A 226,420-nucleotide genomic window follows, 5' to 3' on the forward strand; every position below is an offset into this window, starting at 1 on the left:
ATCAGCTGCACCTGCCGCTCGGTCATGCCGCCCGAAATCGGCACCACCGTGCAGCCGAGCCGCTCGGCCCCGTAATGCGCACCGAGACCGCCGGTAAACAGCCCGTAACCGTAGGAGACATGCACGATATCGCCGGGACGCCCGCCCGAGGCCCGGATCGAGCGCGCCACCAGATCAGACCACATGTCGATGTCGGCCGCGGTGTAGCCGACCACGGTCGGCTTGCCGGTGGTTCCCGACGAGCCGTGGATCCGCACCACCTTCTCGCGCGGCACCGCGAACATGCCGAAGGGGTAATTGTCCCTGAGATCGATCTTGGTGGTGAACGGAAATTTCGACAGGTCGGCCAGCGTCTTCAGGTCATCCGGATGCACGCCCTTTTCGTCGAACGACGCCTTGTAGTGCGGCACGTTCTCGTAGGCATGGGCCAGCGACCATTTCATCCGTTTGAGCTGCAGCGCGGAAATCTCGTCGCGCGAGGCGGTTTCGATCGGATCGAGACTTGCCCGGTCGGGCGTCAAATCAAGCATCGGGTTCTCCAGCAATCCCGGGGCGGCGGTTTGCGTAAAACCGGCGGCCCTCTCCCAAATTCTGTTCGGCCACCGCCTCAGGCGGCGGGCTCCTCGAAATGCGTGCCCGGTATGGTCCGCGACAGGCCGCGGAACTCGGCGATCGTCACCCCGTCCTGCCGCGTCACGCTGACATCGTAGATGCCGGAGCGGCCGGCGAGCGACACCTCGCGCGCCGTCGCGGTCAGCCGGTCGCCTTCCCGCCCCGGCGCCAGGAACGTCACCGAGCAGTGCTGCGCCACGGTGATCGTGTTGCGGCTGTTGCAGGCGAATGCGAAGGCGCTGTCGGCGAGCGTGAAGATCGCGCCGCCATGGCAAGAGCCATGGCCGTTGAGATGGTCCTTGCGCACCAGCATCGACAGCGTCGCCGTACCCGGTCCCACCGCGTCGATGGTCATGCCCATACCCTTGGTGGTGTAGTCGTCTTTAAACATTGCCTCCGAGGATCGCTCGGCGCGTTCCTGATCCGAGATCGCGTTCATTGGCTGCCCCCGAATTTCGGCTCGCGCTTTTCAAGAAAGGCCCGCACGCCCTCGGCGTAATCGGCAGAGAAGCCGGCCTCGCGCTGGGTCTCGGCTTCCAGATCGAGATGCGTGTCGAGCTCCTGCCCGGCGGCCGCCTGGATCAGGCCCTTCATCAGGCCGAGCCCGAAGGTCGGCCCGATGGCAAGGCGGGCGGCCAGCGCTCGCGCCTCGTCCATCAGCTCGGCATCGTCATGGGTTTTCCAGATCATGCCCCAGTGCTCGGCCCGCTCGGCGGTCACCGGCTCTGCGGTCATGGCGATCGCCTTTGCCCGCGCCTCACCAATCAGCCGCGGCAGCATCCATGAACCGCCGGCGTCGGGAATGAGGCCGACCCGGGAAAACGACTGGATGAACTTGGCGCTGCGCGCCGCCAGCACGATGTCACAGGCGAGCGCCAGGTTGGCCCCGGCCCCGGCCGCCACCCCGTTGACCGCGCAGACGACCGGCTTTTCCAGCGTCCGGATGCGGCGGATCAGCGGATTGTAGAACCGGGTCAGCGTGTCGCCGAGATCCGGTGGACCATCCATCTTGGACGGGTCGCGCGCCGACAGGTCCTGCCCCGCGCAGAAGCCGCGCCCCGCTCCGGTCAGCAGCACAGCCCGGCAGCGCGCATCGTCCCGCGCCGTGTCGAGACAATCCGCCAAAGCAAGGTGCATGTCGTCATTGAAGGAATTCAATCGATCCGGCCGGTTCAGCGTGATTTCCAGCACGCCGCCGTTCCAGGAATGTAGTACCAGTTCACTCATCGCAGGAGTCCTCCTGAAAATAATGGTTGCATAAGCCGACCGGTTGGTCAATTAATAATCTCACGGTATTTGATACTTAAAATTTCACCTCGCCACTCCGGGAGCCGCCACAGTGACCACGCCTTCAGCCACCCTTCACGCAAGTCAGGAAACACGGGTGGTCGACGTCACGATAGAGAATGGCCATGCGCTGGTAACCATCGACAACCCGCCGGTCAATCCGCTCTCGGTCAGTGTTCGGAAAGGACTGATGGAGGCCGTCCGCCAGGTCAACGAAGCCAATTGCCAAACCGCGGCCATCGTATGCGCCGGGCGCACCTTCGTCGCCGGCGGCGACATTTCCGAATTCGCCGGTCCGCCGCCATTGCCGCACCTGCCGGATGTACTCGACGCCATTGAGGCAAGCGCCACCCCGTTCATCGCCGTCATGCACGGCACGGTTCTCGGCGGCGGACTGGAACTGGCGCTCGCCTGCGCCTGGCGCATCGCCGACAAGGCAACGAAATTCGGCCTTCCGGAAGTAAATCTCGGCCTGATTCCCGGCGCCGGCGGCACCCAGCGCCTGCCGCGCGTCATCGGGCTCGAGCGCGCCGCCCGCATGGCCGCCAATGGCAAACCGGTGAACGCCAGGACCTTCGAGGAGTTCAGCGGCCTCGATCTCGTCTTTGACGGCGACCCGATGCAGGCCCTCGCCGGCTTCCGTGCGTCCCTGCCCGCCCGTCCCCTCAACACCTCGGAGCGCACGGTCGAAAACGCCGACCTCACCGTGCTCAAGGCCGAGATCGCCAAATCCGCCAAGGGCGCCGACGCGCCGATGATCGCGCTTGAAACCACCGCGCTTGCAGCCACCCTCCCCTTTGCCGAAGGCAGCAGGATTGAGCGCCAGACCCATCTCGATCTGCGGTCAAGCGCCCAGTCGCGCGCCCTGCGCCGGCTGTTCTTCGCCAGCCGTTCCGTCACAAGGCCGGACCGCCTGAAGGCCTTCAAGCCGGCCACGATCAACCATGTCGTCATCGTCGGCGGCGGCCTGATGGGTGCCGGCATCGCTGCCGCCAGCCTCACCGCCGGCCACCGGGTCACCCTGCTTGAACGCGATGTCGAAAGCGCCGAGGCCGGACGCGCCCGCGTCGAAGCCATCATCTCCGGCGACCTGGCGTCGGGCCGCATCTCTGACGACAAGGCCGCGGCACGTCGCGCCAATCTCGCCGCCGGCGCCAACTACGCAACAGCCTTTGACGCCGACATCGCCATCGAAGCCGTGTTCGAGGACCCCGAAATCAAGCGCGCCGTATTCGGCCAACTTGCAGCCGTCATGTCCCCCGAAGCGTTGATTGCCACCAATACTTCCTATCTCGATCCCAACATGATCAGCCAAGGCATGCCCGGCCCGGGACGTTTTCTCGGCCTGCATTTCTTCTCTCCCGCCAACATCATGAAGCTGGTCGAAGTCGTCGGCACTTCGGCCACCGCCGACCAGAGCATGGCCACCGCCTTCGCCTTCGCCCGGGGCCTCGGCAAGATCCCGGTCGAAACCGGCGTCTGCGACGGCTTCATCGGCAACCGCATCCTCTCGGCCTACCGCCGCCAGGCCGATTACATGGTTGCCGACGGCGCTTCGCCCTATGATGTCGACAAGGCCATGCGTACGCTCGGCATGCCGATGGGACCCTACGAGTTGCAGGACCGCACCGGGCTGCAGATCAGCTGGGCCAACCGCAAGCGCCAGCTTGCCGCCGGCACATGGCCGGGCCGCTATGTCGATATCGCCGACAGGCTCTGCGAGATGGGCCGGCAGGGCCGCGGCAGCCCGATGAAGAAGGGCTGGTACGATCACACCGGCGGCGCCGGCCAGCCCGATCCGGAGATCGAGGCGATGGTTGCCGCATGGCGCAGAGAGCATTCGACCGGTGGTCAGTCGTTTTCCGCCGACGAGATCACGATGCGCATCATGGCGGCCATCGTCAACGAGGCCAACCTGATCCTCGAGGAAGGGATCGCCACCAGCGACACCGCGGTCGATATCGTCTGGACCGAGGGCTATGGTTTCCCCAAACATCTGGGCGGCCCGATGTTCTGGGCGGAAGAGACCGGTATCGAGCGATTGCGCGAGGCCTTTGCCGCGATCACGGCCCAGAGCCCCGGCTCGTGGAAGGCCGCAAAAATATTTCAGGGATAGTCATCCCGCGCCGCATGGGCGCAAGACAGACGGCGGAAATCCGCCAAAAGGGAGAGAGACATGGGTTTGATCAATGTGCAGAGCTTTGTCGCCGGCAACTGGCGTCCGGCCGATGACGGCGCCCGTCCCATCGCCAGCGCCGTCACCGGCGAGCCGCTGGCCATCGCCGGACAGGCTTCGCTCGACACGGCAGGCATGATCGATTTCGCCCGGCAAAAAGGCGGACCGGCGCTCAGGGCAATGACATTCCACGATCGCGCCCGCATGCTCAAGGCTCTGGCGCTGGAGCTCGGCAAGTTCAAGGACGAGCTCTATGCCCTGTCCTATACCACCGGCGCCACAAAGCCGGATTCGATGATCGACATCGACGGCGGCATCGGCACCATGCTGGTCTATGCCTCCAAGGGCCGCCGCGAGATGCCCGATGGTCACATCTATGTCGACGGCGAGCTGGAAATGCTCTCGCGCAACGGCAGCTTTGTCGGCCAGCATGTCGCCACCTCGCTCCAGGGCGTCGCCGTCCACATCAACGCCTTCAATTTCCCGGTCTGGGGCATGCTCGAGAAACTCGCGCCGACTTTGCTCGCTGGCATGCCGGCGATCGTCAAGCCGGCGACGGCCACCTGCCACGTCACCGAGCAATGCGTCCGCCGCATGATCGAGAGCGGCATCCTGCCCGAAGGCGCCGTGCAGCTGGTGTCCGGCGGTCTGGGCGACCTGCTCGACAGGCTCGATTATCAGGACGTGGTCGGCTTCACCGGCTCGGCCAGGACCGCGCTGATGCTGCGCTCCAATCCGCACCTGCTGGAAAACTCCGTGCGCTTCGTCGCCGAACAGGACAGCCTCAACGCCTCCGTGCTCGGCCCGGACGTCACCGAAGGCAGCCCGGAATTCGACATCCTCGTCAAGGAAGTCGTCCGCGAGATGACCGCCAAGGCCGGCCAGAAATGCACCGCCATCCGCCGCATCATCGTGCCCCAGGCCCTTATCGGCCCGGTCGGCGACGCCATTGCCGAGAAACTTTCAAAGATCCGCATCGGCGACCCGGCGCTCGAGACCACCCGCATGGGCGCGCTGGCGTCGGCCGCGCAGAAAGCCGACGTGCTCGACAAGGCAAGCCGCATCGCCGCCGAATGCCGCCAGCTCACCGGCGACCAGGGCACGTTCGAAGTCGATGGCGCCGACAAGGCAAAGGGCGCCTTCGTCGCCCCGATGCTGTTTGCCTGCGACGATCCGGATGCGGCTGAAGCCGTGCACTCGGTCGAGGCCTTCGGCCCGGTCGCAACCCTGATGCCCTACCGCGATCTGGCTCATGCCGGGCAATTGATGAACCGCGGCAAGGGAAGCCTTGTTGCCTCCGTCATCACCCATGATCCGGCCGTCGCCCGCTCGCTGCTGGTCGATGCAGGCGCAGCCCATGGCCGCATCTATGTCAACAACCGCGACAGTGCGAAGGAAGCGACCGGCCACGGCTCGCCGCTGCCGCACATGGTCCATGGCGGACCGGGACGCGCCGGCGGCGGCGAGGAACTCGGCGGCATCCGCGGCGTCATGCACTACATGCAGCGCACGGCCGTGCAGGGCAGCCCGGACATCATCTCCGGCATCACCGGCACCTGGATCAAGGGCGCCGCCAAGCCGAAATCCCCCGTCCACCCGTTCACCCGCACCTTCGATGAACTTGCGATCGGCGACACCATCGAGGCCGGCCCGCGCGTGGTCACGCTCGAGGACATAGAGCATTTCGCCCACTTCACCGGCGATACCTTCTATGCCCACATGGACGAGGAGGCGGCGAAGGCCAACCCGTTCTTCCCCGGTCGCGTCGCCCACGGCTACCTGCTCCTGTCCTTCGCAGCCGGCCTGTTCGTCGAGCCCAATCCGGGCCCGGTGCTCGCCAACACCGGCCTCGACGGGCTCAAGTTCATGAAGCCGGTCTCGCCGGGCGACGCGATCTCGGTCGAGCTCACCGTCAAGCGCAAGACCCGCCGCACCGACGAGTATGGCGAAGTCCGCTGGCACGTGGCGGTGCTGAACCAGGACGGCGACGACGTCGCCGAATACGAGCTGCACACGATGAACGCCTACGAGCGGTGATATTAGACCTGCCTTGAAATGGGGAGCCCAATTCTCCGTCATCCCGGCCTTGAGCCGGGATCCAGCGACCCGGCGTCCGCCGGGTCAGAAAATCCTTTCAAGCCAAAGACTTGAGCCAGAAAGATACCGGATCAGGTCTTGCAGGACGGAAGCCGGGAAATCACACTCCAGGCAGTGTCAGGTTCCGCCCTATTGCAGGCTCGCCAGTTCCAGGATGAACTTCCTGCGGATCATCTCGCCGAACGAGGCATAGCCCTTGGCGGCCTGGACGAAGGATCCGGGCCCGCCCACCACATTGGCCTCGAAATAGTTGACCAGCCCGCCGTCAGGCCGCGTGTGCGTGCCGTCGGGAAACGGCGACAGCGAATCCTCGATCGCCAGCGCATTGATCACCACGCCCCGGCTCACCGCCAGGTCGCGCATGACATCGATGCGCGCGCCGACATTGCTGGTGCCGTCCGACGAGATGTCGATCACCATCCGCCGCGCCGCCACAGGGGCTGATTGAAACCGGCGCAGGCAATACTCCACCACCTGGCTGGTCGAGGTGTTGCGGACACTCATGCTGATCCATGGCGGCAAGGCCGAGTGGCGGATCTTCTGGGCGGCATCGCGCGCAGATTCCATGTCCCCGATCACCTGCTAGTCCATCTCGGCATATTGCTGCAGCTGGTCGGCCCATTCGACATAGTGGACCGCGATCCGGCCGTAGGCTCCCGCCTGGATCAGCGCCACCACCTCCGGATCCTCGATCGCCGAGGCATGGCCCTGCTTCTGAAGATCGTATTCGCCGGCGGTGACGCTTTCCGACACGTCGGCGGCAAGGCACAACAGCATGTCCACAGGTTCCGCGCGCACCGGCAACACGGACTGCATCGCAAGCGCGATTGCGCCAGGGAGGCCATATTTCAGCATGCCCCTCTCCCGCGAGGCCTTGATGGCCCAGACAATCAGTGTGCCATAAAAAAGGCATCTGTAAATTGGCCACGTCCCGTGCGCGGCGATGCACGTAATCCACCAGGAAATCCCGCCGGGCAAAAAACGCGCTCGATTTTCAAGCACATGCTGCTAGGCTCCGGCGCAACCAGGGAGAGAGACAATTTGCTGCAGACACCGACCGAAGTGAGATCCCGCACCTCCGCGGGCATTGTCCTGATGTGCGTGGGCGTCGCCAGCCTCTGCGTCAACGACGCGCTGGCCAAGACCCTGACCGCGCATTACTCGCCGTTCCAGATCCAGTTCCTGCGCAATCTGATCGCGCTGCCCTTCGCCATCCTGATCGCCCACCGGATGGGCGGCCACGCGGCGCTTCGCTCGCACCGGCCGCTGGCGCATCTGATGCGCGGCGGGCTCTGGGTCGGCGCCACCTTCCTGTTCTTCACCTCGATCACCTATATGGGGCTCGCCGAAGCCACCGCGCTGATTTTCGTCGCGCCCTTGTTCATCACCGCACTGTCGGCGCTGGTCTTCCGCGAGCATGTCGGCTGGAAGCGCTGGCTTGCCGTGCTTGTCGGTTTCGCCGGCGTGCTGATCGCGGTCAGGCCCGGCACCTCGGCCTTCCAGGCGATATCGCTGCTGCCGGTCGCCACCGCCTTCGTCTACGCGCTTCTGATGCTCTCGGCCCGTTTCGTCGACAGCCGCGAAAGCGTCTGGACGCTGCTGCTCTACATGACCGGAACCGGCGCGCTGATCAGCCTGTTCATCGTCCCGTTCATCTGGGTGCCGCTGAGAGCCGAGGACCTCTGGCTGTTCGCGGCCATCGCCATATTCGGCACCGCCGGCATGACCATGATGACCCAGGCCTTCCGCTTGGCCCCCGCCTTCGTCGTCGCACCGCTCGACTACACCGCCATCATCTGGGCCACGCTGCTGGGCTGGATCTTCTGGGCGGAGATCCCGGATGCGCTGGTGTTCGTGGGGGCGGCAGTGATCATCGCCAGCGGCGTGTTCATCATCTGGAGGGAGCACAGGGGGGAGAGTTTCCGGGACTGAGTGGCCATACAAATGGCACGATATAATCGCTTGAGTTGCCACACCCCTCGGGTACAACAATTGCCATGACAAGGAATCAAACCTATTCGGTCAAAGGAGACAGGGCACTAAGCTCCGCGGACGAGGATAAGCTCGGATTTCGTGAGATTGCAAAGCGAATAGCGACTTCGCTTGTGGATCGCGCATCAGAAGAGGGTTTGGTTATCGGGGTGGAAGGGTCTTGGGGTTCAGGTAAGTCGAGCCTCTTGTTTCTAATTGGAGATGAGCTTGGAAGACTTCCTGAGGACCAGAGGCCAACAGTTATTAACTTCCGGCCTTGGCTAATCGGCAATCGAGACGCACTGATCACGAGCCTATTCGGCGACCTCTCCAGGGGGCTGGATCGGGTTACTCTAAACGCAGGGGACGCCACGCGAATATCTGTTGCAAAAGCTAAAGAGGCAGGCAATGCACTTCGAAGTTTTATGCGCGGCCTGAGCAAGGCTGGTTCTGCTATCGAAGTCGCCGGTGATGCTTCAGGATTCGGGCCAATTAAGTGGATTGGCAAAGGGTTGAACGCGCTTGGCGGTCTCTTCAGCAAGGAGAGCAATCGTATTCAGCTATCAAGACTTAAGGACGATCTGGAAAAATCTCTCCGTCAACTAAACCATCGGTTCGTCATCACAATCGATGACGTAGACCGTCTTGAGCCCGGCGAAGTTATTGAGATCCTGCGGCTCGTACGTTCGGTGATTGACCTTCCAAACGTGATCTATTTGCTCTGCTACGACAGCGATATCTTGGCACATAGCATCGAGAAGGCAGCTAAAGTAAAGAGCGGCAAGTCATATCTGGAAAAGATCGTTCAACTCACAGTTATGGTTCCAAAGCCGGAGCCATTCCAGCTACGTCAGTGGTTCACTGATGAGCTACAAACGATGGCCTCAGTGAAGGATGATGACGAGCTTTCGCGGTTGAAGCGAGTGATAGACTATGAAGGTGGGCGTCAACTGCGAACACCAAGATCAGTCGTGCGGGCTTTGGATGCAATTAGGTTTTTCTGGCCCCCTTTGCGCGAGGCTCATGCCGACCTCGGTGACCTTGTGTGGCTTCAGCTTATAAAGGATGGAAATCCTGCTCTATACCGATGGATAGAGGAATATTGCGGCACCGTCGCAGCTGTATCGCTTGGTACAACATCAATAGACGACACCGAAAGGGGGCGTAAACTTGATACTCTCTTGGCATCAGTGCCAAATGGTCACTTTGAAGATATAAATTATCGCCATGCTTTTGCTGACAATCTGCTAGGTGTTGATCCAGGATATTCCGCCGGCGAAAGTGTGTTTGAGTTATTTTCACCGATAAATGACCAAGAGCGTGACGAGACGATCCGGAACAAACGTCTCGCCAGCCCCGACCACTATCGCCTCTATTTTGCACTTGGGGGGCCGTCACATGCACTGACCCAGAGTGACTTCCAGTCAATTTGGGCGGCAATTGAAGCTGATGCCGCTGAAGCGGGCATGGCATTGCTGAACCTTCACAGTGAGAAGGCGCTGGGAACGCTGACTAAGGCCGACCTATTGCTTGAGAGAATCAATGGCGGCGCTTACGAGGTGCTAACGCCTCAACAATGCGAGAACTTCTTGGTGGCATTTTCGCAGGTGATGGACCAAGCCTATCTACTTGATCCATTCGAACGCTCTCGCTTAGGATCCATCTGGGATCGCGCCGAGAGGTTAATACCCATGCTATTGATGCGTCTTGAGCCAACGCAACGCGAGGGCGTGATCAAGGCAATGTTTCGAGATGGTGCAGCTATAGGCTGGCTTACAACTCTCTTCCGAAGCGAAACATTTGCGCACGGTCGCTATGGCAACCGTAAAATAAGCGATGCTGAATGGCTATTTAGTGACGGCGAACTCAACAAGATCACAGAACTTATGCTATCTCGTTATCGGGATATGTCGGCAGAGGAATTGTTTGCTACCCCCGACCCAGCCAACTTGCTCTATGCTTGGCAGCAGGGAGGCGACCGACAAGGCCCACGTGATCTACTTCAGGCGCACATCGCTTCAGATGTTGGGCTGATTCAAACCCTCTCTCATCTAAGCAACACGATCAATAGTAGCGATCGAGGTGTATTTCGCGTTTTAAGAAAGGACAGCATTGAGCCATTTATTGATTATGACGCTGCAGCAAAAAGAATCCTAGGCTTGGAGGCTCATCCCGATCTCGGTGCCAGAGCCAAGCAAATTGCGGTAGAACTCAAAGATGGTACCCACTTTTAAAGTACCTTGAGAGTTGGATGAAATCGGGTCCGATACCATTAACTCAGTTCCCAAGTATCATTCCCCTAATGCCGCCTCTCACCCATACCGCTCCCAGATCAACCCGTCGAAATCGATCTCCGGCTTCTTGCCCTGCACCACATCCGTCACCGCGCGGCCCGAGCCATAGGTCATGGTCCAGCCCAGCATACCGTGGCCGATGTTGAGGTAGAGATTGCCTGGCACGAGGGATCGAGCAAGTCCGCGCGTCCGCCCGGCCCGCATCACTCACTGAGGGATCAGTCTCTCCGTGCCGGAGCCGGACTGGCCGTCGATGGTCCAGGCGCCTTCAAGCGTGCCGTCGTCCATCACCTGATAGACCACCAGCCCGACGGCCCCGGTTTCGAAGACGTAGCCGGCGGCGAAGGCGTTGTCGTAGAGCATGCAGATGCCGTCGGATTCGGTGCCCGTGCTCCAGTGGATGTGGCAGGTGGTGTCCGAGCTCAGTTCAATGGTGGCGGTGCCGCCGTAGGCGCTACCGTCGAGATTGGTTCCCTCCACCGTATAGGTGCCGGTTGCCACCTGCGCTTGTGCGGCGCCGATCAGGCCCAGCGTTGCCGCCAGACATGCCAATACCCTGTTTTTCATCTGAACTACCCCTGTTGGCCCCGACCGGCACATCGCCGTGGGCACGCCACGCTCGGTCCGGCCGCAGTCATTGTCAATTGGCGCGATCGGACTGCGGGAGATATATTTCATGGATCACCGAACCGGCAGCGCCGACCGTCAGGCTGGCCGTCGCGGGACCGTCTTGGCCCCTCACCCGTACCTCTCCCAGGTCAGCCCGTCGAAGTCGATCTCCGGCTTTTTGCCGAGCACCACATCCGCCACCGCCCGGCCCGAGCCGCAGGCCATGGTCCAGCCGAGCGTGCCGTGGCCGGTGTTGAGGAAGAGATTGTCATAACGCGAGGGGCCGAGCACCGGGGTGCCGTCGGGCGTCATCGGCCTGAGGCCCGTCCAGCCTTCCGCCTTTGAAATGTCGCCCCCCTTCGGGAACAGGTCACCGATCACATGCTTGACCGTGTCGGTGGCGTGCGGGCCGAGACGGTTGGAATAGCCGGCGATCTCGGCTGTGCCGGCGACGCGAATGCGGTCGCCAAGCCGGGTAATCGCCACCTTGTGGGTTTCGTCCATGATCGTCGATTGCGGCGCGAAGGCGTCGTCGGTCACCGGCAGCGTCACCGAATAGCCCTTGACCGGATAGACCGGCAGGTTGACGCCGATGGGCTTCAAAAGCTTCGGGCCGTAGCTGCCGAGTGCGCAGACATAGGCATCGCCGGTGATCCGACCGGCGATCTCGGTGTCGACCCCGGCAATCCGGCCGTTCTCCACCGCAATTCCCCGAATCGACTGACCATACTGAAACTCGACGCCCATCTCGGCGCATTTCTCCGCAAGCGCGATCGTGAACATGCGGCAGTCGCCGGTGCGGTCGGCCGTCAACCGCAAGCCGCCGACGAACTTGCCCCGTACCTCCGCCAGCGCCGGTTCGGAGGCAATGCAGGCGTCGCGGTCGAGCACCTCGTAGGGCGAATCGTATTCCGCCAGGATCTCCTGGTCGGCCTTCGAATCCTTCATCTGCTTGGCCGTCCGGAACAATTGCAGAGTCCCTTGCGACCGCCCGTCATACTCGATGCCGGTCTCTTCTATCAGCTCCGGCATCACGTCGCGCGAATAGTTCGAGATCCGCACCATCCGCCCCTTGTTGATGCGGTAGCGCTCGTCGTTGCAGTTCTGAAGCATCTGCAGCCCCCATTTCCACATGGTCGGGCTGATCAGCGGCCAGATGAACAGCGGCCGCCGCTTCATGAACAGCCACTTGAGCGCCTTCATCGGCACGCCGGGCGCAGCCCACGGCGAGGTCATGCCGTAGCTCAACTCGCCCGCATTGGCGTAGCTGGTCTCGAGCCCCGGCCCGGCCTGCCGGTCGAGCACCACGACCTGCGCCCCGCCCTTGGCCAGATAATAGGCGGTGGTGACCCCGATTACCCCGGCTCCCATGACGACAACTTTCATGACTGGCAATCCTTCCCGGTCTGTCCCATCCGCTGATCCCGTTAGAGCCTAGCCGATCCGAATGCAAACACCAACGGCACCTGCAGGAGAGCGGCGCGCCCTCTTCCAGCATCCGCCAAATCCGTCTATTGCCTGTTCCCCATGCGTGAGCCCGACCCAATTGCCGAAACCATCACCGTCCGCCTTGCCAGCCTGCAGGCGGGTGGACGGCTGTCGGCCTGGTCGCTGATCGTCAGTTTTCTCGGCGATGCCATCGGCCCGCGCGGCGGCGTGGTGTCGGCCGGCACGCTGCAGGCCGTGATGCAGCGGCTCGGCATCGGTGCCGGCGCCGTCCGCACCGCCATCTCCCGGCTGTCCGCCGATGGCTGGATCGAGCGATCGCGCGAGGGCCGCAACAGTTTCTACCGGCTCTCGGGCGATGTCGAGGAAACGGTGCGCGCCGCCGAACGCCGCATCTACGCCAGGACTTCGCTGCTGCCGGCGGACGCGTCCCGGTCGCTGATCATCGCAGCCGAGCCCTTGTCCGAACAGGTGCTCGGCGCCCTCGAACAGGCCGGCGCGCTGCAACTTGCCCCACAGCTGATCCTGTGTTTCGCGGCTGTTGCAGATCTGCCCGACAGCCTGTGCATTCCCGGCGCCACGCTCGCCGGCCTGTCAAGCCTTGAGCCCGGCGACGCCATGCGGGCACGGCTCGCCGAAGCCCGGCATTTCGCCGACTTCGAGGAGCTGCATGCGGCCTATCAGCCGCTCGGCACGGCCTTGCAACAGCCAGGCAGTCCGCCGCCCGTCGACGCCATGGCGCTCCGTTGCCTCGTGATCCACGAATGGCGGCGCCTGGCGCTCAGGGTTCCGGCGATCCCCGCCGATCTCGTGGAGCCCGGCGACCCGGAACCCGGAACCCGCGCGCTGATCGCCGCGATCTACGCCAAACTGCTGCCCGCCTCCGAGGCCTGGCTCGATGCCAGCGCCACCACGCCCTCGGGTCCCTTGCCGCCGCCCGACGCCCGGCTCGCCGCCCGTTTCGGCGGCTGACGATCAAACCGGTGTCCATTCGTCAATACGTTACACGATTGCCTTGACATTCTTTATGCTTGTAACATATAAGATACTCCACAGCGGAGGATCACGATATGTACAGCCAGGGCCTCATCGGCGCGGATTCCAGCACCACCGAATCCGAAGAGTTTCTCGCAGCCTTCCAGGCGCGGATTGACCGCGAGGAAAAGATCGAACCCAACGACCCGATGCCCGAAGGCTACCGCCGCACGCTGGTCCGCCAGATCGGCCAGCACGCGCATTCGGAAATCGTCGGCATGCTGCCCGAGGGCAACTGGATCACCCGCGCGCCGTCGCTGCGCCGCAAGATCGCGCTGCTCGCCAAGGTGCAGGACGAGGGCGGCCACGGCCTCTATCTCTATTCCGCCGCCGAGACGCTGGGCGTCTCCCGCGAGCAGATGACCGAGGAGCTGCTGTCGGGCAAGGCCAAGTATTCCTCGATCTTCAACTACCCGACACCGACCTGGGCCGACATCGGCGCCATCGGCTGGCTGGTCGATGGTGCTGCGATCATGAACCAGATTCCGCTCTGCCGCTGCTCCTTCGGCCCCTATGCCCGCGCCATGATCCGCGTCTGCAAGGAGGAAAGTTTCCATCAGCGCCAGGGCTACGAGATCATGATGACGCTGGCACGCGGCTCCGAAGAGCAGAAGCAGATGGCGCAGGAGGCGCTCAATCGCTGGTGGTGGCCGTCGTTGATGATGTTCGGCCCCTCCGACACCGACAGCACAAATTCCGACCAGTCGATGAAGTGGAAGATCAAGCGCTTCTCCAATGACGAGTTGCGCCAGAAATTCATCACCGCCACCGTGCCGCAGGCCGAGTATCTGGGCCTCACCGTCCCCGATCCGGATCTTAAGTGGAACGAGGAGACCAAGCTCTACGACCATGGCGAGATCGACTGGTCCGAGTTCAAGGCGGTGGTCTCCGGCAACGGCCAGATGAACCGCGACCGCATCCGCGACCGCAACCAGGCCTGGGACGACGGGGCCTGGGTGCGCGAAGCCGCCCTCGCCAATGCCAGGAAACGCGCAGACAATCAGCATATCGCCCGGGAGGCAGCAGAATGACCGACAGACACGACCTCACGCCCCTCTGGGAAGTCTTCATCCGCCCGCGCAACGGGCTGCATCACCGCCACGTCGGATCGCTGCATGCCGCAGACTCAGCGCTGGCGCTGCAGGCCGCCCGCGACGTCTACACCCGCCGCGGCGAAGGCAACTCGATCTGGGTCTGCCGTTCCGCCGACATCGCCGCCTCCGATCCGTCCTTTGCGGAAGCCAATTTCGAGCCCGCCGACGACAAGATCTACCGTCACCCGACCTTTTACGACATCCCCGATGAAGTGGGGCACATGTGATGGCCGCTGTTGAAACCCATGTCCCGGCCATCCTCGAGATCGCCGATGACTGCCTGATCCTCGGCCACCGCCTGTCGGAATGGTGCGGCCACGCGCCGATCCTGGAAGAGGAAATGGCGCTCGCCAATATGGGGCTCGACCTGCTCGGCCAGGCCCGCGCGCTCTATGCCCATGCGGGCGAGATCGAGGACAAGGGCCGGACCGAGGACGATCTCGCCTTCCTGCGTCGCGAACGCGAGTACAGAAACTGCCTGCTGGTCGAGCGCCGCAACGGCGACTTCGCCCACACCATGCTGCGCCAGTTCTATTTCGCAGCCTTCATGCAGCCGTTCTGGCGCGACGTTGCCGCGGGCTCCACCGACGCAACGCTCGCGGGCATCGCCGCCAAGGCAGAGAAGGAAATGGCCTATCACCTGCGCCATTCAGGCGAATGGGTAATCCGCATGGGCGACGGCACCGAGGAGAGCGCCCGCCGCATGGCCGACGCCGTCATCGAGCTGCACCGCTACACCGGCGAATTGTTCATGGCATCGCCTGCGCGGCAACAGGCCATTGCATCCGGCCTGCTGCCCGACCCGGAGAGCCTGCGCGCCGAATGGGACGAGACCATCGCCGCTGTCTTCAATGAGGCGAAGCTGGAGATGCCCGAGATCCGCGTCATGCAGAAGGGCGGCCGCGACGGCAACCATGGCGAGGACATGGGCCACCTGCTGGCCGAGCTGCAATTCATGCAGCGCGCCTATCCCGGCCAGACCTGGTAGATGCCGTGAGCCAGTCACCCACCATGACGGCAGGCAGCGAAGCCCCCGGCACGACCGGGACCGACTTCGAGCTCGCCCGCGCGCTGGACGTGGCAAGCGGCGTGCCCGACCCGGAAGTGCCCTGCGTCACCGTTGCCGATCTCGGCATCCTGCGCTCGGTCACCCGCAACGAGGATGGCCGGATCGTAGTCAGGCTGACGCCGACCTATTCCGGCTGCCCGGCGGTGATCGCCATTGAGATGGCGGTTCAGACAGCACTGCTAAACGCCGGTATAGACTCGACAATCGAGCGGGTCATCTCACCCGCCTGGACCACCGACTGGATTTCCGCCGAAGGCCGCGAGAAGCTCCGCGCCTATGGCATCGCCCCGCCGGTGGGCTCCTCGGGCGGCAGGCGCGCCTTCTTTTCTGAAGACGTGATCGCCTGCCCGCGCTGCGGCTCCACCCACACCACGAAAGTTTCCGAGTTCGGCTCGACCGCCTGCAAGGCGCATTACCGCTGCGACGACTGCGCCGAACCCTTCGATTATTTCAAGTGCATCTGAGGACCTGACCGATGGCCGCACCCCGCTTTCACACACTCGAAATCGCCGCTGTCCGCAACGAGACCCCGGATGCGGTGGCGATCAGCTTCGCCATCCCCGAGGATCTCTCCGACACCTTCGCCTTCGTGCCGGGCCAGTACCTGACGCTTCGCGCCGATATCGGCGGCGAGGACATGCGCCGCTCCTATTCGATCTGCTCGCCGCTCAATGAGACCAGCCGCCGCACCGTCGGCGTCAAGCGCATCGAGGACGGTCGCTTCTCGAGCTTCGCCCAGACGCTGAAGCAGGGCGACCGCATCGAGGTGATGCCGCCGCAGGGCCGGTTTACGGCTCAGATCGGCGGCGAGCACGACTACCTGCTGCTGGCCGCCGGCTCCGGCATCACGCCCTGCCTGTCGATCGCCAAGTCGGTGCTCGCCGGCGAGCCGGATTCGACCGTCACCCTGCTCTACGCCAACCGCAATTCATCGAGCGTCATGTTCCGCGACGATTTGAATGATCTCAAGGACCGCTACACCACCCGCTTCACGCTGCTGCACGTGATGGACGAGGAGGTGCAGGACGTCGAGATCATGAACGGCAGGCTCGACGCCGAGAAGCTCGAGAACCTCGCCAACCTCGGCGTCATCGACCCGAAAGCCGCCGACGCCATCTATATCTGCGGCCCCGAGCCGATGATCCTCTCGGCGTCCGCCGCCATGACTACGCTCGGCGTCGACCAGAACAAGATCAAGTTCGAACTCTTCACCCCCGCCCCAGGCGCGAAACCGGCGCCGGCCAAGACCAACGGCACGCCGGTCAATGGGGCCAAGCACGGCGCCTCGGTGGAAATCATCCTCGATGGCGCCCGCCGCACCATCGAGGTCGACGCGGCCCAGGACACGGTGCTGACCGCCGCGATGAAGGCCGGTCTCGACCTGCCCTATTCCTGCGCCGGCGGCATGTGCTGCACCTGCCGCTGCAGGATCGTCGAGGGCGCCGCCACCATGGACGAGAATTTTTCGCTCGAGCCTTGGGAAATCGAGGCGGGCTTCACGCTCTCCTGCCAGGCCCGGCCCGACACCGACCGGCTGGTGCTGGATTTCGACGCGCAGTAAAACGTTCGGGGACAGTTACTTTTCGGGCGATGCCCTAAGAAGTAACTGTCCCCGGATTTAGGTCAGGCTTCTGTACCCTCAGAACTCCTGCCAGTCGTCACTGGCCACGGCTGCCGATCCGGACGCGAACGCCGCTGCCAGTTTTTGGTTCATGGCGTGCGGCGCCGAGCGCACGGCAGGTCGTGCCTCCGCCTGATCCGCGCGAGCGGGCACGGCGCGGACAGCCGACGGGGCGAGCCGGGACGGGGTCGTGGCGGGACGGGCCAACTCCTTGCCGAGGTTGAACTGGGCGAGTCGGCTGGTGAGCGCCCCGACTTCCGAGGCCAGCGTGTGGGCCGCGGCGGTGGACTGTTCAACCATGGCGGCGTTCTGCTGCGTACCCTGATCGATCTGGTTGACCGCAGTGTTGATCTCCTGGAGGCCGTTCGACTGCTCCCGCGCGGCCTGCACGATTGCCTGGACGTTCAGGTTGATCTCCTGAACCTCTCCGACGATGCTTTCGAGCGCACGTCCCGTTTCATCGACCAGTCCCACGCCGTTCTTCACATGATTGCCGGACGACAGGATCAGGCTCTTGATTTCCTTGGCTGCCTCGGCCGAGCGTTGGGCGAGTTCGCGCACTTCCTGAGCCACCACGGCAAAACCCCTGCCAGCCTCCCCGGCGCGCGCGGCCTCGACCCCGGCATTGAGCGCCAACAGGTTGGTCTGGAAAGCAATTTCGTCGATGACACCGATGATGTTCGAGATCGAATCGGCGGAACGCTCGATTTCACCCATCGCGGCGACCGCGCTGCGAACGATCTCGCCGGATCTCTCCGCGCCCTGTTTGGTTCGGGCGACCAGGGCGCCGGCCTCCTCGGCGCGGGACGTGGAATCCCTGACCGAAGTTGTTATCTCCTCGATCGCCGCCGCGGTTTCCTCCACGGAAGCCGCCTGCTGCTCTGTCCGGCGCGCCAGATCATTGGCCGCCGACGTAATCTCACTCGAGCCGTTTTGAATGGTAGACGCATTTTCGGAGAAGGCCAGCATCGCTTCTTGCAGCTTTTGGATGGAGCTGTTGAAATCGACGCGGATCGGATCGAGTTGCCGGTCGAATTGGTGCTCGAGCCGCACCGTCATATCGCCATTCGACAGTCGCGAAAGCCCCTCGCCCAGTTCACCGACCGCGAAACGAACCGCCTCTTCCTGTGCTGCACTGATGTTGGCGCGTTCGCGGCGGTCGTCTTCTTCCCTGATCCGCGCGATTTCCGACTCCCGCTCCAGTTCGACTTTGCGGCGATTGTTCTCGAGCAGCGTGCCGAGCGAACGCGAAAGGTCGCCGAGCTCGTCCTGCCGCTCGATATCCGTCAACTCGACCTCGAGATTCCCCGCGGCGATCATGTTCGTCTGGTCGATGACGTTGCTGATGCGCGCGACAAATCGGCGCGAGATGAACAGGCCGAGCAGCGCGAGTAGCGCAGTCGCCACGATGGTCACGGCTGCCGCGGTCCACACAAGTCTGTTAACTGCAGCGTAAACCGTCGCTTCGGGAACCGACACGATCGCATACCAGCTGTTGTCGTCCGTCAGGCGCACCGGGTAGCCAACCGAAAGGATATTGCCGTCGGCGGGACTCGTGGTCTCGATGACCTGCCCCGGATTTGCGATCAGCCTGTCCCACCCCGCCGTTGCTTGGCCGGTGTCGGCCAGCGACTTGCCGGCCAGGCTTTGATCGGGATGCGCCACGACATGTCCGGCGCTCGTCACCAGGCTCACGCGACCGTCACCCATGGGACGAACAGCCGACAGCGCCTCGTTTGTGCCGACGAGCGACAGGTCGACACCGGCGACCCCGACCGATTTGCCATCGAACACCACCGGGACGACGAGGGAAGTAATGAGCTGTTCCGTACCTTCGATCGGATAGAGATAGGGCTCCACCACCTGCGGAGCGCCGCTGTCATGGGCGAGAATGTAGTAATCGCCCGCGCCGGGCACGGTGTAGTCGACCAGAACTTCGTTGATGATCTTGCCGCCACTGCGAACCCAGTAAGGCACATAGCGGCCCGTCGCGTCATATCCCGGAGCACCGGCAAATTCCAGGTCCCGGCCATCGAAAGCATCGACGTCCCAGCCCGTCCATACACCGAGCGCGTTCGGATTGTCTTTCAAGAGGTTCTTCTGAAGCCGGTTGGCAGCCTCACGGCTCGGATCGCCGCCTTCCTTGAACGCCACCAGAGCACTGGCGAGATTGTTGGCGATGCTGAATGCGCCGGACATCCGGTTCTCGATCTCGGACGCTTGCAGGGCAGCTGCCTGGCGCATCTCTTCAAGTGCCGAGCGTTCAGAATTCTGATAGGCGAGGCCGATCAGGACGCCGGCTGTAGCCAAGGTCGCGACCAGTCCCGACGCGGCAATCGCGAAAATGTTCCGGGTAGTTGCAGATTTAAAAAGCATGAGTTCCCCCAAGATGACCTGACCGGCATCATCGACCCTTCTCGATGACCTCGTATGACGCGCGATATTGAGCGTTATTTCTTAAAGAGTAATTGAGCAGACGAGTTCGCGGGACCATTTGCCGGGAGACTATGTCGCAATCCGGTCCAGCGGTCAGGCAGACCTGAAACTCAGGCGAATCCCCCAAGTCGCGCCGGAGCCGGCAAATCCCCACTACATCCTCACCCGACAGGCCCCCCTCACCCGATCGCCGCGACAATCTTCCGCAACTCCACATTCCGCGCGCCGAGCATCAGCACGTTCTTCAGCGCCGTTTTCGGGTCGGAGGTGCGGAACAGGACGCCGTTGTCATGGATGTCGCGGTTGACCACCGGGCGGGGTGTCTCGGCCCCTTCGCCAGCTTCTCCGGGCTTCATCGCCACGGCGAAATACATTCGCGCGTAGCCGGGGCTGACATGGCTGAAGAAGTGCTCGTCGCCGCTGATCTCGGCCGAGAAATTGGCGATGTAGAAGCCCCAGGTGACATCCTTGTGCTCGGCGATGTCGGTCTTCGAGGCGGTGACATGGACGTAGCCGAGATGCGGCGCGGTCGCCAGCGTCTTGTGGAAGATGATCTCGGGAAAGCGGATCTTGCGGTGGAAGCTGTTGAGCCGCTGGTGCGTCTTCTTGCCGGCGCTTTCGAGCCGCTTGCCGGTGCGCTCCGCCACCTCCTCCTCGGTCAGGTAGCGCCGCTCTTCCTCGACCCAGTCGTCCTGGCGGCTGATGCGCCCGGTCCGGAGAAAATTGGTGTAGATCGCCAGCCCCGGGCCGGATGCCTGCGGCGGTGTCTTGGATGCGTAGTATCTGAACATCGACATTTCGCGACCGAGCTCCGGTTTCGCCAAGCCAATTCCGGCGACAGGCAGACCCGGTCTCGCCTGCGGAATTGCATGAAAACAACAAGATAGGACTTTGTCGCCGATTCTGCTGCCGGCTGAAAAGCTCTAAACAATGTATGAACGCAAATGGTTAACCAATTGCTGCAGCCAGGCACGCGGGGCGGAACGGGTGGCCCGGTGCGAGGAGCCGGGCGGCAAGCCCGGCCGCGCTTGAGGCGCCCTCGCGGCAACAGTGGCGCCCAGCCTTACCGCCCCTCGAGCGCCAGGTGGACCGCGTGCGCGATCATCACGTCGAGATGGGCGCCGCCGCCGTTCTTGAAAATGGTGATCTCGTCGGGGGAATGGCGGCTCACGCGCCCGTGCACCAGAGCGTGCAGATCACCCTGGATATCCTCGCGGGAAATTACGCCCGCGGCCATCGGGATCATCACCTCGCCGATATGGCCGACCGTGGTGGCGAAACTGTCGACGAACAACCGTCCGCGGGTGAGCGCCGCGTCGTCGGCCTCGCGCATCGACGGCGTGTAGGCGCCGACCAGATCGACATGCGCACCGGGTTTGAGCGCCTCGCCCCTGATCAGCGGCTCGGTCGACATGGTGGCCGATGAGATCAGGTCGGCGCGCGAGACAGCCTCGTCGAGATCGGCGACCACCTCGGCGCTGACGCCATCAGCTTCGAGCGATTGCACCAGCGCCTCGGCGCGCTCGCGCCCGCGGTTCCACACCAGCACGGTCTCGAGCGACGGCCGCATCGCCCGGTGCGCGTCGATCAGCGGCCGCGCCATCGAGCCGGCGCCGACCATCAGCATGGTGGCGACGTCCTGCCGCGCAAGGCAGGAGGCGCCGAGAGCCGAATCGCCGGCGGTCTTCCAGGCGGTCAGATCGACACCCTCGAGCACCGCGACGACGTCGCCGCGCGCCTCGTCGAACAGCAGCACCTGCCCCTGCACCGACGGCATCGGCGGGGTTGCGGACGGATTGCCGGGATAGATCGTCACCGCCTTGACGCCGGAGGCAAGGCCGGGGATCCAGGCGGTCCGGACCAGCATCTTGCGGCCGGCCTGCTCGATCAGCGAATCGCGCAGATCCGCCGGCGGCATCAGGTGGCCGGCCCTCAGCGCTTCCACCGCGAACGGCCAGGAACAGACGGAACGGATATCGTTACCGGTAACAATGCGCATGCTGGTTTCCCCGTATATCGTAGTGTGTATGGCGATCTGTATCGCAGTCCTGTCGCACCCTATGCGCCCCGGCGCACCTCGCGCAACCCGTGCGGACAGGTCGACCCTGATATACTCCCGGTCCTGCAAAAGCCGCGGCGCATGACTGGCGTCGGCACCAGAGCCGCAAGCGAAAACGGGCCGGTGACGCGATGCACCGGCCCGTGAAATCGAGTTGCCGATAAGGCCTATTTCTTGCCCTGGCCGGTCATCGCCTTGCGCGCTTCCTCGAGCGTCTCCTGCATGTTCTGCTGCAGCACCTTGAAGGCGTCTGTGGAGGATTTCTGCGCCAGTTCGGCAATCTCGGAGGTGTTCTGGATCGCCTTCTCGAACGAGCGTTTGGCGAACTCGGTCTGCGCCGCCATCAGGCTCTGCGGATCAGTGCCGCCCTTTACCTTCTCGGCCATCGCCGAAATCTCGTCGAGCGCCTCCTGCACCATCTCGCGCTGCTTCGCCAGGATCGAGCTCGCCCCCGAGCCGGCGGTTTTGGCCGCGGTATCGAGCGCCAGCAGGTTCTTCTTGTGACGCTCGACAATCGCCTCGAGGTCAGGGGTAGGAAGCTTCATGTCCTTGCCGAAATTCATGAACATCGAAACCAGGTCGTCGGTGGCTTTCTTGTCGGTCATGGGAATCCTCCGGGTTGCGGCGGGCGGACCCGCCGGTTGCAGTGCCCCCGACTATACAGACCCTTGGCCCAGACCCCAATGGTTTATCCGCCTCGGCCCCGTTTCATCGATCCCACGCCCCGCCGGACGGCTGTCCGGCACCGGGCCGAACACTCCAAACCTGAACGCTTTTCTTTTACAGATCAGAGACTTGAGCAAGATTTCGGACTCAATTTCGCAGACAGTTGAATCAGTTTCTTATATGAGCGATGCCGAAACTGCGGGCGGCTCGGCGACCGGCAGCGGCGGCGCCGGGAAGTTGCGGTTCGCAAGCTTGCGGGCCGCGAGCCTGAGCCCGTCGGCGACATTGATCCGCCCGACCGACTGGTCGCCGGCAAACTGCATCCTGGCGCCGAAGCGGCGCGCCAGCGCCTTCATCGCGTGGTTCTGCGAACCGGTCATGACGATGATGGTGGAGATGTCGTTGTCCGACGCGGCGCGCAGCATCGCCTTCAGGAGGATGGTGCCGAGCCCCTTGTGGCGCCAGTCTGACGCCACCGAGAAGGCCGACTCGCCCTGCCCCGGCTCGATCCTGCCGCCAGTGTGCAGCTCGCCCACGCCGACCAGGTGATCCCCGGCAAAAGCGCCGACGACGATGGCCTCGTTCAGCGACCGGGCGATATACTTGTCGAGCCAGTAGTCCGACACCAGCCCGTTGAAACGGTCGCGAAAATCCTCGAAGTGAAGCTCGTGGATATGGTCGCGGAAAGCGCCCGCGTCGGAGGGGCCGAGATATCTCAGCCTGATGTCATCGCCCAGGGCGAATTGCGGTTCACGCGGTTTGAACAGAAACTTCAAGAGCATTGTCGACCTCCAGCGGTCATTCCTCCCGAAAAATCCTAGCCCTGATTTAATGCTGCAACGCAACAAAATCAAGACACGAATATGTGACAAGGGTAACCCGAAGTGATGCGGCACGCACCTCCCCTGCCATCGCTTTCCCGCAGTACCGCGACAGGTTCCTGGCCGCAACTCCGGCCGTTCCGAGCGATGCCGGCGCTCAGCGCAGCCGGTGGCGCATGACGCCGTCCGGCTCGCCGTCGCCCGGCAGCTTGACGCTGTAGCCGAAAGCCCGTTTCAGGCTCGCCTGGTCCCATTCGAGCATTTCCGCCGAACGGTAATTGCCGATCAGCGAAAACCCGCCCTCACGGGAAACCGCCACTCTGGCGATAGCTTCCCGGTCGGGGTAGTCATGCCGCGAACCGTCGGTCGAGACCAGGAAGCTGTCGCAGTCGACCGCGGCGAGCAGCGACGGCGGCAGGGTCCCGTGGCTGCCGTGGTGCGACAGCTTGACGACATCGACGGCCAGCCTGCCGCCGCCGGTCAGCCGCCCGATCGATGCCTCCAGCGCCTCACCATGGGCATCGCCCGCAAGCAGCGCCGTCTTGCCGCCGTACTCAGGCCGGCCTTCTCGCATTCCTTCTTCCACATCGGCCTGAGCGCTTCCAGCGCCGGCCAGTGCGGCGACAGCAGCGTGACCTTCATCCCGCCCGCCAGCGTGACGGCAGGCAGCGGCCGGTCATCGCCGACGACCACCGACTAATTGCCGAAGGCGCCATTCCAGCTCCATTGCCGGTTTATGATCCCATCCGTGAGTTGATCCATGACTTAGGTGGCGACCTGCCCGATTGGCATCACCAGCTGACGCCGTAGCGAGACATGATGTCGGGCGGCGTGGTCAACGACTTTCGAGGTGCCGATGCTCACTCGCCTTGTCCTCGATCTCATTCGCGTGACGCGCTTCGGCGGCTGCGAAATCCGCCGCAACTCCGTCGATGCGGGGCCGGCCTTTGGGCCGCCAGTCCTCGATTCCGAACAGCAGAAGGTAAGCGTTCAGCAAATCAAAACTGCTGTTCCATCCCCGGCCATGACCATCCCGTTCCTCACGGTTGATGAACGGCGTCTGCCTGAACAGCATTCGCGTGGTGCCCTCAGGCTGCGCGATGAAGTCCATGGTCACGATTGTTTCGAAGCCGTCGCTCGCATTGGTATAGGTAAAGCTCAACCGGCGCGGTTCATCGATCTCGACAAATTCTCCGAAGATCACGTGGGCATGGCCGAGGCCAGCGGTCATCGTGCGGCGCCATTTCCCGCCGGGGCGAAAATCCTGCTCACACTGACTGAGCGCGCAACCCTCGGGGCCATGCCAGCGCACCAGATGCTCAGGGTCTTTCCACAATCTCCAGACCAGCTCCCGCGGCGCGGCGAACACCCTGTCGATATCGAGGACAAGCGCTCTCTGCTCTGCTGTCGCATCAGTTTTTGGCATCGGAGTCACCTTTCTGTAGCTCGGCCAGGTAGTCATCCATACGGTCGAAAGCGCCTTGCCAATGCTGGCGATACCTTTCCACCCAATTGGCAACCTCGGCCAGGGGGGCCGCATTGAGTTGCACCGGCCGCCACTGTGCGTTCCGGGTCCGCATGACGAGGCCCGCGCGCTCCAGCACCTTCAGGTGGCGAGAGATCGCGGGCATCGAGATATCGAAGGGTTCGGTCAGCTCTCCAACCGATGCCTCACCCTCACTCAGACGCTGCAGGATAGCCCGGCGGGTAGGGTCGCCCAGCGCGGAAAATGTGAGGGATAGAGAATCAGTTTGCATTTAACACACCGGTTATGTAACAAATGCGTTAAATATGAATTTTCTTAAGTCGTCAAGATGGAGTGGAGTGTGCTGAGGGATCGGTTGCAATACAAGCCAGAGGAAATCTTTCAAGAGTTGCGGCAGATCGGGGTGCTTGTCGGCCAATTTCGATGTCGTCACCATAGAGGCTGCGCAGCGCAGCGCCTATGTGGTCACGCAGAGCCGACCGGCCCCGCGCCCCATGCAGCAGGGAGGTCGAAGTAGCATGAGACGCCTGATCGCCTGGAATATCATGACACTCGACGGCTGCTTCGAGGGCGCGCAGCCTTGGCAGCTCGACATGCACGGCACCGTCTGGGGCGAAGAGCTTGAGGCTTTCTCGCTCGAACAGGGGGCGGAGATCGGCACGCTCCTCTTCGGCCGCCGCACCTACGAGGGGATGCGCGACTACTGGATGAAAGAGACGGGACCGATCGCCAAGATGATGAACGACCTGCCCAAGGCCGTGGCCTCACGCTCGCTCGACGAGGCTGACTGGTCGAACAGCCGCCTCTTGAAGGGCGAGGCGTCCGGCGCGGTGCGGGCGCTAAAGCAGGAGGACGGGCGCGACGTCTTCGTCTTCGGCAGCGCCGACCTTCTCGCGACCTTGATGTCCGAGGACTTGGTCGACGAGTACCGGATCTGCCTCGCACCGGTTGTATGGGGCGAGGGCAAGCCTCTCTTCAGGCCGCAAGGCGGCCGAACCCACTTCACGCTCCGCGAGGCGCGACCACTCCGCACCGGCGGTGTGAACCTGTTTTACGAACGGGTGGCCGAATAGTCTGGCCAGCCGCTACCAACTTTCCGCCTGAGCAATCGACTTCGTCTGCCGGTCCAACTCGGTCATCGCAGCGACATGGACAAACGAAGACTTCAGGCAAAACTTGGACAAATTCAATCCGTCTTCGATGAAGCAGCGATGCAGAAAACCGATACAAAACTTGAAAGGAGCAAATGATGCCGAAGTTTTTGACCATCGGGTAAGGAGATCGAGACGGCTACAATCGAACGCCAGAGGCCATCCGTGCCGCCGCGCATGAACAAGACGCCAAACTTGTCGCAGGGGGTGCGCTCATGGGAATCGCCGGGTCACCAGTGCAGGTTCGGAATCCGGGGGCAACGGGTGTCGAGACAAGCGCGGGGCAATTTATGACCACGGACCTTCCTGTCGCAGGTTTTGCAGTTATTGAAGCGGCCTCAATTGAGGAGGCAATTGAAATGGTATCGGGCGTTCCATGCGCTGTAGCGCATGGAGTTGTTGAAGTCTGGCCCATGAGCTGAATGTGTCAAAGCCCACGTCGCTGCGTCGCCAATCTTGGAGCTGTGGACTCCGAGCTGTCATTCGGCATCGTTGAGTTTAATGGGTCCTGACCCCAGGTGGCGGATGCCCGCCACCCATCCGAACTCAGCCCAGAAGCCGGATCGCGCGCGACAGGCTCTCGGCGAGGTCCCGCGCATAGGTCGAGAACGCCATGATCTCGAAATCGTCCTTGCCGAGCCGTGTCAGCTGCACCGGCACGTGGCCGAACAGCGTCGGCGCGCTGGCGCCTGTCTTGAACAGCTTCGCATCCGTGTCGACCGCCGACTGGGTGGCTATGATCCCGGCGGCCTCAGGCCCGGAGAGCGAAAACCTCACCCGCGCGTCCGACAGGTCGCACAGGCTCAGATCGGCCGATGCGCCAAGCCGCGCGGCAAGCGCTGCGAAGCCCTCGCCCGCTTCGCCCACCACTAGCGCCTGTCCGGGCTGCACCGTGCGGATCGTCCCGTCTCCTGCTTTCGCTGCCCGGCGGACGGCCGCATCCTTTGCCATCGGACCTGCGACCAGACACACCGGCGCATCCGGCAACTGGGTGAGCGACACGCGGTCCGACGCACTGACGGTGAGCCCATCCAGCAGGTCCGGCGCACCGCCATCGCGTGCGGCGATCGGCGCATATTCCCGCACCGCGGCGATGGGCTCTTCCTCCGGCGCCTCCAGGAACACCGGCGAAGATACGCGCACCTCGGTCTCGATCCCCCGCAGCGGATCCCAAACGATCAGCACCTCGCCATGCCGCTCGCGCCCGCGCTTGAGCATGGCGAGTGCGATGGTGGAGTTGAGATGCGGCGACCAGCAGGACGAGGTCACGTGACCCTGGTCGCTGGCCATTGAGGGAACCGCGCCGGGTTCGAGCAGATGGCCGCCCGCGAGCACCCGCTGCGCCGGATTGAGCGGAACGAGGCCCACCAGCTGCTCCCGGTCGGCCCGCTGCAGGCCTTCACGCGAGAGCATGACCTGGCCGATGAAATCGTCCTTCTTGCCGCTGACCATCTTGCCAAGCCCCAGGTCGCCCGGCGTCGTCCGCCCGTCGATCTCGGCATGGGTGATGAAGCCCTTCTCGATGCGCAGCACGTTGAGCGCCTCGAGCCCGTAGGGCACGATCCCGAACGGCTTTCCGGCCTCGAGGATGGCCTCGGCCACCGCCTCGCCGTGCCGCGCAGGGACCGCCAACTCGAAGGCCAGTTCGCCCGAAAACGAGATCCGGAACAGCCGCGCGGCGAGGCCTGAATGCAGACGAACCTCGCGCACCGCCAGGAACGGCATCGCCGCTTCCGAGATGTCCGCATCGACCACCCGCTTGAGCACTTCGCGCGAGGCGGGCCCCGCCACCGTGATCTGCGCCCACTGGTCGGTCACAGACGCCAGCCGCACATCGAGCTCCGGCCACAGCGCCTGGGCGCAGAACTCCATGTGCGCCATCGCCTCGCCGGCAGCCGCCGTGGTGGTGGTGATCAGGTAGTGGTTTTCGCCGAGCCGGCTCACCGTGCCGTCATCCATCAACAGGCCGTCCTCGCGCAGCGTCAGCCCGTAGCGCGCCTTGCCGATGGCCAGCGTCGACATCTTGCCGGTGTAGATGAGATCGAGGAACCGTGCGGCGTCCTTGCCGGAAAGGTCGATCTTGCCGAGCGTCGAGGCATCGGAGATGCCGACGCTTGCCCGCACGGCAAGCGTCTCGCGGTCGCAGGCTTGCTTCCAGCCCGTTTCCTCCCCTTGCGGGAAATGCGAGGCCCGCATCCAGGCGCCGGCCTCGATGAACACCGCGCCGTGTTTCTCGGCCCAGCCATGCAGCGGCGAGCGCCGCACCGGCCGGTAATGCGCCCCGCGATGCTCGCCCGCCAGCGCGCCGATGCTGACCGGCGTGTAGAACGGCCGGAAGGTCGTGGTACCGACCTGGTCGGGAGTGAGCCCCCGGTTTTCCGCCAGGATGCCGATGGCGTTGACATTGGACAGCTTGCCCTGGTCGGTGGCCATGCCGGTGGTGGTGTAGCGCTTGGCCAGTTCCACATGGCCGTAGCCCTCGCGCACGGCGAGCCCGAGATCCGCAACCGTGACATCGTTCTGGAAATCGACGAAGGCTTTTCCCCTGGCTTCCGCCACGTGCCACAGCGTCGTGAACCCCGCCGAACCGCCACAGGCCTCGCGCGAGGCTGGCAGGTCGGCCGGCTTCGGCTTGAAGCCCAGCTCGCTTGCCGCCCGCGCGCCCTGCTCCGCCCCGCTCTTCAGGCACCCTGCCAGATCGAGCACGCCCGCCGCACTGCCCGCCACCATCAGCCCGTCGCGTTCCTTTGGCGGCAGGAACATGCCGGAATCCGCGTTCCACACCGGCCGGTCGCCGCGGTGACAGGCGAGATGCACCACCGGGTTCCAGCCGCCGGCCATCGCCAGCGCGTCAACCCCGATCCGCAGGCGTTCGCCTGACGCGCGATTGACCGCCTCGACGCCCGACACCGCCTTGCCGCCCAGCGCATCGGCCACCACATGGCCCGCCAGCAGCCGCGCACCATCGGAGGCCGCGAGCTCCACCGCCGGGATTTCGGCCCGCGCGTCGACCAGCGTCACCTCGAGCCCGCGCGCAATCAGATCCCGTGCGCTCTCGTGGCCGGAAGGACCGGTCGCAAACACCGCCACATGATCGCCCGGCCGGATCGCCTGGGCATTGGCGAGCCCGCGCATCAGCGACGCCGTCATCACGCCCGGCCGGTCATTGCCGCCAAACACCAGCGGCCGCTCTTCCGCGCCGGCAGCCAGCACAGCGCGTTTCGCCACGATCCGCCAGACCCGCTGCGCCGGGCCGGAGCCCGCGCCGTCCCGCCGCTCGACCGCGCCGTAGACGCCGCTGTCATAGGTGCCGAACACGGTCGTGTTCGAAAGCAGCCGCACATTCGGGTTTGCCTCGAGTTCCGCAATCACCGAAGCCGCGAAGCCGGGGCCGTCGGCATCGCCGATCTCGACCCGGTCCTTCAGCAGCCGTCCGCCGAAGCCGGAATTCTCGTCGCAGAGCACCACCCGGGCGCCGGCCCGCGCCGCCGTCAGCGCCGCTATCAGCCCGGCCGGGCCGGACCCGATCACCAGTACATCGCAATGCGCCCAGCGCTTTTCATATTCTTGCGGATCCGGCGCATGGCTCGCCCGGCCGAGCCCGGCTGCCTTGCGGATTGCCGGCTCGTAGAGCTTTTCCCACAGCGCTGCCGGCCACATGAAGGTCTTGTAGTAGAAGCCGGCGCCGAGGAACGGCGACAGCGCCGAATTGACCGCGCCGACATCGAAACCGAGCGAGGGCCAGCGGTTCTGGCTTTCGGCCACCAGTCCCTCGCGCAAGCCGACCATCGAGGCGCGCAGATTGGGCTCGCGGGTCTCGCCATCGCCTATCGTCACCAGCGCGTTGGGTTCCGACGCGCCGCCGCTCAGGAGACCGCGCGGCCGGTGGTACTTGAACGAGCGGCCCATCAGGCTGACGCCGTTGGCGAGCAGCGCAGAGGCCAGCGTATCGCCGGCATAGCCCTCGAACCGCTTGCCGTCGAAGGAAAAGCCGATGCGGCGCGACCGGTCGATCAGGCCGCCATCGGAAAACCGGGAGAAGCTCATGCCTTGCCCCTCCCCTTGGAGGCGGCTTTCGCCGGCTTGGCCGGAGCCGCCTTGCGGCCCGGTTTCGCAGCACTCGCCTGAGCAAACTCCGCCGCGTCGACGACCGAATGGACGGCATGGTTGAAGGTGTCGCGCTCCACCACCAGCCAGCGCCGGCAGCCGCCCGAATGCTGCCAGTGCTCCTTCATCACGCCGCGGACATTGTCGCGCAGATGCACATAGGCGTCCCAGGCGGCAAACTTCGCCTCGGGCGCCGGCCGCACCGGACCGGCGTCGCCGCGAATGGTGAACTCTTCCTTGGGCCGCACCCCGCAATGGGGACAGGTGATCAGACTGGCCATTCTATCCGCCCCCTAGTGCAGGTTTGCCTGGGCGCCGTGCCCGGTTTCGTCGATCTGATAGCCGCGGCTGAAGCGGTCGAGCCGGAACGCCTTTGCAAGCTCGTGCGTCTCGCCGGTGGCGAGCAGATGCGCGAAACACCAGCCCGAGGCCGGCGTCGCCTTGAAGCCACCATAGCACCAGCCGCAATTGAGATAGAGGTCATCGACCGGCGTCCGGTCGATGATCGGCGAGCCGTCCATCGACATGTCCATTACCCCGCCCCAGGCGCGCAGCACCTTGACCCGGGACACCGAGGGCACCATGGCGCAGGCCGCCTCCATGACGCTTTCCACCGTCGCAAGATTGCCGCGCTGGGCGTAGGAGTTGTAGAGATCAAGGCTGCCGCCGAACACCAGCCCGCCCTTGTCGGACTGCGACATGTAAAACAGCGCCGCGCCGAAGGTCACCACCTGGTCGATGAACGGCTTGATGCCTTCCGAGACGAAGGCCTGCAGCACCTGGCTTTCGACCGGCAGCCGCATCCCGGCCATTTCCGCCACGCGGCCGGAATTGCCGGCCGCCGCCAGCCCCAACCTGTTGCAGCCGATGAAGCCGCGCGAGGTCTCGACGCCAACGACGCGGCCGCCCTCGCGGCGGATGCCGGTGACCTCGCAGTTCTGGATCAGATCCACGCCGCGGCTGTCCGCACCCCGCGCGTAACCCCAGGCGACGCCATCATGCCGCGCGGTGCCGCCGCGCCGCTGCATCAGCCCGCCATGCACGGGAAAGCGCGGATTGTCGAAATCGAGAAACGGTACCAGCTCGCGCACCTGCTCGCGACCAAGCAATTCCGCGTCCTCGCCGGCCAGCCGCATGGCATTGCCGCGCCGCGCGAACGCGTCGCGTTGCCCGTCGGAGTGATAGAGGTTGATCACCCCGCGCTGCGACATCATCGCGTTGAAATTGAGCTCCTGCTCGAGCCCTTCCCACAACTTGAGCGAATGCGAATAGAACGGCTCGTTGCCCTCAAGCAGGTAGTTGGCCCGCACGATCGTGGTGTTACGCCCGACATTGCCCGAGCCGAGATAGCCCTTCTCCAGCACTGCGACATTGGTGATGCCGTGGTTTTTTGCCAGATAATAGGCGGTGGCCAGCCCGTGCCCGCCGCCGCCGACGATGATCACGTCATAGTGCTTCTTCGGCTCCGGCTCCCGCCACGCCGGCCGCCAGCCTTTGTTGCCCGAAAGCCCCTGTTTGAAGATCGAAAATGCCGAATATTTCATGACCCTGCCCATGCCCCGAATGTAACGCATAGGAGAGCCGCGAGAGGCACGGTGTCAAGGACAGGACGCGACGCGGCGGGGGATTGTTTGCGGCGTGGGGGGATGAAAGATGCAATCAGCAGTCAGGCTGCCTTGAAGCGATTGGTGCGATGCCAATCAAGATAGTAGGGATGCGGCCGCAATCTCGGATTTTCAGGAACGATTGCCTTCATATCCGGCCTCAACAGGTGGGAGACATCGTGATTAAGCTGGCGAGATTTCAATATGGTGTAGTCATCATCCATCGATAGCAGCCCGCGATCGAACATCCAGTGCACAGTCCCTGACAGAGCAATGCCATTTTGCACCGAGTCGGGCCCGTTCTCCTCAACCGGCATGATGTGCGCGGCCTCGACTTCCGGCCGGCCTTTGCCATTGATCAACCGCAAACCAGTGAAGGCGCAGCGCCGGTCATAGGCAATACGGACATGCTGCCGGAATTTGACATCCCTGAATCGGCGATTGACCAATTGCTCGACAAGAGGGCGCTCCAATGGTGCTTGGGGCGGTTCGTCGAACTCATTGACAAGGTCAACTTCATCATAGCGTTCAGGCCACGGTACCCGTTCACTCATTCCCGCCGTAAGTATGGCATCGTACTCTTCGTCGTCGATCACCCGAACCGCTTGGACGGCGCGTCCTCCGCTCACCTTACCATCGGCAAGGAACAATTGGCGTTCAAAGCCGCCATTCTCCTGATAACCAACCAGCCGATCGAAATCGATGTAGTTCTTGAGGTCGGCGTAGAAATGATCGGGCCGCAAGGGATCTTGGCGGACTCCGGTGACGAGTGCTGTAGCCCAGTAAAATCGGCCCGTTTGACGATCCAGAGGCCCGTAATAGATGATCGGTTGAGCAATGACCTGCTCTACCCGCGAAAGGTACTGTTTGGGAAAATGATAATAGCGATCCGGCAGGTCATCATAGGCACTGTCCGCCTTGTGATAGAAGATTGCTGCTACCATGAAGTCGATCCAATTCCACCACTTACGGCGGACACCATATTCGACAAAGCTTGAAAGATTACAAGCTCTTTGCCGAATGCCGAAAATTGTCCAGCCGTTGATACCTGCAAACAGGCAGCAGCGGTCGCGATGCCCAACCCTCCCCCTTGTGGGGAGGGTCGGACCGTAGGTCCGGGGCGGGGTTCTTGCAATTTTTCCGCAAATCTTGAGCCGAAAGATAGCTCACAAGCCCCTCCCCAACCCCTCCCCACAGGTGGGAGGGGCTTATCTGCCGCGAGCATCCCCATCCCCTTTCATCTCCCGGCCACCGCACACCACACCACTCAAGCCTTCTGTCCAAACGGATGCCGCGGGTGTGAGGATCCGGCAGTGGTGGTGAGTGTTCGCTTGAGGATTTGGGGCGTGGAGATAACAGAACCGGGCCTCCCGGTCCTGCCTCGACCAGCCCGGCCCCTCCCCGGGACCGGGCCAAGCCGGTGTCAGGGCTTGATGTAGGTGTAGCCCTGCATCTGCAGGTGCGAGAGTTCGGCCACGCCGGAAGGCACGATGTCTTCCTCGAACACGTCGAACAGGTCGTTCTCGTAGCTGATCTTGCGGCCCTTGAGCGTGTTGTTGCAGACATTGATCGCCACGTTCTGGCCTTTCAGGCTCAGCACCTGGCCCTGCAGCGCCTCGTTGGTCTTGGCGTGGGCCAGCAGGCCAAGGCCATTGCCGTGCAGCACCACCTTGATCTCCATGTTCTCGGCGCCGACCGCGTTGATGTGGTTCTGGATGTTCCTGAGCGCGCCCTTGTAGGCCTTGTCGTCTTCGCCGCCATTGTAGTTGATGTGATAGACAACCTTCTGCTTGCCGTAGCGCTCGTTGGCGCCGGCATTGCCGGCAACCGCCAATACCAGTCCGAGTGTGATCGTGACCGCTGTGCAGAGTCTGGTGAAAAGTCGCATGAGTTCCTCCCGAATGTGACTGTGAAGCGCGAACGTGAGCAACAACGTCGCGCATCACAGTGTCGCACCCGGCGGCGACGAACTTAACTGGAAGGACTGCGTGTTTTTCACCGAAATCAGCCTAGGGAAACCCCTTGGTCGTAGCCCAGGCGGGTGGCGATCTGCACCAGATGCGCCATGGTTCCGGCTTCCGTCTTGTGCAGCAGATTCGTCCGGTGGAACTCGACCGTCTTCGGACTGATGCCGAGCGCACCGGCGATCGCACGGGTCTGCTTGCCGTTGCAGATCAGCTCCAGGATCTCGCGCTCGCGGCTCGTCAGGCTCTTCATCCGCTCTTCGTATTGCCGGAATTCGGCGGGCGTCTCAGCCTCCGCCTGGCCGGCCCCGCTGGCAGCCGGCTCTCCGCGGCGCCGCGCGTAGAGCCCGGCGCCGGTCAGGCCCAGCGCCATCAGCGCGGCCACGACCGCCAGCCAGCCGGAAGACGATCCCGCTTCGGTGGTCCCGGCGGCCAGCGTCACACGCTCCTGGTATCGTCCAACCAGCTTGCGCGTGGTCTCGTAGGACAGCGGCGCCGACCACAAATCGCGCAGGCCATAGGCCGAGGCAATCGCTTGATCCTGGCTCCGCAGCAAGGCAATGAGCACGGTCTCGCGCAGGTGCTTGTCGACCTTCCGCAGCGCCGCGAACGGCCATTCGGAAAACAGCGGGCCGCTGACCCGGTAGGGAAAACCGCGATGATCCTGCGCGTTGAGCACGCGGAAATCCTCGAGCCTGATCTGCCCGTCGCCGGCGAGAGTTTCCAGAAGACCGGCGCGGATGACGCCGGCGTCAACCTCCCCGCGCGCCACCGCAGCCACGATCTCGTCATGCGGAAAGCCCATGAAACGCAGCGATGCAAGGTCGCGGAACGCGTCGACGCCCTGTGTCTGCATCTGGCTCCAGGCGACCTGGAAGCCGCCGAAAGCGTCGGGGCTGACCGCCGCCAGCTTCCTGCCCTTCAGGTCGTTGAGCGAGGCCACCGGGCTGTCCTTCGCGACGATGATCGCGGTGCCGAACCGCGACAGGTGCGAGTTGGAAATCTCCGCCCAGCGCTCCCGCGTCGCAATGGCGCTCAAGTCATGGCGGGCGGCGAGCGCGACATAGTGGCCGGGATTGGTGATCAGGAAGTCAAGCCGGTCGGCCTCGATCTCGCTTTCCACCGACGACAGCGACACCGGGATGAGCTCGAACCGCCAGCCCTCGACGCTGTCGCCGAGATAGGCCGCAAGCGATCGCCACTCAGCAAGCGCGGCGGCGTTGCCGCGATAGGCCAGCACGCCGATATGCGCCGTCCGCGGCGCTGCGGCATCGTCGCCGGCGCTTGGCCGCGCACGGCCATCGCCAGCTGCGAGCAAGCCGCACAGCATGACCAGTACGCCGGTGAAGCGTTTCGGAAAATGCAAGATCCTTCTCCTCCCAAGAGCATCCTACATATGCAACCCGATGAATACCATTGCCCTCAGGCCAAAGGCAACGCCGCCCCGCCCGGTGCGGGCCTTGGCGGGGTACGTCCTGGCGGTCCGGCATCCGGTTGAAACGTCAGGCGCCGCGCATCCGGCTGGACACGCGGCGCGTGAGCGTCATTTGCATGAGCTTCGACCCCGGAGGTTGGCGATGCCGGGCAATGCCGGCCGTCCCCGGTCAGTCCAGCGGCAGTCTTTCCAGGAGTTTCAGACCGGCCAGCACCTTTTCCGAGGCCGCGTTGACCTTGTCGATCTCGTTCAGCGCGCCCTTGACGTTGCCCGAGTTGAACTGCCGCGCGGCCTCGATGCCGTGATGGTGGACATCGGCGTGGGGCGCCTCGAGTGCGATGAAATGGCTGTTGGAGCCAAGCGCCGTGTGGCGCAGGCTGTCATACCATTTGCCCAGGCGGCAATCGTGATGGTTGGACAATTCGTTCGCCTTCAGCCCTTCCCGGCCGATGATCATGTTGGCCAGCCGCCGCTTCCAGATCACGTGGTCCGACTGCGCCAGCTTGACGATCTTGCCCGGGAAATTCGCCTTGCCGAGATAAAGCAGGCGGGAGTTGATGCCTGCCTGGGCGTCGCCCATGCAGTCAACCAGGTCTTCCAGCTGCTCCAGCGAATCGCCGGAACTCATGGCAACGGTCCCAATGCCGCTGGCCACGCTCTGCGACGCTTCCTTCTGCTGCTCCAGCGCCACCGCGATATGGTCCGCATTGGCGATCACGTCGCTGAGTTCGCGGGATGCATTGGCAAGCGCCGTACGCAGATTGGCAAGCGCCGTATCGCCGTTCTGCGCCGAGGCCCGGCTCGAGTCCATGGCGCTGACCATGCCGGTCAGACCGCTGTGCAGCCGGGTGACGATATCGCCGATTTCCTGGGTCGCGATCGCGGTCCGGTCGGACAGCGCCTTGACCTCGGCGGCGATCACCGCGAAGCCGCGCCCCGCCTCGCCGGCGCGCGCCGCTTCCACCGCCGCGTTGATCGCCAGGATATTGGTTTGCGAGGCGATCTTCCTGATGTCGGCTGCAATCGCCGAGATATTGGTGCCCAGTTCCTCGACAACGCTGATTCCCGCACTGGTTTCGACCAGTGCATGATTGATGGTCGCCATGCTCTTGGAGGTCTCGGTCAGTGCGTCTTCGCTGATGCTGCTGGCTTCATTGGCGCGCCGGACATTGTTTCTGATCTCCTCGCCATGCTGCGCAACCTCGTTCACCGTGGCGGCCATCTCCTCGGCCGCCGCAGCGATTCCCTGCGCCTCGCCATCGATGTGCCTGAGGTCGTAGAGCAGCTTGGCCGACATCGCCGCCGTCTCGTTGACGCTGATCGAGGTCTTGACCACATCGTCAAGTTCTGCTGTCGAGCGATCGCGGCAGCGGCGGATGAGCGCGGCGATCGCCTGCGACAGTTCATCCGTCCCCTTTGGCTCGTGGGTGAAATCGTCATTGGTCGCCGATCGGATGCAATCGAGCAGGTCGTCCGTTTCCGAACCATGCGACTGAACACTGACACTTGCTGGAAGCCCCACTATCAACTCCTGAAAATATGCCCCGCACGTCGGGCCGGTTCCGCTCAATATGTAGATGTTTTTAGTTAGAGTTTATTAATCAAGACTTAGCGGAGCCGGCGCTGGCGGCGCCGCTGCAGCTTTTTTTTGCAGCTCTCGCGGAGTGGCGTTTTCCGGTGCCGGCGGAGGACGCCCGGTCTGCCCGGCGACGCTCAGGCGTCGATAATCGCGCCGAGCCGGAGCACCAGCTTGCGGTCGAACTGCCTGTCGCGCTCGAACATCCACCCGAGCGCCTTGCCGGGACTCCAGCCCTGCTTGTAGGGCCGGATCGATGTCAGCGCATCGAAGACATCGCAGACGGTGGCAATCCGCACCAGCTGGCTGATTTCGGACCCGGCCAGCCGCGATGGATAGCCGCTGCCGTCGAGTGCCTCATGATGATGCAGGCAGATGTCCAGCACCTCATCGGGGATGGCAGGATGCGCCTTGAGGATCTGGTGCCCGCGCCTTGGGTGGCTCTTGATCGCGGACCGCTCGGAAGCCGTCAGCGCGCCCTGTTTCTGCAGGATCCCGGTCGCAATCGTCAGCTTGCCGACGTCGTGCAGCAAACCGCCGACGATCAGCAGCTCGACCGTCTCCACATCGAGGTCCAGCGCATCGCCGAGCTTTCCCATCAGGATACTGACCGCCAGCGAATGCTGGAACGTGGTTTCATCCTTGTGCTTGAGCCGGGTGACTTCGAAGAAGAACGACGACGTCTGTTGATCGGCCTGGGTGATCTCTTCGACCACCGGCTTGATGCTTGCCATATCGAAGAGGTCACCGGTGACAAGGCCGATGAGTTCGGCCTTGAGGATCCTTGTCGAGCGCGCCACCGTGGCGGCGGCCTCGGCCCGCGCCTCAGCCGGCGAGAGCGGCAGGTTCGCCCTGCCCCTGTCCGGCAGCCGCGCGCCGTTACCGCCAACAGCGCCCAATGTCGTGTTGATGAGCACAAACTCGGCCGGGCTTTTAAGGATGGCGCTGAGTTCCCGATCTGAATCGAGAAAGAATCGGCGTTTGCCGAATGCAACTTCGGAACACTCCACCGCTTCGACGAACATGCCTCTTTTGATCTCAGTCTTGGGAATGCGCGTGAGCATTAACGGACCTGAAGAGAAAATTAGGAAACGCTAATTGTAAGTATATGAGAGACCGTTTCAGAAGTATGAACTGCGGCATCTTCCTTTAACAGGGCGGCAGGCAGCAGTGCCCAGCTGCCGGCTGCCATTGCAAAGGCCGGATTGTGCAACGGTCGTCGCGGGAGCATTCATGGCTGAGGACCGTTTCGAGGTTCTGTGTATGGCGCAGGACTTGGCATTCGGCCCGGCAGCCGCCTAACGCCCCTCGGTTTCCGGTGGGTTGATAAATCTCCGCAATAGGATAGCGTGTAATTACGAATCTCTAATATAATGCAACGATTGAATGTTACAGCGCCACATCTGCATAGTCGACGATGACAAGGACGACATATTCCTGATGTCGGCCTCATTGAAGCGGCTGGAAAGCAAGACCACAATTCGTTTCAAGATGAGCGCGTTCTACAGTGCCGAAGATGCTTTCTCGTTCTTCAGCAATCCGGCAATCGACCTGCAAGACCTGCCCGACTGCATATGTCTCGACATCAACATGCCCGGCACCAACGGTCTCCAGCTTCTCAGGATGCTTCGCCAGATGAGCCATCTGATGGAGATTCCGATCTACATCGTCAGCACAACCAAAAACCAGAATACGCACCAGGAAGCCGTTTCATCCGGAGCGAATGGAACTTACGCCAAACCCGACACGATGCTGGGCATGCAAACTTTGCAACGACAATTGCTGGGGATACCAGACTAACGGAGTTTTCTCGATGTTGAACAAGGTATTGTTGTACTTTGAGACGAACTCGTTTCTCGCGCATGGATATTGCCTGACCTGGCGGACCGACCTGATCGCACTGCATGCGATCTCCGATCTCCTGATCTTTGCGTCCTATTTTGTCATTCCGACTGCCATCATCTATCTCTTCGTCAAGCGGCCCGATCTGCTTCCCCAGCGGGTTGCGGTCCTGTTCTCGGCTTTCATCTGTGCTTGCGGCCTTACCCACCTGATCGGCCTGATTACCCTTTGGCAGCCGATTTACGGCTTCGAGGGCATCATCAAGGCCGGCACGGCGGTGATCTCCGGGGCGACAGCGGTCGCCAGCTGGATGCTGATACCCACCGCGCTGAAACTGCCAAGCAGCGTCACGCTGAGCGAGAAGAACAACGCTCTCAGCCATTCAATCCGTGAACAAAGCCGCGCCTACGAGGAACTCGATCTGATCAAGTCGCAACTCGAGTTGCGCATTCAGGAGCGCACCCGCGAATTGCAGGACAAGGCCGAGGCGCTGGAGCGGGTCAATGCCAGCCTCTCGCAATACGCCCATTTCGCCTCCCATGACCTTCAGGAGCCGTTGCGGAAGATCGTTTCCTTCTCCGAGCTGGCACTGGATGAAGGCAAAGCCGGCGGTCCGGAACTCGGCCAGTATCTCGAAACGATCAGGAAATCGGCGAGCCGGGCCAGAAACCTCGTACGAAACCTCCTTCACCATGCCGAGTTGGACCGCTACCAACCCGATCTCCAGGAGATTTCGTTGAAACACGAAACCGGGCGGGCGCTGGAAACCCTCGAGCTTCCCATCAACGATCGCGAATGCGAAGTGCATATCAACGTTCCCGACATCACCATCCGCGCCGATCCGACACTCGTTTTGCAGATCCTGCAGAACCTGATCAGCAACTCCATCAAGTACACGCCGGCCGACCGCAAGCCGGTGGTATCAATTACAGCGGAAGCAGAGGGCTCCGTAATCAAATACGTCATCCGGGACGACGGCATCGGCTTCGACCCGGTCTACAGGGATCGCATTTTCGAACCGTTCGCGCGGCTGAACACCGGCGGTGAGTTTTCCGGCAACGGCATGGGGTTGGCCATCGTCGCCAAGGCGGCCGCCCTCCTCGGCTGGGATATATCCGTGGAGAGCGCCCCGATGCAGGGCACCAGCTTCAGGATAGGCATTCCCGCCGATCTCAAGGTGGTCAATGGAGGACTGGGGGAATGAAGGACGTGCTGCTTATCGACGACGACATCATGGAACAGAAGCTCATGCATGTGTTCCTGACGCGCCGTTATGACGAAGACTTCGAACTGACATATGTCGACAATCTCGACGCAGGGCTCAAGGCTCTGGATGACGCCGAATTCGATGTGGTATTCATCGACCACTACCTGCCGCCCTACAAGGGCGCACACGAAACCTACCCGCTGATCTCCGGCCACGTCCGCAAGGCAAGCCTGATCTATATATCGTCCGGCTTCACACCGGTCGACCGGTTTCCGGCAGACAAGAATCTCGGTTTCAGCTTCATCGACAAGTTTGACATCAAGGACCGTATCATGAACGGCCTGCTCGACAGCTGAACGTCTTATCCGCAGGGCTGCAGAGCGGCCTCCGTACCGTCAGGCACGCCCCGGCATCGGCCGGGGCATGGCGAGAATGGCAGCGCCGGACTATCAGAAAAACGCCTGGATGCCGGTTTGCGCCCGGCCGAGGATCAGCGCGTGGACGTCGTGCGTGCCCTCGTAGGTGTTGACGGTTTCCAAGTTCTGCGCATGGCGCATGACGTGGTATTCGGCCTGGATGCCGTTGCCGCCGTGCATGTCGCGCGCCATGCGGGCGATGTCGAGCGCCTTGCCGCAATTGTTGCGCTTGACGATCGAGATCATTTCCGGCGCGAAGCGGCCCTCGTCCATCAGCCGCCCGACGCGAAGCGAGCCCTGAAGCCCGAGCGCAATCTCGGTCTGCATGTCGGCGAGCTTCTTCTGGAACAGCTGCGTGCCGGCCAGCGGCTTGCCGAACTGGTGCCGGTCAAGACCGTACTGCCGCGCCCGGTGCCAGCAGTCTTCCGCTGCCCCCATCGCGCCCCAGGAAATGCCGTAGCGGGCCCGGTTAAGGCAGCCGAACGGACCCTTCAGGCCCGAGACGTTCGGCAGCAACGCCTCTTCCGACACTTCCACATTGTCCATCACGATCTCGCCGGTGATCGAGGCGCGAAGCGAGAGCTTGCCGCCGATCTTCGGCGCCGACAGCCCCTTCATGCCCTTTTCCAGCACGAAGCCGCGGATCTCGTTGCCATGCGCTTCCGACTTGGCCCAGACGACGAAGACATCGGCGATCGGCGCGTTGGAAATCCACATTTTGGAGCCGTTCAGCACGTAGCCTCCGTCAACCTTCTTGGCGCGGGTCTTCATGCCGCCCGGGTCGGAGCCCGCATCCGGCTCGGTCAGGCCGAAGCAGCCGACCCATTCGCCGCTGGCGAGCTTCGGCAGATACTTCATCCGCTGTTCCTCGCTGCCATAGGCCTGGATCGGGTACATCACCAGAGATGACTGGACACTCATCATCGAGCGGTACCCCGAATCGATCCGCTCGACCTCGCGCGCCACCAGTCCGTAGGACACGTAGCCGGCTTCCGCGCCGCCATACTGCTCGGGAACCGTGACGCCGAGCAGGCCGGCCTCACCCATTTCCGAGAAGATCTCGCGGTCGGTGACCTCGTTGAGATAGGCGTCGGTCACCCGCGGCATCAGCTTGTCGGCGGCGAAAGCCCTGGCCGCGTCCGCAATCATCCGCTCTTCTTCGGTCAGCTGATCATTGATCAGGAACGGATCGTCCCATTGAAAAGATGATTTCGCGGACTTGATCGAAACGGCGGGGGACACGGACATCTCAAAAACTCCAGTTTGTTCCAGTCGGGACACATGTCGACCCCGGCAAGGGGCACATTGCAGCATATAGTCCTCTTTAACACGGATTAAACGAGATACTATAGGCTTAAAATATATTTCGTGGGCGACGCTGCTCCGGAGCGCACGCTCACACCGCCGCGGGCGGTTCCATCACTTCCCACAGCGCAATCAGCTCCCGCCCGGCGTCTGCCGCAAGCGGCGCCACCAGCCGCGCCAGCGAAACCGTCCGCCCGCCATGCCACCAGGAGGTTGTCTCGAAATAGTCGGGAATCCCGCTTGCAAGCGTCTCCTCGAAGGCATTGATCACACGCTTGATGCTGAGCGGCGGCACGCTTTCCACCACCGGCCTGTTCTTGACCGGAGGACCGAAAGGCCAGGGTTTGCTCGCAGCGAAGTCGCGCCAGATCAGCTGTCGTTCCGGCCCTTCTACGCCGATCCGCGCCAGCAGCGGATACTCGCTGCTCAGCGCGCCGATGTCGAAGTCGGAGGATTGGGGCAAGCCGTCCTTCGCCTTCTCAAGCCACAACCCGTGGAATTCACGGATGCGTGGATGGGCTTTGTCGGGCAATTGAAAGCTGGAGGGCGACAAGTGGCTGTTCATGCGAAATAGGTACTCATTGCGATGCGGTAATAAGTCTAGCATAGCTTTGATCTCGACAACGTCGCCTGTTCAGCGTTTACTTGGCGCGCCGATCTCTTAACCTTGGACGCCAACCGCATGAAGCCGACACTGGCAGACCAGTTCGAAGTCGCCGCCGGGTTGGCCTCCGGGATCAGTCGCTATGCGGCCAGTCTCGGCATCGATTCCGACCCCATTGCAAGGGCCTGCGGACTGGATCCGAGCCGGTTTACGATCATCGGCGAACGGATCAGTCTCGATCGCGTTTGCCGCTACATGGAAGCGCTGGCGCTGATATCGGGCGATGACCTGTTCGGACTGAAATCGGTGGAGGGGTTTGAGCGCGGCGCGTCCGGCCCGTTCGGATACGCCATGATGAACGCGCCCACCGTGCGCGATTGCCTGGTCTTCATGGGCCGCAATCTTCAAAAGATCAGCGAGACCAGCATCTGCACGCTGGAAATCGGCCCCCGCGCCGCACATTTCGAATGGACCTACTCTCCGCTGATCCTGCGCCGCGCTCAGTTCGTCGATCTTGGAACCGCGCAGACTTTCAATCATTTCCGCGCCATCCTCGGCGACGACGTTCGCAAGATACGCGTGGAACTGGAGCGCGACCGCCCGATAAATACAAATTTATTCAAACGCTTGTTATCGCCTCATGTGACCTTCAACGCCCCTGTCAACGCCCTCATCCTGCCAACGGATATCCTTGACCGGGTCAACCCCAGGCCGACCTGCGGCTGTTCGCCATGATGTCGCAGCAGATGGAGGCGATCGAGCCGCGCCGCGCCGATCTCAACGATCCCGTGGCCATTGTCCGCCTGCACGTGGCCGAAAGCCTGTCAGGCGTACCACTCACCCTGGCAAGCGAGGCCGAGAGGCTTGGCATGAGCCCGCGTACGCTGCAGCGCCGGTTGACCGACGCCGGAACCAGCATGCAGTCGATCGTCGATGATTGCCGCAAGGAAATGGCCGAACGGCTGCTGCTGGAGACCAATCTCACGCTTTCCAGCATCGGCTACAAGATCGGCTTCTCCGCGCCCGCCGCATTCACCCGATCGGCGATCCGGTGGTTTGGCATGACCCCGAGCGAGTTCCGGGAAAAGCGTGAGAAGGTTCTCTGACTTACAAGCGATAGGTTCAATTTTAATCGATTGGTCAAATCACGCTTTTTGGCGCGCGCCGTGAAGGCGAATTTGTCGCAGACAGGGCATAAGCTTCCCAACACATCAAACACAATCTGGTGTTGCTTCGCGGCGGGACGCCCATCCCGCCGCGTTGTTCACTTCAGATGCGGCAGACCTTGCCGTGCCGAAAGGACTTCACATGGATCTCGGAAACGAAAAAGGGTTCCCTCCGTTGACACGAACAGAACTTTCTTGCCTCCGCCGTTGCGCGGACGGCCGTACCGATCAGGAAATCGGCCGTGAACTGGAATTGACCGCCAGCGAGGTTGCCTCCGTGCTTTCCGTGGTCTTGCTGAAACTGCGCACGCCCAACCGGATGGCAGGCCTTGCCAAGGCCGGCCGGCTCGGGCTTCTCGTCACCAGCAACGACTGACACGAACAAGAACCGCTGCCCATCAGCCTTCGGGGCGGGGCCGGGTCCGAGGCGCGGTTTTTGAGGACGTCAGCCCGAAAAAGGCGGGTTTCGGGCTGACGTCCACATTCTTGGATCAAAAAATTCGGACATTCTCTGCCGGCAATCGCACTGTGCTGACAGTCACAGCCAGGTGTCATAGTCCGATACCAGCAGATGCCGCGGTTTCTCGTCTTCGATGATCGTTGAAAACCGGCCGATCGGATCGCTAAACACATTGTCCGTCAGATCGTCATTGACGGTCGAGACCTCGCCGATAAGCACATCACCGCCTTCTCCCCAGAACGCATGCCAGACCCCGGGCATCAGGGTCACGCTCTCGCCGGGATCGAGCTTCAGCAGTCCCCCGGCCGGAAGAGTGCGCATCACCCCGTCGGTCGGAACCGACACATCGGCCGAAGTGTCGATCGAGCCATCTTCGGCCGCGGCGAACAGTTCCAGCACCAGCTTGCCGCCACCGCGGTTGATGATGTCTTCGGCCTTGATGTTGTGCCGGTGCATCGGCGAGAACTGGTCCTTGCGTGAGATCATGATCTTCTCGGCGTAGAGCATGCCCCTGCCCGCCGCCAGGTCGGCCGCCGAGCCGTTGCGCACGGTAAACAGGAACAGGCCCAGATCCTCGAACCTGCCCTGCCCGTAATCGGTGATGTCCCAACCCAGCCGGTTGGCGCGAATGGCGTCGGCGTCCGAAGCCGTTCGCGCGCGCATTTCCTGAGGGCTCCAATAGGCAAACGGCGGCATCACATAACCGAAGGAGCGGATGAAGCGATCGCTTTCTTCAAGTATTTCGTTGATCTCACTGCGTTCCATGACATGTCCTGCGGCTCGGATGGAGAGGCTACCTGCTGGCCCCTGATTTAGAGGCCGGTGCCCGGCGTGGCAATTGCACCGGCTGAACTTTCGCGCTATGCGGGGTCCGCATAACAGTCGCAGTCGCAACAATTAAGGGATAAACCAACGACAATGACTTTGCCCCAGACACGATCCGCGGAAACCCCGGTCGCCGGCACACTGGCGCTCGAAGGGTTTCTTCCCTACCGGCTGGCCCGTGCGGCGGAAATCATCAGCCGCCAGTTTGCCACCCTCTACCGCGAGCGGCACGGCCTGACCCGCCCCGAATGGCGGACATTGGCCACCATCGGCCAGTTCAACCGGATCACCGCCACCGAGATCGGCACCCACTCGTCCATGCACAAGACGAAGGTCAGCCGCGCCATCCGCGCGCTCGAGGAGCGCAAGTGGATCACCCGCCAGGTGGATCAGACGGATCGCCGCGTCGAGCATATCGAGCTCACGCGCGAGGGCCGCATCCATTACCGGGACCTGGTCACGCTTGCTCGCAGCTACGAGGCCCGCCTGGTTGAAATGCTCGGCGAGACCGGCGCCGCTGAACTCGAAGCCGGTATCAGCGCCATCGAAACCAGAATCGAGCGCTCCTGAGTCAGGGCCGGACGGGCCCACGAACACGCCTCCAGCGGACCGATGTCCATCCCTGCGCAGGCGCCCGGTTTGTGCAGCGGCGGCTTGAAGATCATGCCGACTGAACCATCATGACCCGGGTATCGGAACTTCCTGCCGCATAGCTTCCATGAAGCTGGCAAGCGCGGGCAGAACGTCCGTCGAAGCATCCTCAAGCACGGTGTGCGACGCGAAGGGAAGGTTGAGCAGCCGCGAGCCCTCGACCCGCTGCGCAAGCTCAAACGCCTGGCGGCGCGAGACGAAAAAATCCTCATCGCCGTGAATGACCATAAGCGGGGCAGAAATGGCGCCCGCCGTTTCACCGGGATAGGCGTCCGCACTGCTGCCCAGCCACATCGCCCTGGTCGTCTCGAACAGTCTGGCAAATTCGGGGTCAGGGTGCTCGGCCTCGTGGCGCTCGACTTGCTTCGCGAACATTCCGCACCAGGCCAGACGCGGCAAGCCGGAGCGCGACGATACCGCCATTGCTGTGGCCGATGATCCCTACCTGCCATGACCCAGATAAGCGAGGACAGCGGCAATATAGTCCGCGAGCCGAGGGCAACTCAGGGTGGCCGCGCCGAGGGCGGACCTTCCAGGTCCCTGGCTGTGTCGATCGCGATCAGCCGGCAACACATGGCGAGCTGGCCTGCCAGCGGCGCAAAATCCATCCGGCTTCCAGACCGCCATGCAGAAGCACGACCACCGACCGGTCTGCCCTGCCTGTTTCAGAGACAAACAAAGCAGCATCTCCCGCCCTGACAGTCTCGCCTGTGTCAAACAGGCCGCCTCCAGACCGTCTGACATGGTCCAGTATCTGCGCGATACGGTAACTGCGTATTGCTCCAGATTAAGTCAGCAGCGCATCGATTGTTGATGTCAAAGCGCCGTCCCAGTTGGAGCCTCGCAACCAGTCCAGACGTCTGTCGCGATTGTTCAAGACATGTCCCGGAACGGGTTCCACATGTCGGCTGTCAACATCACCACAAGGAGCAACAAATGATCTTCAGATATTCGATCCTCTATGTCGACGATGTCGCGGCGTCGATAGACTTTTATGCCCGTGCCTTCGAGCTGGAAAAGGCCTTTCTGCACGAGTCAGGTGACTATGGCGAACTGGCGACCGGAACAACGAAGCTCGCATTTTCCTCGACCGCGCTCATGCGCCAGCTTGGCAAGCTCCCCGGCAGGCCTGATCCCAAGGCCCCGGTGTTCGAGTTGGCGTTTGAAACCGCAGATGTTCGTGCGGCTCTCGACCGCGCCGTCGCGGCGGGAGCCTTGCTGGTGCAAGAGGTGCGGGAGGAGCCGTGGGGCCAGACCACATCCTATGTCAGCGATCCAAACGGCTATCTGATCGAAATCTGTTCGTCGGTCCAATTGCCGAGCGCCGGCTGACTGACCTGCTCGAGCAGGGAAGCATTCCGTCTGAGCTGCGTCGGGGTCCGATGGAACCAGCGGAGGAATTCGCGCGTCATGTGGGCCTGATCGCTGTAGCCGAACGCGCAAGCCACCTCCGCCAGTGGCGCGGAGGTGGCGAGGTGTCCTGCGGCCAGACGCGCGCGCCCGAGGAGCCGCCAGAAATCCGGAGGCGGCAGATGAAGGTCCCGGAACCGCCTCTGCAGAGTCCGGGCGGAAACGCCGAGGCTCCCGGAGACCGACTGCACCGTCGATCCGGGAAAAGTCAGGGCCAGAATGGCGTGGCCCAACTCTTCTGAAAAGACGGCCGCATTCCCGATCAGGTCCTCGGTGCCGCCCGCGCTTTTCGCCTTCGCGGCAAGCGCTCGCGGATCAACCGTCGCGCCGGGGCGGAGCCGAAAGCCGCGGATGTCCGTGCCGGCCCGAAGCGGGACGGCACGCGGGTGAAAGTCAATATCCGTCAAGACGATGCGATCTGGCCTGCCTTTCTCGGCAATGACCAGCACATCGCGGCACCCATCGGGAAACACGATGGACGTTTCGGTGGCCTCGGCGACATGATGCCATTTTTGAAAGTGAGCTGCGGTGTCCATGGAGTCGTCGATAACAGATGGCCAGACGCTGAGGCAATGTCGGTTTCCTGGCTTTTCCTCCGCGAGGCTACCGCTCCATCGCTCCCTTGCCTGCGATGATCTTGTCTCGATATTTGGCGATGCGGTTAATGCGGGTCTGGGAGGTCTTGGCTGAGCTCAAAGCGATGACGTAGCTCTTCTGGCGGCCAGGCGTGAGAGCGTGGAAGGCTTCGGCAAGCTCGGGGTCGGCGTCGAGCACCTCGACCAGTTCGTCTGGCAGATCGAACCCGCCCTCCTCTTTCGGCGGTTTGAGGCCTTTTTCGGCATAGGCCATCGCCTCTTCCAGATAGGACCGGATGATGGATTCCATCGCTGCCACCTGTTCATTGCCGGTGAACCGGATCATGTCGGGATGCCTTGTGTTTGGACCCTGCCGCTCAAGCACGCCGTCGGGATCCTTCATCAGGCCCGCATTGAAGAAGCTCAGCCGGAAATCGCCGCGCAGGGCGCCGATGATGGCGATGTTGCGCCCCGCGTGCATGTAGCACGGATGCGCCCACTTGACGGTTTCCTCGAGCCCCACGTCGCGGCAGATGCGGCGCAGCGTCTCAAGCCCTTCGGTCCATTGCTTCACCGAACAGTCGGGCGTGTCGAACCGGGCGCACCGCCCGCAGCCCCGTGTGAAAAAATCCTCGATGTCGGTGATCATCATGGCGCGCTCCTCTGCACGGTCCGGCAGCTCCATTCGCCCGGCAATGCGGGTTCAGCCGCCCCATGGCCCGTGGTGTTCGCCTTCAGCATCCAGCCGCTCGAACCCGTGCGCGCCGAAGAAATCGCGCTGTGCCTGGATCAGGTTGGCGGTGCCGCGTCCGCGCCGGTAGGTGTCGAAATAACCAAGCGCGCTGGCGAGTGCCGGCACCGGCAGGCCGTTCAGGGCCGCCTCCGCCACAATCCGCCGAAGCTCCATGTCGGTGTCCTCGATGATTTTCGAGAACGCCGGGGTCAGCGCCAGGTTCGGCACATCCGGGTTTTCGGTAAAGGCGGTGGCGATTTCATCGAGGAACAGAGACCGGATGATGCAGCCGGCGCGCCAGATCCGGGCGATGGTGGCCATCGGCAGGTTCCAGCCGAATTCCTCCGAGGCGGCAGCCATGACGGCAAACCCTTGCGCGTAGGCTGCGACCTTTCCGGCCAGCAACGCCTTTCCGAGATCATCGACCACCTGCTGGTCGTCGCGCCGGTCCTGCTGACGGGGGAGCCCCAGAAGCTTTTCGGCCTGCGCTCTCTGCGCGCGCATCGCCGACAGCGAGCGTGCCGCCACTGCCGCCTCGATTGCGGTCGCCGGCACACCCATCATCTGGCTTTCGATCACCGACCAGCGGCCGGTGCCCTTCTGCCCCGCCGCATCGACGATCATGTCGACGATCGGGCGTCCGGTTGCCGCGTCCTGGACGCTGAGAACCTCGGCGGTGATGTCGATCAGGTAGGAATCGAGCGGTCCCTTCGACCAGGCAGAGAAGACCGACGCCATCGTCGGCGCATCCATGGAGAGATGGTCTCGCATGACCCCGTAGACCTCGGCGATCATCTGCATGTCGGCATATTCGATGCCGTTGTGGATGGTCTTGACGAAATGCCCGGCGCCATTTTCGCCGAGCCATGCCGCACAGGGCTCGCCCTGGTACTTGGCGGAAATCGCGGTGAGCACCGGCTCGACCCGGCGCCAGGCCTCCTCCTTGCCGCCGACCATGATTGAGGGCCCGCGGCGCGCACCTTCCTCGCCACCCGAAACGCCCATGCCGATGAAGGTCAGGCCCGAGCCCTCGAGTTCGGTGAAGCGGCGCATGGTATCGCGGAAGTTGGCGTTGCCGGCATCGATGATGATGTCATTGGCTTCAAGCAGCGGCCTCAGCGCCGAGATCTGCTGGTCGACCGGCTCTCCCGCCTTGACCATGATGATCACCGGCCGCGGCGGACGGATGGCGGCAACGAACTCCTCAAGCGTGGCGCAAGCAGTTACCCTGTCGGACAGGTCACCGGCTGCGGCCGCGAATTCCTCCGTGCGCGACGCCGTCCGGTTGTAGACGGCGACATGATAGCCGTTGTCGGCGATGTTCAGCGCCAGGTTGGCGCCCATCACGCCCAGTCCGATCACCCCTATTTCAGCTTCGGCCATACAACTCTCCCATTCCCATCGCCAGTCCGCTTTAAATCTGAAATGATTCAAAGAGATGACTGCGCGCCACCCCGCAAACTCCACAGCATGTGCTCCACGCGCGTTGCGATGCTTCAGGCGCGGAACGACCGGATCAAACTGTGGCCCATGCCGCCCGTGACGGCAAGCGCAGGGGATGATTATCCCATTCAATTGTCATGGATTGGTAGAGGTACGTCCTGTCCGCGCGGGCGGGTTTCGCGAAAGGCTCAGTCCGGTTTCGGCTTGTCGTCACCATCGTCAAGCACCCGCCAGGCTGCGCCGTCGAGGTCCTCGTACTGGCCGCTTTTCATCGACCACAGGAAGGCGCCAAGCCCCAGTGCCCCGAGAAAAAGCGCTATCGGAATAAGGAAGATCAGATTGTTCATGCTTGCGCCCCGAGGCCGGGACGGACAGCGGCTGGTGCGGCCTGTTCCGGCGCGGCCTTCGCGAACTGCTCGACCCGCGTCTTGCGCCTGAGCCTCAGGGAATTGAGAACGACGATGACCGACGACGACGACATCGCCAACGCGGCGATCAGCGGTGTGGCGTAGCCCATCACCGCAATAGGTACGGCGATCACATTGTAGGCGACAGCCAGCGCGAAATTCTGCCGGATCAGGCTGCCAGCCTTGCGCGAAACAGCGATCGCCAGCGGCACGGCCTCGAGTGAATCATGCAGGAACACGAAATCCGCTGCCATGCGGCCGACATCGGCGGCACTTGCCGGCGCCATCGACACATGCGCCGCCGACAGTGCTGGCGCGTCATTCAGCCCGTCGCCCACCATCAGTGGCTTGCGGCCCTCCGCCGCCAGCGCCTTGATGCGGTCGACCTTGCCGCGCGGCCGCACACCGGCGACATAGGCGCTCACGCCAAGTTCGCCGGCCAGCGCCTTGACCGGCCCCTCGCGATCGCCCGACAGGATTTCGGCGTCGATGCCGAGCGCCGACAGACCCGCCACCGCCTGGGCCGCGCCGCGCCGCATCTGATCGGAGAAAAGGAAGATATCGAGAAACCTACCGTTCTTCGACAGGATCACCTGGCTCGCGTCGGCGGCGCGTGCGATCCCCTCGTCGCGCTCATCGAGCGCGAAGACGGCGCGGCCGAGCCGGTAGACATCGCCCTCGGGGGAAGTCGCCTCGACCCCTTCGCCGGGCGTTTCGGTGATGTCGAACTCCGTCAATCCATCGTCGCCCGAATCGAAATCGGCCAGCGCCTGGCTTAACGGATGGCGCGAGGCCCGCGCGATCCGCGCCGCGATGGCAAGGTGATCGGGCGCCACAGCGGCGGAATTGATCAGCCTCGGCTTGCCCCGCGTCAGCGTGCCGGTCTTGTCGAAAACCACATGGTCAGCCTGCGCCAGCCGCTCCATGGCCGAACCGTCCTTGACCATGATGCCGTTCTCAAACAGCCGTCCCGCCGCAATCACCTGAACCACCGGCACCGCGAGCCCCAGCGCGCAGGGACAGGTGATGATCAGCACGGCCACCGCAGTCAGCATCGCGGTGCGCCAGTCGCCCGACACCATCATCCAGCCGATGAAGGTGCCGAGCGCCAGAAGATGCACCGCCGGCGCATAGATGGCCGATGCCCGGTCGGCGATGCGCCGGTAGCCGGCGCGGCCGCTTTCCGCAGCCTCCATCATCGACACCATTTCCGCCAGGAACGAGTTTTGCGCGCTTCGCGTCGCTTCCAGCACCAGCGCGCCGGTCAGATTGAGCGTGCCCGCCGGTGTCAGCGATCCGGCCTCGACCAGTTGCGGCGCGCTCTCGCCGTTGACAACAGCGAAATCCATGTCGGAACGGCCGGAGACGACCCGCCCGTCGACCGGAATCCGGTCGCCCGGCGCGATCGCCAGCCGCATGCCGGGTTCGATCTCGTCCAGCGCCAGGTACTCGCGGCTGCCGTCGTCGCGGATCACCATGGCCCCGCGCGGCGACAGCCGCACCAGGTTGCGCACCGCCGAACGGGCCTTCTCGCGCATCATGTGGTCGAGCGTGCGCCCGGCCAGCAGGAAGAACAGCAGCGTCACCGAGGCGTCGAAATAGGCGTGTTCGCCGTGGGTAATGGTCTCGTGCAGCGAAATCCCGTAGGCGAGGATCACCCCCAGCGAGATCGGCACGTCCATGTTGGCGCGGCCGTGCCTGAGCGCACCCCAGGCCGAGACAAAGAAGATGCGGCCGGAATAGATTAGCGCAGGCGCCGCGATCAACGCCGAGATCCAGTGAAACAGGTCGCGTGTCGCCGCTTCTGCGCCGGACCAGACCGAGACCGACAGGAGCATGACGTTCATCGAGGCAAATCCGGCGACAGCCAGCGCCTTGAGCAGCTCGCGCAGTGCTGGATCGGCGCTCTCGTCGGCGCCGCCGGGCAGATGCGCCGGATAGCCCAATGACTTGAGTTTTTCTCCGAGAGCAGTCAGCACGGTTTCCGGATGCCCGCCGCCATCGGCGCCATTGTCCTTGCCGTCAAACACCACCGACACACGGCGGGTGGAAAGATTGACGCGCGCATGATCGACGCCAGCGGTCTTGGGGAGTTCCTTCTCCAGAAGCGCGATGCAGGCACCACAATGCACGCCCGGCACGATTAGGTCGACCTGGCGCAATCCATCGCCGAGCGGACGGCTCGACAGCCACATTTCCTCGGCTGACGGACCTTCCGATTTCAGCGCTTCAAGTTCGGCAGCGCTTTCCGTACCTGCCGCGCAGCAACTCAATTTCCGATGCTCCCGTCCGCCCTGACGTGAAACCGCCGGCCCTTCTTGTAAAGCGTCTGCCCGTCCCGCGTTGCGGTCACCGTGGCGATCCACTCGCCTTCCGCAAGTTCGCCGGCGCCGCGATAGATGCCATCGGCATCGCGCGTCAGCACCATGTGACGGTCGCTGTGCTCGCCCACCGGCCGCCGCAACTCGGCGATCATTGTGTCCGCAATGGCGAGGTTACCCGCGGCATCGATGAAATCGATCTCCAGCCCATCGACATTCGGAATCAGCTTCATCCGGTAGCCGAGCGCGTCGATGGCGCGGGCTTCGGCCGCCTTGGCGTTGAACTCCTGGCTGGCCACGTAGGTATTGGGCACAACCAGCCCGCTCCAGGTGGTGATCGCGAACCGGGCCATCACCAAGTTGACGGTGATGATGACGCCGAAGAATGCCACCATGGTCGCCAGCATGTGCTTGCCGGTAAATTCGGTTGGCTGGAATATCGAGCGCAACATCTGCATCACTTCGTCTCCGGACCGTGGAAGTTGGCGGTATAGGCGTCACGTTCGAAGCTCGACTTGTCTTCGGCGATGAAACGGAACGTCGCGGTCTCCGAGCTCACGAATTCCTTCGGCTGCAGCACGTTGACCCTGAGTTCCCGCAGCCGGTCGGGTTCGACCGGGATCGCGAACGAGACACCTGCCGGCTGCTCGATGCCCGGTATCTTCATGGTCGCGCCAGGCAGGCCCTCGATCGACAGGAAGATGACGCGCGGTTCCGGGATCATGTTGAGGATCTTGACCGAATAGCCGTTGCGGATGTCGCCGTTGGATTCCAGCACGAATTGCGGATTGCGGTCATGCAGCACATTGACCTCGAGCCGGTCGCGCGACAGCAGCGCCACCAGAAGGCCGATGCCGACCAATGACCACACACCCATATACAACAGCGAGCGCGCCCTGAACACGATGCGCCAATTGAAATGCTTGACCGCATCGATGAACCCGCCATCGGCGGTGCGCACCCGGCTCGGATTGAGCGCGCCGGTTTCCGGGTCGCGCGCCAGCGTCATGTTGTCGGCATAGTCGGACAGCGTGGCGTAGGAAATCAGCCCGCGCGGCCGGTCGAGCTTGTCCATGATCGCGTCGCATGCATCGATACACAGCGCGCAGGTGATGCATTCGAGCTGCTGGCCGTCGCGGATGTCGATGCCCATCGGGCACACCGCGACACAGGCATTGCAATCGACGCAATCCCCCTGGATCAGCCCCTGTGCCGCCGCCTTCTTGGCGTGACGGCCACGCGGCTCGCCGCGCCAGTCATTGTAGGTGACGACCAGCGAATTCTCGTCGAGCATCGCCGCCTGGATGCGCGGCCAAGGGCACATGTAGATGCAGACCTGCTCGCGCATCAGCCCGCCGAACGTGTAGGTGGTGGCCGTCAGGATCGCCACGGTGATATAGGCCACCGGCGCGGCATTGCCGGTGAGGAAATTCATCAGAAGCGTCGGCGCATCGGCAAAATAGAAGATCCAAGCGCCGCCGGTGGCCACGCCGATGAAGATCCAGATCGCGTGCTTAGCCACGCGTTTGCCGAGCTTGGAAGCGCTCCAAGGCGCGTTTTCGAGCTTCATGCGCTGGTTGCGGTCGCCCTCGATCGCCCGTTCGACCACCAAGAACAGATCCACCCAGACGGTCTGCGGACAGGTGTAGCCGCACCAGGCGCGGCCGACAGCGGACGTGATCAGGAACAGCCCGAAGCCAGCCATCACCAGAAGACCGGCGACGAAGAAGAACTCCTGCGGCCAGATCTCGATGAAGAAGAAGTAGAACCGCCGGTTGGCGAGGTCGAGCAGCACCGCCTGGTCGGGGGCGTACGGACCGCGATCCCATCTCAGCCAGGGCGTGACATAGTAGATGCCCAGCGTCACCAGCATGATCAGCCACTTGAAGCGGCGGTAGGTTCCCTCCGCCCGCTTCGGAAAGATCTTCTTGCGGGCTTCATAAAGCGGCTTGCGTTTCCAGGCGGCATTGACCGCTTCGGCCTCAAGCCGTTCGATTTCATCGAGGTCTGCGGAAGGGTCTGCGGGCGTCTGCGTGTTCATATCGGGCACCATTGGTTTGGAGCGCACCATGCATCCGCGACTTCACACATGCCTTGATCAAGATCAATCCGTCACAGCCAGCGCCCGCCCGTGCCCGCGGCGTCCGGGCGCCGTCGGGCGCCCCGGCGACGAGGCGGCGCCCTCGTCCCGGAAGTCCCTGCCGATCATCCCGATCGCCACATCGGTGCCGAAATCCGGCGACCAGGCCGCCGCGACGATCTGCCCCGCGATCTCTTCTCCGGCGCTGGCAATCCAAGGCTCCGTGCGGGACGGCACCGTCTTTCCGTCGATCTTCAGAGAGCAGATCTGCTTGAGCGGACCTTGCTTCGCGACCCGCAGCAGCGCATCGCGGCCGACCCAGCCGATGGCCGGGCGTGTGTCGCAAAACCGCCCCAGGCACGCATTCATGCGGCGTATTGGCGCGGCTCATGTCTTTGCCGCAGGACGGCATCCCGGTTTCGATCCGTTCGATCAGGTTCGGGCACCCGGCCCGCACGTCGAGATCCCTGCCCGCCTCGAACAATGGCGGCATTGGAAGTTTCCCCGGCAAGCGGCACGCAGTCATGCTCTGCACCGTGAGACCAGTCGCGGCATTCCAGGTGACGCGGACCAAACCGCGCCATTTGAGAACACTGTTCCGGCGCTCAGGCCACCAGTCCGGTGCGTTCGGCAAACCACCACACCGCCACGCAGGCGATCGCCAGCGACATCGGCATGGTGACCCGCGCCCGGTACCAGCTCTTCTCGGAGAACCATGCCCCGAACAAAGCATAGCAGGCAGCCACGACAGCCAGCTGGCCCACTTCCACGCCGACATTGAAGCCAATCAGGCCGCTGACAAAATGCGTCGGCGACAGCCCGAACTCCGTCAGCACGCCGGCAAAGCCGAGACCGTGCAGCAGCCCGAAGCCGAACACCACGAAGGGCCGCCAGGGGCTCAGGCGGTTGGTCGCCAGGTTTTCCACCGCGATAAAGACGATGGAGGCAGCAATCAGCGGCTCGACGATGCTGGAAGGCGCGGAAATCACGCCGAGCATGGCCAGCGCCAGCGTCACCGAATGGGCGATGGTAAAGGAGGTGATCTGGATCAGCAGCGGCTTGAGCCGCGGCGACAGCAGGAACAGCCCGACGACGAACAGGATGTGATCGAGTCCCTTGGGAACGATGTGGGTGAAGCCGATGCCGATGTAATCCCAGAACACTTGTCCCGCGCTCACGGTAAGCCCGCCTTCCACCGGTATCGGCTCGCTGGGGCTGCCGTCGCCGAGATAGGCGGAATAGCCGTACCCGCCCTCAGCATCCGGCACCCGGATGACGCTCGGACCGAAGGCGGGATCAAACGAGTAGACCACGTTCTCTGCTCCGGCCGGCAACGGGCCCGAGAGCTGCAACCGGCTCAGCCGGGCGAAATCCGTGTCTCCCACCGGATCAAGCTCGATCCCAACGACATCCAGCGGAACATCGGCCCCATCAGCGGTCAGCCTGACGCCCTGCAGAAACCTCGGCCTGAACCGCTCGAACTCCGCCGCCAGCCCGGTCTCATCGAGACGCCGCAGGTCGTCGTAGCGTGCAGCATTGGGGCTGTCGTCGGTGTCGCCATGCTCCGCGCCGATCTCCGCCAGCGCCGCCTCGAGGATCAGCGACATGTCGAGCCGCACCGTGCCGTCGCCGGCAAACACCAGATCAGCGATAGCCGGCCGGATTTCATGGGCGCGCAAGCCGGAAGGCCCCGCCAAGACCAGCAGAACCGCAACCACCAGGCCCGCAAGCACTTGATTTATCATTCGGGAGCACATCTTCATCTGGAAAGCCACTTTGGAGAAAACACGATGGAACGACCGGCACGGCCCAGCCTGATCCTTGGACTGGCATGGGCACTAGTTGGCGCGGTGCTGGCCGCAAGTCCAGTCTCGGCGCATGAATTCTGGATCGAGCCCCATGATTTTGCAATCACCGGGGACGTCAAGATCGAGGCCGACCTGCGCGTCGGACAGGATTTCAAGGGCGATGCCTTCCCCTACGTCCCCTCCCGCTTTGCCGCGTTCAAGCTGCATGACCGGCTTGGCGACACCGATGTCGAGGGCGTGACCGGCGACTTTCCGGCGCTGAACCTGGCACCGCGCGCCGAGGGCCTGGCGATCTTCACCTATGTCTCGTCCGGCGACCGCATCCGCTTCCGGGACTGGGAAAAATTCGCCGCCTATCTCGACCTCGAAGGCTTGAACACGATACCCGCCCGCCATGACGCCCGCGGCTTGCCGCGCGACGATATCAGCGAGATCTACACCCGGTGCGCCAAGACCCTGGTCGCCGTTGGCGACGCATGGGATGACACGGACCGCGCCACCAGCATGCGGCTCGAACTGGTGGCCGGCGAGAATCCGCTGACACTGAAGCCAGGCACGGAGATGAGCTTCACCCTGCTGTGGGAAAGCAAGCCGCTTGCCGACACGCAGGTCGCGCTGTTTCAGAAAGGCCAGGACGGGACCGCCGGGACGAGAACCCACGCCCGCACCGACTCCAGCGGCCGCGTCAGCTTCACCATCCCGGCCAGTGGCGTCTATCTGGCAGCGAGTGTGCACATGATCGAAGCCCCGGTCGACCGCAACGCCGACTGGCAGAGCTACTGGGCCTCGCTGACGTTCGGGGTGGAGTGAGCCAGGGGCCGATTCAAGGATGCGACCGCCCGCTAGCGCCTTCCAGGCAGCTTAGCCAACCGAAACGAGATACGGCTTCAGCCTGTCGCCTTCCTCAAGGCGGGCCCCATCCCTGTCAGAATTTAGTGAATATTTCTGGCAAATTGACCCAGTCAGAAAAATCAGAGAAAGCTTAAATACGAATAGTGTTTGAGTGTTTTCTGCAACTGACTCGGCGGGCGCTTCAAATGCGATGCTCGGAAAATCTGTTCGATGTGGTAACGCCATCTCCCGCGGACAAAAACAACCTCGGCGTCCAGAAGATATTTCACACGATATTTCTGGAGCGAACCTTCGATAACGCGATAACTGTCCATACGATAACCGTCGACACTGGAACTTCACTGGGCGCACGAGTTCTTTGCGAGACCTACAAATCCGATGAATTGCAGGAAACAAGGTCGGTTAGATTTGCATCGGTAGACGCTGCGGTTGTTGAGGCGGGTCGATTGGCACATAACAAGATGTGCAATGGATTTCACTACAGGTTGGCTTCCACAGATACGAGCTATCGGGACAATACACCCCTCGCGATCGCCTAAGACGGTTGAGAGGCGGCCCTTTGCCTTGGTCCGTAACGATCCCGGCTCCACTTGGCGCACCTTGTCCACCCAGCCATAGCAGAACCGTCAGTGCTCCCCCGGCAATACACCGTCGGCTTGCTCCCGGTTACCCCTACAAAAACCCCGCCGGACTTGCATCCGGCGGGGTCTTTTTTGTTTCGTGACGGCCCTCTGCGAGGACCCGGTCGGATCTTACTGACCGCCGCCAAGCGTGTGGACGAAGACGGCGAGCTGCTTGATCGTCGGCTCGCCGAGACGGCCGACCCATGCGGGCATGACGCCGTGCTTGGGATTGCGGATCTGCGAGACGATCTGCGCCTCGGTCGAGGCTTTCAACCAGATACCATCCGACAGCCGCGGCGCGCCGAAGTCGGTCAGGCCCTCGGCATTATCGCCATGGCAGGCCGCGCAGTTTTCCGCAAACACCACCTTGCCGGGCTCGACCATGGCCGGATCGGCGGGCGTGTCGCTGAGGCTGACCACATAGGCAGCAACCTCGTTGATCTGCTGAGGCTCGAGCATGTCCGCAAAGGCGGGCATTTCGGAGACGCGGGTATCGGGGTCGGCGTCATAGCGGATGCCGTGGGCGATGGTCAGGTAGATCTGGTCGATCGTTCCGCCCCACAGCCAGTCGTCATCATTGAGGTTGGGATACCCGGCTGCACCCTGGGCGCCGGAGCCATGGCACTGTGCGCAATTGACCTTGAAGGCGGACGAGCCGCCGGCAATGGCGAACTGCAGCAGTTCAGGATCCGCCGCGATCTCCTCGACCGGGGTCGCGGCGATCTTTTCGAGCAGGGTGCCCTGCGCGGCCTTGGCGTCGGCCAGTTCGGACACCACCTCGGCGCGGCTGGAATAGCCCAGATACCCCTTGGTCGCTCCGTTGATCAACGGAATGGCCGGATAAAAGAACATGTAGCCGATCGCCCAGATGATGCAGAGATAGAACGTCCACAGCCACCAGCGCGGCAACGGATTGTTCAACTCCCGGATCCCGTCCCATTCATGGCCGGTGGTGGCGACGCCGGAGACGTCATCAATGTGTTTTTCGGACATGTCTCAGTCCTCCTTCAGCGGAATTTGCGCGGCCTCGGCGGCGGCATTCTTGGCGCCGGGACGGAGCATGAAGAGAACGACGCCAACAAAGACGACAAACATGAAGACAAGTCCCCAGCTGTCGGCGAAATGGCGCATGGCTGTATAGGTTTCCATCTCAGCCCCCTTACCGGTAACCGGATGCTTCGTCGTAGGTCGAGAAATCGACCAGCGTGCCGAGCATCTGCAGATAGGACACGAGCGCGTCCATCTCGGTGACCATGGCCGGATTGCCGTCGAAATCGCCCAGCTTGGCCTTGGGATAGCGCTCCTCGATGCCCGAGGTATCCGCCTCGGGATCGGCTTGCGCCATCAGGTCGGCTTCCGCATTGGCGACCATGTCTTCGGTGTAGGGCACACCGACGAGCAGGCTTGCATTGAGATCGGCCGTGACATTGGCAACCTTGAGCGGGGTCGTCGCCAGGAACGAATAGCTCGGCATGATCGATTCCGGCACCACGGAGCGGGGCTCCTTCAGGTGCTCGACATGCCATTCGTTCGAGTAGCGGTCACCGACGCGGGCGAGGTCTGGCCCCGTCCGCTTCGATCCCCACTGGAACGGATGGTCGTACATCGATTCCGCCGCAAGGCTGTAATGGCCGTAGCGTTCGACCTCGTCCCGGAAGGGACGGATCATCTGGCTGTGGCAGACATAGCAGCCTTCGCGGATGTAGATGTTGCGGCCGGCGAGCTCGAGCGGCGAGTAGGGACGCATTCCCTCGACTTTCTCGATGGTGTTCTCGAGATAGAAGAGCGGTGCGATCTCGACGATGCCGCCGATGGAGACCACCACGAGCGAGCCGACAAGAAGGAGCGTCGCATTACGCTCGATGATGCCGTGTTTTTCAATGAGTGACATGGTTCTGTCTCCTTACTCTGCCGGCTGCATGGCGGGTTCGCTGCCCGGAATCGGGGCCTCGTTCCGCTCATGGCCAAGGATGGTCATCAGTACGTTCCATCCCATGATGATGCCGCCTGCCAGGTACATCAGCCCGCCGATGGCGCGGAGCAGATAGTAGGGGTACATCGCAGCCACCGATTCGGCGAAGGAGTACACCAGGAAGCCCTGATCGTTGTATTCGCGCCACATCAGGCCCTGCTGAATGCCTGCGACCCACAGAACCGCCGCGTAGACGACGATGCCGAGCGTGGCGAGCCAGAAGTGCCAGTTGACCAGGCGCATCGAGTAGAGCCGGTCGCGGCCCCACAGCTTGGGCACCAGGTAGTAGATGGCGCCGAACGAGATCATGCCAACCCAGCCGAGAGCGCCGGAGTGGACGTGACCGATGGTCCAGTCGGTGTAGTGGCTCAGCGAGTTGACCGCCTTGATCGACATCATCGGACCTTCGAAGGTCGACATGCCGTAGAAGGCAACCGCGATCACCATCATCCGGATGATCGGATCGGTGCGGATCTTGTCCCATGCGCCAGACAGCGTCATCAGGCCGTTGATCATGCCGCCCCAGGAAGGCATCCACAGCATGATGGAGAACACCATGCCCAGTGTCTGCGCCCAGTCCGGCAGAGCGGTGTAGTGCAGATGGTGCGGACCGGCCCAGATGTAGAGGAAGATCAGCGCCCAGAAGTGGATGATCGAAAGACGGTAGGAATAGACCGGACGTCCGGACTGCTTGGGAATGAAGTAGTACATCATGCCCAGGAAGCCGGCGGTCAGGAAGAAGCCCACCGCATTGTGGCCGTACCACCACTGCGTCAGCGCGTCCTGCACGCCGGAGAAGGCCGAATAGCTCTTCACGCCGAGGAACGACACCGGCATCGCCAGGTTGTTGACGATGTGCAGCATGGCAATCGTGACGATGAAGGCAAGGTAGAACCAGTTGGCCACATAGATATGCGGCTCCTTGCGCTTGATGATCGTGCCCAGGAAGGTCAGCAGATAGGCCACCCAGACGACCGTCAGCCACAGGTCCACATACCACTCGGGCTCGGCGTATTCGCGGCCCTGGGTGATCCCCAGAAGATAGCCGGTTGCCGCCATCACGATGAACAGCTGATAGCCCCAGAACACGAACCAGCCGAGATCGCCGCCGAACAGCCGCGCGCGGGAGGTGCGCTGGACCACGTAGAACGATGTCGCGATGAGTGCGTTGCCGCCGAAGGCGAAGATCACCGCCGAGGTGTGCAGCGGGCGCATCCGACCGAAGTTGAACCAGGGCTCGATGTTGAGATCAGGAAAAGCCAGCTGGAAGGCGACGACGACGCCGACCAGAAACCCGACGATACCCCAGAAGGTCGTTGCGATGATGCCGTATCGCACCACCTCGTCAAAATAACCCGACTTGTCATCGGCCGATTGGCCGGTTGCGGTTGAGAAGTTGATTCGCCGCAGCAACAGCACGGTGCTCACCAGCAGGACGAAGAACAGGACCCACATATGGGCCGCGAACAGGTCGTCCTTGGCGAAAGCCACGCCGAGCAACGCCAGGAAGGCGAAAAGGCCCACGGCGATTGTTTCGAAAGCGTATTTCATGGTTGGTATCCCCCAGGGGTATCGGAACAGAGCCGGAAAAATCGCGGTGCCTGCCCCCTTTAGACAGACTGCGAGCCTTTTCCGGACTGTCGCACAATTCGCAGACAGAGGCGTCGCCCGCATTGATCCAAGTCAAGGACTCCGAGCGTTCCCGCACCTAGTTTTCCTGCAGAGAGGGAAACAACAACAAGATCGCTCTTTGACTGGGATGAGACCTCATGACAGACAACGCCACCATCAAGCTGGCGCATGGTGAAGATCCGATTGCTGCCCTGCGCAAGGCGCACAAGGATCAATTGCTGCTGTGCGACCGGCTCGAAGAAATTGCCGATTCCCTGCCTGATGGCATCAACCGCCAGAAGTGCATGTATGCCGCCCGTGCGCTTGGCCCGATGATCCGGGGCGTCCATCGTTTCGAGGAAGACGTGGTGTTCCCGATGATTGCCGAGCGGCGCGGCTCGGATGAGAAGATCGACACAACGCTGAACCGTCTGCGCTTCGAGCATTGCGAGGACGAGTGCTTTGCCGAAGAATTGACCGAGGCGCTGCATGCGCTCGGCAGCGGCGAGGCGGACGTCAACATCGAGGCGATCGGCTACATGCTGCGCGGTTTCTTCGAGGCGATGCGGCGCCATATTGCCTTTGAGAGCGAGATGCTGCTGCCCTTGGAAAACATCTCTCCGTCAAGCCTTGCCAACAACCAGGCTCCTGGTACCGGCTAGAGCCGATCATCCATATCCCGGAAGCGTCGATTACGCCCGCACATCGAGAACGCTGAACCGGCGCCGGTACTCGATCGCACTCAGGCCGGTGATCGAGCGGAACACCCGGCCGAAGGCCGAGATGTCCTGGTAACCCACCGCCCAGCCGACGGCGCTGACCGGATCGCGGGTTCTTTCCAGCAGGCCGCGGGCCTTTTCGATCCTGAGGGCCTGCACATAGGCATTCGGGCTGAGACCCGTGGCGGCCTTGAACCGGCGCAGGAAGGTCCGCCCCGACAGCCGGGTCCGCGCTGACAGCGCATCGACGCTCAAATCATCCTGCACATGGCCTTCCATCCACAGCTGCAGCGCAAGCACCGCCGCGTCTCCGTGGTTGAGGTTGGGCCGGAAGCTGCGGTAGTTGCGCTGCTCGCGCTTGCCCGGATCGATAAGCAGATGCCGCGCGGTGGCGGTGAGCACATCGACGCCCTGCCAGCGTTCCACGAAGAACAGCCCGAGATCGACCCAGGCCATCATCCCGCCCGCCGTGACGATGTCGTTGTCGTCGATCAGCAGATGCTCGGGCTGCAAATCCGCATGGGGGAACGTGGCGCGGACCTCGCCCTCGAGCGCCCAGTGGGTCGTCACCGGACGCGAGGCAAGCAATCCGGCATGGCCAAGCCAGAACAGCCCGGCGCAGACCGAGGCCGTCAACGTCCCTGCCCCGTGCCGCTCCCGTATCCATGAATGAAGGCCGCGGTCCCCGGCCCCCCGGGCGCCGCTTCGGTTGGGCGGCAGGATCACCGCGTCGTAGGTCGTGGACGCCGGCGGCAGCGCGTCCGGCCTGACGGTATCGACATTGATCGCCACACCGTTCTGCCGCCGGCTGATGGCATTGGCCGTGTCCAGCAGGTCGGCAAGCCCGAGCACCGCGGCCTCCTGCACCCCGTCATAGGCGATGATGGCAAGCGACCGGTCGGGCATCAGCATCGTGGCGCATTTTGCATGATCTTTGTCATATTCGCCAATTTATCGATGCCGCTGCCGCCTGTAAATCAGGCAGACCCATTCAAGGAGAAGAGACATGACCGACACAGCCCTGATCCTCGTCGACATCCAGAACGATTATTTCGATGGCGGACGCTGGACGCTGAGCAAGATGGACCAGGCCGCCGACAACGCGGCGCGCGTTCTGGCGCATGCCCGCAAGGCCGGCGACATGATCGTCCATATCCGCCACGAGATTCCCTCCGAAACCGCGCCATTCTTCCGGCCGGGCAGCGAGGGGGCGAAAATCCATCCGAAAGTCGCGCCGCAGGCCGGTGAAGAGGTGATTCTCAAGCACCGGCCGAACAGCTTCCTCAACACCTCCCTGCACGAAACCCTTGCCTCGCGCGGCATTTCCAATCTGGTGATCATCGGCGCCCAGAGCCAGATGTGCATCGACGCCACCACCCGCGCCGCAACCGACCTCGGCTACAAGGTCACGGTGGTTCATGACGCCTGTGCGGCGCGCGATGCCGAGTTCGGCGGCGTTGCAGTGCCGGCGGCCCAGGTCCATGCGGCTTTCATGAGCGGTCTCTCGGGCACCTATGCCACGGTGGTCGATTGCGCGGGCTATCTCGCTTCCCGGTAATGCCTGTCGCGTTCAAATGCATGCATTTGAACGACAATGGACATGCAACATATCAAAGTCCTGAAGCGCCGCGCACCCGACCGGATGCACGGCGCTTTTGGCGACACTTCCGATTCGGCCCGCGGCACAACCCGTCGCGGGCGCATTTTCCCGAGCTTCGTCACTTTGCCTGAACGACGCTGTGGACAAGTGTGGACAACGTGCACAACATTGAGGCTTATGCGATTCGCTTCTGATTAGGGCTGGCCATGCACTGACATGGCCAACCACTATCGCTATTGCAAGCCAACGCCCGCACCAAGTTCAGGACCGATGAGACGATGAATGACGCCGCCCGCAAGATAGAGCCGATTCCGGCCCGTGCCGAAAAAAGCCCGCTGTTTCGCGAGGCCCCGTCCAATATCGAGGCCGAACAGGCGCTGCTCGGCGCGATCCTGGTCAACAATGACGCCTTTTACCGGGTGTCCGACTTCCTCAAGCCCGAACACTTCCAGGAACCGCTGCACCGCAAGATCTACGAGGTCGGCGGCGACATCATCCGCATGGGCAAGACCGCCAACCCGGTGACCATCAAGACCTTCCTGCCCGCCGACGCCAGGGTCGGCGACATGACGGTGGCGCAATATCTGGCGCGTCTCGCCACCGAAGCCGTCACCATCATCAACGCCGAGGACTACGGCCGCGCGATCTACGACCTGGCGCTGAGGCGCTCGCTGATCTCGATCGGCGAGGACATGGTCAACATCGCCTTCGACGCCCCGCTCGACATGCCGCCCTCGACCCAGATCGAGGACGCCGAACGCCGCCTGTTCGAGCTCGCCGAGACCGGCCGCTACGACGGCGGCTTCCAGTCGTTCAACGACGCCGTGTCGCTGGCCATTGACATGGCCGGTGCCGCCTATCAGCGCGACGGCGGACTGTCGGGCATCTCCACCGGCATCTCCTCGCTCGATGCCCGCATGGGCGGCCTGCAGCATTCCGACTTGATCGTGCTTGCCGGACGTCCGGGCATGGGCAAGACGTCGCTTGCCACCAACATCGCCTTCAACATTGCCCAGGCCTACGAAGGCGAGGTGCAGGCCGACGGTTCGATGAAGGCCAGGAACGGCGGCGTCGTCGGCTTCTATTCGCTCGAAATGTCGTCCGAACAGCTCGCCACCCGTATCATTTCCGAGCAGACCGAGATCTCCTCGTCGAAGATCCGCCGCGGCGAGATTTCCGAAGCCGATTTCGAAAAGCTCGTCGGCTGCTCGCAGATGATGCAGAAGATCCCGCTCTACATCGACCAGACCGGCGGCATCTCCATTGCCCAATTGTCGGCCCGCGCCCGCCGCCTCAAGCGCCAGCGCGGCCTCGACGTTCTGGTCATCGACTATATCCAGCTGATGACCGGTTCGGGCAAGTCGAGCGACAACCGCGTGCAGGAAATCACCCAGATCACCACCGGTCTCAAGGCGCTCGGCAAGGAACTCAACGTTCCCATCATCGCCCTGTCGCAGCTGTCGCGTCAGGTGGAAAGCCGCGAGGACAAACGCCCGCAGCTCTCCGACTTGCGTGAGTCGGGCTCGATCGAGCAGGACGCCGACGTGGTGCTGTTCGTCTATCGCGAGGAATACTACGTCAAGAACGGCGAACCGCGCCGCTCGCCCGACGAGATCGTCGCCGACATCAAGACGCCGGAATACCTCGCCTGGGAAGAAAAGATGATGAAGGTCAAGGGCACCGCCGACGTCATCATCGCCAAGCAGCGCCACGGTCCCACGGGCACCGTGCAGTTGGGCTTCCAGGCGGAATTCACCCGGTTTGCCGATCTGGCGGACAACTCCTACAACCAATTTGTCCACGACGAATAGGCTGGTGATTTGGCCTCACTCCCGACAACGCTGGAACATGGCTCGGCATCTGCCACCACCACTCGTCTGAGCGTAGACCTGGGCGCGCTGGCGGAAAATTGGCGCACCATGCGTGATCTGTCGGGCAGCGCCCGATGCGGCGCGGCGGTCAAGGCCGACGCCTACGGCACCGGGGTCGACCGGGCCGCGCCGAGACTGGCGCGCGAGGGCTGCCGCGACTACTTTGTCGCCGACGCCAACGAAGGCGCGCGGCTCAGGCCACTGCTGCCGGAAGCGCGCATATTCATTCTGAACGGGGTCTTCGAGGGATCTTTCGCCCAGACGCTGGCGCATGACCTCGTCCCGATCGTCAATTCGCCCGAACAGGCCGCCTTTTGGTGCGGCAATGCCGACGGGCGGTCCTACGCGCTGCACGTCGACACCGGCATGAACCGCCTGGGGCTGACGCCGGAACAGGCGGTGCGCCATTCCGAAAGCAGCGCCCCCGCTCCCTGCCTGGTGATGAGCCATTTCGCCTGTGCCGACGAGCCCGGCCATCCGCTCAATGCCCGCCAGATGCAAGTCTTCTCCGGCATGCGCGATTGTTTTCCGGGAGTGGAAATGAGCCTTGCCAACTCGGCCGGCATCCATCTCGGGGCCGACGCCCATCACGATCTCACCCGCCCCGGCATCGCGCTCTATGGCGGCGAACCGGTGACCGGCGCCGTCACGCCGATGCGCCCGGTCGTCACCGCCGAGGCGCAGGTACTGACCGTCAGGCATGCCAAGGCGGGCCAGACGGTGAGCTATGGCGCCGCCCATACACTTACCCGTGACAGCCGCATTGCGGTCTGCGGCATAGGCTATGCCGACGGGTTCCACCGGTCGGCGTCGGGCGCCGGCGTGCCGCTCCGCTCCGCGGTACCCAAAGGGGCGTTCGGCGCGGTAGGCGGACTGCGTGTTCCGGTGATCGGCAAGATCACCATGGACCTGACCATGTTCGACGTCACCGATCTGCCTGAAGGCTCAGTCAGCGCCGGCGACTGGATCGAGCTTCTCGGCTCCGCCATCTCGCTGCAGGATGCCGCCACGGCTGCCGGAACCATCGGCTACGAGCTGCTCACCAGCCTCGGAAGACGCTACGCTCGCAGCTATCTGGACTGATCCCGGCCAGACAGCGTCTCCCGCAACCAGATCCATCGGCTTTGATGATGGCTCACTTGAAAAACAAGAACAAACAGTGGACAAACGCGCGTCTTCCTGACACACCATCCGCAACAGCAAGGGGATCCGAGATTTGGCCAAGACACGCACCCAGTTCATCTGTCAGTCCTGTGGCACGATCCATACCCGTTGGGCGGGCAAGTGCGACGGCTGTGGCGAATGGAACACCATTGTCGAGGACGATCCCACCGGCGGCATCGGCGGCGGCCCGGGGACGGCGGCACGCAAGGGCCGCGCAGTGGCGCTGGCCAGCCTGTCCGGCGAAATAGAGGAAGCGCCGCGGATCTCGACCCTGGTCAGCGAGCTCGACCGTGTCACAGGCGGCGGCTTCGTCCGCGGCTCGGCGGTGCTGGTGGGCGGCGATCCGGGCATCGGCAAGTCGACGCTGCTGATGCAGGCCGCAGCCGCACTCGCCCGCCAGGGCCACCGGGTGATCTATGTTTCGGGCGAAGAGGCCGTCGCCCAGGTACGATTGAGGGCGCAGCGGTTGGGCGCCGCCGACTCGGGCGTGCTGCTGGCGGCTGAAACCAATGTCGAGGACATCCTCGCCACCTTGGCCGAGGGCAAGCGTCCGGATTTTGTCATCATCGATTCGATCCAGACCCTGTGGAGCGACCTTGCAGGGTCGGCGCCGGGCACGGTGACCCAGGTGCGCACCGGCGTCCACGCCATGGTGCGCTACGCCAAGCAGACGGGCGCGGCCATGGTTCTGGTCGGCCACGTCACCAAGGACGGCCAGATCGCCGGCCCCCGCGTCGTCGAGCACATGGTCGATGCGGTTCTCTATTTCGAGGGCGACCGCGGCCACCACTACCGGATTCTCAGGACGGTCAAGAATCGCTTCGGCGCCACCGACGAGATCGGCGTCTTCGAAATGTCCGACAAGGGCCTGCGCGAGGTCGCCAACCCGTCCGAACTGTTCCTCGGCGAACGCAATGCCAAGGCCCCGGGTGCGGCGGTGTTCGCCGGCATCGAAGGCACCAGGCCGGTGCTGGTCGAGGTTCAGGCGCTGGTCGCCCCCTCGAGCCTCGGAACCCCGCGCCGCGCGGTGATCGGCTGGGATTCGGCGCGGCTGTCGATGATCCTCGCCGTGCTTGAGGCCCATTGCGGGGTGCGGCTTGGCAGTCACGACGTCTACCTCAACATCGCCGGCGGCTACCGCATCGCCGAGCCTGCGGCCGACCTGGCAGTGGCCGCGGCTCTGGTTTCCTCTCTCGCCGGGCTTGCCCTTCCCGCCGATTGCGTCTATTTCGGCGAAGTCAGCCTGTCGGGGGCCATCCGGCCGGTGGCGCAAACGGGTTTGAGGCTGAAGGAAGCCGAAAAACTGGGCTTCGCCAACGCGGTATTGCCATCGGGATCCGCCGACCTGCCATCCCGGTCCGGCGCTGGCCTGGCCCAGATGGAAGCACTGGCGGACCTGGTCGCGCGCATTGCCGGGTCCAAGGGTGCGGCTCTGACCGGAAGTGACGAGGACGAAAACTGAATTCAGCCTATCGGACGCCGCGGGCGGTACGGATAGGCAGAGCCTGAACGGAACGCGATTTCATGCCTATTACCCTTCTTGACGGCATCCTGCTCGGCATCACGCTGTTTTCTGCGGTGCTTGCCATGGTTCGCGGATTTTCGCGCGAGGTTCTGGCCGTCGCCTCCTGGATCGCGGCCGCTGCCGCTGCCTATTTCCTCTATCCGCTGCTCACGCCGCTGGCGCTGAAATACACCTCGTCGGACAAGATCGCCATGATCGGCTCGGCCGCCGTGGTTTTCCTGATCGCGCTGATCCTGGTCTCCTACATCACCATGCGGATTGCCGATTTCATCATCGACAGCCGCATCGGCGCGCTCGACCGCACGCTCGGCTTCGTCTTTGGCGCAGCCCGCGGCGTGCTGCTGGTCGTCGTCGCCATGCTGTTCTTCAACTGGCTGGTGGCCACGCCGAAGCAGCCGGAATGGGTGGTGACGGCAAAATCCAAGCCGATGCTTGATTCGCTGGGCGCCAAGCTGGTCAACATGCTTCCCGATGATGCCGATGCAACGATCCTCGAACGCCTGCGCGGCGGCGGTTCGGAAGAACCGGGATCCGATGCGGCGCCCGCCACCAGCGGATAATGATTTCCAGCCGGGATCCATCCGGCAGGTCTATATGAAGGGTTCGACGCCGATGACAGACAGTGGCTTGAAACCGGTCGACAACGAAGCAGATGACTTCCATGACGAGTGCGGTGTGTTCGGCATCTTCGGGAAATCCGATGCGGCCGCCGTTGTAACCCTGGGCCTGCATGCGCTTCAGCATCGCGGCCAGGAAGCCGCCGGCATCGTTGCCTTCGACGGCCAGCAGTTTTCCGTCGAACGCCATGTCGGCCTGATTGGCGACACCTTCACCAAGCGCTCGGTCATGGACCGGCTGCCCGGTGACCGCGCCATCGGCCACACTCGCTATTCCACCACCGGCGGCGAGGGCCTGCGCAACGTTCAGCCGTTCTTTGCCGAATTCGCCGGCGGCGGCTTTGCCATCGCCCACAATGGCAACATCACCAATGCGCTCACCGTTCAGCGCGAATTGCAGAACCGTGGCTCGATCTTCTCGTCCACCTCCGACACCGAAACCATCCTGCATCTGATCGCCGTCAGCGAGAAGACCCGGATCGTGCCGAAATTCATCGACGCGCTGTCCCGGCTCGAAGGCGCCTATTCGCTGGTCGGACTGTCTGAGAAGAAGATGATTGGCGCCCGTGACCCGCTCGGAATCCGGCCGCTGTGCATCGGCGACCTCGATGGCGCCTATGTGCTGGCCTCGGAAACCTGCGCCCTCGACATCATCGGCGCCCGCTTTGTCCGCGATGTCCAGCCCGGCGAAGTCGTGGTCATCACCGACAAGGGCATCGAGAGCCATTTCCCCTTCGAGAAGCAGTCGCCGCGCCTCTGCATCTTCGAATATGTCTATTTTGCCCGGCCGGACTCGACCATCGAGAACCGCAATGTCTACGAGGCGCGCAAGAAGATCGGCGAGGAACTGGCCAAGGAATGTCCGGTCGACGCCGACGTCATCATCCCGGTTCCCGATTCGGGCACACCGGCGGCCATCGGCTTTGCCCAGCAGGCAGGCTTGCCGTTCGAACTCGGCATCATCCGCAATCACTATGTCGGACGAACCTTCATCCAGCCGACCTCGGCCATTCGCCACATGGGCGTCAAGCTCAAGCTCAATCCCAACAAGAACATGATCGAGGGCAAGCGCGTGGTGCTGGTCGATGATTCCATCGTCCGCGGCACCACCAGCCAGAAGATCGTCAAGCTGGTGCGCGAAGCCGGGGCCCGGGAAGTGCACATGCGCATCGCCTCGCCGCCGACCATGTCTTCGTGCTTCTATGGCGTCGACACGCCCGAGAAGTCCAAGCTCCTGGCCTCGCGCATGTCTGTGGGCGCCATGGCCGACTTCATCCGGGTCGACAGCCTCGGTTTCGTCTCGATCGACGGCCTCTACCGCGCCGTGCGCGAGCCGGGCCGCAATGCCGAATGCCCGCAGTTCTGCGATGCCTGCTTTACCGGCGAGTACCCGACGACGCTCACCGATCAGGGCGATCAGGGCAATGTCCGCAGCCTGTCGCTGCTGGCCAACAACGGATAGTTATTCTCCATGACTTCTCTTCAAGGACGCATCGCGCTCGTCACCGGCGCTTCCCGGGGCATTGGCTACTTCACCGCGCTGGCGCTGGCCAAGCAGGGCGCGCACGTGATCGCCGTGGCCCGCACCACAGGCGGCCTTGAGGAACTCGATGACGCCATCCAGGCCGCGGGCGGCAGCGCCACGCTGGTGCCGATGGACTTGACCGACATGCCGGCCATCGACCGGCTCGGCGGAGCCATCAGCGAGCGCTGGGGCAAGCTCGACATCCTCGTCGCCAATGCCGGCGTACTCGGCACCATTTCCCCCGTCGCCCATGTCGAGGCCAAGGTGTTCGACAAGGTCATGGCGGTCAATGTCACCGCCACCTGGCGGGTGATCCGCTCGGTCGAGCCGCTGCTGGTAAAATCCGACGCCGGCCGAGCGCTGATCCTGTCGTCAGGCGTCGCCCACTCCGCGCGCGCCTTCTGGGGCCCTTACGCGGCCTCCAAGGCCGCCGTCGAGACCCTGGCCCGGGTATGGGCCGCGGAAATGGAAAAGACCGCGCTCAAGATCAATTCCATCGATCCGGGCGCCACCCGCACGGCGATGCGGGCGCAGGCCATGCCCGGCGAGAACCCCGACACCCTGCCTCACCCGTCCGAAGTCGCGGAAAAGCTGGTGCCGCTGTGCGGACCGGACTGCACCGAGACCGGCAAGCTGTTCCGGGTCACCGAGAACCGCTTCTTCGACTACCGTCTGCCCGAATAAGGGCTGCGGCGCCTCCACCGAACCATCAAATCTGTTTCATTCGCGCAAGATCGGTTCTAGGCTTGCGGGCGGGAGCTTTCGCCCGGTTCATAGGTGAACCATCTTCATGGACCGGCGGGCATGGAGGAGGTTGTTCATGGCGGGCTTTGCGGCAACGCTGGTCATCATAGTGTTGGGAGCCGGCTTGCTGGCGGCTCTAAAACTTGCGCGTCAACGCAATTCCGGGCTGGCGCAGGCCATCGCCCTGGTCAAGCTCCGGACACTCTTCCGGCTTCGCCTTCCCGATCAGCAACCGGGCTCCGCCGCGCCGCACGGTCCCGTTGTCCACGTCTACCCGCGCCAGTCGGGCCTTGACGCCGCCGTTCTCTGGTCGGCGCTCGACCGGAACTGCCTGTATGTGCTGCACCCGGACGACCAGCGCTCGCTGATCCTCTTCGGCATGCGCCTGTTCGCCCGCACCGCGCATGAAGGTGACACCGCTGCCATCGAGGCCGCCCTGGCCGCCGGCCAGCCGGTCGCCGTGCCCTGCCCCGCCGATGCCGAGCCCGCCACCGAGACTCTGGCGGCCTACAGGGCCCTGGCGGCGCTCGCGCGCAAACACGGTGCGGTGATGCGCGCCATGCATGTGCGCGGGTCGCGGTTTACCCTCTGGTCGGCCTATCGGCGGTCCGAGGCGCCGCGGCATCTGTTGCCGCACTTGAAACTGGCGCAATCGGATCTGCTCGATTTCGACGATGTCAGCCCGGCCAGGAATGGTGCGACCGCGCCGCGCGACGAGGACCGGGTGCACGACCTGCTGGCCGAGGCACGTCTTGCCAGCAACGATCTCGATCGCGGCCTGTTCCTGGCGTTTCGCGACGCCGCCGACCGCTACCGCAAGGCCGGCGCCGTGCTCGAAGACGCGCTCGGCGGCAAGCTGACCTACAAGCAGATGCTGATCGGCGCCCGGGTGCTGGGCGCACGGTTCGCGGCAATCAGCCAGCCCGGCGAGGCGCTGGGCGTCATGCTGCCCAACGCCAACGCGGCAATCGTCACCTTTCTGGCGCTGCAATCCGCCGGGCGGGTCGCGGCCATGCTCAACTACACCGCCGGCCCCGCGGCCCTGGTCTCGGCCCTGTCGACGGCAAAGATCCGCACCGTGCTCGCCAGCCGCGCCTTTGTCGAAAAGGCCGGCCTCGAGGCGCAGGTCAGCGCCATTGAGAAGGCCGGCGTCACCATCATCTGGCTCGAGGAGCTGCGCGAAAGCGTCTCCCGGAAGGAAAAGGCGACCGCTTTCCTCAACTGGCGCAGGCCGTTACGGCCGGTTGAAGCCGGCGATCCGGCCGTCATCCTGTTCACCTCGGGCTCCGAGGGCACGCCCAAGGGCGTTGTGCTGTCTCACCGCAACATTCACGCCAACGCGGCCCAGGCCGAAGCCCGCATCGACATCTCGGTCAGGGACAAGCTGTTCAACGTGCTGCCGGTGTTCCATTGCTTCGGGCTGACCGGCGGCGCCATATTGCCGCTGCTTTATGGCGTCCGGCTGTTTCTCTACCCCTCGCCGCTGCATTACCGGATCATCCCGGCGGTGGCCCGCGAGGTCAAACCCTCGATCATGTTCGGCACCGACACGTTCCTCGCCGGCTATGCGCGCACCGCCAAGGACACCGACTTTTCAAGCCTCCGGCTGATCGTGGCGGGTGCGGAAGCCGTCCGCGCCGAGACCAGGCGGATCTACCGGGAGCGGTTCGGCGCCACCATCATCGAGGGCTTCGGCATGACCGAGACCGCACCGGTCGCGGCCGTCAATTCCGGCAGCCACAACAAGGACGGAACCGTTGGCCGCCTGCTACCGGCCATGGCGATGCGGCTCGAGCCGGTGGAAGGCATCAACGATGCCGGCAGGCTGTTCGTCTCCGGCCCCAATGTCATGCTCGGCTACATGCTGGCCTCCAACCCCGGCGTGCTGCAGCCGCTTGCCGATGGCTGGCACGATTCCGGCGACATCGTCGCCGTCGACGAGGATGGCTACATCGCCATAAGGGGACGCGCGAAACGCTTTGCCAAGATCGCCGGTGAAATGATTTCGCTCGGCGCCATCGAGCTGATGGTCCAGCAGCTCTGGCCGGAGGATTTTCACGCCGCCGTCGCCGTTGCCGACACCCGCAAGGGCGAGCGCATCGTGCTGGTCACTACCAGGATGCCGGCGCTGCGCGACGAGTTGCGCGAATATTCCCGCCGCTACGGCGCCACCGATCTGATGGTGCCCGCGGCAATCGTCAACGTTCCGGAAATTCCGCTGCTTGGCTCAGGCAAGACCGACTACGTGACCGCGCAGAAGATCGCCGACGAATGGATCAAAACGCACCGCACCGACAGCGCCGCGGGATAAGTCTTCCCCTCGGTCCCGCAGGGAAGAGACCGGCGGCGCGTCACACGATCTGACTTTCCCGGCTACTTTTTCGGGTCGTCGCCGGGTTCGGGCGAAGAAGCGGTTTTACCACCCTCGTGGTTCTTCCCGTTGATCTGCCGCGATTTCGGCCCGTACTTGCGCGACCAGGCCCGCGCCCCGAAGGGCAGAGAGGCAAGATAGGCGATCGCTGTCAGCGTCAGCGTTTCCCAGGTGAAGCTCATCAGCAGCGACACATAGACCACCGCCACCAGAAGAAACGGCATCACCAGGTCGCGGCGGACGCCGCCGCCGACACCCTTGCCGGAAAACACCGGCACCCGGCTGACCAGCAGGAATCCGATGAACACGGTGTAGGCGGCAGCGGCAAATCCGCTGGTGCGGTCAATCGGAAAGCCGAGAAACCCAAGATAGACCGGCAGCATTACCAGCAACGCGCCCGCAGGCGCCGGCACCCCGACGAAATAATAGCTCTCCCATGCCGACTTGGTGGCGCTCTCTGAGATGACATTGAAGCGGGCCAGTCTCAACGCCGCGGCAACGGTGAAGACGATGGCCGCGATCCAGCCGAAGGAACGGGCCTGGTCGAGAATGAAGACATAGAGCACCAGCGCCGGCGCGACGCCGAAATTGATGATGTCGGCCAGCGAATCCATCTGCGCGCCGAATTTCGACTGGGCTTTCAGGAGCCGTGCCACCCGCCCGTCAACACCGTCCAGAAACGCCGCGATCAGCACCATGGCGACCGCCATTTCGAAGCGGTTCTCGAAAGCCAGCCGAATGCCGGTCAGCCCCGCACAGATCGCAAGCACGGTAATCAGGTTGGGAATGAGCATCCGGAACGGGATTTCGCGCAAACGCGGACCACGTCCCTCGTCATGATCCGCATCGTCCAAACCATTGGGATCATATGGTGGAAACGGCGTTGGCATGCATGTCTCCCTTGTCGTCCCGTCAGCCGGTCAGTCGCGGCGGCTGACCACGGGCCCCTTGTTCGATCCGAATTCGGCGAGCATTGTTTCACCCGCGATCGCGGTCTGTCCGACGCTGACCAGCGGCCGGGCGGAAGCGGGCAGGAAAACATCGAGCCGCGATCCGAACCGGATCAGGCCAAACCGCTCGCCCGCGTCAAGCTGCTCGTTTTCCTCGGCCCAGCAGAGAATGCGGCGCGCCACGAGGCCTGCGATCTGGACCACGCCGATCTCGCCGCGCGCGGTCTCGATCACCAGGCCGCTGCGCTCGTTCTCGGTGCTCGCCTTGTCGAGTTCGGCATTGAGGAACGAGCCCTGGGAATGGATCTTGCGAAGCACGCGGCCCTTCATCGGTGCCCGGTTCACATGGCAGTTGAACACATTCATGAACACCGAGATGCGCAGCATCTCGTCGGCCCCCAGATTGAGTTCGGCCGGCGGCACCATCCGAACCACCGACGAGACGCGGCCGTCGGCGGGACTGATCACAAGATCGTCGTCAAGCGGGGTCACCCGTTCCGGGTCGCGGAAGAAATAGGCGCACCATGCGGTGAGCACCAGGCCGATCCAGAACAGCGGCTCGGCGATGAACCCCAGAAGCAGCGAGACGCCGAAGAAGGTGGCGACGAACTTGTAGCCTTCGCGGTGAACCGGCACCAGCGCATTGCGAACGCTGTCGATGATACTCATGACATATTCCCTGATTTAGTCCTTGGCCGTGACTACAGCAATTTGCCGCAAAGGGGAAACCACTTTCCGGCTTCATTGCACCTGAAGCGCCGCACTTCCGACTGGAGGCGCAAGGAACGCTGCAAGACCATGTAATGATGCATGCACGTTATCGTTCCAACGAATACGTTGAAAGCGACATGCACCTTGGCGGCTCAGGCGTCTCCGACCTCCGGCGTCCGCCGCCGGGTGACGATGCCCATTTCATCTTCCTCGCGCATGCGCTTGAGCTGCGCCTCGGCCTCGGTGGCTTCACGCTGGCGGTCCCACATGGAGGCGTACAGCCCCTTCTGCGCCAATAGATCGGCATGCCGGCCGCGCTCGGCGATCTGGCCGTCCTTGAGCACGATGATCTCGTCGGCGCTGACCACGGTCGACAGACGGTGGGCGATCACCAGCGTCGTCCGGCCCTTGGATACGAAATCAAGCGCCGCCTGGATTTCCTGCTCGGTCGCCGTATCCAGTGCCGACGTGGCCTCGTCGAGGATCAGGATCGGCGGCGCCTTGAGGATCGTTCGGGCAATGGCCACGCGCTGCTTTTCGCCGCCGGACAGTTTCAGCCCGCGCTCGCCAACCATCGCCTTGAACCCATCCGGCAGCGCGCGGATGAAACCGCCGATCTGCGCCAGATCCGCCGCCCGGTCGACTTCCGCCTCGGTGGCGTCGATCCGGCCATAGCGGATGTTGTAGGCGATCGTGTCGTTGAACAGGACGGTATCCTGCGGCACCATGCCGATGGCGGCCCTGAGGCTTTTCTGCGTGACGTCGCGCAGGTTCTGGCCGTCGATGGTGATCGAACCCGACTGGATGTCGTAGAACCGGTAGAGCAGCCGCGAGATTGTCGACTTGCCGGCGCCGGACGGCCCGACGATGGCGATGGTCTTCCCCGCCGGCACCTCGAACGACACGCCCTTGAGGATCGGCCGCGCCGGATCGTAGCTGAAGCTGACATTGTCGAAACGGATGGCGCCCTGCTCGACTGCAAGCGGTCTGGCATCGGGCGCATCCCGCACCTCGGGCTCGACGTCGAGGAGTTCGAACATTTGCTCGATGTCGGTGAGACCCTGGCGGATTTCGCGGTAGACGAAGCCGATGAAATTCAGCGGCACCGCCAGCTGCATCAGCATCGCATTGATGAACACGAAGTCGCCGATGGTCTGTTCGCCGGACTGGACGGCCAGTGCCGACATCACCATCATCACAGTCATACCGAGACCGAAGATGACGCCCTGCCCCATGTTGAGCCAGCCGAGCGAGGTCCAGACTTGGGTAGCCGACTTCTCGTAGGACTCCATCGAGACGTCGAAGCGCCGCGCTTCCATCTCCTCGTTGCCGAAATATTTGACGGTTTCGTAATTGAGAAGCGAATCGACCGACTTGGTATTGGCATCCGTGTCCGAGGCGTTCATCGACCGCCGGATGCCGATGCGCCAGTCCGAGGCGCGCACGGTGAACCAGATGTAGAGCCACACGGTGATGGCGGTGACCGCAACATAGGTCCAGCCGTAGGCGACACCGAAGATGATCGCCGTCAGCGCGAACTCGATCAGGGTCGGTGCCGTATTGAGGATGGTGAAGCGGACAATCGTCTCGATCCCCTTGGTGCCGCGCTCGATGACCCGCGACAGGCCGCCTGTACGCCGCTCGAGATGGAACCGCAGCGACAATTCATGCATGTGCACGAAGGTCTTGTAGGCCAGTTGCCGCACCGCGTGCTGCCCGACCCGGGCAAACAGCGCGTCACGCAGCTGGTTGAAACCCCACTGCACGATCCTGACCACATTGTAGGCAATCACCAGCATCACCGGCGTCGCGATCAGCGCCGGCAGCCATGCGACCACGTCGGGCTGGCCATTGAGCGCATCGGTCGCCCATTTGAAGAAATACGGTACCGAAATCAGCACGAGTTTCGACAACAGCAGGAACAGCGTTGCCCACAGCACCCGCATTTTCAGATCCGGCCGGTCGGCGGGCCACATGTAGGGCCAGAGGTTTTTCAACGTGCCGAAGGGATTGCCCTGGTCGGCGGATACGGTTTTCGAAGCCAATTCAGATGTCCTTGTTGCCGATCAGGGCCGCCGCTGCGTCCGCCTGCCGATTGTGGTCTTCCCGTTCACCCTCGTTCGCGCGCGAACAGCCAGCGCCGCCACAACAATGATCGAGGGTCTGGCCGATGATGCCTGCAAGTTCGCGCAGGGCACCGGCATTGACGGTGTATCTGGAACGTTGCCGATCCGTGCGAAAGTTGACCAGATCGGCATCGACGAGCACCTTGAGGTGCTGTGAGACCGTCGACTGCGCCAGTCCGATCCGACCGACGAGATCCTTGACGCAGCAGCTGTCCGCCGACCCGAGATTCCTTAGCAGACGCAGCCGCACCGGATGCGCCAGCGCCGCGAGCTTGCGGGCGATGGTTTCGTCCTTGGGGGGGAGATCCGGTCGAGATACATTCATCGTTAATCGGCGATATACGATGAATGTATCCCGGTCAACCGTTCTAGGGCTTTTTTCGCTCGCCCAGAAGCTGCTGATGCATTTCCTCGGCATTCTCCAGCGGGGTCTCGGGAACCGAAAACACCTGGCCCGGCTTGATCCGGTCCGGGTTCTGGATCTGTGACCGGTTGGCGACATAGATCGTGGTGTAGCGAACGCCCTCGCCATAGGTGCGGCGGGAAATCTGCCACAGCGTATCGCCGCGCCGGATGATCACGGCACCGGGTGTCGAGGCAAGCGGCGCCTGCAGGATGGTTTTCGGTTCGCCGGGCTGTCCGGAGGCTGCAACCAAACCTTCGATCCCCTCCTGAGCCGTGCCGGCCATGTCCGCGGGTTCCGCAAGCACTGTCTCGGCCCGGGCGAGAAGCTCGCTCATCCTGCCCCGGTCGCCAGCCGCCAGACCATCGACTACCGAGGCAGAAGTCCCGGCGGCTGCCTGGCCCTCCGCCTTCGGCATCAAGACCGAAAGCGCTGCTTCGGCCTGAAGCCGCATCGACCGGGCAATCGCCATCGATTCAGCGCTGCTGCCGGCAGGCAGGTCAGCCATGGCTGCCGATTTGAGTTTCGACACGGCCTGTTCCAGCGCCTCGGAAACCGCAGCTTCGTCCGCAGTATCCGGTGCGGATACCCTGGTCTTGAGTTGCGACAGCGCCTCGAATGCGTCTTCACGCATTTTCGAAAGGCTGGCGATGTCAGGCAGGATCAACTCGCCGGCAGCCTTGGCCGCAGCCGATTGATTGCTGTCGGCCGCTGCCCCGTTGTTGGCCGGAGCTGCCGCGGCGCTGTCAGCCTGGGTCGGCGCGCTTTCCGGCTGAGCCGCGGCATTGGCGGGCTCCGCCGGGGACACGGCGGCAAGCGCCTCGCCTTCGGGACGATTGAACGGCACGGTGGCCCTGAGCAGGATATTGTCGCCAGACTTGTCCATCAGATCGGCGTTGATGATGTGATCCCCGACCGACAGCTCGGTGGTCGCTTCAACGATGAAACGGCCTGTCTCGTCGGCCGTGTCGCTGCCGATGGCAACGCCGTCCGCCAAAACCTCCACCTTGAAGCCCGGCGTGGCCGAGCCGGCAATGAAAATCCGGTCGCCCTCGATTTCCACCGCGTCCACGCGCACGGTGGCATCGGAGGGGACACCCTCGACAGCCGCTTCCGGCGTGGCCAGGGCAACTTCGGCGGCGGGTGCTACGTCCGCGGAAGCCGCCGCGTCGTCGGCGGCATTGGCGGCATCACCCTGCCCGGCGACCTGCGGCGCAGACGTTGTCAGCAGTGCCGACGCCTCGGGAAGCGCGGGCGTTTCTACGCCCGGGGACGGCGCTACGGCGGCGGCAGCCATCTCGGTTGCGGCATCGGTTTCAGTCCCGGCAGCCGCTTCGGTGGCGGTGGCGGCGGGAGCCGCTACGCCGGTATCGGTCCCCGCGGCCGCAGGCTGATCCGGCGTTGCAGCCGGGCTCCCGGCGTCATTCGCATCAGGCGTCGCGGCGGCGGTTTCGACAGGTTCCGAGGCTGCCGGGGCGGCGGGCTGCGCAATGATCCGGCTCGCCTTGCCCGGCTTGCTCACCATGGCCAGCAATTCGCCGTCGGCGCTCTCGGGGATGGAAACCGTGGCCACCTCTTCCGACAGCCGCACGGCACCATCCTTGCCGGTAATCCGCAAGGTCAGCTGGTAGTCGCCTGCAGGCAAGGGGTTGTCGAGAATGACGGCGAAATCGCCGCTCGAGCCGACCTGTGTCGAGGCGATCACCGTTTCTCCGTTCATGATATCCAGCGTGGTGCCAGGCTCGGCCTTGCCGGCAATCACGGTGGACCCGTCGGGCTCGACCCTGAGAACATCGAAGCTCGGCGTGATCCAGCTGTCGGCGGCAACCGCCGGATCCGCCGCAACCCCGGCGTCCGATTCGGTCTTCGTTGCGTCAGCCGGCAGTCCCTGCCCTTCGCCGGCCTTTGCCGAAGGCGCCTCCGGCGCATTCGCCGTGGCGTCGACCATGTTGGTCTGTGGTGTCGGTTGAGAAGCCGATTCCGGATTTGTTTTGAACATGTTAGGTGCTAAAAAGAAAGCGCCGATGACGATCGCGGCTACCACGCCAAGGAACGCCCAAAAACCGGCATTGTTTTTATTCATTGTCAGCTCCGTGGATGCGGCAAAAACCGCTGCTATTGGGCAAAAACCTATATGCTTTGCATACATGGCACAAGAAAAAGCAGTTTGCCTTGACTGCCCGGCCTTGACCGCATCAAGGGGCGCATGTTCATTGGCCGCATGAACACAACTCAACAGCGAATATCCTCCATCTGCGTCTATTGCGGCTCCCAGCCGGGACATGATCCGGAATTCAGACAGGCGGCCCGGGTTCTGGGCCGGGCGATGGCCGAGAACGGCATTGATCTCGTCTATGGCGGCGGCACAAAGGGCCTCATGGGCGAGGTCGCCGACGCGGTCATGTCGAACGGTGGCAAGGCCATCGGCATCATCCCCGAATTCCTGATGGACAAGGAAGCCTCCCGTCAGGAACTGGGGCAACTGACCGAGCTGCACGTCACCAGGGACATGCACGAACGCAAGCACATGATGTTCGAGCGCTCGGATGCCTTCGTGACGCTGCCGGGCGGCATCGGAACGCTTGAGGAAATCGTCGAGATCATGACCTGGGCTCAGCTCGGCCGCCATACCAAGCCGATGGTCCTGGCCAACATCGGCGGTTTCTGGGATCCGCTCAACGCGCTGATCGGGCACATGCGCGCCGCAGGTTTCATTCACACCGCCCACCTAGTCCGACCGATTGTGATCGACCGCGCGGAAGGCATCGTCCCTGCGATCCAGGCCGCCGCGGGAATTTCTGGCAACGGCGAGGACGCCGCCGTGATTTCCAAATTATAACACTATCAACAACTTGGTGGATCGTCACGAGCGAAAAAATCGTGAACATTTCAACATCATGCCGGTCGGCGTTAGAAATCCGTTAACGTTACAGACGGCAAGATATCCGCACTGGGTAAGGCGCAACGACGCCCCCTGCCGCAAGAGTGCTGACCTATGACAGGCCCCGGCAACACGCATTTTCCCGGTTTCGGGCAGAACGCCCGGGTCGATCACCGAGCACTTTCAGCCAATTACCTTTCGAAACAGCACTCATCACGACAAGCAGGACAGGGTCCGGCTTGCCATTGATCCGGATCAACCCGACTTGAGCGCCGCCGCGGCGATGGCCTGCCGCGCCTTGCGGCTGCGCAGCAGCGAAGACGTATAGATCGCCAGCGCGATCCAGATCAGCACGAAGGCCGCCAGCTTGTAGGGCCCGAAGGGTTCCTTGAAGATGAACACCGCGATGAAGAAGATCATTGTCGGCGCGATGTACTGCATGATCCCGATGGTCGACAGCCTGAGCAGCTTGGCGCCGTTGGCGTAGATCATCAGCGGCACAGCGGTCACGAGGCCGCAGCCGAGCAGCAGCCAGATATCCGTCATTCCGGTGCGGCCGAAATGGCCCGTGCCGTTGAACTCTGTATAGGCGACAAAACCGACCGCCGGAATGGTCAGGATCAGCACTTCCAGAAAGAAGCCCTGATTGGGGCCGACGGGAAGCGACTTTTTGAAGAACGCGTACAGGCCCCAGGTCAACGCCAGCCCGACCGACACCCACGGCAGGCCGCCGGTCTCCAGCGCCAGCAGCCCGACCGCCACCACCGCCAGCAGGATCGCGGCCTTCTGTCGCCCGTCAAGCCTTTCCCGTAGAAGCACGGCACCGAGAAACACCGAAAACAACGGGTTGATGTAATAGCCGAGCGCCGTTTCGACCGCCCGGCCCGCGCCGACCGACCAGACATAGATCAGCCAGTTGACCGTGATCAGGGCCGCCGTGATCAGCGCCATGCCCATGGTCCGCGGAGATCTGAAGGCGGCGCGGATGTCCTGCGTCCGGCCGAGCCAGATCAGCACCACCGCGGCGATCGGCACCGACCAGATCACCCGGTGAGCAACCACCTCAAGCGCCGGGATATGACCCACGGCCTTCATGTAGATCGGCAAGAACCCCCACAGAAGGTAGGCGACCAACGCAAAGGCGAAGCCGCGCGGCGTGTCTTCGTCATAGGCCGCCGGAGCCGGTTTTGTCGCCATCATCTGTCCCATTCTCTTGCAGGTTGCGAGGCTCGACGCTTATGCCAAGCCGCGTGAATGAGCAAATTCATTCCGCTGAACAATGCCTGGTCCGCTGGTGAAGCATGAGAGCTGCCCGGCTGCCTACTCCGCCGCAACTCGGCCGGCCATGTCGCGGTTCTTCATCAGCTTGAAGATGATCGAGTCCATCAGCGCCTGGAACGATGCATCTATGATGTTGTCGGACACGCCCACCGTCCACCAGCGCGCGCCGTCGCCATCGGCGGATTCGATCAGCACCCGGGTGATCGCCTCGGTGCCGCCATTGAGGATACGCACCTTGTAGTCGACCAGTTCGAGATCGGCGATCTCCGACTGGTAGACGCCGAGATCCTTTCTGAGCGCGATGTCGAGCGCGTTGACCGGACCATGGCCCTCGGCCACCGACATCATCTCGGCCCCGTCGACCACCAGCTTGACCACGGCTTCCGACACCGTCCGGATCCGGCCCATCGCATCGAAGCGGCGCTCGACCATCACCCGAAAACTGGTCACCGAGAAGAACTCCGGCACCCGGCCGAGCGTGCGGTGCGCCAGCAGCTCGAAGCTCGCGTCCGCCCCCTCGTAGGCGTAGCCGCTGGCCTCGTGCTCCTTGACGATGGCAATCAGCTTGTCGAGCTTCGGATCGTCCTTGCCAACCTCGATGCCGCGCCGCTTGAGCGCGTTGATGAAGTTCGATTTTCCGCCCTGGTCGGAGACCATCACCTTGCGGAAATTGCCGACGCTTTCGGGCGTGACATGTTCGTAAGTGCGCGGGTCCTTGAGCAGCGCCGAAGCGTGGATGCCGGCCTTGGTGGCGAATGCCGAAGCGCCGACATAGGGCGACTGCGTCGAGGGCGAGCGGTTGAGCAACTCGTCGAAGCCGTGACTGAGTGCGGTCAGTTCCGTCAGTTTCTCGGGTGCGACGCCGGTCTCGAACCGGTCGGAAAACGCCGGCTTGAGCATCAGTGTCGGGATCAGCGTCACCAGGTTGGCATTGCCGCAGCGCTCGCCGATACCGTTGAGCGTGCCCTGGATTTGCCGTACGCCGGCCTCCAGCGCGGCAAGCGAATTGGCCACGGCCTGGCCGGTGTCGTTGTGCGCGTGGATGCCGAGCCGGTCGCCGGGAACGCCGGCGGCGATGACGGAGGCGATGATCTCGCGGATCTCCGAAGGCTGCGTGCCGCCATTGGTGTCGCACAGCACGATCCAGCGCGCGCCCGCGTCATAAGCAGCCTTGGCGCAGGCGATCGCGTAGGCGGGATTGGCCTTGTAGCCGTCGAAGAAATGCTCGCAGTCGACCATCGCCTCCTTGCCGGCCGCCGCCACCGCTTTCACCGAGTCGGCGATCGACTCGAGATTCTCCTCGTTGGTGCAGCCGAGCGCCACCTTCACGTGGTAGTCCCAGCTCTTGGCCACCAGGCAGACCGCGTCGCCGGCGGCCTGAACGAGCCCGGCCAGGCCGGGATCGTTGGAAGCCGAAACGCCGGCGCGCTTGGTCATGCCGAACGCCACGAACGACGCCTTCTCGGTACGCTTTTCAGCGAAGAACGCGGTATCGGTCGGATTGGCGCCGGGATAGCCGCCTTCCACATAGTCGATGCCGAATTCGTCGAGCATCTTCGCGATGGCGATCTTGTCCTCGACGGAAAAATCGATGCCGGGCGTCTGCTGGCCGTCGCGTAAAGTGGTGTCGAAGAGGTAGAGGCGGTCTCGGGTCATGGTTATTCCGGTCGGTGACAGACGGCTTCGATATTGTTGCCGTCGGGATCGCGCACGAAGGCGCCGTAATAATCGGGGTGATAGTGCGGACGGAGCCCCGGCGCGCCATTGTCGCTGCCGCCGGCTTCAATCGCCGCCGTGTAGAACGCATCGACTTCGGCGCGGGATCGGGCGCTGAAAGCCACATGCACCGGCGGCGTCTGGGCCGGAGCCTCGGCAATCCAGAACACCGGCCGGTCGCGGCCATAGCCAGCGACCTGGATGCCGCCCGTGTGTTCCAACGGCACCTTCATCATCATCGCGCCGCCCAGCGCCGCAAAGGCTGCATCGTAGAACCTGCTCGAAGCCGCAAAATCAGATGCGGATACGCCTGTATGATCAATCATGGTCTTTCTCCTTGCCAGATGGCGTTGTCAGAGTTGAACAACACAGCCGTCATACAAGCGCCTTGCCCGCAAACCTGTCAGTGGCGCGGATCAGTTGGTCGAGAATGCCCGGTTCGGAAAAGGCGTGGCCCGCGCCTTCGATCAGGTGGAAATCGGCCCGCGGCCAGGCCTTGTGCAATTGCCAGGCAATGCGCGCCGGGCACGGCATGTCGTAGCGGCCGTGCACGATGACGCCGTCTATACCCGAAAGCCGTCCCGCTTCGCGCAGCAATTGCCCTTCCTCGAGCCAGCCGGCATGGACGAAGAAATGGTTCTCGATCCGGGCAAAGGCCAGGGCAAACTGGTCCTCATGGAACTTGTCGCTGGTCGATGGCTCGGGCAACAGCGTGATGGTCTCGCCCTCCCAGCCGCTCCAGGCCTTGGCCGCCTCGATCTGCGCGACCTTGTCCTCGCCCACCAGCCGCTTGCGGTAGGCCGCCATCAGGTCGCCGCGCTCAGCCTCGGGGATCGGCTTGAGGAACCGCTCCCACTTGTCGGGAAACATTTCCGAGACACCGAACTGGTAGTACCAGTCGAGCTCGGCCTTTGTCAGCGTGTAGATGCCGCGCAGCACCAGTTCGCTCACCCGGTCCGGATGGGTCTCCGCATAAGCCAGCGCCAGCGTCGATCCCCACGAGCCGCCGAACACCAGCCATTTGTCAAAGCCTGCCATCTCGCGAAGCCGCTCGATGTCGGCCACCAAGTGCCAGGTGGTGTTGTTGTCGAGCGAGGCGAACGGCGTCGAGCGGCCGCAGCCGCGCTGGTCGAACAGGATCACGTCATAAAGCGCCGGATCGAACAGCCGCCGGTGAACGGGGCCTGAGCCGCCGCCCGGGCCGCCATGCAGGAACACCGCCGGCTTGCCGCCGCGCGTGCCGACCCGCTCCCAATAGATCCGGTGCCCGTCGCCGGTGTCGAGAAATCCGCTCTCGAACGGTTCGATCTCGGGGTACAACCCACGCAATACAATCATCACCTCACCCCCAATTGACCCAGACGACGACGCCGACTGTCACCGCGACAACCAGCACGCCCTTGCCGATCAGCCCGTAGAGCAGCCATTTCGGCATCTCCGTTCCCGGCTTGCGCTCGCTCATGCGCGGTCCTCCGGCGGCCAGGCCTCGGTATCGTGATCCGGGTGCTGGTAACTGACGAGCGTCTTCAGAAAGGCCACCGCCTCGGCATCGTCCAGCGTGTGGCGCTCGGGCAGCGCCGGGATGCCGTCGCACCAGATCCGCTTGGCCTCGGTGCCGTAGGCGATCGTCGGCGCCACAGAATCCGGATCGTCGAATGCCAGCACCGACAGCGCCAGCCCGTCGGGCGCGTCATAGGCGAGCGGCGTGCCGCATTTTTCACAGAAGCCTCGCCGCGCCGCATTCGAGCTCTGGAACCAGGACGGCTGTCCGCGCGTCCATTCGAAGCCCGCGTCGCCGACCGAGACCAGCGCCAGCGCGTGGCTGGCCGAGGCCTTCTGGCACATCCGGCAATAACACACCGACGAGGTGCCGGGCGCGCCCGTCAACCGGAACCGCACTGCGCCGCACTGGCAGCCGCCGGAATGGATCTCATCGCTCATGGCTTGCCCTCCGCCGGCCAGACGCCGGTGTCGTGATCGGGATGCTGGTGATTGGTCGATGCGATGCTGTCGAGCCCGCCCGGCAGGTCATTGCGGTCGACACTCTTGGCCGGCAGGCCGTCGAGCACGGCATGAAACGGCACCCGCGTTTCCATGCCGTCATTGGCGACCGGCGGAAATGCGGCAGGATCGTCGAGGCTGCCGAGCGTCACCGCGATGCCGTCCGATTGCAGCGTGTCGAAGAACAGCGGCGTGCCGCAGTCCCGGCAGAACCCGCGCCTCACGGGATCTGAGGAGTGGAACCAGCCCGGCTCGCCGCGGGTGATGGTGAGCATCCTGCCCGGCGCGAAGCCGAGCGGCATGAAATAGTTCCCCGCCGCCTTCTGGCACATGCGGCAATGGCACAGATGCGGATACTCGAGCTCGCCCTCGATGCGGTAGCGAATGGCGCCGCACTGGCAGCCACCGGTGTGGATGTTGTTGCTCACCGCTTGACCTCCCACGTCGTCACCCGCTCACCGGTCTGAGGATCCTTGCCGTCCTTGAGCTGGATGCCCTGTTCGAGCAGCTCGTCGCGGATCCTGTCGGCTTCGGGCCAATTCTTGGCCTTGAGATATTCGAGCCGCTTCTGGATACTTTCTTCTAGTGTCTCTTTCGAGACCCCCATTTCAGAGAGTTGAACAAGATCAAAAGCGTTTTCAACCGACACCCGAACGCCTGCTTTTTGCTGAGCTCGCAACTCTGCCGATATCCTGGCTATTTCAGAATTATCCAAGCCTAGGAAGTATACCGACTCCGCGATGTCCTTTGGGTCTGCCTTGGATCTCTGGATGGAGTGGATAGCCGCAGGCGTATTGAGATCATCTGAGAGTGCGTCAATCACTTCAGGCAAGACCGTCCCATCGCCTATTGTGTATTGACGTATGAGATTTGCAAAACCAAGGCTGATTGACTTGGCCTCCTCCAGCCGCTTCACGGAAAAATCGATCGGCTCGCGGTAATGCGTCATCAGCATCGCCAGCCGCAGCACCTCGCCCGGCCATTTGCGGCCGCCGAATTTTTCGGTCTCCAAAAGTTCGGCGATGGTGACGAAATTGCCCTCGGATTTGGACATCTTCTTGCCCTCGACCTGCAGGAAGCCGTTGTGCATCCACAGGTTGGCCATCCGGTCGTTGCCGTGGGCGCAGCAGGACTGGGCGATCTCGTTTTCGTGGTGCGGGAAGATCAGGTCCAAGCCGCCGCCGTGGATATCGAAGGTCTCTCCCAGGTGATGCTCGCTCATCACCGAGCACTCGATGTGCCAGCCGGGGCGGCCATGGATGGTCACGGTCTCGCCGCCCTCGCTGAAGCTTCCGTCCCAGCCCGGCTCGTCGGCGGCCGATTCCTTCCACAGCACGAAATCCGCCGGGTTGCGCTTGTGATCCTCCACCGCGATGCGGGCGCCGGCCTGCTGCTCGTCGAGCTTGCGGTTCGACAGCTTGCCGTAATCGGGCATCGAGCTGACCGCAAACAGCACCTCGCGACCTTCCCGGCCCTCGGTCACATAGGCGTTGCCCTTGTCGATCAGCGTCTGGATCATCCTGACCATGCCGTCGATATGGGCGGTGGCGCGCGGCTCGAATGTCGGCTGAAGGCAGCCCAGTGCCGCCGCGTCCTTGTGGAACCGCTCTGCGGTCTTCTCTGTGACTTTGGCGATCGCCTCGTTCAGCGGCAGATCCGGATAATCCCTCAGCGCCCGCGCGTTGATCTTGTCGTCGACGTCGGTGATGTTGCGTACATAGGTGACATGGTTCTCGCCATAAACATGCCTGAGCAGCCGGAACAGCACGTCGAACACAATCACCGGCCGCGCATTGCCGATATGGGCGAAATCATAGACCGTCGGTCCGCAGACATACATGCGGACATTGTCCTTATCGATCGGCTGGAACTCTTCCTTGACCCGCGTCAGCGTGTTCCAGAACTTGAGCTCGGTCATGTCAACTCCCCGATGCCGGCCGCCCTGGCCCGGGTCGTTTGTCCTGTTTGTGAAAGAAGACGAAAACGGCCGAGCCAGCGGTGAGCTAGCGAATAATGATGCCGCAGATGCAGGTGGCGCGTGCGCCGTGTGCCGTTTTCATTTGGGTCTTATCTCCGATTGCGCGGGCCCGGTCAAGATCCGGGTGAGCGGCTTTCAGCCCGCGAAAAACCGGGTGAGCAGCGACACTGACAGCGCCGCCATGACAAGCGCGATCAGCCCGTCGAGCACCCGCCAGGCGGACGGCCTCGCAAACAGCGGCTCAAGCACCCGCGCGCCGTAGCCGAGCCCGAAGAACCAGAGAAGCGACGCCGACATCGCCCCGAGCGCGAAGGCGAGCCGCGCGGTTCCTTCGTAACGGCCGCTCAGCCCGCCCACCAGCAGCACCGTGTCGAGATAGACATGCGGATTGAGGAAGGTGAAAGCGAGACACATCAGCACCGCGGCTTTCAGCGAGCCCGGAGCGGTTCTGGCCGCATGGAGCCCCGAGGGCGAGATCGCCCGCCTGAGCGCCATGAATGCATAGACCGCCAGGAATGCCGCGCCACCGAGCGTCACCACGCCAATCAGGATCGTCGAGCCGGAGATGATCGCGCCCAGCCCCGCAACGCCGAGACCGATCAGCACCGCGTCCGACAGCGCGCAGATCAGGCACAGGATGAAGACGTGCTGGCGAAGCAGCCCTTGGCGGAGGATGAAGGCGTTCTGCGCGCCGATGGCGATGATCAGCGAGCCGCCGAGCAGAAGCCCGGAGATGGCGGGAGCAAACAATTGTGTCATGGGTGCTAGAAGAGTTTCATCTGGTCGGAAGCGGGATCGTCGGACTTGGATTTCGCCGCCCGCCTGGCGGGCGTGGGCTTGCTTACGACCGGTTCGGCGTCGGTGGCAGGCTTCTGCACCTCCGGCCCGGTATTGGCAACCTTGTTGACCAGATCCGAGACACGGATCGCCTCGAAACAGCCGTCCGGCGCAGGTGCCATCAGGTCGGCCACGTGCCGGGGCTCCTGATTGAGGCAGTCGAGCCAGCGGGAAAAGTCCTCGGGCCGTATCACAACCGGCATGCGGTCATGGATCGGCGCCATCTCCCGGTTCGGCCCCACCGTCAGGATGGCGGCGGTGTCCATCTCCGCGCCATCGGCGCTCATGTAGGTTTCCATCAGCCCGCCAAAGGCGACGATGCCGCCCGCGCTGGGCCTGATCCAATAGGGAACCGATTTCTCCTTCGAGCCCTTCGGCGGCCGGTGCCACTCGTAAAACCCCGAGGCCGCAATCAGCACCCGCCGGTGCCGCATGGCGGCGCGGAACGAGGCTTTCTCGGCCGCCGTCTCGGATCGCGCATTGATCAGCAGCGGAAACTCGGCGGGGTCCTTGACCCAGCCCGGAATGAAGCCCCAGCGCGCCAAGAGCGCCCGGCGGTCGGTGCGGTTGTCGCCCTCTTGCCGGCGGCGGTCGCCGGCAATGATCAGGATCGGCTGCGTCGGCGCAATGTTGTAGCGCGGCGGGAAATCCTCGATTTCCTCGAGCCCGAACAGTTCCTGCACCTCTTCAGGCGTTGCCGTCAGTGAAAAGCGTCCACACATCGCCAATCCATGGCCGAGGAAACCGGGAGGGTCAAGGCGTGAGCCTAATCTCGAACAGGACTGGTGTCGGACACGATCCGCCCGTCTTCCAGCGTGACGATGCGGTCGGCGAGCTCGAGAATGCGGTTGTCGTGGGTCACCATCACCGTCGTCGTGCCGCGCTGCTCGCCCAGCTTCTTCAGCATCGCCACCACGTTGAGGCCGCTTTCCTTGTCGAGCGCTGCAGTCGGCTCGTCGGCAAAGACGATATCGGGATTGCCGACCAGCGCCCGGGCGACGGCGACTCGCTGCTTCTGCCCGCCCGACAGGTTGCCCGGCAGGTAGTCCATGCGGTCGGCGAGACCCACCAGCGACAGCGCATGGCGGGCGGCTTGCCGCTCGGCCTCCGGGTCGTTGAGGCGGTGCACCTGCAACCCCATCTGCACGTTCTGCATCGCCGTCAGGCTGCCATGCAGGTTGTGCGCCTGGAAGATGAAGCCGAGCCGGCGCCGGAGCGCCTCGTTGAGCGTGTTGCCCGCCCCCATCAGCTCGTGCCCGAGCAGGCAGATCGATCCGTCCTGCACATCGCGCAGGCAGCCCATCAGCGTCAGCACCGTGGTCTTGCCCGATCCCGACGGCCCCATCAGCACGGTCAGGCTACCGCGCGCCACCGTGAGATCGACGTCGAAGATTGCCTGCTTGCGGGCTTCGCCAGTGCCGAACCAGTGGTTCAGGCCGCGCACGTTGATCGGATGATTGTCGCTCACCGCCGCCCCCTCAGAACAGATCGGCCGGATCGGCAGCCGCCAGCCGGCGGGTGGCGATGGCGCCTGAAAGCGAGCACGCAACCAGCGTTCCGATCAGCACGATGACGGCCATCTCCCAGGTCATCGCCAGCGGTAGGTTGGTGGCCTTCTTCATGCCGGCGAGCAATCCGGTGCCCACCAGCACCCCAGGAACGAAGCCAAAGACCGCCAGGATCAGCGCCTCCTCGAAGACGATGCCGAGGAAGAATTTTTGCGGATAGCCCATCGCCTTGAACGTCGCGTATTCGGACAGATGATCGGCCACGTCGGTCGACAGCACCTGGTAGACGATGACGATGCCGACCAGCACGCCGATGATCACGCCAAAACCGAAGATGATACCGGTCGGCCGCTTGGTTTGCTGGTAGCTCAGATCCTCGGCCTTGGCCTGGGCGTAGGAGCGGATGCGCAGCGACTTGTCGGAGATCAGCTCGCGCAGCCGGCCCGCCACCTCGTCCGGATCGGCTCCCGGCGTCACCTTGAGCAGGATATGATCGGGCGCCGCCGACCGGCGCGCTGGAAACAGCGACAGGAAGGTCTGGTCCGACATGATCATGTAGCCATCGCCGCCAAAGCCGCCGCCGCCCTGGAACGTGTCGTAGAGCGTCACCGTCTTGCCGGTCACCTCGAAAGACGCCGGCGTCTGCGGCCGGATCGCCGCGGCCTCGTCGCGCGGCAGGCCGCGGGTGGCCATGTCGAGAATGGCGGAATCCTTGAGCTGCAGCGTCGCGAGCTTGGGCTTGAGCACCGGGCTCAGGAAATCCGGCAGCGTCGGATCGATGCCGAAGCTGGTCAGCCCCAGCGTTTTGGTCGGGCGCGGCCAGCTGGTGTTGCCGACGAAGATGCCGGTACCGAGCGTCACTTCCGGATCGGCCTGCGCCTGGAACAGCCATTGCCGCGCGACATTGCCGCCCTCGGTCATCGAATTGGCGTCCGAGGCCGAAATCATGATGTCGGCGGTGAAGAACTCGTAGGGTTTGAGCGTCGCCGTTGCCATCGAGTTCATGATCCCGAGCTGCACAAAGACCAGCACGTTGGCAAAGGCGACGCCGGCAATGGCCGCCGCGAACCGCGTGCGGCTGTGCGTCAGCTGCAGCCAGCCGATCGGCAGCCGCCCGAACAGCCATTGCAGCAGCCGGCTCATGGATTGCTCTTGGCGGCAGAAGCTGCGGTGCGGGTGTCGATGCGGGCGATCACCTCGAGATTGGTGTAGCGCGCCGCCACCTTCGAGGACGCCTCGTCGAGCTCGACCATCACCTTGATCACCCGCGCATCGGTATTGGCCGCGGTGTCATCCGACAGCAGTCCCTGGCGTCCGACGGTCAGCCCGATCGACTTGACCCTTCCCTGCAGGGTCTGGCCGATGGCGACCGCCGCCAGTTCCACCGGCTGGCCGATCGCGACATTGGCGATCCGGTCCTGGTAGACCTCGACCTCGGCCATCATGTGATCGATGTCGCCGATCTGCATGATGCCGTCATTGGGCGGACGCTCGCCTGCATTGGCCATCGAATCGAGCACCACGCCGCTGATGGGCGCGAGAACCGCCGACCGGATCAGGTCCTGCTCCGCGCGCGCCAGATCCGCCCTGGCGGCGTCGAGATTGCGCGCCGCGACAATGACATCGGACTGCATGTCGGTGTCCTGACCGGTAAACCGCGACAATGTCGCCTCGGCCTTCTCAACCGCCAGATCCGCCTGGCGTTCGGCCGCGGCAAGCGAATCGAGCGACGCCTGGGTGATCACCCCGCGTTCGAACAGCGCCTTGCCACGCTCGCGCTCGGCGGCGGCCTCGGTCCGCGAACTCCGCGCCTGCTCAAGTGCGGCACGGGCTTCGTCCCTTGAATTCTGCACCGAGGTCCTTGTCTGCACCAGCGCGGCCTCGCGGACGGCGACATTGGCCTTAGCCAGGAGCACCGCGCTTTCGAGCTGTCCCTGATTGTCGAGCCGCGCCACCACGGCGCCCTTCTCGACCCGGTTCCCGATCTCCACCAGCACTTCGGCAATGCGTGCATCACCCGCGCCATAGGGCGGCGCCACGATCGACACGTCGCCACGCGGCATCAGCCGCGCCAGTCCGACGACGTCGGTAACCTGCATGGTCGCCGCCATCTCCTTGGGCATTTCCATGTCGGGCGGAAGCGCAATCGGCGTGGCCGAGCCGCCGCCGGGTTGCAGCCCGGTCAGCGCATAGAACTTCTGCAGGGCGGTGGGCTGGTAGTACATGCCGATCACCCCGCCCGAGAACATGAACACCGGGATCAGCAGCACCAGCAGATAGCGCTTGTGAAACCGCAACCTCCGCCGGGGCGCTTGTTCGCCGGCGGTCTCATGCCGGACGATGTTGAGCGGCAGGTCGGTTTCGGGGGGAAGGGTCATGGGTCAGTCCGATTCTCATGTCCGGCGGGAGGTCGATTCAATATATGTTATATAATGCATATTTTTATAAAACCATGTCCCGACCGCGAATTTGCAAGGGCGCCGCTGGCGAATTCCACCACCGGCAAGCTATGAACCCTTTCCGGGGTTGCGGCGAGTAGAAAACTCCGCACATTACAAACCGCTGACGACGCTAGGAAAAAGGGCCGGCAATGACCGATCGGAATGACGCAACCCGGGACGGGCCGCCGCTGGCGGTTTCCGTGGCGCTGGAGCGGGATGGAAAGTTCCTGCTGGTGCTGCGCGCCAATCCGCCGGCACAGGACATGTATGCCTTCCCCGGCGGCCGTGTTGATCCCGGCGAGAGCCTGGAGGCCGCCGCCTTGCGCGAACTCGAGGAAGAAACCGGGCTCAGGGCCTCAAATCCACGCGCATTCGCAACCTTCGATCTCGGCTCCGACGAACCCGATGCGCTCGTCTCCTCACATTTTTTCCTGACAGTCTTTCTGGCCGATGATCCGGGCGGCGAACCGCAGGCCCTCGATGACGCCAAGGCCATCGGCTGGTATGCGCCCGGCGAGATCCGCTCCCTGCCCGCCCCCGACAGCATGGTGACCTGCATGGACATGCTGGCGTCGGGCGAGCATCGGCTCAGAACCGAGTAAGGCTGTCAAAGCAGTCCATCGCAAGCGCTTGCGGCTAGGCGCCGCAGACATGTTGCCTGCGAAGCAATTTCCGACTACGGCAAGCCCGATATCGTCACAGGCCAGACCATGGCCGACAAGGCAACGGCGGAGAAGCCAGATGAGCGGACCAATCACGATCCTCGATGGCGGCATGAGCCGCGAACTGATGCGGCTCGGCGCGCGGCTGGTGCAGCCGGAATGGTCGGCGCTGGCGCTGATGGAAAGTCCTCAGATCGTGCGCCAGGTGCATGCCGAATTCATCGAGGCCGGCGCCGACGCCATCACCACCAACAGCTATGCGCTGGTCCCGTTCCACATCGGCGAGGACCGGTTTCGCTCCGATGGCGCGTCGCTGATCGCCCTGTCGGGACAGCTGGCGCGGCAGGCGGCCGACGCGCGCGACGATCGCAAGGCACTGGTTTGCGGCTCCCTGCCGCCGATCTTCGGCTCCTACGAGCCGCAGAACTACGATCCTTCACGGGTGCAGGACTATCTAAAGGTTCTGGTCGAAAACCTGGCGCCTCATGTCGATGTCTGGCTTGGCGAAACCTTGAGCCTGATTGCCGAAGCCGAGGCGGTGCGCTCCGCGACCCGGGCCAGCGGCAAGCCGCTGTGGATCTCCTTCACGCTGAACGACAGGCCGGAAGCGGCGAAGGCCGAACCGGCATTGCGATCCGGTGAAACGGTGGCCGAGGCGGCCGGCTGGGCCGCGGAAAACGGCATTCAGGCGCTGCTGTTCAATTGCTCCAAGCCCGAAATGATGGAGCCGGCGATCCGCACCGCCGCATCGGTTTTCCACAATCGTGGCGTCAGCACCCGGATCGGCGTCTACGCCAATGCGTTCGAGCAGCAGACCGACGAGGAAAAGGCCAACGAGGGGCTCTCCGGCATCCGGGCCGAACTCAACGGCGATGGCTATCTCGGCTATGCCCGCGCGTGGGTCGCTGCCGGCGCCTCGCTCGTCGGCGGCTGTTGCGGGATCGGCGTCGAGCAGATCGGCCGGCTTGCCCGCGACCTCAAGGCCTGAAACCGCTCGGGCGCCTGAGCAAGCTCAAGTGAATGTGAGTCGGCTTGATTGGCGTTAAAGCCTTGTAAGCGCGATCATCCGGGCATGAACAGGTTCGGTCCTCCCCTATCCATTCGCGGCTGGCACGCCCGGCTCTCCGGCCTCATCAGTCTGGTGCTGGTCGCCGGCCTGTTTCTGGCGGTTTCGGCGATGAGCGCCGCAGCCGCGCCCTAACCTTGCCATTGGTCCGGCAGATGCTTCTCTGTCTCGATCGGTCTGCGACGACCGGTGGGATTTCATCAGGCCGTATCTTGGTGTAAGGGAGCCAACATGATGCGCCGCCTGCTCCTGATCCTTGCCCTGCTCATGCCTCTGCCGCCGGCCTTTGGTCCGCAGCACGCTGTCGCGCAGGAAAATGACGAAGCGGAAACCGCGGCCCCGAAGCTCCCGCCGCCGCCCTATGAGGCAAGATTGCTGCGGCTGGCTGAAATCCTCGGCTCGATCCAGTATTTGCGCAATCTGTGCAATTCCTCGGGCGAACCGGGCTGGCGCGAAAGCATGCAGGCACTGCTCGACAGCGAGACCATTGGCGAGCCGGATCGGCGCGAGCAGCTGACCGCAGGATACAACCGGGGGTTTCGCGCTTTCGCCTCGGTCTACACCACATGTACTGCCTCCGCCCTTGTCGCGGAGGAGCGTTACCGTCACGAAGGTGCAACACTGATAGCAGAAATTGTCGCCCGTTACGGAAATTGACAATTTGTTAACCGATATCACCTCTGCCCCGTGCCGAAACGCTGCAAGCCGTGCTAGGGTGTTAACGAGATAGTAAGTAAAGTTGGTCCGCATGACACATCCCACACCGCACACGCCTGATGAACTCGATGATCTGATCATCCAGGAAAAGCTCCAGGTTGCCCTCGAGTTGCAGCATGCCGCCTGGGCAGAGAGCACCGCCGACGGCATCGAGCCTGAGATCATCGCAGATGCGGCGATGATTACCGCCATTCGGGAAACCGTCCGGGCCCTGGGTGAGGATCAGGCGGAAGCTCTGGTGGAATCGCTCCGGGGACGCATTCTGGCGGGCGAATTCTCCCCCGAACGCATTCTTCAATAGGCTGACTTTCGGAGTACCACGTGGCCGACAAGCGCAAGCGCCAAATTGCAAGAGGCGGTCCGGGTGTCGGGCCCGCCGCCATGGCCGCGCTGTTGATGATCACCCTCGCCTCGCCGGTACTGGCTCTGAGCGAACTCAAACCGGCCCAGCCGCCCGCTACGGACGTGCAGCAAGGCCCTTCCCTGCCGCCACTTGACGAACCGACCATCGGCCCCGATGGCGGACTGCCTCTGCCGGGTCCGATCATCCGCGAAACGCCCCAATCCCAGTCCGAAGAGCCCGGTCCCGAGCCGGTGGTTGTCGAGGACGAGGTTGCAGTGGATATCATTACGGACCTCGCGCTGTTGCCCGAACCGGCGCGACGCATGCGCGAACTGATCCTTGAAGCTGCGGCCACTGGCGAACCCGAAAAACTCCGCGCTCTTCTGGGCAGCGGTCCCAGCGCCACGCAATTGGCGTTCGGTGAAATCGAGACGGATCCGGTCTCCTACCTGCGCTCGGTCTCCGGCGATGGTGAAGGCCAGGAGATCCTGGCGATCCTGATTGACCTGCTCAATACCGGCTTTGTCCGCATCGAGCCCGGCGGACCGAACGAGACCTATGTCTGGCCTTATTTCGTGGCCTTGCCGCTCGACGGCCTGACCGCGCCGCAAAGGGTCGAGCTGCTGCGGCTGGTGACAGCCGGCGACGTCGAGGACATGAAGGCCTACGGCGCCTACAATTTCTACCGGGTCGGGATCTCGCCCGATGGCGAGTGGCGCTTTTTCATGGCCGGCGACTGATCCTTTCACCCTTGCCGCTGGCCACGCGACCGCCTACCTATCCACCAGTCCTGAAGATCGTCCTGCCGAACAATCCGGAGTGCCGCACCGTGCCAGCCCTGATCCTTCCCGACCGGACCGTCATACGAGTGGACGGTGCTGACGCGCAGCACTTCCTGCAGAACCTCGTCACCGCCAATGTCGAGGCGATCAAGCCCGGCGAAGCGCAGCCCGCGGCGCTGCTCACCCCGCAAGGCAAGATCCTGTTCGACTTCCTGGTCTCGAAAGCAGGCGAGACGGCCTATGATTGCGATATCCGGTCCGATCTGGCCGATGATTTCATTCGCAGGTTGACGCTTTACAAGCTGCGCGCCGCAGTCAGGTTCGAAGCACTTGGGCAGCCAGTCATCGCAGGCTGGGATGGCGAGGCTCCCGCAGGCGCGCTCCGCGACCTCCGCTTCCCACGCGAGGCCAACGTCTGGCGGCTCTATGACGAGGGACCGGCGCTCGATGCGGACCGGGCGGCCTGGGACGCGATCCGCATCAAGTTCGGCGTGGCTGAATCCGGTGCCGATTTCGCCCTGTCGGATGTGTTCCCGCATGACATCCTGATGGACAGGAATGGCGGTGTCGACTTCAGGAAAGGCTGCTACGTCGGCCAGGAGGTCGTCTCCCGCATGCAGCACCGCGGCACCGCCCGGCGCCGGGTGGCGGTGCTGACGGCGGCAAAAGACCTGCCCGCGGCAAGCGACACCGGAGCCGAGATCGGCATCCTGGCAGGTGGCAAGCCGGCGGGCAGCCTCGGCTCGGTTGCCGGCAAGGCGGGCCTTGCCATCGTGCGAACCGACCGGGTCGCCGATGCGCTGTCGCAGGGTCTCCAGCTGACGCTCGACGGCGTCCCGGTCACATTGACCTTGCCAGGCTGGACCGGTTTGTCCTTTAACAGCGGCGACGCAAACGCTTCGGACCACTGATCAATGCCCGCAATCGAAAAAGCCCCGCGCGCCTGGCAACGCATGCTCTCCGGCCGCAGGCTGGATCTGCTCGATCCCTCGCCGCTGGATGTCGAGATATCCGACATCGCCCAGGGTCTGGCGCGGGTGGCGCGCTGGAACGGGCAGACGCGTGGTGATCATGCATTTTCGGTGGCGCAGCACTCGCTGATGGTGGAAGCAATTGTCGGCCGAATCTCGGCCGCCTCGCCCGAGACCCTGCAGCTGGCGCTGCTGCATGATGCGCCCGAATACGTCATCGGCGACATGATCTCGCCGTTCAAATCCGTTGTCGGCGGTGGTTACAAGACGGTGGAAGCGCGGCTGGAGGCCGCCATCCATATCCGTTTCGGGCTTCCACCGGTCTTGCCAAAAAACATCAAGGCGTTGATCAAGCGGGCTGACCGGATCGCGGCCTATTTCGAGGCCACCGAACTGGCGGGTTTTGAGGACAAGGAAGCCCGCGCCTTTTTCGGACCTCCGCGCGGGATCAGCCGGGACATGATAGACATATCCCCGCGCCCGGCAGCCGAGGTAGAGAAAATCTTCCTTCGGCGCTTCGAGGCGATCGAGGCCCTGCGCCAGCCCGGGAAAGGGTGATCTTTGTCCTACATCGTCATCTGCCGCCTCAACCAGATCGCCGAATCCGCCGTGCTGCACGGTGCGCGCGAGATGGTGAGCCTGCTGGCCGAGAACCAGGATTTCCATCGCCCTGCCGTCATCGACCACAACCGTCATCTCAAGCTCGGCGTTAATGACATCGCCGAAGCCCGGCCCGGACTGACCGAGCCGGGCGAAGCCCATGTCGACCGGCTGATCCGGTTTGCGCAAGGATGGGACCAGCGCGCGCCACTGGTCATCCATTGCTGGCTGGGGATCTCCCGCTCGCCTGCCGCAGCGCTGATCACCGCCTTGACCCTGGAGCCCGATCAGGACGAGATGGCGCTGGCCGAACGATTGCGCGCCGCATCGCCCTTCGTCACGCCCAATCCGCGGCTCGTCGAAATCGGCGACGGCATGCTCGGGCGCGGCGGACGACTGATCCGCGCCGTCAAGGCCATCGGCCGCGGCGCCGATGCGTTCGAGGGCGGCCGGATCTGCCTTGCGGTGCGACCGGGCGATGATGTACCCGCCGCCACGCCCGACCTTTCACGCCGCAAGGACAAGAGCAAGGGCTGACCACGCCACGGAGCCAGATGCCATGGAAGCTGACGACATCCCGCCCCTCCGCATTGGCCTGAACGCGGCAATCGTCGCTGTCACCAACCACACGCCGAGCATCCTGACCGTCCCGGCCTCGCCCGGGGACGGGCCGGCAGACGGGCTTCCCTTCGGCCCGTTCGATCCCGTCCGGCATCGGACCTTCGAAGCCAGCCTGCGGGAAAGCGTTGAAAGCCAGACCGCGCTGCATCTGGGCTATGTCGAGCAACTCTACACCTTCGGCGACCGCGGGCGGCAGATGCCCCTTGATGAAACCGGCAGGGACGCGAGCCCGCACCTGGTGTCGGTCGGCTATCTGGCACTGACCCGCGCCGATGCCGAAAATCCCGAAGCGCTGCACGCCACCGGCGCCCGCTGGCGCGACTGGTACGAGCTGTTTCCCTGGGAGGACTGGCGCGACGGCCGGCCCTCGATGCTGGATTCGGCGATCCTGCCCCGCCTGCTGCCATGGGCCGAAGAAACGGCGGTGCGGCCACAGAGCCCGAGCCGCAAGGCGCGCATCCGGCTAGCTTTCGGACTGGGCGATTTCCCCTGGGACGAGGAACGAGTGCTGGACCGCTACGAACTGTTGTACGAAGCCGGACTGCTCGCCGAGGCCGTCGCCGACCAGCGCGTGGCATCGACCGGGCTGGCTTCGCCGCTGGGCCGCGCCATGCGCTTTGACCACCGCCGCATCGCCGCCACGGCGGTGCAAAGGCTCCGCGCCAAGATCAAGTACCGTCCGGTGATCTTCGAGCTGATGCCGCCCGAGTTCACGCTGACCGAGTTGCAGACGACGGTGGAAGCGATTTCCGGCCGGCATCTGCACAAGCAGAATTTCCGCCGGCTGGTCGAGGGTGCCGAACTGGTTGAACCGACGGGCGCCTCAAGCTCCGCCACCGGCGGACGCCCCGCCGCCCTCTATCGCTTCCGCGCCAAGATCCTCGAAGAGCGCCCTGCACCCGGATTGCGGCTGGGCGGGCGATAGCGGGCCTCTTGCCAAATGCCCGGGATCTGCGAAAAGCGGCGATTATTAATATTGTCCGGCCCGAAACAGGGCTTCGCAACCTGACCCATGCCAAAACCGGCATCGCGCCACGTGCGGACCGGGTCCTGCCAAAGCTGTTGTGATCATGATCCCCATTCTCTCGGTTCTCGTCCCCACCATGGGGGTCATCCTTGTCGGCAGGCTGTTCCGCGACCGCCTGAGCGTGGATGCCTGGCGTGGCATCGACCGGCTCAATTTCGAACTGCTGTTTCCCTGCCTGATCTTCGCAGCTGCCGCCTCCCGGCCGATTTCGCTTGATGATGCCGCGGTGATCGGTGCGGGTGTCTGGTTGATCCTGACCCTTGGGCTGTCTCTCGGCTGGCTGCTCAGGCCCTTCGGCCCCGAGAAGTTTCTCGATTTCGCCGGTGCTTGGCAGACCGCCTGGCGCTTCAACACCGCGATCGCCTTCGTGGCCGCCAGCGCCGTTGGCGATGCGGCGACGCTGATGTCGGTGGCCGTAGGCTTCGCCGTGCCCCTGGCCAATGTCTTCGCCATCGCGGCGCTGTCGCGCGGCAGCGGACTGGGGCCGCTCGGGATCATTGGCCGGATCGGACGCAACCCCTTCTTCATCGCCTCCGTGGCAGGCATGTGCGTTGGCGCGACAGGCCTCTCCCTGCCTGACGTCGTTCAGCGCGGGATCGACTACCTGGCCGGCGCTGCTATTCCCATCGCGCTGATGGCCGTCGGGGCCACCATGGACTGGGGTGCCCTGCTCCGCCTCAACCGTTTTACCGGAGGGATTACCGCGATCAAGCTGGTGGCGCTGCCTGCCTTGACCCTGTTAGGCGTCACATTGGCCGGCCTGCCCCCTGCACAAGCCCATGTCCTCGTGATTTTCTCGGCATTGCCAACGGCCTCCGCCGCGCATGTGCTGGCATCGGTCTACGGCGCGGAAAGGCGGCTCCCCGCAACGCTGATAGCCCAATCGACATTGCTCTCCGCCGTCACGCTTCCGCTCTGGATCTATTTCCTGAGCTGAATTCCGGTCCCGCACAAAAGGGATGGAAACTTCAGGGTAACGTCTCCATCCATTTGCGCAGCTTGTAGGCCGTCGTGGTTTCGTCAATCTCGACATCCTCGAAGCGAACCGGCTCGCCATCGGCAATGGCGCGCTTGAGCCTGACGTCGTGCGCCAGCCCCAGCGGCAGATAGCCCGCGGCGACACAGGCTTTCGCCGGGCGCAGACCGCCGGTGACCGTGTAGCCGCCCTCCCCGTCGAGGATTTCGCCCGCGGCGAGATCGCGCTTGGCAATGGCCGCGACATCGCCGTTGAAGCATCGAGCAACGCCGGTCGGCTCGCCGCGCAGGCCCACCGAGGCGACCGACACCGGCAGTTCGAGCCCGATCAGGTGCCAGCGCTTGTAGAGCGACGAGTAGCGCCCGCTGTCGTCGGTCCTGACCTGGTATTCCTGGAAACAGTTGCGCAGGTAGTCGGTCTCGCCCTCAAACACCACCCAGACCCCCTGCCTGATGTCATAGGGGACGGGCGTGCCGTCGCGGGTAAGCGAGGACGCGACCTCGACCATGCCCTTTTGCTCGAGATGGCCGCCCTCGGATTTCGGCCGCATGATGTTGGCCAGATCCTCGGCCCCGCCCACCGGGAATTGGAGACCCCTGGAGGGCACCATCAGACCGGTGGCATTGGCGATCGCCGAGGATTCGATCGCCGGCTTCGAGCCGTCGAGGAACGAGTTGAACATCTTCGGATTGAGCCGGCCGCGTTCGGCTGCCTCGCGGCTGACGCCCCAATGGTCCCACACTGTTTCCGGCGTCGACTTGCGGAAGGCGGGCAGCCATTTGTGGCCGCGTCCCGCCGCCGTCACGTTGAAGCCGCAGGTGCGCGCCCAATCTACGAGATCACAGGTCAGCGCCGGCTGGTCGCCATAGGCCATCGAGTAGATCACCCCGGCTTCCTCGGCCTTGCGGGCAAGCCCGTAGCCACAGAAGGCATCCGCCTCGACCGTGACGTTGATCACGTGCTTGCCGTTGCCGAATGCGCCCAGGATATGATCGATCGCGGCCACCGGCGCGCCGGTGCATTCGATCACGATGTCGATCGCCGGATGGGCGACCAGCGCCCGCCAGTCGTCTCCTACATGGGTGGTCTTGCCTCCTACATGGGTGGTCTTGCCCCGCGCCGCCTCGTCGAGCGATGCTGCCCCGAACTGCTCGGGCGCCCAGCCGACAAGCTCCATGTTCGAGCGCGCATTGGCCGGTGACAGATCGGCCACACCGATCAGGTGGATGCCTGCAAGCTTGCGTACCTGCGACAGAAACATCGTCCCGAACTTGCCCGCGCCGATCATGCCGATGCGGATCGGATTGCCGTCCTCGGCGCGCTTGTTCATCATCGAAAACAGATTCATATGGCCTGCCTCTCCCCTTGCCAGCCTGCAATCCGTCGGGCCTTCACGACGCGGCTGCGCGATCTTTCTACAGCAAAATTCCATGGGCGGCGAGCAAGCCGGATCCCCTGGTTATCCACAGTCACCAGGCTTCAAGGTTTACAATTCAATGCCCACCGCGTTAGCCTTTGGTCGCAATCAAGACCTAGTTGGGCGTTGACGGAGCATCACGAGCCTGAAACACCCGGCAGCCTGAGGAAACAAGAAAAGATCGGCAGAAAAATGCCGGCCAGGAAACTGACGGGGAAAAATTATGTACAAGAGAATAATGGTGCCGGTGGATCTTTCACATGCTGAAAATCTCAAACATTCACTCGACACGGCGGCAGATATTTCAAAGATCTATCAAGCACCGGTGACCTATGTGGGCGTGACGGCCTCGACACCGGGACCGCTTGGCCACAATCCCGCCGAGTATGAAAAGAAACTCGCCGGCTTCGCCGCCGGCCAGGCCGAAGCTCACGGTATCGAAACCCAGGCCGTGACCATTGTCAGCCATGACCCCGCCGTCGATCTCGACGACGCCCTGATCAGGGCGGTGCATGACACTCAAAGCGATCTCGTTGTCATGGCGACCCATATTCCGAATGTCGTCGACCACGTCTGGCCGTCAAACGGCGGCAAGCTGGCGACCCATACCGATGCCTCGGTCTTTCTCGTCCGCGGCTAGGCGCTGACCGGAATCACCTGCAAGAATCAAAACAAAAAGAGAGAGCACCCCATGAGTGACACCAGCGGACAGGGCATTCCGGAACCGGAAGGCCCGGCCAACCTGATCGATACCGAATACGAGGTCGGTCAGGACAATATCTCGATGTCGGTCGGCCCGTTCGGCCTTGATATCCACAATCCGGTCTTCGCCATTTCAGGTCTGACCATCGTTGCTTTCGTCTTTGTCACGCTGGCTTTTCAGGACAGCCTCGGCCCGGCCTTCAACGATCTGCGCGATTGGCTGACGGGAACCTTCGACTGGTTCTTCCTCACCGCCGCAAACATATTCGTGCTTCTGTGCCTGTTTCTGATCGTCTCGCCCTACGGCAAGGTCCGCATCGGCGGCAAGGACGCGACACCGGACTATTCCTATTCCGGCTGGTTTGCCATGCTGTTTGCCGCAGGCATGGGCATCGGGCTGATGTTCTATGGCGTCTCCGAACCGATTTCGCATTTCTCGTCGTCCGTCGCCGACAATGCCGGCACCGCGGAAAGCTGGGCGCCCCTTGCCGGAGCCCCGGGAAACAATGCCGAAGCACGCGATCTCGGCATGGCCGCGACGATCTTCCACTGGGGTCTGCACCCCTGGGCGATCTACGCGATCGTCGCGCTCGCGCTGGCGCTGTTTGCCTACAACAAGGGCCTGCCGCTGACCATGCGCTCGGTGTTCTACCCGATCTTCGGTGAACGCGTCTGGGGCTGGACCGGTCACATCATCGACATTCTGGCGGTGTTCGCCACGCTGTTCGGCCTCGCCACATCGCTGGGGTTCGGCGCCGAACAGGCCAATGCCGGCCTCAACCACATCTTCGGCATCCCGGTCAGCGATGTCTCCAAGGTGGTGCTGATCGTCGCGATCACCGGCGTGGCGCTGATGTCGGTGGTGGCCGGCCTCGACGCCGGCGTCAAGCGCCTGTCCGAGATCAACATGGTGCTGGCCGCCCTGTTACTGGTCTTCGTGCTGCTGGTCGGGCCGACTGTGGCGATCTTCACCGGCTTCTTCCACAATCTCTATGAATACGCGCGCTACCTGCCCGAACTGTCCAACCCGTTCGGGCGCACGGACGACAATTTCCGCCAGGGCTGGACCGCCTTCTACTGGGCCTGGTGGATCTCCTGGTCGCCTTTTGTCGGCATGTTCATTGCCCGCGTCAGCCGCGGACGCTCGGTGCGCGAGTTTCTCGTCTGCGTTCTGATCATCCCGTCGCTGGTCTCGGTGTTCTGGATGACGGTCTTCGGCGGAACAGCCATCGACCAGCTCGTCAATGACGGCTACCAGGCCGTCGTCGACGCACCGCTCGAGCTCAAGCTGTTCGCCATGCTCGAAGCGCTGCCGCTGCAGCAGATCACCTCGTTCATCGCCATCGTGCTGGTGATCGTGTTCTTCGTCACCTCGTCGGACTCCGGCTCGCTGGTGATCGACACCATCACCGCCGGCGGCAAGGTCGACGCGCCGGTGCCGCAGCGCGTCTTCTGGGCAAGTTTCGAGGGTCTGGTCGCCATTGCGCTGCTGCTCGGCGGTGGATTGGGGGCCTTGCAGGCGATGGCGGTCTCGACCGGATTCCCCTTCACCATCGTGTTGCTGCTCGCCTGCTTCGCCATCCTCAAGGGATTGCACAGCGAACCGCGCTGACACCATCAGGGGCCGCCGTCTGTAACGGCGGCCCTCTTCGTTCCGGCAGGTCCGTCCGGCCCGCCAACCGCTGCAACCGTTCAAGGCCAACCGCAGACGACAAAAGGCTTATGTCCTCCCGCTGACCTGCCTGCCACGCCAGAGGATGAACAGCCCCGAGACGACGATCAGCCCCGATCCGACCACCATGGCGAGGCTCAGCCGCTCGCCGAACAGGACGATCCCGAGCGCAATGCCGAACAGCAGCCTCGAATACCTGAACGGGGTGACAGCCGACACCTCTCCGGTGCGCATCGCCTTCATCAGGCAGGAATAGGCGGTGACGCCGGCAAGAACAGCCCCCAGCACATAGAGCGATATCCGGGCATCAGGCATCACGAAAGCGACGCCTTGCCAGGCCGAGTACAGGCCGCCGGCAACGATAATGGAGATGAAGCCGTACAGGCCGAGGATCGCCGTGCTCATTGTGGCCGGTGCGGCGCGGCTGGCCAGATCACGTCCGGCAAATCCGAGCATGCCGAGAACCGCCAGAAGCGAGAGCATCGAGAACCCGTCCGTTCCGGGCTGAATGATGACAACGACCCCGGCAAGCCCGAGGAAAATCGCGGTCCATCTGCGCCATCCGACCTTTTCGCCAAACACCACGGCCGCGCCCGCCACCACCACAAGCGGCGTCGCCTGCAGGATCACTGTGACCGCCGACAGCGGGATCAGCGAAAGCGCAAGTACATAGAACAGACGACCGGAGACCTCGAATACCACGCGGATCAACATCGGCCGGGAAACAACGCCCGGATTGTACAGCGGTTGCTTGTTGATGAGCGCCACGAAGGCGAAAGCAAGAGCGCCCCCGAGACCGAAAAGGACGAGAACCTCGCCGACCGGCAGCATCGTGGACGCAGCCTTGATGAGGGCATCCTCGATGGCAAAAACCGCCATCGCCGCGATCATCCAGGCACTGCCTGCCAGGTTGGCCTTGCGGTCCGTCGCAATGTGATGTGTCAAGGGAAATCCAGTTCTGGCTTGGTCGGGCGATCTCAACCGCTTCGCCAGTTAACCAAATAAGACCGGGGCTTCAACACATGAACTGATCAAGCAAAACAATTGATCCGGCCATCACAAAAGTGAACATCACCGGGGCTCACCCGATCGCCATATCCAGCCCGATGTCGAGAGTGGGCGCAGCCATGGTGATCTTCGAGGTCGAGATGTAGTCAACGCCGGTCTCGGCGATGGCCCTGATCGTGTCGAGATTGACGTTGCCCGAGGCCTCGAGCTTGATCGGGCCGCCGCTCCTGGCGGCATTCATCGCCACCGCCTGCCTGAGCATGTCCGGCCCCATGTTGTCGAGCAGGCAGACATCCGCCCCCTCATTCAGAACCTGCGCAAACTGCTCGAGCGTGTCGACCTCGATCTCGATCCTGACCAGATGCCCGGCAAAGGCCTTGGCGGCTCTGAGTGCTTCGGCAATGCCGCCGGCGACGGCGATATGGTTGTCCTTGATCAGGATGGCGTCATCGAGCCCGTAGCGATGCGACGAGCCGCCGCCGCAGCGCACGGCATATTTCTCCACGGACCGGAGCCCCGGTATGGTCTTGCGGGTGCAGGTAACCCGGGCCTCGGTGTGAGCAATCGCATCCGCAAACCGCGCCGTGTAGGTAGCAATCCCCGACAGATGCATGAGATAATTCAGCGCCACCCTTTCGGCTGACAGAAGCCCGCGTGCAGGGCCCGAGATCCGGGCAATCAACGTGCCCGGCTCCACCCGCGCACCGTCAGCCACCAGCGCCTCGAAGCGGATCGCCGGATCAATCAGCCGGAAAGCGGTCGCAGCCAGCGGCAGCCCGGCGATGACGCCTTCTTCGCGGCTATTCATCTCGGCGGTCGCCTGTTTCTCCGGGCCGATCGTGGCGTTCGAGGTGATGTCGCCTGCCCGGCCGAGATCCTCGATGAGCGCTGCGCGCACCTGTTCCTCGACCATCAGCTGCGGCAGTTCGGGAAGATAGGCATGTGTCATGGGTCAGCCCTCCAGCAGGTCGGGAATGATGGCATGGGCCTGATCGAGCGTCACCAGCGTCCGCCGTTTCCAGTCCGCCTGTTCTTCCGGATAGTCGGTGCGGAAATGCCCGCCGCGGCTTTCGGTGCGGTTGAGCGCGCAGACCGCGATCAGTTTCGCCGTGGTGATGACATTGTCGAAGCGGACCGAGTGGCTTTCCCGCGCCAGGTGCAAAATCGTGTGAAGTGCGGCACGCATGCCCTCGCCGTCGCGCAGCACACCCAGATTGGCGCTCATGGTCTTGCGCAGGGCCACCATGTTGGGATGGTCGTTCTCGGTGATGTGCTCGGTCGTCGTCACCGAGCCATCCTGCCAGTTTGCAGGCGCATCGGGCTTGATCTCGCCCTTCAGCGTCTCGGCGATGCGGGCGGAGAACACCACCGCTTCCAAGAGCGAGTTCGACGCCAGCCGGTTGGCGCCGTGCGCGCCGGTCGAGGTGCATTCGCCGCAGGCCCAGAAGCCGGGCAGCGAGGTCCGGCCATTGATGTCGGTCCAGATCCCGCCCATGAAATAATGCGCCGCCGGGACGACCGGGATCATCTCGCTGATCGGGTCAATGCCGGCCTCCCGGCAGTAGCCGTAGACCGTGGGAAATTCTTCGGCAAATCCTGGCACCGCCGTGCGGCAATCGAGAAAGGCACCCCGCCCGGCCTTCACCTCGGCGAAGATGCCGCGCGCCACCACATCGCGCGGCGCCAGTTCCGCATCCTTGTGCAGCGGCAGCATGAATCGCTCGCCGGCAGCATTGTGCAGCGTCGCGCCATGGCCGCGCAAGGCTTCGGTGGCGAGCGGCGCCGGGTCCTTGCCGACATTGATCGCGGTCGGGTGAAACTGCACGAACTCCATGTCGGCCATCCGTGCGCCGGCGCGCGCGGCCATGCCGATGCCGCCGCCGCGCGCCTCGGTCGGGTTGGTCGTCACCTCGTAGAGATGGCCGATGCCGCCGGTGGCCATCACCACGTTCGAGCCGGTGATCCGTTGCAATTCCTCGCCGCTGCCGGCGCTGTCCCGGGCGATGACGCCGGTCACCCGGCCCTCTTCGACAATCAGATCCTCGACCACATAGCCTTCCAGCACCCGGATCGACGGCCTCTTGCGCACCGAGGCGACCAGCGCCTCCATGATGGCGCGTCCCGCCATGTCGCCCCTGACCCGCACGATCCGGCTCTCTGAATGCGCGGCCTCACGGCTCACCGCCAGATGGCCTTCGAGATCGCGGTCGAACGGCACGCCGTAGCCGAGCAGGTCATGGATCCGGTCAGACGCCTCCGACGCCATCATCCGGATGATCTTCTCATCGACAATTCCGTCGCCGGCAATGATGGTGTCGTTGACATGGCTTTCGATCGTGTCGCCGGGCCCGACGGCGGCGGCGATGCCGGCCTGCGCCCAGGCCGAGGACGCGCCGCGGCCGATCGGGGCGGCGGCCAGAACCGTCACCGCCTTGGGCGCCAGTTTCAGCGCGCAGAACAGCCCGGCAAGCCCGCCGCCGATGATGACGACTTCGTCGGATCGCTTGGCCGCTTGCGGCTGATGAACGGCAATCGCTGTCGACGCCATGGCGTACTCCCTGCTGGACGAGTGCGGCGCTGCGGCCGCCAGGCCAGAACGTCAGTTCTTGAGGTTGATCATCCGCTCGACCGCCAGGCGGGCGCGGTCGGCAATCGCCGGATCGACCACAACCTCCTCGGTCATGGTGAGCAGGCTGTCGAGGATCTTGGGCAGGGTGATCCGCTTCATGTGCGGGCACAGATTGCACGGCTTGACGAAGTCGACGCCCGGAACTTCGCTCTCGATGTTGGACGCCATCGAGCATTCGGTCACCAGCAGCACCCGCGGCGGCCGATTGTCCTTGACGTAGTTGATCATGCCGGAAGTCGAGCCGGAATAGTCGCAGACCGCGATCACGTCCGGGTGGCACTCGGGATGGCCGATGATCTGGATGGTCGGATCGGCTTCCTTGTAGGCGAGCAGTTCCTCAGCCGTGAAACGCTCGTGCACCTCGCAATGACCCTTCCAGGTCAGGATCTTCTTCTTGGTCTGCTTGGCGACATTCATCGCCAGGTATTCGTCGGGAATGCACAGAACCGTGTCCGACTCGAAGCTTTCGCAGACGGCAACGGCATTCGACGAGGTGCAGCAGATATCGGTTTCCGCCTTCACGTCGGCCGAGGTGTTGACGTAGGTCACAACCGGCACGCCGGGATAGCGCTCCTTCAAGAGCCGCACGTCGGCGCCGGTGATCGAATCGGACAACGAACACCCGGCCCGCGCGTCAGGGATCAGCACGGTCTTGTCCATGTTCAGGAGTTTCGAGGTCTCGGCCATGAAGTGCACGCCGCACTGGATGATGATCTCGCCGTCGACCTTTGACGCCTCGCGCGCCAGCTGCAGCGAATCGCCGACGATATCGGCAACGCAGTGAAAGATGTCCGGCGTCTGGTAGTTGTGCGCAAGGATTGCCGCTCCGCGTTCCTTCTTGATCCGGTTGATGGCGTGGACATAGGGCGCGTAGACCGGCCATTCGATTTCCGGGATGTGCTGGCGCACACGCTCGTAAAGATGCGCCGTCTCGCGCGCTACCGCCGGGGTATATTTCAACTCCGGACGCTCCATTACGCCGAACCGCTCCGCTGCACTTTGCGCCTGCCTTGCGGCCTGTGCGTTCGTGCCTGTCTCCAACCGGGTCATGGCAAACCCTCCCGTCATCATCCATTATGCTCACTTTGAGCATAATGGGGTTTCAAAAGAACCCGGCAATGCCGGGGAACCCTTCACATAGGACTTTGCCTTTCCGAATGCAAGTCGGCCGGCCATTGCCACTGACAGGCGGCGGTTGGGGATTACTTGAACAGCTTGCTTTTCTCCGCGTCCTCCGCAGGCGCGGCAGCGGGTGTCTCGGCAAGCGCCTTTTCAAGTGTATACTCGGCCTGCCCGGCATATTTCAGCGCCGGATTGATCCCGATCCCGAATGCATTGGCCACGCCACCCAGCATGTGCTCGATTCGCACCGACCCGTTGCTGTTTTCGTCGGAGACGAATGTGATCGCCATGTGCTCGGCATCGCCTTCCGCGCCGATCACGTCGCCGATCGGCTTGGAAAACAGGCCGACCTTGTTCTCCGCGGCCACCTTGGCCCATTCCGGCGCCTTGCGCAGATGCGCAATGAACGTGCGGGCCTGATCGACGGTCATAATAATCGAATGGCCGCCGCCCTCCGCGCCGTCCTGGGCCGGGACCACGATGGATGCCATCAGCAAGAGGCCGCGATCCTTGTCCGGCACAGCCGAGCAATAGGTGAACCCGGTCCGATCGGTCGAGAGGTCGGTGACCTGCGCCGGATCGCCGATGATGGCGCCAAACGGCGTGATGACGAATTGGCTTTCGGGATCGAACGTCGCCCGGCCCGGATCGAAGTCCTGAGCGCCGGCGCCTGACACGGCCCCGAACAAAAGGCCGGATATCATCGCCGCTGCAAATACGCCCTGTCTCATTGCCCTGTCTCCTGCCGGTTCCAACACCCTGGCAAGCATTCCCCCGGCAGCGGCCCCTGTCAACAAAGGCGCGGTTCAGCTCTTGTTGCCCGACCGGTTCCCGGTGCGCAGCAGCACCCGTTGATAAAACCGGCCGATGACCATCAGCGAGACTCCAAGTCCGATGAAGGAAAAGGCTCGCAAGGCGCCGGTCAGCGCCGACATGTCGATCAGAAACACCTTCGCGACCGTCAGCGAGATGACCGCCGCAGACGCCGCCCGTAGGGGCAACGACCGGAGCACCAGTCCCAGCGCCAGGGTACAGCCGCCCATGATCAGCCACGCCACCGAGTAGGCCCAGATCTCCGCATCCGACGTGGTCCGGAGAAACCCGACCTTCTCGCCCTGAAACCCGTGCCGGACCATCAGCGACACATAGAGGAACAGCAGCACGGCACCTGTTGCGCCATAGCCGATCCGGTACCAGCCGGGCCGGGTTGCCGGCGCGAGATAGCCGGTCAGGGCGGCAAGCAGGCCGGGGATCAGGTAGCCCGGAAGCAGCAGGTTGAACACCCGCCCTTCGCCGACGGCCGCCTGGCTGAGGAACGGATTGAAGACAGCGATCAGCCCGATCACCATCGCCGCGATCCCGAGCGCCCCGACCACCAGCGAGGCCAGCGGAAACACGCTCGCGTCGCTGCGCCGGGCGGCCCATTGCAGCCCGATCGAGAAGCCCAGCGCCGCAATCGACTGGGTCGCCATGTCGATCAGGCCGAAAGGCGCGCCGGCAATGTCGCCACCGGCGATGAAGTGGCGCAGCTCCAGCGCCACGAACAGACCGGCCAGAGCCAGACCGAAGGCGATCACCAGTTCGCCGGGCCGGCGTCCGCCCGATCCGCGCAACGCCAGGCCGCCCCAGATCAACAGCGCGGCCGGCAGGGCGATGATCACGACCAGCCAGTTGAACAACGGCGTCGACCCGATGACATCGGCGGAAAACGGTGCATTGAAATAGAGCCCCGATGAGGCCAGCAGGGCCAGCACCACGGCAAGCCACCCGAGCGCCGGCACCGGCCGTCTGCCATGGATCTGGCAGGCGCCGGCAGCGGTGACCGCAAACCCCAGCGGGATCCATTGACGTGTCAGCAGGATGGCGACGGCCAGCCCCGCGAGCGCCACTGCGCCCACCGCCAGCCATGCCGGGGCCGCGGCCGACCAGTCATCCGCTCTGGCGCGGCCGAACTTCTCGGTCAGCCCGACCATCATTGCCGAGAGCGCCAGCGCCGCGAGCCCGGTCGGAACATGGGTTTCGAACGGGGCGATCGACAGATAGATCGCCGCCATGGTCAGGACGGTAATGGCGCTCACCGCAACCGACAGCCGCCCGGCCGCGATCGGGGCGGTCGCCGCTGCCCTGAGACCGAAGAAGACGGCAAGCAGGAAGGATGGAACCGCCAGCAGCAGGCTGTTGCGGACAAAGCCGCCGAGATCCGGCGCCATCAGGCCGTCGCGGATATCGAGACCGGAGGTGATGCCCGCGATGACCGGGAAATCGATCCTGAGCGCCAACAGCGCCACAACGATCAGCACCGTCGAAAAAGGGGCTATGAGCGACAGCGACGGCCAGACCCCGCCGGCGGCCACCATCAGCGCGGCGAGACCGGACACCAGGAGCAGCAACGGCACCTGAGTGTCCCAGGTCAGGATGGCGAGAACGCCAACCAGGACGACGCAAAGCACGGCCCCGATCGCAAGCCGCGCCGCCGGCCGGTCCTCGAGCGGATCCGGACGCGCCTCGATGCCGGCGACCAGGCTTGTGACGTGAACGGCAAACAACGCCACGAGCAGAAGTCCGAGGGTGAACCAGGCTGTCAGCGTCGAGATCGTCAACAGCAGCAAGGCCAGGACAGTCGACCCGGCGATCCCGCCGATCGCCAGCCAGCGCCAGCCGCGAATCCGCGCGACACCCATGACCGAAGCGGTCACCACCAGGATATGGGCGCCGAAGGCCACCGGATTGGGTTCCTGCGAGGAGACGAGCAGAGGCGACGCATAGGCACCGATCAATCCGAGAGCCGCGAGTTTCGGGCCGTGAACCGCGGACAGAAGCAGGCTGGCGATACCGAGAACGGTCAGGCCGACAAAGGCGATGGCCGGGCCGATAAAACCGTAGAGCGCGTAGGCCGCATAGAGCGTGCCGAAGGCGCCGATTGCACCTGCCCCGGTCAGGATCCCCGGAATGTCGGCACTCATCAGCGTCGGCATCGCCTCCCGCCGGTCGCGGCGGCGTATGAATTCACCGGCGCCGAACAGGGCCAGCGACATCAGCGTGCCCATGGTCATCCGGGCGCGCGGCCCGAGCAGACCCGCCTCGATCGAGTAGCGCGCCAGGAACAGAACCCCCAGGGCAACCGCCAGTCCGCCAAGCAGCGCCGACCAGCGGCCGCCGATCAGGCTCTCCAGGTCCATGCCCTTGCCAGGGCTCGGCGCGTCTGCAGCGGCGACCTCCGGCGACCCGGCCTCGGTCTCGCCGCGCGGCTCGGAACCGGTCTCGACGACGTCCGGCCGCCCGGCATCGGCACCGGTTGCAAGCCGGGCAGCATCTGCCGCCTCGGCGGCCTTCGGCTCAAGGTCCTCCGGTTCCGGCCCGGTGCCCGTGCTTTCAGGCGCATCCCGCAGCAGCTCTGCCGGTTCATCGCCAGTCTCGGTGCCGGAGGCCGCGGCTTCCCCGGCCGGAAGCCGGTCGAGCTGACGGCGCAGCAGTACCAATTCCTCGGCCATCCGGCGTTGTTCAAGCGAAACACTGCGCACCCACAGGGCCAGGGCGATCAGAAGCAAAAAACCAAGCAAGGAGAACATGCGGAAATCCAGTAAAGTGAATGGTCCCGGTTATACACTGTCACAGCCGTCCACAACCATGGTGTGCGAAATCAGCCGCCAGTGTCGACTTTCGCGGTTAACGAGTGGCGAACATCAATTCTGCTGATCCATTCCTTCAATCAAATGCACTTGTCGAATGGATGGAATCCCCTAAAGTCGCCGCACATTCCAGGAGCCATCCATGTCCGAAACCCGCCCCTCCCCAGCCGTTCCGCCGCTGCCCTGGCTGATCATCATTGCCGGCTCGCTGATCGCGCTTCTGTCCTTCGGACCGCGTTCGGCCATGGGCTTCTTCCAGCTGCCGATGCTTGCCGAAACCGGCTGGGACCGGACCACTTTCGGGCTCGCCATGGCCATCCAGAACCTGTTCTGGGGCCTGGGACAGCCCTTCTTCGGCGCGATCGCTGACAAGTACGGCACATGGAAGGTGCTGGCCCTCTCGGCAATCGTCTATTCGGGCGGGCTCTTCCTCATGTCGGTCGCTCCGACGCCCGGCTGGTTCTACATCGGCGGCGGCGTGCTCGTAGGCCTTGGCATCGCCTCGGCCTCCTTCGGCATCGTACTGGCTGCCTTCGCCCGCAACGTGGCGCCTGAACGCCGCTCCATGGCCTTCGGCATCGGCACAGCCGCGGGCTCTGCCGGCATGTTCGTCTTCGCGCCTTTGAGCCAGGGTCTCATCGACGCCTATGGCTGGCACGAGGCGCTCATCTGGATGGCCGCGATGATGTTCATCATCCCATTCCTGGCCATTCCGCTGCGCGGCAACTCCAATTCGGGCACCCAGTCGGCCCTGCAGTACAAGCAGTCGATCGGTGAAGCCCTGCGCGAGGCGCTCGGCCACAAGAGCTATCTCCTGCTGGTCTCCGGCTTCTTCGTCTGCGGCTTCCAGGTTGCCTTCATCACCGCACACTTCCCCGCCTATCTGCGCGACATCGGTATAGATAGCTCCTATGCGGTGTTGTCGCTGGCGCTGATCGGCTTCTTCAACATCATCGGCTCGCTCACATCCGGCTATATCGGCCAGCGCTATTCCAAGCCGATGGCGCTTGTCTGGATCTATATCGGCCGCTCGATCGCGGTGACCGCGTTCCTGCTCTTGCCGCAGACCAGCACCTCGGTGGTGATCTTCGCCATTGTCATGGGCCTGCTCTGGCTGTCGACAGTTCCGCCGACCAACGCACTCGTCGCCATCATGTTCGGCACCGGCCATCTCGGCATGCTCGGCGGCCTCGTCTTCCTGTCCCACCAGGTCGGCTCGTTCCTCGGCGTCTGGCTCGGCGGTTACCTCTACGACATCTTCGGCACCTACAATCCAGTCTGGTGGCTGGGCGTGGCGCTCGGCCTGTTTGCCGCCATCGTGCACTGGCCGATCAGGGAACAGGCGGTGGAACGGCCTGTGCTTGCGCCCGCGGAATGAAGGCATTTGCCCCTGAGGGCTGACCAAGGGCAACCTCCCCAACCCCTTGAGGCCCGCATTCCAAGAATGCGGGCCATTGATGACATCTGTCATAAGCCTGTTACGCAAAATGGTACATTTGCATCCATCGGGGTCAGTCCAACACGATGGAGACAGCCATGAACGAGATGTTCAAGCCAGAAGACGCACTCATCAATCTCACCGAGATCCGTGAAGCCGAGGAAGATGTCGGCCGCAACCCGTCGGACAACCCGACCATGGGCGACATCATCAACCGCCGCTTTTCGCGCCGCAGTTTTCTCGGCGGCTCGCTCGCCGTCACCGCCATCGCCTCAACCGTCAGCCCGCTGGCGCTGATGATCGTCGACGAGGCCCGCGCCGAAGGCATGAGCGCCTTCTCCTTCACCGAAGTCGAAGCCGGCGTCGATGAGACCCATCACGTTGCCGAAGGCTATGATGCCGATGTGCTCATGCGCTGGGGCGACAAGGTGTTTGCAGACTCGCCCGAATTCGACCCGATGAACCAGACGCCTGAAAGCCAGGCCCGGCAGTTCGGCTACAACAACGATTATGTCGGCTTCGTGCCGCTTGACGACACCGGCGATCACGGCCTGCTGGTCGTCAACCACGAATACACCAACGCCGAACTGATGTTCCCCAACTGGGCCACCATCGGCAAGGACGGCGACGGCAAGGACAAGGTGATGATGGGCGAGTTCACCAGGGACATCGTCGACATCGAAATGGCGGCCCATGGCGGCACCGTCATCGAGATCCGCAAGGAAAACGGCAAGTGGACGCCCGTGCTCGACGGCAAGATGAACCGCCGCATCCATGTCGGCACGGAAATGGAACTGACTGGCCCGGCCGCAGGTCACGACCGGCTCAAGACCAATGCCGATCCGTCCGGCACGAAGGTGTTCGGCACGCTCAACAACTGCGCCGGCGGCGTCACCCCCTGGGGCACTTGGGTGATGGCCGAGGAAAACTTCCACGGCTACTTCATGGGAGACCTGCCGGAAGGCCATCCGGAAGCCGCCAACTACAAGCGCTACGGCGCGCCGGCCGGCTGGTACAATTGGGGCGCTCACCACGACCGTTTCGATGTCTCGAAGGAGCCCAATGAACCCAACCGTTTCGGCTGGGTGGTTGAGGTCGACCCGATGGACCCGAATTCGGTGCCGAAGAAGCGCACGGCCCTGGGACGCGTCAAGCATGAGGGCGCCGAGAGCGTTGTCAACAAGGACGGCCGCGTGGTGCTCTACTGCGGCGACGACGAGCGCTTCGACTATGTCTACAAGTTCGTCACCGCCGGCACCTACAATCCCGACGACCGCGCCGCCAACATGGACCTGCTTGATGACGGCACGCTCTATGTCGCCCGCTTCAACGACGATGGCACGCTCGACTGGCTGCCGCTGGTGCACGGTGAAGGCCCGCTCACGGCCGGCAACGGCTTTTCGAGCCAGGCCGACGTGGTGATCGAGGCCCGCCGCGCCGGTGACCTTCTCGGCGCCACCAAGATGGACCGCCCCGAAGACGTTCAGCCCAATGCCATGACCGGCAAGGTCTATTGCATGCTGACCAACAACACCCGCCGCAAGGAGGGCGACGAGAACGCCGCCAACCCGCGCGCCAAGAACGCCTTCGGCCACATCATCGAGATCAGCGAAACCGATGGCGATTTCGCCTCCACGAAATCGACCTGGGAAATCCTGCTCAAATGCGGCGATCCGTCGGTGGCGGAGGTGGGCGCCAGCTTCTCGTCGGCTACTACCACGAATGGCTGGTTCGGCATGCCCGACAACTGCGCCATCGACGCCGACGGCCGGCTGTGGGTGTCAACCGACGGCAACTCGGCCAAGAAGACCGGCCGCGCCGACGGGCTCTGGGCCGTCGACACCGAGGGTGAAGCCCGCGCCACCTCGAAGCTGTTCTTCCGGGTGCCGGTCGGCGCCGAGATGTGCGGCCCGCTGTTCGATCCGAAGGGAGAAACCGTCTTCCTCGCCGTCCAGCATCCCGGCGACGAGGGTCTGGCCACCTATGAGCAGCCGGCAACGCGCTGGCCCGATTTCCGTGACGACATGCCGGTCCGCCCGGCCGTTGTCGCGGTCACCAGACAGGGCGGCGGCAAGATCGGCATGGCCTGATCGCCACCGGACAACCGCTTCCAACAGCAAAGGGCGCCAGCGGCGCCCTTTGTCGTTCCGATGACCATCGTTCCGCCCGGCTTTACAAGCCGAGCTCCGTCAACCCCGGATGATCGTCGGGCCGCCGCCCCTGCGGCCAGTGAAACTTGCGATCGGCTTCCGCGATCTCGACATCATTGATGCTGGCATGTCGGGCCATCATGTAGCCCGCCTCGTCGAACTCCCAGTTCTCGTTTCCGTAGGAGCGGTAACAGGTTCCTGCCGCATCGTGCCATTCATAGGCAAAGCGGACAGCAATGCGGTTGCCGGAACATGCCCAGAGTTCCTTGATCAGCCTGTAGTCGAGCTCCCTCTCCCACTTTCGTGTCAGGAACGCCTCGATCTCGCTGCGCCCGTTGATGAACTCCGAGCGGTTCCGCCACTTGCTGTCCGGCGTATAGGCCAGCGCGACCTTTGCCGGGTCGCGGCCGTTCCAGCCATCCTCGGCTGCCCTGATCTTCTGGGCAGCCGTTTCTTCGGTGAACGGTGGGAAAGGAGGCCGCGACATTACCAGGAATTGTAGCCGAGGAACTTGCCGGACATCTCGATCTTGACGCGGTCGCCCTTGGGATTGGCGACACGGGTGATCTGCATGTCGAAATCGATGGCCGACATGATGCCGTCGCCGAATTCTTCCTGGATCAGCGTCTTGATCGTCGGCCCGTAGACGCCGACGATTTCGTAGAGCCGGTAGATGCAGGGGTCAGTCGGCACCGCCTGTTCCCAGATCTTGGTCGGGTATTCCTGCAGCACCAGGGCAGCTTCCTGCGGCAGGCCCATCACCGAGACCATCGCCTCGGCCTTGTCCTTGGGCATGGCGTTCATGCCCATTGCGGCCGAGTGGGTCCAGACCGGCGACATCCCGATCTTCTCGGCGATCTCCTCCCATTTCATGCCGGTCGTCCGCTTGGCCGAGAGGATCATTTCAGTCACGTCTTCCTTGGTCATCATTTTTGCCATGATGAGGTCTCCTGGTTTGGGTGTTAAACGGCGAGCTTGCTGGGCGCACGGACAGCCGGCGCGGTCTTGTCGATGCGGACCGTCGCCGGCCTGTTCTCGGCGGCATCCGTCGGCCCGGCGAGTTCCTTCGAATGCTTGCCGAGGAACTGCACCAGATGATTGCGGATCGCGTAGTAGTTGGGATGTTCGACGATCTCGATCCGGCTGCGCGGCCGCGGGATCGTGATCTCGACGGATTCCGCCACGCGCGCAAAGGGTCCGTTGGTCATCAGCAGGATGCGGTCGGCGAGCAGAATGGCCTCATCGATGTCGTGGGTGATCATGAAGACGGTCTGGTTGGTGCCCGCCCAGACCTTGAGCAACTCGTCCTGGATGGTACCGCGCGTCAGCGCATCGAGCGCCCCGAACGGCTCGTCGAGCAGCAACAGCTTCGGGCTGATCGAGAACGCCCGGGCGATCGACACGCGCTGGCGCATGCCGCCCGAAAGCTGGCTCGGCTTGCGGTTGAATACATCCGCGCTCAGCCCGACCATTTCCAGATGCTTCTTCGAGTGATCCAGCACCTGGTCCTTCGACCAGTCCGGATAGCGGGCGGCGACGGCAAATGTCACGTTCTTGAGCGCGTTGAGCCATGGAAGCAGCGAGTAGTTCTGAAACACCACGCCGCGATCGAGGCTCGGCCCGGAAACCTCCTTGCCGTCCATGATGACGACGCCCTCGGTGGCCTCGGCCAAACCGGCGAGAATGTTCATGATCGTCGACTTGCCGCAGCCTGAATGGCCGAGAATGACGACAAACTCGCCGCGCTCGATGCCGAAGCTGGCATTCTCGAAGATCGTGGTCTGGCCGCCCGCTCCGTCCGGGTACCTCTGGCTCAGGCGTTCAACGCTCAGAAAAGCAGTGCTCACGGGGTCTCTCCTATTCGCTGTAGACGACAAAGCGCTGCAACACGCCGAACATGGCATCGAGCGCCATGCCGACGACGCCGATCATCAGGATCGAGAAAATGACCGAGGTGAGATCGAGGTTGTTCCACTCGTTCCAGACATAGTAGCCGATGCCGGTTCCGCCGACCAACATCTCGGCGGCAACGATCACCAGCCAGGCAATGCCGATGGAAATCCGCATGCCGGTCACGATCGTCGGCGCTGCCGCGGGCAGGATCACCATGAAGGCTGTGCGCAGCGCGCCCAGTTCATGGGTTCTGGCCACGTTGACCCAGTCCTTGCGCACCCCGGCCACCCCGAAAGCGGTATTGATCAGCATCGGCCAGATCGAGCAGATGAAGATCACGAAGATCGCGCTGGTCTCGCTGTCCTGGATGATGAACAGCGCCAGCGGCATCCATGCCAGCGGCGAGATCGGCCTGAGCACCTGGATGAACGGGTTGAGCGCCTTGTAGGCGACCGGCGACATGCCGATGAGGAAGCCTAACGGAATGGCGATGAGTGCCGCCAGAAAGTAACCGGCCAGCACGCGGTAGATCGAGTATCCGATCTGGATGCCGATCCCCTTGTCGTTCGGACCCGCGTCATAGAACGGGTCGCTCAACTGTTCCCAGGCCTTCTCCAGGACCTGGCTCGGCGGTGGGACGCCGGCCTTCTGCGCGCCGCCGCCGGTCAGGCGCTCATACTCGGTCAGCTCGCCTGCCGCCTTCTGGCCGGGAATGACGGCCTCCCACAACAGGAGGCCGGCAAACAGCAGGATGAACGAGAGGAGCGCCGCGCGCTTGTTCACGGACATGTCGGTCATGCGTCAGGCTTTCTTGATTGCAAAGCTCGCGACGTAGTCTTCCGGCGTCGCGGGATCGAAGGTCTTGCCCATGATGACGTGCGACTTGTAGCTTTCCGCCGGGGCGTCATAGCCCAGATCGGTGAGGATCTTGCGGGCGTCGGACGCCAGGTACACCTGCTCGGCCACCGCCTTGTAGTCGATATCGCCCTCGATATAGCCCCAGCGTTTCATCTGGGTGAGGATCCAAACGCCCATCGAGTGCCAGGGGAACGGGTCAAAATCGATGCGGTCGGGCACTTGCTTCACTTCCCCAAGTCCGTCCGCATAGGTTCCGGTCAGCACCTGCTCGATGACTTCGACCGGCTGGTTGAGATAGTTGGTCGGCGCGATCGCCGCCGAGATCTCTTTCCGGTTGTCAGGGTTGGAGGCGTATTGCGTGGCGTCGATGATCGCCTTGAGCAGCGCCCCGTAAGTGTTGGGCAGCTCGGTGGCAAAGGAGAGCGGTGCTGCGAAGGCACAGCAAGGGTGCCCTTCCCAGATCTCCTTGGTCAGGATGTGGATGAAGCCGATATTCTCCCACACCGCGCGCTGGTTGAAGGGATCCGGCGACAGGTAGCCATCGAGGTTTCCGGCGCGCAAATTGGCGACCATTTCCGGCGGCGGCACGACGCGGATCTGGATGTCGACATCCGGATCGAGACCGTGCTCGGCCACGTAGTAGCGAAGCAGGAAATTGTGCATCGAATATTCAAACGGCACGCCGAAGGTGAAGCCCTTCCACTGCTTCGGATCGCGCTTGTCTTTGTGCTCGTTCGACAGCACGATGGCCTGGCCGTTAATGTTCTCGACCGCGGGCATGATGTAGGGCTCGGCCACCGAGCCGGCGCCGAGCGTCATTGCCAGCGGCATCGGGGTGAGCATGTGACTGGCGTCGTATTCGCCTGCCAGCGACTTGTCGCGCGCCACCGCCCAGCCGGCGGTCTTGATGACCTGCGCATTCAGCCCGTAGCGCTCGTAGAAGCCAAGCGGCTGCGCCATGATGATCGGCGTTGCGCAGGTGATCGGAACGAAGCCGATGTTGAGGTCCGTCTTTTCCGGCTTGCCGAGCGTGTCGAGCAGCGCCGCCTTTGCCTTGTCGATCGGGAAAATCGACGCGAGAGCGGCGGCAGCCGTCCCTCCCCCGACCAGACCCATGAAGGAACGGCGGCTGATATCGGAATGCCCGAACACGGACCGGACGATGGCGCTTTCGATCGCGCGCTCCATCATCGCCTCGCTGGACTGCAAAGTGCTCTCTTCGCGAATGCCGGATGTCGGTGCACAGGCGGAGCATCCGCACTTGGCGCCATGCCTGAGATCGGCCTTGCTCGAGAAGGGATCGTTTAGACTTTTGACTGTCATCGGTTTCTCCTGCGATAAATCCTGAGATCAGGTTAGCGGCTCAAACCCGGAAATCCGCAAAATTCGGGATTCCATCCAGATTCAATAAATTATTGATTTTACTTAAATATCAGGAGTCGCTTCAGGTAAATTAATTACGATTTTTCGTAATTTACGAAATTTCGTTGATTTTTTATGTTGCAGTGCGCAATCTGATGCGATGGAAAACGACACCCCCTTTCTGCACAGCCATGTGCAATCGAGTATCCTGCCGGCCATCGCGCTCGACACGCACAACGGCCTGATCGTTGCGGCCAATGGCGCCGCCAGCCTGTTGCTCGCCGATGAGCACCTGCGCGGCAAGGATTTCGCGGCCTTCCTGGTCGGACGCCTGCCGGAACTTATCGTCTTCACGGAAAAGGTCGACCACTACAGGACCAGCTGGACCCGCGACCTGCCGATCGTCAGCGCCGAGGGACGGGAGATCGCCACGGAAATCCACGGCACCATGATCGGGCATTCCGGTGCAGCCTATCTGGTCATGCAGATCATCGACATGGAGGCTTACGACACCCGCTCCCAGAATGTTTCCACCCACAACCTGCACGCCCGGGGGCTGATGGAATGGGACCGGGCGCGCGATTTCTTCCGGGAGATGGAAAACGAGAACCGGCTGATCCTCGATGCGGCGGGTGAAGGCATCTACGGCATCAATCTCGAGGGCAAGACCACCTTCGTCAACAATGCCGCCCAGGAGATGCTGGGCTGGACCAAGGAAGACCTGCTCGGCGAGGACATCCACGCCATGATCCACCATCACCATCTCGACGGCAGGAAATATCCCTCACGCGAATGCCCGATCTACCATTCGTTCCGCAACGAACAGGTCAACCGGGTGGAAGACGAGGTGTTCTGGCACAAGAACGGCCGGCCCATCCAGGTGGAATACACCTCCACCCCGATCTACGACCAGCAGGTGCTGGCTGGCGCGGTGGTCATCTTCCGCGACGTGTCCGAGCGGCGCGAGAACGAACGCAAGCTGCGCGCGGCGATGGACCAGATCGAGGCGCTGCGCGAACGGCTCGAGCAGGAAAACGAATATCTGCAGGAAGAGATCCGCAATGTCCGTTCCCACTACGATCTGGCCGGCTCCTCGCCCGCCATCATGCGGACCCTGGCGCAGATCGAGCTGGTGGCCAAGACCCAGAGCAACGTACTCATCACCGGTGAAGGCGGTACCGGCAAATCGCTGATTGCGTCCGCCATTCACAAGTCGAGTTCGCGCGCCCGGCGGCCGATCATCCGCATCAACTGCGCCGGTATTTCCCCCTCGACCTTCGAGAGCGAACTGTTCGGCCATGTCCGCGGCGCCTTCCAGGGTGCCATCCACGACCGCACCGGCAAGCTGGAAATCGCCAACGGCGGAACGCTGTATCTCGACGAGGTTTCCGAAATCCCGATCGAGCTCCAGGGCAAGATCCTCAAGACCCTGCAGGAACAATCGCTGGAGCGGCTCGGCGACAACCGCATCAGCAAGATCAATGTGCGCGTCATCGCCTCCTCGAGCAAGGATCTGACCACCTGCATCAGGAACGGCACGTTTCGCCAGGATCTCTACTTCTATCTCAACGTGTTTCCGATCGAGTGCCAGCCGCTGCGCGAACGCCTGTCCGACATCCCCGAGCTGACGCAGCACTTCCTCACCCTCGCCTGCGAGCGGCTGAACCTGCAGAAGCCGACGATTACCAAGGCCAATATCCGGCAACTGCAGGATTATCACTGGCCCGGCAATGTCCGGGAGCTGCAGAACGTGGTCGAGCGCGGGGCCATCCTGTCGCGCGGCGAGAAGCTGATCCTCGACCTGCAGAAAGGCCCGGGCCGGCCCAGCGCTGCGGAGCACGCCGACATCCTGACCGAACAGCAGATGCATGACTTGCAGGTCAGCAACATCGTCGCCTGCCTGAAACGATGCGGCGGCCGCGTTTCCGGGGAAGACGGCGCGGCCCAACTGATGGGCATCAAGCCCACAACGCTCTATTCCCGCATCAAGAAGTTCGGCATCGTCCTGGACGAAGCCGAGTAGACGGTCGCCACCGCGACCGTGCCGGCTTGCGGCTGCAGAGCGGCGGCGCTCAGCGCATCAGCTTGCCGATGGGGAAGATGGCGCAGGTTTCCGTGCCGTGCGCCAGGAGCTTGCCGGAACTGTCCCTGAGATAGGCCTCGGAGGTGGCAATCGTCTTGCCACGGTGCAGGATGCGGCCCTCGCAAGCGAGCTCCCCCATGTCGGGCAGGATCGGCCGGGTCAGGTTGAGCTTGAACTCCACCGTCGTGTAGCCCTCGCCGGGTTGCAGCGTCGTCATCACGGCGCAGGCAAGCGCTGAATCCATGATCGTTGCCGCCCAGCCGCCGTGAATGGTGCCAAGCGGGTTGAGATGGTCGACGCCCGGCGTGCCGGTGAAGACGATCAGCCCCTCCTCTACCGTGGTGAGCCAGAAGTTGAGCGTCCTCGCCATCGCGGCGCCCGGCAGGCGGCCTTCGAGAATGCCCTTCATCACTGACAGGCCGCCTTCTCTCGCCACCACATCGAGCGGCACGACGCCGGTGAACTGGCCGTTGGCGCGGTTGTTGCTGTCATCCATCATGAAATCGGTTCCTGAAGTGAGGGGGAAGCAGACGCGTCTTGCGGCATTGCCCGCAAGGCGGCCGTACAAAAACTTTCGCGGCTGATCGGCGGCTCGACGCCGCGTGGTTCGAACACGTGCCGGCCGAAAAAATAACCGGTCAGCCTGAACGCCTGGTCCAGCATTTCCCGGGTCGTGCAGGCCTGTGTCCGGTCGGGCAGGAAAGCCGGCAACGCCAGCATCCGGTCAGCCCAGGGACGGCCCGCTTCGGCAGACACCGCCCGGCCCGACTTCGGCGACACGTAGATGAGATCGGTGCGTGCGCCGGTCGCCGCGCAAGTACTCAGGTCGAGGCCGAAGCCCAGATCCTCAAGCACGGCGAGTTCGAACCGCACATAGAGCGCACCGGCTTCTTCCGGCGTATCCAGGCTGTCGAGAATGATGGCAAAGGCATCGTGCAGCCGCGGATGGGAATCGCGTTCCGGCAGCAGCCGGAGCAGCGCCGCCATCGCCTGCACGCCGTGCACGCCGATGGCGCTTTCCATCAGCCGCCCGGCGCGCGCGTTCAGGAGTTCGACCTGGTATTGACCCAGATGCTCGTCGAGCCTGGCGCGCCATACCAGATCCACCGAATTGCCCGGCTGCAGCACCGGTTGGTGGCGCTTGGAGCGGCCGCCGCGGACGATGCCCAGATGACGGCCATGCGCCTTCGTCATCACCTCGGCGATAACCGAGGTTTCGCCATGCTTCCTGAGGCCCAGGATGATTCCCTCGTCTCGCCATTCCATCGCGTGACTTTGCCCGCTCAGTGCGGAAATTCAAGTCCCATCTCGCGGTAGCGCTCGGGATCGTTGCCCCAGTTCTCGCGAACCTTGACGAACAGGAACAGGTGCACCTTCTGCTCGAGGATCTCGGCGATCTCCTTGCGCGACGCCTGGCCGATCGCCTTGATGGTCTCGCCCTTGTGGCCAAGCACGATCTTCTTCTGGCTCTCGCGCTCGACATAGATGACCTGCTCGATGCGCACCGAGCCGTCCTTCTTCTCTTCCCAGCGCTCGGTCTCGACATGCGATGCGTAGGGCAGTTCCTGGTGCAGCCGCAGGAACAGTTTTTCGCGCGTGATCTCGGCGGCCAGCTGCCGCATCGGCAAGTCGGAAATCTGGTCTTCCGGGTAGTACCACGGCCCTTCCGGCAGCTTTTTCGCCAGGTAGTCCATCAGGTCCTTGCAGCCAGAACCGTTGAGCGCCGAGATCATGAAGGTCTCGTCGAACTTGACCTTCTCGTGAATGGCCGCCGTCAGCGCCAGCAGCGTGTCGCGCTTGACCTGGTCGATCTTGTTGATCACCAGGATCTTGTGTCCCTGCCGCTCGGCGAGCGAATCCAGCAGCGCTTCCGCGTCTCCCCTGATGCCGCGTTCGGCGTCGATCAGCACCAGCACCAGGTCGCCATCCTTGGCGCCGCCCCAGGCCGTTGTCACCATCGCCCGGTCAAGCCGGCGCTTCGGCGTGAAGATCCCCGGCGTGTCGATGAACACGATCTGGGTCCGGTCATGGATGGCAATGCCGCGCACGATCGCCCGTGTGGTCTGCACCTTGTGCGAGACGATCGACACCTTGGCGCCGACCAGCTGGTTCATCAGCGTGGATTTTCCCGCATTCGGAGCGCCGATCAGCGCCACGAAGCCTGAGCGGGTCGGCCCCTGCGGTTCAGCCGGGGGTGCGTCTGTTTCAGGTGTGTCAGTCATTTTCTTTTCCTGCATTTGCCTGCCAGACGCCTTCGCGTTCGAGCACTGCGGTCGCTGCGGCCTGTTCGGCGGCACGCTTGGAGCGGCTGACGCCGCTGGCGGGCCTGGCCCCCTCGATCTCGACGGCCACCTTGAACACCGGCTCATGGTCGGGGCCGGACCGGTCGGTCACTTTATAGACCGGGGTAACGCCATAACGGGCATGGGCCCATTCCTGCAATTCGGTCTTGGCGTCGCGCCGTGCCGCGTCTTCGGCAAAGGCCCGCGGCTTCCAGTGCCTGTGAATGAACGCCCGTGCAGCCTCGAGCCCAGCATCGAGATAGATCGCGGCAATGATCGATTCCACCACGTCGGCGCGGACATTGAGCATGCGCTTGTCGGCAACCTGCTTGACATCGGCGCCGGTGCGGATGAACTCATGCAAACCCAGCTCGTCGGCCACTTCACCGCAGGTCTGCGCACTGACAAGCTGGTTGAGGCGCACGGAGAGTTCGCCCTCGCTGGCCTCGCGGAAATGCTCGAACAGCAATTCCGCCACGCAAAGGCCAAGCACGCGGTCGCCGAGAAACTCGAGCCGCTCGTAATTGCCACCCGCCGGATTGCGCAGGCTGGAATGGGTCAGCGCCCGCTCCAGCCTTTCGGCATGGGCGAATGTATGGCCGATGCGCTCCTCGACCCGGGCGACGATGTCCGCGACCTTTTTGGCTGCGCGCTTCATCGCTGCGCTGATTTGAAGAACCGGCCCAACCTGAGGTCGGTCGGCCACTTCCAGATTTCCAGCGGCGATGCATCCTCGGCTATCGAGAAGAAGATGATCGTTGCGCGGCCGATGAAGTTTTCGAGCGGCACATAGCCAACCTCGAAGCGGCTGTCCTGCGAGTTGTCGCGATTGTCGCCCATCATGAAGTAATGGCCTTCGGGAACGACGAATTCACGCGTGTTGTCGCCCGGCGAATTGGGGCTGAGGTCGAGCGTGGTGTAGGTGACGCCATTGGGCAGCGTTTCCTTGTAGACGGGAACGTCGGTGCCCTGGCTGTAACGTCCTTCCGGCTTGTAGCTGCCGACCAGCTCACGCGGGACCGCCTCGCCATTGATGAAGAGCACGCCGTCGGTGACCTGGATCCGGTCGCCCGGAAGCCCGATCACGCGCTTGATGTAGTCGATCTTGGTGTTGCTGGGCAGCCGGAACACCGCAACATCGCCGCGTTCGGGTTCGCTGCCCCAGATACGGCCGGAAAACAGATCCGGCGAGAACGGGATCGAATATTTGGTGTACCCGTAGGAATATTTCGAAACGAACAGATAGTCCCCGACCAGCAGGGTCTCCATCATCGAGCCGGACGGGATGCTGAACGGTTGGAACAACAGGGTACGGATGATCACCGCCAGCAGCAGCGCCTGGGCGAGCACCTTGATGTTTTCCCAAAGTCCGCTCGAATTGTCTTTTTTGGTATCTGACACGCGTTGAGTTCCTCGAGGTAGGGCGCGGAAGCGCTTTCTCTAGCTGTTTGCATCGTTCGCGGCAACACCGCTGGCCAATGTCCTGCAATCTGCTGCCGATATCCCCGCAAACGGATCCGCACAAGGCGGCAATGATGCGGCTGGCCGGGCGTCAGGACCTGGGAAGCGCTTCGATGACCACGAAAGCCTGCGCCAGCGGATAATCATCAGTTATTGTCAAATGAATGGCGCAGATCATGCCCGCAGGCGTCATGCTGTCGAGATGCTGCGCCGCGCCGCCGCTCAGCTGCATGGTCGGCTTGCCGCCCGGAAGGTTGACCACGCCCATGTCACGCCAGAAAACGCCTTTCGACAGCCCGGTGCCGAGCGCCTTGGAACAGGCTTCCTTCGCCGCAAACCGCTTGGCATAGGAAGCCGCGCGCTGTGCCCGGCGATCCGATCTGGCCCGCTCGACATCGGTAAAGCACCGGTTGGTAAAACGTTCGCCATGGCGTTCGAGGGTTTTCTCGATTCGCCTTATGTCGATAAGGTCGCTGCCAATGCCGATAATCACGCGCGGTTTGCCCTGTCTGCCGTTCGTTCGGAACTTGCCTTGGCCAGTTCCTGGAGCCGCACCCTGGCCCGCTCTGCCAGCCTCGATTTGCGCCGCGCCTGAAACGCCCGCACAGCCCAGTAGGTGAGAATATAGAAGGCGACGCCGCTGACCACCCCCGGCGGGATCGCACCGATGAGCATCGGCTTGAGCACCGGCTCCCACAGCTGACTGATATCCAGGTGCCTGAGCAGCGCTTCCAGATTGACGTGTTTCTGATGCGCGCCGGTCTCGATCCCGATCAGCATGTTGCCGACCTTCAGCGTAAGCGCCCAGATGAAGGGGAACGACAGCGGATTGCCGAAAGCGGTTCCAAGCGCCGCGGCAACCATGTTGCCCGCCAGCAGGTAGGAGATCGCGAACGCCAGGATGAAATGAAACCCGAGCAGCGGCGTCCAGGACGCAAAAACCCCGGCGGCGACGCCCGCCGCGATTGCGTGAGGTGTCGCCGTCAGTCGCAGCACGCGCTTGATGAAATACTGGAACGACCGGCCAAACGATCTCCTCGGCCAGAGCGCGGTGCGCAACCGGTCAAAAAATCCCTCGGGTCTTCGGCGACGAAACAGCATCTGGTGTCCGTATATCGCTCCTTTTGTGTCAGCTCTAAGTCAGCGCGACAACAAAACTCAAAAAGCGCTCTTGTTCCTTTGTCTTCGAAGGCCAGTCTGCCCGCCAACAGCGAAGAACTGGTAAAGGCCCGCTCCAAAATTCCGCCCTGCGCCAAACCACGGGCGCAGAGCAGCCTGACGCGCAGCCCGCCGGCGCGGGCTAGTGATAGATCCGCTCGACGGTGGAAACAGATTCGAGCGCCTTCAGCTGGGTGATCAGCTGGTTGAGGTGTTTGAGATCCCAAACCTGAAGGTCGATCAGCATCTCGGTGAAATCGGCGGCAACGCGGACCATGGTCAGGTTCTGGATATTGGTCTCGCTGGTCGCAATCGTCTGAGACACTTCGGCCAGTGTTCCCGGCGCGTTGATCGCGGTCACCAGGATGCGGGCTGGAAAGCGGTTCTTGTTGTTCTCGTCGATATCCCAGCGGATATCGATCCAGCGGTTTGGTTCGTCGTCGAACTTTGTCAGTTCCGGCGACTGGATCGGATAGATCGTGATACCGGCGCCTGTTTCCAGAATGCCGACGATCCGGTCGCCCGGCACCGCGCCGCCGGGGCCGAACTTGACCACCGAATTGTCATCCATACCGCGGATCGGCATTGCATCCATGTCCGGATCAGGCCCGATGCGCCGCGACGCCTTGGTGGTTTTCTGGGTTTTTCCAAGCCCGGGGAGCTTGAAGATCAGCCCTGCCGCGCTGCGCAGGTTGAACCAGCCCTCGTCGGCAGGCTTGCGCGGCGACACCCGGGTCTCTTGGTGATTGGGGTAGATCGCCCGGAAAACGTCATCCGACGCCAGTTCGCCCCGCCCGACGGCTGTCAGCACGTCCTCGACATCCTTGTGTCCCAACCGGTGCAGCACCGGCTTGAGGCCATCCTTCGACAACGGTTTTCCCGCCCGCGTGAAAGTGCGCTCGAGGATGCGCATGCCAAGGCCGGAATATTGCTTGCGCACCGCGGCCTTGGTCGCCCGGCGGATTGCCGCCCGCGCCTTGCCGGTGACGACGATCTCTTCCCAGGCCGGCGGCGGAACCTGGACGCCGGAGCGGAGGATTTCCACCTCGTCGCCGTTGGCGAGCCGCGTGACCAACGGCATGATCCGGCCATTGATCTTGGCGCCGACGCAGGTGTCGCCGATGTCGGTGTGCACCGCATAGGCGAAATCGATCGGTGTCGCCCCGCGCGGCAGGGCGATGAGCTGGCCTTTCGGCGTGAAACAGAACACCTGGTCCTGGAACAGCTCCAGCTTGGTATGCTCGAGGAAGTCTTCCGGATTGTCGCCGACCGAGAGCGCTTCGATGGTCTGGCGCAGCCAGGAATAGGCCCTGGAATCCTTGGACAGCACCACCGCTTCTTCGCTCGAGGCGGAATCCTTGTACAGTGCATGCGCCGCCACGCCGCGTTCGGCGATGTCCTGCATCATGCGCGTGCGGATCTGCAGTTCGACGCGCTGCCTTGAGGGTCCGACAATCGTGGTGTGGATCGAGCGGTAATCATTCTGTTTGGGCGTCGAGATATAGTCCTTGAACCGTCCCGGGACCACCGACCAGCGCATGTGCACGATGCCGAGCGCCCGGTAGCAGTCGGCCTCGGTGTCGACGACGATGCGGAAGCCGAACACGTCGGAGAGCTGTTCGAACGACAGCGACTTCGACTGCATCTTGCGGAACACCGAATAGGCCTTCTTCTGCCGGCCCTTGACCTGCGCCTTCAGCCCTTCCTGCTTGAACAGTGCCGACAGTTCGTCCTCGATGGTATGGATCAGGTCGCGATTGCGCTCGGAGAGTTCCGCCAGCTTGCCGGTGACCGTATCATAGGCTTCCTGGTTGATGTTCTTGAATGCGAGCTCCTCGAGCTCCTCGCGCATTTCCTGCATGCCCATGCGCCCGGCCAGCGGCGCATAGATATCCATGGTTTCCTCGGCGATACGGGCGCGCTTTTCTGGCGGCACGTGTTCGAGGGTACGCATATTGTGCAGCCGGTCGGCCAGTTTGACCAGAAGCACGCGCACATCGTCTGATATGGCCAGCAGCAGCTTGCGCAGGTTCTCGGCCTGCTTGGCCCGCTTGGTGACAAGATCGAGCTTCTTGATCTTGGTCAGCCCTTCGACGAGACGGCCGATGTCCTCGCCGAACAGCTCGTCAATCTCGGCGCGCGTGGCCGAAGTGTCCTCGATCGTGTCATGCAGCAGCGCCACGGCGATGGTTGATTCATCAAGCCGCATTTCGGTCAGGATCGCCGCCACCTCCAGGGGATGGGAGATATAGGGATCGCCGCTGGCACGCGTTTGCTTGCCATGTTTCTGCATGGCGTAAACATAAGCCTTGTTCAGCAGGGCCTCGTTGGCATCCGGCTTGTATTTTTGCACGCGCTCCACGAGCTCGTACTGACGCATCATCGGAATGGCACTCCAAAACAAGAAAATGCGCCGAATCGAACGACCGGCGCATTGCGTAGCATCAGCTGTCTATCGGCCTCTCGACCGGCTGCCGCCAATTCGTTGCAAATCGGCAGGCAATCGATCAGACGATCAATAGTCGTCGCTTTTTTCCGGCGGCACAAGCCCCTCGATGCCTGCAAGCAGTTCTTCTTCCGACATCGAGCCGAACGACACCGCTTCCGGCTGGTCGTCTTCGACGACGGTCTCTTCGGTAGCATCGCCGGTCTGCAGGTAACGCTCCGGATCGGGCTCCGGCTCGTCAACTTCGACATGCTTCTGCAGCGAGTGGATGAGGTCTTCCTTCAGATCACCGGGAGACAGGGTCTCGTCGGCGATTTCCCGCAAGGCAACGACCGGATTCTTGTCGTTGTCGCGGGGGATCGTGATCTGGCCGCCCTGGGAGATCTGGCGGGCGCGATGGCTGGCAAGCAATACCAGTTCAAAACGATTATCAACCTTGTCGATGCAATCTTCGACTGTGACGCGGGCCATTGCCTGTCCTTTACAAACTGCTATGGGGGAGTTTGTCCATGCGATAAACACATTGTGTGGCTAATTCAAGTCCTTTGCGCCAAAAGCTCCGTTTCAGCACAAAAACCGTCTCGCCGATATACGTCGCAATAAACCTTGAAACAGACCTTACCTATAGAACCTTTGCGTTAGCAGCAAGGATTCTTTAGCAGCCATGCATAAGTATCAAGGCCCAGACCCTTGAAATATGAGACCAACCGCCGCATTTGGTTCCACCTCACGATTTATTGAGTCGTGGAACAGTAGGATAATGGTACTTGTATGGCTTTTAAAAAGTTCGAGATCGATCTAAATTGGCCCTACAGAAGCCAGACTTGCCTTCAGTTGCGACAGAGGGCTTCTTTGAAAGGAAGATCATAAGTGTTTGATCCAAGAGAGAAAATTGCGCTTTTTATTGACGGGGCGAATCTTTATGCGGCGTCTAAAAGCCTGAATTTCGACATCGACTACCGGAAGTTGCTGAAGGCATTTCAATCCCGCGGGTATTTGTTGCGCGCTTATTATTACACCGCGTTGATTGAGGATCAGGAATATTCGTCAATCCGCCCGTTGATCGATTGGCTCGATTACAATGGGTATAAAGTAGTTACCAAGCCAGCAAAAGAATTTACCGACTCCATGGGCCGCCGGAAGATCAAGGGCAACATGGACATCGAGCTCGCCATCGACGCCATGGAGCAATCCGACGTGGTCGATCATCTGGTGATTTTTTCTGGCGATGGCGATTTCACCTCCCTGGTCGAGGCGCTTCAGCGCAAGGGCCGCAAGGTCACCGTGGTGTCCTCCCTCCTGTCACAGCCGCCGATGATTGCCGATGACCTGCGCCGCCAGGCTGACTACTTCATCGATCTGACCAGCCTGAAATCGGAGATAGGACGCGAGCCATCGGAACGCCCGCAGCGCGCTTATGCTCCTGCGGCAGAGGAAGAAGACGAATTCGAGGATTGATTGGCGAACTGGCGGTGTCTCGCCAGACCGTCCGCCACAACGAGCCGGATCACGATTGCACACTGTGCCCGCGGCTCAGGCGTTTCGCACTCGACAACCGCAAGGCGTTTCCCGGATGGCACAACGGGCCTGTTGAGACGTGGTATCCACTGCAAGGCCCGGGCGCGGTAAATCTGTTGATCGTCGGGCTGGCGCCAGGCTTGCGAGGCGCAAATCGTACCGGCATTCCCTTCACGGGCGACGAGTCGGGCACGCTTCTGTATGAAACTCTGGCCAGACACGGTTTCGCCGAGAACGGCCTTCACTCAGGCTCAACCGACCGGCCACTGCTGCAGGGCACTGCGATCACCAATGCGGTTCGCTGTGTTCCGCCGCAGAACAAACCGCTTGGAGCCGAAATCAACACCTGCCGGGGATTTCTCGTGGCAACGATCTCGCGATTGCCCGGCCTCAAGGTCATCGTCACCCTGGGCAGGATTTCTCATGAAAGCACCATACGCGCGCTCGGCGGCAAAGCAGCCCGGCACCCGTTTGCACATGCCGCGGAAACCGAAGCGAGCGGCGTCCACGTCATTTCGAGCTATCACTGCTCACGCTACAACACCAACACCGGTCGCCTGACACAAGAAATGTTCGATATGGTCTTTGAAAAGGCGGCCAGAGCGATCGGTCCCGGACCGGAACCGCTGGCCTGACTGGTCCTGGGGTTACCCGCGATCCCGCAGCAACCTCGATTTGTCCCGGTTCCAGTCGCGTTCCTTTTGGCTTTCGCGCTTGTCGTGGAGCTTCTTGCCGCGCGCCAGCGCCAGCAACAGCTTGGCCCGGCCCTTGTCGTTGAAATAGATCTTCAGCGGCACCAGCGTCATGCCATCGCGCTGCACCGCCTGGCCCAGCCTTGCGATCTCGCGGGCCTTGAGCAGGATCTTGCGCCGCCGCCGCGGCTCATGATTGAAGCGGTTGGCCTGCAGATATTCCGGAACGTAGGAATTGATCAGCCACATCTCGCCGCCTTCCTCGTTGGCGTAGGATTCGGCGATGTTGGCCTTGCCCTCCCGAAGCGACTTCACTTCGGTGCCGCCCAGCACCAGGCCAGCCTCGATGGTGTCGACGATCTCGTAGTTGAAGCGCGCCTTGCGGTTTTCAGCCACGACCTTGCCGTGCTGGGATTTGTCTTCCTTTTTCGGAGCCATGATCAGCCCGCCACGCCCGCCTGAGCAAGCGCCGCGTCAAGCAAGGCCGCTGTCCCCGGTTCAACCGTGGTCAGGGGCGAGCGTACGACATTCTTGATCAGGCCCATCTTGGCCAGGCAATACTTGGTTCCGGCCACGCCGGGCTCGTGGAAGATCGCCTTGTGCAGCGGCATCAGCCGGTCAAGCATGGTGAGTGCTGCGGCGTAATCGCCGCGTAGGGTCGCTTCCTGGAACTCGACGCATTCGCGCGGCGCCACATTGGCGGTCACCGAGATGCAGCCGACGCCGCCATGCACGTTGAAGCCGAGCGCGGTGGGATCCTCGCCCGACAGCTGGATGAAGTCCTTGCCGCAGGCCATCCGTTGTTCGGGCACCCGGGCGAGATTTCCGGTCGCATCCTTGACGCCGACGATGTTGGAGAAATCACGGGCAAGCGCCGCCATTGTCTCTACCGACATGTCGATCACCGAGCGTGGCGGGATATTGTAGATGATGATCGGCAGGCTGATCGCCTCGGCCACGGCCTTGAAGTGCTGATAAAGCCCCTTCTGCGTCGGCTTGTTGTAGTAGGGCGTGACCACCAGCACGGCATCCGCCCCGGCCTTTTCCGCGTGAACCGCAAGTTCGATCGATTCAGCGGTGTTGTTGGATCCGGCCCCGGCCACAACCGGAACCCGGCCCGCCGCCACTTCGACGCACAGTTCCACCACCCGCTTGTGCTCGGCATGGGTCAGCGTCGGGGATTCGCCCGTGGTGCCGACGGGTACAAGCCCGTGGCTGCCGGCCTTGATCATCCGCTCGACATGGCTTGCAAAGCCATCCTCGTCCACCGCGCCATTTTCGGTGAAAGGGGTAATGAGGGCCGGAAGGGAACCCTTGAACATGCTGATCTCCAAAAACTGTCACTAGACGCCCGCCGGGCGCATTCATTCGCCTGTACCGCAGGCGATACAGGAAATAACGGCGACGGAAAAGCCTTGCTCGGCACCTCGGAGCGCTTTTGCGTTGTTTGGAGGCCGTAAACCGCCAATTCGCCATGCCTGCCGCAGATTACCCGCAATTATGTCGGAACAATGCATTCGGGCGAGTTCGGGCGAGCTTGATAAGCTTTTCTTAACTCTTGCTTCACGGGCTTCTGGTAGCACAAGGCAAGCGCTTGAGAATTCCGGATCATCGCTCGGCGCGCGCGCACGGGATGGTTCGTTGACCGCAGACAGGGATATTAAATCGGACAGAAGGCCATAATGCCAAAAACCGCTCTCGCGACACTGATTGTGCTTTCCACCGCGCTGGTCGGCATTACATCCGCCGCGCCGCTGCCCTCCGGTTCAATCCCCCTGCCCGTGCCAAGGCCCGATGCTGCCGCCGCCGAAACCAGCCCGCCATCCGCATCGACACCCCGGGCCGCACCGGCAAGCCGAACCCTTCAATCCGGCCTGCAGGCGCTTGGCGACCGGGATGCCGGCCTTGCGCGTGCTATCCGTGATGCGATGCCGCGCGATACGCTTGACCGTCACATCCTGAGCTGGGCGATTGCCCTGTCCGGAATGGAAGGCGTGCCGGCGGCGGAAATTGCCGATGCGGAAGCCGAATTGAAGGGCTGGCCCGGCCTGGCGTCGCTTCCACGCCTTTACGAGAATGCCCTGTTTTACGAAAAGCCGTCGGCACAGAAGGCACTTGCGGCCTTTGGCGACAAGCAGCCCGAAACGCCAAAGGGCGCGATCACCCTCGTCCGGGCCCTGATGGAGACCGGCGACACCAAACGCGCACGCGCCATTGCCAAGAGCTTCTGGCGCACGGAGCTCATGCAGGACCGGGACGCGGAGATTTTCCTGCGCGAGTTCGACAACCTGCTCACCAAGGCGGATCATTTCCGCCGGATGGAAATGCTGCTCTACCGCGATCGCGTCAACGACGCCAAAACCCTTTCCAGTAAGGCCGAAGCCCAGTCGCTTTACCGTGCCTGGGCCGCCGTGATCCGCAATCCGGCAAAGGCCTCGGGCGCAATCAAGGCTGTCGACAAATCCTGGCACGACACGCCCGCCTATCTCTACCTGCGCATTCGCCAATTGCGCGAACTCGACCGCAACAAGCAGGCCGCGGCCCTTCTTGCCAGGATGCCCCGGGACCCTGCCCTGCTGGTCGACCCGGACGAGTGGTGGGTGGAAGCGCGCGTGGTCAGCCGTGGCCTCTACGAGAAAGGCGACGCAAAGGGAGCCTACAAGCTCGCGGCAGCCCATCTCGCCCAGAGCCCCGAAGCCATCGCCGAGGCAGAATTCCACGCAGGTTGGTACGCGCTCAGGGGATTGAAGGACGCCAGAGCCGCCACCAGGCACTTTGCCGCCATCCTGGCCGTGGCCAGCGGCCAGATTTCGACCGCGCGTGCCCACTACTGGCTCGGTCGCGCGGCGGAAGCCGGAGCCGGCGGCAAGCCGGCCGAGCATTATGCAAGGGCGGCGAACTACCCCTCGACATTCTACGGGCAACTCGCCAGCGCCAAGCTCGACCGCAAGTCGCTTGCGATCACCTACCCGCAGCCATCCGGGCAGGATCGCGCCAAGTTTGCCGCACGGGAAGCCGTGCAGGCAATCCGCAAGCTGGAAGACGCCGGCATGCAGTGGCGCGCCGACATCCTCTACCGCGCCCTTGCCGCCGAACTCGACAGTCCGGGCGAACTGGCCATTCTCGCGGCGATGGCGGAAAAGCGAGGCGAGCACCAGATATCATTGCAGATTGGAAAGGTCGCCTGGAACCGCGGTCTTGATGTGGCAGCGCTTGCCTATCCGCTCGGCGCGGTCCCGGCCGGCGCCAACATCAACGGATCCGGCAAGGCGCTGGCCTATTCGATCGCCCGCCAGGAAAGCGCGTTCAACAAGGCCGCGATCTCACCTGCCAACGCCCGCGGGCTGTTGCAGATCCTGCCCGGAACCGCCAAGGCGGTCGCCGCACGCCATGGCCTGCCCTATTCGAAAGACCGCCTGACAAGCGACGCCGGCTACAATGCGACCCTGGGCGCCCATTTTCTCGGCGAACAGATCAGCGAGTTCGGCGGATCCTACATCCTGACCTTTATCGCCTACAATGCCGGCCCGAGCCGGGTGCCGCAGTGGATCAAGCGCTTTGGCGATCCGCGCGGGCGGCCGCTTGACGAGGTCATCGACTGGATCGAGATGATCCCGTTCACCGAAACCCGTCATTACGTGCAGCGCGTCATGGAAAACTACCAGATCTACAAGGTCCGGCTCGGCCAGCCGGGCAACATCGAGACCGATCTCAGGCTCGGCCGCCGATGAGACCTGTCGCATCGCAGCGAAAATAGGTTATAGGCTTGATCCTGAAGCGAAACCGACGAAGAGCAGGATCGGACCCATGGCGAACGGGAAATCTGGAGCGAACGGAAACGCTGGCGCTGCCGGCACGATGGAACACGACGGACATGAAAGCGTGTTTTTCTCCGCCAGCGACGGTCTTCGGTTGCACGCCGCCGATTATGGCCGCCACGATCCCGCCACCCGGGATCGCCTGCCTGTCGTCTGCCTGCCAGGCCTGACCCGCAACACAAGGGATTTCGACGATCTTGCCCGGCTGCTGTCGACCGATCCGAAAGCGCCCCGGCGCGTGGTCAGCTTCGATTACCGCGGACGCGGGCGCTCCGGCTGGGACAAGGATCCGGCGCGCTACACGATCATCGTCGAGGCCGAAGATGTGCTCAGCGGCATGGCGGCACTGGGGATCGAGCACGCGATTTTCGTCGGCACCTCACGCGGCGGACTGATCATGCATGTTCTGGCCGCCATGCGCCCCGGTGTCATGGCCGCAGGCGTTCTCAACGACATCGGGCCGGTGATCGAAGGCGCTGGTCTGGCCCAGATCAAGGCCTATCTGTCGCGGATGCCACAGCCGAAAAGCTGGGCGGATGCCGCGCAGATCCTGGCCGAAGCCCATTCGAAGAGCTTCCCGGCCCTCAGCGAAACGGACTGGATGGATTTTGCCCGGGCGATCTACATGGAAAAGGACGGCCGGCTGGTGGCTGACTTCGATCCGGCGCTGCTTCACGGCCTCGCCGGCGTCGATCTCAGCACGCCCCTGCCAACTCTATGGCCGCAGTTCGAGGGGCTGGGTGGCATGCCGCTTCTGGCGCTGCGTGGGGAACACTCCACATTGCTCTCGTCCGAGACGTTGATCGAAATGAAGAACCGCGTCCCTTCGCTCCAGACCGAAACGATCCGGGGACACGGTCACGCCCCGATCCTGCACCTGTCGGGCATTCCCGATATCCTGACGAAGTTCTTCGCCTCCGTCGACAAGCAACGCCGCCACTGAACGGCTCGCGCCTGCTGCGACGCGGATCGCGGAAAGCGACGGCGGCTTCTATGTCTTGCCGCCGCGCTTGGATTTGGTATCGGCGGAACTGGCGACTTCGCCCTTGGCGACGCGCTTGGCGAAATCCGTCGAACCGCCCTTGGCGAGGATCTTCGCCTGGCTCACCCATTGCTCCCGCTCGATCCGGCCGGCAAACGACAATTGCTCGGCGAACTCTGCCTGCTGCCTCTTCGTCCAGGCCGCAATCTGCGCGAAACTGTTGATTCCCGCAGCATTCAGCTTTGCTTCGATCTGCGGGCCGATCCCCTTGATTTGCTTGAGATTATCAGGTGAAGCAGCCGCTGAAGGACTGGTCTTTTGTGCCTTCTGTTTCGTCGCCGCTGGTTTGGCGGCCACCGGCCTTTCAGCCTTTGCCTTCGCTGGCTGAGCGCTTGTTGCCCGTGTCCTGGAAGCCGTGGCCTTCGCCGCCGCCGGCTTGCCCGCCCGCGATTTGGCGGCTTTCAGTTTGGATGCCTTCTTGGCCAAGGGAGGGGTCGCATCGGCCGGAGTGCCGGCGGCCACGGATGCCGATTTCTCCGCCGCTTGCGGCTGCGAAGCCAGGGCCGACGGCGGTTGCGGGGTGGTTTCTGGCTCGTAATGCGGTGTTGGCGCCGCAAGTTCGCCGGCAGTCACGGTCCTCGCAGCACCTTCATGGGTGACGGCTGCCGCGGCGCCCGAATGATGCCGCGAACCGCCCAGCCGGCCTTTGAGCCAGCATCCGAACAGGCATCCCAAGCCAAATGCAACGGCCATGAAAACCGCAACCTGCAAAACAAACATGGTCATCTCAGCCCCTCCCGATCAGCTGCCGCCGCACTCAACTGCGCACACGGCCACAGGTCTTCCATCCCACCAGCCCGCCAACGACAAACGCCACCAGCAGCCAAAACCAAAGATGTGTGAACATGTACCACATTAGTCCCTCCATGGGCCGATGGCCCGTCAGTTGAGGACGCGAAACTCGATCCGGCGGTTTGCCGCCTTGCCCTCGTCCGTTTCATTGCTTGCAAGCGGGCGGCTTTCACCATGACCGATGGCGACCAGCCGGTCCGCCGCTATCCCCGCTGCCGTCATGAAGTCGACCACCGCCTTGGCCCGCCGGTCGGACAGGGCCAGGTTGTCGGCGTCCGAGCCATCCGAATCCGTATGGCCGGATATTTCCAGGCGGGTCCGGCCGCATTGCCGCGCGATCCGCGCAATCCGGTCCAGGAACCCGTAGGAATGGTCCTGAATGGCCGCCTCCCCGGTCTCGAACAGGATGGTGTTTGAAGCCGTCAGCCGGTTGAGTTCGGCCTGGCAGGCATCGGGGTTCAGTTCATCCCCCCCGTCGCTGCCGGGCGAGACTGCTGCTTCACCGGAAAATCCTGCCGGAAGCTCCTCGGCCATCAAGCGGGCAACCTGCCGCGAGCCCGCCTCGTTGAGCGCGGACCCGCTGATTGAAACCGTCCCGTCCGCGATGCTGGCTTCGGCTTGATCGAGCCGGCTCAGTGCCTGAAGCGCTGTGACGGCGGCCTCCTCGAAGCTGTCAGGGGCGCCTGGAGCAATCTCGAGCATATCGTTTATCTTTATGGAGCCGAATTTCAGGCGGGCCAGCTCGACAATCCGGGTGTGGAACGCCTCATCTGGAACAAATCCGCTGAGCTCAAGTTCCGGTCCGCTCAGATGCGCCGTCCAGGTATACGAGGCGCCGGGCGCCAGCCCGATATCCGCGGTTCCAAGCACCAGCCCGCCCTGCAACCTGTTGGCCAGAATGTCCTGAATGCCGCGAAACGCCTCCACATCGCTCGCCTCACCGGAAAGATCGAGCCTACCTTCCGTAACGGTCACGGTTCCGGCGGTCATCTTGCCCAGCGCGGTCAACGCAGTTTCTGTGGCCGCCATCCAGTCGACACCATCGGGCACGCCGGTGGCGTACCGCATCCGGTCGTCTGCCCCCTGGTCTCCGCCGATCGAACCGGCGCGCGCCATGATCGCTTCGCGGATCTCGCCACCCGGCACATAGCCGCTGACGACAATCCCGTCCGCGGCCTTCGTGGCGGACCAGGAATACTCTCCGGTCGCGGCGGCGGGTGTAATCTCGACAGAACTCACGATACCGGCCGACGGAGGTACCAGCGACAGCGCGGCCAAGGCCGCCTCGTGATCGTCGGGATTGAGCGCCTGCCCGGTAATATCCATCGTACGGTCGGTGATGCTCATCGACCCCGTCGAGAACCGCGAAAATACGGACAATCCATAGCCGGCGAGCGAAACCAGGCCTGTCGGAGCGCCGCGTGCGAGATTCATCTGGTCGGACAGCGCGATGCCCGGCAACAACCCGGTCAGTGTGGAGATGATGTCGGCGCGTGCGGTTTCATTGGGGACAAATCCGCTCAGGACGATGCCGTTGGGCGTTTTCTCCGCGGACAACCGGTAGGGCTTTTCCTCGGGCAACAGAACCGAAGCATCACTGACATCACGTACGCCGTAGACATTGCGCGCAATGGACAGGGCATCCTTACGGCTCTCCTCGTCCGGCGCCAGGCCGGTCAGTGTGAGATCGCGGCCCTTGATCAGCACCTGCGCCCAGGCATGATCGGTCCGGAGCGCCGATATTGTGCGTGATTGCAGGTCCGCCTCGATCGAGCCGGCAGTGAACCAGATCGCCAGCGCCGAAAGGCACGCCACGGCAGCCAGGCCGGGCCAAATCCAAAGCTTGATGTTTTGCATGAAATCTCCGCCAGACCTTTGCCGACGGCAAGCCTATCACCGCTGCCCGAGCGAGGCCAAGCCTAAAGCGGAACGGGCCTCACCCCACAGGCTGGCGAAAGGCACCCATGCCTGAAATGCAGGCACTAAAAAACCCGGCAGCCAAAGCTGCCGGGTTCCATCAGATCAAACCGAGGTTTGATTAGAATGTGCGACGGACCCACATGAAGCCGCTTGCAGTGTTGGTCTTCACGCCGGTGTAGGTGCGCGAAGTACCCCAGTTACCTTCAAGACGGACGTCCAGGCCCTGAACGGGTTCCCAAGTAAGCGCACCCTCTACGAGGTGAGCGTTCTTGACGGTACCGCCCTTGGCAGCCGAGAAGCCATCAAAGTACTGGTAACCGAGAGTCGCACCCACAGTGTCGGTGATCGCCTGGGTGTAGCCGATGGCACCGGACCACTGAGCAACTTCGTTGGTAAGAATGCCAACCGCGCCAGGCATCGGCATGCCATAGGCGCCGACGATCTTGCTGGAGTAGAAACCACCGATGCGGACCTGACCGCCGGTAGCAGCAACGTCAAACTGAACGCCAGCCTTGACGCCGGTCGAACGGAGGGTCTCGTCGTAACCGACATGCACGAATGCACCGCCCCAGCCCTGGGTTACGCCCAGAACGCCGACGACGTCAGGAGTCCAGTTGAGCGAAGGGTTGGCGTCATGCTCGAGAACCACAGCTGCGTACCATGCACCAGCGTCGTAGCGATAACCGAGCTGCTGACGCTGCTGGTAACCGTACACACCGCCGGCATCGGTCTGGATGAAGCCCCAGTTGCCAACGCCGCCGCCGTAAAGAGCTGCGAATGCCGATTCGGTGTAACCCATGAACAGGCCGCCGAGCCGGATAACAGCCTGGTCGGTAACGACAGGAGCATCAAACGTGTTGGTTGTGTTGCCCGAGTTGGACTGCAGACGAATGTAGCTCTGCAGGGTGCCCAGTTCAGTTTCCGAACGTGCATCAAAGTTGATGCGAGCGCGGGTGTTCTGAGTGTAACCGGCGGTGCCCTTGGTTGCAGTCACGCGGAAGCGGACATAACCGTTGATGTTCAGGCAAGTCTCGGTGCCCGGGATGTAGAAGAAGCCGGTGCCGAAAGCGTCGCAAACGCGGACGTATTCAACGGGCTCGGGCTCAGCTGCAACGATAGCGTCTGCAGCGCGTGCGCCGGAAACAGCAACGAGAGCTGCTGCGGAGCCGATGAGAAGGCTCTTAATGTTCATTTCTGACCTCCAGTCAAAAGTTAATGGTCTGGGTTGTCGCTGAAGGACAGTATTCTCTGTCCCATCCCCACAATGGAAGAAGACAGGCGGGTAATCGCCGTGGCTTCGAAAGTGAACATACTCACCGGAGCAGACCGCGCAACGCAGATCGCTCCCACCGAAGGCTCCTCCGCATGCCTTCACCTCCCCCTGTTGCACAAATGACACGAAATCTTCGCCCGCAGCCCGATTTGTTTACCCTTCGTTAGGAACTCCGGGTCGTCTCCGGACGAACCGAGGCCCGCTTGAGGCAGTTTGGCGGCCTTATCCCGGTTGATTTGCAGCTTCTGGAAGCGATTCCCAGGCCACTTGCCCACCTGTCCACGATTCGCGCCGACTAGTTCCCGGACCCCGGCAAGCGATTGCCGGCAGGGTTTCGAACCCGGCCCGGGGCAACCCTGACCCCGGCTCTCATGAGTTCCATACGCACTCTTATACATGCCTCTTATATAGAGACCTGCAGCGGCAAGGCAGCCGCACTCCACCTCCCAAAAAGCATGAGTAAAGGCAATTTGCTGCCATCCGCCACACTCGGGAGGGCACTTGGCGAAAAGACCTTCGTTCGGAACGGCTGACATCAGCAGAAACACGCCCACGAGACATCGAAACCCATTAGTTAACAATATCAATATTTTAAAGAGCTCAAGTGGCCGCCGTTTGTCTTTTGACTGGAGGTCAGAAATGAACATTAAGAGCCTTCTCATCGGCTCCGCAGCAGCTCTCGTTGCTGTTTCCGGCGCACGCGCAGCCCAGGCGCTTGATCTGGCACGTGCTTTTGGCGGCAGCGGCCCATTTTCAACCATTTCCTATCCGAACTTCAAATACAACTGGAACCAGACCCGCAAGGAAAACGGCTTTTCCGATGATCCACACATGGTGCCGCATATCCTGCGTCACACATGCGCGTCCCGGCTGGTTCAAGCGGGCATCGACTTGAGACGCGTGCAGACTTTCCTCGGGCACCAGACAATTCAGATGACCCTGCGTTATGCCCACCTGGCCACCAACGATCTTGACCAGTGCGCCATAGCTCTCGATGCGGCAAACATGGCGGCCGTCACCAAGTCGCAGTCCCGTGCGAATTCAAGCCATTCAGAGCAAACCAATGGCTTTAAGCAAGCGTCAAAGGCGGCGGCCGAAAAGGGAGAAGCCGGCGCGAAGAGACCAGGCGCAGGCGCGATGCCGGCAGGGAACTGACGCCGGTGCCATACCTGTTGAGGACAATGATGGAATCCTGCCTGAATTGCAGTTGATTACACAGCCATGCTGGGGTAACAGACCACACGACGGAGAGGTGGCCGAGTGGTCGAAGGCGCTCCCCTGCTAAGGGAGTATACCCGGAAGGGTATCGAGGGTTCGAATCCCTTCCTCTCCGCCATTTCGTTTTAATCGTCATCCGTGGCAGCCAGCACCTTGTCGGGCTGGCAGTCTGCACCGTTCGAAAGCCCTGATTCCGCGCCATGGCAACGGGGTTGCGATGACCACGCCGATGCGGCCTCGCGGTATTCGGCCCTGGTTATGCCCAAGGGTTCGAAGGGGTTGCGGATGACCATGGCCCGGCCCCTCTGACAATGCCTCGCAGTCTCCGTCAGTCCGTGAACGGGAGCCGATTTCCGGGTCATGGGCAGCCGGAAACATTCGGAATGCATGCGCGCGGCCCGGTCAGCGCCAACATCGGGATCCGCCGTGGCGGGCCGCCTTCCCCGGCACTCGAAGCTGCAAACCCGCGAGAGGCAGCGACAGTGGCCGGATTGCCCTAGACTGTTTCCCAGCCGTCATGCACCGCCGCGCGGTAGACCGCATCGATGAATTTCTGGTTGAGCATCGACTGCTCAAGGGTGAAGACCTCTTCTTCCCCGCCTCGCGCCTTGCGGACGAAGGCCTCGGCCTGAAGCCGGTATTGCCTGACGCCCGGGAATCGGAAGATCTGCGCTTCCTCGTGATCGGCATTGTGCAGGGTGACGACCGGATGACCGTAGTCTCCCGCATTGAAGGGCGCGGTGACTTCGATAAAGCCCTTTTCGCCGTGAAACACCATCAATTGCCTGAGCGCCATCTGGGTCGAGCAATAGAAGCTCATCTCGAAATCGCCGAAATCCGCCTTGACGCTGGCGTAGATGTCGGTGCCGAACCCCGGATCGCGTTCGACCACGGCCTGCACCCGGAGCGGTTCCCGGCCGGTTGCAAACCGTGTCGAGACCGTCGGGTAGACGCCGATGTCCGGCAGGCCGCCTCCCCCCAGTTCCGGCTTGTTGCGCATGTTGTCCGGGTCGGTGTTGAAATAGGAAAAGGCGCCCTGCACGTGGCGCAGGCGGCCGATGGCGCCATTGCCGATCAGGTCACGGACTTTGCGCCATTGCGGGTGATAGGTCACCATGAAGGCTTCGCAGACCAGCACGTTGTTCGCATCGCGTGCCGCAATCAGCGGCGCAATTTCATCCGCATGCAGGGCGATCGGCTTTTCGCAGAGCACGTGCTTGCCGGCCTGGGCAGCTTTGATCGACCATTCGATGTGCTGCGATGTCGGCAACGGGATATAGACGCCATCCACCTCGTCCGAGGCGATGAGGCCTTCATAGGACCAGAAGGCGAGCGGTGCGCCGAAACGGTCGGCCAGTTCGCGGGCGCGGGCATGGTCGCGGCTGGCGATCGCGGTAACCACGCCGTTCTCCGAATCCTGCAATTGCGGGATCACCTGCTCGCGGCCGATCCTGGCGGTCGACAATATTCCCCATCTGAACATGTAGCTTGCTCCTTATACTTGACGCTCATGACCGGTGGCGCTGACCGGAGCGGTAGCGCACTCCGCTTTCCGCCCCTGAAACCTCAACACCGGCTCTCTGTCGTTGTATCCGCTTGCCCAGGCATGGTGGCCGTCATCGCTTTGCGCTGTCTTCAAGCGCCGACATGGCAATTTGCTGGCGGCGGGCCTCGCGGTACCGGGAAAACTGCGTGTCAGCGATAACCCCGGCCAGAATGACGCTGCCCATGACGGCGAAATTGAGCGAGGACGGAATGCCCAGAAGGTTGACCAGGTTCTGCAGCACCTGCAGCAGGATCACCCCGAGCACCACGCCGACGATCGATCCCTCGCCGCCGCGCAGCGAAAAGCCGCCCAGCACCGCGGCCGCGATGCCGTAGAGCTCATAGAAATTGCCATGCGAGGACGGCTGCACCGAGCGGGTGTACATGGCGAAGAACACCGCCGAGATGCCGGTGAGAAAGGCGCAGAGCACATAGGCCTGGATGATGACGCGGTCGGTGTTGATGCCGGAATAGCGCGCGGCTTCCACATTCTTGCCGACCGCGAACAGGTGCCGGCCAAAGACCGTGCGGTGCAGCAGGAACCAGGCGACGACGGCCACCAGCGCGAAGGCGATCACCGAATGCGGCACGCCGGCGGTGCGGCCCGAAACAAGGAACTCAAGCGTCGGAAAATTCGATCCGAATGTGAAGCCGGCGGTGCCGTCATTGGTGTAAAATCGCGCAACGCCGCGATAGATCAGCAGGCCACACAGCGTGACCACAAAAGGCTGCAGCTTCAGCCGGGTGATCAGCCAGCCGTGCAGAAGGCCGATGAAGACCGAGAGCACCAGGACGACCGCCAGCGCCATCGGCCAGGGCACGCCGAAGCTGGCGATCAGGTCGACGAAGATGACGCCCAGCAGCGCAATCACCGACCCGATAGACAGTTCGATGCCGGCGGTGACGATGACGAAGGCCTCGGCGATCGAAAACAGCCCGAACAAGCCGATCAGGTTGGCCGTGTTGGCCAGGTTGATCGGCGACAGAAACCGCGGATTGACCATGGCGACGATCGCGCCGACGGTGATGACAAGCGTGGCAAGGCCAATGTCTTTCTTCTGCATGTCTGTTCTTTCTATTCCACCTATTCCACGGCGAGCCGGAGAATGTTTTCCTCGGTCAGTTCCGTCCGGCTCAGGATCCCGCTGATCCGCCCGCGGCACATCACGGCAACCCGGTCCGAGATGCCGATCACTTCTTCCATGTCCGACGAGATCATCAGGATCGCCACGCCCTGCCCCGCCAGTTCCTGCATCAGGTGGTAGACTTCCGCCTTGGCGCCGACATCAATGCCACGGGTTGGCTCGTCCAGGATGATCAGCTTGGGGTTCATCGCCAGCCATTTGGCCAGAACCACCTTTTGCTGGTTGCCGCCCGAAAGCTCCGCCACTGCGCGGTTAAGGCCCGACGCCTTGATCTGGAGTTTCTTTCTCGACTCCTCGGCCAGCCCGGTCACCGCCCCGGCATCGACAAATCCCCGCCTGGCCAGTGCCGCGTGGCTCGGCATCGCAATGTTTTCCATCACCGCGAAATCGAGAAACAGGCCCTCGCCCTTCCGATCCTCCGGCACCAGGCAGATCCCGGCGGCGATCGCGGCCGGAACGGAGTTGCCCGGAAGCGGCTGTCCGTCCATCTCGATGCTTCCGCCCTCGATCCGGTCAATGCCGAATATGGCCCGTGCAAGTTCGGTCCGCCCAGCACCGACCAGCCCCGCAAGGCAGGTGATCTCTCCGGCGCGCAGGCAGAGGTCCAGGCTCTGGTGCGGATAGGTACTGGTGCGCAGCGCCTTGATCTCCAGCACCGGCTTGCCCGCCACATTGTCGGATTTCTCGTAGAACTGGCTGACATCGCGCCCGATCATCATCCGGACCATCGTGTCCTTGTCGATCTCGCTCCGGGACAATTCACCCGCATTGCGGCCGTCACGCAGCACAACGACGCGGTCGGCCACGTCGGCGATTTCAGCCAGCCTGTGGGTGATGAACAGCACGGCCACGCCGTCGGCGCGCAGTTTCCTGATGACTTCGAGCAGCCGGTTGGTCTCCGACAGGGTCAGGCTTGACGTCGGCTCATCGAGGATCAGAAGGCGCAAGTTGATCGAAAGGGCACGCGCGATCTCGAGCAATTGCTGGTCGGCCAGCGAGAGCTCGGATACGGCATCCCTCGGTCCGAAGCGGGTACCCAGCATTTCAAGGATCGGCGCCACTTTCTCCTGCATCGCGGCCTGGTCGAGAAAGCCGAAAAAGCCGTGCCGCATCTCCCGGCCAAGCAGCACGTTTGCCGTGACGTCGAGATTGGAAAAGGGATTGAGTTCCTGGTGGACGAGCGCGATTCCCAGTTGGTTGACGCCCGCCGGCGTAAGATGGCTTGCCTCCTGCCCGTCAATGACAATTCGGCCTTCGTCTGGGGCGACGGCGCCGCTGATGATCTTCATTAATGTGGATTTGCCGGCGCCGTTCTCTCCGATCAGACCGACGACCTCTCCACCACGGATGCTCATGGCGATATCGTTGAGCGCGATGGCGCCCGGATAGACCTTGGTGATCCCGGCAAGTTCTATCGATATATGCTTGCCTGCTTGTTGGGTCATCGTTCTTCCAGATGAGAATGTGGGATCTGGAGGCTGCACGAGTACCGGGAAGTCAGCTCGTGCAGCCTGAACAGAGTATTGGAGTACTCTGCTTATCCGCCGATGCGGGCTTTCAGCTCCGCCTCGAAGGCATCGACATTGTCCTTGCCGATCTTTTTCGTCGGGACGATGATAAGGCCGTCAGCCGGGATCTGCGACTTGTCGCCTTCCAGGTAGGCGGCCATCAGCTTCATGCCCTGGTATCCCCACTGGTAGGGATCCTGCACCACGGTACCGGCGAAGCTGCCCTCGCGAACGGCGCCGAGCGTGATCGGATCCTCGTCGAAACCGATCACCGTGATCTCGCCCAGCTTGCCGGCGGCCTGCAGCGCTTCATAGATCTTGGGCGGATTGTAGGAATAGAACCCGACCATGCAGTTGATGTCCGGATTGGCAGCCAGGACGTCGTCGACATTGGAGCGTGCCCGGGCAAAATCGACATCGTCGCCGCGCACGTCGACCAGTTCGATGCCCTTGCCTTCCACCGCCTGCCGGAAGCCGGCGATGCGCTCGACGGCGTTGTCGGCGCCGAGAAAGCCGACGAAGCCCATGCATTTGCCGCCATTCGGCAGGGCTTCCACGGCGATCTCGCCTGCCTGCACGCCGGCTGCCGTGTTGGACGAGCCGAGATAGGCGATGCGGTTGCTGTCGGGAGCGTCACTGTCGGTGGTAAACAGCGGCACCTGGGCGGCGATCCGGTTGAACGCATCGATCGAGTTCTTCGGATCGGCCGACGAAATCATGATCGCGTCGGTTCCCGCAGCCACCAGGTCGTCCATCAGGGCATTCTGTAGCGCAGCGGTGCCCTGGGCCGGATAACGAAACTGCAGCTCATAGCCTGGAAGCTCGGCCTGGGCCGCCTTCACGCCGGCTTCCGACAGTTTCCAGAAATCGGACGCCGCATTGACCACGAAAGCCAGCGCCGGCTTTTCCTGTGCAAAGGCGCCGCTGGCTGCCAGCACGACGCCCGCAGTCAGAAGTATCGACTTGAGATTGTACATGATTTTCCTCCCCGCAGCCCTTGTTCCTCCAAGGCCGCTGTTAAGTCAGTTCGATTGGGTGCGCAGTTAATATTATTACTAATACGTACCGATGAAGGGGAACGACGGGGCGGCTCTTTCAAACCAACCCCATCGCCCTCGGGAGACCTAGTTGTCGGCGCAGAAGCCGGGATCTTCCTGGTTGCAAACGTCAAGCCCGGTGAACAGCGGATCATCCACGGTCTCGCCGTTGATAAGCTGGATCATCACATCCGGCGCCTTGTAGCCCATTTCGAACGGACGCTGCCCGACTTGGGAATGGCTGCGGCCATCACGGAAGGCCTGCGTCTGCGGCGGCAGGGTGTCGCCGGCGATGATGATCAGCTCCTTGCTCTTGAGCTTGTCCATCACCTGGTCGGTCACCTGGGCATAGGCTTGCGGCGCAAACTGGGCCCAGCCACCGATCAGGATGAAGGCATCAAGATCCGGATTTGCGGTGAACACATCCGACATCTGCTGGTTGGCAAGATCGGCCTGATCGTTGGTGAAGACCGGGCACCCCTCGATCTCCGCCCAGCCGCCCTGGCCGGTCAGGCGGTCGATGCCCTTCTCGCCGGACGCGGTGTCACGGAAACCTTGCGCGCGAGCATTGATGTTGTCGGCAGCGACATTGCCGAGCTGCAGGCAGACCGTCCCGCCGTCAGGCTTGAGCGCGCTCGCCTGTTCAGCCATTTTCACGCCCATCAGGTAGTTGTCAGTGCCCAGATAGGTCTTGCGCAGATCGCGGTCCGCCTCAAGGAAATCGGCATCGACCGTCATCACCGGAACAGTCGGCGCAATCGACCGGATGCGGTTTGCCATGGCCGGCGCGTTCGACGGCGAAATGGCGATTGCCGCGACACCGCGGGTCAAGAGATCGTCAACTATCTGCACTTCGCCGGCCTCGTCGGCCGACGATGCCGGACCGGTGTAGAGACATTCATACTCACTGTCCGCGTTCTCGGACATCCACTTCTTGCACCCCAGATTGATCTGCTCGAAGAAAGGGTTGTCCAGTCCCTTGACGACGATCGCCAAGATCTTCTTGTCCTGCGCGGCGGCAGAACCCGCCGCCAGCGTCATCACTGACAGGGCCGTCATGGCCAACAGTTTCATTTTCATAATTCTCTCTCCTCCACTGAAAACCGGCCGGGCCTCCTGCCTTAGCCGGGATACCAAACCACGCGCGGGTCGTTGTCCTCGCGTTCGTATGCAAAGGCGCGATCGGCGAGCTCCTCCAGCCCCACCTCCGGCGCCCATCCGAGCACCATCCGCGCCTTTGAATTGTCGAGCCAGTTGCTGTGAAAAGGCGTGTCGATCTCGATCGGTTCCAGGTCCTTGCTGGCCTTGAGCACCTTGCCGACGACGCCGTAATCGACCGGCTGGTCCATCGATATGTTGAAAAGCTGACCCTGCGCCCGCGGATTGCCGATCGTGGCCAGGATTGCCGAAACCAGATCGTCGACATGGACGAAATTCCGCTTCAGGTAATCGCCGTTGACATCGCGCAATACGGGCACGTAGCGGCCATTCCGGTAACGATGCAAAACGGCCTCATCGACAATCTCGGTCCACCGAGGTCCGCCGAACTGGCTGTCGCCGAAATCAAGCGCGAAGCGGAAATCATCCTTTTCCATGATCCACGGCGCGCGCAACGTCGACCAGTTGACCCCATACTGGATGCCGTATTGCTCCAGCATGGTCTCTTCCAGCACCTTGGTCAGCGCGTAGCAGCCCGGATAGGCCTTGCGCACCGAGGCCTCGGTGATCGGCTCGTCATAGGGCTGAAAGATGTGACCAACCACGCAATCGCCGCTGAGCAGGATGAACTGACGCGCCTGCACCGACCTGCGGAATTCTTCCAGCAGATGAAAAAGCCCCTTCAGGGCCACATCGAAGACCAGGTCCGGCGATTCCTTGACCGCGGCGAGATGCACCACATGGGTCACGCCCGCCATCGCCTCGGCGATCACGGCCTCGTCGGAGAGCGAGCCGGAAACAATGGAAAGACGCGCGCGCGGCTCAACGAACCTGTTGTGGCACAGCGCGACGACCTCCCAGTCGGCAAAACGGGAGTCGGCGAGGAACGCAGGAATGAACACCTGCCCCACCTTTCCCGCAGCGCCCGTCACCAGCAGTCTCATCCATTTCCTCCATCCCGTATCAAAACTTGCCCAAACAATATTTACTAATAATATTAAGTCAAGCTATTAGTCATACTATATGCTAGAATGCGCTCAGGAGGAGTGAGGTGGGCGGTTCATTGACGGCACACCCATAGGGCGAACCCGACGAGGAGGAACAATGTCGCGGCTTGTAATTACTGGACTATCAAAGAACTTTGGGGCGATTCAGGCGCTGTCAGGCGTGTCGCTATCCATTGAACCGGGAGAAGTCCTCGGCCTGATGGGCGACAACGGGGCGGGCAAATCCACCCTGGTCAAGATCATTGCCGGCAACTTCCGGCCATCGGCCGGCAACATCCGGATCGATGGAGAGGAGATGGATTTCCACAGGCCGATCGATGCCCAGCGTGCCGGCATTGCCATGGTCTACCAGGACCTGGCTCTGAGCGACAATCTCACTGCCGCGTCCAACGTGTTCCTCGGAAGAGAGCCCATGCGCAGGCTCGGCCCGTTCAAGTACATCGACTACAAGCACATGAACACGGTTTCGGCGGAGCTGTTCAAGCAGCTCAAATCGGAAACCAGGCCACGCGACCTCGTGCGGAAAATGTCCGGAGGCCAGCGTCAGGCAGTCGCCATCGCGCGCACGCTGCTCTCCGAACCGAAGATCGTCATGATGGATGAACCCACGGCCGCCATTTCCGTGCGCCAGGTCGCCGAAGTGCTCGATCTGATCCGCCGGCTGCGCGACCGCGGCATCAGCGTCATCCTCATCAGCCACAGAATGCCGGATGTCTTCAGCGTGTCGGACAGGATTGCCGTTCTGCGCCGTGGTGAACTGGTCAGCAGCAAGGCAGCGGCCCAGTCATCACCCGAAGAAGTAACCGGTCTCATAACCGGCGCCATCGACGCCGCCTGAAAGGAACACGACAATGACGACACTCGATGACATCATCGGCAGGTCACAGCACGAAAGCCTGTTCTCCCGCATCAAGCGGCTTCCGGTCTTCTGGGTTTTCACCGCGGCTCTGCTTGCCTGCCTGGCGCTCACCCTGATGACCGATACCTTCGCCAGCGAACGCAACCTGTTCAACGTCGCCCGCAATTTCGCCTTTGTCGCCATCATTGCCATCGGCATGACGGCGGTGATTGCATCCGGCGGAATCGATCTTTCCGTCGGTTCCTCGGTCGTGCTCAGCGCCATGGTGATCAGCGTTGCCATGTCGAGCGGCTTGTCGTTCTGGATCTCGGCCATTCTCGCGCTCGGCGCCGCGCTCGCCGTTGGACTTTTCAACGGCATCCTGATCGCCTATGCGGGGATGCCGGCCTTTGTCGTCACGCTGGGGACCCTGTCGGCTGCCCGGTCCCTCGCCATGGTCCTGTCCGACAACAAGATGATCTGGGAGTTCGGACCCGATCACGACATCCTGCTCTGGGTCGGTGGCGGCTCAACATTCGGCCTTCCCCACCCGCTCTATGTTCTCACCGTGCTGACGATTGTCATGTCGCTGGCGTTCAAGTGGACCCGCTGGGGACAGCATCTTTTCGCCATCGGCAGCAACGAGAACGCCGCTGTGCTGACCGGGATCGCGGTCAAGCCGCTCAAGGTCAGCATCTACATGTTCTCCGCCTTCACTGCAGGACTGGCGGGCATCCTGATGGCCGGCTGGCTTGGCAGCGTCACCACCAATCTCGGCCAGGCAATGGAGCTCACGGTCATTGCCGCCGCCGTCATCGGAGGCGCCAACCTCGCCGGTGGCGAAGGAACCGCATTCGGAGCCGTCGTCGGCGCCCTGTTGATAGAGGTTATCCGCAACTCCCTCATCTTGCTCGGCATCTCGACTTTCTGGCAGGGAATGTTCATAGGTACCTTCATCATCGTTGCTGTGGCATTCGACCGATTCCGGAATTTCCGATCATAGGTTGAAGTGAAGTTTGGGGGCGCCATGGCACGCATCATGGAGAATGCCTTGAAACCAACAATGATGGATGTCGCCGCCCGGGCGGGCGTGTCGCAGGCAACGGTATCCCTGATCCTCAATGGAAGTTCGGGAGCCCGTTTCAGCGAGGCGACGCGCAAGAAAGTGATGGATGCGGTCAATGAGCTTGGCTATCGGCTTCCCAACCGGTCGATAGCCACCGATCCGTCGGACAGCAGCGTCATTGCGTTCATCACGGACGAGCTGACGACCGACCCGTGGATGGCGCTGGCGTTCGAAGGCGCCCGCGAAAAGGCGCTCGAGCTGGGCGTTATCGTCACGCTCGGCATTTTCCGAGCCGGCGAGGATCCGAATGAGGACGTGTTTTCGCTGTGCCAGCGGCAACCGCTTCTGGGCTACATTTTCGGCACCATCCTGACCCGCAAGATCGACCCGCCAGCCGCTCTTTTCAAAATACCCTCGGTTCTCGTCAACTGCTACGACCAGAACCGGGGCCTGCCGTCAATTCTGCCGGGCGACGTTGCCGGTGGCCGCGCGGCGACCGAAAGGCTGATCCAGGCCGGCCGGCGCAGGATCGGGCTGATCAATGGCCAGGATGGCCTCGACAATCCGCGCGACCGTTTGCGCGGCTACAAGCAGGCGCTGGCGAGCAACGATTTCACCTTCGATGCCGAGCTGGTGCGATACGGAAACTGGGAACCGTCCTCGGGATACTCGGAAACCCATGCGCTGATGGATCTGGCCAACCCGCCGGACGCAATCTTCTGCGCCAACGACCTGATGGCGCTCGGCTGCATCGAGGCGCTCAAGGAACGCGGCAAGTCCATTCCCGGCGATGTTTCGGTAATCGGCTTTGACAATCGCGACATAGCCCAGTTCATTCGCCCTCCCCTGACAACCCTGCATCTGCCGATGTTCGAAATGGGCGCGATGGCTGTGGAGATGATCCACGACATCGCCGGCGGGCTGAAGAGCAGCCACGATCAGCTCAAGGTCGAATGCCCGATCATCGAGCGGGAATCCGTCTAGTCTTGACAGCGCTCAGGCGACATCCGGCCGCGCGCCGCCTTGCTCTCAGCGCAGCCCCGTGCGGCTTGCATAGAGAGGCCTGAGCAGGATCGGCGTCAGATACATCGGGATCTGGTAGCAGCCGATGAACAGCAGCAGCGGGTCGGTGATGGCGGCGGGAAGGGCGACCAGGAAAAGCGCGATGTTGCGGTTTCCCGCGATGATCGACCAGGCCACCCGCGAGTGCTCATGGCCACGCCCGCCGGTCAGCATGTAGGCGGCGATCTGTAGCGAGAAATTGATCGCGAACGCGGCCGCCAGCGTCAGCCCGACCAATCCCGGCGTTTGCACGATCGCCGGTCCCAGCGCCGACATCAGACCAACCACCAGCACCGCCATCAGCAGCGCCGACACCCCGTCGATCACCCCCAGCGTCTCGATCGAGGGCTGCGGGAAAAACCGTTGCCGGATCACGAAGGCCACCGCCGAGGAGCAGCCGATTAAAAGCAACAGCTTGCCCGACGCCAGCGCGATGGCGCCGAGCGAGCCGAATATCGGCCAGGCCAGAAACACCGGCGCCACCGTCAGCGGCAGCAGCGCCACGCCGGCAATCATCAATCTGAGCGCCGGCGCCGGATCGTGTCCGGTCATGATGGTCAGGTTGGGGCTGCCGGAAATCGAGGGAGCAGCAGCCATCAGCACCATAGCGGTGGCAAGTGTCCCGTCCCAGCCAAGGGTAAGGAAAGCGCCTGCCAGCACCAGCGGCAGCAGCAACTGGTAGAGAGCCACCAGCCGCAACGAGATGTGAATGTCTGCCAGGCTGCCACGCGCCGCCGACGGCCCGATGCGAAGCGCCGCCACCCCCAGCATGCAGGCAACCAGTTCCGGCAACACGCCCCGCACCGTGCCGGCAAGGCCCGGCAACAGGATGCCGGCAACCAGGCCGGCGATCAGGACCAGGCGGCCGTGGCGGGCCGTCGCAATCAGCAGCCGACTGAGAGCGCCCATCAGCTCAGCCCCCGCACGATCAGGATCACCGCCGCGATCCCGGAGATCGCCATCAGCGCCGGGCGGAACCGGCTGTCGAGACGCCCGCCGATGCGGCGTGCAGCCCAGATTCCGACCAGCATCGGCGGCACCATCGCCAGCGCCAGATAGATATCCCCCACATGCGCCCAGCCGCTCAGCGCCAGCCCGGCGAGCGAGGCCGCGCAGCCGAACGCAAAGAACGCCGACAGCGTCGGTCGCGCCTCACCCGGCTTGCGATCCTGGTAGATCAGCGCCAGCGGCGGCGCGCCGACCGAGGTGATGGTGCCCATCAGCCCCGAAAGCCAACCCATCGACATCAGGCTGAAGCCCGAGAACCGCCAACGCCAGCCGCCGAGCGAGAGAATGACGGCAATCCCCACCATGATGCCGAATACCAGCATGAAGGCCTTGCGGTCGACCAGTTGCGACAGCACAAGCGCGCCGCAGGCCACGCCGATCAGCCGCCCGGCGATGCCGATTCCGACTTCCGGCCAGATGATCGAGCCGCGCTCCCGCCAGCCGCCCATGCTGGCCGTCACCATACCGATGATCAGCGTCGGCACCGGCACCAGGTGCGGGTCGATCAGGGCCAGTAGTGGCGCGGCAGTCAAGCCGAATCCCATGCCGAGACCCGCCTGCACGACGCTTGCGGCCGCGACTATGACAAAGACAGCCAGCAGCAGCCAAGGCTGGTCGGAAAGAGGGAAGCCGCCGGATATCACTTAGGGCGCTCCGTTTCTGGAGAGATCCATGAAGCGCATTACCTCGCGGCGGTCTGGCGAATGTTATCGGGCAGCCAGGTTGCAAGATCCGGGAAGGCAATCAGCACGAACACCATCAGCACCATGATCAGGAACATCGGAAAGGCCGCGCGCGAGATAAAACTCATCTCGTGTCCGGTCATGCCCTGGAGCACGAACAGGTTGAAGCCGATCGGTGGGGTGATCTGCGCCATTTCCACCACGACGACGATGAAGATCCCGAACCAGATGATGTCGATCCCGGCCTGGCGGATCATCGGTTCGACCACGGCGATGGTCAGCACCACCGACGAGATTCCGTCGAGGAAGCAGCCGATGATGATGTAGAACACCAGGAGCGCCATCAAGAGCTCGAGCCGGGTGAGTTCGAGCGAGCCGATCCATTCGGCCAGCGCCCGCGGCAATCCGGTAAAGCCCATCGAAAGCGACAGGAACGCCGCCCCCGACAGGATCAGCGCGATCATCGCCGATGTGCGCATGGCCCCCATCAGGCTCTCGATGAAGGTGGTCCAGCTGAGCGATCCCTGCGCGATGGCGAGCAGCATGGCGCCGATCACCCCGATGGCGGCAGCTTCGGTCGCCGTTGCATAGCCCAGATACATCGATCCGATCACCGCCGCGATCAGCAGCAGCACCGGGATCAGGAACCGGGAATTGGCAAGTTTCTCGCCAAACGACATCCGCGGTTCTTCCGCCGGGTTGTAATTGCTCGAGAATTTCGAATAGAGCCCGACATAGGCCATGAACATCAGCGCCAGGATCAGGCCGGGAACAATGCCGGCCATGAACAGCTTGGTGATCGATTCATTGATCGTCACGCCATAGACAATCAGCGTCAGCGACGGCGGGATCATCAGGCCCAGCGTCGCCGCTCCCGCCAGCGTGCCGATCACCATGTGCTCGGGGTAGTCCCTCTTGCGCAGTTCCGGGATCGACATCTTGCCCACGGTGGTCAGCGTCGCCGCCGACGAACCCGAAACAGCGGCGAACACGGTGCAGCCGACCACATTGGTGTGCAGCAGCCCGCCCGGCAGCCGCGCCATCCAGGGCGACAGGCCGCGAAACATGTCCTCCGACAGCCGCGTCCGGAACAGGATCTCCCCCATCCAGATGAACAGCGGCAAGGCGGTCAGCGACCATGACGAGGCCGAGCGCCAGATGATGGTCATCATGGCGTCGCCGGCAGGGCGCAGCGTAAACAGTTCCATTCCCAGCCAGGCGACGCCAAGCAGCGCCAGCCCAACCCAGACCCCGGTCCCCAGCAGCAGGAACAGGACAAAAAGAAAAACGATGATCGGTGCAATCTCAGCCATGGTTCGCCCTACTCCGCATGGCTCTGCTCGACCAGATCAGACCCGATGTTGTCGCGTCTGGTCGCAAGCAGCGTGATCAGATTGTCGGCAAAGCAGACCGCCAGCAGCACCGCGCCGATCGCCATCGGCGTCTGCACAATCCACAGTGGCGTGGCGTCCTGACCCTGGCTCACATCATTGAGCTTTCGCGACCAGTAGACAAGCTTGACGGCATACCAGGCAAGATAGCTCGATGCCGCCGTCCCGATGATCATGCACCAGACTTCGCCCCAGAAACGGTGTCGTCCGAGCGCTGTGAGAAACAGGTTGACGCGGATATGGACGCCGCGGTTGAGCCCGTGGGCAAAGGCCAGGAACGAGGCCGACGCCATCAGGTAGCCGGCATATTCAGAAAGGCCGGGCACCGAGATCCCCATCCAGCGGGTGGTCATCTGCGCAACGATCACCAGCAGGATCGCCAGCAGGCAGAACGCCGCGACATAGCCGGCAAAATCATAGACGGCGTCAAGTGCGCGCCTGACGGGATGTTTGTCGACTGCAGTTGCCATGCCCTGCCCCCAAAACGCGGGCGCCCGCATCCGGGCGCCCGCTGGTTATCTGACCTGGATTACATCGCCTTGTAGGCGTCGACGATGGCCTTGCCCTTGTCGCCGGCGGACTTGATCCACTCCTCGGTCATGATCGCGCCGTAGCCCTGCAGGTCGGACTTGAACTGATCGCTCGGACCGCTGACGGACATGCCGTTTTCGGCAAGCGTCTTGAGATAGCCGCTGGTCAGTTCGCGCGACTTGGCTTCGCCGGCCGCTTCCGCGGTCGCGCCGCAGTCCATGATCGCCTTCTTGCCGGCCGCGTCGAGGCCGTTGTAGGCGTCCTTGTTGACGAACACGGTGTTGCGCGGCAGCCAGGCCTGGACGTCATAGAAATGCGTCAGGCTTTCCCAGACCTTCGAATCCACACCGGTCGATCCCGAAGATATGAAGGATTCCGCCACGCCGGTGGCCAGCGCCTGGCTCAGTTCGGCGGCCTCGATCTGCACCGGCACCATGCCGGCAAGCTCGGCGATCCGTGCGGTCGCCGCGTTGTAGGCGCGGAACTTGACGCCGCTCAAATCAGCTGCCGAATTGACTTCCTTCTTCATGTAAAAACCCTGCGGCGGCCACGGCACGGAATAGACATAGACAAGGTTCTGCTCGTCGAGCGCCGCAGCGACGGTCTCCTTCGCGGCCTTCAGCAATTTGGCGGAATCATCAAACGACGTCGCCAGGAACGGCACAGAATCGTAACCGAAGAGCGGGTTCTCGTTGGCATGAGCCGACAGCAGCCGTTCGCCGATCGGCGCCTGGCCGGTCTGCACTGCGCGCTTGATGTCGTTGCCGCTGAACAGCGACCCGCCCGGGTGGGTCACGATTTCGGTTGCGCCGCCGGTTGCATCAGTCACGCATTTGGCAAAGGCTGCACCGTTCTCGGAATGAAAATTGCTGGCCGGATAGGCCATCGGCATATCCCATTTGTCGGCATGCGCGGCGGTGGCGCCGGTGGCCAGAACGGCAACTGCGCCAAGTAGTTTCACGATCGTCTTCATGGCATTCTCCCTGTTGAAAAGCTCGTTGGCTGGTTGATGCTGCATCTATCCTGATTGAAAACGCGACGGCGCGTAAGGCGACATATCGAAATTCGGAGTTCGTCCGGAAATCATCTGGGCAATCATCCGGCCCGTTTTCGGCCCGCCCGTCAAGCCGACATGGTGATGGCCAAATCCCATGAAGGCGCCGCGCATGACCGGCGACTCCCCGATAACCGGGATCGAATCCGCCGGGGCCGGACGATGCCCCATCCATTCGGTCTTGTGCTTCCAGCTGATGCCGGGAATGGCGGCCCTGATGTTTTTCTCCAGAAGTTGGAGCGGCGCCTTCGACGGCGGCGCGTCCAGTCCGCCGAACTCGACGATGCCTGCAAGCCGCAGCCGGCCGTCCATCGGCGTGGCAACAAATTTGCCCGACGCGATCATCACCGGCGAACGCGGCATGATGCTCGGCTCCCACAATTCCAGATGATAGCCGCGCTCGCTTTCAAGCGGCACCCTGAGACCGAGCTGGCCGGCCAGCGGTCCGGACCATACACCCGCCGCAAGCACCACCGCGTCGCAGGCAACCGTTTCGCCGCCGGCACGTACGCCGCTCACCTTGCCGCCGTCCTCGACAATGGCCTCGGCATGGGTTTCGATCAACCGGCCGCCCGACGCCATCACGTGAGCGCCCAACGCCTTGACATAGGCTCCAGGGTCCGAGATCCGCCCATGATCGCCAAGCCGCACCGCAAAACCCTGCTCGGGTCCGAACGCCGGATCGAAGCTCTTGAACGCAGACCCCTCCAGTTCCTCCCACTTGAAACCGTGCGCCTTGCGGATCGACCAGCCGAAGGCGTCGCCCTCGAAATGCGCGCGGTCGCGGTAGAGAAACAGGTAGTCGTCCGGCTTGACCCAGGCTTCGGCGCCGGTGCCTGCCGAAAGCGCCTGGTGCTCGCCCAGGCTGTCGCCGACCAGCGGCGCCATCGCGGCAGCGATGCGTTTTGTGTCCGTTGCATTGGCATGGCCGAGATACCTGATCAGCCAGGGCGCCAGTTTCGGCAGATAGGACCATTTGAGAAACAGCGGCTGCCCCGGGTCGAGCAGCATGGCGGGCGCCTTGCGCAGCAAGCCCGGCGCGGTCACAGGCACGATCGAGCAGGAGGCCAGCACGCCGCCATTGCCGTAGCTCGCGCCTTCGCCGATCCCCTTGCCGTCGATCAGGATCACCTTGTGCCCGTCGCGCTGCAGCCAGATCGCGGTCGAGACGCCGACGATCCCGGCGCCGATAATGGCGATCGTCTTGCTTTCCGCATTCGCTGCGTCACTCATGCCACCCACTCCGAGACAGGCGCAGCCGCTTCATGCAGGGGTTGGGATATGACGTCGACCAGCGTCGGCCCGTCATGGGCCAGCGCCTGGCGCAGGACTGCCTCCAGTTCACCGGGATTTTCGACCCGCCAGGACTTGACGCCGAACGCGCTTGCCACGGCGGCATGGTCGGTGCGGTTGAAATCGACATTGTAGAAGCGCGCACCAAAGCCGGCATTCTGCCCGGCCTTGATCCAGCCGAAGGTCGCGTTGGAAAACACGATGCAGGTGATCGGCATCCGGTAGCGCACCAGCGTTTCCAGTTCGCCGCAACAGAATCCGAACGAGCCGTCCCCCATCACCGCGACGGTTTTCGCCGCAGGCCGGCCGACATGAGCACCCATCGCGGCTGCGAGCGCGTAGCCGAGCGCGCCGTGAGCCCGGTTGGTGATGAAATTGCGGCCGGCGCGGGGCCAACGATAATGTGCCGAGAAGTATGGACACGGCGTGCCCGGATCGGCCACGACGATGGCGTCGTCGTCGAGCAGCCTGGAAAGCGTCGCCACCACCCTTTCCGGCCGGATCGGGGTCTCGTTGCTCGCTGCCAGCGGAGCGAATTCCGCGAGTTTGGCGTCCCATGCGGCCTTTGCCCGGCGAATGCCGCCCTGCGCGGTCAGACCGGCCTCGGCCTCGAGCGCATCGGCAAGAGCCGCGGTCGCCAGCCGCGCATCGGCGCAGATGGCGACCGCGGTCGGATAATTGGCGCCGATCACCATGGCATCGCTGTCGATGTGAATGATGGTCTTGTCCTTGCCAGGCGACCGCCAGCGCTCGGTGGTCACCGAACCAGCGCGGCAGCCGATGAACAGCACCACGTCGGCCCCGTCGATCACCGCGCGCGTCGCCGGATTGCCGCCGTTGGAGCCAACGACGCCAACTGCCAGCGGATCGGTTTCGGCAAGAGCCCCCTGCCCCGAAACAGTGGTCGCAACCGGCAGCTCGATGAGATCCGCAAGCCGCTTGAGTTCGGCAAAAGCTCCGGCAATGACCGGTCCGCCGCCACAGATCGCCACCGCCGATTTCGCATTCTTCAGGATCTCTACCGCTTCCGCGATAGCGTCCAGATCCGGACCGGCGGGCTCGGACGGGTAGCTGCAATGCCGCTCCTCGGCCCATATCTCCGCGGGATCCGTCTCCGATTTCTGCGTATTGAACGGCAACGCCAGATGCACCGCGCCCGGCCGGCCGGTTGTCATCGCGCGGAACGCCTGCCGCACCATCGCCGGCAACCGCGCCGCGTCATCAAGCGAGGCGTTCCACTTGGTGACCGGACGGAACAGCGCCGTCTGATCGAGCTCCGTCAGTGGATAGCGGCCACGCGAGGTGGTGGCAACGTCGCTGGTGATCGCCAGCACCGGAACCGAGCTCTCGTTGGCTTCGACCACACCGGGCAGCATGTAAGTCGCCCCGCCTCCGGACGGACCTTCACAGACGCCGGGCTTTCCGGTGACACGGGCATAGCCGTCCGCCATATAGGCGGCATGGCGCTCGTCGCGGGTGAGAAAATGCCTGATCCCGTGGTCCTGACGCGCCAGCACGTCATAAAGCGGCAGGCTGGTATCGCCGCAAAGACCGAACACATCGGTTACCTTGTAGGCCTTGAGCATCCGGATCAGGGCTTCGGCGCCAACCATCTGGTTTGTTGTCTCTTGCACCAACGCCTGCCTTACGCTTGACCGCCCCGAAGCGCGCATCTTGTGAAGCCGGCGAAGCTGTGTCAACAGATTCCCTCGAGCCCTCAAAATCTATCGGTTTGATTTAGCGAAAGGAATGCAGCTTGAGCGCGAAGGTCAAAGGCGGGAAGTCGATTTACGGCGCATCGGTCGGGATCCTCATGCTGGACGCCCAGTTCCCGCGCATTCCCGGCGACATGGGCAATGCCACCACCTGGCCGTTCCCTGTGCTCTACCGCGTGGTCCGGAACGCCACCCCCGATCTCGTCGTCCGCAAGGGTGCCACCGGAACTCTCGACGCCTTCATTGAGGCCGGCCGCGACCTGGTACGCGACGGCGCAGACGGCATCACCACCAATTGCGGTTTCCTCTCCCTGTTCCAGGCGGAACTCTCGGACGCCCTGCGGGTGCCGGTGGCGACCTCGTCGCTGATGCAGGTTGACCTGGTCAACCGCCTGCTGCCGCCGGGCAAGAAGGCCGGCATCCTGACCATTTCGGCCTCGACGCTGACACCCCGGCATCTCGCCGCGGCCGGCGTCCCCGAATCCACGCCGGTCGGCTCCACCGAGGGCGGGCGCGAGTTCACACGTGCAATCCTCGGCAACGAACTCGAGCTCGATGTCGACCTGGCCCGCCAGGACAACATCGAGGCCGCATTGGCGTTGTGCGCGAGCCATCCCGACATCGGCGCACTCGTGCTCGAGTGCACCAACATGGTCCCCTATGCCGCCGACATCCGTGCCGCAACCGGTCTGCCGGTGTTCTCAATCGAGACCTTCGTCAGCTGGTTCCAGTCGAGCCTGGTGCCGCGCCGCTACTGATGGAAGCCGCCGTCTTGTGCGGGCGCTTCAGGTCCCGATCAGCAAGTACGCAATAGTCTAATCCCGGGCCATCCGATTTGATTTCTGCCGTAGTGCGGCGCGGCCAAAGTGATTCTCCGGCAAGCCCATGTAAAAATGCCGCGCCGCATCCTAAAGTCTAACGAGAAGGCAAATACTCTATGTCGCGATGGACGATTGAGCTGTCGTGAACGCGCCCTGCAGAAATTTCCGAAAGGCGGTTAAAACAGCGGCAGGTTCCCATGGAGGGATCTAAATCGGGACGGACCAGGCGAGATTCGATACATTTAAAGGCCTTTGCGGCCCCACCGGAGCCAGTTTCCGAACGCCTGCCGCCAACGCGCCTCAGGCCATGGCCGGCAATGGATTGCATGAATATACAATAGTCTAATGGCATCCGAACGCCGGTCATGTTTGTCTTGAGACTGCTATTCGCGTAGCTATGGTGGCAAGACTGGGAGGTCTTGTCCGTTCCACTCCAGGGAGGATTTTCATGACTAAGTTCCAGATCAATCGTCGTTCGCTGATCAAGTCAGGCGCCGCCATCGGCGCCGGCCTTGCGCTGCCAACGATCTTTACCAGCTCGGCCCGTGCGTATTTGAACGAGCCGAAGGGCGGCACCGTCACGCTCGGCTTCAACGTTCCGCAGACCGGCCCCTATGCTGACGAGGGCCTGGATGAATTGCGCGCCCAGGAGCTGGCTGTCCAGCACCTGAACGGCGAAGGCGACGGCGGCATGCTCAACACCTTCTCGTCGAAGGCTCTGAAGGGCAACGGCATTTTGGGCAAAAAAGTCCAGTTCGTCTCGGGCGACACACAGACCAAGTCTGACGCGGCACGTGCATCGGCCAAGTCGATGATCGAAAAAGACGGCGCCATCATGATCAACGGCGGATCGTCCTCGGGTGTGGCCGTGGCCGTGCAGGGTCTCTGCCAGGAAGCCGGCGTGATCTTCATGGCCGGCCTGACCCACTCCAACGACACCACCGGCAAGGACAAGAAGCGCAACGGTTTCCGTCACTTCTTCAACGCCTACATGTCGGGCGCTGCTCTCGCTCCTGTGCTGGCAAAGGCTTACGGTACCGATCGCCGCGCCTACCACCTGACCGCAGACTACACTTGGGGCTGGACGCAGCAGGAATCGATCGCGACCGCGACCGAAGCCATGGGCTGGGAAACCGTCAACAACGTGCTCACGCCGCTGGCTTCGACCGACTTCTCGTCCTACATCGCTCCGGTCCTCAACTCCGGCGCCGACGTGCTGATCCTGAACCACTACGGCGGCAACATGGTCAACTCGCTGACCAACGCGGTGCAGTTCGGCCTGCGCGACAAGATGGTCAACGGCAAGCAGTTCGAGATCATCGTTCCGCTCTACTCCGAACTGATGGCGGCCGGTGCGGGCGCCAACGTGCGCGGGGTGTATGGTTCGATGAACTGGAACTGGCAGCTGCAGGACGAAGGCTCCAAGGCCTTCGTGAAGTCCTTCGGCGAAAAGTACGGCCGCCCGCCTTCGAACTCCGCGCACACCTGCTACGTCCAGACGCTGCTTTATGCGGATGCCTGCGAGCGGGCCGGAACCTTTGATCCCTGCGGCGTCGTTGACGCACTCGAAGGCTTCGAGTTCGACGGCATGGGCAACGGTCCGACCCTCTACCGTGCCGACGACCACCAGTGCTTCAAGGACGTGCTGGTCATGAAGGGCACCGACAACCCGACCAACGAATACGACACGCTGGAAATTGTCGAAGTGACGCCGCGTGCGCAGGTCGAATATGCTCCGGATCACCCGATGTTTGCCGGTGGCGATCTCGGCGCGTGCAACTCGGGCGCATAAGCCACTCCACAAGTTTGCCGCGCCGCCTCATGGCGGCGCGGCTTTCTACTTGAATTGGGACTAGAGCCGTCGCGCCCCTCGCGCGCGGTTTTATCGATGCGGGCTTCACTATGGACGCAATCATTCTCCAGATTCTGAACGGTCTCGACAAAGGCAGCGCCTATGCCCTGATCGCGCTCGGACTGACACTCATTTTCGGCACCCTGGGCGTGGTCAACTTCGCCCACGGTGCCCTGTTCATGCTCGGCTCCTTCTGTGCCGTCACGCTTCAGAAAATCCTGTCGCTGTCCTTCACGGTGGAAGATCCGACCCAGAAGGACTTCCTGGGCAACCCCCTGAAAGTCGATACGCCCTACATCGTCAGCTGGTTTGGCGATGCGACCGGCAACGCTATTCTCAATTGGTCGGTCCCACTGGCCATATTGTTCGCCATACCCGTCATGCTGCTGGTCGGCTATGTGATGGAACGCGGCCTGATCAAGCATTTCTACAAGCGCCCCCATGCCGATCAGATCCTCGTCACCTTCGGCCTGGCCATCGTCATTCAGGAAATCGTCAAGTATTTCTACGGCGCCAACCCGATCCCGACACCGGCTCCGGACATGTTCCGCGGCTCTCTTGATTTCGGCGTGCTCATCGGCTTCGCCCAGAACGAGATCATCTATCCGTATTGGCGGCTTGTGTACTTCCTGTTCTCGGCAGTCATTATCAGCGCGGTCTTCGCCTTCCTGCGCTTCACCACATTCGGCATGGTGGTTCGGGCCGGCATGGCCGACCGCGAGACCGTCGGCCTGCTCGGCATCAACATCGACAAGCGCTTCACCATCATGTTCGGCATCGCGGCCGCCGTGGCTGGCCTTGCCGGCGTCATGTACGCACCGATCAACTCGCCGAACTACCACATGGGCATGGACTTCCTGGTGCTGTCCTTCGTCGTGGTTGTCGTCGGCGGCATGGGTTCGCTGCCGGGCGCTGTCCTGGCCGGTTTCCTGCTCGGCATTCTCGAAAGCTTCGCCTCGATGAACGAGGTCAAGTCGATCATCCCGGGCATCGACCAAATCATCATCTATTTTGTTGCAATCATCATCCTTTTGACCCGCCCGCGCGGTCTTATGGGTCGCAAAGGCGTGATGGAGGAATAATCCATGCTGGGTCTGAGTAAGAAAGACACTACCTTTCTCCTCGTCGTTATTTTTCTGACGTTGGCGACACCGATTCTGCTTCAGCCGTTCCCCGAAAGCTCGGCGCTGGCGCAGTTCAACGCCGGGTATCCGGATCTGATGCAGCGTTTCGCGATCTTCGGAATTTTCGCGATCGGCTTCAACATCCTCTTCGGCCTGACCGGCTACCTTTCCTTCGGCCATGCCGCCTTCCTGGGTGTCGGATCCTACTCCGTCGTCTGGATGTACAAGCTGCTGAACTACAACGTGGTGCCGGGCCTTGTCCTTGCCATCATCATGTCCGGTCTGTTTGCCCTCTTCATCGGCTACATCTCGCTGCGCCGCTCGGGGATCTACTTCTCGATCCTCACCTTGGCATTCGCGCAGATGTCGTTCAACCTAGCCTACTCGGTGCTGACACCGCTGACCAATGGCGAAACCGGCCTGCAGGTCTACAACAACGACCCGCAGGTGCTGATGAGCGAAGGCAGCCCGACCTCGCCACACTTCTTCGGCATCGTCATGAACGAAGCCACGAAGGTGGATGTCGGCGGTTGGCAGTTCACGTTCAGCAACGGTTATTACTTCTGCGCCATCATCGCCATCATTGTGTTCTATCTGTCGCTGCGGATCTTCCGTTCGCCATTCGGCATCATGCTGCGGGCGATCAAGACCAACCAGACCCGGATGAACTACACCGGCCTCAATCCCCGTCCCTACACGCTTGCAGCCTTTGTGATCTCCGGAATGTACGCGGGTCTTGCCGGCGGATTGCTAGCCGCGATGGATCCGCTCGCCGGCGCCGAGCGCATGCAGTGGACGGCCTCGGGCGAAGTGGTGCTGATGACCATCCTCGGCGGTGCGGGCACGCTCATGGGTCCGGTGCTTGGCGCGGGGTTCATCAAGTACTTCGAAAACATCTTCTCCAAGATCAACGACAACATCCTGCACAGCTGGTTCTCGGCACTTCCCGATGGGCTGGAAGACTTCGTTGTCTTCGTCTTCCATCCCTTCATCGGCAAGGGCTGGAACCTGACGCTCGGTCTGCTGTTCATGCTGGTCGTCATCTTCCTGCCCGGTGGCCTGATCGAGGGCGGAACCCGGATCTGGAACGCGATTACCGGCAAGAACCGGAAGAAGAAGCGCGAAGATGCCGCGCATCACCCCAAGCCCACCAGCCACGTCAACTGATCCGCGGAGATATCAGATATGGGAATTCTTGAAGTCTCTAATGTCAACAAGCGGTTTGGTGGCCTGCAGGCGCTTGGCAATGTCAATCTCGACATTGCCAAGGGCACCGTCCACGCGATCATCGGCCCCAACGGCGCCGGCAAGTCGACGCTTCTCAACTGCCTCATCGGCAAGCTGATCCCGGATACCGGTACCGTAATGTTCAACGGCATTTCGGTGCTGGGTCGCAAGCCATACGAGATCAATCAGCTGGGCATCTCGCGGGTTTTCCAGACCCCGGAAATTTTCGGAAACCTTACGGTTTTCGAAAACATGCTGATCCCCTGCTTCGCCAAGCGCGACGGCTCTTTCCGCATGCATGCGCTGGAATCGATAGCCGCCGAGAGGGATATCATCGAGAAAGCCGAGCACATGCTGGCCGAGGTCAACATGTCCGACAAGCGGCACATGACGGCAAGCTCGCTGTCGCGTGGCGACAAGCGGCGCCTTGAGATGGCGATGTGCCTGGTGCAGGAACCCAAGCTGCTTCTGCTCGATGAACCGACGGCAGGCATGGCGCGGGCCGATACCAACAACACCATCGACCTGCTCAACCAGATCCATGACAGTCGCGAGATCACCATGGTGATCATCGAGCACGACATGCACGTCGTCTTCTCGCTCGCCAAGCGCATCACGGTGCTGGCACAGGGCACGCCGCTGGTCGAGGACACCCCCGACAACATCAAGGGACATCCGAAAGTCAAGGAAGCCTATCTGGGAGAGGCCGCAGCATGAGCCAGCTCGAACTCGACAGGGGCGTTGCAAACAACGACCGCCCCGATTTCTCGAAAAACGCCAACCATGCCGCAACCGCGCCGGCTTTTCTCGCGGTGCACGACATCCACGCCTATTACGGCGAGAGCTACATCGTGCAGGGCGTCAGCTTCAACGTCCATGAGGGCGAGATTCTCGCCCTGCTCGGCCGCAACGGCGCCGGCAAGACCTCGACGCTGCGCGCCATCGCCCAGATCGGCTCGCCGATGATGACCCACGGCGAGGTCTGGCTGGACCACCAGCCGCTGCACCGGATGAGCTCGCACGAGGCGTCCCGCGCCGGCCTGTCGCTGGTTCCAGAAGACCGCCGCATCATTCCCGGACTGACGGTCGAGGAGAACATCCAACTGGCCCAGATCGCGCCGCCGATCGGCTGGTCGATCGAGCGGATTTATGAGCTGTTTCCACGCCTCGGCGAACGCCGCAAGCAGGAAGGGGTGACCCTGTCGGGCGGCGAGCAGCAAATGCTGTCGATCGGCCGTGCACTCGCCCGCGACATCAAGGTGCTCCTCCTCGACGAGCCTTACGAAGGTCTCGCGCCCGTCATCGTCGACGAGATCGAAAAGACGCTGAACATCATCAAGCAGCAGGGCATCACCACGATCCTGGTCGAGCAGAACGCCGTCCGCGCCCTGAAACTCGCCGATCGTGCGGTGATCCTGGAATCGGGCGGAGTCGTGTACGACGGCACCGCCAAGGAAGTGCTGGAGAACGAGCAGCTGCGCCACGATTACCTGGCGATCTGACAGGCACCAAATCCGGTGGTTCAGACCGGGCGCTGCCGATGTGATCCTTCGGACAACAACCAAATCGCGCCTTCCGGGCGCGATTTGTTTCCGCGGAGTCCGGCGGCGAGCCCGCCCGCCTACAGGTTGATCATGCCGATGCTGGTGCCACCGCAGACATAGAGTGTCTGCCCGGTGACAAAGCCGCTCGACGGATCGCAGAAGAACAGGAACGCATTGCTGACATCGTCGACCGATCCCAGCCGTCCGACCGGGATCCTGTTGGCAAGATCTGCCTCGCGGTCGCTGCCTTTCGGGATGATGCCCCAGAAATTGTCGGTCTGGATCGGCCCCGGCGCCACCACATTGACGGTGATGCCATGCGGCGCCAGTTCCAGCGCCCAGGTCCGCGCCATGCCGATCATCCCGGCCTTGGTGGCGGAATAGGCAGTGCGCGTCGGCACGCCAAGCGCCGCGCGCGAGCCGTTGAACATCACCCGGCCGAATTTCTTCGCCTTCATCGACGGCAGGAAGCCCTGCAGCAGCATCAGCGCCGATCCAAGGTGCAGTTGCGCCAGACCGGTGATGTCCTCCGGCTTGGCCTCTTCCACCAGGTTGGGCCAGATCAGGCCCGCATTGTGAACGAAGTGGGTGACGGCATGGTCGGCGACGATGCGGGAGGTGGCGGCTTTCACCGCCTCCGCATCGAGCAGATCGCATTCCAGGCTGACGAGCCGCTCATGCTCCCACTCAGGCGCATTACGCGACAGGTTGATCACCGTGTAGCCGCGCTCGAGCAGTTTGCCGGCCAGGTCCGCGCCGATCCCCTTGGACGCGCCGGTGATGACGGCGGTGTATTCGCTCATGCTCTTTCTCCAGAACCTGTCCGTACGGGCACCAGCGCCAGCACCCTGAGCGGGCTGCCGGTGCCGCCCTTGATCTTCAGCGGCGGCGCGATCAGCATCGCGCCCGTCGGCGGCAGCCGGTCGAGATTGGATAGGCATTGCAGCCCGTACTTTCCCGCCCCATGGAGCAGGTAATGCGCCGGATAGGGTGGCGAGTAATGCGACCCCTGCCCCGCATCGGTGCCAACCGTCTCGGTTCCGAAGCCGCGAATATCCCTGGCCAGCAAGGCCTCGATCGCCGCTGGAGTGGGCCCCGGTGAATGCGGCCCGTCGTCAGCCATGTTGAGATACTCGGCGCCGCGCCGTTTCGACCAGTCTGTGCGCATCAGCACCCAGCTGTCCGCCGGAATCGGGCCATGCTCGGCCTCCCAGGCGTCGATGATCTCCGGCGTCAGCTCGAAATCATCGTTGCGCGCAGCACCTTCGGAGCAATCGATCACCACCACCGGCCCGACGAAAACCGAGGGATCGATTTCATCGACAGCGCCATTGGCGACGTCGCGGCCCGACACCCAGTGGATCGGCGCATCGAAATGCGTGCCGGTATGTTCGTTCATCGAGATATTGTGCCATTTCCATGCCGGCCCACGGCCGTCATAGGCAGAGACTTCCTCCATCCGGAACCGGGCGCACTGGCCGAATTCCGGCGGCAGCACAATCACCGGGAAATCCGGATCCAGCGTGTGGGTCAGATCGACAATTTCAACCGAGCCGTCAGCAAGTGCCGCGGCAAGTCCTTCGAGTGGATTGCTCATCAGGCCCCTCCCGCCAGTTCACGTTCCAGAACCTTGGGATCACGCCGCCAGCGCTCCTCCAGATCTTTCGCGACATCTCCGCAATAGACATCCTCGAGCCCTTCGCAGAGCGCTTCGACGATGGACTTGGAGAGTACTTTCGGCGCCACTTTCGGCGGTGGCAGCGGTTGATGCCATTCGTCATCGGTCGGCCCGGCAAAGACATTGATCACCCTGAGTCCCGAAGCGCGGAACTCGGCCCTCAGCGTCTGGCTGATCGACAGCGCCGCCGCCTGGCTGGCCGAAAACGCGCCATACTGCGGGTCAGCCGACAGGGCGTGCACCGACAGGAGATTGACGAAGGCAACGGCGGAATTGACGCCGTCAGCGGTGCGCGACGCCATCCCCGGGCCGAAGGCCTGCGCCAGCCGCATCAGCCCCAGCGCATTGATCTCGAATTCTTCACGCGCGAACACCGTGTCGGAGCCGAGCACGCCACCGGGCCGCACATGCCGCGCGGTGTTGATCAGGATATCGGTCTTGCCGCCGATCTCTGCCGCCAGTTTCTTCACCGACGACGGGTCGGAAACATCGAGCGGCATCACCGACACCCGCTCCAGCGCAGCGATCGCCGCATGATCCGAGCCGCGCCGCCAGCTTTCGGACTCCCCGACAAAGATGTGCGACGCGCCCGCTTTCAGCAGCGCCTCGATCAGAGGCCCTGTCGCCGGCGACCTGATGTCGGTGATCAGCACCCGCCGGTGTTTCGGGTGCGCGGTGAGCTCGCGCAATTGCGGATCGTCCTCCATGTCGGGACTCCTTTCCTGGGGCAGAGCGATCATCACGCCCTGTCCGGCCTTGTCGAGCTTGAGATCCATGCGAATTGTGTCGCCACGGCCGACATCGCCGTGCAGATGGCACAGAACCGTCGGCCCGGCCGCGAGCCGCACCAGGCCGGAACGCCACGGCAGCCGCTCGCGGTAATAGGGATCGGGCGAGGCGTGAATGCGGGTCTCGGCGATCACCGTTCCGTCCCGCGCCGTCTCGCGCCAGGCGAGATCAACCGAGAGGCAGGTGCAGCATGCATCGCGCGGCGGATACTGGACAGTTCCGCACGCTTCGCAATGCTGCAGCGAAAACACGCCCCGCGCCGCGGCGGACGTCAGCCCCAGCGCCGCCCGCGAACGCATCTGCGGCGGCAGTGTCGGCACCATCTGGCGCAGTTGCGGGTTTTTCTTTTGCGGCGGCAGAAGCTTTTCGGTCATGCACCCTCTCCCGTCAGGATCGTCGCCGATGAACACAAGCCCCGGTCGTAATTGATCATCCCGAACCCCGACACCATCGCGGTCCGGGCCTTGGCAACCTGCGTGCCGCCGGCCTGGCCGGTGACCTGCCTGATCGCCTCGACCAGCCCGAGATAACCGCCGGCGGCGCCCGCCTGCCCGGCAGACAGCTGCCCGCCCGAGGTGTTGTGCGGAAAGTCGCCGGTGATCGTCAGGTCGTGTTCGCGCACGAAGCGCGCTCCCTCGCCCTTGGCGCAAAACCCCAGATCCTCGAACTGCATCATCGAGATCACCGGGTAATCATCATAGGTCTGCAGCAGATCTATGGCTTCAGGCCCGCAACCCGCCATCCCGTAGAGCTCGTCGATGTCCATCGCCCAGCCGCCGCGCAGCTGAACCGGGTCCTCGGGAAAGGCGTTGTGCCGCTCGATCGTGGCCGAGATCCTCGCATAGGCGAGACCGCGCTTCTGCGCCTCCTCCTCACGCATCACCAGAAAGCCTTCGGCGCCTGCGCAGGGCATGACGCAATCGAACAGTCCGAACGGTTCGGAAATCGGCCGGGCGGAGAGATATTGCTCAAGCGTGAGCGGCGATTTCATCATGGCGTTGGGATAGTTCAGCGCATTGGCGCGCTGGGCCACCGCGATGCGGCCGAAGTCCTCGCGCGTCACCCCGTACTCGGCCATGTAGGCGTCAGCGATCAGCGCGAAACTGGCATTCGGCCCGCCCGATCCGTAGGGATAGGAGGCATCCATCGCAAAGCGCGAGAACGAAGACAGCAGCTGCCGGAAACTGTCGATCCGGTTGGCATCCCCGGCAATGCAGGCGACCACGTCGACGTCACCGACCTGCACCGCGCGCGCGGCACGCCTCAGCGCCACCACCCCGCTGGCGCCGCCCATCGGAATGCTGTCAAGCCATCGCGGACTCACTCCCAGATGCTGGGTCAGCCCCACAGGCGTGTCGGGAAACAGCGTGAAACTGGAGACCGAGAACCCGTCCAGCTCCCGCGGTGAAAGCCCCGCCACTTCGAGCGTCTGCTTCAGCGCACGCGCGATCCACCAGTGCGCGGTTTCCTGCGAATAACGGACATAGGGCACCGAGACAGGCGCGGTCAAAACCACCCCGTCGTAACTCTGCCGCTTCACGCTGCCGTCCGCTTCTTCATGCCGCGAGTGTCTACCGTTGCCGGGTCCTGCACAAGCCTCTCGGCCAGCTCCTTGAGTTCCCGGCGCTGGATTTTCTGTGTCGATGTCAGTGGCAGGGCGTCGACAAAGGCGACATAGCCCGGCGCCTTGTAATAGGCGAGCTGCCCCAGGCACCAGCCGACAATCTCGAGGGCCAGCGCCTCGCCCGGCTCGCCGTCCACTTTCAGGCAGGCAAACACCTCGTCCCCGCGCACCGGATCGGCCACCGCCGCAACCGCGGCGGCCTTGACCGCCGGATGCCGCATCAGCGCCGATTCGACTTCGACAGCGGCGATGTTCTCGCCCGATCGACGGATCACGTTCTTCTTGCGGTCGACGAAGAATATCGAGCCGTCTGCTTCCCGGCGGACGATGTCGCCGGTGTGAAACCAGCTGTCCGCCCAGGCTTCATCGGTGGCGTCAGCGTTCTTGAAATAGCCTGCGAAAAATCCGCGGCGGGGATCCCTGCCCGCATGCCGGACCAGCAGCTCGCCCGGTCCGCTTTGGCTCACATAGCCGTCTGTATCGACGATCCGCGCCTCGAGTTCCGGCCCGGGCTTGCCCAGGCAGCTCTCGCCCACCCGGCGCGGCAGCCGGTTGGCGCAGATCACCGCCCCCGCACCGGTTTCCGTCATGGCCCAGGCCTCAACCAGCGGAAAGCCGAAGCGGGCCTCGAATGCCGCATGGAGTTTCGGATCGACGCCTGCACCGAACCCGAACCGGACTGCATGGTCCCTGTCCGACTGCGCCTCCGGCGCGCCCATCAGCATCGACGGCATGACGCCGAGATAATGCAGGCATGTGGCACCGCTTTCGCGCACGCTGCGCCACCAGCTCGACGGATGAAACCGGTCGAGCACGGTCAGGCAGCCGCCGACGGCGACCATCGCCATGAAGGAATAGGCCATGGCGTTCATGTGAAAGATCGGCAGCGGCGTGATCATCCGCTCGCCACCGGTCGTCAGTGCGCAAAGCCCCCCGGCATTGGCATACCAGCGTCCGGCTTCAAGAAAATAGGTGTTGGTCAGTATGCAGCCCTTGGGGCTGCCGGTGGTGCCGGAGGTATAGAGCAGCGCTGCTTCCATCTCCTCGCCACCCAGTTCCTCGCCGCCCTCGTCTACGCGCAGCGCAACCGGCCCCGCTGTGCCGGGCTGGGGCACCGGATCCCCCGGCGCGATTACCGGAACCGAAAGCCCGGCTTCCCGGGCCGCAGCGGCGAGACCATCGCAACGATCCGCAAGCGCCACGATCAGCGAAGGCTCAGAGTGTCCCGCCATATAGGTGAGTTCCGAATGCCTCAAGTCCGGATTGACCGGAACCACGGAGGCGCCGATCCGGTTGAGCGCAAGCAGCCAGACAAAAAACTGCGGCCGGTTTTCCAGAAGCAGCATGACCCGGAATCCCGGGCCATAGCCTTTCTGTTGCAGCGCCGCCGCAAGTTCCGTGACTTGCTCCTGTGCCTGCCGGTAGCTCGTCTCGCCGGGTTCGATGCCGTAGATCGCGGCCGTCTCCGCCATGACGTTGAACACGGGACGGTCCGGATAAAGCCCGGCGCTGGCGGCAAAGGCCTGCCAGATGGTCTGGGTTCCCGGCTCGATCATGGCAGCAGCTGGATGTTGCGGAAGGCCGCGTCGCAGTTGAGGATGTCGACCCGCTTGTTGGCGATCCGGAGCTTGCCGTCAACCAGCGCGAGTTCGTGCCGCGCGGTCAGCGCCAGCAGGAACTGCTCGTCAAGCCGGGTCTCAACATAATGCATGAAGGTCTTGGTCACGAAGGTTCCGGCGGCCTCGTCGATCTCGTCGACAAACGGACGCTGGATGACGTGATGACACCGGCTCTTGGGCTTCTGAGAGAAGGTGCGCGCCCCGTTGAGCCGCTCGACCCGCAATTTCAGCATGAACAGGTCTTCATACATCAGCGAGGTCACGTTCAGCGGATCGGTCTGGTTGTAATCGAGCGGCATCCAGTAGTGGCCATCCTTGAGCCACAGCGCGAGCCATTCATCGTAGCGCCCTTCATCGAGCATGCGCACTTCTTCATAGATGAAGTCGATCAGCTGATCCTTGGAAACACTCATTCCGCAGCCTCCCGGACATCGTCCATGTCAGAAATCATGAACTTGACCCAGGCATCGAACTGGTTGCGCATCTGCCGCTCCGTGGTGCCGTTTTCGACCTTTTCCTCGCTGAAGTCCTCATCCTCCTGGTAGAGCCGCTGGATGTTGACCCATTCCATTCCGTCAGACTGCAACCCCTCCTGCGCCCGCTCGTACATTTCCAGATCGTCATGCCCGACGATCGACGTCGGCGCGTTGATCATGCGGTTGTACATCGCGGTGCGCGCGGTCAGCTGCTCGGGCCCGTCGACGAGGCGGTAGATGTAGCTCTCCACCAGCGTCTTGTCCGCCGCCAGCGGAATGAAAACGCGAAGCTGCTGGATCGGCCCCTTGATCATGATGTTGGGGAAATAGACCGTGTTGTGGCGGTTTTCGCCCAGGATTGCTTTGGCCTTTTCCTCGCCATAGGCCTCGACCATCTTCTCCATGTATCCGGGAATGGCCGAGTAGTTGGAGTGGATCGAATGATGCACGCCGGTGTGGCCATGGCCGTTCGGCCAGGTCCGGATGCCCATGTTCTCGAAGAACTCGTAGGGCGACATGAAGGGTGCGATGATCTCCATTGCCGGCGGCAACGGCGTGCCTTCCGGCATGTCGAGTTCTTCCCACAGCTTGACCGCGGTACCGGCCGAACTCTCGTGCGCCACCATCGGATGGCAGGTGTCGGTCTGGTTCTCGACCAGCATTTTCCAGTTGCAGTGATGCATGTATCTGAGCGGCGGCCCGGCGACCTCGAGCCTGCCCGCAGGCGAGCGGTCGACCATGTTGTCGATCGAAGACAGCGAACCGTCGAAGTACTCCTCGAACGAGATCCCGGTTTCGGCCAGGCGGCAGAAGATGAAGCCGCGGTAGTTCCTGACTTCACCTACGGCCTTCATGCCCTTGCCACTGTCGCTTTTGTCAAAGCCGGTGTTCTCGTAGCCCTTCTTAAGCGGGATCGCCAAGAGGCAGCCGTCGGTCTTGAAGGACCAGGCATGATAGGGACAGCGGAAGAACTTGCCGGTGTTGCCGGCCCTGTCGATGACGATCTTCGTGCCCTTGTGCGGGCAGCGATTGTGCAGCACATGCACCTCGCCGTCGCTGTGGCGAACCTGTATGACCGGCTGGTCACCCACTTGCGTGGAGAAATAGTCGCCCTTGTTCGGCGTCTGGCTTTCATGCCCGACAAACACCCACGCATTGGCAAACAGGTGCTTCATCTCGAGCTTGTAGATTTCCGGATCAATGTAGACGTCGCGATGGACCTCGTTGCCGCGAAAAAGGTCCCTGATCGCAGCCGGATTGTCTGAATATCGTGCCATTCCTACCTCCCTATAGATCGAGCACGAGGCGGGCGGATTTCGCCCGGCTCACGCAAATCTGCATGACTTTGCCTTCAGCCTTCTCGGCATCGCTGAGCACCACATCGCGGTGATCGGGCTCGCCCGCGATCACCTCGGTCTGACAGATCCCGCAATCGCCGCGCAGACAGTCGTGAATGAGTTCGACGCCGCCTGCCTCGAGCACATCGATGATGGTCTTTCCGACCGGGATCTCGAAGACCTCGCCGGTCGCCCGGATCTCGACCTCGAAGGCCCTGTCACCAGCCTGCTCGGCGGCCGAGGCAAACAGTTCGAAATGGATCCGGTCCGGTGTAACGCCTGCCGCCTCCATCGCCGATTTCACCGCCTCGATCATGCCCTTGGGGCCGCAGACATAAACGTGCTCTTCCGGGCCGACTGATGCGGCCAGCGCGGCAATGTTCAACGCGGTTTCGGGCTGGTCATCGAAATGCAGGGTCAGTTGATCGCCAAACGCCTGTTCCAGCTCGTCCCGGTAGGCCATCGCCGCGCTGGTCCGTCCGGCATAGTGGAAGCGGAACGGAGTTTCATCGTGCTTGAGCGCGTTTGCCATGCTGACGATCGGCGTGACGCCGATGCCGCCGGCAATCAGCAGCGCCGGCTTGCCCGCAACCAGCGGAAAATCGTTGCCCGGCGGCAGGGCCAGGACCTCGTCATCAATAGCAAGATCGTGCATGTACCGCGACCCGCCGGTACTCTGCGCCTCGAGCTGGACTGCAAATCGGTACCGGCCGACGCCGCTGCCCGGTGACACAGGCTCGAAATCGACGAGCGAATAGGACCGCTCTCCGGCCGGCAAACTGAACTTGACGTGAGCCCCGGGCGTGTAGCCGGCAAGCGCCCCACCGTCACTGCGGACAAATTCCAGCTGCCGAACGGTTTCCGTCAGCATGCGGGCAGACGCGACTTTCAATTTGACCGGCTCAAGCACTTCCCAGATCTCCATTGCCAAGAAACATGAATTTTCATATAAATCTTGTCAAGAGGTTTTTGTTGAAGATACACGAAGGGGATGCGATGAAAGCTCCCCTGAGAGCGCGGAATCCGGATGAACAAGACAATCGAAAACCCCAACGACCCTTTTGTCCCAAACTACCTGCTCTATCTTCTGGCGGCGGCAAGCGAGGCGGCAAGCGCGCGCTTTCACAGTCACGTTCGCACCCGCGGGCTGCGCGTTCCCGAGTGGCGCGTCATGGCCTGCCTGACCGATACCGATGGCTCCATGGTCACCGAACTGGCGCGTTACGCCATGATCGAACAATCGCGCCTGACAAAGATTATCATCCAGATGGATGCCCGCGGCCTGGTCAGCCGCCGAAGCGATCCGAAGGACGGTCGCCGCGTGCGGGTGTTCCTCACGCCGCAGGGGCGGACTCTTGCCGATGAACTGGTTGCGGACGCGAGAGCCCATGAACTGGAATTGCTCAAATCGTTCCACGGCGGCGATGGCACCGAAATCAAGGACACGTTGCGGGCATTGATCCGCCATCTCGAATCCGACCAGTCCGGTCAAGGCGACAATACTGTTTCGCTCGCCAGAAACGCCGAAACTGCAGATTCATGAAAAAGATGGATAGATGACATTGCATGTTTTTATATGATATTGCATGTTTCTAGCGTCAAGGTCAGAAGATGACTATCTGACCGTCACTCACCGGGAGGAAGTGCATGAAAAAGTTTGGGACCCTAATGGCAAGCACGATGCTGGCGGTTGGCTTTTCCGCCTCAGCAATGGCTGCGGACATCAATCTGACCATTTCAAGCTGGCTGCCGCCATCACATCCGATCAATGTCGACATGCTCGAGGGCCTCGTCGACATGATGGAAGAAGCCACTGACGGCAAGGTCAGCGGCGAGATCAAGTTGGGCCTTGCCCCCCCGCCGGCGCAGATGGACCTGATTCTTGATGGTGCCGCCGATATTACCATCATCTTCAACGGCTACCAGCCGGGACGTTTCGTAGGCACCAAGCTGATCGAGCTTCCGGGCTATGAAGGCAATGCCGAAGCCGCATCCGTCGCCTATTGGCAGGCCCACGAGAAGTACCTGGCCAAGCTCGACGAGTTCAAGGGCACCAAGGTCATCGCGCTGACCACCCATGGCCCCGGCCAGATCCACTCCAACAAGCCAGTCAACACCCTGGCCGATCTCAATGGCCTCAAGACCCGCCTCGGCGGCGGCGTTTCGGCCGATGTCGGCGCCGAACTCGGCCTGATCGGCATACAGGTGCCAGCTCCGAAGGTCTACGAGACGCTGTCTTCGGGCGCGGCCGACGCGGTTGCCATGAACATGGGCGAACGCCTCAGCTTCAAGCTCAACGAAGTCGCCAAGAATGTCTACGAAATGCCGGGCGGCTTCTACCGCGGCGCCTTTGCCGTGCTCATGAGCGAAGACAAGTTCAACTCGATGCCTGACGATGTGAAGGCAGCGCTTGAATCAAAGGTCTTCGGTGAGCCCGCTTCCAAGATGATGGGCATCGCCTGGGACAAGAGCGACGAAGCCGCACGCGAAGCCACCCTCGCCGCCGGTGACAACAAGATCGTCACCGCCAGCGAAGAGGACCAGGCCAAGTTCGCTGAAATGGCTGCGCGGGTGCGCACCAAGGTCCTCGCCGAGATCTCGGCGCTGGGGATCGATGCAGACGCCGCCCACGAAATGGTGGCATCGACAATGGCATCCTACGGCAAGTAATATCGTTGCGGGGGCATGCACCGCCCTGCCCCCGCACACCCGCCTGCAAGGAGCCTTTCATGAAATCCTTCGCCAGATTGCTGAACCGGTTGACGGAGTTGCCGATGCTCCTCGCCGCGGTAACCCTGTTCATCCTGATGGTGCTGACATTTGCCGATGTCATCATGCGCTCCACCTTCTCGGCCCCCATCGAGGCGGCCACCGAACTCACCCGCATCGCCATGGCGGTGATCGTCTTTGCCTCGCTGCCGGTTGTGTCCGGCCGCGCCGAGCATATCGTTGTCGACCTGCTCGATCCGATCTTCCTGCGCGCCGGCATCAAGCGCATTCTCGACGGGCTGATCATGCTGATCTGCGGCATTCTGTTGGTCTGGCCCGCCATGCGGTCGTTTGATCTGGCCAACCGCGCCAGGAGTTACGGCGATCTGACCGAATATCTCTCGATCCCGGTGTTCTACATCACTTGGTTCATCGCCTTCATGACGCTGGTCACCGCAATCACGATGGCGCTGCGCGGCATGGTGACTCTCTTCAAGCCAGACCTTCTCCGAGGCGCACATGATTGAATCCATCATCGGTTTTGCCGCAGTGCTGCTTCTGGTGCTGCTGCGGATGCCCATTGCCTTTGCCATGGCCATCGTCGGCATGGCCGGCATGACCTACGAAACCAATTTCACCGCGGCGATCTCGCTGGTGTCCCGGCTGATCATCGACACCAGCCAGGATTACGGGCTTTCCGTGGTGCCGCTGTTCATCCTGATGGGCCTGTTCGTCAACAAGGGCGGCATCAGCCGCGAACTCTACCAGGTCTCCAACGCCTTTCTCGGCCATTTCCGCGGCGGCCTCGCAATGGCCACCATTGCCGCCTGCGGCGGCTTTGCCGCCATCTGCGGCTCGTCGCTCGCCACCGCCGCCACCATGTCCAAGGTGGTGATGCCGGAAATGCGAAAACTCGGCTATTCCGATGAGCTGTCCTCGGCTTCGATCGCCGCCGGTGGAACGCTGGGGATCCTGATCCCTCCATCAGTCATCCTGGTGATCTATGGCCTGCTCACCGAAACCTCGATCGGCAAGCTGTTCATCGCCGGCATCATTCCCGGCATCCTCGGCATCGTGTTCTACCTGGTGGCCGTACAAATCTCGGTCTTCCGCAATCCCGCGGCCGGTCCGGCCGGCCGGCGCTTCAGCCTCGGCGAGAAAATGCAGGCCCTGCGCGGGGTCTGGTCGGTGCTCTTGCTGTTCTTCCTGGTGATCGGCGGACTCTACGGCGCGCTCGATTTCTGGCCGCTCCACCTCACCTTCTCCCCCACGGAAGCCGCGGGCATGGGCGCCATGGGCGCTTTCTTGATCGCCCTGTTCCGCGGATCACTGTCGGTCGGCGAGACAATGACCGTTCTCAAGGAAACCGCCTCCACCACCGCGCAGCTGTTCAGCGTTCTCATCGGCGCCTGGATCTTCTCCAACTTCGTCAACTACGCAGGCCTGCCCGAAGGCCTCAAGGAGATGATCGTCAGCGCCGACCTGTCGCCCTGGCTCGTGATGACGGTGATCCTCCTGATCTATGTGGCGCTCGGCTGCGTGTTTGAGAGCCTCTCCATGCTGCTCCTGACCGTACCGATCTTCTTCCCGATCGTTGTCGGGCTCGGCTACGACCCGGTCTGGTTCGGCATTGTCGTCGTGGTGGTGACCGAAATCAGCCTGATCACCCCGCCGGTCGGCCTCAACGTCTTCATCCTGAAGAGCGTCGTCGGCGACATCTCGGTCGGGACCATCTTCAAGGGCGTCACGCCATTCTGGATGATGGACATCGTCAGGCTGCTGATCCTTGTGCTGTTTCCCTGGCTGGTGCTGTTCCTGCCCTCGCAGATGTAGAACGCACACCGGCGATACGGTGAGTGAATCCCGATGAAAATGCAGGCTTACCGGAGGTTGGCACCACCCTCCGGACCAACGGCTTGCCGCTTTCGCTTGACCTCACCCGGCCATCGGACTATTTTTTGAGTAGACACTCAAAAAAATAGGTGCCCGATGAACCGCCACGTCTCAAATCGTGATATTTCGATCCCCGAGAACTGGGACCGGCGTGGCCTTCCCGGGTGGACCTATCACAGCGACGCCTTTCTCGAACTCGAGAAGCAGGAGATCTTCCGCAAGCACTGGCAGATCGCCTGTCATGTCTCGGACCTGCCGGACCCAGGCGACTACACCGCCTTCGACATGTGCGGCGAGCGGGCGCTGGTGCTGCGCGGCACCGATGGCGAGGTCCGCGCCTTCCACAACATGTGCCGTCACCGCGGCGCCCGCGTCGTTGCCGATGAACACGGCTCCTGCAAGGGCGCGCTCGTCTGTCCCTTCCACGGGTGGGTCTACAATCTCGACGGCACCCTGCGTGGCGCGGCACGGCCCAAATCCTTCCCCGACCTCGACAAGGTCGAGTTCGGCCTGCAGCCGCTCGAGGCCGAAGTCTGGAACGGCTTCGTCTTCGTCCGCTTCGAAAAGGGCCCGCAAGGCTCGGTGGCCGAACTGTTCCAGCCCTTCGCCGAGGAAATCGCCCATTTCAACATCGCCGACATGGTGCCGAGCGGCGAGATCTGGACGATGGTTTCCAAGGTCAACTGGAAATCCGTTCGCGACGTCGACAATGAAGGCTACCACGTGGCGCTGGCCCACCCGGCGCTGCAGGATCTCTACGGCCGCTCCTACTACGATGAGCCGTTCGTCAACGGCATCTCCAGATCCTATGCCGAATGCAACGAGAACGGCCGGCGCTGGAGCGTGCGGAATTATCTCAAGGCCATGCAGCCGCGCCCCGGCATGCCGGATTACCTTGAGCGCGCCTGGGTCTATTACGGCATGTTCCCTAATGCCGTCATCGCCGTCACGCCGGAACTCGCGCAGTTCTACCAGGAGTTCCCGCTCTCGACCGGCGAAACCTTGCTGCGCGGCTCGATCTACCGCTACCGCGACGAGACCCGGCAACAGACCGTCGCCCGCAAGCTTGCCGCCCGCATCGACTACGAGACCATGGGCGAGGATGTGCGGCTGACCGAATGGTCGAACGAGGCGATGAGCTCAAGCGCCTTCCAGGGCTTCTATCTCTCCGATCTGGAATACGGCGTACGCAGCCATCACGATCATATCCGCGCAACCCTTCCGGTCAGCACGCTCGACGAGCGCCCGAAGGAAGACGAGATTGCCGCGCTGAACTCCGAGATGACGATCGATTTCTGATCTCCTCCGGACGGCGTCACAAAAGCTACACCCGCCTGGCGGTTGCCTCGGGCGGGTGTTGCTTTTGTGATCTTACGACCGTTTGTCTCCGGCGCGGTGTCAGCCCTGCCAAATTCCTTCCTGGCGCAGGTCGCGCATGGTCCGCGAGATCCCCTCGTGCAGGATCCCGGCCATGGTGTCGATCTGCTCGCGGCTGATCACCAGCGGCGGCGACATCACGCACATGTGCACCAGCGGCCGCACCAGAAGGCCAAGCTCCTGGCAGTGCCGGTCAATGCGCACACCGACTTCGGTATCAAGCCGGATCGGATTGTGGCTTTCCCGGTCCGCGACGCACTCGATGCACGCCATGAGCCCCATGCCGCGCACCTCGCCGACAAGTTCCAGCTCTTCCAGCCCTTTCATCTTCTCATGAAAATAGGGCGTGATCTCGCGCGCATGCTCGAGCAGCTCATCTTCGAGTATGTCGAGGTTCTTCAAGGCCACCGCACAGCCGATCGGATGGCTGGAATAGGTCAGGCCATGCGCGTACATCGCCTCGGGATGGTTGGAGGCGCGAAGGCTTGCAAGCAGCCGGTCCGACACCACCATGCCGCCCAGCGGGAAATAGCCGGATGTGACCCCCTTGGCGAAGGTGATGATGTCCGGCACCACGTCGAAACAGCTCTCGGAGGCAAACACGTGCCCGAGCCGGCCGAAGGCGGTGACCACCTCGTCTGCAATGAACAGGATGTCGTTGGCGCTGCAGATATCGCGGATCGCCTTGAAGTATCCTTCCGGCGGAACGATCACCCCGCCCGACGCCATGATCGGCTCGCCGACGAAGGCCGCAATGTTCTCGGGCCCGTGCACGCGCACAGCCTCTGCGAACTCGGCCACAAGCTGGTCGCGAAAATCCTCCAGACTCATGCCCTTCGGCCGCCGGAACGGATCCGGGCATGACAGACGGATCATCATGTCATCGGCGAAATCCATCCAGTTGCGTGACCGCTGGCTGCCGTTCAAGCTCGCCGACAGATAGGTGCTGCCGTGGTATCCGCCATCGCGGCAGATGAACTTCTTCTTGCTCTCGAGCCCGCGGACATTGTTGTAGTACTGCGCGAACCGGAGCGCGCTTTCCACCGCCGTCGAGCCGCCGGTTGTGAAGAACACGTGGTTGAGATCGCCGGGCGCGTGGTCGGCAATCCGCCGGGCCAGCTCCGCCGACGGTTCATTCGACGTGTACCAGGGAGAATTGTAGGACAGCTCCATCGCCTGCTGCCTGAGCGTGTCGGCCAGGATCTCGTTGCGATGCCCGACATTGGTGCACCACATTCCGGCCGGACCGTCGATCAACTTTCGGCCCTTCTCGTCATGCACATAGACCCCTTCGCCCGACCCCAGCATGCCGCGCGCTTCCGCTCCGATCGTTCCTGCCGTCGGCCAGGGCTGGATCAGGTGATCAACCGCGTCCTGCGTGGCCTTCTTGTACATATGGGTGTTTGTATCGGGCATGATGCGAACTTCCTGAAAGACATGCGCGGCACCTGAATACAAAGGTTCGGGGGCGCCAGATGAAGCAGTTATTGAATGGCTGTTCAGTCAATTTGGCAGAAAAACGGCTTGCATTCAACTCTCTTTTGGCCTCAAATCGGGCCGACCTGTTCCGGCTGAGAGCGAGAAGAACAGGCACCCTGAATGCCGGCACGGGAACAGCCGGCAAATCCGGTCACGGCGAGGAACTGCATTTGGATCCGTCTGCCCCCACACTGCCTGTTGAGCGCGATCGCGGCCAGTCGCCCGTCATGCGGTTTTTAGGCTCGGAGACAGGCAAGGGCTGGCTGACCATCTCCCCGCCGCTGCTCTACGCCATGCTGCTCTTGATCGGGCCGATCATCGTGATCGTGGCAAACAGCTTCTGGTCGCAGGACTACCTGACCATCGACCGCACCTTCACGCTCGACAATTACAAGGCGGCTCTGACCGAGCCGATCTACCGTGACCTCCTGATGCGCTCGCTATTCGTCTCGGTCACCGTCGCCTTCGTCACCGTCATTCTCGCCTACCCTGTTGCCTGGTTCGTGTCGTTCCACGGCGGCCGCTACAAGGGTCTATGGCTGTTCGTCATCACCGTTCCGTTCTGGTCGGGCTACCTGCTGCGTATCCTGTCGTGGAAGGTCATTCTCGGCTACAAGGGCGTGCTCAACAGCGGGCTGCTGTCCCTCGGCATTATCAGCGAGCCGCTCAACTGGCTGATCTACAACGTCAACGCCGTCATCATCACGCTGGCCCACAGCTGGGCCGCCTTTGCCATCCTGCCGCTCTTCGTTTCGCTGGAAAAGCTCGACCGCTCTCTTCTCGAAGCTGCCGCCGATCTCGGCGACGGCCCGGTGCGGCGGTTTCTCAGGATTACACTGCCACTGACCATGCCCGGCATCGTCGCAGCGCTGATGATCGTCATGATCCCCACGGTCGGCGATTACGTCACCCCGAAACTGGTCGGCGGCAAGGACGGCGTGATGATCGCCAATGCCATCCAGGTTCAGTTCGGCAAGGCCTCGAACTGGCCGCTGGGCGCGGCGCTCGCCGTCAGTACCATGGTCATCGTCTCGATTGTGGCGGGCGGCATCGTCCTGCTGCTCGCCGGCCTCAAGAGGCTGCTCAAATGAGGTTCCTTCCAAATCCCCGGCGGCTGCTTTCCACCTATGTGATCGTCTATGTGGCGATCCTCTATTTCCCGGTCCTGCTGCTGCCGGTCTTCTCCTTCAATGATTCCGCCACCCCGAAGCTACCCTTGGTCGGCTTCACCTTCCGTTGGTACGAAAGCCTGTCGGGCAATGCCGCCATGCAGGGCGCAGCCTGGAATTCGCTGATCGTCGGCGTCAGCGCCGCTTTCCTAAGCACGGTTCTCGGCATCTGCGCCGCCCGCGCCATCACCCGGCATCGCTTCCGCGGCAAGGCGGCCGCCAGCAGCCTGATCATGGCGCCGCTTATCTTGCCGGAAATCATCATCGCCATTTCCCTGCTCGTCGTCCTGCTCGGTCTCGGCTTGCAGCTCTCGCTGATCACCGTTATTCTCGGGCACCTGCTGATCTGCGTCCCCTATTCGGTGACAGTTCTCGTCTCGGGCTTCGAAGGCTTCGATCCGAGCATGGAGGAAGCCTCGCGTGATCTGGGCGAGACGGCCTTTGGCACGCTCCGGCGCGTCACCCTTCCGATGCTGATGCCGTCGATCGTCTCGAGCCTTCTGGTCACCTTCACCATCTCGCTCGACGAATTCATCCTCGCCTTTTTCTTGAGCGGCACAGAGCCGACGCTGCCGGTCTATATCTGGGGTCAATTGCGCTTCGCCGCCAAGCTTCCCAATGTGCTGGCACTCGGCTCAATCCTCATTGCAGCCTCCCTCGTTCTGCTCACTGCCGCGGAACTGTTCCGCCGCCGCGCCGAACGGAAGATGGCGGTCCGCCCATGAGCAATGAACCCGAAGCCGAACAGCAACCTGACAAGACGGGCCGATAGACCATGACAGTCACACCGATGATCGAAATCAGGAATGTCGACAAGAGCTTCGGCCTTTTCCGCGCGCTCGATACGCTCAACGCATCTATCCGGGAAGGCGAGTTCTTCTCGCTGCTGGGGCCTTCGGGATGCGGCAAGACCACCCTGCTCAGGATGATCGGCGGCTTCGACAATCCCTCTTCGGGCGAGATCCTGATCGGCGGCAAATCCATGGCCGGCATCCCGCCCAATCTCAGGCCCACAAACATGGTGTTTCAGAGCTACGCCATATTCCCGCACCTCAATGTCTCCGAGAACGTGGCCTACGGCCTCAAGCGCCTGCGGCTGGGACGCGACGAAGAGCAGAGCCGAGTCCGGCAGGCGCTGGAACAGGTCGAACTCTCCAAGCTCGGGCCCCGCATGGGCAACCAGCTCTCCGGCGGCCAGCGCCAGCGGGTGGCGCTGGCCCGGGCGCTGGTGATGCGTCCCAAGGTGCTGCTGCTCGATGAACCGCTGTCGGCGCTCGACAAGAAGCTGCGCGAGCAGATGCAGGTCGAACTCAGGCATCTGCAGCGTCAGATCGGCATCACCTTCGTGCTGGTCACGCACGACCAGTACGAGGCGCTGAGCATGTCGGACCGGATCGCGGTGATGTTCGAGGGCCGCATCGCCCAGATCGCCGAACCCAAGGAAATCTACCAGAACCCTGCCACAAGGCAGGTTGCCGATTTCCTCGGCGGCATGAATTTCCTGACCTCGTCCGAGCTCGCGGTCAACGGCAAGAGCTTCACCGCGACGCTGCCCGGCATCGGCGACATCACAGGGCATCTTGCCGGCAAGGCGATCCCGGATCCGGCAAGCGCCATCATCGGCATTCGCCCCGAACGCCTTCGCATCGTCTGGGAGGGCGAAACTGCCGATCCCATCATCACCGGCAAGGTTGTCGATCGAAACTACTTCGGAGAGGTAACCTCGCTGGCGGTCGGCATCAAGGGGCAGACCCAGCATCTTTCAGTCGTCGAAACCAACGACTTCGGCGCCGACGATATCCCGGTCGGTTCTGACGTCCGCATCACCTATGACCGGGACGCATTCGTCATCATGCAGGGCTGAAGCCCCGGGAAAAGAAAAAGGCGCCGGAGTTCGGCGCCTTTCTGTTGTCTGCTGAGCAGTCAGCGGCCGGTCAATACCCGGCTTTGATCTTTTCGAATTCTGCAATCATCTTCTGCTTCAGTTCCACCGGAACCGGCGACTGGAACAGCGTCTTGTCGACAAACGACGCCACGTCGCCGTAACCGGCGCCTTCAAGCGTTTCGGCGTCGATCGCCGCCATGCCCTTAGCGTTGCTGTGCCCGTATCCCCATGCGGAAACGATGTAGGACGACACCGCCGGGTCGAGCGTGGCATTGATGTAATCGTAGGCCTTGTCCACGCTGCCTTCACCGCCTTCCAGCAACACGTAGCCGCAAACCCACGTCGACAGCCCCTCTTCCGTGTCCTTCTTGATCGCCACAGGCACTTCGTCAGCCTGCAATGTGGTGGCGGTTTCGTTCCATGCCCAGGCAAGATCGACTTCCTCACCGGCCATGGCCTGGCTCAGTTCGGTGTTGTCGGTCCAGTAAAGCCGCACGTTCTTGTGAACCTCGCGCAGAAATGCCGAGGCCTCCTCGAATTGCGCGTCGGTCATATTGGCCCAGTCTTTCAGGCCTATCGCCAGCGAGGCCAGCGCATAGGCGTCATCGACACTGTCGCCGATCGAGACGCGATCCTTGAACTTCGGATCGGCAAAGGCCTTGAGAGAAGCAATGTCGGCTTCATCGACCTTGTCGGTGCGGTAGGTGACGGCGGTGTTGCCCCATTCAAATGGCACGATCCAGGCCTTGCCGTCCTCGGTGGTCATCAGATCCTTCATAGATTTGAAGCCGGGCAGGATGTTGTCCCATTCCGGGATGCGCGAGGTATCGAGCGGCTTGAGCAAACCCGCGTCGCGCCACTTTACCACGCTCTGCGAGCAGGGATGCGCGACATCGGCCTTGAATCCGGTGCGAAGCTTCTGGAACGCTTCCTCCTCATCCCCGAAGAAAGCGAAGGTCGGGGAATCGCCATGCTTGGCGACATAGGCGGGGTGAAACTCCGGATCTTCATATCCGGCCCAGTCAAAGACTGTCAGCTCCGCATCCGCGGCCGATGCCATCATTGGTGCGGCGGTGAGCGAGAGGGCGACGGCGAAACTGAAAATCAAACCTCTGGAATGTTCTTTTTGCATTGTTATCTCCTTCATGAGTCTTCTGCTTGAAGTGTCGACGGCGGACCGCCATCTGCGAAGTGCCTGGGAAATATCGTGCGAAGGGTATCGAACGCGACCTTCAGCGCGGCTTCGCGCTTGTAGCCGCGGCCAAACAGCATCATCCTGAGCCACAACCCTTCCTGCATGGCATAGATCGCGTCTGCCGTGCTTTGCGGGTCAAACGCATATCCGCCCTCCTGCTTGGCCTTCGCGCATATCGCCGCCAGCGTTGTGCGGTACTTGGCGTCCCGCTCCCATGCCATTTCGTGATAGGCGGGCTTGGATCTGGCCTCGGTGATCAGCGCAAACCAGGCGGCAAGCTTGCGGTGCGTGCAGATCTTCCTGTCGAGGTCGGCCGTCACCATCGCACGCAACTGCGACGCGGTATCGGGAGCCGCCTTCTCCACCATCGCCTGCCAGTTGGCGGTGTATTCGTCCTGCAGGAACTTGATGGTTTCGGAAAGCAGGTTTTCCTTGCTGGTGAAATGGAAATTGACGATCCCGCGCGACAGTCCGGCCCCGTCCGCCACGTCGGCAAGCGTCGTTGCCGCATAGCCGCGCTTGGCCAGGGAATCGATGGTCGCGTTGATCAGCTGCTCCCGGCGCAGCGCCTTGGGTTCGCGCCGCCGTGCCGCATCCGTCGCCGGCGTGGCCGGCGCTGCACTCTCGTTCTTACGTCCTGCGCTCAGGGTCCCGATCCTTCCTCATGAGATTGACTGTGCATCGGCCTGGTTCCGAATACATGGGTCGGACAGTGTTCGCCGCTGTCGAGCACCACCTGCATGGCGCTCCAGGTCCTGATGTTCTTGTCGACATAACCCGCGCCGACCGCAGCGGCGACAGGCGCGTACAACGGCCCCTTGAGCCGCTCGAGTTCGCCCCGCGCCACGTCGCGATACCATGCGTTCCGGTTGACGGTGCGGACATCGGTAAAGCCGGCTCTCTGCATGGCCATTTCATAGCGCCGCGCCGACGCCATTCCGAAGCTCAACCCCTCGGCGGCGAGATAGTCCCGCATCGCGGCGGATGGCTCGCCGTCATGCGATGTCAGCCAGTCGCTGGCGGCAAACCGGCCGCCCGGCCTGAGCACCCGGAAGATGTCCTCAAACAGCGCCTCCTTGTCGGCCACATGAATGAGCGCGTCCTTGGAGAACACCAGGTCAAAACTCTGGTCAGTGAAGGGAAGCGGCCCCGGCGCGCCGCGCACGAAGCTTGCCCTGTCGGAAAGCCCCTGCTCTGCCGCCCGCCGGGTCGCCAAGTCGACCACCGGCTGCTCGACATCGAAGCCGACGATGCTTGCCGGCTGGTATTCCCGCGCCAGGAAAAGTGTGATGCCGCCCGACCCGCAGCCGATATCGAGTACGTGGCTGTCCGCAAGATCGACCCCGGCGACGACCCGGCGCACCTCATCCGGGCCGCCGGGCGACAGGAACCCCTCGCCCCACAGGGCTTCAAGAAACCGGATCGCGATGTCGTCATATTCCGGCGCATCGCCTTCAGGAATATCTCCAGCAGGCGTCTTTGGTGCAGAATCGGCTTGTCCATCCATCATGATGGGTCGTGTTCCTCACTCAAACGATTTCGCGGATTATTGGCGCAAAGTACGGTCAATGCAAGAAATTTGTTGAACGTTCATTCAATAGCGGACATCGACCGGCGGTCGCACCAGCCTGAAAGATCTGGCAATCGCCGGTGGATTCGCAATGCGGAACCCGGGACCATGGATTGCAGGAACCGGTTTGAACATCGGCTGTTCAACAGGCCGAAAAGCCCGGTTCGCTTCAGAACCGGTCGGCATGGTTTGGGATCAGAAGCCTGAGATGCGCATAGGCGGATTCAATCGCTTCCTCGCGCGTGAGCGGGTGCCCCTGCATATGCATCTGCAGCCACAAGCCGTCGGTGAAGGCATCGATGGACTGCGTCAGCAGTTCGGGGTCCGGTCCTCCCGACATGGCCACGAGATCGCGGCAGCTCGCAAGCATCGCATCGTTGCGCGCGATCTCGGTTTCAACGCAGATCTTGTTGTAGAGCGGCTGCGCACCGGCCTCGCCCCAGAACGAGAACCACAAGGCCAGCTTGGTCCGGCTGCAGATCTCCGGGCTGAAATCGACCCGGACAAGTCCCAAAATGCGCTCAAGAGGATCGGGAGAAGCCATCGCTTCTGTCCAGGCGCGCCGGTATTCCTGCAGCATCCGCGACAGGGTTTCTGCCAACAGGCGTTCCTTGTTCTTGAAATGGAACACCAGCACCCCCTGGGACACACCGGCTACCGCTGAAACGCTGGCGAAAGTCGTGCCGCTGATCCCATGGCGCGCCACGACCTCGACAACAGCCTCGATCACCCGTGCCTGAGTGCGCGTGCTGGTCGGAGACACCTTCTGTGTTTCAGCTCCTTGCGCCATGGCGAATCTCTAGCGCACCGCTCAAAAAGATGACAGAACAAATTTTTTGACTGAACGCTCAGTTTATCCTAGCGTTGATTTTTCCATTCGCCGGGGCGGACCATGAAATATGACGCAATCATCGTAGGCGCCGGCCACAACGGCCTGACAGCGGCCTGCTTCATGGCCCGCGCAGGGTTGAAGACGCTGATCGTCGAAAAGGAGGACCATGTCGGCGGAGCCGCGGTCAGCCTGTCGCTGACGCCCGGCTGGACCTATTCGAACTGCTCCTACGTCTGCTCGCTGCTCAGGCCCGAGATCATCCGCGCGCTGGAGCTGCCCAAACACGGCCTGCAGGTGATCCCCTACGAGGGCGGCGGCGTGTTCAATTCGAAGGGCGACTATTTCGCCTACATGTCGGACCATGACGCGCTGCGCCGGGAACTGATCCGCCACTCTCCCCGCGACGCCGATGGCTACGAGCGCTATTCCCGTGCCGTGATGCGCCAGTGCAAGTTCATCAAGCCGCTGCTGTTGCGCACGGCACCCGACCCCGCGTCGCTCAAACCCCGCGACATCTCCGAGCTGCTCTACATCCTCAAGCGGTTTCACAATCTGGGCCCGCGCGAGATGGCCGAAACCGTCCGCTTCTGGACCATGTCGATCGCCGAGTATCTCGACCAGTATTTCGAAACCCCGATGATCAAGGCCTATATCGCCGGATCCGGCATCATCGGCACCGGCTTGGGCCCCTACTCACCCGGAACGGCCTACGTGCTGCTGCACCATTACATGGGCGAGGTCGACGGCGCGATCGGCGCCTGGGGCTTTGCCCGCGGTGGAATGGGCTCGATCACCCAGGCCATGGCCCGCTCGTTTGAAGCCTCCGGCGGCGAGATCCGCATGGGCTCCGGCCTCGACCATTTCACCGTCAAGGACGGCAAGGTCCGCGGCGTGGTGCTAGAAAACGGCGACGAACTTCAGGCCGAGACAATCGTGTCCGGCATGGATGTCCGCCGCACCTTCATCGATCACACAGACGAAAAGGAACTCCCGCAGGACTTCGTCAAGGGCGTCAAGCGCTATCGGTTCCGTGGCTCGTCGGGCAAACTCAACGTGGCGCTCGATGGCATGCCGAGCTTCACCGGCGCACCCAGGGATGCTTCGTTCCTGCGCGGCGATCTGCACTTCCTCGACGACATGGAAGAGATCGAGCGCGCCTATGACGACTGGAAGGACGGCCGCTGGTCAGCAAGCCCCTATGTCGACTTCCTGATCCCGACCCAGATCGACCCGACCATGGCCCCACCCGGCAAGCACTACGCCACGATCTTCGTGCAATACGCGCCCTATGAGCTGGCGCAGGGCGAGTGGGACGATGCCAACCGCGAGGCCTTCGCCGAGACCGTGATCTCCAAGATCGAGCGCCACAGCCCGGATTTTCGCAAGCTGATCGTCCACAAGGAGATCCGCAGCCCGAAGGACATCGAGGATCAGGTTGGCCTCACCGAGGGCAACATCTTCCAGGGTGAGCTGACCTTCGACCAGCTGCTGTTCAACCGTCCGGTGCCCGGCTACGCCCAGTACCGCTCACCGATCAAGGGGCTCTACATGTGCGGATCCTCCACCCATCCCGGCGGCGGCGTCATGGGCGCGCCCGGCGCCAATGCCGCGCGTGAGGTCCTCGCCGACCTCGGCCACAGGATCGACATGGGGATGTCGGCATGAGCGGGCGCTACGACGCAATCATCATCGGGGCCGGCCACAATGGCCTCGTTGCCGCGGCCCTGCTCGCCCGCAAGGGGCGCAAGGTGCTGGTGCTCGAAGCCCGCGACCATGTCGGCGGCATGCTCGGCGACGCCGACTTTCGCGTTGCGCCTCTGCCCTATGCGCTTCGACCCGAGATCATCAGGCAGCTCGGCCTGCCTCCCCAATTGATGGGAACATCAAGACCGGTCGAGACCATCTCCTTCAATCCCGACGGCGCGCCTGTCACCGTTCTCGGCGGTCGGGCAAGCGGCGTCGACGCCGACATGGCTCCAGCCTACGCGACACTCCATGCCCGCCTCGGCCGTCAGGCAAAGGCGCTCGGCGTGATGATGCTGCAATCCCCTCCCGGCCTCGGCAAGGCAAGTTTCAGTGAAATGGCGGGACTGGCCAGGATGGCCCTGAAGATGCGCCTGCTCGGCAAGACCGAAATGCGCGACCTGTTGCGCATCATCCTGTCCAACGCCTGGGATCTGCTGAACGACGAAATCGGCGACGGTCCCCTGGCGGGATGCCTCGCCATGGACGCCACCCTCGGTGGCGCCATGGGTCCCCGGTCTCCCGGAACGGTGCTCACGCTTCTCTACCGCATGGCCTCGCAATCCTCCCACGGCCACGGCCTGCGGGTCATGCCCGAAGGCGGGCCGGATGCTCTGGTCAAGGCCTTGCGCGAGTGCGTGACCGATGCCGGCGGCGTAATCCGCACCGGTGCGCCGGTGGCGAAAATTCTGGTCGATCAGGACAAGGCGGCAGGCGTGCGGCTTCAGTCCGGCGAGGAGATCGCGGCTGCAACAGTGCTCTCCAACGCCTCCCCCAAGATCACGCTGATGAACCTTCTGGGCGTCGAGCATCTCGACGGCGAATTCGTCCGGCGCAGCCGCAACATGGCGACCATAGGCATGGTCAGCCGCCTCGATTTCGACATCGCACAAATGCCGTCGCTTGGCAGCGGTGGCGAGATCGAGCATGGCCAGAGACTGGTGTTCGCCCCCACCATGCAGGCAATCGAGACCGCCTTCAATGCTGCCAAATATGGCAATCTGCCAGAACGGCCAGTGTTCGAAGCAACCTATGATGCCACCGCCAAACGGTTCTGCGTCACCGCGCAGTTCACGCCCCATGATCTCAAAGGTGGCTGGACCGATGACGCCAAGGAAAAACTCGCAAGCTCGGTCATGGCGGCCTTGGAGGAAGCCCTGCCCGGCCTGACTTCTGCTGTCACAACCCGCCGGGTGATGTCGCCCGTCGATATCGAAACCGGCTATGGCGCGTCGGGCGGGCACTGGCATCACGGCGAATTACGCGTCGACCAGCTATTGATGCTGCGGCCGTTCGACGGCGCGGCCCAGTACCGCATGCCGGTGAAGGGCCTTTACCTGTGCGGCGCCGGCGCTCATCCCGGCGGCGACATTTCAGGCGCACCCGGCTTCAATGCGGCACGCGCAGCACTTCGCAACGGGGGACACTGAGATGGCTGCCAAGGCAAAACCGGTTCCACAGGTGGCGCTCGGGCTCGAACCCGGCCCGTTCCATGATCGCCTGGTTGAGCACAACCGCCAGCAGTCCTGGGTCAACTGGATGGGCTATGCCTCTCCGTCGGTGCTCGACACTGTCGAGTTCGAGTATTTCGCCATCCGCAACCAGTCCACACTCTTCGACATCTCGCCGATGTGCAAATACACGATCACCGGACCGGACGCCGAAGCCGTGGTCAACCGGCTGGTGACCCGCGACATCCGCAAGCTCAAGCCGGGCCGCGTCGCCTACTGCATCTGGTGCGATGAAGACGGCAACGTTGTCGATGACGGCACTGTCTTCCGCCTCTCAGGGACCGAATTCCGGCTCTGCTGCCAGGAGCCGCAACTGTCCTGGCTCGAAGACATCGCCTGGGGCTTTGATGTCGCGATCACCGATGTCACCCGCGACATCGCCGGGCTGGCGCTTCAGGGCCCGACCAGTTTCGCCCTTCTCAAGGATCTGGGGTTAGCCGGCATCGAGACGCTCAAGCCGTTCGGGATCGCGGACTTCAGGATTGACGGCGCCGATGTCACCATCTCGCGCACCGGCTTCACCGGCGATCTCGGCTATGAGCTCTGGATGAACCCCGCTGACGCCCTCAAGGTCTGGGACGCGCTGATGGATGCCGGAAAGCTCCGTGGCTTGCGGGTCATTGGCTACGAAGCGCTGGAGATGGCCCGCATCGAGGCAGGTTTCCTCTTGCCGAAGGTCGATTTCCTGTCGTCGCAGACGGTGCTCAGGGCGGATAGGGCCAACACGCCCTACGAGCTCGGCCTCGAATGGCTGGTAGCGCTCGACAAGCCGCACTTCAACGGCCGCCGCGCCCTTCTCGACCTGTCGAAACAGACGCCGCGCCGCAAGCTTGTGGCGATCGAGATCGAGCGCGACAAGCCCGCCCACAATGCGCTGGTCTATCACAAGAAGACCCGCGAGGTCGGCCAGGTCACATCTGCCTTGTGGTCGCCGACCTGCAAGCGCAACATCGCCTATGCCTGGCTTGAAGCGCCCTTTGGCCAGTCGGTCACCGACAATCTCTGGGTGGAGATCTACCTGCAGAAGGAGATCCGGTGGCAGCGGCGCATGGCAAGATGCCAGCTGGTTCAGAAGCCGTTTTTCGTGCACCCAAGGCGCACCGCCACTCCACCGGCCGACTACTAGGCAAGGCAGCCACCCATGCAGCCGATCAAGCCGGAAACAGAGGAAGATAAATGGCAGCTCGCGCTGCTGACGCTGCCGCTCGGAGAGTCCGGATCAGGCATGGTCCGCTATGGCGCGGCGATGTATTTCTACCACCGCGGAATGCTCGACACCGACACGCTCGAAGCCCACCGGATCTGCTGCAATCTCGATTCCGAGGACCCGAAGGCCGTCGTCCGATCCCGCGCCGGCAACAAAACCGGTTGACTCCCCCTGTCTTCAACGAATACCAAAATCTTCAATATTTTCCGGTTTGTTGGAGATCCCGGTGTTCGGTTTCAAGAATGACGATGCGGCAACTGTCGTCCAGTTCATTGCCGAGCAGGTGCGACGGGACATTTCCTTCGGCGTCCTGCCGCCCGATTCCCGGCTCAAGATCGAAGACCTGCGCCAGCGTTACGGCGGCAGCGCCCATTCCTTCCGCGAGGCGCTGACGCTGCTTGCCAATGAAGGCATCGTCGAAGCCAGCACACAGCGCGGCTTTCGCGTCGCGTCCGCCTCCCAGGCCGATCTGGAGGACGTGACGCGACTGCGCGCCGAGATCGAGGGCCTCGGCCTCAAATGGTCGATGAAGCACGGCGCCGTACGCTGGGAGGGAGAACTGATCGCTGCCCGCCACGCCGTTGATCGCGCCGACCGGATGGTCATGGACGATATCGACGCGCTCGCGCTCGAATGGGACGAGGCCAATCACGAATTTCACGCGATCCTGGTCTCGCGCTGCAATTCACCGCGGCTGATCGATTTCCAGTCCCGGCTGTTCTTTGAAAGCCGCCGGTTCCGTTTTGCCGCGCTCAAGGAACGCGGCATCAGGCCCGACGATCTGATGGCCATGCGCGGAAGGCTGGTCGAAGCAGTCCTTGCGCATGACGAACCACAGGCGGTACAGGCGCTGGAAAAACTCATACTGGAGCCATTGGGCAACCCGTGAAACCAGGACCCGCGTGCGGGAGGAGTGTCATGCCAGCACGCGGACTTAGAACAATCGACACAGGATCAATGGGAGGATCACATGATCAAGACGACACGCAGAACAGCACTTTCCATGTTTGCCGCGACCGCCATCGGGCTGGTGACGGCAGCCGGACTGTCCACCGCGGCGCAGGCAGCCGATGCCATCAAGATCGGCATCCTGTCGCTCACGTCCCATTCACCGAGCATCATCGCCGAGGGCAAGGGCTACTTCACGGAACAGGATCTCGACGTCGAATTCGTCAGCTTCCAGGCCGCCCAGCCGATGGCCATTGCAATCGCCTCGGGTGACATCGATTTCGGCATGACCGCCATTTCCGGCGGCCTCATCAGTCTGGCCGAAAAAGGCGCCGTGCGCATCATCGGCGGAGCCCTGCAGGAAACGCCCGAGATCTCCGGCCAGAAGATCCTCGCCTCCAAGGCTGCCTATGATGCGGGCCTCACCAGCCCCGACAAGCTGGCCGGGCATACTTTCGGCGTCACCACCCCCGGCTCGTCGTTCCACTACATGGCGCACAAGATCGCCGACAAGTCCGGCTTTGACCGCTCGGAACTGAAGATCACCCCGATGCAGAAGGTGCCGGCGGTGATTGCCGCGCTGAAGTCGGGCCAGATCGACGCCTGGTCGATCGTCCCCAACATTGCAGGCGCGCTGACCAAGGGTCCCGAAGTCGTCGAGATCGGCAAGGTGTCCGACTACATCGACAACTACCAGGTCACCACCGTCTTCACATCGACGAAGAACGTCACCGAGAACCGCGATCTGGTCACCCGCTTCCTCGCCGGGCTGTCCAAGGGGATCGCCGACTACAACGCCGCCCTGGTCGACAAGACCATGAGCGCCGATGAAGTCGCAGAGATCACCGGCATGGTGCACAAATATGTCTATGCCGACCAGCCGATCGAAAAGGCAGGCCCGCGCATTGCGGCCGGCGCCATGCGCATCAATGAAGGCGCGAAGCTCAACATCGCCAGCGTCGAGGATCAGCTGGCCTGGTTCCAGTCCGAGAAGCTCGCGCCCGAAGGCGTCACCATGGCCGACCTCGTCGACACCAGCTTCGTCGAGAGCTATTGATCGGTTGAACCGAACAGGTCACGACCGCACCCCGCAGCCGCTTGTGCTGCGGGGCGCCCTTTCCGACCCGAACTCAGGATGCCGAGACAATGGAACTGATCCTTGATCACGTCAGCCATTCCTATGGAGACGTCGAAGTCTTGAGCGACATCTCCCTGTCGGTCGGCTCCGGCGAGATCGTCTGCATCGTCGGCCCTTCGGGCTGCGGCAAGTCGACCCTTTTGCGTATTCTGGGCGGGCTGGAAAAGCCCGATCACGGCGCGGCCCTGATCGCCGGCGAGCCGCCGTCCGACAGCCTCAACCCGCTCACCTATGTGTTCCAGGACTTTGCCCTGCTGCCCTGGCGTACGGTCGAGGGCAACATCAGCCTGGTGCTTGAAGATCACTCGGTACGTAAGGACAAGGCGCGCGCCATCATCACCGACGTGCTGGCCCGCACCAAGCTCTCGGAATTTGCCAATGCCTGGCCAAGGCAACTCTCCGGCGGCATGAAGCAGCGCGTCGCCATCGCCCGGGCGCTGTCGGTCAATCCGGCCGTGATGCTGATGGACGAGCCGCTGTCGGCGCTCGACAGCCAGACCCGTGAATTGCTGATGGACGATCTCATCGAGCTCTGGGGACAGGTCGGCTTCTCCGCCTGCTACATCACCCACAATCTGGCCGAAGCCGTGCGGCTGGGTCACCGCATCGTCATGCTGTCGCGCAGGCCCGGAAAGATCCGCGAGATCGTCGACATCGACATTCCTTTGAGCGAGCGCATCAACCATCCCGCAGAGACGTCCGCCATCCAGCGCAGGCTGTGGGAGGCCATGCGTGACGAGGCCCGCGCCGCCGACCGGGAGCTCTCCGATGTCGCTTGATGCCACCAATGAAATCGAGACCCGGACGAGGCGCAATACCAGCGATCTGCAGCAAAGCCGGAAGGGCCTGGTCAAGCCGGTGCCGTTCCGCGGTGGTGGCTTTGTCCATACCCGGCACCGCCTGATTGCCCCGCTCCTGTTCGTTGTCCTTGTGATCCTCTGGGAGGTCGGCTCGCAGACCGGCTTCATTTCCAACATCGCCCTGCCCGCCCCGTCCGAAGCGGCCGGCGCCATGTCCGATCTGTTCGAAACCGGCATGATCTGGAAGCATCTCTCGGCGAGCCTCTACCGGCTGGTGATCGGTTGGAGCCTCGGCAGCCTGATCGGCGTCTTTGTCGGCCTCGCCATCGCCCTGTTCTCGCTGGTTCGCGCCGGCGTTTCGCCCTTCATCTCGGCCCTGTTCCCGATCCCGAAGATCGCGCTTCTGCCGCTGTTCATCATCTGGTTCGGCATCGGCGAGGGCTCCAAGGTCGCCACCATCCTGTTCGGCGTGTTCTTCCCCACCGTCATCGCCACCTATGGCGGGGTCGACAATGTCGACCGTAACCTGATCCGCATGGGCCAGTCCTTCGGCCTCTCGTGGATGTCGATCGTCCGCAAGATCATCATCCCCGGCGCCCTGCCCGCGATCCTGTCAGGCTTCCGCATCTCGGCCTCGATCGCCATCATCCTGCTGGTCGCGGCTGAAATGATCGGCGCCGAATACGGCATCGGCGCCTACATCCTGATGGCGGGCGCGCTGTTTGCCACCGACCAGCTGATCGCCGGCGTCGCGATGCTCTCGGTGCTTGGCCTGACCGTCGGCTGGCTGATCAGCCGGGCGGAACGGCTGCTGCTGAGCTGGCGCGCCTGATAATCCCGTCAGCGAGCGAAAGCGGGCGGCGGTTTGATCCTTGTCATGGACTGGCGAACCGGGTGACGGCAAATCTCTCATCGAGAACCAATCAAGGAGCGAGATCAAATGGTCGACATGTCCGGAGCCGAACCTGACCGGCTGGAGAATTTTCCCGTCACTTTCTTTGCCGTCATGATGGGCCTTCTCGGACTGGCCCTGTCGATGACCGCGGCGGAAAAGGCAGCGGGATCGGCAGGCAACGTCTCGCAATTCATTCTCGGCGCGGCGGTGGCCGTATTTGCCGTTCTGGCATTCTTTTACGCACTGAAGCTTGTGCGGCATCCCGCTGCCGTCCGCGCTGAATGGAACCATCCCGTCCGTATCGCCTTTTTCCCGACGATCTCGATCTCGCTGTTGCTGCTCGGCACTGCTCTGGCCCCGCGGGTGCCGGGGGCCGCTTATGTGATCTGGAGCATCGGTGTCGCCGCCCAGGCCATGCTGTCGCTGAGTGTCATCGCCAACTGGATCGGCCACCGCTCCTTCCAGCCGCTGCACCTGTCCCCGGCCTGGTTCATCCCGGCTGTCGGCAACGTGCTGGTCCCGCTCGCCGGCGTCGAATTTGGCATGACCGAAGTGTCCTGGCTGTTCTTCTCGGCAGGCCTGCTGTTCTGGATCGTGCTGCTGACGCTGGTGATGAACCGCCTGATCTTTCACGAACCGCTGCCGGCGCGGCTGATGCCGACGCTGGTGATCCTGATTGCCCCGCCCGCGGTGGCCTTTGTCGCCTGGGTGCGGCTGACAGGCGATGTGGACGCCTTCGCCCGCGTACTCCTGAACACCGGCTACGTCTTCGCCTTGATCGTACTGACCCAGGCCCCGCGCTTCTTCCGGCTACCTTTCGCGCTGTCCTGGTGGGCGCTGACGTTCCCGGTGGCCGCCCTGTCGGTCGCCTCCTTCGTCTTCGCCCACGAAACCGGATCCTACGGCCACCGCCTGATCGGCTTCGCGCTGACTGTCTGCCTGGCCTTTGCCGTTGCGACGCTGGTAGTGCGCACCGCCCAGGCAATCCGCGCCAAGCAGATCTGCCGACCGGAATAGACCAATCGAACCGGCACCTCGCCCATGACAAAGGGCCCCGGGATGGTTACATCCCGGGGCCCTTTGAACAGGTCATCACGCGAATAAAGGAAGCCGCTACTCCGCAGCCTCACTCCGTGCGGCCGGCAGGCCCTGCGTGCCGCCAAGCCCGACACGGGCTTTCATCCGTTGCCACCAGGCCGTGATCTTGCTGTCCTTCGAACGGGTGACGATCATCAGGAGCGATGGCGTCACCACCAGCGTCAGGATGGTCGAGAACGCCAGGCCGAAAACGATCGCGCTCGACAGCGAGACCCACCACTGCGTCGACGGCGCGCCATAGGTGGTCTCATGCGCCATGATTTCCAGATTGAATCCGAAAGCAATCGGCAGCACGCCGAGGATCGCGGTGACAGCGGTGAGCACCACAGGGCGGGCGCGCTCGCGGCAGGTTTCGAGAATGGCGTCGAGCTTGTCGCTGCCCTCACGCCTGAGATGATCATAAGTATCGATCAGCACAATGTTGTTGTTCACCACCACGCCAGCAAGCGCGATGATGCCGATCCCGGTCATCACGATCCCGAGCGGCTGGCCCATGATCAAGAGCCCCAGGAACACGCCGATGGTCGACATCACCACCGCCGACAGCACCAGCGCCACCGACAGGAAGTTGTTGAACTGGGCCAGAAGCACGACAAAGATCAGGAAGATAGCCGCACCGAACGCCTTGCTCAGGAATTCACCGGCTGCCTTTTGCTCCTCATCCTCGCCCGCCAGTTTCCAGCGGATCCCCAACGCGTTGAGATCGGCTTTCTCCAATTCGGCAACAATGCCCTGGCGCAACGGATCGGCCTGGATACCTTCGCTGATCCCGGCCTGAACGGTGATGGTGCGCACCCCGTCGATCCGGGTCAGCGTGCCGACGCTGGCCGCCGGTTCGCGGGTGACAAAGTTGGAAATCGGCACCGAGCCCTGGCTGGTCTCGATCCTAAGATCGTCAAGGGTCGAAAGCGTCCGCCGGTCTTCGGGCAGCCTGAGCCTGATATCGACGGCATCGTCGGCGCCGGCCGGACGATAATCGGTCAGCTTCAGCCCGGTTGTGACGAGCTGCACCACGGTGCCGACCGAAGCCGGGCCGATGCCATAGCGGGCGGCGACCGACCGGTCGACCTTGATCTCCCAGTCGACTCCGGGCGGCGGCAACCCGTCGGAAATATCGATCACGCCCGGCGTCTGCTTGAGCTGCGCCGCGACCTTGCGCGCCACCTCGGCGAGACCGGAGGGATCGGCGGCAGACAGCTGGATCTGGATCGCCTTGCCGGTCGGCGGACCGCCCTGCGGCACCTGGACCTCGATGTCGACGCCGGGGAATCCCGTCAGTTCGCGGCGGAAATCATCAAGGATCTCGCCTGCCGGCTTGCGCTCGCGCCAGTCGACAAACTCGTACTGGATCACGCCCACCACGTCTTCGGCCACATCGTTGCCGCCGCCGCTGACCTTGCCGACGCGGGTGTAGACGCTGGTCAGGTCCGGCCAGCCGATAATCCGGTTCTCGACCATGCGGACAGCCGCATCCTTCTCGTCAAGAGAGAGGTTGCCACGCGCATGTACGTAAAGCAGGCCGTAATCGGGCTCGACATTGGGGAAGAATTCGACGCCTTTGCCGTACTTGCCGTAGACGACCGGCACCACGACCAGCGCCGCCAGCGTGAAGAACACCACGATGAACGGATGCCGGACGGCGCGCGCCACGAACCGCATGTAGAGCCCGTCGCGCTTGGGGCCATCCTCGACGGTCGGTTTGGCGAACATCGCCCCCAGCGTCGGCGTGAACACCAGCGCATAGAGCAGCGAGGCCGAAAGCGTGGCGATCAACGTGATCGGCATGTATTTCATGAACTCGCCGACCATCCCGGGCCAGAACAGCAGCGGCGAGAAGGCCGCCACGCGCGTCAACGTCGCCGCCACAACCGGCCCGGCCATACGCTTGGCCGCCAGTGAGAATGCCTCTCTCCGGTGCATGCCCTCGCTCATCCGCCGTTCGGCGAATTCGGTGACGATGATCGCGTCATCGACCAGCATGCCGACAGCGAGGATCAGGCTGAACAGGACGACGATGTTGACCGTCAACCCGGCAAGTGACAACGCCAGGATCCCCATCAGGAACGACGCCGGAATGGCAAAGCCGATCAGCAAGGATGCCCGGCCCGACAGCGCGTAGAGGATGACGATGAACACCAGGATCACCGCCGTCAGCACCGAGTTCTGCAGGTCGCTGAGCAATTGCCGGATCGAGGTCGATTTGTCCTGGCTGAATCCGATCTCGGCGCCCTCGGGCAGCAGCGTCTTGAACTCATTGGCCACCACCTTGACCGCATCCACCGTCTCGATCAGGTTCGCGCCGGTGCGCTTGGACACTTCGATGGCGATGGCCGGCTTGCCGTTGAGCCGCGTGATCGTCTCCGCGTCCTTGAAGGTCGAGCGGATGGTGGCGAGATCGCGTGCCCGCACTACCGCGTTTGAGCCGGCGATGATCGGCAGGTTGGCGACATCCTCGGCGGTTTCGATCAGCAGCGGCACCTTGACCGCATAGTGACCCTCAACGCCTTCCAGCGCACCGGCGGCCACCACGGAGTTCGAGGCATTGACACCGGCGATCAGCTGATCGAGCTGCATCCCGTAGGATGACAGCTTGACCGGATCGATGATCACCTCGACCAGATCGTCGCGCGCGCCCTGCAGCGACGCATCGAGCACCCCGTTGACTTCCTCGATCCGGTCGCGCAATTCACGCGCCGCCCGGGTCAGCGCGCGCTCGGGCACGTCGCCGGCAAGCGTGACCACCAGCACCGGAAATTCGGAGATGTTGACCTCGTTGACGGTCGGTTCATCCGCACCTTGCGGCAGGTCCGGCTTGGCGTCCGATACCTTGTTGCGCACATCGTCGAGCGCCTTGGAAAGATCGGCGCCGGCCATGAATTCGATGATCACGTTGCCGCCGCCCTGATAGGCGGTCGAACGCATCTCCTTGATGCCGGTGATGTTCTTGAGCTTGGTCTCGACCGGCCTGAGCAACAGCCGCTCAGAATCCTCCGGCGAGATCCCGGAATAGCCGAGGCTCACATAGATGATCGGGATCTGGATGTCCGGCTCGGCTTCCTTTGGAATCGAGATATAGGACATCGTTCCCGCGACAATCAGGAACAAAAGAACCGCCAGCGTCAATCGCGCATTGCGGATGGCGACATCGACGAAATTCATTGCGACCGCTCCGCAGTGGTGACGGTCGAACCGGTGATCAGGGTAGAGTCAGCCGGCACCGCATTGACCACCTCGCCGTCACTGACCAGATCCTGGCCGGCAACGATGATCTTGGCATTCTGCGGAACCCCGCTCAGCACCAAGCCCGCGGGTGAGTCGTCGATCAGGTCGATCGGCACGAAGCCAACCGTGTTGTCGGCATTGAGGATACGCAAGCCGAGATTGCCGGCCGCATCCAGCGTCACCACCGAGCGCGGCAGCTTGACGGCCTGCACGGCTTCGGACTTGATCATGATTTCCGCGGTCATGCCGGCCGGGAGCTTGTTGTCCGGGTTGGCAATGGCAACCTCGATCGGGAACGTCCGTGTGCCCGCGGTCGCTTCAAGACTGACGTGCCGCACGATCCCGGAGACAACGTCCCCGCTGATCAACCTCACGTCGGCCTCGCTTCCGACGCTGACAGAGGAGATCTCGCGCTCGCTGACTTCGCCAAGCGCCACCACCGGATCAAGCTGCAGCAGCACCGCCGCCGCTTCACCCGACGGCAGCCAGCTGCCTTCCTCGACCATCACCTGGTCGATGATGCCGGAAAACGGCGCCACCACGGTCAGGCGATCGAGATCAGCCTGCGCCGCTTCCAGTTGAGACCGCGCCGAGGCCAGCGCCGAACGGGCGCTGTCGCTCTGCGTCGTCGGAGAAATCCCGTTCTTGACCAGACGTTCGATGTTCTCGGCTTCCTTCTGGCGCTGGTCCAGCAGCGCTTTCGCGGTCTCCACCATCGCCCGCTTTTCAGCGCCATCCAGCACCAGCACCACGTCGCCAGCCTGAACCCTGTCGCCCTTCTTCACCTTCAGTTCGCCGAGAATCCCGGCACTGCGGGTGGCAAGCGTCGTGCGCTTGTCCGGGCTTGTCACGCCCGAGATCCGGATGATGCGGTTGTGCTGGACAAAATCCGGCTCGATCACCGCCACGGTGCGCAATACCTTTTCCGCAGGGGCCGCAGCCTGGGTGGACTGAGGCTCGTCACCGGGCGTTTCGTTTGCAGCGCTGCCAATTGACGAAAACTCGCCCGTCAGTACCCATGCGGCCGATACAGCCAGCACCACGAATGCTGCGACGGTGTGAAACCTTGGCTTGGCCATAGCGAACCTGCTCTCAAATTAGTTCTGCGCAGAGGCACATCACAATCCGGATTGCCTGATAACGCGCATGTTGGCTGCAAATCGATTGAAATCGGATACCTGCGTTTCCGGCTATATAGTGGCAACGGCAAGACCAAAAAAGCGCCATGGCCGAGAATCGGCCTCTTTATGCCTAATGCACCTACACCGTGGCTTCCACGCAACAGATAGCGGATCTGCGATACTAGCTGTCGATCAGACCGGAACTCATTCCGGCTTCGCCGCAAGTCCGCTCAGGGCTGCCGCATGGTCTCGATCAGTTCGACATCGAAATCCCGGCAGATCTTCCGCACCCTTTCGTCCGGGCATTGATCGGTGACGAAGGTGTCGACCTGTTCGAGATGTCCAATCCGGACCGGTGCTGTGCGTTCGAACTTGGTCGAGTCGGCGACAAGAATGACCTGCCTTGCATTGGCGATGATGGCCTGCGCCACCTTCACTTCGCGGAAATCGTAATCGAGCAGCGCCCCGTCGGGATCGATAGCCGAGGTGCCGATCACCGCGTAATCCACCTTGAACTGGCGGATGAAATCGACCGCCGCCTCCCCGACGATGCCGCCGTCGGAGGCGCGCACCACGCCGCCGGCGATCACCACCTCGAACTGGGTATAGGGGCGCATCCGGTTGGCGACATTGATGTTGTTGGTGATGATCATCAGCCGTCCGTGCCTGAGCAGAGCCTGGCTCACCGCCTCGGTGGTAGTGCCGATATTGATGAAGAGCGACGCATTGTCGGGAATCAGCGCGGCAGCGGCCATGCCGATTGCCTGTTTTTCCTCGGCTGCGATCTTGCCGCGCTGCGCATACTCCATGTTCTGGGTGCTCGACGGGATTACCGCGCCACCATGGATGCGGGTAAGCAATTGCCGCTCGCACAGGTCGTTGAGATCCTTGCGGATTGTCTGCGGCGTCACTTCGAACCGGGCCGCCAGATCGTCAACCAGAACCCGGCCTTCCGTCTTGGCGAGTTCGATGATTTCCGAATGGCGCGGGGCAAGGTACATAAGCATGGTTTTTCGGAGCGTCCTAGTTTCGAGTTCATTTTAAAACGAAAGAAACGAACATCACAATGTGTTCTTCGCTGCAGTTCGAGCAACACCATCCTGGTCCACACTTTTCTGCCGATGCCGAAGCGGATTTCCGCAAATTCATGATCGGGGTCCTCAGATCGCCGCCGCTCAACCTTGCGCCGTACGCCGCCTGAGAATATCGGCAAAGAACAGCGCGGCGTCATGCGGCCGGTCGGTGTCGCGGGTGATCAGCCCCACCGCTCCCATGGTCGTTCCCGTGTCAATCGGTAGCTCGACGAACTCGCCGGAGCCAAGTTCGGCCGCGACGACACCGCGGGAGATGATCCAGATGGCATTCGTCGCGCGCAGGAAGGCACGGCCGAAACTGTCGGACACCGTCTCGACCGCCTGGACCGGCGGCGCCATCCCCTGTTCCAGCATCACCCGCTCTACGAAGGGATGGATAATCGATCCCGCCGGCGGAACCAGCACCGGATGGCGCGACAGAATATCCGCCGCCACCTGCCGCAGTCCGGCGAGCGGATGCTTGTTGGAGACGATGAACACCACCCGGTCGCGGTAGAGCTGCTCGAAGCGCAGGCTTGTCATGTTCTCGGGCGCCGGCATTCGCCCCATCACCAGATCGAGATCGCCCTTGCGCAACTGGTCGAGCAGAACGCGGTTCTCGCCTGTCGTCACCCTCAACGGGCTCTTCAGTCCCGACGCCAGAAAATCAACCACCGCGCCGGGCATGATGGTGGCGGACACGGTCGGCAATGCGCCGATGCGCACCGGCGGTCCAGCCGCGGTCGCAACATTGGCAAGCGCCGCGATGCCGCCCCGCACGGCGGCAAGCCCGGAGCCGGCATGCGAGAGAAACACCTCGCCCTGATGCGAAAGCCGGATGCCCCTGCCATCCCGCTCGATCAGCGGCGTGCCGACAATCTGCTCGAGTTCACGGATGGTGCGCGTCACCGCCGGCTGTGTCAGCGACAGGGTGATCGCCGCGCGGCCGACGCTCTTCTGGCGGGCCACCTCGACGAAAGCCTCCAGATGCCGGATCTTGATGCGTCGTGATATACCCATACCGGCTTCGCTATTATTAGAGGAATAAAAAATCATTATTCATTTCCAATCCAGTATGTAAAGTAGATCGTGAATTGGCAGGGAGGATCTGATGGCTGAAACGAAATCCAGCGGAGAGCGGACGCGCCGTGCAGTGCTGGGTGATGCCCATGTCGACAGGGCGATCGCGGCCACGACCTCCTTCGATGCGCCGTTTCAGGATCTGATCACCGTCAGCGCCTGGGAAAAGCTGTGGTCCCGCCCCAACTGGAGCATGCGCGACCGGTCGATCGTCACCATTGCGCTGCTGGCCGCCCTCGGCCACGAGGAAGAGGTCGCCATGCATGTCCGTGCGACGGCCAACACCGGCGCGACCGAAGAAGATATATGCGAAGCGCTGATGCACGTGGCGATCTATGCCGGCGTGCCGGCGGCCAACACGGCCTTTCGCATCGCCAAGCGGACACTGGCGGAGATGAAATCCACATCGGGAGGATCCAAGGCATGAAATCCAACCAGACACCGATCGCCAATTTTTTCCCCAGGGACAGGTCCTGGCACCCCAAGGCCTACACGCCTGACTACAAGACCTCGGTGTTGCGGTCGCCGTCCCGCGCTCTGATCGCATTCGGCAATTCCCTGTCCGAGACGACGGGCCCGGCCTTCGGCCACGACATGATCGGTCCTCTCGACAATGATCTGGTGCTGAATTTCGCCAGCCCCGGCATGAGCGCCATCGGCGAGCGCGTCATCGTCCATGGCCGGGTTCTCGACGAGCGTGGCCAGCCGGTCCCGAACGTGCTGATCGAGTTCTGGCAGGCCAATGCCGGCGGACGTTACCGCCACAAGAAGGACGGCTATCTCGCGCCGCTCGATCCCAATTTCGGCGGCTGCGGCCGGACCCTGTCGGGCGATGACGGCGCTTTCGCCTTCCGCACCATCCGCCCCGGCCCCTACCCCTGGCCGAACGGTCCGAATGACTGGCGCCCGGCGCACATCCATTTCTCGGTCTTTGGCCATGGCTTTGCCCAGCGGCTGATCACGCAGATGTATTTCGAAGGCGACCCGCTGATCCCGCGCTGCCCGATCGTGCGCACCATCAATGACCCCAAGGCCATCGATCAGCTCACCGCCCGGCTCGACATGAACGCGAGCGCCCCGATGGATGCGCTGGCCTATCGCTTTGACATCGTCCTGCGCGGCAGCCGCTCGACACTGTTTGAAAACAGACTGGAGGGAAACTGACATGGTAACCCCGATCACCCCACCGCTTTATCCTCTCAAGGAATCGCCTTCGCAGACCGCCGGCCCCTATGTTCATATCGGGCTCACTCCGAATTTCTGCGGAATACCCGGCGTCTACGCCAATGATCTCGGCACCACGATGGTGGGTGAGAACACCAAGGGCGAGCGGATCACGCTTGAAGGCAGGGTCATTGACGGCGGCGGCAATCCGCTCAAGGACGCGCTTGTCGAAATCTGGCAGGCCGACGCCGACGGGACATACAAGACACGGGCCGAACCAGGTTTTTCCGGCTGGGGTCGAGCCCCCGCCGATGGCGAGACCGGCATCTTCCGTTTCGAGACGATCAAGCCCGGCCGGGTTGCCTTTCCTGACGGCCGGCTGCAGGCGCCGCATATCAATGTCTGGATCGTCGCCCGCGGCATCAATCTGGGTCTCAACACGCGGATCTATTTCGAGGACGAGGCCGAGGCCAATGCCGGCGACCCGGTGCTGGCACGCATCGAGCATCGCGACCGGGTGCCGACGCTGATCGCCAAGGGCGGCAACGGCAAATACAGCCACGACATCCACCTGCAGGGTCCGCAGGAAACCGTATTCTTCGATATCTGAGAAAGACGCAGGTCATGGCACAATTCATGACGCTACCCGAAGCGGTGGCGCAAAATCTCAACTCCGGTGATACCGCCGCATTCGAGGGTTTCACCCATCTCATCCCCCATGCCAGCGCGCATGAGGCGATCCGCCAGGGCATCAAGGATCTCACCCTGGTGCGCATGACGCCCGACGTGGTCTACGACCAGTTGATCGGCATGGGTGCGGTCAAGAAGCTGATCTTCTCCTATGCCGGCAATCCCGGCGTCGGTCTGCTCCGCCGCTTGCGCGACTCGGTCGAAAACGGCTGGCCGCACGCCATTGAAATCGAGGAACACTCCCACGCGGCCATGGCCAATGCCTATGAGGCCGGTGCGGCCGGCCTGCCCTTTGCCGCCTTCCGCGGTTACAAAGGCGCAGAACTGGCAAGGGTCAACCCGAACATCAGGTCGGTGACCTGTCCCTTCACCGGCGAAGAACTGGCAGCGGTTCCGGCGATCCGCCCCGACGTCACCTTCATCCACGCCCAGAAGGCCGACCGCAAGGGCAATGTGCTGATCGAAGGCATCGTCGGCGTCCAGAAGGAAGCCGTTCTCGCCGCCAAGCGCTCTGTCGTCACCGTCGAGGAGATCGTCGACGATCTCGACGCCCATCCCAATGCCTGCGTCCTGCCCGGCTGGGCCGTCACCGCGATCTGCCTGGTGCCCGGCGGCGCCCATCCATCCTACGCCCATGGCTACTATTCGCGCGACAATGCGAGCTACATCGCCTGGGACAAGATCGCCGCAGAGCGCGACACGTTCCTCGCCTGGATGAAGGAAAATGTTCTCGACGCCAGGCCTGAGGATTTCGCCGACCGGATCAAACACCTCAGGAGCGCGGCATGAGCGAGACTGATTTCACCTCCAATGAAATGATGACGATTGCGGCGTCCCGCGCCCTCAAGAACACCGATGTGTGCTTCGTCGGCATCGGCGCGCCATCAGCCGCCTGCAACATCGCCCGCCTCACCCATGCGCCGGACGTGACCCTGATCTATGAGAGCGGCACCATCGGCACCGCTCCGCAGGTTCTGCCGCTGTCGATCGGCGACGGCGAGCTCTGCGACACGGCCGTCACCACGGTCTCGGTGCCCGAGATGTTCCGCTACTGGCTCCAGGGCGGACGCGTCACGGTCGGCTTTCTCGGCGCCGCCCAGATCGACCGCTTCGGCAACATCAATACCACGGTGATCGGCGACTACGATCATCCCAAGACCCGCCTGCCCGGCGGCGGCGGGGCGCCGGAGATCGCTTCCTCCTGCGGCGAGATCTTCATCACGCTCAAGCAGTCGAAGCGCGCCATGGTCGACAAGATCGACTTCTTCACCAGCTTCGGCCACGGCGAAGGCAGAGACCACCGCCAGCGCCTGGGGATTACCACCAAGGGCCCGACCCTAATGGTTACAGACCTTGCAGTCTGGAAGCCCGATCCTGTAACACGTGAGTTCACCGTGGTCTCCATGCACCCCGGCGTGACTCGCGAGATGGTTCAGGCGGAATGCGGCTGGACCGTGCGGTTCGCCGACAAGCTCGAGGAGACCCCGGCGCCAACCGGGATCGAGCTGTCGACACTGCGCGATCTCAACGCACGCACCAAAGCCGCCCATTCCGGCGGCAAAACCGGAGAAGCCGCCTGATGGCCGAAGCATTCATCTGTGATTATGTCCGCACCCCGATTGGCCGTTTCGGCGGCGCCCTGTCCAGCGTCCGCGCCGACGATCTGGGCGCGATTCCGCTGCGGGCACTGAAAGACCGGAATACCTCCGTCGACTGGGACGCAATCGAGGAAGTCTATTACGGCTGCGCCAACCAGGCCGGCGAAGACAACCGCAATGTCGCCCGCATGGCGACCCTGCTTGCAGGCCTTCCGGTCTCGGTGCCCGGCACCACGCTCAACCGCCTGTGCGGATCGGGCATGGATGCCGTGCTGGCCGCTTCCCGCATCATCCGCTCCGGCGAGGCCGAGCTGGTGCTCGCCGGCGGCGTTGAGAGCATGTCGCGCGCGCCCTTCGTCATGCCCAAGGCCGACACGGCCTTTTCGCGCAATGCCGAAATCTATGACACCACCATCGGCTGGCGTTTTATCAACCCGGTGCTCAAATCGCAGTACGGCGTCGATTCCATGCCGGAAACCGGCGAGAACGTTGCCGAGGATTTCGGCATCAGCCGCGCCGACCAGGACGCTTTTGCGCTCAGAAGCCAGACCCGCGCCGGCAAGGCACAGGCGTCCGGCCGCTTCGACAAGGAAATCGTTGCGGTGGAAATCCCGCGCCGCAAGGGCGATCCGATCGTTGTCAACACCGACGAACATCCGCGTTCCGATACCACGCTCGAACAGCTGGCAAAGCTCAAGGCCCCGTTCCGCGCCGGCGGCTCGGTAACTGCGGGCAATGCGTCCGGCGTCAACGACGGCGCGGCAGCGCTGATCATCGCTAGCGAAGCTGCGGCAAAGAAGCATGGGCTCACACCAATCGCCCGCATTCTCGGTGGCGCCACCGCCGGCGTCGAACCCCGGATCATGGGCATCGGCCCTGCTCCGGCAACACAGAAGCTCTGCGCCCGGCTTGGCCTGAAACCATCCGACTTCGGCGTCATCGAACTCAACGAAGCCTTCGCCAGCCAGGGCATTGCCGTCCTGCGCCAGCTCGGACTTCAGGAAGACGCCGAACATATCAACCCCAATGGCGGCGCCATCGCGCTCGGCCATCCGCTCGGCATGTCCGGCGCCCGCATCACCGGCACGGCCGCGCTGGAACTTGCGGTCCGCAATGAAAAGCTGGCGCTCGCCACCATGTGCATCGGCGTCGGTCAGGGCATCGCCATCGCCCTCGAGCGGGTCTGAGATGACGGCTGGCGGACAGAGATGGGCGGCTGGGCTCTATAGCGATCATCAGATCGCGGAGCGCTTTTCCGACGAAACCCTGTTCGCCAGCTTCTCCCGTTTCGAGCAGGCCCTTGTAAACGGCCTGGCCAAGGCAGGACTGGTCGCAGCCGCGGATGCCGCAGATCTGACCAGGCAGATCGCAGCCTTCGAGCCGGACACCGCGGCTATCACCGAAACCGGCATTCGCGACGGCGTGCCCGTGCCCGAATATGTGCGCCAGTTGCGCGTCCATGTTTCGGGCCCGGCAAAGCCCATGCTGCATCATGGCGCCACCAGCCAGGACCTGATGGACACGGCGACGATCGAGGCACTGGCCTCGGTCAACCTCGTTCTCTCCGAAAGGCTCCACGGCCTGCTGGACCAGCTGTCCGGGCTTTCCGCTCGATGCGGTGGAAACGAGCTTCAGGCCATCACCCGGATGCAACCCGCCATCACGTTCCATGCGTCTGACCGGATCGCCACCTGGCGTCAGCCCCTGATGGCGCTGCGCGACCGGCTCTTCGCGCTACAGGAGGAGAACCGAGTACTGCAATTCGGCGGCGCGGTCGGCGATCTGCAGGCGCTGGGCGACAACGCGGAAATCGTCGCCCGATCCATCGCAAGCGAGTTGGGACTGCGCTGGCCTGGCCACAGTTGGCATTCGGCTCGCGGCCCGGTTCTCGCCCAGGCCAATTTCATGTCGGAACTCACCGGAACGCTTGGCAAGATCGGCCAGGACGTGGCGCTAATGGCCTTGCGCGGCTCTGATGACATCCGGATGTCGGGTGGCGGCTCGTCTTCTGCCATGCCGCACAAGCAGAACCCGGTCACCGCCGAACGTCTTGTCACGCTGGCGCGGTTCAATGCCACGCTGGTTTCCGGCATGCATCAGGCGCAGCTCCATGAGATGGAGCGCTCGGGCGCGGCCTGGATGCTCGAATGGATGCTCCTGCCGCAGATGTGCGAGACCGCCGGCGCCAGCCTGCTGGCAGCGTTTGCACTGATTGAGTCAATTGAAAAAATGGGGAAATCCGCATGAAGACGTTGTCCACCCAGGTTTGTATCATTGGCGCCGGTCCTTCCGGCCTGCTGCTCGGCCAGCTGTTGCACGACATCGGAATCGAAACGCTGATCCTCGAACGCTCCAGCCTCGACCATGTGCTTTCGCGCGTGCGCGCCGGGGTGCTTGAGCAAGGCGCGGTCAAACTGCTGGAACAGGCTGGCGCCGGCGCGCGGATGCATGCCGAAGGTCTTTCGCATGACGGCTTCGCCATCACCTGCGAAAACGACACCCATCGCATCGATCTGGCCACATTGACCGGTGGCGGAAACGTCATGGTCTACGGGCAGACCGAAGTTACCCGCGATCTCGTCGACCGCCGCAAGGAAACCGGCGGCGTCAGCAAATACGAGGTCGCCGACGTCGAGCTGCATGATTTCGACAGCGACAAGCCCTATGTCACCTGCCGGATCGAGGGTGAGGATGTCCGCATCGATTGCCGCTTCATTGCCGGCTGCGACGGTTTTCACGGCGCCAGCCGCCGCGCGGTGCCCGAGGACGCCATCCGGACCTTCGAAAAGGTCTACCCGTTCGGCTGGCTTGGCATTCTCGCCGATGTTCCGCCGGTCAGCCATGAACTGATCTACGCCAGCCATTCCCGCGGCTTCGCGCTTTGCTCGATGCGCTCAGCCACCCGCAGCCGCTACTACATCCAGTGCAATGCCGGCGACAGCATCGAGGCCTGGTCGGACGACCAGTTCTGGACCGAATTGCGCCGCCGGCTGCCCCCCGAAACCGCCGAAGCCATGATCACCGCGCCCTCCTTCGAAAAGTCGATCGCACCGCTCAGGTCCTTCGTCGCCGAGCCGATGCGCTTTGGCAGCCTGTTTCTTGTCGGCGACGCGGCGCACATCGTGCCGCCGACGGGCGCCAAGGGCCTCAACCTCGCAGCATCGGATGTGCATTACCTGTTCGAGGGCCTGCGCGGTCATTTCCTCGAGCGCGACACCTCTCTGCTCGATGCCTATTCGGCCCGCGCGCTGGCACGGGTCTGGAAGGCGGTCCGGTTCTCCTGGTGGATGACCACGATGCTGCATCGCTTCCCCGAGCAGGCGCCGTTCGAGGCCCGCATCCTGGAAACCGAGCTCGCCTACACGCTCGAGTCCGAGGCGATGAAAACCGCACTCGCGGAAAACTACATCGGTCTGCCTTACTGACGCCGGTTTTCGCACGTTTGTTCAGCTTGCATTCAGCAGACTCTGGCAATGATGCCCGCATTGTTGTCGTTCAAGCCGCAGGTTGACCATATGAAGACCAACGCCCGCATCCGCCCCGCCGCAGCATTCCTCGCCGCGGCATTGATGAGTGTCGCGCCGCTTTGTGTCGCACCGGTGCTTGCCGACCAGTATCGCGGGCAGCGCACGGTTCTCGTCGACGTCGATGGCGAGTTGATGCGCAACATCCCCGAAGCCGGTTCGGTTCGCCTCATCATCGATAACCAGGGCCGCAGGCTGCTCGTCGACAACTGGAACCAGGTCATCGGCTTCGAGATCCCGGCCTGGCAGTATTATGAGCAGAACGGCGGCCGGCAGCGCGAAGCCAGAAGCGGGATCGATTCATTTGGATTTCCCGAGCCGCCCTCGCCTCGGGAGCAGGCCTCGCGTGACACCTTTCCCGATGCGCCCCGCGCCCGCATCGAACGCCGCGATCTCAACCCGATGACTGGAACCGTGCCGACGAGGCCGAAGATCATCAAGGTCCCGACCGTCGAGGAACCTGTACAACCGCGCGCAGAAAACCCGGCCACGACCGAAACAAAGGCTCCGCCTGTTGCCAAGGCCCCGTCCCTTTCCAAGGCCCAGGTCTCCGCGCTTCAGGTCTACCTCGACCGCAACGGTATCTCGCCCGGCGTCATCGACGGCCGCATGGGCTCGAACGTCGCCAAGGCGCTCGATGCCTGGTTCGAGGCCACCGGCGAGCGGCTCGATCCCGCAGACACCGACCTGATCGTCAGCCGCCTGGCGGCGGAGGGCGGGCTCGCCTTCGCCACCTATGAAATCACCGCCGAGGACGCTGCCGGTCCGTTCATCGCATCGGTGCCCTCCGACTATGCCGAAAAGGCCCGGCTTGACCGTCTGGCCTTTACCTCGACCTCGGAGATGCTGGCCGAACGCTTCCACATGGACGAGGCCTATCTCAAGGAACTCAACCCGGACGTGAATTTCAGCGTTCCCGGAGTCCGGATCAAGGTCGTGGCGATCGGCCAGAAGAAGACCGGCGTGGTCAGCCGCATCGTCGCCGACAAGGCGCGCAAGCAGGTTCGCGCCTACGACGAGGCCGGAAAGTTGCTCGCCGCCTACCCGGCTACGATCGGTTCAAGCGACACGCCCTCGCCTTCCGGAGAGGTGACCATCGAGCGCGTGGCGCACAATCCCGGCTACACCTACAATCCGAAGATCAATTTCAAGCAGGGCGACAACGACAGGATCCTGCAGGTTCCGCCCGGACCGAATGGCCCGGTCGGAACCATCTGGATCGCGTTGTCCAAACCCACCTACGGCATCCACGGCACGCCCGAACCCTCGACCATCGGCAAGACCCAGAGCCACGGCTGCGTCCGGCTGACCAACTGGGATGCCGAGGAACTCGCGGGCATGGTGGCGCCCGGCGTCACGGTGAGCTTCACCGAGTAGGGCGGAGCATCTGCGCGAACGAATATTCGCGCCCGCTTGAATGCATGAAAAACCAGGCGCATGGCCCGGCGATCGGAATCAGCATGGCAGGAATCCGTCAAGATCGGATGCCGAAGGGTGTCTTTCGGTCCCGATCACCTCGAACATGCGGGCCGAGTGGATGCCGTATCGCGGATACACATACGCGACCTCCATCCAGAGACGTCCTGCCGGCAAAGACTTGACTATGCGCATGCGCTTCAACGCCTTCAAAATCAAGAGCCTGTAACGCCAGCCGGAATCGGAATCGCAGGAAGCGGGCAAAGCATGCCCCCGGCCACTTCAGGTTGATCTGGAGCCGTTCACCGGTGCTGATCCACAAGGATCGGGTTGCCGTCCGGATCCATAATCATGAAGCTCGCCGGTCCGCTGCTGGCCTCGTCCGCTTCCGCCTTGAACGTCACACCCCGGGTCTTGAGCTGTTTTTGCAGCTCCCTCACATCGGTGAACTCCTCCAGCGGCTCGGCCTTCTCGCGCCAGCCCGGGTTAAAGGTCAGCATGTTCTTCTCGAACATGCCTTCGAACAGGCCGATCACGCAGCCGCCATTGTGCAGGATCAACCAGCCCTGCGCCGCATCCCCGCCAAAGGCCTGAAATCCGAGTTTCTCGTAAAACGCTCTCGATGCCGCCAGGTCCTTGACGGCGAGACTGAGTGAGAATGCACCAAGCTCCATTGCATTGTTCCTTTTTAAGATCAGCAATCGGGATCTTCTCCGCCAAAGTGTAGACGCATGATGGCAATCGGCAAACCTGATTGATGAACCCGGCTTCCCGTCGAATGTCTCTTCAGTGATGAAAGCAGTCTACTCGTCTGCCTTGTCGAGCCATGACCGGATCAACCCGGCGACCAGATCCGGCTTCTGGTGGCAGATCCAGTGGTCCGCGCCGGCAACATGCTCGACAGTCAGGTCCGCCGCATACTCGCCCAGCCCCTCGATGCAAGCCGGTAACAAGGCCGTATCCTCGTCGCCCCAGATCAAAAGATGCGGACAGCGCACCTGCAGCCTGTCCTTGCGCAGAGCCGGAACATCGCTCAGCGGTTCGCCCGGCGATGCGACCTTGAGTGGCGAGGCCCGGTACCAGTTGATCATCGCCTTCAGGCGGCCCGGGCGGGACCATTCCGCCTTGTAGAGTTTCAAGCGTTCCGGGGTCAGCCAGCTCAGGTCCATCTTGGCGGAGAACAGCTTCATCAATCCTCCGAAATCATCCGCGGAGAGCTTGTCTTCCGAGCCTTCGGCACGCAGGAACCGGATATATTGCGAGGCGCTGGTCTGTGCCCCGCCCGCCGCCAGCTCCCGCTGGAACGGGCCTGGATGCACGCCGTTGATGATGATCAGCCGCGACACCAGTTCCGGGCGGAACATCGCCAGCCCGTAGGCCACCGCTGCCCCCCAGTCGTGGCCGATCACCGTGACCTTGTCGCCCAGCGTACCGATCAGCGCCGCCATGTCCCCGACGAGCTCGCGCATTTCATAGGCCTCGATCTCCGGCGGAGCCCAGCTCTGGCCGAAGCCGCGCTGGTCGGGCGCGATGCAATGACAGGACTCCGCAAGCCGTGTCGCGACCTCGCTCCACGCGCCGCTGTATTCGGGAAAACCGTGCAGGAACAGCAACACCGGCGCGCCTTCCCTGCCCCACTCGAGATAGTGGAAAGGATGGCCATTCAAGTCGATGAAACGGGAACGGGCGTCTTGCATCACTTCTCCTGGCCATAGCTCCGGGCTGACCGAGGTTGCCGGCATGCCGGCAGACTGCAAAGCCGGCCTGGCCTCACGCTCACGAAACCGAAGCTGCTAGCTCAGTGTCCGCCGCACCGCGTCGCGCCAGCCTTTCAGCTTGGCGTTGCGGGTCTTGTCGTCCATTTCGGGCTTGAACTGCCGGTCGCGCTTCCAGGCCTTGGCGAATGCCTTCTGCTTCGGCCACACCCCTGCCCGCTGGCCCGCGAGCCAGGCGGCCCCGAGCGCCGTGGTTTCCAGGATCGTCGGCCGGTCGACCGGCGCATCGAGAATGTCGGCGAGCCGCTGCATGGTCCAGTCCGACGCCACCATGCCGCCGTCGACGCGAAGCACGGTGTCGGTCCCGGACCGCTTCCAGTCCTTGTGCATCGCGTCGAGAAGATCGCGGGTCTGGTAGCAGACCGCCTCCAGCGCCGCCCGGGCAAACTCCGCAGGCCCGGTGTTGCGCGTCATGCCATAGATCGCGCCGCGGGCCTCCGCATCCCAGTGCGGCGCCCCCAGCCCGGTAAACGCCGGCACCAGGTAGACATCCTGGGCCGGGTCGGCCTCAGCCGCCAGGTCGCCGCTGTGTTCGGCCTTCTTGATCACCTTGATCCCGTCGCGCAGCCACTGCACCGCCGCCCCCGCGATGAAGATCGAACCTTCCAGCGCATAAGTCACCTTGCCGTCGAGCCGGTAGCCCACCGTCGTCAGCAGCCGGTTCTTCGAGCGAACCATGTCCTCGCCGGTGTTGAGCAGCGCGAAACAGCCGGTTCCATAGGTGGATTTCAGCATGCCCGGCTCGAAGCAGGCCTGGCCGATGGTCGCCGCCTGCTGGTCGCCCGCCACGCCGAGGATCGGAATTCCCGCGCCGAACAGCGCCTTGTCGGTAACGCCGAAATCCGCCGCGCAATCCTTGACTTCCGGCAGCATGCCGGCCGGGATCCGCAGGACCTTCAGAAGCTCCTCGTCCCACTCCTGGGTTTCGATGTTGAACATCAGCGTTCGCGACGCATTGGTCGCATCGGTGACGAACGACTTGCCGCCGGTCAGCCGCCAGATCAGGAACGTGTCGATCGTGCCGAAACACAACTCGCCGCGCGCCGCCCTCGCCCGTGCACCCTTCACATTGGCCAGCATCCAGGACAGCTTGGTGCCGGAAAAATACGGATCGAGCAGCAGCCCGGTTTTGCGGGTGAAGGTCTTTTCGAGATCCTGGCGCTTGAGCTTTTCGCAGTAGGAGGCTGTCCGCCGGTCCTGCCAGACGATGGCGTTGTGGATCGGCTTGCCGTTTTCGCGTTCCCAAACCACGACTGTCTCGCGCTGGTTGGTGATGCCGATCGCCGAAATGTCGGAGGCCTCGACGCCGGCCTTCTTCAGGGCCTGCCTGACCGACCAGACCACCGTTTTCCAGATTTCTTCCGGATCGTGCTCGACCCAGCCCGACTGCGGATAGAACTGCGTGAATTCCTTTTGCCCCACCCCGGCGATGCGCATGTCGCCATCGAAAACGATGGCGCGGCTTGAAGTGGTGCCCTGATCGATCGCGAGAATGTATCCGCTCATGAAGTCCTCCCCTGCTGTCTGTATTTGACCGGAATTCGCGCCGTGTGCAAACCCTCGCTGCCTCGTTTGCAGCGCTTACGCCGCGCGTCTTGCGGTCATGTAGTCCTCAAGTGCCGCCACCTGCTCCCCGTCGAAGCGAATTCCTCGTTTGGTCCGCCGCCACAGAACGTCGGCTGCTTCCATCGCCCATTCATGCGCCATCAGGTAATCCACTTCCAGCGCATAGAGCCCGTAGCCGAAATGCTGGCCCAGATCCTCCCGCGTCCTGGCGGCGCCCAGCATTGTCCGCGCGCGCGTGCCGTACTGGCGAACATAACGCCGGGCCTGTTTGGGATCGAGCAGCGGATAGTCTTCCTGCAATCGCGCAACCTCGGCCTCGAAGCCATCGGCCGGGAAATCCCCGCCCGGCAATGCCGCCCGGTGTGTCCAGGGCGCGGCCTTCCTGCCAAGCCGGGCCTCGATCAGTTCCAGCATCGACTCCGACAATTTGCGGTAGGTGGTGATCTTGCCGCCAAAGATGTTGAGAAGCGGTGCGCCCTCGCCCTGATCCGGCTTGAGCACATATTCGCGCGTGATTTCCTGCGCCGCCGACGCGCCATCGTCATAGAGCGGGCGCACCCCCGAATAGGTCCAGACGATGGCCGACCGCTCCACCGGTCTGGCGAAGTATTCGCTTGCCGCCGCGCACAGGTAGTCGATCTCAACATCGGAAATCGCGACATCCTTCGGATCGCCGGTGAAATCCTCGTCGGTGGTGCCGATCAGGGTAAAATCCTCCTCGTAGGGCAACGCGAAGATGATCCGCCCGTCGCCGTTCTGGAAGATGTAGGCCCGGTCATGGTCATGCAGTTTCGGAACCACAATGTGGCTGCCCTTCACCAGGCGCACATTGTGCACGTCCTTGCGGCCGACGACGCCGGACAGGATTCTGTCGACCCAGGGTCCTCCGGCATTGACGATCAGCCGCGCCTTGACTATTTCGCGCGCGCCGGTTGTCCGGTCGGCAATCGTCACCTCCCAGATACCGTCCTTGCGCTCGGCCGAAACCACTTCCGTCCGGGTCCGGATCACGGCACCACGATCGGCTGCATCACGCGCATTGAGCACCACCAGGCGGGCGTCGTTGACCCAGCAGTCGGAATACTCGAAGCCTTTCGAAAACAGCGGCTTCAGCGGCTTGCCCACAGGCGATGTCTTCAGGTTCACGGTCTTCGTGCCCGGCAGCAGCTTGCGGGTGCCGATGTGATCGTAGAGAAACAGGCCGAGCCTCAACAGCCATGCCGGACGCAGGTCGGCATGGTGCGGCAGCACGAACCGGAGCGGCCAGATGATATGCGGCGCATTGGCAAGCAGCACTTCCCGTTCGCTCAGCGCTTCGCGCACCAGCCGGAACTCGTAATGCTCGAGATAGCGCAGACCGCCGTGAATGAGCTTGGACGACCATGAGGAGGTTCCCGAGGCCAGATCGTTCATTTCCGCCAGGAAGACGGAATAGCCGCGGCCGATGGCGTCGCGGGCAATGCCGCATCCGTTGATGCCGCCGCCGATGACGAACACGTCATGGAGTTTGTCCTGCGCCATTGGGCTCCCCTGTCACGCGCATCTCGTCCGAATTCTCTAATTCGAAACAATAGCGAATGTCAAAAGAAAACAAATGAAAGCAAAACAATGCACAAACTTCTAATTTAGCCGCGTTTACAGCACCGCTTCCGCGATCAGCAGCCAGATGCCTGTCGATACCGCGGCAAGCGCGGTGCCGATAGTCATCGAGGTCGAGGCCAGCCGCTGTCCGGTCCCCAGCCGGTTGGCGATCAGCCATGAATTGACCCCGGCCGGCAGGGACGCGGCCGCAACCGCGACCTTCGCCTGCAGTTCAGGCAGACCGAGCAGCAGCGCCATACCGAGCGCCACCGCCGGCATCAGCATGAGCTTCAGCGACACCAGCGCCAACGCCTGCCGCACCTGCCCGCGGATGCCGTAGCCCTTAAGCGATACCCCCATGGCAAACAGCGCCAGCGGCCCCGCCACGCCGGCCAGGCTGGCGATCACCCGGTCGGCAACGCCGGGTATCGGGAGACCGGAAACACGGACCACAAGCCCGGCCAGGATGCCGATGATCAGCGGATTGGAGGCAAGCTGGCGCAGAAAACCCGTCACCAGCCCGAGCGCCGATTTCGCCCCGGCGCCGGCGCCGTCGCGCTTCAGCGCCCATTCGAACAGGATGATCGAGGCCGCCATCATCACCGGCAGGTGGATCGAAACGATCTGCGACAGGATCGCCAGCCCCGGCTCGCCATAGACGCCCGACATGAAAGGTATGCCGAGCAGCACCAGGTTGGAAAACCCCGCCGTCACCCCGGCGACCACGCCCGAGCGCGCGTCACGGCCGAAACCCGCCCGGATCGCCACATGCGCCGAGCTCCAGGTCACGAAGATCGCGGTGAAATAGGTCACCCACAACGCCCACGGCGCCCCGTGGTCGAATGTCGCCGTGGCGATGGTGCGAAACAAGAGCAGCGGCACGGCAATGGTGAAGACGAAATCCGACAACCCGTCGCCGGTCTCGGGCTTGAGCACCCGAAGCGCCGCCGTCCCGTAGCCGATGGCAATCAGCGTGAAGACGACGAGGATGGTTTCGGCAAAGGGGGGCATCGGGAGACTCGGGCAGCTTGATCGCGGGAGTCCGTCTTATCCGCTCCGCCGCCTGACGCAAAGCGGGGGCGATCATGTTCTGCCCGCTGGTGCGGAACCTCACTCCCCCTTGAGGGGAGGTCGGCCCCATCGCCCACCCCAAAACCCCTCCGCCCGCTTGAAGCCTCGTCCCATTGCCGCTAGGGCTTTCTCACCATCGACACAGGACAAAACCCGCCATGCCTGCTTTTTCCCGTTTCACCGCCCTGGCCAATTCCCTGCCGCCCACCGTGCCGTTTGTCGGGCCGGAAACCCAGGAGCGGGCGCGCGGTGCGGCGTTCGTGGCCCGGCTTGGCGCCAATGAGAACGGCTTTGGCCCGGCGCCGTCGGTGATCGAGGCGATTGCCCGCGCAGCACCGCTGAGTTGGCGCTACGCCGACCCGGAAAACCATGATCTCCGGGTTGCCCTTGGCGCCCATCTCGGCCTCGCACCGGAACGGGTGGTGGTCGGCGAAGGCATCGACGGGCTCTTGGGCCTGATCGTCCGGCTGGTCGTCGATCCCGGAACGCCGGTCGTCACCTCGCTCGGCGCCTATCCGACCTTCAATTTCCATGTCGCGGGCTTTGGCGGCAGGCTGGTGACCGTGCCCTACCGCGACGACCGCGAGGACCTAGACGCCCTGTTGGACGCCGCGCGCCGCGAGAACGCCGCCCTGGTCTATCTCTCCAATCCCGACAATCCGATGGGCACCTGGCATGCGGCGGAAGCGGTGACCGCATTCGCCCGGGCCCTGCCCGAAACCACCCTGCTGGTGCTCGACGAGGCCTATGGCGAGACCGCCCCCGCCTCCGCCCTGCCCGCTATTGCGGAGCTGGCCGACATGCCCAACGTGCTCCGCTTCCGCACCTTCTCGAAAGCCTATGGCCTTGCCGGCCAGCGTGTCGGTTATGTCTTTGGCGTCGAGGAGACGGTGTCTATGTTCCATAGGGTGCGCAATCATTTCGGCGTCAACCGGCTTGGACAGGTGGCAGCGCTCGCGGCATTGCAGGACCAGGCCTGGCTCGCCCATGTGATTGCCGAGGTCGAAAGGTCGCGGGACCGGATCGCGGCAATCGCGCAAGCCCAAGGTTTCACACCGATCCCCTCGGCCACAAATTTCGTCACCATCGACTGCGGCCGCGATGCGGCCTACGCCAAGGCAATCCTCGACGGCCTGGTCAGCCGCGGTATTTTCATCCGCATGCCCGGCGTCGCACCGCTCAACCGCTGCATTCGCATCTCGACAGGACCGGAGCCGGAGATCGCGCTGTTCGAGAGGGCGCTTGGGGAGGTGGTCAGCGAACTCGGCTGACCGTCCCGACGACAAAAAACAAAGGCCGCGAACGACCTGTCATGGTCAGTCGCGGCCTATGTGAAAGCCTCTCCGTTTTGCCCGGAGTTATGGCCCCCGCCTCGTTCCCCTCGAGGTAGATTGCAGCGCTGTCGGATTGTCCGGTCGGGACGCGTCCGAAACAGCATCAATGCATGGTCATCCATTCGCGTGCAGCGCGGAGTGCAGCGGCCAACTCGGCCTTGCTCATGCTTTCGGCCAGTTCGGCGCGCAGCGTGGCTGCCCGGTCCGAGCCCTTGATCGCGGCAATGTTGAGCCACTTGTGCGCGGCGATGTAATCGACTTCGCATTCGCGTCCGGTCGCATACATCAGACCCATTTCGCAGAAAACGTCGGCCTTGGCCTCGCCGCCGATGAGTGCCTGATCGTGATCGTGAATTTCGTAACGTGCCATTTTTCCAGTCCCCGTAAGAAGTTGAATTTCGTTGTCCCTGTCAGCTCCTGAGAAGCCGTCTGTTGCATGCCTGTCCGGTTTGCCCCGGCGCTGTCTTGTTGGATTGGAGTGTGCCGTTATCGATTAAAAAGCGCGTTAAATTGCATGCTTAACTGGGAACGAACAAAGTCCAAACGCTTGGTAAACTTGGGATTCTGTTAAACATCCAAGCCGTTGCGTTCCGGCCAGACTGACCGAATCCGGCGTTTTCGGCGGCGCCGGAAAAGTTACGTTCGGCTAACCAAACATGCATCGCATTTTCTGAAAATCCGACCAGAGCCCAACGCAGACACGAAAATTGCCTCGCCGCTGCAGCAGCAGTGAAGGCCATTCTGCTCCCTGAGAAATGCCAGTTTATCTTTACGTAGATCCGAGTTAAGTAAGAAATGCGCTTGAGGAAGCGCTGATACTCCTGGGAGGAACACCATGATCCGCAAATTGATTGTTGCCGGCGCGCTTGTGGCCGCCATGACTGCTCCTGCGCTCGCAGATCCGATCGAAGGAACCTGGAAAACACAGGCCGGCGACAATGCTCTCATTACCAGTTGCTCGAATGCCTTCTGCATCAAGCTCACGTCCGGCGAATATTCAGGCAAATCGATCGGCAAGATGAAGGCCACCGGCGGCGGCAACTATGTAGGCTCCATTACCAAGCCCTCCAATGGCAAGACCTATTCGGGCAGCGGTTCGCTTTCCGGATCCAAGCTCAAGATGACCGGCTGCGTGCTCAAGATCCTGTGTGAAAGCCAGACCTGGACGAAGATGTAACCCCGGGCGTCGCAGACATCTGCCACTGACACAGAGGAGATCCGCGCAGGCATTCCGGCGCGGGTCTTTCTGTATCCCGGCCTGATCAGCGCGCCTTCTGGCCGAACAGCACTTTCTGCGCATCCTTGTCGTCGGCGAGGTTGCGCCGGTATTCGATACCGATGCTGCATCCCCTTTCCACCGCCGGCCGCGCCATCAATGTCTCGAACCAGCGCTTGAGATTTGGGAAATCATCCAGATCCTGCCCCTGGTTCTTGTAGGGCCTGACCCAGCCGATCGCCGCCATGTCGGCGATCGAATAGTCTCCGGCGAGATAATCCCGGCCGGCCAGCCGCCGGTCCATCACCCCGTAAAGCCGGTTGACCTCGTTGGTATAGCGCTCGATCGCGTAGGGAACCTGCTCGGGGGCGTATTGCCGGAAATGATGCGCCTGGCCGGCCATCGGGCCGAGTCCGCCCATCTGCCAGAACAGCCACTGGTCAACTTCGGTGCGGGCCCGTTCGTCCGACGGATAGAACCGGCCGAACTTGCGGCCGAGATACTGCAGGATGGCACCCGATTCAAAAACCGAAATCGGCTCTCTGCCCGGCCCTTCCGGGTCGATGATCGCCGGCATCCGGTTGTTGGGAGCGATCGCCAGGAAAGAAGGCTCGAACTGCTCGCCCTTGCCGATGTTGATGTATTTGACCTCGTAGGGAATGCCGAGTTCCTCGAGCATGATCGTGATTTTCCAGCCATTGGGTGTCGGCCAGTAGTAGAGTTCGATTGGTTTGGTCTGGGTGGTCATCGCCATTCCTCATGTTGCCTGGGGCAGGATGTGGAATGGACGGCTGTTTGGCAATCCCCGGAAGGAGACGTTTGAAAGACGCCAAACGGCAGGGCGTGACAGGCCCTGAAATGCGGCTACGAATTCACCGCAATCCTCGGATCGGCGACCTCGGAACGCATCACGAACCGGTTCCGGCCGCGGCGTTTGGCCTGGTAGAGCGCCTCGTCGGCCTGTGACAGCACCTCGGCTTTCGAAACCGGTTCCGCGGAGGACTTCAGCGCCACACCGACACTGACTGTCACGACCTCCACCCCGTCGCTGCGGCCGGGATGGGCGATGCCGAGCGCCTCGATGGACCTGACAACCGCATTGGCGAGACGGCGAGCCTGCAGTTCCTCGGCATCCCTGATCGCGACAATGAATTCCTCGCCGCCAAACCGAGCACAGAAAAGATCGGGTGCCGAGAATGCACTCCGGAATGCGTTGGCGATCAGCTTGAGGCATTCGTCACCCGCCGGATGGCCAAGCGTGTCGTTGAACAGCTTGAAATGATCGATATCGACCATCATCACGGCAGCAGGCCGGCCGTCGGAAAACCACTCTTCCAGCCGCTCGTCGAGGAACCTCCGGTTGGGAAGCCCGGTGAGAGCATCGGTTTTCGACATTTCCTGGAACTGCTTTTCCGAAGTCTCGGCGGTCTCCGCCCGCATCCTGGCTTCCAGCGAGACGCGATAATCCCTGCAGCGGCGCCGTTCAAACAGGTAGTTGGAATAGGTCGTCAGCAGGCACACGCTTGCGAATTGAAAGCACAATGCAACCTTCAGCTCTGGATCAACACCCTGCTTCATCAAGACTGCGGAGATGGCCCAGAGCAGAACCAGGGATGAGTAGACCAGGGCATGACGGAACCTCAGCGCCATCGCCATGTTGGCAAAGACAATGCACAGGATCACTTCGGTATTCATATGAGTGCTGTGCGGTGCATCTGAATAATAGAGCATGAAAACCGGCAAGGCCGTAGCCGTCAGAATGGCCCCCAAAGCCAGCATTTCCCTCAGTCCGGAGGAAACTCTCGCCATGGCATAGGCCACCGCCAGCGAGCACGGAACAATCACGAACAAAGTCACCAGCACGATGATCCAGTAATGATCCGGTAACAGCAGATAGGTCGAGATATCGTGCAGGAGATAAAGCAGAACACCGAAGAGGATGGTGTGGCGCAAATGCGCCGCCCGCCAGCGACCGTGCTCGGCTTCATAGCGAGCTTCGGTGCAGCTGTCGAACCGCAGCAGGTAGTCGAGCACCGGTCGCTGTATGGGGCCATCTATGTCGTTATCCGTAGGCCTTCTCATATTCCAAACCTTTTGATTAGAGGGTGCGAATATGAAGGGTGTAGTTTTACATTCCAATAATCCCGCGCCGAAGCCACTGCGCTTTCAATTCATAGCATGACCAATCGGTAAACACTTCGCCGCCTGTCGGGTCGGCAAGCGCCCGCGAGCTGCCGCAACGCGGGAGGCAAAACCACAATGCTGGAGCCTGCCGGCCCGGCCAACACATCGGGTCAGCCTGTCCGGTTAACCTCTTTGAACGCCAGATGAACGCCCGTCTCAGGTGCCGTTCAGCCAGCACATGCGATGTTGCCTCCACAAGAAGGGAACGAGACGCATGAGCACCATCGCACGACGCTTCATCATCATCTGCCTGGTCTTTCTGATCTTCGCACTGCTGATGGCCGCAGCGGTCGCCAACAGCGATCGCCGCCGCAACGGCTGGAACAGCGGAGCGATCGGCGCCTGCCTCTTTCATCCCAGCCTGAACTGCACAGCATCGTTCTGATGCCGCCTTCAAAGGATTGATTTCATGAAAACCCGGATCCAGCACTCCATCACAACGCTGTTGCGCATCACCGCCCTGGTCAGCTTCCTGGTCGGCCCCGTCGGTGCCTTCGCCTACGCCCAGACCGGCGACAAGGGTCCCGGCCTGTCAGGCGCCGGATACGTTCTGTATGTCAGTCTGAAGCGCAACAGCAACTAGGCGGAAAACTGTCCATGCAGAGAGAGAGGCACAGCGGCAATATCCAGCCAACCGGCTGAAGGTCCTTTCGGTGCAGATCGTCTTTTCCTTGTAATCATTTCTCGTATATAACGATGCATGAACCAACGAATCTCTTCCCCCATCGCCAACGGCTTCATTTCACCCGAACCGGTCAAACCGCAGGAGTTTTCCGACGCGGCAAGCGCGGTTGCGGCGCTCGAAGCCATCTATGATCGCAACACCCGCTTCCTGTGCGAGGCCTTTCAAGGCCTTGCCACCGAGAAACCGGCAGGCCGCTATCGCGCCTTCTATCCCCAGATCAGCCTGGAGACGACATCCTTCGGCATGGTCGATTCCAGACTGTCCTTCGGCCACGTGGTCTCCCCTGGCCGCTACGCCGCAACCATCACCCGGCCTTCGCTGTTCCGCAGCTACCTGACCACCCAGTTCGACCTCCTGCTGCGCAACCACGGCGGGGCGCTGACAGTGTCGGAATCCGATACGCCGATCCCGCTGCATTTCGCCTTTGGCGAAGGCGCCTATGTCGAGGCGGCCGTGGCTGAGAAGCTCGAGATACCGCTGCGCGACCTGTTCGACACACCTGATCTCGCCACCACCGACGACGAGATCGTCAACGGGCTTTATGAGCCGGCCCCAGGCGAGCTGCTTCCGCTGGCGCCCTTCAAGGCGCAGCGGATCGACTATTCGCTGGCGCGGCTGTCCCACTACACGGCCACCGCACCGGACCATTTCCAGAATTTCGTCCTGTTTACCAACTACCAGTTCTACATCGACGAGTTCTGCGCTCATGCTCGCGCCCTTATGTCCGAAGGCAATGGCGACTACGAGGCCTTTGTCGAGCCCGGGAATCTGATCACGCCGCTTGGCCAAGGCAGCCCCACCGAGGGCGTTGCTCCGCCGCGCCTGCCGCAGATGCCGGCCTATCACCTGAAGCGAAAGGGCCATGGCGGCATCACCATGGTCAATATCGGCGTCGGCCCCTCCAACGCCAAGACCATCACCGACCATATCGCCGTGCTGCGCCCGCATGCCTGGTTGATGCTCGGCCACTGTGCCGGTCTGCGCAACAGCCAGAACCTCGGCGACTATGTGCTGGCCCACGCCTATGTGCGCGAGGACCACGTGCTCGATGACGACCTTCCGGCCTGGGTGCCGATTCCGGCGCTTGCCGAGGTGCAGGTCGCGGTCCAGGACGCGGTCGCCGAAGTCACCGGCCTCGACGGCTATGATCTCAAGCGCATCATGCGCACCGGCACGGTGGCCACCATCGACAACCGTAACTGGGAGCTCAGGGACCAGCGCGGCCCGGTGCAGCGCCTGTCGCAGTCGCGCGCCATCGCGCTCGACATGGAATCGGCCACCATCGCCGCCAACGGCTTCCGCTTCCGGGTGCCCTACGGAACCTTGCTCTGCGTCTCAGACAAGCCGCTGCACGGCGAACTCAAGCTTCCCGGCATGGCTTCCGCCTTCTACAAGACGCAAGTCAACCAGCACCTCAAGATCGGGCTGCTGGCGATGGAAAAACTCGCCGCCATGCCGCCCGAACGGCTGCATTCGCGCAAGCTCAGAAGCTTCTTCGAGACGGCGTTTCAGTAGCAGGCAGGAAAGGCGGGATCTGAGGATCCCGCCTTTTCTCAAGGCCGTGGCCCCAAACCAGATCTGCAAAGAGGGCGGTGCGGCCAAGACGGATTATTCACTAACGGCTGAAACGGGCTGGGAGTGATCATTTATTGCAGAATGAACAATTGGCGGGTCTGGGGACGGAAGGGAAAGGTCGGATTTTGTGTAACGTAATGTACACAGCAGCCTTTCGTCCGTCGGCAATCCAAGGGCTGCTTTTGACCCAATCCTGATCATTCACACGCCGCCAACCGCGAACACCCGTTCGCCAACGACTGTCATGCGAAGATTCCGTTCCTTGACTGTCCCGGTCTAATAGATACCCGGCGCGGCGCGGATGGCCTCCGTGTCGGATCAACAGGATGTACAGATGTCGATAGCCGAAATACCGGCGTTGTAACGCCAGTATTTCCATCCGCTTGACCCGGAATGAAAGTAATCTGCGCCTCCGAAAGTCGGGAAGCGCGCCAACAACCATGCGGAGGTTGCCGCGCGCTCGGCAAAGGCATCCAGTTCCCGCGTCATCTGCGCGCCGGTCAATGAAGAGTTGCACATACTCATGATGAAATTACTCGCCTGCCCGATGAGCGAAAGAATTTACGAATTATTATATTCTAATAATTAAGATTTTGGAATCATCCCCAAGGGGATACATCTCTTGAAGAGGGGGGGGCACATGTCCGACAACTTGGATGCGAAATTTACCACGTTGACCATTGAGGCAGTACGCAAGAACGCGAATCGTTTTTTCATCTTCTTTGTACCGGCACTCGCACTGCTGAACATTGGCGTTGCAACCATATCCGACAGAAGCGTGAGTATAACTGCTTTTTTTGCGATAGCAGCGGCCGTGGCATCGGTAGTCGCGATAAAAGTCTACAAAGAAGAGTTGACTGCCCGTACGGTAACGGGAGCCGCTTTTGCTGTGCAGATGATCGTGCTTATTTACGCAGCCTCCTCGCTTCCACCGGAATTCGTTCAGGAAGCGCACATGATGTTCTTCATCGTCAACACATTCATGCTCTTCTATCTGTGTTGGCGGTCGCTGGTGGTTTACAATGCGATTGTCGTTGGCCACCATTTGCTCCTCACATTCGCACTGCCGTCCATAATCTGGTCGGATGCGGCCTCCGGCGACGCCTTCATACATCTTGTCATTCATGCAACGATCGTTCTCGTTTCGGTTCCTCCACTCCTTCTGGCGGCGGTCAAGTTCGAGCAGGCGCTGAAGAGCAATGTGTCCGCAGTTTCAGAGGCTGATGCCTCCAAGAACGAAGCGATGAAAATGGCCGACGCGGCTGAGGAAAGCCGCAAGCTCACCATCGAAGAACAGCAGAAGTCGAATGAGTTGAAGGCGAAGACCGAAGCATCCCAGCGCTTCGTTGTCGAAAATCTCGCCAAGGGTCTGGCCGCGCTGTCACGCGGGGATTTGACCACGCATTTAAGCGACCCTTTCCCTGAAGAGTTCGAAAAGCTCAGGACGGACTTCAACCGTTCGGTGGAACAACTCGAGAGCACGCTGAACGCCATCTCTTCAAGTTCGTCCACAATCGGCGCTGGTGCCGCCGAAATCCGCAGCGGCGCGGACGATCTGGCGAAACGCAGCGAGCAACAGGCAGCATCTGTTGAAGAGACCGCTGCTGCACTCGACGAAATCACCGCTACGGTGAGCGACACGTCGAAACGTGCCGAAGACGCGGTGAAACTGGTCGTCGAAACACGCGCCAATACCGATCGCTCAGGCAAGATTGTGAAT

At 62.8% G+C, this 226,420-nt stretch carries 212 protein-coding genes, 1 tRNA gene and 3 pseudogenes (2 of these 216 only partly in view); 93 read left to right on the forward strand and 123 right to left on the reverse strand.

The genetic code is table 11. From position 1 onward, the window contains the following. The 3 genes from paaK to paaG form a co-directional block, all read right to left on the reverse strand. On the reverse strand, nt 1–530 hold the start of the coding sequence (paaK, locus tag O4H62_RS08895) for a phenylacetate--CoA ligase PaaK (RefSeq protein ID WP_269387128.1). Its footprint begins 781 nt before the window's first position; only the first 530 of its 1,311 coding nucleotides appear in the window; its start codon is at nt 528–530; its stop codon lies beyond the left edge, outside the window. A 77-nt stretch (nt 531–607) separates the two neighbouring features. Next, complete coding sequence (paaI, locus tag O4H62_RS08900; protein WP_269387130.1) at nt 608–1,051, reverse strand: hydroxyphenylacetyl-CoA thioesterase PaaI; 444 nt, start codon at nt 1,049–1,051, stop codon at nt 608–610. Beyond that, the gene (paaG, locus tag O4H62_RS08905) at nt 1,048–1,839 is read right to left on the reverse strand and encodes a 2-(1,2-epoxy-1,2-dihydrophenyl)acetyl-CoA isomerase PaaG (protein WP_269387131.1); all 792 of its coding nucleotides are present in this window, start codon (nt 1,837–1,839) and stop codon (nt 1,048–1,050) included. The genes paaI and paaG overlap by 4 nt, the downstream gene beginning before the upstream one ends. Nucleotides 1,840–1,951: 112 nt before the next feature. Here paaG and O4H62_RS08910 point away from each other — a divergent pair, with 112 nt between their 5' ends. Together O4H62_RS08910 and paaZ are read left to right on the forward strand one after the other, a co-directional pair. Beyond that, a complete protein-coding gene (locus O4H62_RS08910) occupies nt 1,952–4,015 on the forward strand; it encodes an FAD-dependent oxidoreductase (RefSeq protein WP_269387133.1) in 2,064 nt (687 codons plus the stop codon). Nucleotides 4,016–4,075: 60 nt separating this feature from the next. Next, nucleotides 4,076–6,112: a phenylacetic acid degradation bifunctional protein PaaZ gene (paaZ, locus tag O4H62_RS08915; RefSeq protein ID WP_269387134.1), complete on the forward strand. Its 2,037-nt coding sequence runs from the start codon at nt 4,076–4,078 to the stop codon at nt 6,110–6,112. 189 nt (nt 6,113–6,301) lie between these two features. Here paaZ and O4H62_RS08920 read toward each other — a convergent pair. After that, nucleotides 6,302–7,027, reverse strand: a pseudogene (locus O4H62_RS08920) (DUF1194 domain-containing protein). Nucleotides 7,028–7,213: 186 nt separating this feature from the next. On the opposite strand from O4H62_RS08920, the gene O4H62_RS08925 reads away from it, so the two are divergent. Further along, complete coding sequence (locus tag O4H62_RS08925; protein WP_269387136.1) at nt 7,214–8,104, forward strand: DMT family transporter; 891 nt, start codon at nt 7,214–7,216, stop codon at nt 8,102–8,104. Between the two features lie 65 nt (nt 8,105–8,169). Continuing rightward, the gene (locus O4H62_RS08930; protein ID WP_269387138.1) at nt 8,170–10,377 is read left to right on the forward strand and encodes a KAP family P-loop NTPase fold protein; all 2,208 of its coding nucleotides are present in this window, start codon (nt 8,170–8,172) and stop codon (nt 10,375–10,377) included. A gap of 78 nt (nt 10,378–10,455) precedes the next feature. Here the strand turns inward: O4H62_RS08930 and O4H62_RS08935 are convergent, their stop codons facing one another. The 3 genes from O4H62_RS08935 to O4H62_RS08945 all read right to left on the reverse strand — a co-directional run bounded on the left by O4H62_RS08935 (nt 10,456) and on the right by O4H62_RS08945 (nt 12,432). Then, nucleotides 10,456–10,602, reverse strand: a complete 147-nt coding sequence (locus tag O4H62_RS08935; protein WP_430538398.1) for a hypothetical protein — start codon at nt 10,600–10,602, stop codon at nt 10,456–10,458. A 42-nt stretch (nt 10,603–10,644) separates the two neighbouring features. Then, the gene (locus O4H62_RS08940) at nt 10,645–11,004 is read right to left on the reverse strand and encodes a hypothetical protein (protein ID WP_269387140.1); all 360 of its coding nucleotides are present in this window, start codon (nt 11,002–11,004) and stop codon (nt 10,645–10,647) included. 171 nt (nt 11,005–11,175) lie between these two features. Then, nucleotides 11,176–12,432: a D-amino acid dehydrogenase gene (locus O4H62_RS08945; RefSeq protein ID WP_269387142.1), complete on the reverse strand. Its 1,257-nt coding sequence runs from the start codon at nt 12,430–12,432 to the stop codon at nt 11,176–11,178. 141 nt (nt 12,433–12,573) lie between these two features. Between O4H62_RS08945 and O4H62_RS08950 the strand changes: the two genes are divergently transcribed. From O4H62_RS08950 to O4H62_RS08975, 6 genes are all read left to right on the forward strand, one after another. Then, nucleotides 12,574–13,464 carry a PaaX family transcriptional regulator C-terminal domain-containing protein gene (locus O4H62_RS08950; RefSeq protein ID WP_269387143.1) on the forward strand — a complete coding sequence of 297 codons (891 nt, stop codon included), beginning with the start codon at nt 12,574–12,576 and terminating at the stop codon, nt 13,462–13,464. A gap of 98 nt (nt 13,465–13,562) precedes the next feature. Next, a complete protein-coding gene (paaA, locus tag O4H62_RS08955; RefSeq protein ID WP_269387145.1) occupies nt 13,563–14,558 on the forward strand; it encodes a 1,2-phenylacetyl-CoA epoxidase subunit PaaA in 996 nt (331 codons plus the stop codon). After that, nucleotides 14,555–14,848, forward strand: a complete 294-nt coding sequence (gene paaB / locus O4H62_RS08960; protein WP_269387147.1) for a 1,2-phenylacetyl-CoA epoxidase subunit PaaB — start codon at nt 14,555–14,557, stop codon at nt 14,846–14,848. The genes paaA and paaB overlap by 4 nt, the downstream gene beginning before the upstream one ends. Further along, entirely contained in the window at nt 14,848–15,609 is a 762-nt protein-coding gene (paaC, locus tag O4H62_RS08965) for a 1,2-phenylacetyl-CoA epoxidase subunit PaaC (RefSeq protein ID WP_269387149.1), read from the forward strand. Before paaB ends, paaC begins: the two co-directional genes overlap by 1 nt. Before the next feature lie 23 nt (nt 15,610–15,632). Next, nucleotides 15,633–16,154 (forward strand): 1,2-phenylacetyl-CoA epoxidase subunit PaaD, encoded by a 522-nt coding sequence (paaD, locus tag O4H62_RS08970; RefSeq protein WP_269387567.1) that lies wholly within the window; start codon nt 15,633–15,635, stop codon nt 16,152–16,154. An 11-nt stretch (nt 16,155–16,165) separates the two neighbouring features. Next, complete coding sequence (locus O4H62_RS08975) at nt 16,166–17,251, forward strand: 2Fe-2S iron-sulfur cluster-binding protein (RefSeq protein WP_269387150.1); 1,086 nt, start codon at nt 16,166–16,168, stop codon at nt 17,249–17,251. Nucleotides 17,252–17,329: 78 nt separating this feature from the next. On the opposite strand, the gene O4H62_RS08980 is transcribed toward O4H62_RS08975, so the two are convergent. The 8 genes from O4H62_RS08980 to O4H62_RS09015 all read right to left on the reverse strand — a co-directional run bounded on the left by O4H62_RS08980 (nt 17,330) and on the right by O4H62_RS09015 (nt 25,050). Continuing rightward, nucleotides 17,330–19,687: a methyl-accepting chemotaxis protein gene (locus O4H62_RS08980; RefSeq protein WP_269387151.1), complete on the reverse strand. Its 2,358-nt coding sequence runs from the start codon at nt 19,685–19,687 to the stop codon at nt 17,330–17,332. 239 nt (nt 19,688–19,926) lie between these two features. Beyond that, nucleotides 19,927–20,544: a DUF6656 family protein gene (locus O4H62_RS08985; protein WP_269387153.1), complete on the reverse strand. Its 618-nt coding sequence runs from the start codon at nt 20,542–20,544 to the stop codon at nt 19,927–19,929. Nucleotides 20,545–20,810: 266 nt separating this feature from the next. After that, nucleotides 20,811–21,746, reverse strand: a complete 936-nt coding sequence (locus O4H62_RS08990) for an ornithine cyclodeaminase family protein (protein ID WP_269387155.1) — start codon at nt 21,744–21,746, stop codon at nt 20,811–20,813. Between the two features lie 227 nt (nt 21,747–21,973). Continuing rightward, entirely contained in the window at nt 21,974–22,411 is a 438-nt protein-coding gene (locus tag O4H62_RS08995; RefSeq protein WP_269387156.1) for a phasin family protein, read from the reverse strand. A gap of 237 nt (nt 22,412–22,648) precedes the next feature. Continuing rightward, nucleotides 22,649–23,254: a GNAT family N-acetyltransferase gene (locus O4H62_RS09000; protein ID WP_269387158.1), complete on the reverse strand. Its 606-nt coding sequence runs from the start codon at nt 23,252–23,254 to the stop codon at nt 22,649–22,651. Between the two features lie 196 nt (nt 23,255–23,450). After that, nucleotides 23,451–23,867, reverse strand: a complete 417-nt coding sequence (locus O4H62_RS09005; protein ID WP_269387159.1) for a hypothetical protein — start codon at nt 23,865–23,867, stop codon at nt 23,451–23,453. A gap of 261 nt (nt 23,868–24,128) precedes the next feature. Continuing rightward, entirely contained in the window at nt 24,129–24,719 is a 591-nt protein-coding gene (locus O4H62_RS09010) for an SRPBCC family protein (protein ID WP_269387161.1), read from the reverse strand. Continuing rightward, the gene (locus O4H62_RS09015) at nt 24,706–25,050 is read right to left on the reverse strand and encodes an ArsR/SmtB family transcription factor (protein ID WP_269387163.1); all 345 of its coding nucleotides are present in this window, start codon (nt 25,048–25,050) and stop codon (nt 24,706–24,708) included. The genes O4H62_RS09010 and O4H62_RS09015 overlap by 14 nt, the downstream gene beginning before the upstream one ends. 247 nt (nt 25,051–25,297) lie before the next feature. On the opposite strand from O4H62_RS09015, the gene O4H62_RS09020 reads away from it, so the two are divergent. Then, nucleotides 25,298–25,852, forward strand: a complete 555-nt coding sequence (locus O4H62_RS09020; RefSeq protein ID WP_269387164.1) for a dihydrofolate reductase family protein — start codon at nt 25,298–25,300, stop codon at nt 25,850–25,852. A gap of 1,164 nt (nt 25,853–27,016) precedes the next feature. Here the strand turns inward: O4H62_RS09020 and O4H62_RS09030 are convergent. The 8 genes and pseudogenes from O4H62_RS09030 to O4H62_RS09065 form a co-directional block, all read right to left on the reverse strand. Further along, a pseudogene (locus tag O4H62_RS09030) lies at nt 27,017–29,977 on the reverse strand (sarcosine oxidase subunit alpha family protein); the annotation flags it as partial. Between the two features lie 89 nt (nt 29,978–30,066). Then, nucleotides 30,067–30,318 (reverse strand): annotated as a pseudogene (locus tag O4H62_RS09035) (sarcosine oxidase subunit delta); the annotation flags it as partial. Nucleotides 30,319–30,330: 12 nt separating this feature from the next. Beyond that, nucleotides 30,331–31,581 carry a sarcosine oxidase subunit beta family protein gene (locus tag O4H62_RS09040; protein WP_269387167.1) on the reverse strand — a complete coding sequence of 417 codons (1,251 nt, stop codon included), beginning with the start codon at nt 31,579–31,581 and terminating at the stop codon, nt 30,331–30,333. Nucleotides 31,582–31,703: 122 nt separating this feature from the next. Next, nucleotides 31,704–32,585: an HNH endonuclease gene (locus O4H62_RS09045; protein ID WP_269387168.1), complete on the reverse strand. Its 882-nt coding sequence runs from the start codon at nt 32,583–32,585 to the stop codon at nt 31,704–31,706. Nucleotides 32,586–33,064: 479 nt separating this feature from the next. After that, a complete protein-coding gene (locus O4H62_RS09050) occupies nt 33,065–33,529 on the reverse strand; it encodes a DsrE family protein (protein ID WP_269387170.1) in 465 nt (154 codons plus the stop codon). Between the two features lie 116 nt (nt 33,530–33,645). Continuing rightward, nucleotides 33,646–34,971: a PhnD/SsuA/transferrin family substrate-binding protein gene (locus tag O4H62_RS09055; protein ID WP_269387172.1), complete on the reverse strand. Its 1,326-nt coding sequence runs from the start codon at nt 34,969–34,971 to the stop codon at nt 33,646–33,648. Nucleotides 34,972–35,209: 238 nt separating this feature from the next. Beyond that, nucleotides 35,210–36,562, reverse strand: coding sequence for a methyl-accepting chemotaxis protein (locus O4H62_RS09060; RefSeq protein WP_269387174.1), 1,353 nt, complete (start codon nt 36,560–36,562; stop codon nt 35,210–35,212). A 191-nt stretch (nt 36,563–36,753) separates the two neighbouring features. After that, the gene (locus O4H62_RS09065) at nt 36,754–37,680 is read right to left on the reverse strand and encodes an HD domain-containing phosphohydrolase (RefSeq protein WP_269387176.1); all 927 of its coding nucleotides are present in this window, start codon (nt 37,678–37,680) and stop codon (nt 36,754–36,756) included. Nucleotides 37,681–38,002: 322 nt separating this feature from the next. Between O4H62_RS09065 and O4H62_RS09070 the strand changes: the two genes are divergently transcribed. Genes O4H62_RS09070 through O4H62_RS09080 form a run of 3 tightly spaced genes read left to right on the forward strand, consistent with a single transcriptional unit; the run spans nt 38,003 to nt 40,021 of the window. Continuing rightward, nucleotides 38,003–38,416, forward strand: coding sequence for a response regulator (locus O4H62_RS09070; RefSeq protein WP_269387178.1), 414 nt, complete (start codon nt 38,003–38,005; stop codon nt 38,414–38,416). A gap of 13 nt (nt 38,417–38,429) precedes the next feature. Next, nucleotides 38,430–39,662, forward strand: a complete 1,233-nt coding sequence (locus tag O4H62_RS09075; protein WP_269387180.1) for a sensor histidine kinase — start codon at nt 38,430–38,432, stop codon at nt 39,660–39,662. Continuing rightward, nucleotides 39,659–40,021 (forward strand): hypothetical protein, encoded by a 363-nt coding sequence (locus O4H62_RS09080; RefSeq protein ID WP_269387181.1) that lies wholly within the window; start codon nt 39,659–39,661, stop codon nt 40,019–40,021. The genes O4H62_RS09075 and O4H62_RS09080 overlap by 4 nt, the downstream gene beginning before the upstream one ends. 93 nt (nt 40,022–40,114) lie before the next feature. On the opposite strand, the gene O4H62_RS09085 is transcribed toward O4H62_RS09080, so the two are convergent. Beyond that, complete coding sequence (locus tag O4H62_RS09085) at nt 40,115–41,329, reverse strand: acyl-CoA dehydrogenase (protein ID WP_269387182.1); 1,215 nt, start codon at nt 41,327–41,329, stop codon at nt 40,115–40,117. A 148-nt stretch (nt 41,330–41,477) separates the two neighbouring features. Next, on the reverse strand, nt 41,478–41,951 hold the full coding sequence (locus O4H62_RS09090; RefSeq protein WP_269387183.1) for a hypothetical protein: 474 nt from the start codon (nt 41,949–41,951) through the stop codon (nt 41,478–41,480). Between the two features lie 117 nt (nt 41,952–42,068). Here O4H62_RS09090 and O4H62_RS09095 point away from each other — a divergent pair, with 117 nt between their 5' ends. From O4H62_RS09095 to O4H62_RS09105, 3 genes are all read left to right on the forward strand, one after another. After that, the gene (locus O4H62_RS09095; RefSeq protein ID WP_269387184.1) at nt 42,069–42,725 is read left to right on the forward strand and encodes an AraC family transcriptional regulator ligand-binding domain-containing protein; all 657 of its coding nucleotides are present in this window, start codon (nt 42,069–42,071) and stop codon (nt 42,723–42,725) included. Beyond that, the gene (locus O4H62_RS09100; RefSeq protein WP_269387185.1) at nt 42,722–43,096 is read left to right on the forward strand and encodes a helix-turn-helix transcriptional regulator; all 375 of its coding nucleotides are present in this window, start codon (nt 42,722–42,724) and stop codon (nt 43,094–43,096) included. Before O4H62_RS09095 ends, O4H62_RS09100 begins: the two co-directional genes overlap by 4 nt. A 202-nt stretch (nt 43,097–43,298) precedes the next feature. Then, entirely contained in the window at nt 43,299–43,532 is a 234-nt protein-coding gene (locus O4H62_RS09105; RefSeq protein ID WP_269387186.1) for a LuxR C-terminal-related transcriptional regulator, read from the forward strand. A 162-nt stretch (nt 43,533–43,694) separates the two neighbouring features. Here O4H62_RS09105 and O4H62_RS09110 read toward each other — a convergent pair whose 3' ends face one another. Beyond that, a complete protein-coding gene (locus O4H62_RS09110) occupies nt 43,695–44,381 on the reverse strand; it encodes a D-lyxose/D-mannose family sugar isomerase (RefSeq protein ID WP_269387187.1) in 687 nt (228 codons plus the stop codon). A 153-nt stretch (nt 44,382–44,534) separates the two neighbouring features. On the opposite strand from O4H62_RS09110, the gene O4H62_RS09115 reads away from it, so the two are divergent. Further along, nucleotides 44,535–45,011: a MarR family winged helix-turn-helix transcriptional regulator gene (locus O4H62_RS09115; RefSeq protein ID WP_269387188.1), complete on the forward strand. Its 477-nt coding sequence runs from the start codon at nt 44,535–44,537 to the stop codon at nt 45,009–45,011. A gap of 108 nt (nt 45,012–45,119) precedes the next feature. On the opposite strand, the gene O4H62_RS09120 is transcribed toward O4H62_RS09115, so the two are convergent. After that, nucleotides 45,120–45,467 (reverse strand): alpha/beta fold hydrolase, encoded by a 348-nt coding sequence (locus O4H62_RS09120; RefSeq protein WP_269387189.1) that lies wholly within the window; start codon nt 45,465–45,467, stop codon nt 45,120–45,122. 561 nt (nt 45,468–46,028) lie between these two features. Between O4H62_RS09120 and O4H62_RS09125 the strand changes: the two genes are divergently transcribed. Further along, the gene (locus tag O4H62_RS09125) at nt 46,029–46,424 is read left to right on the forward strand and encodes a VOC family protein (protein WP_269387190.1); all 396 of its coding nucleotides are present in this window, start codon (nt 46,029–46,031) and stop codon (nt 46,422–46,424) included. Here O4H62_RS09125 and O4H62_RS09130 read toward each other — a convergent pair. The 9 genes from O4H62_RS09130 to O4H62_RS09170 all read right to left on the reverse strand — a co-directional run bounded on the left by O4H62_RS09130 (nt 46,376) and on the right by O4H62_RS09170 (nt 55,806). Next, nucleotides 46,376–47,038, reverse strand: coding sequence for an AraC family transcriptional regulator (locus O4H62_RS09130; protein ID WP_269387191.1), 663 nt, complete (start codon nt 47,036–47,038; stop codon nt 46,376–46,378). The genes O4H62_RS09125 and O4H62_RS09130 overlap by 49 nt on opposite strands. Before the next feature lie 67 nt (nt 47,039–47,105). Beyond that, nucleotides 47,106–47,726: a YdeI/OmpD-associated family protein gene (locus O4H62_RS09135; RefSeq protein ID WP_269387569.1), complete on the reverse strand. Its 621-nt coding sequence runs from the start codon at nt 47,724–47,726 to the stop codon at nt 47,106–47,108. 54 nt (nt 47,727–47,780) lie between these two features. Then, nucleotides 47,781–49,193: an NADP-dependent phosphogluconate dehydrogenase gene (gene gndA, locus O4H62_RS09140; protein WP_269387192.1), complete on the reverse strand. Its 1,413-nt coding sequence runs from the start codon at nt 49,191–49,193 to the stop codon at nt 47,781–47,783. A 248-nt stretch (nt 49,194–49,441) separates the two neighbouring features. Next, on the reverse strand, nt 49,442–49,600 hold the full coding sequence (gene ccoS / locus O4H62_RS09145; protein ID WP_269387193.1) for a cbb3-type cytochrome oxidase assembly protein CcoS: 159 nt from the start codon (nt 49,598–49,600) through the stop codon (nt 49,442–49,444). Further along, nucleotides 49,597–51,933, reverse strand: coding sequence for a cation-translocating P-type ATPase (locus O4H62_RS09150; protein WP_269387194.1), 2,337 nt, complete (start codon nt 51,931–51,933; stop codon nt 49,597–49,599). Before O4H62_RS09150 ends, ccoS begins: the two co-directional genes overlap by 4 nt. Beyond that, complete coding sequence (locus tag O4H62_RS09155; RefSeq protein ID WP_269387195.1) at nt 51,930–52,439, reverse strand: FixH family protein; 510 nt, start codon at nt 52,437–52,439, stop codon at nt 51,930–51,932. Before O4H62_RS09155 ends, O4H62_RS09150 begins: the two co-directional genes overlap by 4 nt. After that, nucleotides 52,439–54,022, reverse strand: a complete 1,584-nt coding sequence (gene ccoG / locus O4H62_RS09160) for a cytochrome c oxidase accessory protein CcoG (RefSeq protein WP_269387196.1) — start codon at nt 54,020–54,022, stop codon at nt 52,439–52,441. The genes O4H62_RS09155 and ccoG overlap by 1 nt, the downstream gene beginning before the upstream one ends. Before the next feature lie 63 nt (nt 54,023–54,085). Beyond that, nucleotides 54,086–54,430 carry a hypothetical protein gene (locus O4H62_RS09165; protein ID WP_269387197.1) on the reverse strand — a complete coding sequence of 115 codons (345 nt, stop codon included), beginning with the start codon at nt 54,428–54,430 and terminating at the stop codon, nt 54,086–54,088. Nucleotides 54,431–54,666: 236 nt separating this feature from the next. Further along, a complete protein-coding gene (locus tag O4H62_RS09170; protein ID WP_269387198.1) occupies nt 54,667–55,806 on the reverse strand; it encodes a HupE/UreJ family protein in 1,140 nt (379 codons plus the stop codon). 45 nt (nt 55,807–55,851) lie between these two features. Here O4H62_RS09170 and O4H62_RS09175 point away from each other — a divergent pair, with 45 nt between their 5' ends. Then, complete coding sequence (locus O4H62_RS09175) at nt 55,852–56,679, forward strand: DUF4198 domain-containing protein (protein WP_269387199.1); 828 nt, start codon at nt 55,852–55,854, stop codon at nt 56,677–56,679. A gap of 794 nt (nt 56,680–57,473) precedes the next feature. On the opposite strand, the gene ccoP is transcribed toward O4H62_RS09175, so the two are convergent. The 4 genes from ccoP to ccoN are packed head-to-tail and all read right to left on the reverse strand — an operon-like array spanning nt 57,474 to nt 60,867. Continuing rightward, the gene (gene ccoP, locus O4H62_RS09180) at nt 57,474–58,337 is read right to left on the reverse strand and encodes a cytochrome-c oxidase, cbb3-type subunit III (RefSeq protein ID WP_269387200.1); all 864 of its coding nucleotides are present in this window, start codon (nt 58,335–58,337) and stop codon (nt 57,474–57,476) included. 3 nt (nt 58,338–58,340) lie between these two features. Then, complete coding sequence (locus O4H62_RS09185; RefSeq protein WP_269387201.1) at nt 58,341–58,493, reverse strand: CcoQ/FixQ family Cbb3-type cytochrome c oxidase assembly chaperone; 153 nt, start codon at nt 58,491–58,493, stop codon at nt 58,341–58,343. 10 nt (nt 58,494–58,503) lie between these two features. Continuing rightward, the gene (gene ccoO, locus O4H62_RS09190; RefSeq protein WP_269387202.1) at nt 58,504–59,235 is read right to left on the reverse strand and encodes a cytochrome-c oxidase, cbb3-type subunit II; all 732 of its coding nucleotides are present in this window, start codon (nt 59,233–59,235) and stop codon (nt 58,504–58,506) included. 12 nt (nt 59,236–59,247) lie between these two features. Next, the gene (ccoN, locus tag O4H62_RS09195; RefSeq protein ID WP_269387203.1) at nt 59,248–60,867 is read right to left on the reverse strand and encodes a cytochrome-c oxidase, cbb3-type subunit I; all 1,620 of its coding nucleotides are present in this window, start codon (nt 60,865–60,867) and stop codon (nt 59,248–59,250) included. Between the two features lie 218 nt (nt 60,868–61,085). Between ccoN and O4H62_RS09200 the strand changes: the two genes are divergently transcribed. After that, a complete protein-coding gene (locus tag O4H62_RS09200; protein ID WP_269387204.1) occupies nt 61,086–61,589 on the forward strand; it encodes a hemerythrin domain-containing protein in 504 nt (167 codons plus the stop codon). A 30-nt stretch (nt 61,590–61,619) separates the two neighbouring features. On the opposite strand, the gene O4H62_RS09205 is transcribed toward O4H62_RS09200, so the two are convergent. Then, nucleotides 61,620–62,558 carry a GlxA family transcriptional regulator gene (locus O4H62_RS09205; RefSeq protein WP_269387205.1) on the reverse strand — a complete coding sequence of 313 codons (939 nt, stop codon included), beginning with the start codon at nt 62,556–62,558 and terminating at the stop codon, nt 61,620–61,622. A gap of 94 nt (nt 62,559–62,652) precedes the next feature. Here O4H62_RS09205 and O4H62_RS09210 point away from each other — a divergent pair, with 94 nt between their 5' ends. The 8 genes from O4H62_RS09210 (at nt 62,653) to O4H62_RS09245 (ending at nt 73,003) form a co-directional block, all read left to right on the forward strand. Continuing rightward, the gene (locus O4H62_RS09210; protein ID WP_269387206.1) at nt 62,653–63,204 is read left to right on the forward strand and encodes a cysteine hydrolase family protein; all 552 of its coding nucleotides are present in this window, start codon (nt 62,653–62,655) and stop codon (nt 63,202–63,204) included. Between the two features lie 320 nt (nt 63,205–63,524). Next, the gene (locus O4H62_RS09215; protein ID WP_269387207.1) at nt 63,525–65,057 is read left to right on the forward strand and encodes a replicative DNA helicase; all 1,533 of its coding nucleotides are present in this window, start codon (nt 63,525–63,527) and stop codon (nt 65,055–65,057) included. Nucleotides 65,058–65,087: 30 nt separating this feature from the next. Further along, nucleotides 65,088–66,200 (forward strand): alanine racemase, encoded by a 1,113-nt coding sequence (alr, locus tag O4H62_RS09220; protein ID WP_430538412.1) that lies wholly within the window; start codon nt 65,088–65,090, stop codon nt 66,198–66,200. Between the two features lie 133 nt (nt 66,201–66,333). After that, complete coding sequence (gene radA / locus O4H62_RS09225; protein ID WP_269387209.1) at nt 66,334–67,743, forward strand: DNA repair protein RadA; 1,410 nt, start codon at nt 66,334–66,336, stop codon at nt 67,741–67,743. Between the two features lie 62 nt (nt 67,744–67,805). Then, nucleotides 67,806–68,366 carry a CvpA family protein gene (locus tag O4H62_RS09230; RefSeq protein ID WP_269387210.1) on the forward strand — a complete coding sequence of 187 codons (561 nt, stop codon included), beginning with the start codon at nt 67,806–67,808 and terminating at the stop codon, nt 68,364–68,366. A gap of 52 nt (nt 68,367–68,418) precedes the next feature. Continuing rightward, the gene (gene purF, locus O4H62_RS09235; protein ID WP_269387211.1) at nt 68,419–69,885 is read left to right on the forward strand and encodes an amidophosphoribosyltransferase; all 1,467 of its coding nucleotides are present in this window, start codon (nt 68,419–68,421) and stop codon (nt 69,883–69,885) included. Nucleotides 69,886–69,894: 9 nt separating this feature from the next. Next, nucleotides 69,895–70,632: an SDR family NAD(P)-dependent oxidoreductase gene (locus O4H62_RS09240; protein WP_269387212.1), complete on the forward strand. Its 738-nt coding sequence runs from the start codon at nt 69,895–69,897 to the stop codon at nt 70,630–70,632. A 136-nt stretch (nt 70,633–70,768) separates the two neighbouring features. Beyond that, on the forward strand, nt 70,769–73,003 hold the full coding sequence (locus tag O4H62_RS09245; RefSeq protein ID WP_269387213.1) for an AMP-binding protein: 2,235 nt from the start codon (nt 70,769–70,771) through the stop codon (nt 73,001–73,003). 62 nt (nt 73,004–73,065) lie between these two features. On the opposite strand, the gene pssA is transcribed toward O4H62_RS09245, so the two are convergent. From pssA to O4H62_RS09270, 5 genes are all read right to left on the reverse strand, one after another. Next, nucleotides 73,066–73,953, reverse strand: coding sequence for a CDP-diacylglycerol--serine O-phosphatidyltransferase (gene pssA / locus O4H62_RS09250; protein ID WP_269387214.1), 888 nt, complete (start codon nt 73,951–73,953; stop codon nt 73,066–73,068). 30 nt (nt 73,954–73,983) lie between these two features. Then, the gene (locus tag O4H62_RS09255) at nt 73,984–74,682 is read right to left on the reverse strand and encodes a phosphatidylserine decarboxylase (RefSeq protein WP_269387215.1); all 699 of its coding nucleotides are present in this window, start codon (nt 74,680–74,682) and stop codon (nt 73,984–73,986) included. A 194-nt stretch (nt 74,683–74,876) separates the two neighbouring features. Then, a complete protein-coding gene (locus O4H62_RS09260) occupies nt 74,877–76,769 on the reverse strand; it encodes an ABCB family ABC transporter ATP-binding protein/permease (RefSeq protein WP_269387216.1) in 1,893 nt (630 codons plus the stop codon). Between the two features lies 1 nt (nt 76,770). After that, nucleotides 76,771–77,175 carry an ArsR/SmtB family transcription factor gene (locus O4H62_RS09265; RefSeq protein ID WP_269387217.1) on the reverse strand — a complete coding sequence of 135 codons (405 nt, stop codon included), beginning with the start codon at nt 77,173–77,175 and terminating at the stop codon, nt 76,771–76,773. 43 nt (nt 77,176–77,218) lie between these two features. Then, complete coding sequence (locus O4H62_RS09270) at nt 77,219–79,336, reverse strand: LysM peptidoglycan-binding domain-containing protein (protein ID WP_269387218.1); 2,118 nt, start codon at nt 79,334–79,336, stop codon at nt 77,219–77,221. Between the two features lie 138 nt (nt 79,337–79,474). Here O4H62_RS09270 and O4H62_RS09275 point away from each other — a divergent pair, with 138 nt between their 5' ends. Beyond that, nucleotides 79,475–80,092 (forward strand): TIGR00730 family Rossman fold protein, encoded by a 618-nt coding sequence (locus O4H62_RS09275; protein WP_269387219.1) that lies wholly within the window; start codon nt 79,475–79,477, stop codon nt 80,090–80,092. 297 nt (nt 80,093–80,389) lie between these two features. Here the strand turns inward: O4H62_RS09275 and rarD are convergent, their stop codons facing one another. The 12 genes from rarD to O4H62_RS09335 form a co-directional block, all read right to left on the reverse strand. After that, nucleotides 80,390–81,334: an EamA family transporter RarD gene (gene rarD, locus O4H62_RS09280; protein ID WP_430538399.1), complete on the reverse strand. Its 945-nt coding sequence runs from the start codon at nt 81,332–81,334 to the stop codon at nt 80,390–80,392. A 120-nt stretch (nt 81,335–81,454) separates the two neighbouring features. Then, nucleotides 81,455–83,071, reverse strand: coding sequence for a citramalate synthase (gene cimA / locus O4H62_RS09285; RefSeq protein ID WP_269387221.1), 1,617 nt, complete (start codon nt 83,069–83,071; stop codon nt 81,455–81,457). 2 nt (nt 83,072–83,073) lie between these two features. After that, nucleotides 83,074–83,457 (reverse strand): VOC family protein, encoded by a 384-nt coding sequence (locus O4H62_RS09290; RefSeq protein WP_269387222.1) that lies wholly within the window; start codon nt 83,455–83,457, stop codon nt 83,074–83,076. Nucleotides 83,458–83,506: 49 nt separating this feature from the next. After that, on the reverse strand, nt 83,507–84,469 hold the full coding sequence (gene pip, locus O4H62_RS09295) for a prolyl aminopeptidase (protein ID WP_269387223.1): 963 nt from the start codon (nt 84,467–84,469) through the stop codon (nt 83,507–83,509). A gap of 120 nt (nt 84,470–84,589) precedes the next feature. Next, nucleotides 84,590–85,072 (reverse strand): GFA family protein, encoded by a 483-nt coding sequence (locus O4H62_RS09300; protein WP_269387224.1) that lies wholly within the window; start codon nt 85,070–85,072, stop codon nt 84,590–84,592. Further along, nucleotides 85,069–85,560 carry a GFA family protein gene (locus O4H62_RS09305; RefSeq protein ID WP_269387225.1) on the reverse strand — a complete coding sequence of 164 codons (492 nt, stop codon included), beginning with the start codon at nt 85,558–85,560 and terminating at the stop codon, nt 85,069–85,071. Before O4H62_RS09305 ends, O4H62_RS09300 begins: the two co-directional genes overlap by 4 nt. After that, nucleotides 85,557–87,050, reverse strand: coding sequence for a cysteine--tRNA ligase (cysS, locus tag O4H62_RS09310; RefSeq protein ID WP_269387226.1), 1,494 nt, complete (start codon nt 87,048–87,050; stop codon nt 85,557–85,559). The genes O4H62_RS09305 and cysS overlap by 4 nt, the downstream gene beginning before the upstream one ends. Before the next feature lie 195 nt (nt 87,051–87,245). Next, the gene (locus O4H62_RS09315; RefSeq protein ID WP_269387571.1) at nt 87,246–87,860 is read right to left on the reverse strand and encodes a LysE/ArgO family amino acid transporter; all 615 of its coding nucleotides are present in this window, start codon (nt 87,858–87,860) and stop codon (nt 87,246–87,248) included. Between the two features lie 14 nt (nt 87,861–87,874). Continuing rightward, nucleotides 87,875–88,669, reverse strand: a complete 795-nt coding sequence (locus O4H62_RS09320) for an SOS response-associated peptidase (RefSeq protein WP_269387227.1) — start codon at nt 88,667–88,669, stop codon at nt 87,875–87,877. 44 nt (nt 88,670–88,713) lie between these two features. Next, nucleotides 88,714–89,415, reverse strand: a complete 702-nt coding sequence (locus O4H62_RS09325; RefSeq protein ID WP_269387228.1) for an ATP-binding cassette domain-containing protein — start codon at nt 89,413–89,415, stop codon at nt 88,714–88,716. Nucleotides 89,416–89,425: 10 nt separating this feature from the next. After that, on the reverse strand, nt 89,426–90,598 hold the full coding sequence (gene devC, locus O4H62_RS09330; protein WP_269387229.1) for an ABC transporter permease DevC: 1,173 nt from the start codon (nt 90,596–90,598) through the stop codon (nt 89,426–89,428). Next, nucleotides 90,595–91,833 carry an HlyD family efflux transporter periplasmic adaptor subunit gene (locus tag O4H62_RS09335; protein ID WP_269387230.1) on the reverse strand — a complete coding sequence of 413 codons (1,239 nt, stop codon included), beginning with the start codon at nt 91,831–91,833 and terminating at the stop codon, nt 90,595–90,597. Before O4H62_RS09335 ends, devC begins: the two co-directional genes overlap by 4 nt. Nucleotides 91,834–92,045: 212 nt before the next feature. Between O4H62_RS09335 and O4H62_RS09340 the strand changes: the two genes are divergently transcribed. The 11 genes from O4H62_RS09340 (at nt 92,046) to O4H62_RS09390 (ending at nt 99,622) form a co-directional block, all read left to right on the forward strand. Beyond that, a complete protein-coding gene (locus O4H62_RS09340; protein WP_269387231.1) occupies nt 92,046–92,498 on the forward strand; it encodes an NUDIX hydrolase in 453 nt (150 codons plus the stop codon). A 139-nt stretch (nt 92,499–92,637) separates the two neighbouring features. Then, nucleotides 92,638–93,546, forward strand: coding sequence for a homocysteine S-methyltransferase family protein (locus O4H62_RS09345; protein ID WP_269387232.1), 909 nt, complete (start codon nt 92,638–92,640; stop codon nt 93,544–93,546). An 84-nt stretch (nt 93,547–93,630) separates the two neighbouring features. Beyond that, a complete protein-coding gene (locus tag O4H62_RS09350) occupies nt 93,631–93,759 on the forward strand; it encodes a hypothetical protein (protein ID WP_269387233.1) in 129 nt (42 codons plus the stop codon). A gap of 96 nt (nt 93,760–93,855) precedes the next feature. Continuing rightward, complete coding sequence (locus O4H62_RS09355; protein WP_269387234.1) at nt 93,856–94,281, forward strand: TIGR02301 family protein; 426 nt, start codon at nt 93,856–93,858, stop codon at nt 94,279–94,281. Between the two features lie 91 nt (nt 94,282–94,372). Continuing rightward, nucleotides 94,373–94,642 (forward strand): hypothetical protein, encoded by a 270-nt coding sequence (locus O4H62_RS09360; RefSeq protein ID WP_269387235.1) that lies wholly within the window; start codon nt 94,373–94,375, stop codon nt 94,640–94,642. 20 nt (nt 94,643–94,662) lie between these two features. Further along, nucleotides 94,663–95,424: a hypothetical protein gene (locus tag O4H62_RS09365; RefSeq protein WP_269387236.1), complete on the forward strand. Its 762-nt coding sequence runs from the start codon at nt 94,663–94,665 to the stop codon at nt 95,422–95,424. Between the two features lie 89 nt (nt 95,425–95,513). Then, nucleotides 95,514–96,377, forward strand: coding sequence for a YgfZ/GcvT domain-containing protein (locus O4H62_RS09370; RefSeq protein WP_269387237.1), 864 nt, complete (start codon nt 95,514–95,516; stop codon nt 96,375–96,377). Nucleotides 96,378–96,380: 3 nt separating this feature from the next. Next, the gene (locus O4H62_RS09375; protein ID WP_269387238.1) at nt 96,381–96,995 is read left to right on the forward strand and encodes an HD family hydrolase; all 615 of its coding nucleotides are present in this window, start codon (nt 96,381–96,383) and stop codon (nt 96,993–96,995) included. A 3-nt stretch (nt 96,996–96,998) separates the two neighbouring features. Beyond that, nucleotides 96,999–97,574: a tyrosine phosphatase family protein gene (locus O4H62_RS09380; RefSeq protein WP_269387239.1), complete on the forward strand. Its 576-nt coding sequence runs from the start codon at nt 96,999–97,001 to the stop codon at nt 97,572–97,574. 22 nt (nt 97,575–97,596) lie between these two features. Further along, complete coding sequence (locus tag O4H62_RS09385; protein ID WP_269387240.1) at nt 97,597–98,583, forward strand: NUDIX hydrolase; 987 nt, start codon at nt 97,597–97,599, stop codon at nt 98,581–98,583. Nucleotides 98,584–98,728: 145 nt separating this feature from the next. After that, nucleotides 98,729–99,622: an AEC family transporter gene (locus O4H62_RS09390; protein WP_269387241.1), complete on the forward strand. Its 894-nt coding sequence runs from the start codon at nt 98,729–98,731 to the stop codon at nt 99,620–99,622. Between the two features lie 31 nt (nt 99,623–99,653). On the opposite strand, the gene O4H62_RS09395 is transcribed toward O4H62_RS09390, so the two are convergent. Continuing rightward, nucleotides 99,654–101,009: an NAD(P)H-dependent oxidoreductase gene (locus O4H62_RS09395; protein WP_269387242.1), complete on the reverse strand. Its 1,356-nt coding sequence runs from the start codon at nt 101,007–101,009 to the stop codon at nt 99,654–99,656. Between the two features lie 292 nt (nt 101,010–101,301). Here O4H62_RS09395 and O4H62_RS09400 point away from each other — a divergent pair, with 292 nt between their 5' ends. Together O4H62_RS09400 and O4H62_RS09405 are read left to right on the forward strand one after the other, a co-directional pair. Continuing rightward, nucleotides 101,302–101,718 carry a universal stress protein gene (locus O4H62_RS09400; protein WP_269387243.1) on the forward strand — a complete coding sequence of 139 codons (417 nt, stop codon included), beginning with the start codon at nt 101,302–101,304 and terminating at the stop codon, nt 101,716–101,718. 51 nt (nt 101,719–101,769) lie between these two features. After that, nucleotides 101,770–103,392, forward strand: coding sequence for a BCCT family transporter (locus O4H62_RS09405; protein ID WP_269387244.1), 1,623 nt, complete (start codon nt 101,770–101,772; stop codon nt 103,390–103,392). Nucleotides 103,393–103,500: 108 nt separating this feature from the next. On the opposite strand, the gene O4H62_RS09410 is transcribed toward O4H62_RS09405, so the two are convergent. The 6 genes from O4H62_RS09410 to O4H62_RS09435 all read right to left on the reverse strand — a co-directional run bounded on the left by O4H62_RS09410 (nt 103,501) and on the right by O4H62_RS09435 (nt 111,780). Then, a complete protein-coding gene (locus tag O4H62_RS09410; protein ID WP_269387245.1) occupies nt 103,501–104,397 on the reverse strand; it encodes a DMT family transporter in 897 nt (298 codons plus the stop codon). A gap of 136 nt (nt 104,398–104,533) precedes the next feature. Beyond that, entirely contained in the window at nt 104,534–105,409 is an 876-nt protein-coding gene (nadC, locus tag O4H62_RS09415) for a carboxylating nicotinate-nucleotide diphosphorylase (RefSeq protein WP_269387246.1), read from the reverse strand. Nucleotides 105,410–105,412: 3 nt separating this feature from the next. Next, nucleotides 105,413–107,008 carry an L-aspartate oxidase gene (locus O4H62_RS09420; RefSeq protein WP_269387247.1) on the reverse strand — a complete coding sequence of 532 codons (1,596 nt, stop codon included), beginning with the start codon at nt 107,006–107,008 and terminating at the stop codon, nt 105,413–105,415. Between the two features lie 51 nt (nt 107,009–107,059). Further along, nucleotides 107,060–108,139: a quinolinate synthase NadA gene (gene nadA / locus O4H62_RS09425; protein ID WP_269387248.1), complete on the reverse strand. Its 1,080-nt coding sequence runs from the start codon at nt 108,137–108,139 to the stop codon at nt 107,060–107,062. Between the two features lie 152 nt (nt 108,140–108,291). Beyond that, a complete protein-coding gene (locus O4H62_RS09430; protein ID WP_269387249.1) occupies nt 108,292–108,942 on the reverse strand; it encodes a hypothetical protein in 651 nt (216 codons plus the stop codon). Between the two features lie 75 nt (nt 108,943–109,017). After that, nucleotides 109,018–111,780, reverse strand: a complete 2,763-nt coding sequence (locus O4H62_RS09435) for a DUF2339 domain-containing protein (RefSeq protein ID WP_269387250.1) — start codon at nt 111,778–111,780, stop codon at nt 109,018–109,020. 202 nt (nt 111,781–111,982) lie between these two features. Between O4H62_RS09435 and O4H62_RS09440 the strand changes: the two genes are divergently transcribed. Next, nucleotides 111,983–113,218, forward strand: a complete 1,236-nt coding sequence (locus tag O4H62_RS09440; RefSeq protein ID WP_269387251.1) for an MFS transporter — start codon at nt 111,983–111,985, stop codon at nt 113,216–113,218. A 158-nt stretch (nt 113,219–113,376) separates the two neighbouring features. After that, nucleotides 113,377–115,368: a PhoX family protein gene (locus O4H62_RS09445; protein ID WP_269387252.1), complete on the forward strand. Its 1,992-nt coding sequence runs from the start codon at nt 113,377–113,379 to the stop codon at nt 115,366–115,368. 82 nt (nt 115,369–115,450) lie between these two features. Here the strand turns inward: O4H62_RS09445 and O4H62_RS09450 are convergent, their stop codons facing one another. Genes O4H62_RS09450 through O4H62_RS09470 form a run of 5 tightly spaced genes read right to left on the reverse strand, consistent with a single transcriptional unit; the run spans nt 115,451 to nt 119,502 of the window. Continuing rightward, nucleotides 115,451–115,915 carry a nuclear transport factor 2 family protein gene (locus O4H62_RS09450; protein ID WP_269387253.1) on the reverse strand — a complete coding sequence of 155 codons (465 nt, stop codon included), beginning with the start codon at nt 115,913–115,915 and terminating at the stop codon, nt 115,451–115,453. After that, nucleotides 115,915–116,367 (reverse strand): cyanase, encoded by a 453-nt coding sequence (gene cynS, locus O4H62_RS09455; RefSeq protein ID WP_269387254.1) that lies wholly within the window; start codon nt 116,365–116,367, stop codon nt 115,915–115,917. The genes O4H62_RS09450 and cynS overlap by 1 nt, the downstream gene beginning before the upstream one ends. Before the next feature lie 23 nt (nt 116,368–116,390). Continuing rightward, a complete protein-coding gene (locus tag O4H62_RS09460; RefSeq protein ID WP_269387255.1) occupies nt 116,391–117,275 on the reverse strand; it encodes an ABC transporter ATP-binding protein in 885 nt (294 codons plus the stop codon). A gap of 10 nt (nt 117,276–117,285) precedes the next feature. Further along, a complete protein-coding gene (gene ntrB, locus O4H62_RS09465) occupies nt 117,286–118,119 on the reverse strand; it encodes a nitrate ABC transporter permease (RefSeq protein ID WP_269387256.1) in 834 nt (277 codons plus the stop codon). Nucleotides 118,120–118,122: 3 nt separating this feature from the next. Beyond that, nucleotides 118,123–119,502, reverse strand: coding sequence for a CmpA/NrtA family ABC transporter substrate-binding protein (locus O4H62_RS09470; RefSeq protein WP_430538400.1), 1,380 nt, complete (start codon nt 119,500–119,502; stop codon nt 118,123–118,125). 199 nt (nt 119,503–119,701) lie between these two features. Here O4H62_RS09470 and O4H62_RS09475 point away from each other — a divergent pair, with 199 nt between their 5' ends. Then, a complete protein-coding gene (locus O4H62_RS09475; protein ID WP_269387257.1) occupies nt 119,702–121,564 on the forward strand; it encodes a sigma 54-interacting transcriptional regulator in 1,863 nt (620 codons plus the stop codon). Nucleotides 121,565–121,613: 49 nt separating this feature from the next. On the opposite strand, the gene O4H62_RS09480 is transcribed toward O4H62_RS09475, so the two are convergent. The 9 genes from O4H62_RS09480 to rpoZ all read right to left on the reverse strand — a co-directional run bounded on the left by O4H62_RS09480 (nt 121,614) and on the right by rpoZ (nt 129,442). After that, entirely contained in the window at nt 121,614–122,123 is a 510-nt protein-coding gene (locus O4H62_RS09480; RefSeq protein ID WP_269387258.1) for a PaaI family thioesterase, read from the reverse strand. After that, nucleotides 122,120–122,890 carry a DNA repair protein RecO gene (recO, locus tag O4H62_RS09485; RefSeq protein WP_269387259.1) on the reverse strand — a complete coding sequence of 257 codons (771 nt, stop codon included), beginning with the start codon at nt 122,888–122,890 and terminating at the stop codon, nt 122,120–122,122. The genes O4H62_RS09480 and recO overlap by 4 nt, the downstream gene beginning before the upstream one ends. 17 nt (nt 122,891–122,907) lie before the next feature. Then, complete coding sequence (gene era, locus O4H62_RS09490) at nt 122,908–123,846, reverse strand: GTPase Era (protein WP_269387260.1); 939 nt, start codon at nt 123,844–123,846, stop codon at nt 122,908–122,910. After that, nucleotides 123,839–124,564 carry a ribonuclease III gene (gene rnc / locus O4H62_RS09495; protein ID WP_269387261.1) on the reverse strand — a complete coding sequence of 242 codons (726 nt, stop codon included), beginning with the start codon at nt 124,562–124,564 and terminating at the stop codon, nt 123,839–123,841. The genes era and rnc overlap by 8 nt, the downstream gene beginning before the upstream one ends. After that, nucleotides 124,561–125,307, reverse strand: a complete 747-nt coding sequence (gene lepB / locus O4H62_RS09500; RefSeq protein ID WP_269387262.1) for a signal peptidase I — start codon at nt 125,305–125,307, stop codon at nt 124,561–124,563. The genes rnc and lepB overlap by 4 nt, the downstream gene beginning before the upstream one ends. A gap of 151 nt (nt 125,308–125,458) precedes the next feature. Further along, on the reverse strand, nt 125,459–125,860 hold the full coding sequence (gene acpS, locus O4H62_RS09505) for a holo-ACP synthase (protein WP_269387263.1): 402 nt from the start codon (nt 125,858–125,860) through the stop codon (nt 125,459–125,461). After that, a complete protein-coding gene (locus O4H62_RS09510) occupies nt 125,857–126,468 on the reverse strand; it encodes a DUF2062 domain-containing protein (protein WP_269387265.1) in 612 nt (203 codons plus the stop codon). The genes acpS and O4H62_RS09510 overlap by 4 nt, the downstream gene beginning before the upstream one ends. Before the next feature lie 199 nt (nt 126,469–126,667). Continuing rightward, complete coding sequence (locus tag O4H62_RS09515) at nt 126,668–128,908, reverse strand: RelA/SpoT family protein (protein WP_269387267.1); 2,241 nt, start codon at nt 128,906–128,908, stop codon at nt 126,668–126,670. Nucleotides 128,909–129,040: 132 nt separating this feature from the next. Further along, entirely contained in the window at nt 129,041–129,442 is a 402-nt protein-coding gene (gene rpoZ / locus O4H62_RS09520; RefSeq protein ID WP_269387269.1) for a DNA-directed RNA polymerase subunit omega, read from the reverse strand. 399 nt (nt 129,443–129,841) lie between these two features. Here rpoZ and O4H62_RS09525 point away from each other — a divergent pair, with 399 nt between their 5' ends. Both O4H62_RS09525 and O4H62_RS09530 read left to right on the forward strand, forming a co-directional pair. Beyond that, nucleotides 129,842–130,429 (forward strand): NYN domain-containing protein, encoded by a 588-nt coding sequence (locus O4H62_RS09525; RefSeq protein ID WP_269387271.1) that lies wholly within the window; start codon nt 129,842–129,844, stop codon nt 130,427–130,429. A 14-nt stretch (nt 130,430–130,443) separates the two neighbouring features. Further along, a complete protein-coding gene (locus O4H62_RS09530; RefSeq protein ID WP_269387272.1) occupies nt 130,444–131,124 on the forward strand; it encodes a uracil-DNA glycosylase in 681 nt (226 codons plus the stop codon). A 12-nt stretch (nt 131,125–131,136) separates the two neighbouring features. Here the strand turns inward: O4H62_RS09530 and smpB are convergent, their stop codons facing one another. Both smpB and dapA read right to left on the reverse strand, forming a co-directional pair. Then, complete coding sequence (gene smpB, locus O4H62_RS09535; protein WP_269387274.1) at nt 131,137–131,619, reverse strand: SsrA-binding protein SmpB; 483 nt, start codon at nt 131,617–131,619, stop codon at nt 131,137–131,139. 2 nt (nt 131,620–131,621) lie between these two features. After that, the gene (gene dapA, locus O4H62_RS09540) at nt 131,622–132,503 is read right to left on the reverse strand and encodes a 4-hydroxy-tetrahydrodipicolinate synthase (protein ID WP_269387277.1); all 882 of its coding nucleotides are present in this window, start codon (nt 132,501–132,503) and stop codon (nt 131,622–131,624) included. A gap of 360 nt (nt 132,504–132,863) precedes the next feature. On the opposite strand from dapA, the gene O4H62_RS09545 reads away from it, so the two are divergent. Next, nucleotides 132,864–134,912 (forward strand): lytic transglycosylase domain-containing protein, encoded by a 2,049-nt coding sequence (locus O4H62_RS09545; RefSeq protein ID WP_269387279.1) that lies wholly within the window; start codon nt 132,864–132,866, stop codon nt 134,910–134,912. 127 nt (nt 134,913–135,039) lie between these two features. Next, complete coding sequence (locus tag O4H62_RS09550) at nt 135,040–135,942, forward strand: alpha/beta fold hydrolase (protein ID WP_269387575.1); 903 nt, start codon at nt 135,040–135,042, stop codon at nt 135,940–135,942. A gap of 48 nt (nt 135,943–135,990) precedes the next feature. Here O4H62_RS09550 and O4H62_RS09555 read toward each other — a convergent pair whose 3' ends face one another. From O4H62_RS09555 to O4H62_RS09565, 3 genes are all read right to left on the reverse strand, one after another. Further along, the gene (locus O4H62_RS09555; RefSeq protein ID WP_269387280.1) at nt 135,991–136,767 is read right to left on the reverse strand and encodes a hypothetical protein; all 777 of its coding nucleotides are present in this window, start codon (nt 136,765–136,767) and stop codon (nt 135,991–135,993) included. A gap of 156 nt (nt 136,768–136,923) precedes the next feature. Next, the gene (locus O4H62_RS09560; protein WP_269387281.1) at nt 136,924–138,690 is read right to left on the reverse strand and encodes an OmpA family protein; all 1,767 of its coding nucleotides are present in this window, start codon (nt 138,688–138,690) and stop codon (nt 136,924–136,926) included. Nucleotides 138,691–138,871: 181 nt separating this feature from the next. Then, on the reverse strand, nt 138,872–139,945 hold the full coding sequence (locus tag O4H62_RS09565; protein WP_269387282.1) for a porin: 1,074 nt from the start codon (nt 139,943–139,945) through the stop codon (nt 138,872–138,874). 720 nt (nt 139,946–140,665) lie between these two features. Here O4H62_RS09565 and O4H62_RS09570 point away from each other — a divergent pair. Together O4H62_RS09570 and O4H62_RS09575 are read left to right on the forward strand one after the other, a co-directional pair. After that, on the forward strand, nt 140,666–141,181 hold the full coding sequence (locus O4H62_RS09570; protein ID WP_430538401.1) for a tyrosine-type recombinase/integrase: 516 nt from the start codon (nt 140,666–140,668) through the stop codon (nt 141,179–141,181). A gap of 91 nt (nt 141,182–141,272) precedes the next feature. Next, nucleotides 141,273–141,362 (forward strand) — tRNA-Ser (locus tag O4H62_RS09575). Nucleotides 141,363–141,740: 378 nt separating this feature from the next. On the opposite strand, the gene O4H62_RS09580 is transcribed toward O4H62_RS09575, so the two are convergent. The 6 genes from O4H62_RS09580 to O4H62_RS09605 all read right to left on the reverse strand — a co-directional run bounded on the left by O4H62_RS09580 (nt 141,741) and on the right by O4H62_RS09605 (nt 148,581). Next, on the reverse strand, nt 141,741–142,727 hold the full coding sequence (locus O4H62_RS09580; RefSeq protein ID WP_269387284.1) for a Gfo/Idh/MocA family protein: 987 nt from the start codon (nt 142,725–142,727) through the stop codon (nt 141,741–141,743). 133 nt (nt 142,728–142,860) lie between these two features. Further along, nucleotides 142,861–143,853 carry an ABC transporter permease gene (locus tag O4H62_RS09585; protein ID WP_269387285.1) on the reverse strand — a complete coding sequence of 331 codons (993 nt, stop codon included), beginning with the start codon at nt 143,851–143,853 and terminating at the stop codon, nt 142,861–142,863. 20 nt (nt 143,854–143,873) lie between these two features. After that, nucleotides 143,874–145,379, reverse strand: a complete 1,506-nt coding sequence (locus O4H62_RS09590) for a sugar ABC transporter ATP-binding protein (protein ID WP_269387287.1) — start codon at nt 145,377–145,379, stop codon at nt 143,874–143,876. A 92-nt stretch (nt 145,380–145,471) separates the two neighbouring features. After that, a complete protein-coding gene (locus O4H62_RS09595) occupies nt 145,472–146,419 on the reverse strand; it encodes a sugar-binding protein (RefSeq protein WP_269387288.1) in 948 nt (315 codons plus the stop codon). A 147-nt stretch (nt 146,420–146,566) separates the two neighbouring features. After that, nucleotides 146,567–147,553 carry a substrate-binding domain-containing protein gene (locus O4H62_RS09600; RefSeq protein WP_269387577.1) on the reverse strand — a complete coding sequence of 329 codons (987 nt, stop codon included), beginning with the start codon at nt 147,551–147,553 and terminating at the stop codon, nt 146,567–146,569. A 47-nt stretch (nt 147,554–147,600) separates the two neighbouring features. Further along, nucleotides 147,601–148,581 (reverse strand): NAD-dependent epimerase/dehydratase family protein, encoded by a 981-nt coding sequence (locus tag O4H62_RS09605; protein WP_269387289.1) that lies wholly within the window; start codon nt 148,579–148,581, stop codon nt 147,601–147,603. A gap of 160 nt (nt 148,582–148,741) precedes the next feature. On the opposite strand from O4H62_RS09605, the gene O4H62_RS09610 reads away from it, so the two are divergent. The 3 genes from O4H62_RS09610 to O4H62_RS09620 are packed head-to-tail and all read left to right on the forward strand — an operon-like array spanning nt 148,742 to nt 151,532. Next, nucleotides 148,742–149,482 carry an ATP-binding cassette domain-containing protein gene (locus O4H62_RS09610; RefSeq protein WP_269387291.1) on the forward strand — a complete coding sequence of 247 codons (741 nt, stop codon included), beginning with the start codon at nt 148,742–148,744 and terminating at the stop codon, nt 149,480–149,482. A gap of 13 nt (nt 149,483–149,495) precedes the next feature. Next, a complete protein-coding gene (locus O4H62_RS09615; protein ID WP_269387293.1) occupies nt 149,496–150,485 on the forward strand; it encodes an ABC transporter permease in 990 nt (329 codons plus the stop codon). Between the two features lie 48 nt (nt 150,486–150,533). Then, nucleotides 150,534–151,532 (forward strand): LacI family DNA-binding transcriptional regulator, encoded by a 999-nt coding sequence (locus tag O4H62_RS09620; protein ID WP_269387295.1) that lies wholly within the window; start codon nt 150,534–150,536, stop codon nt 151,530–151,532. Between the two features lie 45 nt (nt 151,533–151,577). Here O4H62_RS09620 and O4H62_RS09625 read toward each other — a convergent pair whose 3' ends face one another. The 7 genes from O4H62_RS09625 to O4H62_RS09655 are packed head-to-tail and all read right to left on the reverse strand — an operon-like array spanning nt 151,578 to nt 159,204. Beyond that, nucleotides 151,578–152,519, reverse strand: a complete 942-nt coding sequence (locus O4H62_RS09625) for a hypothetical protein (RefSeq protein WP_269387297.1) — start codon at nt 152,517–152,519, stop codon at nt 151,578–151,580. Continuing rightward, nucleotides 152,519–153,262, reverse strand: a complete 744-nt coding sequence (locus O4H62_RS09630) for a sulfite exporter TauE/SafE family protein (protein WP_269387299.1) — start codon at nt 153,260–153,262, stop codon at nt 152,519–152,521. Before O4H62_RS09630 ends, O4H62_RS09625 begins: the two co-directional genes overlap by 1 nt. Nucleotides 153,263–153,300: 38 nt before the next feature. After that, on the reverse strand, nt 153,301–154,614 hold the full coding sequence (locus tag O4H62_RS09635) for a TRAP transporter large permease (RefSeq protein ID WP_269387301.1): 1,314 nt from the start codon (nt 154,612–154,614) through the stop codon (nt 153,301–153,303). An 8-nt stretch (nt 154,615–154,622) separates the two neighbouring features. Continuing rightward, on the reverse strand, nt 154,623–155,162 hold the full coding sequence (locus O4H62_RS09640) for a TRAP transporter small permease (RefSeq protein ID WP_269387303.1): 540 nt from the start codon (nt 155,160–155,162) through the stop codon (nt 154,623–154,625). Nucleotides 155,163–155,221: 59 nt separating this feature from the next. Then, complete coding sequence (locus O4H62_RS09645; protein WP_269387304.1) at nt 155,222–156,196, reverse strand: TRAP transporter substrate-binding protein; 975 nt, start codon at nt 156,194–156,196, stop codon at nt 155,222–155,224. Nucleotides 156,197–156,241: 45 nt separating this feature from the next. Next, nucleotides 156,242–157,510, reverse strand: a complete 1,269-nt coding sequence (locus O4H62_RS09650; protein WP_269387306.1) for an NAD(P)/FAD-dependent oxidoreductase — start codon at nt 157,508–157,510, stop codon at nt 156,242–156,244. After that, the gene (locus O4H62_RS09655; protein ID WP_269387308.1) at nt 157,507–159,204 is read right to left on the reverse strand and encodes a thiamine pyrophosphate-binding protein; all 1,698 of its coding nucleotides are present in this window, start codon (nt 159,202–159,204) and stop codon (nt 157,507–157,509) included. The genes O4H62_RS09650 and O4H62_RS09655 overlap by 4 nt, the downstream gene beginning before the upstream one ends. Before the next feature lie 122 nt (nt 159,205–159,326). On the opposite strand from O4H62_RS09655, the gene O4H62_RS09660 reads away from it, so the two are divergent. The 6 genes from O4H62_RS09660 (at nt 159,327) to O4H62_RS09685 (ending at nt 165,811) form a co-directional block, all read left to right on the forward strand. After that, complete coding sequence (locus O4H62_RS09660; RefSeq protein WP_269387309.1) at nt 159,327–160,043, forward strand: aspartate/glutamate racemase family protein; 717 nt, start codon at nt 159,327–159,329, stop codon at nt 160,041–160,043. Between the two features lie 511 nt (nt 160,044–160,554). Continuing rightward, nucleotides 160,555–161,898, forward strand: a complete 1,344-nt coding sequence (locus O4H62_RS09665) for a substrate-binding protein (protein WP_269387310.1) — start codon at nt 160,555–160,557, stop codon at nt 161,896–161,898. A gap of 110 nt (nt 161,899–162,008) precedes the next feature. Further along, nucleotides 162,009–163,040: a branched-chain amino acid ABC transporter permease gene (locus O4H62_RS09670; protein ID WP_269387312.1), complete on the forward strand. Its 1,032-nt coding sequence runs from the start codon at nt 162,009–162,011 to the stop codon at nt 163,038–163,040. 3 nt (nt 163,041–163,043) lie between these two features. Then, nucleotides 163,044–164,249 carry a branched-chain amino acid ABC transporter permease gene (locus O4H62_RS09675; protein WP_269387313.1) on the forward strand — a complete coding sequence of 402 codons (1,206 nt, stop codon included), beginning with the start codon at nt 163,044–163,046 and terminating at the stop codon, nt 164,247–164,249. A gap of 18 nt (nt 164,250–164,267) precedes the next feature. Beyond that, a complete protein-coding gene (locus O4H62_RS09680; protein ID WP_269387315.1) occupies nt 164,268–165,026 on the forward strand; it encodes an ABC transporter ATP-binding protein in 759 nt (252 codons plus the stop codon). Then, nucleotides 165,023–165,811: an ABC transporter ATP-binding protein gene (locus O4H62_RS09685; RefSeq protein ID WP_269387317.1), complete on the forward strand. Its 789-nt coding sequence runs from the start codon at nt 165,023–165,025 to the stop codon at nt 165,809–165,811. The genes O4H62_RS09680 and O4H62_RS09685 overlap by 4 nt, the downstream gene beginning before the upstream one ends. A gap of 119 nt (nt 165,812–165,930) precedes the next feature. On the opposite strand, the gene O4H62_RS09690 is transcribed toward O4H62_RS09685, so the two are convergent. From O4H62_RS09690 to O4H62_RS09725, 8 genes are read right to left on the reverse strand one after another with little or no spacing between them, the layout of a single operon-like run. After that, nucleotides 165,931–166,656: an SDR family NAD(P)-dependent oxidoreductase gene (locus O4H62_RS09690; protein WP_269387319.1), complete on the reverse strand. Its 726-nt coding sequence runs from the start codon at nt 166,654–166,656 to the stop codon at nt 165,931–165,933. Continuing rightward, entirely contained in the window at nt 166,653–167,450 is a 798-nt protein-coding gene (locus O4H62_RS09695) for a cyclase family protein (RefSeq protein ID WP_269387320.1), read from the reverse strand. The genes O4H62_RS09690 and O4H62_RS09695 overlap by 4 nt, the downstream gene beginning before the upstream one ends. Continuing rightward, the gene (locus O4H62_RS09700; RefSeq protein ID WP_269387321.1) at nt 167,450–168,694 is read right to left on the reverse strand and encodes an SDR family oxidoreductase; all 1,245 of its coding nucleotides are present in this window, start codon (nt 168,692–168,694) and stop codon (nt 167,450–167,452) included. The genes O4H62_RS09695 and O4H62_RS09700 overlap by 1 nt, the downstream gene beginning before the upstream one ends. Beyond that, nucleotides 168,691–169,860, reverse strand: a complete 1,170-nt coding sequence (locus O4H62_RS09705) for a thiolase family protein (protein WP_269387323.1) — start codon at nt 169,858–169,860, stop codon at nt 168,691–168,693. Before O4H62_RS09705 ends, O4H62_RS09700 begins: the two co-directional genes overlap by 4 nt. Further along, complete coding sequence (locus O4H62_RS09710) at nt 169,857–171,500, reverse strand: AMP-binding protein (protein ID WP_269387324.1); 1,644 nt, start codon at nt 171,498–171,500, stop codon at nt 169,857–169,859. Before O4H62_RS09710 ends, O4H62_RS09705 begins: the two co-directional genes overlap by 4 nt. Continuing rightward, the gene (locus O4H62_RS09715; RefSeq protein ID WP_269387325.1) at nt 171,497–171,976 is read right to left on the reverse strand and encodes an aromatic-ring-hydroxylating dioxygenase subunit beta; all 480 of its coding nucleotides are present in this window, start codon (nt 171,974–171,976) and stop codon (nt 171,497–171,499) included. The genes O4H62_RS09710 and O4H62_RS09715 overlap by 4 nt, the downstream gene beginning before the upstream one ends. Continuing rightward, on the reverse strand, nt 171,973–173,316 hold the full coding sequence (locus O4H62_RS09720) for an aromatic ring-hydroxylating dioxygenase subunit alpha (protein WP_269387327.1): 1,344 nt from the start codon (nt 173,314–173,316) through the stop codon (nt 171,973–171,975). Before O4H62_RS09720 ends, O4H62_RS09715 begins: the two co-directional genes overlap by 4 nt. 10 nt (nt 173,317–173,326) lie before the next feature. Then, entirely contained in the window at nt 173,327–174,301 is a 975-nt protein-coding gene (locus O4H62_RS09725; protein WP_269387579.1) for a PDR/VanB family oxidoreductase, read from the reverse strand. Nucleotides 174,302–174,403: 102 nt separating this feature from the next. Between O4H62_RS09725 and O4H62_RS09730 the strand changes: the two genes are divergently transcribed. The 5 genes from O4H62_RS09730 to O4H62_RS09750 all read left to right on the forward strand — a co-directional run bounded on the left by O4H62_RS09730 (nt 174,404) and on the right by O4H62_RS09750 (nt 179,277). Continuing rightward, nucleotides 174,404–174,919, forward strand: a complete 516-nt coding sequence (locus tag O4H62_RS09730; RefSeq protein ID WP_269387329.1) for a MarR family winged helix-turn-helix transcriptional regulator — start codon at nt 174,404–174,406, stop codon at nt 174,917–174,919. A gap of 104 nt (nt 174,920–175,023) precedes the next feature. Continuing rightward, entirely contained in the window at nt 175,024–176,046 is a 1,023-nt protein-coding gene (locus tag O4H62_RS09735; protein ID WP_269387330.1) for a TRAP transporter substrate-binding protein, read from the forward strand. Between the two features lie 59 nt (nt 176,047–176,105). Then, the gene (locus tag O4H62_RS09740) at nt 176,106–176,612 is read left to right on the forward strand and encodes a TRAP transporter small permease (protein ID WP_269387331.1); all 507 of its coding nucleotides are present in this window, start codon (nt 176,106–176,108) and stop codon (nt 176,610–176,612) included. Further along, nucleotides 176,605–177,918 carry a TRAP transporter large permease gene (locus O4H62_RS09745; protein ID WP_269387332.1) on the forward strand — a complete coding sequence of 438 codons (1,314 nt, stop codon included), beginning with the start codon at nt 176,605–176,607 and terminating at the stop codon, nt 177,916–177,918. Before O4H62_RS09740 ends, O4H62_RS09745 begins: the two co-directional genes overlap by 8 nt. 156 nt (nt 177,919–178,074) lie before the next feature. Next, complete coding sequence (locus O4H62_RS09750; RefSeq protein ID WP_269387335.1) at nt 178,075–179,277, forward strand: aromatic ring-hydroxylating oxygenase subunit alpha; 1,203 nt, start codon at nt 178,075–178,077, stop codon at nt 179,275–179,277. A gap of 99 nt (nt 179,278–179,376) precedes the next feature. Here the strand turns inward: O4H62_RS09750 and O4H62_RS09755 are convergent, their stop codons facing one another. Then, on the reverse strand, nt 179,377–180,771 hold the full coding sequence (locus tag O4H62_RS09755; RefSeq protein ID WP_269387336.1) for an aminotransferase: 1,395 nt from the start codon (nt 180,769–180,771) through the stop codon (nt 179,377–179,379). A gap of 290 nt (nt 180,772–181,061) precedes the next feature. Between O4H62_RS09755 and O4H62_RS09760 the strand changes: the two genes are divergently transcribed. From O4H62_RS09760 to O4H62_RS09770, 3 genes are all read left to right on the forward strand, one after another. Beyond that, nucleotides 181,062–181,925 (forward strand): ABC transporter permease, encoded by an 864-nt coding sequence (locus tag O4H62_RS09760; protein ID WP_269387581.1) that lies wholly within the window; start codon nt 181,062–181,064, stop codon nt 181,923–181,925. Further along, on the forward strand, nt 181,922–182,728 hold the full coding sequence (locus O4H62_RS09765; RefSeq protein ID WP_269387337.1) for an ABC transporter permease: 807 nt from the start codon (nt 181,922–181,924) through the stop codon (nt 182,726–182,728). Before O4H62_RS09760 ends, O4H62_RS09765 begins: the two co-directional genes overlap by 4 nt. A 65-nt stretch (nt 182,729–182,793) precedes the next feature. Beyond that, nucleotides 182,794–183,867, forward strand: a complete 1,074-nt coding sequence (locus tag O4H62_RS09770) for an ABC transporter ATP-binding protein (protein WP_269387583.1) — start codon at nt 182,794–182,796, stop codon at nt 183,865–183,867. A gap of 70 nt (nt 183,868–183,937) precedes the next feature. Here O4H62_RS09770 and O4H62_RS09775 read toward each other — a convergent pair whose 3' ends face one another. From O4H62_RS09775 to O4H62_RS09790, 4 genes are all read right to left on the reverse strand, one after another. Further along, nucleotides 183,938–185,020 (reverse strand): extracellular solute-binding protein, encoded by a 1,083-nt coding sequence (locus O4H62_RS09775; RefSeq protein ID WP_430538402.1) that lies wholly within the window; start codon nt 185,018–185,020, stop codon nt 183,938–183,940. A gap of 11 nt (nt 185,021–185,031) precedes the next feature. Next, nucleotides 185,032–185,739, reverse strand: coding sequence for a TetR/AcrR family transcriptional regulator (locus O4H62_RS09780; RefSeq protein WP_331284457.1), 708 nt, complete (start codon nt 185,737–185,739; stop codon nt 185,032–185,034). After that, nucleotides 185,727–186,593 carry a class I SAM-dependent methyltransferase gene (locus O4H62_RS09785; RefSeq protein ID WP_269387338.1) on the reverse strand — a complete coding sequence of 289 codons (867 nt, stop codon included), beginning with the start codon at nt 186,591–186,593 and terminating at the stop codon, nt 185,727–185,729. Before O4H62_RS09785 ends, O4H62_RS09780 begins: the two co-directional genes overlap by 13 nt. A 229-nt stretch (nt 186,594–186,822) precedes the next feature. Then, nucleotides 186,823–187,443, reverse strand: coding sequence for a TetR family transcriptional regulator C-terminal domain-containing protein (locus O4H62_RS09790; protein WP_269387339.1), 621 nt, complete (start codon nt 187,441–187,443; stop codon nt 186,823–186,825). A 102-nt stretch (nt 187,444–187,545) separates the two neighbouring features. On the opposite strand from O4H62_RS09790, the gene O4H62_RS09795 reads away from it, so the two are divergent. From O4H62_RS09795 to O4H62_RS09835, 9 genes are all read left to right on the forward strand, one after another. After that, entirely contained in the window at nt 187,546–189,150 is a 1,605-nt protein-coding gene (locus tag O4H62_RS09795) for a phytoene desaturase family protein (RefSeq protein ID WP_269387341.1), read from the forward strand. Beyond that, a complete protein-coding gene (locus O4H62_RS09800; protein ID WP_269387342.1) occupies nt 189,147–190,658 on the forward strand; it encodes a phytoene desaturase family protein in 1,512 nt (503 codons plus the stop codon). Before O4H62_RS09795 ends, O4H62_RS09800 begins: the two co-directional genes overlap by 4 nt. Before the next feature lies 1 nt (nt 190,659). Then, the gene (locus O4H62_RS09805; RefSeq protein ID WP_269387344.1) at nt 190,660–191,865 is read left to right on the forward strand and encodes an aminomethyltransferase family protein; all 1,206 of its coding nucleotides are present in this window, start codon (nt 190,660–190,662) and stop codon (nt 191,863–191,865) included. A gap of 15 nt (nt 191,866–191,880) precedes the next feature. Further along, the gene (locus tag O4H62_RS09810) at nt 191,881–192,111 is read left to right on the forward strand and encodes a hypothetical protein (protein WP_269387345.1); all 231 of its coding nucleotides are present in this window, start codon (nt 191,881–191,883) and stop codon (nt 192,109–192,111) included. Between the two features lie 61 nt (nt 192,112–192,172). Continuing rightward, on the forward strand, nt 192,173–192,835 hold the full coding sequence (locus O4H62_RS09815; protein WP_269387347.1) for a GntR family transcriptional regulator: 663 nt from the start codon (nt 192,173–192,175) through the stop codon (nt 192,833–192,835). 81 nt (nt 192,836–192,916) lie between these two features. Continuing rightward, nucleotides 192,917–193,951, forward strand: a complete 1,035-nt coding sequence (locus O4H62_RS09820) for an ABC transporter substrate-binding protein (RefSeq protein ID WP_269387348.1) — start codon at nt 192,917–192,919, stop codon at nt 193,949–193,951. Nucleotides 193,952–194,040: 89 nt separating this feature from the next. Beyond that, nucleotides 194,041–194,811: an ABC transporter ATP-binding protein gene (locus O4H62_RS09825; protein ID WP_269387349.1), complete on the forward strand. Its 771-nt coding sequence runs from the start codon at nt 194,041–194,043 to the stop codon at nt 194,809–194,811. Beyond that, nucleotides 194,765–195,664 carry an ABC transporter permease gene (locus O4H62_RS09830; RefSeq protein WP_269387350.1) on the forward strand — a complete coding sequence of 300 codons (900 nt, stop codon included), beginning with the start codon at nt 194,765–194,767 and terminating at the stop codon, nt 195,662–195,664. The genes O4H62_RS09825 and O4H62_RS09830 overlap by 47 nt, the downstream gene beginning before the upstream one ends. A gap of 108 nt (nt 195,665–195,772) precedes the next feature. Beyond that, on the forward strand, nt 195,773–196,744 hold the full coding sequence (locus O4H62_RS09835; protein ID WP_269387352.1) for an SLAC1 anion channel family protein: 972 nt from the start codon (nt 195,773–195,775) through the stop codon (nt 196,742–196,744). Between the two features lie 96 nt (nt 196,745–196,840). On the opposite strand, the gene O4H62_RS09840 is transcribed toward O4H62_RS09835, so the two are convergent. The 4 genes from O4H62_RS09840 to pcaQ form a co-directional block, all read right to left on the reverse strand. After that, nucleotides 196,841–199,984 (reverse strand): efflux RND transporter permease subunit, encoded by a 3,144-nt coding sequence (locus tag O4H62_RS09840; RefSeq protein WP_269387353.1) that lies wholly within the window; start codon nt 199,982–199,984, stop codon nt 196,841–196,843. Then, a complete protein-coding gene (locus O4H62_RS09845; protein WP_269387354.1) occupies nt 199,981–201,126 on the reverse strand; it encodes an efflux RND transporter periplasmic adaptor subunit in 1,146 nt (381 codons plus the stop codon). Before O4H62_RS09845 ends, O4H62_RS09840 begins: the two co-directional genes overlap by 4 nt. A gap of 272 nt (nt 201,127–201,398) precedes the next feature. After that, nucleotides 201,399–202,169, reverse strand: coding sequence for a DeoR/GlpR family DNA-binding transcription regulator (locus tag O4H62_RS09850; RefSeq protein WP_269387588.1), 771 nt, complete (start codon nt 202,167–202,169; stop codon nt 201,399–201,401). 174 nt (nt 202,170–202,343) lie between these two features. Then, complete coding sequence (pcaQ, locus tag O4H62_RS09855) at nt 202,344–203,261, reverse strand: pca operon transcription factor PcaQ (RefSeq protein WP_269387355.1); 918 nt, start codon at nt 203,259–203,261, stop codon at nt 202,344–202,346. 91 nt (nt 203,262–203,352) lie between these two features. Here pcaQ and pcaC point away from each other — a divergent pair, with 91 nt between their 5' ends. From pcaC to O4H62_RS09900, 9 genes are read left to right on the forward strand one after another with little or no spacing between them, the layout of a single operon-like run. Next, complete coding sequence (gene pcaC, locus O4H62_RS09860; RefSeq protein ID WP_269387357.1) at nt 203,353–203,748, forward strand: 4-carboxymuconolactone decarboxylase; 396 nt, start codon at nt 203,353–203,355, stop codon at nt 203,746–203,748. Then, nucleotides 203,745–204,485, forward strand: a complete 741-nt coding sequence (gene pcaH / locus O4H62_RS09865; RefSeq protein WP_269387358.1) for a protocatechuate 3,4-dioxygenase subunit beta — start codon at nt 203,745–203,747, stop codon at nt 204,483–204,485. Before pcaC ends, pcaH begins: the two co-directional genes overlap by 4 nt. A 1-nt stretch (nt 204,486) precedes the next feature. Further along, nucleotides 204,487–205,095 (forward strand): protocatechuate 3,4-dioxygenase subunit alpha, encoded by a 609-nt coding sequence (pcaG, locus tag O4H62_RS09870; protein ID WP_269387360.1) that lies wholly within the window; start codon nt 204,487–204,489, stop codon nt 205,093–205,095. A 14-nt stretch (nt 205,096–205,109) separates the two neighbouring features. Further along, the gene (locus tag O4H62_RS09875) at nt 205,110–205,964 is read left to right on the forward strand and encodes a CoA transferase subunit A (protein WP_269387361.1); all 855 of its coding nucleotides are present in this window, start codon (nt 205,110–205,112) and stop codon (nt 205,962–205,964) included. Beyond that, the gene (locus O4H62_RS09880) at nt 205,961–206,755 is read left to right on the forward strand and encodes a CoA-transferase subunit beta (RefSeq protein WP_269387363.1); all 795 of its coding nucleotides are present in this window, start codon (nt 205,961–205,963) and stop codon (nt 206,753–206,755) included. The genes O4H62_RS09875 and O4H62_RS09880 overlap by 4 nt, the downstream gene beginning before the upstream one ends. Further along, nucleotides 206,755–207,960, forward strand: coding sequence for a 3-oxoadipyl-CoA thiolase (gene pcaF, locus O4H62_RS09885; protein WP_269387365.1), 1,206 nt, complete (start codon nt 206,755–206,757; stop codon nt 207,958–207,960). The genes O4H62_RS09880 and pcaF overlap by 1 nt, the downstream gene beginning before the upstream one ends. Nucleotide 207,961: 1 nt before the next feature. Continuing rightward, on the forward strand, nt 207,962–209,020 hold the full coding sequence (locus O4H62_RS09890; RefSeq protein WP_269387367.1) for a 3-carboxy-cis,cis-muconate cycloisomerase: 1,059 nt from the start codon (nt 207,962–207,964) through the stop codon (nt 209,018–209,020). 5 nt (nt 209,021–209,025) lie between these two features. Next, a complete protein-coding gene (gene pobA / locus O4H62_RS09895; RefSeq protein WP_269387590.1) occupies nt 209,026–210,198 on the forward strand; it encodes a 4-hydroxybenzoate 3-monooxygenase in 1,173 nt (390 codons plus the stop codon). Nucleotides 210,199–210,246: 48 nt separating this feature from the next. Continuing rightward, nucleotides 210,247–211,674: a L,D-transpeptidase gene (locus O4H62_RS09900; protein ID WP_269387368.1), complete on the forward strand. Its 1,428-nt coding sequence runs from the start codon at nt 210,247–210,249 to the stop codon at nt 211,672–211,674. Nucleotides 211,675–212,015: 341 nt separating this feature from the next. Here O4H62_RS09900 and O4H62_RS09905 read toward each other — a convergent pair whose 3' ends face one another. The 5 genes from O4H62_RS09905 to O4H62_RS09925 all read right to left on the reverse strand — a co-directional run bounded on the left by O4H62_RS09905 (nt 212,016) and on the right by O4H62_RS09925 (nt 217,646). Then, the gene (locus tag O4H62_RS09905) at nt 212,016–212,387 is read right to left on the reverse strand and encodes a VOC family protein (RefSeq protein WP_269387370.1); all 372 of its coding nucleotides are present in this window, start codon (nt 212,385–212,387) and stop codon (nt 212,016–212,018) included. Nucleotides 212,388–212,516: 129 nt separating this feature from the next. Beyond that, the gene (locus tag O4H62_RS09910; RefSeq protein WP_269387371.1) at nt 212,517–213,410 is read right to left on the reverse strand and encodes an alpha/beta fold hydrolase; all 894 of its coding nucleotides are present in this window, start codon (nt 213,408–213,410) and stop codon (nt 212,517–212,519) included. A gap of 96 nt (nt 213,411–213,506) precedes the next feature. After that, the gene (gene glpK, locus O4H62_RS09915) at nt 213,507–214,994 is read right to left on the reverse strand and encodes a glycerol kinase GlpK (RefSeq protein ID WP_269387373.1); all 1,488 of its coding nucleotides are present in this window, start codon (nt 214,992–214,994) and stop codon (nt 213,507–213,509) included. A 75-nt stretch (nt 214,995–215,069) separates the two neighbouring features. After that, nucleotides 215,070–216,575 carry a glycerol-3-phosphate dehydrogenase gene (gene glpD / locus O4H62_RS09920; RefSeq protein ID WP_269387374.1) on the reverse strand — a complete coding sequence of 502 codons (1,506 nt, stop codon included), beginning with the start codon at nt 216,573–216,575 and terminating at the stop codon, nt 215,070–215,072. Between the two features lie 114 nt (nt 216,576–216,689). Continuing rightward, complete coding sequence (locus O4H62_RS09925) at nt 216,690–217,646, reverse strand: AEC family transporter (RefSeq protein WP_269387375.1); 957 nt, start codon at nt 217,644–217,646, stop codon at nt 216,690–216,692. Nucleotides 217,647–217,864: 218 nt separating this feature from the next. Here O4H62_RS09925 and O4H62_RS09930 point away from each other — a divergent pair, with 218 nt between their 5' ends. Next, on the forward strand, nt 217,865–218,977 hold the full coding sequence (locus O4H62_RS09930) for a pyridoxal phosphate-dependent aminotransferase (protein WP_269387376.1): 1,113 nt from the start codon (nt 217,865–217,867) through the stop codon (nt 218,975–218,977). A gap of 166 nt (nt 218,978–219,143) precedes the next feature. Here O4H62_RS09930 and O4H62_RS09935 read toward each other — a convergent pair whose 3' ends face one another. After that, nucleotides 219,144–219,410 (reverse strand): sel1 repeat family protein, encoded by a 267-nt coding sequence (locus O4H62_RS09935; RefSeq protein ID WP_269387377.1) that lies wholly within the window; start codon nt 219,408–219,410, stop codon nt 219,144–219,146. A gap of 465 nt (nt 219,411–219,875) precedes the next feature. Here O4H62_RS09935 and O4H62_RS09940 point away from each other — a divergent pair, with 465 nt between their 5' ends. Then, nucleotides 219,876–220,217 carry a DUF2147 domain-containing protein gene (locus O4H62_RS09940; protein ID WP_269387379.1) on the forward strand — a complete coding sequence of 114 codons (342 nt, stop codon included), beginning with the start codon at nt 219,876–219,878 and terminating at the stop codon, nt 220,215–220,217. 85 nt (nt 220,218–220,302) lie between these two features. On the opposite strand, the gene O4H62_RS09945 is transcribed toward O4H62_RS09940, so the two are convergent. Next, nucleotides 220,303–221,004, reverse strand: coding sequence for a glutathione S-transferase family protein (locus tag O4H62_RS09945; protein ID WP_269387380.1), 702 nt, complete (start codon nt 221,002–221,004; stop codon nt 220,303–220,305). Between the two features lie 116 nt (nt 221,005–221,120). After that, nucleotides 221,121–222,338, reverse strand: a complete 1,218-nt coding sequence (locus O4H62_RS09950) for a GGDEF domain-containing protein (RefSeq protein ID WP_269387381.1) — start codon at nt 222,336–222,338, stop codon at nt 221,121–221,123. A 316-nt stretch (nt 222,339–222,654) separates the two neighbouring features. Between O4H62_RS09950 and O4H62_RS09955 the strand changes: the two genes are divergently transcribed. The 3 genes from O4H62_RS09955 to O4H62_RS09965 all read left to right on the forward strand — a co-directional run bounded on the left by O4H62_RS09955 (nt 222,655) and on the right by O4H62_RS09965 (nt 224,640). Next, entirely contained in the window at nt 222,655–222,825 is a 171-nt protein-coding gene (locus O4H62_RS09955) for a hypothetical protein (RefSeq protein ID WP_269387382.1), read from the forward strand. Nucleotides 222,826–222,849: 24 nt separating this feature from the next. After that, the gene (locus O4H62_RS09960; protein WP_269387383.1) at nt 222,850–223,023 is read left to right on the forward strand and encodes a hypothetical protein; all 174 of its coding nucleotides are present in this window, start codon (nt 222,850–222,852) and stop codon (nt 223,021–223,023) included. Between the two features lie 117 nt (nt 223,024–223,140). Then, nucleotides 223,141–224,640: an AMP nucleosidase gene (locus O4H62_RS09965; protein WP_269387385.1), complete on the forward strand. Its 1,500-nt coding sequence runs from the start codon at nt 223,141–223,143 to the stop codon at nt 224,638–224,640. 378 nt (nt 224,641–225,018) lie between these two features. Here O4H62_RS09965 and O4H62_RS09970 read toward each other — a convergent pair whose 3' ends face one another. Beyond that, nucleotides 225,019–225,225, reverse strand: a complete 207-nt coding sequence (locus tag O4H62_RS09970; RefSeq protein ID WP_269387387.1) for a hypothetical protein — start codon at nt 225,223–225,225, stop codon at nt 225,019–225,021. Nucleotides 225,226–225,340: 115 nt separating this feature from the next. Here O4H62_RS09970 and O4H62_RS09975 point away from each other — a divergent pair, with 115 nt between their 5' ends. Continuing rightward, a protein-coding gene (locus tag O4H62_RS09975; RefSeq protein ID WP_269387388.1) for a methyl-accepting chemotaxis protein crosses the window boundary here: on the forward strand, nt 225,341–226,420 show its 5' portion. Its footprint extends 693 nt past the window's final position; only the first 1,080 of its 1,773 coding nucleotides appear in the window; its start codon is at nt 225,341–225,343; its stop codon lies off the right edge, out of view.

Source organism: Parahoeflea alexandrii (assembly GCF_027214025.1).
In the GTDB taxonomy this organism is placed as follows: Bacteria; Pseudomonadota; Alphaproteobacteria; order Rhizobiales; family Rhizobiaceae; genus Hoeflea; species Hoeflea alexandrii_A.

What these genes read in the sequence shown, in the direction of transcription:
- paaI (WP_269387130.1), bottom strand. Translation starts at nt 1,051, where the DNA reads ATGAACGCGATCTCGGATCAGGAACGCGCCGAGCGATCCTCGGAGGCA.
- paaG (WP_269387131.1), bottom strand. Translation starts at nt 1,839, where the DNA reads ATGAGTGAACTGGTACTACATTCCTGGAACGGCGGCGTGCTGGAAATC.
- paaZ (WP_269387134.1), top strand. Translation starts at nt 4,076, where the DNA reads ATGGGTTTGATCAATGTGCAGAGCTTTGTCGCCGGCAACTGGCGTCCG.
- O4H62_RS08930 (WP_269387138.1), top strand. Translation starts at nt 8,170, where the DNA reads ATGACAAGGAATCAAACCTATTCGGTCAAAGGAGACAGGGCACTAAGC.
- O4H62_RS08940 (WP_269387140.1), bottom strand. Translation starts at nt 11,004, where the DNA reads ATGAAAAACAGGGTATTGGCATGTCTGGCGGCAACGCTGGGCCTGATC.
- O4H62_RS08945 (WP_269387142.1), bottom strand. Translation starts at nt 12,432, where the DNA reads ATGAAAGTTGTCGTCATGGGAGCCGGGGTAATCGGGGTCACCACCGCC.
- O4H62_RS08950 (WP_269387143.1), top strand. Translation starts at nt 12,574, where the DNA reads ATGCGTGAGCCCGACCCAATTGCCGAAACCATCACCGTCCGCCTTGCC.
- paaA (WP_269387145.1), top strand. Translation starts at nt 13,563, where the DNA reads ATGTACAGCCAGGGCCTCATCGGCGCGGATTCCAGCACCACCGAATCC.
- paaB (WP_269387147.1), top strand. Translation starts at nt 14,555, where the DNA reads ATGACCGACAGACACGACCTCACGCCCCTCTGGGAAGTCTTCATCCGC.
- paaC (WP_269387149.1), top strand. Translation starts at nt 14,848, where the DNA reads ATGGCCGCTGTTGAAACCCATGTCCCGGCCATCCTCGAGATCGCCGAT.
- paaD (WP_269387567.1), top strand. Translation starts at nt 15,633, where the DNA reads ATGACGGCAGGCAGCGAAGCCCCCGGCACGACCGGGACCGACTTCGAG.
- O4H62_RS08975 (WP_269387150.1), top strand. Translation starts at nt 16,166, where the DNA reads ATGGCCGCACCCCGCTTTCACACACTCGAAATCGCCGCTGTCCGCAAC.
- O4H62_RS08980 (WP_269387151.1), bottom strand. Translation starts at nt 19,687, where the DNA reads ATGCTTTTTAAATCTGCAACTACCCGGAACATTTTCGCGATTGCCGCG.
- O4H62_RS08985 (WP_269387153.1), bottom strand. Translation starts at nt 20,544, where the DNA reads ATGTCGATGTTCAGATACTACGCATCCAAGACACCGCCGCAGGCATCC.
- O4H62_RS08990 (WP_269387155.1), bottom strand. Translation starts at nt 21,746, where the DNA reads ATGCGCATTGTTACCGGTAACGATATCCGTTCCGTCTGTTCCTGGCCG.
- O4H62_RS08995 (WP_269387156.1), bottom strand. Translation starts at nt 22,411, where the DNA reads ATGACCGACAAGAAAGCCACCGACGACCTGGTTTCGATGTTCATGAAT.
- O4H62_RS09000 (WP_269387158.1), bottom strand. Translation starts at nt 23,254, where the DNA reads ATGCTCTTGAAGTTTCTGTTCAAACCGCGTGAACCGCAATTCGCCCTG.
- O4H62_RS09005 (WP_269387159.1), bottom strand. Translation starts at nt 23,867, where the DNA reads ATGCGAGAAGGCCGGCCTGAGTACGGCGGCAAGACGGCGCTGCTTGCG.
- O4H62_RS09010 (WP_269387161.1), bottom strand. Translation starts at nt 24,719, where the DNA reads ATGCCAAAAACTGATGCGACAGCAGAGCAGAGAGCGCTTGTCCTCGAT.
- O4H62_RS09015 (WP_269387163.1), bottom strand. Translation starts at nt 25,050, where the DNA reads ATGCAAACTGATTCTCTATCCCTCACATTTTCCGCGCTGGGCGACCCT.
- O4H62_RS09020 (WP_269387164.1), top strand. Translation starts at nt 25,298, where the DNA reads ATGAGACGCCTGATCGCCTGGAATATCATGACACTCGACGGCTGCTTC.
- O4H62_RS09040 (WP_269387167.1), bottom strand. Translation starts at nt 31,581, where the DNA reads ATGAAATATTCGGCATTTTCGATCTTCAAACAGGGGCTTTCGGGCAAC.
- O4H62_RS09045 (WP_269387168.1), bottom strand. Translation starts at nt 32,585, where the DNA reads ATGGTAGCAGCAATCTTCTATCACAAGGCGGACAGTGCCTATGATGAC.
- O4H62_RS09050 (WP_269387170.1), bottom strand. Translation starts at nt 33,529, where the DNA reads ATGCGACTTTTCACCAGACTCTGCACAGCGGTCACGATCACACTCGGA.
- O4H62_RS09065 (WP_269387176.1), bottom strand. Translation starts at nt 37,680, where the DNA reads ATGCTCACGCGCATTCCCAAGACTGAGATCAAAAGAGGCATGTTCGTC.
- O4H62_RS09070 (WP_269387178.1), top strand. Translation starts at nt 38,003, where the DNA reads ATGTTACAGCGCCACATCTGCATAGTCGACGATGACAAGGACGACATA.
- O4H62_RS09075 (WP_269387180.1), top strand. Translation starts at nt 38,430, where the DNA reads ATGTTGAACAAGGTATTGTTGTACTTTGAGACGAACTCGTTTCTCGCG.
- O4H62_RS09080 (WP_269387181.1), top strand. Translation starts at nt 39,659, where the DNA reads ATGAAGGACGTGCTGCTTATCGACGACGACATCATGGAACAGAAGCTC.
- O4H62_RS09085 (WP_269387182.1), bottom strand. Translation starts at nt 41,329, where the DNA reads ATGTCCGTGTCCCCCGCCGTTTCGATCAAGTCCGCGAAATCATCTTTT.
- O4H62_RS09090 (WP_269387183.1), bottom strand. Translation starts at nt 41,951, where the DNA reads ATGAACAGCCACTTGTCGCCCTCCAGCTTTCAATTGCCCGACAAAGCC.
- O4H62_RS09095 (WP_269387184.1), top strand. Translation starts at nt 42,069, where the DNA reads ATGAAGCCGACACTGGCAGACCAGTTCGAAGTCGCCGCCGGGTTGGCC.
- O4H62_RS09100 (WP_269387185.1), top strand. Translation starts at nt 42,722, where the DNA reads ATGATGTCGCAGCAGATGGAGGCGATCGAGCCGCGCCGCGCCGATCTC.
- O4H62_RS09105 (WP_269387186.1), top strand. Translation starts at nt 43,299, where the DNA reads ATGGATCTCGGAAACGAAAAAGGGTTCCCTCCGTTGACACGAACAGAA.
- O4H62_RS09110 (WP_269387187.1), bottom strand. Translation starts at nt 44,381, where the DNA reads ATGGAACGCAGTGAGATCAACGAAATACTTGAAGAAAGCGATCGCTTC.
- O4H62_RS09115 (WP_269387188.1), top strand. Translation starts at nt 44,535, where the DNA reads ATGACTTTGCCCCAGACACGATCCGCGGAAACCCCGGTCGCCGGCACA.
- O4H62_RS09120 (WP_269387189.1), bottom strand. Translation starts at nt 45,467, where the DNA reads ATGTTCGCGAAGCAAGTCGAGCGCCACGAGGCCGAGCACCCTGACCCC.
- O4H62_RS09125 (WP_269387190.1), top strand. Translation starts at nt 46,029, where the DNA reads ATGATCTTCAGATATTCGATCCTCTATGTCGACGATGTCGCGGCGTCG.
- O4H62_RS09130 (WP_269387191.1), bottom strand. Translation starts at nt 47,038, where the DNA reads ATGGACACCGCAGCTCACTTTCAAAAATGGCATCATGTCGCCGAGGCC.
- O4H62_RS09135 (WP_269387569.1), bottom strand. Translation starts at nt 47,726, where the DNA reads ATGATCACCGACATCGAGGATTTTTTCACACGGGGCTGCGGGCGGTGC.
- gndA (WP_269387192.1), bottom strand. Translation starts at nt 49,193, where the DNA reads ATGGCCGAAGCTGAAATAGGGGTGATCGGACTGGGCGTGATGGGCGCC.
- ccoS (WP_269387193.1), bottom strand. Translation starts at nt 49,600, where the DNA reads ATGAACAATCTGATCTTCCTTATTCCGATAGCGCTTTTTCTCGGGGCA.
- O4H62_RS09155 (WP_269387195.1), bottom strand. Translation starts at nt 52,439, where the DNA reads ATGCAGATGTTGCGCTCGATATTCCAGCCAACCGAATTTACCGGCAAG.
- ccoG (WP_269387196.1), bottom strand. Translation starts at nt 54,022, where the DNA reads ATGAACACGCAGACGCCCGCAGACCCTTCCGCAGACCTCGATGAAATC.
- O4H62_RS09165 (WP_269387197.1), bottom strand. Translation starts at nt 54,430, where the DNA reads ATGAATGCGTGCCTGGGGCGGTTTTGCGACACACGCCCGGCCATCGGC.
- O4H62_RS09170 (WP_269387198.1), bottom strand. Translation starts at nt 55,806, where the DNA reads ATGATAAATCAAGTGCTTGCGGGCCTGGTGGTTGCGGTTCTGCTGGTC.
- O4H62_RS09175 (WP_269387199.1), top strand. Translation starts at nt 55,852, where the DNA reads ATGGAACGACCGGCACGGCCCAGCCTGATCCTTGGACTGGCATGGGCA.
- ccoP (WP_269387200.1), bottom strand. Translation starts at nt 58,337, where the DNA reads ATGTCCGAAAAACACATTGATGACGTCTCCGGCGTCGCCACCACCGGC.
- O4H62_RS09185 (WP_269387201.1), bottom strand. Translation starts at nt 58,493, where the DNA reads ATGGAAACCTATACAGCCATGCGCCATTTCGCCGACAGCTGGGGACTT.
- ccoO (WP_269387202.1), bottom strand. Translation starts at nt 59,235, where the DNA reads ATGTCACTCATTGAAAAACACGGCATCATCGAGCGTAATGCGACGCTC.
- ccoN (WP_269387203.1), bottom strand. Translation starts at nt 60,867, where the DNA reads ATGAAATACGCTTTCGAAACAATCGCCGTGGGCCTTTTCGCCTTCCTG.
- O4H62_RS09200 (WP_269387204.1), top strand. Translation starts at nt 61,086, where the DNA reads ATGACAGACAACGCCACCATCAAGCTGGCGCATGGTGAAGATCCGATT.
- O4H62_RS09205 (WP_269387205.1), bottom strand. Translation starts at nt 62,558, where the DNA reads ATGCTGATGCCCGACCGGTCGCTTGCCATCATCGCCTATGACGGGGTG.
- O4H62_RS09210 (WP_269387206.1), top strand. Translation starts at nt 62,653, where the DNA reads ATGACCGACACAGCCCTGATCCTCGTCGACATCCAGAACGATTATTTC.
- O4H62_RS09215 (WP_269387207.1), top strand. Translation starts at nt 63,525, where the DNA reads ATGAATGACGCCGCCCGCAAGATAGAGCCGATTCCGGCCCGTGCCGAA.
- O4H62_RS09230 (WP_269387210.1), top strand. Translation starts at nt 67,806, where the DNA reads ATGCCTATTACCCTTCTTGACGGCATCCTGCTCGGCATCACGCTGTTT.
- purF (WP_269387211.1), top strand. Translation starts at nt 68,419, where the DNA reads ATGACAGACAGTGGCTTGAAACCGGTCGACAACGAAGCAGATGACTTC.
- O4H62_RS09240 (WP_269387212.1), top strand. Translation starts at nt 69,895, where the DNA reads ATGACTTCTCTTCAAGGACGCATCGCGCTCGTCACCGGCGCTTCCCGG.
- O4H62_RS09245 (WP_269387213.1), top strand. Translation starts at nt 70,769, where the DNA reads ATGGCGGGCTTTGCGGCAACGCTGGTCATCATAGTGTTGGGAGCCGGC.
- pssA (WP_269387214.1), bottom strand. Translation starts at nt 73,953, where the DNA reads ATGCCAACGCCGTTTCCACCATATGATCCCAATGGTTTGGACGATGCG.
- O4H62_RS09255 (WP_269387215.1), bottom strand. Translation starts at nt 74,682, where the DNA reads ATGAGTATCATCGACAGCGTTCGCAATGCGCTGGTGCCGGTTCACCGC.
- O4H62_RS09265 (WP_269387217.1), bottom strand. Translation starts at nt 77,175, where the DNA reads ATGAATGTATCTCGACCGGATCTCCCCCCCAAGGACGAAACCATCGCC.
- O4H62_RS09270 (WP_269387218.1), bottom strand. Translation starts at nt 79,336, where the DNA reads ATGAATAAAAACAATGCCGGTTTTTGGGCGTTCCTTGGCGTGGTAGCC.
- O4H62_RS09275 (WP_269387219.1), top strand. Translation starts at nt 79,475, where the DNA reads ATGAACACAACTCAACAGCGAATATCCTCCATCTGCGTCTATTGCGGC.
- rarD (WP_430538399.1), bottom strand. Translation starts at nt 81,334, where the DNA reads ATGATGGCGACAAAACCGGCTCCGGCGGCCTATGACGAAGACACGCCG.
- cimA (WP_269387221.1), bottom strand. Translation starts at nt 83,071, where the DNA reads ATGACCCGAGACCGCCTCTACCTCTTCGACACCACTTTACGCGACGGC.
- O4H62_RS09290 (WP_269387222.1), bottom strand. Translation starts at nt 83,457, where the DNA reads ATGATTGATCATACAGGCGTATCCGCATCTGATTTTGCGGCTTCGAGC.
- pip (WP_269387223.1), bottom strand. Translation starts at nt 84,469, where the DNA reads ATGATTGTATTGCGTGGGTTGTACCCCGAGATCGAACCGTTCGAGAGC.
- O4H62_RS09300 (WP_269387224.1), bottom strand. Translation starts at nt 85,072, where the DNA reads ATGAGCGATGAGATCCATTCCGGCGGCTGCCAGTGCGGCGCAGTGCGG.
- cysS (WP_269387226.1), bottom strand. Translation starts at nt 87,050, where the DNA reads ATGACCGAGCTCAAGTTCTGGAACACGCTGACGCGGGTCAAGGAAGAG.
- O4H62_RS09320 (WP_269387227.1), bottom strand. Translation starts at nt 88,669, where the DNA reads ATGTGTGGACGCTTTTCACTGACGGCAACGCCTGAAGAGGTGCAGGAA.
- devC (WP_269387229.1), bottom strand. Translation starts at nt 90,598, where the DNA reads ATGAGCCGGCTGCTGCAATGGCTGTTCGGGCGGCTGCCGATCGGCTGG.
- O4H62_RS09335 (WP_269387230.1), bottom strand. Translation starts at nt 91,833, where the DNA reads ATGACCCTTCCCCCCGAAACCGACCTGCCGCTCAACATCGTCCGGCAT.
- O4H62_RS09340 (WP_269387231.1), top strand. Translation starts at nt 92,046, where the DNA reads ATGACCGATCGGAATGACGCAACCCGGGACGGGCCGCCGCTGGCGGTT.
- O4H62_RS09345 (WP_269387232.1), top strand. Translation starts at nt 92,638, where the DNA reads ATGAGCGGACCAATCACGATCCTCGATGGCGGCATGAGCCGCGAACTG.
- O4H62_RS09350 (WP_269387233.1), top strand. Translation starts at nt 93,631, where the DNA reads ATGAACAGGTTCGGTCCTCCCCTATCCATTCGCGGCTGGCACGCCCGG.
- O4H62_RS09355 (WP_269387234.1), top strand. Translation starts at nt 93,856, where the DNA reads ATGATGCGCCGCCTGCTCCTGATCCTTGCCCTGCTCATGCCTCTGCCG.
- O4H62_RS09360 (WP_269387235.1), top strand. Translation starts at nt 94,373, where the DNA reads ATGACACATCCCACACCGCACACGCCTGATGAACTCGATGATCTGATC.
- O4H62_RS09375 (WP_269387238.1), top strand. Translation starts at nt 96,381, where the DNA reads ATGCCCGCAATCGAAAAAGCCCCGCGCGCCTGGCAACGCATGCTCTCC.
- O4H62_RS09385 (WP_269387240.1), top strand. Translation starts at nt 97,597, where the DNA reads ATGGAAGCTGACGACATCCCGCCCCTCCGCATTGGCCTGAACGCGGCA.
- O4H62_RS09390 (WP_269387241.1), top strand. Translation starts at nt 98,729, where the DNA reads ATGATCCCCATTCTCTCGGTTCTCGTCCCCACCATGGGGGTCATCCTT.
- O4H62_RS09395 (WP_269387242.1), bottom strand. Translation starts at nt 101,009, where the DNA reads ATGAATCTGTTTTCGATGATGAACAAGCGCGCCGAGGACGGCAATCCG.
- O4H62_RS09400 (WP_269387243.1), top strand. Translation starts at nt 101,302, where the DNA reads ATGTACAAGAGAATAATGGTGCCGGTGGATCTTTCACATGCTGAAAAT.
- O4H62_RS09405 (WP_269387244.1), top strand. Translation starts at nt 101,770, where the DNA reads ATGAGTGACACCAGCGGACAGGGCATTCCGGAACCGGAAGGCCCGGCC.
- nadC (WP_269387246.1), bottom strand. Translation starts at nt 105,409, where the DNA reads ATGACACATGCCTATCTTCCCGAACTGCCGCAGCTGATGGTCGAGGAA.
- O4H62_RS09420 (WP_269387247.1), bottom strand. Translation starts at nt 107,008, where the DNA reads ATGGCGTCGACAGCGATTGCCGTTCATCAGCCGCAAGCGGCCAAGCGA.
- nadA (WP_269387248.1), bottom strand. Translation starts at nt 108,139, where the DNA reads ATGACCCGGTTGGAGACAGGCACGAACGCACAGGCCGCAAGGCAGGCG.
- O4H62_RS09430 (WP_269387249.1), bottom strand. Translation starts at nt 108,942, where the DNA reads ATGAGACAGGGCGTATTTGCAGCGGCGATGATATCCGGCCTTTTGTTC.
- O4H62_RS09435 (WP_269387250.1), bottom strand. Translation starts at nt 111,780, where the DNA reads ATGTTCTCCTTGCTTGGTTTTTTGCTTCTGATCGCCCTGGCCCTGTGG.
- O4H62_RS09440 (WP_269387251.1), top strand. Translation starts at nt 111,983, where the DNA reads ATGTCCGAAACCCGCCCCTCCCCAGCCGTTCCGCCGCTGCCCTGGCTG.
- O4H62_RS09445 (WP_269387252.1), top strand. Translation starts at nt 113,377, where the DNA reads ATGAACGAGATGTTCAAGCCAGAAGACGCACTCATCAATCTCACCGAG.
- O4H62_RS09450 (WP_269387253.1), bottom strand. Translation starts at nt 115,915, where the DNA reads ATGTCGCGGCCTCCTTTCCCACCGTTCACCGAAGAAACGGCTGCCCAG.
- cynS (WP_269387254.1), bottom strand. Translation starts at nt 116,367, where the DNA reads ATGGCAAAAATGATGACCAAGGAAGACGTGACTGAAATGATCCTCTCG.
- ntrB (WP_269387256.1), bottom strand. Translation starts at nt 118,119, where the DNA reads ATGACCGACATGTCCGTGAACAAGCGCGCGGCGCTCCTCTCGTTCATC.
- O4H62_RS09470 (WP_430538400.1), bottom strand. Translation starts at nt 119,502, where the DNA reads ATGACAGTCAAAAGTCTAAACGATCCCTTCTCGAGCAAGGCCGATCTC.
- O4H62_RS09475 (WP_269387257.1), top strand. Translation starts at nt 119,702, where the DNA reads ATGGAAAACGACACCCCCTTTCTGCACAGCCATGTGCAATCGAGTATC.
- O4H62_RS09480 (WP_269387258.1), bottom strand. Translation starts at nt 122,123, where the DNA reads ATGATGGATGACAGCAACAACCGCGCCAACGGCCAGTTCACCGGCGTC.
- recO (WP_269387259.1), bottom strand. Translation starts at nt 122,890, where the DNA reads ATGGAATGGCGAGACGAGGGAATCATCCTGGGCCTCAGGAAGCATGGC.
- era (WP_269387260.1), bottom strand. Translation starts at nt 123,846, where the DNA reads ATGACTGACACACCTGAAACAGACGCACCCCCGGCTGAACCGCAGGGG.
- rnc (WP_269387261.1), bottom strand. Translation starts at nt 124,564, where the DNA reads ATGAAGCGCGCAGCCAAAAAGGTCGCGGACATCGTCGCCCGGGTCGAG.
- O4H62_RS09510 (WP_269387265.1), bottom strand. Translation starts at nt 126,468, where the DNA reads ATGCTGTTTCGTCGCCGAAGACCCGAGGGATTTTTTGACCGGTTGCGC.
- O4H62_RS09515 (WP_269387267.1), bottom strand. Translation starts at nt 128,908, where the DNA reads ATGATGCGTCAGTACGAGCTCGTGGAGCGCGTGCAAAAATACAAGCCG.
- rpoZ (WP_269387269.1), bottom strand. Translation starts at nt 129,442, where the DNA reads ATGGCCCGCGTCACAGTCGAAGATTGCATCGACAAGGTTGATAATCGT.
- smpB (WP_269387274.1), bottom strand. Translation starts at nt 131,619, where the DNA reads ATGGCTCCGAAAAAGGAAGACAAATCCCAGCACGGCAAGGTCGTGGCT.
- dapA (WP_269387277.1), bottom strand. Translation starts at nt 132,503, where the DNA reads ATGTTCAAGGGTTCCCTTCCGGCCCTCATTACCCCTTTCACCGAAAAT.
- O4H62_RS09545 (WP_269387279.1), top strand. Translation starts at nt 132,864, where the DNA reads ATGCCAAAAACCGCTCTCGCGACACTGATTGTGCTTTCCACCGCGCTG.
- O4H62_RS09550 (WP_269387575.1), top strand. Translation starts at nt 135,040, where the DNA reads ATGGAACACGACGGACATGAAAGCGTGTTTTTCTCCGCCAGCGACGGT.
- O4H62_RS09555 (WP_269387280.1), bottom strand. Translation starts at nt 136,767, where the DNA reads ATGACCATGTTTGTTTTGCAGGTTGCGGTTTTCATGGCCGTTGCATTT.
- O4H62_RS09560 (WP_269387281.1), bottom strand. Translation starts at nt 138,690, where the DNA reads ATGCAAAACATCAAGCTTTGGATTTGGCCCGGCCTGGCTGCCGTGGCG.
- O4H62_RS09565 (WP_269387282.1), bottom strand. Translation starts at nt 139,945, where the DNA reads ATGAACATTAAGAGCCTTCTCATCGGCTCCGCAGCAGCTCTCGTTGCT.
- O4H62_RS09570 (WP_430538401.1), top strand. Translation starts at nt 140,666, where the DNA reads ATGAACATTAAGAGCCTTCTCATCGGCTCCGCAGCAGCTCTCGTTGCT.
- O4H62_RS09580 (WP_269387284.1), bottom strand. Translation starts at nt 142,727, where the DNA reads ATGTTCAGATGGGGAATATTGTCGACCGCCAGGATCGGCCGCGAGCAG.
- O4H62_RS09585 (WP_269387285.1), bottom strand. Translation starts at nt 143,853, where the DNA reads ATGCAGAAGAAAGACATTGGCCTTGCCACGCTTGTCATCACCGTCGGC.
- O4H62_RS09590 (WP_269387287.1), bottom strand. Translation starts at nt 145,379, where the DNA reads ATGACCCAACAAGCAGGCAAGCATATATCGATAGAACTTGCCGGGATC.
- O4H62_RS09595 (WP_269387288.1), bottom strand. Translation starts at nt 146,419, where the DNA reads ATGTACAATCTCAAGTCGATACTTCTGACTGCGGGCGTCGTGCTGGCA.
- O4H62_RS09600 (WP_269387577.1), bottom strand. Translation starts at nt 147,553, where the DNA reads ATGAAACTGTTGGCCATGACGGCCCTGTCAGTGATGACGCTGGCGGCG.
- O4H62_RS09605 (WP_269387289.1), bottom strand. Translation starts at nt 148,581, where the DNA reads ATGAGACTGCTGGTGACGGGCGCTGCGGGAAAGGTGGGGCAGGTGTTC.
- O4H62_RS09610 (WP_269387291.1), top strand. Translation starts at nt 148,742, where the DNA reads ATGTCGCGGCTTGTAATTACTGGACTATCAAAGAACTTTGGGGCGATT.
- O4H62_RS09615 (WP_269387293.1), top strand. Translation starts at nt 149,496, where the DNA reads ATGACGACACTCGATGACATCATCGGCAGGTCACAGCACGAAAGCCTG.
- O4H62_RS09625 (WP_269387297.1), bottom strand. Translation starts at nt 152,519, where the DNA reads ATGGGCGCTCTCAGTCGGCTGCTGATTGCGACGGCCCGCCACGGCCGC.
- O4H62_RS09635 (WP_269387301.1), bottom strand. Translation starts at nt 154,614, where the DNA reads ATGGCTGAGATTGCACCGATCATCGTTTTTCTTTTTGTCCTGTTCCTG.
- O4H62_RS09640 (WP_269387303.1), bottom strand. Translation starts at nt 155,162, where the DNA reads ATGGCAACTGCAGTCGACAAACATCCCGTCAGGCGCGCACTTGACGCC.
- O4H62_RS09645 (WP_269387304.1), bottom strand. Translation starts at nt 156,196, where the DNA reads ATGAAGACGATCGTGAAACTACTTGGCGCAGTTGCCGTTCTGGCCACC.
- O4H62_RS09650 (WP_269387306.1), bottom strand. Translation starts at nt 157,510, where the DNA reads ATGAGTGACGCAGCGAATGCGGAAAGCAAGACGATCGCCATTATCGGC.
- O4H62_RS09665 (WP_269387310.1), top strand. Translation starts at nt 160,555, where the DNA reads ATGACTAAGTTCCAGATCAATCGTCGTTCGCTGATCAAGTCAGGCGCC.
- O4H62_RS09670 (WP_269387312.1), top strand. Translation starts at nt 162,009, where the DNA reads ATGGACGCAATCATTCTCCAGATTCTGAACGGTCTCGACAAAGGCAGC.
- O4H62_RS09675 (WP_269387313.1), top strand. Translation starts at nt 163,044, where the DNA reads ATGCTGGGTCTGAGTAAGAAAGACACTACCTTTCTCCTCGTCGTTATT.
- O4H62_RS09680 (WP_269387315.1), top strand. Translation starts at nt 164,268, where the DNA reads ATGGGAATTCTTGAAGTCTCTAATGTCAACAAGCGGTTTGGTGGCCTG.
- O4H62_RS09685 (WP_269387317.1), top strand. Translation starts at nt 165,023, where the DNA reads ATGAGCCAGCTCGAACTCGACAGGGGCGTTGCAAACAACGACCGCCCC.
- O4H62_RS09690 (WP_269387319.1), bottom strand. Translation starts at nt 166,656, where the DNA reads ATGAGCGAATACACCGCCGTCATCACCGGCGCGTCCAAGGGGATCGGC.
- O4H62_RS09695 (WP_269387320.1), bottom strand. Translation starts at nt 167,450, where the DNA reads ATGAGCAATCCACTCGAAGGACTTGCCGCGGCACTTGCTGACGGCTCG.
- O4H62_RS09700 (WP_269387321.1), bottom strand. Translation starts at nt 168,694, where the DNA reads ATGACCGAAAAGCTTCTGCCGCCGCAAAAGAAAAACCCGCAACTGCGC.
- O4H62_RS09710 (WP_269387324.1), bottom strand. Translation starts at nt 171,500, where the DNA reads ATGATCGAGCCGGGAACCCAGACCATCTGGCAGGCCTTTGCCGCCAGC.
- O4H62_RS09715 (WP_269387325.1), bottom strand. Translation starts at nt 171,976, where the DNA reads ATGAGTGTTTCCAAGGATCAGCTGATCGACTTCATCTATGAAGAAGTG.
- O4H62_RS09720 (WP_269387327.1), bottom strand. Translation starts at nt 173,316, where the DNA reads ATGGCACGATATTCAGACAATCCGGCTGCGATCAGGGACCTTTTTCGC.
- O4H62_RS09725 (WP_269387579.1), bottom strand. Translation starts at nt 174,301, where the DNA reads ATGGAGATCTGGGAAGTGCTTGAGCCGGTCAAATTGAAAGTCGCGTCT.
- O4H62_RS09730 (WP_269387329.1), top strand. Translation starts at nt 174,404, where the DNA reads ATGAACAAGACAATCGAAAACCCCAACGACCCTTTTGTCCCAAACTAC.
- O4H62_RS09735 (WP_269387330.1), top strand. Translation starts at nt 175,024, where the DNA reads ATGAAAAAGTTTGGGACCCTAATGGCAAGCACGATGCTGGCGGTTGGC.
- O4H62_RS09740 (WP_269387331.1), top strand. Translation starts at nt 176,106, where the DNA reads ATGAAATCCTTCGCCAGATTGCTGAACCGGTTGACGGAGTTGCCGATG.
- O4H62_RS09745 (WP_269387332.1), top strand. Translation starts at nt 176,605, where the DNA reads ATGATTGAATCCATCATCGGTTTTGCCGCAGTGCTGCTTCTGGTGCTG.
- O4H62_RS09750 (WP_269387335.1), top strand. Translation starts at nt 178,075, where the DNA reads ATGAACCGCCACGTCTCAAATCGTGATATTTCGATCCCCGAGAACTGG.
- O4H62_RS09755 (WP_269387336.1), bottom strand. Translation starts at nt 180,771, where the DNA reads ATGCCCGATACAAACACCCATATGTACAAGAAGGCCACGCAGGACGCG.
- O4H62_RS09760 (WP_269387581.1), top strand. Translation starts at nt 181,062, where the DNA reads ATGCGGTTTTTAGGCTCGGAGACAGGCAAGGGCTGGCTGACCATCTCC.
- O4H62_RS09765 (WP_269387337.1), top strand. Translation starts at nt 181,922, where the DNA reads ATGAGGTTCCTTCCAAATCCCCGGCGGCTGCTTTCCACCTATGTGATC.
- O4H62_RS09770 (WP_269387583.1), top strand. Translation starts at nt 182,794, where the DNA reads ATGATCGAAATCAGGAATGTCGACAAGAGCTTCGGCCTTTTCCGCGCG.
- O4H62_RS09775 (WP_430538402.1), bottom strand. Translation starts at nt 185,020, where the DNA reads ATGCAAAAAGAACATTCCAGAGGTTTGATTTTCAGTTTCGCCGTCGCC.
- O4H62_RS09785 (WP_269387338.1), bottom strand. Translation starts at nt 186,593, where the DNA reads ATGATGGATGGACAAGCCGATTCTGCACCAAAGACGCCTGCTGGAGAT.
- O4H62_RS09790 (WP_269387339.1), bottom strand. Translation starts at nt 187,443, where the DNA reads ATGGCGCAAGGAGCTGAAACACAGAAGGTGTCTCCGACCAGCACGCGC.
- O4H62_RS09795 (WP_269387341.1), top strand. Translation starts at nt 187,546, where the DNA reads ATGAAATATGACGCAATCATCGTAGGCGCCGGCCACAACGGCCTGACA.
- O4H62_RS09800 (WP_269387342.1), top strand. Translation starts at nt 189,147, where the DNA reads ATGAGCGGGCGCTACGACGCAATCATCATCGGGGCCGGCCACAATGGC.
- O4H62_RS09805 (WP_269387344.1), top strand. Translation starts at nt 190,660, where the DNA reads ATGGCTGCCAAGGCAAAACCGGTTCCACAGGTGGCGCTCGGGCTCGAA.
- O4H62_RS09810 (WP_269387345.1), top strand. Translation starts at nt 191,881, where the DNA reads ATGCAGCCGATCAAGCCGGAAACAGAGGAAGATAAATGGCAGCTCGCG.
- O4H62_RS09820 (WP_269387348.1), top strand. Translation starts at nt 192,917, where the DNA reads ATGATCAAGACGACACGCAGAACAGCACTTTCCATGTTTGCCGCGACC.
- O4H62_RS09825 (WP_269387349.1), top strand. Translation starts at nt 194,041, where the DNA reads ATGGAACTGATCCTTGATCACGTCAGCCATTCCTATGGAGACGTCGAA.
- O4H62_RS09835 (WP_269387352.1), top strand. Translation starts at nt 195,773, where the DNA reads ATGGTCGACATGTCCGGAGCCGAACCTGACCGGCTGGAGAATTTTCCC.
- O4H62_RS09840 (WP_269387353.1), bottom strand. Translation starts at nt 199,984, where the DNA reads ATGAATTTCGTCGATGTCGCCATCCGCAATGCGCGATTGACGCTGGCG.
- O4H62_RS09845 (WP_269387354.1), bottom strand. Translation starts at nt 201,126, where the DNA reads ATGGCCAAGCCAAGGTTTCACACCGTCGCAGCATTCGTGGTGCTGGCT.
- O4H62_RS09850 (WP_269387588.1), bottom strand. Translation starts at nt 202,169, where the DNA reads ATGTACCTTGCCCCGCGCCATTCGGAAATCATCGAACTCGCCAAGACG.
- pcaQ (WP_269387355.1), bottom strand. Translation starts at nt 203,261, where the DNA reads ATGGGTATATCACGACGCATCAAGATCCGGCATCTGGAGGCTTTCGTC.
- pcaC (WP_269387357.1), top strand. Translation starts at nt 203,353, where the DNA reads ATGGCTGAAACGAAATCCAGCGGAGAGCGGACGCGCCGTGCAGTGCTG.
- pcaH (WP_269387358.1), top strand. Translation starts at nt 203,745, where the DNA reads ATGAAATCCAACCAGACACCGATCGCCAATTTTTTCCCCAGGGACAGG.
- pcaG (WP_269387360.1), top strand. Translation starts at nt 204,487, where the DNA reads ATGGTAACCCCGATCACCCCACCGCTTTATCCTCTCAAGGAATCGCCT.
- O4H62_RS09875 (WP_269387361.1), top strand. Translation starts at nt 205,110, where the DNA reads ATGGCACAATTCATGACGCTACCCGAAGCGGTGGCGCAAAATCTCAAC.
- O4H62_RS09880 (WP_269387363.1), top strand. Translation starts at nt 205,961, where the DNA reads ATGAGCGAGACTGATTTCACCTCCAATGAAATGATGACGATTGCGGCG.
- pcaF (WP_269387365.1), top strand. Translation starts at nt 206,755, where the DNA reads ATGGCCGAAGCATTCATCTGTGATTATGTCCGCACCCCGATTGGCCGT.
- O4H62_RS09890 (WP_269387367.1), top strand. Translation starts at nt 207,962, where the DNA reads ATGACGGCTGGCGGACAGAGATGGGCGGCTGGGCTCTATAGCGATCAT.
- O4H62_RS09900 (WP_269387368.1), top strand. Translation starts at nt 210,247, where the DNA reads ATGATGCCCGCATTGTTGTCGTTCAAGCCGCAGGTTGACCATATGAAG.
- O4H62_RS09905 (WP_269387370.1), bottom strand. Translation starts at nt 212,387, where the DNA reads ATGGAGCTTGGTGCATTCTCACTCAGTCTCGCCGTCAAGGACCTGGCG.
- O4H62_RS09910 (WP_269387371.1), bottom strand. Translation starts at nt 213,410, where the DNA reads ATGCAAGACGCCCGTTCCCGTTTCATCGACTTGAATGGCCATCCTTTC.
- glpK (WP_269387373.1), bottom strand. Translation starts at nt 214,994, where the DNA reads ATGAGCGGATACATTCTCGCGATCGATCAGGGCACCACTTCAAGCCGC.
- glpD (WP_269387374.1), bottom strand. Translation starts at nt 216,575, where the DNA reads ATGGCGCAGGACAAACTCCATGACGTGTTCGTCATCGGCGGCGGCATC.
- O4H62_RS09925 (WP_269387375.1), bottom strand. Translation starts at nt 217,646, where the DNA reads ATGCCCCCCTTTGCCGAAACCATCCTCGTCGTCTTCACGCTGATTGCC.
- O4H62_RS09930 (WP_269387376.1), top strand. Translation starts at nt 217,865, where the DNA reads ATGCCTGCTTTTTCCCGTTTCACCGCCCTGGCCAATTCCCTGCCGCCC.
- O4H62_RS09935 (WP_269387377.1), bottom strand. Translation starts at nt 219,410, where the DNA reads ATGGCACGTTACGAAATTCACGATCACGATCAGGCACTCATCGGCGGC.
- O4H62_RS09940 (WP_269387379.1), top strand. Translation starts at nt 219,876, where the DNA reads ATGATCCGCAAATTGATTGTTGCCGGCGCGCTTGTGGCCGCCATGACT.
- O4H62_RS09945 (WP_269387380.1), bottom strand. Translation starts at nt 221,004, where the DNA reads ATGACCACCCAGACCAAACCAATCGAACTCTACTACTGGCCGACACCC.
- O4H62_RS09950 (WP_269387381.1), bottom strand. Translation starts at nt 222,338, where the DNA reads ATGAGAAGGCCTACGGATAACGACATAGATGGCCCCATACAGCGACCG.
- O4H62_RS09955 (WP_269387382.1), top strand. Translation starts at nt 222,655, where the DNA reads ATGAGCACCATCGCACGACGCTTCATCATCATCTGCCTGGTCTTTCTG.
- O4H62_RS09960 (WP_269387383.1), top strand. Translation starts at nt 222,850, where the DNA reads ATGAAAACCCGGATCCAGCACTCCATCACAACGCTGTTGCGCATCACC.
- O4H62_RS09965 (WP_269387385.1), top strand. Translation starts at nt 223,141, where the DNA reads ATGAACCAACGAATCTCTTCCCCCATCGCCAACGGCTTCATTTCACCC.
- O4H62_RS09970 (WP_269387387.1), bottom strand. Translation starts at nt 225,225, where the DNA reads ATGAGTATGTGCAACTCTTCATTGACCGGCGCGCAGATGACGCGGGAA.